This is a genomic window from Pseudomonas sp. RAC1, from assembly GCF_030658255.1.
Lineage (GTDB): Bacteria > Pseudomonadota > Gammaproteobacteria > Pseudomonadales > Pseudomonadaceae > Aquipseudomonas > Aquipseudomonas boreofloridensis.
Map to the genome: position 1 here is coordinate 1 of NZ_JAUTXS020000036.1, position 171,848 is coordinate 171,848.

153 protein-coding genes, 1 rRNA gene and 1 pseudogene are annotated in these 171,848 nt (G+C 63.2%); 72 read left to right on the plus strand and 83 right to left on the minus strand.

Annotated elements, in window-relative coordinates:
- Nucleotides 1–245: 245 nt before the first annotated feature.
- From Q7C30_RS15025 to Q7C30_RS15035, 3 genes are all read right to left on the minus strand, one after another.
- Nucleotides 246–557, minus strand: coding sequence for a hypothetical protein (locus tag Q7C30_RS15025; RefSeq protein ID WP_317871972.1), 312 nt, complete (start codon nt 555–557; stop codon nt 246–248).
- Nucleotides 558–1,365: 808 nt separating this feature from the next.
- Entirely contained in the window at nt 1,366–1,740 is a 375-nt protein-coding gene (locus Q7C30_RS15030) for a type II toxin-antitoxin system CcdA family antitoxin (RefSeq protein ID WP_317871973.1), read from the minus strand.
- Nucleotides 1,741–1,859: 119 nt separating this feature from the next.
- Nucleotides 1,860–2,000, minus strand: coding sequence for a hypothetical protein (locus Q7C30_RS15035; RefSeq protein ID WP_317871974.1), 141 nt, complete (start codon nt 1,998–2,000; stop codon nt 1,860–1,862).
- A gap of 349 nt (nt 2,001–2,349) precedes the next feature.
- Between Q7C30_RS15035 and Q7C30_RS15040 the strand changes: the two genes are divergently transcribed.
- The 3 genes from Q7C30_RS15040 to Q7C30_RS15050 all read left to right on the plus strand — a co-directional run bounded on the left by Q7C30_RS15040 (nt 2,350) and on the right by Q7C30_RS15050 (nt 6,052).
- On the plus strand, nt 2,350–3,312 hold the full coding sequence (locus tag Q7C30_RS15040; protein ID WP_317871975.1) for a hypothetical protein: 963 nt from the start codon (nt 2,350–2,352) through the stop codon (nt 3,310–3,312).
- 282 nt (nt 3,313–3,594) lie between these two features.
- Entirely contained in the window at nt 3,595–5,034 is a 1,440-nt protein-coding gene (locus tag Q7C30_RS15045) for an MFS transporter (protein ID WP_317871976.1), read from the plus strand.
- Nucleotides 5,035–5,470: 436 nt separating this feature from the next.
- Nucleotides 5,471–6,052 carry a hypothetical protein gene (locus Q7C30_RS15050; RefSeq protein ID WP_317871977.1) on the plus strand — a complete coding sequence of 194 codons (582 nt, stop codon included), beginning with the start codon at nt 5,471–5,473 and terminating at the stop codon, nt 6,050–6,052.
- Nucleotides 6,053–6,184: 132 nt separating this feature from the next.
- Here Q7C30_RS15050 and gmtX read toward each other — a convergent pair whose 3' ends face one another.
- From gmtX to Q7C30_RS15080, 6 genes are all read right to left on the minus strand, one after another.
- Nucleotides 6,185–6,778 carry a gamma-mobile-trio protein GmtX gene (gmtX, locus tag Q7C30_RS15055; RefSeq protein WP_317871978.1) on the minus strand — a complete coding sequence of 198 codons (594 nt, stop codon included), beginning with the start codon at nt 6,776–6,778 and terminating at the stop codon, nt 6,185–6,187.
- A 91-nt stretch (nt 6,779–6,869) separates the two neighbouring features.
- Entirely contained in the window at nt 6,870–10,622 is a 3,753-nt protein-coding gene (locus Q7C30_RS15060) for a VPA1269 family protein (protein WP_317872066.1), read from the minus strand.
- A gap of 485 nt (nt 10,623–11,107) precedes the next feature.
- Nucleotides 11,108–12,493, minus strand: coding sequence for a gamma-mobile-trio recombinase GmtY (gene gmtY / locus Q7C30_RS15065; protein WP_317871979.1), 1,386 nt, complete (start codon nt 12,491–12,493; stop codon nt 11,108–11,110).
- A gap of 142 nt (nt 12,494–12,635) precedes the next feature.
- Entirely contained in the window at nt 12,636–13,385 is a 750-nt protein-coding gene (locus tag Q7C30_RS15070; protein WP_317871980.1) for a hypothetical protein, read from the minus strand.
- 106 nt (nt 13,386–13,491) lie between these two features.
- Nucleotides 13,492–14,424 carry a hypothetical protein gene (locus tag Q7C30_RS15075; protein WP_317871981.1) on the minus strand — a complete coding sequence of 311 codons (933 nt, stop codon included), beginning with the start codon at nt 14,422–14,424 and terminating at the stop codon, nt 13,492–13,494.
- Between the two features lie 116 nt (nt 14,425–14,540).
- Nucleotides 14,541–15,881: a hypothetical protein gene (locus Q7C30_RS15080; protein WP_317871982.1), complete on the minus strand. Its 1,341-nt coding sequence runs from the start codon at nt 15,879–15,881 to the stop codon at nt 14,541–14,543.
- A gap of 281 nt (nt 15,882–16,162) precedes the next feature.
- On the opposite strand from Q7C30_RS15080, the gene Q7C30_RS15085 reads away from it, so the two are divergent.
- The gene (locus Q7C30_RS15085; protein WP_317871983.1) at nt 16,163–18,328 is read left to right on the plus strand and encodes an AAA family ATPase; all 2,166 of its coding nucleotides are present in this window, start codon (nt 16,163–16,165) and stop codon (nt 18,326–18,328) included.
- Nucleotides 18,325–20,325 (plus strand): UvrD-helicase domain-containing protein, encoded by a 2,001-nt coding sequence (locus tag Q7C30_RS15090; protein WP_317871984.1) that lies wholly within the window; start codon nt 18,325–18,327, stop codon nt 20,323–20,325. The genes Q7C30_RS15085 and Q7C30_RS15090 overlap by 4 nt, the downstream gene beginning before the upstream one ends.
- 27 nt (nt 20,326–20,352) lie before the next feature.
- Here Q7C30_RS15090 and Q7C30_RS15095 read toward each other — a convergent pair whose 3' ends face one another.
- Together Q7C30_RS15095 and Q7C30_RS15100 are read right to left on the minus strand one after the other, a co-directional pair.
- The gene (locus Q7C30_RS15095) at nt 20,353–21,177 is read right to left on the minus strand and encodes a hypothetical protein (protein ID WP_317871985.1); all 825 of its coding nucleotides are present in this window, start codon (nt 21,175–21,177) and stop codon (nt 20,353–20,355) included.
- 123 nt (nt 21,178–21,300) lie between these two features.
- A complete protein-coding gene (locus tag Q7C30_RS15100) occupies nt 21,301–21,879 on the minus strand; it encodes a DUF6037 family protein (RefSeq protein ID WP_317871986.1) in 579 nt (192 codons plus the stop codon).
- Between the two features lie 207 nt (nt 21,880–22,086).
- On the opposite strand from Q7C30_RS15100, the gene Q7C30_RS15105 reads away from it, so the two are divergent.
- Complete coding sequence (locus tag Q7C30_RS15105) at nt 22,087–22,359, plus strand: hypothetical protein (RefSeq protein ID WP_317871987.1); 273 nt, start codon at nt 22,087–22,089, stop codon at nt 22,357–22,359.
- Nucleotides 22,356–22,832 carry a hypothetical protein gene (locus Q7C30_RS15110; RefSeq protein ID WP_317871988.1) on the plus strand — a complete coding sequence of 159 codons (477 nt, stop codon included), beginning with the start codon at nt 22,356–22,358 and terminating at the stop codon, nt 22,830–22,832. Before Q7C30_RS15105 ends, Q7C30_RS15110 begins: the two co-directional genes overlap by 4 nt.
- 260 nt (nt 22,833–23,092) lie before the next feature.
- On the opposite strand, the gene Q7C30_RS15115 is transcribed toward Q7C30_RS15110, so the two are convergent.
- Nucleotides 23,093–24,343 (minus strand): RES family NAD+ phosphorylase, encoded by a 1,251-nt coding sequence (locus Q7C30_RS15115; RefSeq protein WP_317871989.1) that lies wholly within the window; start codon nt 24,341–24,343, stop codon nt 23,093–23,095.
- A gap of 235 nt (nt 24,344–24,578) precedes the next feature.
- On the opposite strand from Q7C30_RS15115, the gene Q7C30_RS15120 reads away from it, so the two are divergent.
- Complete coding sequence (locus Q7C30_RS15120; protein ID WP_317871990.1) at nt 24,579–24,905, plus strand: hypothetical protein; 327 nt, start codon at nt 24,579–24,581, stop codon at nt 24,903–24,905.
- Here Q7C30_RS15120 and Q7C30_RS15125 read toward each other — a convergent pair.
- Entirely contained in the window at nt 24,876–25,724 is an 849-nt protein-coding gene (locus Q7C30_RS15125; protein WP_317871991.1) for a hypothetical protein, read from the minus strand. The genes Q7C30_RS15120 and Q7C30_RS15125 overlap by 30 nt on opposite strands.
- A 482-nt stretch (nt 25,725–26,206) precedes the next feature.
- Between Q7C30_RS15125 and Q7C30_RS15130 the strand changes: the two are divergent.
- Nucleotides 26,207–26,725 (plus strand): annotated as a pseudogene (locus Q7C30_RS15130) (mechanosensitive ion channel family protein); the annotation flags it as partial.
- A 77-nt stretch (nt 26,726–26,802) separates the two neighbouring features.
- On the opposite strand, the gene Q7C30_RS15135 reads toward Q7C30_RS15130, so the two are convergent.
- Both Q7C30_RS15135 and Q7C30_RS15140 read right to left on the minus strand, forming a co-directional pair.
- Nucleotides 26,803–28,110, minus strand: coding sequence for an MFS transporter (locus Q7C30_RS15135; RefSeq protein ID WP_317871992.1), 1,308 nt, complete (start codon nt 28,108–28,110; stop codon nt 26,803–26,805).
- A 328-nt stretch (nt 28,111–28,438) separates the two neighbouring features.
- Nucleotides 28,439–28,894, minus strand: coding sequence for a helix-turn-helix domain-containing protein (locus Q7C30_RS15140; protein ID WP_317871993.1), 456 nt, complete (start codon nt 28,892–28,894; stop codon nt 28,439–28,441).
- Between the two features lie 138 nt (nt 28,895–29,032).
- Between Q7C30_RS15140 and Q7C30_RS15145 the strand changes: the two genes are divergently transcribed.
- Nucleotides 29,033–30,313 carry an MFS transporter gene (locus Q7C30_RS15145; RefSeq protein WP_317871994.1) on the plus strand — a complete coding sequence of 427 codons (1,281 nt, stop codon included), beginning with the start codon at nt 29,033–29,035 and terminating at the stop codon, nt 30,311–30,313.
- Complete coding sequence (locus Q7C30_RS15150; RefSeq protein ID WP_317871995.1) at nt 30,310–31,182, plus strand: EamA family transporter; 873 nt, start codon at nt 30,310–30,312, stop codon at nt 31,180–31,182. The genes Q7C30_RS15145 and Q7C30_RS15150 overlap by 4 nt, the downstream gene beginning before the upstream one ends.
- 79 nt (nt 31,183–31,261) lie before the next feature.
- Here Q7C30_RS15150 and Q7C30_RS15155 read toward each other — a convergent pair whose 3' ends face one another.
- The 11 genes from Q7C30_RS15155 to Q7C30_RS15205 form a co-directional block, all read right to left on the minus strand.
- The gene (locus tag Q7C30_RS15155; protein ID WP_029612351.1) at nt 31,262–31,621 is read right to left on the minus strand and encodes a cupin domain-containing protein; all 360 of its coding nucleotides are present in this window, start codon (nt 31,619–31,621) and stop codon (nt 31,262–31,264) included.
- On the minus strand, nt 31,618–32,211 hold the full coding sequence (locus Q7C30_RS15160; protein ID WP_317871996.1) for an N-acetyltransferase: 594 nt from the start codon (nt 32,209–32,211) through the stop codon (nt 31,618–31,620). Before Q7C30_RS15160 ends, Q7C30_RS15155 begins: the two co-directional genes overlap by 4 nt.
- A 162-nt stretch (nt 32,212–32,373) precedes the next feature.
- Nucleotides 32,374–32,502, minus strand: coding sequence for a hypothetical protein (locus tag Q7C30_RS15165; protein WP_317871997.1), 129 nt, complete (start codon nt 32,500–32,502; stop codon nt 32,374–32,376).
- A 133-nt stretch (nt 32,503–32,635) separates the two neighbouring features.
- On the minus strand, nt 32,636–33,592 hold the full coding sequence (locus Q7C30_RS15170) for a tetratricopeptide repeat protein (RefSeq protein ID WP_317871998.1): 957 nt from the start codon (nt 33,590–33,592) through the stop codon (nt 32,636–32,638).
- A gap of 151 nt (nt 33,593–33,743) precedes the next feature.
- The gene (locus Q7C30_RS15175; RefSeq protein WP_304484684.1) at nt 33,744–34,193 is read right to left on the minus strand and encodes a VOC family protein; all 450 of its coding nucleotides are present in this window, start codon (nt 34,191–34,193) and stop codon (nt 33,744–33,746) included.
- Nucleotides 34,194–34,209: 16 nt separating this feature from the next.
- Nucleotides 34,210–35,316 (minus strand): bifunctional diaminohydroxyphosphoribosylaminopyrimidine deaminase/5-amino-6-(5-phosphoribosylamino)uracil reductase RibD, encoded by a 1,107-nt coding sequence (ribD, locus tag Q7C30_RS15180; RefSeq protein WP_317871999.1) that lies wholly within the window; start codon nt 35,314–35,316, stop codon nt 34,210–34,212.
- Between the two features lie 54 nt (nt 35,317–35,370).
- On the minus strand, nt 35,371–37,056 hold the full coding sequence (locus tag Q7C30_RS15185; RefSeq protein ID WP_317872000.1) for a WD40 repeat domain-containing protein: 1,686 nt from the start codon (nt 37,054–37,056) through the stop codon (nt 35,371–35,373).
- 12 nt (nt 37,057–37,068) lie between these two features.
- Nucleotides 37,069–37,680 (minus strand): GTP cyclohydrolase II, encoded by a 612-nt coding sequence (gene ribA / locus Q7C30_RS15190; RefSeq protein WP_317872001.1) that lies wholly within the window; start codon nt 37,678–37,680, stop codon nt 37,069–37,071.
- A gap of 45 nt (nt 37,681–37,725) precedes the next feature.
- Nucleotides 37,726–38,730, minus strand: coding sequence for an SUMF1/EgtB/PvdO family nonheme iron enzyme (locus tag Q7C30_RS15195; RefSeq protein WP_116887785.1), 1,005 nt, complete (start codon nt 38,728–38,730; stop codon nt 37,726–37,728).
- Between the two features lie 32 nt (nt 38,731–38,762).
- Nucleotides 38,763–39,503, minus strand: coding sequence for a class I SAM-dependent methyltransferase (locus Q7C30_RS15200; RefSeq protein WP_295484841.1), 741 nt, complete (start codon nt 39,501–39,503; stop codon nt 38,763–38,765).
- 332 nt (nt 39,504–39,835) lie between these two features.
- Nucleotides 39,836–40,744 (minus strand): LysR family transcriptional regulator, encoded by a 909-nt coding sequence (locus Q7C30_RS15205; RefSeq protein ID WP_029612363.1) that lies wholly within the window; start codon nt 40,742–40,744, stop codon nt 39,836–39,838.
- Between the two features lie 95 nt (nt 40,745–40,839).
- Between Q7C30_RS15205 and Q7C30_RS15210 the strand changes: the two genes are divergently transcribed.
- The 3 genes from Q7C30_RS15210 to Q7C30_RS15220 are packed head-to-tail and all read left to right on the plus strand — an operon-like array spanning nt 40,840 to nt 45,521.
- Nucleotides 40,840–41,325, plus strand: coding sequence for a DMT family transporter (locus tag Q7C30_RS15210; RefSeq protein ID WP_317872002.1), 486 nt, complete (start codon nt 40,840–40,842; stop codon nt 41,323–41,325).
- Between the two features lie 7 nt (nt 41,326–41,332).
- On the plus strand, nt 41,333–42,439 hold the full coding sequence (locus Q7C30_RS15215; RefSeq protein WP_317872003.1) for an efflux RND transporter periplasmic adaptor subunit: 1,107 nt from the start codon (nt 41,333–41,335) through the stop codon (nt 42,437–42,439).
- Nucleotides 42,426–45,521 carry an efflux RND transporter permease subunit gene (locus Q7C30_RS15220; RefSeq protein ID WP_317872004.1) on the plus strand — a complete coding sequence of 1,032 codons (3,096 nt, stop codon included), beginning with the start codon at nt 42,426–42,428 and terminating at the stop codon, nt 45,519–45,521. The genes Q7C30_RS15215 and Q7C30_RS15220 overlap by 14 nt, the downstream gene beginning before the upstream one ends.
- Here Q7C30_RS15220 and Q7C30_RS15225 read toward each other — a convergent pair.
- Nucleotides 45,472–46,347 (minus strand): carboxylate/amino acid/amine transporter, encoded by an 876-nt coding sequence (locus Q7C30_RS15225; protein ID WP_039576182.1) that lies wholly within the window; start codon nt 46,345–46,347, stop codon nt 45,472–45,474. The genes Q7C30_RS15220 and Q7C30_RS15225 overlap by 50 nt on opposite strands.
- Nucleotides 46,348–46,542: 195 nt before the next feature.
- On the opposite strand from Q7C30_RS15225, the gene Q7C30_RS15230 reads away from it, so the two are divergent.
- A complete protein-coding gene (locus Q7C30_RS15230; RefSeq protein ID WP_317872005.1) occupies nt 46,543–48,531 on the plus strand; it encodes a TonB-dependent receptor in 1,989 nt (662 codons plus the stop codon).
- Nucleotides 48,532–48,655: 124 nt separating this feature from the next.
- Here Q7C30_RS15230 and Q7C30_RS15235 read toward each other — a convergent pair whose 3' ends face one another.
- The gene (locus tag Q7C30_RS15235; RefSeq protein ID WP_116887780.1) at nt 48,656–49,618 is read right to left on the minus strand and encodes an AraC family transcriptional regulator; all 963 of its coding nucleotides are present in this window, start codon (nt 49,616–49,618) and stop codon (nt 48,656–48,658) included.
- A gap of 182 nt (nt 49,619–49,800) precedes the next feature.
- Between Q7C30_RS15235 and Q7C30_RS15240 the strand changes: the two genes are divergently transcribed.
- The 12 genes from Q7C30_RS15240 to Q7C30_RS15295 all read left to right on the plus strand — a co-directional run bounded on the left by Q7C30_RS15240 (nt 49,801) and on the right by Q7C30_RS15295 (nt 66,073).
- Entirely contained in the window at nt 49,801–50,865 is a 1,065-nt protein-coding gene (locus Q7C30_RS15240) for a methyltransferase domain-containing protein (RefSeq protein ID WP_317872006.1), read from the plus strand.
- A 4-nt stretch (nt 50,866–50,869) separates the two neighbouring features.
- Nucleotides 50,870–52,150, plus strand: a complete 1,281-nt coding sequence (locus Q7C30_RS15245) for an MFS transporter (RefSeq protein WP_317872007.1) — start codon at nt 50,870–50,872, stop codon at nt 52,148–52,150.
- A complete protein-coding gene (locus Q7C30_RS15250; protein ID WP_317872008.1) occupies nt 52,147–54,516 on the plus strand; it encodes a thiamine pyrophosphate-binding protein in 2,370 nt (789 codons plus the stop codon). Before Q7C30_RS15245 ends, Q7C30_RS15250 begins: the two co-directional genes overlap by 4 nt.
- Nucleotides 54,516–57,035, plus strand: coding sequence for an aminotransferase class III-fold pyridoxal phosphate-dependent enzyme (locus Q7C30_RS15255; RefSeq protein WP_317872009.1), 2,520 nt, complete (start codon nt 54,516–54,518; stop codon nt 57,033–57,035). The genes Q7C30_RS15250 and Q7C30_RS15255 overlap by 1 nt, the downstream gene beginning before the upstream one ends.
- 183 nt (nt 57,036–57,218) lie before the next feature.
- Entirely contained in the window at nt 57,219–58,391 is a 1,173-nt protein-coding gene (moeB, locus tag Q7C30_RS15260; RefSeq protein ID WP_029613679.1) for a molybdopterin-synthase adenylyltransferase MoeB, read from the plus strand.
- Nucleotides 58,392–58,401: 10 nt separating this feature from the next.
- The gene (locus Q7C30_RS15265; RefSeq protein WP_295484858.1) at nt 58,402–58,812 is read left to right on the plus strand and encodes a M67 family metallopeptidase; all 411 of its coding nucleotides are present in this window, start codon (nt 58,402–58,404) and stop codon (nt 58,810–58,812) included.
- 43 nt (nt 58,813–58,855) lie between these two features.
- Nucleotides 58,856–59,128: a MoaD/ThiS family protein gene (locus Q7C30_RS15270; RefSeq protein ID WP_116887774.1), complete on the plus strand. Its 273-nt coding sequence runs from the start codon at nt 58,856–58,858 to the stop codon at nt 59,126–59,128.
- Between the two features lie 70 nt (nt 59,129–59,198).
- Complete coding sequence (locus tag Q7C30_RS15275) at nt 59,199–60,998, plus strand: CoA transferase (protein WP_317872010.1); 1,800 nt, start codon at nt 59,199–59,201, stop codon at nt 60,996–60,998.
- Nucleotides 60,995–62,644: a class I adenylate-forming enzyme family protein gene (locus Q7C30_RS15280; protein WP_039576171.1), complete on the plus strand. Its 1,650-nt coding sequence runs from the start codon at nt 60,995–60,997 to the stop codon at nt 62,642–62,644. Before Q7C30_RS15275 ends, Q7C30_RS15280 begins: the two co-directional genes overlap by 4 nt.
- A 3-nt stretch (nt 62,645–62,647) precedes the next feature.
- Nucleotides 62,648–63,856, plus strand: coding sequence for an acyl-CoA dehydrogenase family protein (locus tag Q7C30_RS15285; protein WP_317872011.1), 1,209 nt, complete (start codon nt 62,648–62,650; stop codon nt 63,854–63,856).
- Nucleotides 63,853–65,031, plus strand: a complete 1,179-nt coding sequence (locus Q7C30_RS15290) for an MFS transporter (RefSeq protein WP_317872012.1) — start codon at nt 63,853–63,855, stop codon at nt 65,029–65,031. Before Q7C30_RS15285 ends, Q7C30_RS15290 begins: the two co-directional genes overlap by 4 nt.
- On the plus strand, nt 65,015–66,073 hold the full coding sequence (locus tag Q7C30_RS15295; RefSeq protein WP_317872013.1) for a glucuronyl hydrolase: 1,059 nt from the start codon (nt 65,015–65,017) through the stop codon (nt 66,071–66,073). Before Q7C30_RS15290 ends, Q7C30_RS15295 begins: the two co-directional genes overlap by 17 nt.
- A gap of 117 nt (nt 66,074–66,190) precedes the next feature.
- On the opposite strand, the gene Q7C30_RS15300 is transcribed toward Q7C30_RS15295, so the two are convergent.
- Nucleotides 66,191–66,790 carry an FMN-dependent NADH-azoreductase gene (locus tag Q7C30_RS15300; RefSeq protein WP_317872014.1) on the minus strand — a complete coding sequence of 200 codons (600 nt, stop codon included), beginning with the start codon at nt 66,788–66,790 and terminating at the stop codon, nt 66,191–66,193.
- Between the two features lie 108 nt (nt 66,791–66,898).
- A complete protein-coding gene (locus Q7C30_RS15305; protein WP_029613683.1) occupies nt 66,899–67,213 on the minus strand; it encodes a hypothetical protein in 315 nt (104 codons plus the stop codon).
- A 48-nt stretch (nt 67,214–67,261) separates the two neighbouring features.
- On the opposite strand from Q7C30_RS15305, the gene Q7C30_RS15310 reads away from it, so the two are divergent.
- From Q7C30_RS15310 to Q7C30_RS15325, 4 genes are read left to right on the plus strand one after another with little or no spacing between them, the layout of a single operon-like run.
- Nucleotides 67,262–68,185, plus strand: coding sequence for a LysR family transcriptional regulator (locus Q7C30_RS15310; RefSeq protein WP_039576162.1), 924 nt, complete (start codon nt 67,262–67,264; stop codon nt 68,183–68,185).
- 13 nt (nt 68,186–68,198) lie between these two features.
- Complete coding sequence (locus tag Q7C30_RS15315; RefSeq protein WP_039576161.1) at nt 68,199–69,011, plus strand: alpha/beta hydrolase; 813 nt, start codon at nt 68,199–68,201, stop codon at nt 69,009–69,011.
- On the plus strand, nt 69,005–69,562 hold the full coding sequence (locus Q7C30_RS15320; RefSeq protein ID WP_039576159.1) for a peptidylprolyl isomerase: 558 nt from the start codon (nt 69,005–69,007) through the stop codon (nt 69,560–69,562). The genes Q7C30_RS15315 and Q7C30_RS15320 overlap by 7 nt, the downstream gene beginning before the upstream one ends.
- 55 nt (nt 69,563–69,617) lie before the next feature.
- Entirely contained in the window at nt 69,618–71,450 is a 1,833-nt protein-coding gene (locus tag Q7C30_RS15325) for an ABC transporter ATP-binding protein (protein WP_317872015.1), read from the plus strand.
- A gap of 234 nt (nt 71,451–71,684) precedes the next feature.
- On the opposite strand, the gene Q7C30_RS15330 is transcribed toward Q7C30_RS15325, so the two are convergent.
- Nucleotides 71,685–72,812 (minus strand): GNAT family N-acetyltransferase, encoded by a 1,128-nt coding sequence (locus Q7C30_RS15330; protein WP_317872016.1) that lies wholly within the window; start codon nt 72,810–72,812, stop codon nt 71,685–71,687.
- Nucleotides 72,813–73,076: 264 nt separating this feature from the next.
- Between Q7C30_RS15330 and Q7C30_RS15335 the strand changes: the two genes are divergently transcribed.
- Nucleotides 73,077–74,321, plus strand: coding sequence for a putative porin (locus Q7C30_RS15335; RefSeq protein ID WP_039576153.1), 1,245 nt, complete (start codon nt 73,077–73,079; stop codon nt 74,319–74,321).
- 106 nt (nt 74,322–74,427) lie between these two features.
- Here the strand turns inward: Q7C30_RS15335 and Q7C30_RS15340 are convergent, their stop codons facing one another.
- The 3 genes from Q7C30_RS15340 to Q7C30_RS15350 form a co-directional block, all read right to left on the minus strand.
- Nucleotides 74,428–75,549: a beta-ketoacyl-ACP synthase III gene (locus Q7C30_RS15340; RefSeq protein WP_317872017.1), complete on the minus strand. Its 1,122-nt coding sequence runs from the start codon at nt 75,547–75,549 to the stop codon at nt 74,428–74,430.
- 165 nt (nt 75,550–75,714) lie between these two features.
- Nucleotides 75,715–79,620 carry an ATP-dependent RNA helicase HrpA gene (gene hrpA / locus Q7C30_RS15345; protein WP_317872018.1) on the minus strand — a complete coding sequence of 1,302 codons (3,906 nt, stop codon included), beginning with the start codon at nt 79,618–79,620 and terminating at the stop codon, nt 75,715–75,717.
- A gap of 138 nt (nt 79,621–79,758) precedes the next feature.
- On the minus strand, nt 79,759–80,007 hold the full coding sequence (locus Q7C30_RS15350) for a hypothetical protein (protein WP_317872019.1): 249 nt from the start codon (nt 80,005–80,007) through the stop codon (nt 79,759–79,761).
- A 484-nt stretch (nt 80,008–80,491) separates the two neighbouring features.
- On the opposite strand from Q7C30_RS15350, the gene Q7C30_RS15355 reads away from it, so the two are divergent.
- Complete coding sequence (locus tag Q7C30_RS15355) at nt 80,492–81,856, plus strand: glutamine synthetase family protein (protein WP_317872020.1); 1,365 nt, start codon at nt 80,492–80,494, stop codon at nt 81,854–81,856.
- Nucleotides 81,857–81,881: 25 nt separating this feature from the next.
- Nucleotides 81,882–83,189, plus strand: coding sequence for an FAD-binding oxidoreductase (locus Q7C30_RS15360; RefSeq protein ID WP_317872021.1), 1,308 nt, complete (start codon nt 81,882–81,884; stop codon nt 83,187–83,189).
- 65 nt (nt 83,190–83,254) lie between these two features.
- Here Q7C30_RS15360 and fadD1 read toward each other — a convergent pair whose 3' ends face one another.
- Together fadD1 and fadD2 are read right to left on the minus strand one after the other, a co-directional pair.
- Nucleotides 83,255–84,952: a long-chain-fatty-acid--CoA ligase FadD1 gene (gene fadD1 / locus Q7C30_RS15365; protein WP_029613689.1), complete on the minus strand. Its 1,698-nt coding sequence runs from the start codon at nt 84,950–84,952 to the stop codon at nt 83,255–83,257.
- Between the two features lie 283 nt (nt 84,953–85,235).
- Nucleotides 85,236–86,924: a long-chain-fatty-acid--CoA ligase FadD2 gene (gene fadD2, locus Q7C30_RS15370; RefSeq protein ID WP_039576136.1), complete on the minus strand. Its 1,689-nt coding sequence runs from the start codon at nt 86,922–86,924 to the stop codon at nt 85,236–85,238.
- Between the two features lie 200 nt (nt 86,925–87,124).
- Here fadD2 and Q7C30_RS15375 point away from each other — a divergent pair, with 200 nt between their 5' ends.
- On the plus strand, nt 87,125–88,069 hold the full coding sequence (locus Q7C30_RS15375; protein WP_317872022.1) for an alpha/beta hydrolase: 945 nt from the start codon (nt 87,125–87,127) through the stop codon (nt 88,067–88,069).
- Between the two features lie 32 nt (nt 88,070–88,101).
- Entirely contained in the window at nt 88,102–88,572 is a 471-nt protein-coding gene (locus tag Q7C30_RS15380) for a MaoC family dehydratase (protein ID WP_317872023.1), read from the plus strand.
- A 4-nt stretch (nt 88,573–88,576) separates the two neighbouring features.
- Here the strand turns inward: Q7C30_RS15380 and Q7C30_RS15385 are convergent, their stop codons facing one another.
- Complete coding sequence (locus Q7C30_RS15385; RefSeq protein ID WP_317872024.1) at nt 88,577–89,530, minus strand: threonine dehydratase; 954 nt, start codon at nt 89,528–89,530, stop codon at nt 88,577–88,579.
- Between the two features lie 74 nt (nt 89,531–89,604).
- On the opposite strand from Q7C30_RS15385, the gene Q7C30_RS15390 reads away from it, so the two are divergent.
- Nucleotides 89,605–90,981 (plus strand): PLP-dependent aminotransferase family protein, encoded by a 1,377-nt coding sequence (locus Q7C30_RS15390; protein WP_317872025.1) that lies wholly within the window; start codon nt 89,605–89,607, stop codon nt 90,979–90,981.
- Here Q7C30_RS15390 and Q7C30_RS15395 read toward each other — a convergent pair.
- Entirely contained in the window at nt 90,978–91,232 is a 255-nt protein-coding gene (locus Q7C30_RS15395) for a DUF2790 domain-containing protein (RefSeq protein WP_317872026.1), read from the minus strand. The genes Q7C30_RS15390 and Q7C30_RS15395 overlap by 4 nt on opposite strands.
- A 214-nt stretch (nt 91,233–91,446) precedes the next feature.
- Between Q7C30_RS15395 and Q7C30_RS15400 the strand changes: the two genes are divergently transcribed.
- Nucleotides 91,447–91,869 (plus strand): GNAT family N-acetyltransferase, encoded by a 423-nt coding sequence (locus tag Q7C30_RS15400; protein ID WP_317872027.1) that lies wholly within the window; start codon nt 91,447–91,449, stop codon nt 91,867–91,869.
- A gap of 8 nt (nt 91,870–91,877) precedes the next feature.
- Here the strand turns inward: Q7C30_RS15400 and Q7C30_RS15405 are convergent, their stop codons facing one another.
- Both Q7C30_RS15405 and Q7C30_RS15410 read right to left on the minus strand, forming a co-directional pair.
- On the minus strand, nt 91,878–92,834 hold the full coding sequence (locus Q7C30_RS15405; protein ID WP_317872028.1) for a YihY/virulence factor BrkB family protein: 957 nt from the start codon (nt 92,832–92,834) through the stop codon (nt 91,878–91,880).
- A gap of 194 nt (nt 92,835–93,028) precedes the next feature.
- Nucleotides 93,029–93,205 carry a CsbD family protein gene (locus Q7C30_RS15410; RefSeq protein WP_080754705.1) on the minus strand — a complete coding sequence of 59 codons (177 nt, stop codon included), beginning with the start codon at nt 93,203–93,205 and terminating at the stop codon, nt 93,029–93,031.
- Between the two features lie 213 nt (nt 93,206–93,418).
- On the opposite strand from Q7C30_RS15410, the gene Q7C30_RS15415 reads away from it, so the two are divergent.
- Together Q7C30_RS15415 and Q7C30_RS15420 are read left to right on the plus strand one after the other, a co-directional pair.
- The gene (locus Q7C30_RS15415) at nt 93,419–94,891 is read left to right on the plus strand and encodes a right-handed parallel beta-helix repeat-containing protein (RefSeq protein ID WP_317872029.1); all 1,473 of its coding nucleotides are present in this window, start codon (nt 93,419–93,421) and stop codon (nt 94,889–94,891) included.
- A 121-nt stretch (nt 94,892–95,012) separates the two neighbouring features.
- Nucleotides 95,013–95,393: a hypothetical protein gene (locus tag Q7C30_RS15420; protein ID WP_037028026.1), complete on the plus strand. Its 381-nt coding sequence runs from the start codon at nt 95,013–95,015 to the stop codon at nt 95,391–95,393.
- Here Q7C30_RS15420 and Q7C30_RS15425 read toward each other — a convergent pair whose 3' ends face one another.
- Nucleotides 95,394–96,230 carry a S1-like domain-containing RNA-binding protein gene (locus Q7C30_RS15425; protein WP_039576122.1) on the minus strand — a complete coding sequence of 279 codons (837 nt, stop codon included), beginning with the start codon at nt 96,228–96,230 and terminating at the stop codon, nt 95,394–95,396. It lies immediately after the preceding gene.
- Between the two features lie 124 nt (nt 96,231–96,354).
- Here Q7C30_RS15425 and Q7C30_RS15430 point away from each other — a divergent pair, with 124 nt between their 5' ends.
- Together Q7C30_RS15430 and Q7C30_RS15435 are read left to right on the plus strand one after the other, a co-directional pair.
- Complete coding sequence (locus tag Q7C30_RS15430) at nt 96,355–97,215, plus strand: DUF6279 family lipoprotein (protein ID WP_039576120.1); 861 nt, start codon at nt 96,355–96,357, stop codon at nt 97,213–97,215.
- Nucleotides 97,216–97,299: 84 nt separating this feature from the next.
- Nucleotides 97,300–98,175, plus strand: coding sequence for a DMT family transporter (locus Q7C30_RS15435; RefSeq protein ID WP_295484918.1), 876 nt, complete (start codon nt 97,300–97,302; stop codon nt 98,173–98,175).
- 41 nt (nt 98,176–98,216) lie between these two features.
- On the opposite strand, the gene Q7C30_RS15440 is transcribed toward Q7C30_RS15435, so the two are convergent.
- Both Q7C30_RS15440 and cysK read right to left on the minus strand, forming a co-directional pair.
- Nucleotides 98,217–99,152 carry an aspartyl/asparaginyl beta-hydroxylase domain-containing protein gene (locus tag Q7C30_RS15440; RefSeq protein WP_029613695.1) on the minus strand — a complete coding sequence of 312 codons (936 nt, stop codon included), beginning with the start codon at nt 99,150–99,152 and terminating at the stop codon, nt 98,217–98,219.
- Between the two features lie 207 nt (nt 99,153–99,359).
- Entirely contained in the window at nt 99,360–100,334 is a 975-nt protein-coding gene (gene cysK / locus Q7C30_RS15445; RefSeq protein WP_039576116.1) for a cysteine synthase A, read from the minus strand.
- A 135-nt stretch (nt 100,335–100,469) separates the two neighbouring features.
- On the opposite strand from cysK, the gene Q7C30_RS15450 reads away from it, so the two are divergent.
- The 3 genes from Q7C30_RS15450 to Q7C30_RS15460 all read left to right on the plus strand — a co-directional run bounded on the left by Q7C30_RS15450 (nt 100,470) and on the right by Q7C30_RS15460 (nt 103,750).
- Nucleotides 100,470–101,543, plus strand: coding sequence for a DUF748 domain-containing protein (locus tag Q7C30_RS15450; protein ID WP_317872030.1), 1,074 nt, complete (start codon nt 100,470–100,472; stop codon nt 101,541–101,543).
- 172 nt (nt 101,544–101,715) lie between these two features.
- A complete protein-coding gene (locus Q7C30_RS15455) occupies nt 101,716–102,561 on the plus strand; it encodes a MoxR family ATPase (protein ID WP_317872031.1) in 846 nt (281 codons plus the stop codon).
- A 10-nt stretch (nt 102,562–102,571) separates the two neighbouring features.
- Entirely contained in the window at nt 102,572–103,750 is a 1,179-nt protein-coding gene (locus Q7C30_RS15460) for a VWA domain-containing protein (RefSeq protein WP_317872032.1), read from the plus strand.
- A 25-nt stretch (nt 103,751–103,775) separates the two neighbouring features.
- On the opposite strand, the gene Q7C30_RS15465 is transcribed toward Q7C30_RS15460, so the two are convergent.
- The 3 genes from Q7C30_RS15465 to Q7C30_RS15475 are packed head-to-tail and all read right to left on the minus strand — an operon-like array spanning nt 103,776 to nt 106,163.
- Complete coding sequence (locus tag Q7C30_RS15465) at nt 103,776–104,693, minus strand: biotin-dependent carboxyltransferase family protein (RefSeq protein WP_317872033.1); 918 nt, start codon at nt 104,691–104,693, stop codon at nt 103,776–103,778.
- Nucleotides 104,690–105,385, minus strand: coding sequence for a 5-oxoprolinase subunit PxpB (gene pxpB, locus Q7C30_RS15470; protein ID WP_317872034.1), 696 nt, complete (start codon nt 105,383–105,385; stop codon nt 104,690–104,692). Before pxpB ends, Q7C30_RS15465 begins: the two co-directional genes overlap by 4 nt.
- A 10-nt stretch (nt 105,386–105,395) precedes the next feature.
- Complete coding sequence (locus tag Q7C30_RS15475) at nt 105,396–106,163, minus strand: 5-oxoprolinase subunit PxpA (RefSeq protein ID WP_039576108.1); 768 nt, start codon at nt 106,161–106,163, stop codon at nt 105,396–105,398.
- A gap of 146 nt (nt 106,164–106,309) precedes the next feature.
- Between Q7C30_RS15475 and Q7C30_RS15480 the strand changes: the two genes are divergently transcribed.
- Nucleotides 106,310–107,236, plus strand: coding sequence for a LysR family transcriptional regulator (locus tag Q7C30_RS15480; protein ID WP_317872035.1), 927 nt, complete (start codon nt 106,310–106,312; stop codon nt 107,234–107,236).
- Here the strand turns inward: Q7C30_RS15480 and Q7C30_RS15485 are convergent.
- From Q7C30_RS15485 to Q7C30_RS15495, 3 genes are read right to left on the minus strand one after another with little or no spacing between them, the layout of a single operon-like run.
- Nucleotides 107,233–107,754 carry a DUF2937 family protein gene (locus Q7C30_RS15485; protein WP_039576106.1) on the minus strand — a complete coding sequence of 174 codons (522 nt, stop codon included), beginning with the start codon at nt 107,752–107,754 and terminating at the stop codon, nt 107,233–107,235. The two genes, Q7C30_RS15480 and Q7C30_RS15485, sit on opposite strands and share 4 nt — an antisense overlap.
- Before the next feature lie 9 nt (nt 107,755–107,763).
- Nucleotides 107,764–108,531, minus strand: a complete 768-nt coding sequence (locus tag Q7C30_RS15490) for a class II glutamine amidotransferase (protein WP_029613703.1) — start codon at nt 108,529–108,531, stop codon at nt 107,764–107,766.
- 16 nt (nt 108,532–108,547) lie between these two features.
- A complete protein-coding gene (locus Q7C30_RS15495) occupies nt 108,548–109,054 on the minus strand; it encodes a hypothetical protein (RefSeq protein WP_029613704.1) in 507 nt (168 codons plus the stop codon).
- 83 nt (nt 109,055–109,137) lie between these two features.
- Here Q7C30_RS15495 and Q7C30_RS15500 point away from each other — a divergent pair, with 83 nt between their 5' ends.
- On the plus strand, nt 109,138–111,183 hold the full coding sequence (locus Q7C30_RS15500; protein WP_317872036.1) for a S9 family peptidase: 2,046 nt from the start codon (nt 109,138–109,140) through the stop codon (nt 111,181–111,183).
- A gap of 2 nt (nt 111,184–111,185) precedes the next feature.
- Here the strand turns inward: Q7C30_RS15500 and Q7C30_RS15505 are convergent, their stop codons facing one another.
- A complete protein-coding gene (locus tag Q7C30_RS15505) occupies nt 111,186–111,455 on the minus strand; it encodes a hypothetical protein (protein WP_317872037.1) in 270 nt (89 codons plus the stop codon).
- Nucleotides 111,456–111,586: 131 nt separating this feature from the next.
- Between Q7C30_RS15505 and Q7C30_RS15510 the strand changes: the two genes are divergently transcribed.
- Both Q7C30_RS15510 and Q7C30_RS15515 read left to right on the plus strand, forming a co-directional pair.
- Nucleotides 111,587–111,958, plus strand: coding sequence for a YajD family HNH nuclease (locus Q7C30_RS15510; protein WP_029613705.1), 372 nt, complete (start codon nt 111,587–111,589; stop codon nt 111,956–111,958).
- A gap of 73 nt (nt 111,959–112,031) precedes the next feature.
- Entirely contained in the window at nt 112,032–112,502 is a 471-nt protein-coding gene (locus tag Q7C30_RS15515; RefSeq protein ID WP_029613706.1) for an RNA methyltransferase, read from the plus strand.
- 54 nt (nt 112,503–112,556) lie between these two features.
- On the opposite strand, the gene Q7C30_RS15520 is transcribed toward Q7C30_RS15515, so the two are convergent.
- The 5 genes from Q7C30_RS15520 to Q7C30_RS15540 all read right to left on the minus strand — a co-directional run bounded on the left by Q7C30_RS15520 (nt 112,557) and on the right by Q7C30_RS15540 (nt 118,667).
- On the minus strand, nt 112,557–114,047 hold the full coding sequence (locus Q7C30_RS15520) for an aldehyde dehydrogenase (protein ID WP_317872038.1): 1,491 nt from the start codon (nt 114,045–114,047) through the stop codon (nt 112,557–112,559).
- Between the two features lie 13 nt (nt 114,048–114,060).
- Nucleotides 114,061–114,954 carry a dihydrodipicolinate synthase family protein gene (locus Q7C30_RS15525; protein WP_317872039.1) on the minus strand — a complete coding sequence of 298 codons (894 nt, stop codon included), beginning with the start codon at nt 114,952–114,954 and terminating at the stop codon, nt 114,061–114,063.
- A 64-nt stretch (nt 114,955–115,018) separates the two neighbouring features.
- Nucleotides 115,019–116,347, minus strand: a complete 1,329-nt coding sequence (locus Q7C30_RS15530; protein WP_317872040.1) for an MFS transporter — start codon at nt 116,345–116,347, stop codon at nt 115,019–115,021.
- A 186-nt stretch (nt 116,348–116,533) separates the two neighbouring features.
- Nucleotides 116,534–117,853: an FAD-binding oxidoreductase gene (locus Q7C30_RS15535; protein WP_317872041.1), complete on the minus strand. Its 1,320-nt coding sequence runs from the start codon at nt 117,851–117,853 to the stop codon at nt 116,534–116,536.
- 94 nt (nt 117,854–117,947) lie between these two features.
- The gene (locus Q7C30_RS15540) at nt 117,948–118,667 is read right to left on the minus strand and encodes a GntR family transcriptional regulator (RefSeq protein ID WP_317872067.1); all 720 of its coding nucleotides are present in this window, start codon (nt 118,665–118,667) and stop codon (nt 117,948–117,950) included.
- 256 nt (nt 118,668–118,923) lie between these two features.
- Between Q7C30_RS15540 and Q7C30_RS15545 the strand changes: the two genes are divergently transcribed.
- Both Q7C30_RS15545 and Q7C30_RS15550 read left to right on the plus strand, forming a co-directional pair.
- Nucleotides 118,924–119,970: a GlxA family transcriptional regulator gene (locus Q7C30_RS15545; RefSeq protein ID WP_304484704.1), complete on the plus strand. Its 1,047-nt coding sequence runs from the start codon at nt 118,924–118,926 to the stop codon at nt 119,968–119,970.
- 101 nt (nt 119,971–120,071) lie between these two features.
- Complete coding sequence (locus Q7C30_RS15550; RefSeq protein WP_039576089.1) at nt 120,072–120,413, plus strand: DUF2892 domain-containing protein; 342 nt, start codon at nt 120,072–120,074, stop codon at nt 120,411–120,413.
- 10 nt (nt 120,414–120,423) lie between these two features.
- Here the strand turns inward: Q7C30_RS15550 and Q7C30_RS15555 are convergent, their stop codons facing one another.
- The 6 genes from Q7C30_RS15555 to Q7C30_RS15580 all read right to left on the minus strand — a co-directional run bounded on the left by Q7C30_RS15555 (nt 120,424) and on the right by Q7C30_RS15580 (nt 126,412).
- Nucleotides 120,424–121,629, minus strand: a complete 1,206-nt coding sequence (locus Q7C30_RS15555; RefSeq protein WP_317872042.1) for a hypothetical protein — start codon at nt 121,627–121,629, stop codon at nt 120,424–120,426.
- A gap of 40 nt (nt 121,630–121,669) precedes the next feature.
- Complete coding sequence (locus Q7C30_RS15560; RefSeq protein ID WP_039576086.1) at nt 121,670–122,119, minus strand: YcgN family cysteine cluster protein; 450 nt, start codon at nt 122,117–122,119, stop codon at nt 121,670–121,672.
- Between the two features lie 124 nt (nt 122,120–122,243).
- Complete coding sequence (locus Q7C30_RS15565) at nt 122,244–123,176, minus strand: D-2-hydroxyacid dehydrogenase (protein WP_317872043.1); 933 nt, start codon at nt 123,174–123,176, stop codon at nt 122,244–122,246.
- A 72-nt stretch (nt 123,177–123,248) separates the two neighbouring features.
- The gene (locus tag Q7C30_RS15570; protein WP_029614639.1) at nt 123,249–123,542 is read right to left on the minus strand and encodes a YcgL domain-containing protein; all 294 of its coding nucleotides are present in this window, start codon (nt 123,540–123,542) and stop codon (nt 123,249–123,251) included.
- The gene (gene rnd / locus Q7C30_RS15575; RefSeq protein WP_116887741.1) at nt 123,539–124,672 is read right to left on the minus strand and encodes a ribonuclease D; all 1,134 of its coding nucleotides are present in this window, start codon (nt 124,670–124,672) and stop codon (nt 123,539–123,541) included. Before rnd ends, Q7C30_RS15570 begins: the two co-directional genes overlap by 4 nt.
- A gap of 102 nt (nt 124,673–124,774) precedes the next feature.
- The gene (locus tag Q7C30_RS15580; protein WP_317872044.1) at nt 124,775–126,412 is read right to left on the minus strand and encodes a phosphoethanolamine--lipid A transferase; all 1,638 of its coding nucleotides are present in this window, start codon (nt 126,410–126,412) and stop codon (nt 124,775–124,777) included.
- Between the two features lie 275 nt (nt 126,413–126,687).
- On the opposite strand from Q7C30_RS15580, the gene Q7C30_RS15585 reads away from it, so the two are divergent.
- Entirely contained in the window at nt 126,688–126,924 is a 237-nt protein-coding gene (locus Q7C30_RS15585; protein WP_039576076.1) for a YdcH family protein, read from the plus strand.
- Nucleotides 126,925–126,982: 58 nt separating this feature from the next.
- On the opposite strand, the gene Q7C30_RS15590 is transcribed toward Q7C30_RS15585, so the two are convergent.
- The gene (locus Q7C30_RS15590; RefSeq protein WP_317872045.1) at nt 126,983–128,152 is read right to left on the minus strand and encodes an aminotransferase class I/II-fold pyridoxal phosphate-dependent enzyme; all 1,170 of its coding nucleotides are present in this window, start codon (nt 128,150–128,152) and stop codon (nt 126,983–126,985) included.
- Nucleotides 128,153–128,306: 154 nt separating this feature from the next.
- On the opposite strand from Q7C30_RS15590, the gene Q7C30_RS15595 reads away from it, so the two are divergent.
- The 4 genes from Q7C30_RS15595 to Q7C30_RS15610 all read left to right on the plus strand — a co-directional run bounded on the left by Q7C30_RS15595 (nt 128,307) and on the right by Q7C30_RS15610 (nt 131,838).
- Nucleotides 128,307–128,765: an Lrp/AsnC family transcriptional regulator gene (locus tag Q7C30_RS15595; RefSeq protein WP_039576070.1), complete on the plus strand. Its 459-nt coding sequence runs from the start codon at nt 128,307–128,309 to the stop codon at nt 128,763–128,765.
- 132 nt (nt 128,766–128,897) lie between these two features.
- A complete protein-coding gene (gene moaA, locus Q7C30_RS15600; protein WP_304484639.1) occupies nt 128,898–129,902 on the plus strand; it encodes a GTP 3',8-cyclase MoaA in 1,005 nt (334 codons plus the stop codon).
- A gap of 21 nt (nt 129,903–129,923) precedes the next feature.
- Complete coding sequence (locus Q7C30_RS15605; protein ID WP_317872046.1) at nt 129,924–130,820, plus strand: bestrophin family protein; 897 nt, start codon at nt 129,924–129,926, stop codon at nt 130,818–130,820.
- Between the two features lie 130 nt (nt 130,821–130,950).
- Nucleotides 130,951–131,838 carry a LysR family transcriptional regulator gene (locus tag Q7C30_RS15610; RefSeq protein WP_317872047.1) on the plus strand — a complete coding sequence of 296 codons (888 nt, stop codon included), beginning with the start codon at nt 130,951–130,953 and terminating at the stop codon, nt 131,836–131,838.
- A 166-nt stretch (nt 131,839–132,004) separates the two neighbouring features.
- Here Q7C30_RS15610 and mqo read toward each other — a convergent pair whose 3' ends face one another.
- The 3 genes from mqo to Q7C30_RS15625 all read right to left on the minus strand — a co-directional run bounded on the left by mqo (nt 132,005) and on the right by Q7C30_RS15625 (nt 136,065).
- Nucleotides 132,005–133,648 (minus strand): malate dehydrogenase (quinone), encoded by a 1,644-nt coding sequence (mqo, locus tag Q7C30_RS15615; RefSeq protein ID WP_317872048.1) that lies wholly within the window; start codon nt 133,646–133,648, stop codon nt 132,005–132,007.
- 266 nt (nt 133,649–133,914) lie between these two features.
- Complete coding sequence (locus tag Q7C30_RS15620) at nt 133,915–134,988, minus strand: AI-2E family transporter (protein ID WP_317872049.1); 1,074 nt, start codon at nt 134,986–134,988, stop codon at nt 133,915–133,917.
- A 12-nt stretch (nt 134,989–135,000) separates the two neighbouring features.
- Nucleotides 135,001–136,065, minus strand: a complete 1,065-nt coding sequence (locus tag Q7C30_RS15625) for a DUF2066 domain-containing protein (RefSeq protein WP_317872050.1) — start codon at nt 136,063–136,065, stop codon at nt 135,001–135,003.
- 277 nt (nt 136,066–136,342) lie between these two features.
- On the opposite strand from Q7C30_RS15625, the gene purM reads away from it, so the two are divergent.
- From purM to Q7C30_RS15645, 4 genes are all read left to right on the plus strand, one after another.
- Complete coding sequence (gene purM / locus Q7C30_RS15630) at nt 136,343–137,401, plus strand: phosphoribosylformylglycinamidine cyclo-ligase (protein ID WP_317872051.1); 1,059 nt, start codon at nt 136,343–136,345, stop codon at nt 137,399–137,401.
- Nucleotides 137,401–138,054 (plus strand): phosphoribosylglycinamide formyltransferase, encoded by a 654-nt coding sequence (gene purN, locus Q7C30_RS15635; RefSeq protein WP_029614648.1) that lies wholly within the window; start codon nt 137,401–137,403, stop codon nt 138,052–138,054. Before purM ends, purN begins: the two co-directional genes overlap by 1 nt.
- 8 nt (nt 138,055–138,062) lie before the next feature.
- Nucleotides 138,063–138,773, plus strand: coding sequence for a DUF3108 domain-containing protein (locus Q7C30_RS15640; protein ID WP_317872052.1), 711 nt, complete (start codon nt 138,063–138,065; stop codon nt 138,771–138,773).
- Between the two features lie 168 nt (nt 138,774–138,941).
- On the plus strand, nt 138,942–139,124 hold the full coding sequence (locus Q7C30_RS15645; RefSeq protein ID WP_029614650.1) for a hypothetical protein: 183 nt from the start codon (nt 138,942–138,944) through the stop codon (nt 139,122–139,124).
- A 44-nt stretch (nt 139,125–139,168) separates the two neighbouring features.
- Here the strand turns inward: Q7C30_RS15645 and Q7C30_RS15650 are convergent, their stop codons facing one another.
- The 5 genes from Q7C30_RS15650 to cysM form a co-directional block, all read right to left on the minus strand.
- A complete protein-coding gene (locus Q7C30_RS15650) occupies nt 139,169–139,708 on the minus strand; it encodes a DUF2058 domain-containing protein (protein ID WP_317872053.1) in 540 nt (179 codons plus the stop codon).
- A gap of 26 nt (nt 139,709–139,734) precedes the next feature.
- Entirely contained in the window at nt 139,735–140,568 is an 834-nt protein-coding gene (gene mazG / locus Q7C30_RS15655; protein WP_116887735.1) for a nucleoside triphosphate pyrophosphohydrolase, read from the minus strand.
- Between the two features lie 84 nt (nt 140,569–140,652).
- Complete coding sequence (gene relA, locus Q7C30_RS15660) at nt 140,653–142,893, minus strand: GTP diphosphokinase (RefSeq protein WP_029612913.1); 2,241 nt, start codon at nt 142,891–142,893, stop codon at nt 140,653–140,655.
- 96 nt (nt 142,894–142,989) lie between these two features.
- Nucleotides 142,990–144,354 (minus strand): 23S rRNA (uracil(1939)-C(5))-methyltransferase RlmD, encoded by a 1,365-nt coding sequence (rlmD, locus tag Q7C30_RS15665; RefSeq protein WP_317872054.1) that lies wholly within the window; start codon nt 144,352–144,354, stop codon nt 142,990–142,992.
- On the minus strand, nt 144,354–145,253 hold the full coding sequence (cysM, locus tag Q7C30_RS15670) for a cysteine synthase CysM (RefSeq protein WP_317872055.1): 900 nt from the start codon (nt 145,251–145,253) through the stop codon (nt 144,354–144,356). The genes rlmD and cysM overlap by 1 nt, the downstream gene beginning before the upstream one ends.
- 239 nt (nt 145,254–145,492) lie before the next feature.
- Here cysM and Q7C30_RS15675 point away from each other — a divergent pair, with 239 nt between their 5' ends.
- From Q7C30_RS15675 to Q7C30_RS15690, 4 genes are read left to right on the plus strand one after another with little or no spacing between them, the layout of a single operon-like run.
- Nucleotides 145,493–148,249 carry a response regulator gene (locus Q7C30_RS15675; protein WP_317872056.1) on the plus strand — a complete coding sequence of 919 codons (2,757 nt, stop codon included), beginning with the start codon at nt 145,493–145,495 and terminating at the stop codon, nt 148,247–148,249.
- Nucleotides 148,250–148,276: 27 nt separating this feature from the next.
- On the plus strand, nt 148,277–149,266 hold the full coding sequence (locus Q7C30_RS15680) for a 2-hydroxyacid dehydrogenase (RefSeq protein WP_317872057.1): 990 nt from the start codon (nt 148,277–148,279) through the stop codon (nt 149,264–149,266).
- Between the two features lie 25 nt (nt 149,267–149,291).
- Complete coding sequence (locus Q7C30_RS15685) at nt 149,292–149,729, plus strand: hypothetical protein (protein WP_039576049.1); 438 nt, start codon at nt 149,292–149,294, stop codon at nt 149,727–149,729.
- On the plus strand, nt 149,726–150,130 hold the full coding sequence (locus tag Q7C30_RS15690; protein ID WP_116887732.1) for an META domain-containing protein: 405 nt from the start codon (nt 149,726–149,728) through the stop codon (nt 150,128–150,130). Before Q7C30_RS15685 ends, Q7C30_RS15690 begins: the two co-directional genes overlap by 4 nt.
- A gap of 72 nt (nt 150,131–150,202) precedes the next feature.
- Here the strand turns inward: Q7C30_RS15690 and Q7C30_RS15695 are convergent, their stop codons facing one another.
- On the minus strand, nt 150,203–150,667 hold the full coding sequence (locus Q7C30_RS15695) for a TlpA disulfide reductase family protein (RefSeq protein WP_039576045.1): 465 nt from the start codon (nt 150,665–150,667) through the stop codon (nt 150,203–150,205).
- Between the two features lie 87 nt (nt 150,668–150,754).
- Here Q7C30_RS15695 and arsC point away from each other — a divergent pair, with 87 nt between their 5' ends.
- The 3 genes from arsC to Q7C30_RS15710 are packed head-to-tail and all read left to right on the plus strand — an operon-like array spanning nt 150,755 to nt 152,116.
- Nucleotides 150,755–151,108, plus strand: coding sequence for an arsenate reductase (glutaredoxin) (gene arsC / locus Q7C30_RS15700; RefSeq protein WP_317872058.1), 354 nt, complete (start codon nt 150,755–150,757; stop codon nt 151,106–151,108).
- Entirely contained in the window at nt 151,105–151,710 is a 606-nt protein-coding gene (wrbA, locus tag Q7C30_RS15705; RefSeq protein WP_039576041.1) for an NAD(P)H:quinone oxidoreductase, read from the plus strand. The genes arsC and wrbA overlap by 4 nt, the downstream gene beginning before the upstream one ends.
- The gene (locus Q7C30_RS15710) at nt 151,703–152,116 is read left to right on the plus strand and encodes a DUF2069 domain-containing protein (protein ID WP_295484987.1); all 414 of its coding nucleotides are present in this window, start codon (nt 151,703–151,705) and stop codon (nt 152,114–152,116) included. Before wrbA ends, Q7C30_RS15710 begins: the two co-directional genes overlap by 8 nt.
- A gap of 17 nt (nt 152,117–152,133) precedes the next feature.
- On the opposite strand, the gene Q7C30_RS15715 is transcribed toward Q7C30_RS15710, so the two are convergent.
- Together Q7C30_RS15715 and ttcA are read right to left on the minus strand one after the other, a co-directional pair.
- On the minus strand, nt 152,134–152,805 hold the full coding sequence (locus tag Q7C30_RS15715; protein WP_317872059.1) for a DNA-3-methyladenine glycosylase I: 672 nt from the start codon (nt 152,803–152,805) through the stop codon (nt 152,134–152,136).
- Nucleotides 152,806–152,809: 4 nt separating this feature from the next.
- Nucleotides 152,810–153,634: a tRNA 2-thiocytidine(32) synthetase TtcA gene (gene ttcA, locus Q7C30_RS15720; protein WP_029612927.1), complete on the minus strand. Its 825-nt coding sequence runs from the start codon at nt 153,632–153,634 to the stop codon at nt 152,810–152,812.
- Nucleotides 153,635–153,797: 163 nt separating this feature from the next.
- Here ttcA and Q7C30_RS15725 point away from each other — a divergent pair, with 163 nt between their 5' ends.
- Nucleotides 153,798–154,292: a SprT family zinc-dependent metalloprotease gene (locus tag Q7C30_RS15725; protein WP_317872060.1), complete on the plus strand. Its 495-nt coding sequence runs from the start codon at nt 153,798–153,800 to the stop codon at nt 154,290–154,292.
- Between the two features lie 69 nt (nt 154,293–154,361).
- Here the strand turns inward: Q7C30_RS15725 and Q7C30_RS15730 are convergent, their stop codons facing one another.
- The 4 genes from Q7C30_RS15730 to Q7C30_RS15745 all read right to left on the minus strand — a co-directional run bounded on the left by Q7C30_RS15730 (nt 154,362) and on the right by Q7C30_RS15745 (nt 158,725).
- Complete coding sequence (locus Q7C30_RS15730) at nt 154,362–155,687, minus strand: dicarboxylate/amino acid:cation symporter (protein WP_039576034.1); 1,326 nt, start codon at nt 155,685–155,687, stop codon at nt 154,362–154,364.
- A 303-nt stretch (nt 155,688–155,990) separates the two neighbouring features.
- Nucleotides 155,991–157,337, minus strand: a complete 1,347-nt coding sequence (locus tag Q7C30_RS15735; protein ID WP_317872061.1) for an ATP-binding protein — start codon at nt 157,335–157,337, stop codon at nt 155,991–155,993.
- The gene (locus Q7C30_RS15740) at nt 157,334–158,011 is read right to left on the minus strand and encodes a response regulator (RefSeq protein ID WP_116887728.1); all 678 of its coding nucleotides are present in this window, start codon (nt 158,009–158,011) and stop codon (nt 157,334–157,336) included. The genes Q7C30_RS15735 and Q7C30_RS15740 overlap by 4 nt, the downstream gene beginning before the upstream one ends.
- 108 nt (nt 158,012–158,119) lie before the next feature.
- A complete protein-coding gene (locus Q7C30_RS15745) occupies nt 158,120–158,725 on the minus strand; it encodes an outer membrane beta-barrel protein (RefSeq protein WP_039576030.1) in 606 nt (201 codons plus the stop codon).
- Nucleotides 158,726–158,863: 138 nt separating this feature from the next.
- Here Q7C30_RS15745 and Q7C30_RS15750 point away from each other — a divergent pair, with 138 nt between their 5' ends.
- Nucleotides 158,864–159,655: a dienelactone hydrolase family protein gene (locus Q7C30_RS15750; protein ID WP_039576028.1), complete on the plus strand. Its 792-nt coding sequence runs from the start codon at nt 158,864–158,866 to the stop codon at nt 159,653–159,655.
- Nucleotides 159,656–159,706: 51 nt separating this feature from the next.
- Nucleotides 159,707–160,408 carry a 4'-phosphopantetheinyl transferase superfamily protein gene (locus Q7C30_RS15755; RefSeq protein ID WP_317872062.1) on the plus strand — a complete coding sequence of 234 codons (702 nt, stop codon included), beginning with the start codon at nt 159,707–159,709 and terminating at the stop codon, nt 160,406–160,408.
- A 3-nt stretch (nt 160,409–160,411) separates the two neighbouring features.
- On the opposite strand, the gene Q7C30_RS15760 is transcribed toward Q7C30_RS15755, so the two are convergent.
- Both Q7C30_RS15760 and Q7C30_RS15765 read right to left on the minus strand, forming a co-directional pair.
- Nucleotides 160,412–162,016, minus strand: coding sequence for an ATP-binding protein (locus tag Q7C30_RS15760; protein WP_317872063.1), 1,605 nt, complete (start codon nt 162,014–162,016; stop codon nt 160,412–160,414).
- Nucleotides 162,013–162,714: a response regulator transcription factor gene (locus Q7C30_RS15765; protein ID WP_317872064.1), complete on the minus strand. Its 702-nt coding sequence runs from the start codon at nt 162,712–162,714 to the stop codon at nt 162,013–162,015. Before Q7C30_RS15765 ends, Q7C30_RS15760 begins: the two co-directional genes overlap by 4 nt.
- Nucleotides 162,715–163,388: 674 nt before the next feature.
- On the opposite strand from Q7C30_RS15765, the gene Q7C30_RS15770 reads away from it, so the two are divergent.
- Together Q7C30_RS15770 and Q7C30_RS15775 are read left to right on the plus strand one after the other, a co-directional pair.
- Complete coding sequence (locus Q7C30_RS15770) at nt 163,389–166,268, plus strand: ribonucleoside-diphosphate reductase subunit alpha (protein ID WP_039576021.1); 2,880 nt, start codon at nt 163,389–163,391, stop codon at nt 166,266–166,268.
- Between the two features lie 267 nt (nt 166,269–166,535).
- The gene (locus Q7C30_RS15775) at nt 166,536–167,789 is read left to right on the plus strand and encodes a ribonucleotide-diphosphate reductase subunit beta (protein WP_039576020.1); all 1,254 of its coding nucleotides are present in this window, start codon (nt 166,536–166,538) and stop codon (nt 167,787–167,789) included.
- Between the two features lie 65 nt (nt 167,790–167,854).
- Here Q7C30_RS15775 and Q7C30_RS15780 read toward each other — a convergent pair whose 3' ends face one another.
- From Q7C30_RS15780 to rrf, 4 genes are all read right to left on the minus strand, one after another.
- Entirely contained in the window at nt 167,855–168,316 is a 462-nt protein-coding gene (locus Q7C30_RS15780) for a hypothetical protein (protein WP_317872065.1), read from the minus strand.
- Nucleotides 168,317–169,074: 758 nt separating this feature from the next.
- Nucleotides 169,075–169,629, minus strand: a complete 555-nt coding sequence (locus Q7C30_RS15785) for a UPF0149 family protein (protein ID WP_029612939.1) — start codon at nt 169,627–169,629, stop codon at nt 169,075–169,077.
- A 177-nt stretch (nt 169,630–169,806) separates the two neighbouring features.
- Nucleotides 169,807–171,450, minus strand: a complete 1,644-nt coding sequence (locus Q7C30_RS15790) for an acetolactate synthase large subunit (protein ID WP_039576017.1) — start codon at nt 171,448–171,450, stop codon at nt 169,807–169,809.
- A gap of 283 nt (nt 171,451–171,733) precedes the next feature.
- Nucleotides 171,734–171,848: ribosomal RNA gene (rrf, locus tag Q7C30_RS15795) — 5S ribosomal RNA — on the minus strand.

Consider the following 171,848-nt stretch of genomic DNA (forward strand, 5'->3'; position numbering starts at 1 on the left):
CTACGGGTTTGGGATAGAGGTACACCTTTTCGACTTTGCTGTCGGGTCGCATCATGGTGGACGGGCTCCAGAAGGAAATCGGGAGCGCAGCATCGGGCATCAGTTATCTGCTTGGAATGTGGGGTTCATGGAGCGGATACGATCATTGCGACACGAGCGTCGCATCGCACTGCTGCGGGGACGACTGAGACAGGCAATAAGTGGCATGCCCCGTTCCACTGCCTCCAACCAAGGATGCCCCATATTCAAACTTGAACAGGGATGACTGAGATCACGTTGAAATAACGATACTTTCTCTTTTTAGCCGCCGCTTTCGCTTCAGCTTCCGCAATCAGTGTGCTGAGGGTATCAGCATCATGAGTGAACACCTCCTCCTGCCCTTCGAACTCCTTGGTAACGTGCAAGATGACACGCAACCTTGAGGACAGCCGTTTAGCCCTAGATGGTTTGGCAGCCTGTAACACCATGGACGGCTGCCGAATTGGCTCGTCGACAGGGACACCAGCGCTGCCAAATAACGCAGCCCTCATCTCTTCTTCGCTAAGGTTCTCGCTCATGTTTCAGATCTCAAGCACTTCAAGTTCGGGGGTGATGACCTTCAACGGGTCATAAGACGCTCAAGGGAGGTATTTTACACCGACAACAGCGTCATCCCTGAGACTTTGCACGTCCCCATTAGCTCACTCATGGCTTCAGAGGTAAAAAGCAACGCCTGCCATGAGGACGGCACAATCTGCTCTAGCAAGGTTGCCAACACCCACAAAACACTACATATAGCGAAAAAACCGAAATACAAGCCAAAAAAAACACCATATATAGATTTGTCAAAAAATATGACGCTTGGTTTGTAATCAAAGCCAAAGCAGCAGCCTCACGGCTGCAAAGTAAAGCGATTTCTCCTCCGCCCCCAGCCCCACCATCCATACCTCAGACTCACCGCAGACCTCAAAACCATGTGATCTGGAAGCCGTAAATATCAGATGTAAAAGCTGCCGATATCCTGTGTCGTGCGAAGGCGTCTGAGCCACTGCTGCTTTTTTCTTGGTCTCAAATATAGAACTCCGTCTCGCTTTAAAATTTTCAAGAGGGGGGGATAGTCAAGTCGTCGCAAACTTGAATCTTTTGTCGCATATGAGCACGTTTGTCCGACACGGCCCGAACCATCTTGCATAAAATCGGGCTATCTAGGGTGAGCTTCAATTGGCCACACCACCCGCATCAATCCCATACAGCGTCATGCCAAGTCGCCAAAAAATGGCGGAGCCATCAACAATACTCCGGACGTTCTTCGGTCAGCTAAAACCTATGAATGGCGTGTCATGGCGAAGCAGTGCACTGCGATCGGCTGAAGTCGAGGAAATGGTGCTAGGTGCCTAAGCCGTGTTCCAGGCGTCTGATCAGCTCCAACACCTGCTCGACTTCTGCATCAACTGGGCGTTTATCGCCGAGCGCGCGAGTGGGCCTGGACAGCCACTCGACCGCACAGAGTTCATTACCAAATAGCTGAATCGCTGCGGTCAGGAGCGCCGGATCGATTGTTTCCACCGCTAAACATGGCTCGGCCTCCCTGCGACCTTCAGGCCCCGGCTCACGCTGACATTGAGCAATAGCGTCGATCAAAGCTTGTTCAAGCACGGCGCTGAGGTCGACATCCAACTTAGCTGCTTTTGCGAGTAGATCAGCGTTAATGCTGAGGCTTACTGACTCATTGGGGGCAGTCAGGTCGTAGTCTGCGGGCACGGGCGCTCTCCAGTGTTGAGAAGGCCATGGATTGGCTTGATGCCAAGCGTATGCTTGAGAACCCAAGCCTGCCACGAAAATTTTCCTCACCACCGACTTACAAAAAGGCAACCTTTGCCTCAGAGGCCAAGGTCGGCGGCGAAATGCTCATCGCGGATCGCACTGAATGCAAAGCCGTCGCGGACAAGCCGCTCTCCTAAATATTGCTTCAGGTGCATTCGAAGCTGCCAGCGGAGCTCGATGTAGTTGGCATGACGCACATGCCAGGCTTTCCTGGAGCCCAGCCGGCAGCAAAGCTGCCGTCACATCAGCATTGTTCGTGACGTACTACCTGTCGACTTCAGTGCCGATTGTGCTCATCGGCTTTGGCATACCGGCAATCGGCATCAGCCTATCCGTGGCCTGCTTCGCATCCCTCGTCACGCTGGTTTCGATCATCACCTTGGGCATGACCTGGTCGTCGAGACAGAGGACACCCGCTCCGGGCGTTGCCCATCTGCGCCCCACCACCGGAGCAGAATCTAGCGCTCCTTATAGCAATTCCGACCAGCTAAGATAAGGCCATGAATTCACACGCTCGGGATGAGCGGAAGTCTCGGAGGAAGCGTCATGGCAAGTGATCCACCTGCTCTATTCATCGGCAAAGAGGTCAGTCCAAATGCCGAGATTTACTCACGCAACGAACTCGGCCAGATGCAAAAAAGGCTGGGTGTCGTCGGGGATCTCGTGCCCAAACTGCACTGCTTTCAGGTAACGGTGGTGAACCAGGTCAACGAGGAACGGATCATTGATGCCATTCGCGGTCTCTTGGAAGACCGGCACCTTGAAGCCCAGAAGCTAAGATACGAAGCGATCATTGACACCTTCCAGTCGTATGTCGACACAGGTCTGGAAGACACGCTGGGGCGCTCCCACGCGCTATGCACAGAAGCTGCGGGCTCATTTTACTCGGGCCTCGAAGTAGCTCTCGCCTCCTTCATGCCCCATATTTATCAAGACAAGCCCAGGATGATGACAAATGCGCTTGCTCCATTGGTCACGGCAGCTGATTCATATCTCGTTGTTTTAGCGATTGCATTCCACTCGCTAACCAAACGTGCGCCAGAAGCAGCTTCCAGAGAGAAAGTCGTGATTGGCAAGGTTAACGCGGCGATCACCCTACTCGAACGCCACCTTCAGAGAGCTCTGCTTCCGCTGGGCAGACCCAAGAAATCCCCCATGGCTGCTCTGCTCTTCCGTGGAGATGAACAGAGTTTTCTGCGCTACTACCCATATTGCAAAGGATATGAAGGCCAGGCTGGAATTGTGCGAATGGTCGGGGAAGCGAACGAAATAGCTGACGATGAGGATAAACGGTGGCACGGACACAAAGTGTCCTCAGACATTCCCTTTGACTCCTATCTGACTTTTGCTGACACGCTCATCTTGCTTATGGAGCGGTTTAAAGCGCTGAAGGCCATACGGCTTGGTTTCGACCCTAACGCCGGGCCGCTCGACGATCCCAGAACAATTCTCGACCAAGAAGGCAGTGATACCCCACGAATAGCACAGACCACTGGCCCTGCTGAGTAGAGACGACCAAGCAGTTGATAATTGCTTTCGCTCAATGGGTACTCCGTGACTTCAGAGAGCACGCATGATGGTGATGCCAAGCATGCGTGCGCGACGAAGACCACAAGATTATGCACCACCATTACTCACACCTCGAATTTCACTGCCACGTTGTAGCAGCTCTGAAAGCTAAGATTTCTTCATCAAAGCACTCCATCAGGCATGGCAAGATCCCTCACTTTTCGTCAAGTGATTAAGTAGACACCCGACTCCAACACGCTCACACGATTGATAAGGAGCCCAATGTCACTGTTTCACGATGAACCATCGGACGACGGCTTGCCCGGTGCTGAGAGACGTTTGGTTATGTTCGCGGTGATGACCGCAACGGCAATGGCGGTATTCGACGGGACGGTAGTCAACATCGCGTTGCCGTCGATTTCCAAAGCCCTTGGCACCTCTACAAGCGATACGGTATGGGTCGCTAATGGGTATCTACTCGCAGCGGCTGTCACCATACTGACCTTTTCTGCGTTGTCTGCACGCATCGGTTTTCGTGCTTTGTTCGCAACCGGAGTGGGGGTATTTACACTCGCTTCTTTGGGCTGCGCCCTCGCCACATCCCTAGACGTGCTGGTCGCGCTGCGCGTTTTACAAGGGATCGGAGGGGCTGCGACGCTGAGTATCGGGCCAGCGATTTATCGTACGGTGTTCCCAACACTGTTACTGGGCCGAGTGCTTGGCCTCAATGCTCTTTTAGTTGCGGCCAGCTCTTCTATAGGCCCCGCGCTTGGAGGAATGATGGTGTCCTGGGCTGGCTGGCCTTGGCTTTTCGCGATCAATGTTCCACTGGGTATTGTCGCGCTGACGCTTGCGTTACGAGCGATACCACATAACCCTTCAAAGACCATAAAGTCATTCGATGCCATCGGTGCAGCACTCTCAGCGGTAACCATGGCGGCGGCCATCTTGGGCACCGACGCCCTATCAAACGCCCACAAGCAATCATTGGCAGATGTGCTATTCAGCTGCAGCCTGTACGGCATACTCATGGTCGGGGCTGGCAGTGCGTTCGTATGGCGCCAACGCCACACAAGCACCCCACTGCTGCCCTTGGATATGTTCAGGTCTTCACGCTTCTCTCTGGCTGCGCTGACGTCATTTATCACCTTCGTCGGTCAGGGCATCGCTTTCCTGTCCCTGCCGATCTTGTTCCAGAGCGCATACGGTTACGATGCGTTTTCTGCCGCACTCCTTTTCAGTGCTTGGCCCATTGGCATCATCATCGCGGCACCACAGGCTGGCCGTTTAGCAGATCGGCACCCGCCCGCCCTACTCTCGACAATAGGCTTGGCACTCTTGACGATAGGGCTGATAGCTCTCGCCTTTCTACCCACGCATGCGAGCGCCTTCGATGTTGTTTGGCGCGAGATTTTGAGTGGTATCGGATTCGCTATTTTCCAAAGCCCCAATAATCGCGAAATGCTGTCCAGCGTCTCCAAGGAAAGGAGCGGAAACGCCTCGGGAATCTTGGCAATCGCCCGTACATTTGGTCAGTGCTTAGGGGCCGCCATTGTCGGAGTTGCGCTCGCAACGTTCGCTCTGAACTCAATGGGGGAGCAATCTCTCGCTACGTCCGCTGAGTTGGAGGCGGTGGCGATTGACTACGCTCTCGGGCTTGCCGCAATTGTCGCGGGATTGGCAACGGCTCTTAGTGCCACCAGGATGAGGGCTCGGGCCTGATCTTGAAGATGCGCGTGTTAGTCAGGTGGCGGGAATCTTCAGATGCCAAGGCAGTCCCGCCACCGAGGGAAATGGCAACGCCGAGCTACCTCCCGATCCAACCTCCGAATTGTGGATAGGCATAGCCGCTCGAAGCCGATGTCGCTCAGCGTCATGTGATGAAGGCGGGGTAGATCATCCAGTCCTGGTCTTCGACTGAGCACCGGGCTTAAGAACTTGCACAAGAATTTCGCCACTTGCTATCCTACAGATCAGGGCCCAGAGCCCAGGTTGCCGTACACCGCCCTGCTGCGTGGGAAAGTACGGTGCAGTAGCTGCCAACCACATTAGTCCCCCGTGGCCAGCCCGGCTCGCAGCAAGCCCAGCAAAGCGCATGAGATCTGCAAGGGTCTACCTTCTAAGGTGCTTTTACGGCCATGACAGTGGAGCTAATGTCATGAGTTTTTCTGCTGAATCCATTTTGGAAACCTTCAAAGATACGAAGGTGGCGGATGCGCCAAAGCTTAAGCACACCCAGTACCTCAACTATCTGGCTAAACGACTCGGCTACCAGGACTACAACCACTTCAAAGGGTGCGTCAAGACCGCTCCTTCTGATCGCATCGGTGATTTTTACCTTGGCCTAATGCAGAGGATATGCGCCCTGCGACTGCCAAAAGAGGGCGTAGACCATGTACGCCTGAATGATTGTACGTGGACGTCAGTTGGCTTTGACTCGTACTTCATTGGCTGGGACAAGCGGGGACGCGAGGTGCGAGTACCAACTCCCGGCCATGGGGCGCTCAGCGCCATGGACTTTCGTAACGTTTTTGATGAGCCTCTGTACGTCATTGAGACCGAAGCGGAGTTTCACGCTTGGCAATTGAAGTGGGGATCGTTCGCCTTGGTGCCTGTAGCGATGGCCAAGTCTCGATTCCCTTCGCTCTTCAACCAGCGATCTAAAGTTGTCGAAGACCCACCGATCGCGAAAATTAAACGCCGTGTCCAGCGAGAACTGAAGGACAAAGGGCTGATCTGAAGCTGCAGACATGGGTAGGGAACTCCCTGCCCATCTAATTCTTCAGACGCCCCCCGCGATTGATCAGTTTTGTGGAAGTCAATGACAGTAGCCTCATCCAAGAAATGCCCACCTACAGAGGCACTTATAGGTTCACATCACCTTCAGCACCTTCTCGATAGCTTGCATGGTGGCCGGTTTGAAAATCGCCTTACCATCCGGATCAAGGACATCACCGGACTCACCCCGCTGAAGCTTCCAATCCAGAATAAAATCATCAGATCTCAGATACTCCAAGGCTCGCCGCTCAAGCCGGCTGAGCTTGTAGTCAGGAGCAGTCCCACTACGATCGTCCACCTTGATAACGGTACCGGGAGGAACAATTTCTTTTATCGTGCGCTGGGCCTCTGCAAGCTCTGCTAGCGTCTGCTGAACAAGGATCCGGATACGGGGATCCTCAATCTCGTCTGCCCAGGCATGTCCCGCCCTCGGCCTGAAGCGCTTGCGTGTCCCTTGCTGTGCGGCGAAGCATTTGATCAATGCCTGGTAGTTGACACCCGTCTCGTTGTAGATGCTTTGGCTTTTGGGCACACCACGGCCCTGTCCCAATCGCGAGACATTGGTGTAGGAGTAATCTGTACTTCCCGAGGTCTCAATTTCTCGGCAGACGGCAAAGATGGCCTCCAGTGTTTTCTTCTGCCGAGGCGCTTTCTCAACGAGTCGAGCCAACATTTCATCGGGGGACATATATTTCCTTTACTGCGATATGGACGCAGAACGTAGTGGAGCCGGGGAATCTGAAAGGGCTCGTAGTGAGCCCTGGAGCAGCACGGGCGGCTTAGCCAGCAAAGCAGGCCTCAGCCGTTTCGATGCGGTGTGCACTGCGGCCAATGCCACGTTCAGATCCTCCACCACCGCTCGCCAGAACCTGCGCAAATTCCTCGTGGGAGATTGCCTCTGGGCCATGAAGATCACTCAGCAACAACTCGCCGCTGAACAACTGGTCGACCAGCACCCGGCTGTTGAGGCGCTTGAAAAAGAAGTCGGTGACCTGGTTGCCCAGCACTAACTGCTCGGACTCGCTCAATTCGCACATCCGGGGACGGATGTTGTTCAGCATGGCCATGCGATCAATGATCTGGGAGCGTCGAGGCGTCGCCATTACCGCCGATGCGGACTGGTAGATGGTCGCGTTCACGCAGACTTCATTGAGCTGCTGGAAAAGCGATGTCTCGCGGTACCCTACCGTAAGCTCGCTCCGATCCGAGGCAATGAGCTGCACTGAACCACCCTGGCTGCCCGCGCCTTTCGATTGAGCCTGGCGATCCAAAGCAATCCTGGAGTCCTCGATCTGCTTGGTGATCGCCTGCATGTCGCATAGGTACATATCCATCTTCGTCGCGATCCCTTCCATTTCAGAGTGCAATTTGCGGTTGGCCCTCTCGCACTGCAGTCGCTCCCTTTCATCGAACTCTCTACCGCTGGCTTCCATCTGTGCTTCCAGATAGTCCAGTTCTTGGATCCTGTTGCGGTGCTGCTGTTGTTCATTTTCCAAAGTGCTGTAGTGCTCCCAGAGGAGATTCGCGCTTAGGCTGATTTCATTCCAAAGAGCAGCCAAGCCACCCATAAACACTGGGCCACTTACGAAATGCCTGCAGCGCGGGCAGTTCTGGTTTCCCAAGTAACCTGCAGGCACAGGCGTCCACGAGCTACTATTGAGCTTCTCTCCGCCGTCCGCACATCGGGATCCTGCATATGGGCAAATGCCGTAATCCCGCACCAACTGCGTCCCCGTCTGACCGGAGAGAATTGCCGAAAGCGCCTCTTCACTATTAGCAACCATTTGCTCCTGCAAATCGTCGAGACGCTGCTGCTCAACCATGATCTGGAGATCATCGACCCTCCTCAGCAGAGCTCGCTTCTCTGCCTCAGCCATCTCGAACCTGAGCTTCGCGGATCCCACCTTGGTGTAGTAAAGGCTCATCACAATGGATGAGTGACCAGCGACCTTCATGATGATCGACACCGGCAGCCCGAAATCTAGGACGTAGGCAGTAATCAAAGAGACGCGCATGCTGTGCGGCGTGTAGATCGAGCTATAACGACTCAAGGACGACTTCGATCCTCCAGGCTCGAAGGTCGCCAACTCAAGGCTGTTGGACTGAGTGAAATACAGGGTCGCAGCTAAGCGCGAGGTCATGGATGGAGCAAAGATAGGAGGCTGATCCTCACGCCACCCTCGAAACAGAAAGACGTTCGGTTTTTTCTTGGCCAGCTTTTTCTTGGACAGGTTGCAGCGCGTTGCGCAATCAATCCAAGGCGTAATGCGGCTTACCGGGTTGTATTTACGCTGCCAATCCCGCAAGACCGTGAGCCAGTACACGAGCTTGTCCGGAATCCAGGCCACGTTGTAGCCCACGCCGTCATAGCTGGTCTTGTTGCTGGTGAAATACATTCCCCAGTCGCCTTCGGCGGAATGAGTGATAAAGCCTTGCTGCCTGCCAAGGGTGGCCAAGCGCCCGGTATTTTTTACCCAGGAAGGGACACCGTTCACCAATTCCACAATGTACTCATCGGCCTCGCCAGAGTCGTTGTACATGATCTGACGTCCACGTGCAGGCACCGAGACCAGCGTGTACAGCGCCATCCAGTGGACTGGGTACCAGATGTAATACTGGTCACCCGACTTGCGGTAGATACAATTCGGGTCATCAGGGTCAATCACCGACTCATCCACTGGGTAGTAGTCACCATCGAACGACTGGATGTTCTTCAGATCTCGGAAGCTCGTCGCGTCTTCAGGAACGATCCACTTCCGAGCTTCCTCTACGCAAAAGTAAGCCAGCACCGGTTTGACGGACTCAGAGGGTGGTGCCTTACCGCCTTCGACCTCGACGCCAGCAAGCGGATTCGCAGCTCCGGCAGCACGGTAGAGAAAACCTCGCTCATCCTCTTCTGTGAAGTGCCGCTTGAGCGCATCTTCCAGGTACTCGTTGATCGCGAACCATGCCCGGCGACCGTGGTGAGATTCACCATAGGTGTCTAGGAAGGCTTTGAATGATTTGACATCCGCACGCCCACCGGTCAAAAACTCCTGCACGCTTTTCCCCAAGCCATTTGGCATGATGTAGTCGCGTACAAATCGGCAGACCCACAACTCGCGCTGCCCTTTCGACCGAGCGCTGTTGATATGGATCTGAATATCGTCGCGCCACAAGCGACACTCCTCTGGCATATAGATGAGTTTCGCAGGCATGCCATTACCTAAGAACTCATAAACATTGACCCACTCCTCATAGACATCCTCGGGCTTCCAAGGCATTCGAGGATCTTTGAGCTTTGACCAGAGCTTTTGGTATTCATCCATGGTCTTGCAGCGGTGCAGCTGGGCGAGTTCCTGCAACTCAGAATAACTGTAAGGGGTCGGAAGACCGCAAGCATCCGGCCAGCTAACCCACTCATCCGCAAAAAGGAGGTCAGGAGCTTCAGGCAGCACGGAAAATCTCGTCCTAGCCTTTTCATAATCATCTTTATTTTTAATCTTGAGAATTTTTGATGCCAAACGAACGTCATCTAGTTGATCGTATGCATCAGGCAACAGGAATACATCGAAGCCTGGAAAATCCTTATATTTTTTAATAGGATCCGAGGGTAGTCGATCGTCAGCCTTATACCTTGCGTGATAATCCTTGGAACCGCAGAAACGGTGTTGCAGAGCAACAGCCCGCGCCTCTTGCCAGGTATTGTAATGAACTCCCCTTCCAGCCATGGCACGCTTCCACCCTTCCCACTCATCAAAATAGGTATTATCAGGGCGACTAGGAAGCTTGGGATCCCTGAAATAACCTAACTGATATTCACGCTGAGTTTTAAGACCTAACCTAGCAACAGCCTCCTTGAACTCACTATAAGTTGCATAGAACCCCCGTTGCTCGGGAGTAATTAGAAACTCGACTTTAATTTGAAGAAAATCAGCCCACCCCTTCCACTCATTAGGATATGCCCAGCTAGGCCCAACAGGCAGCCTTGGATCTTTCTTTCTGTTTCTAAGATACGCGTCTCGCGTTTTAAAACCCAACCGAACCGCAGCGGCAGAAGCTTCGGCATAAGTCTCATAAGGAGGAACCTCCTTCCCAATGAACTCTGCAAATTTTTTGGGGAAGTTCTCGTAAACGATCGAAGGATCAGCCGGAAGCCTCGGATCCTCGAACCGTCGCTTTTTGTAATCAGCGGCCCCTACAATTCCAATAGCTAAGGCCGCATCTCGGCACTCCTCAAGGGTAGCGTACGGCTCGGGAAGACCAAAAAACTTATTCCAAGATTCCCATTGATCCCCGTAGTGAATGTCGGGCCTCCTAGGAAGTTCGGGATGTGTCTTTCGAAAAGTATTGTATTGCTGCTTCTGAATAATCCCATTAGTCCTGCAAAAAAGGGATGCCTCTTCATAACTTAAAAAGTCCGCAGAGATTAGTGCAGGGCGAACATTCCCCGGGGTAATGCGGGTGGGCAACCTTTTGCCTGTAATTTTTGAAATTCGATCTTCATCACCACCATCGCGGCCATTACCGGAACTTCGATCAAATTTATTCATATAGCTCACTGCCTTGGTGTCTAACTGGAGAAGACGACAGAAGCTATACCAATTTATTTTTGAATAAAACCCCCGGAAATTTTGTATTGTCAACATACATCAAAACCGCACCAACTCGATTTACTAGAACATTGACACCAATTCAGAATTGTAAGCCCGTAATTTTGAATTTGGCTCGCGAATTTAAAAACCAGCCGACTCGCGCCCTACAGCTTCTTTGAAAAACGCGTAGAAAATCTCAATTCAGAATTGAGAATGGCAATATACATTTAAAGGCACTCTGCACCAGCGCTGTGAACGCGAGGCACCATGTAACATTTTGTTACATTTTGACGTCGAATCCATGCTCCCAAATGCCTCGTTATGAAGGGATTGAGGTTCCTATTGAGGACGACTACGAGGTGAGTGAGCACCAGTCGGGCGCTCGCAAACACCTTCCTCCTCAGTCGGCCAGCCGACCTGGCTCTAGATCACTGAAGCAATCCCTATCCTTGCTGCTTATTTTGAATCGCGCGCTCACGCTCGGCGAATTCCTTACGAATATCTGCTGCAGTGGGCTCTTTATAGGTTTCTTGGGACTCAATACTTTTGTGGTGCATCGCCTTTTGAATGATGCGCGGCGAAACTCCAGCCTCTTCTAAACGATACCCAAAAGCATGCCTGTGGCCATGTTCGCTCGTCCCTAATCTCTTAGCATGCTCCAAACCAATTCGATGAACAGCCGCTTTGTGCTGTCGATTGAAGTTTGCCATGGTCTCCGGATTCCCTTGAGTATTGGTGAAAGCATAGGGATGCTCACTACCCCTTGCAGGGTTTACACGCTGCTGCTTCAGATAACAGATGTAGTTATGAAAAAACACCTTGGCCATTGAGAGGGGGTAAAACACAACCTCAATGTATCCATCGGAACCATCAGTTAACAGTGGTGATTTCCACCCTGCAGCCTGGGAGTCGGACTTTCTGTAGTCAGTTCTAGGCTTGAGCCGAAACGCCCTATTCAAGTAGTCACGCCGATTTGAATAACCTTCAGTAAACTCGACCCGCCCATCAGAAGGATGCCAAATTCGGATAATCACTTCTTTCTTTTTACGATCATAAATTATGTCGCTCAGATATAGGTGAAACAGCTCACTCTTACGCAATCCCCCATAATGCATGAGGATCGTCATTGCTCGACCCTTGTAATCGATTAGGTCATTCGCAGTGGCATCCACATCCGCACTACGTAGAACGAAACCATTTTCTATTAGGTTTTTAATTTCTGACTCTGGGAAGCGCTTTGCAATTTTCGCACCTGCCTTATCTGGGCGCCTCGACTGAATTTTCCGAGCTGTCGCGTTATTACGTTTCGCCTCGCCGGGATCGGCCAGGTGGTTCAGAAAGACATTTGTTTGCTGCTGGTAATAGGCGCACCAATTCAATCGTTCCTCGTTCGAGGTAGCTCTCACCAGAGGATTCAGCCGTGGAGCTTGATACTGTGGCTCTTCAGCGAGCCAGTCCGTGTACTGTGTAATGTGGCCAAGCAATGTCCTGACATCTTCCGCACCACGTGGCGTCCAATACAAACCGCTTGGATCACCCTGAGATCCAACGTTGATGGTGCCGTACTCCAGAGCTTGGACAAAACCTTCAAGCAGAAGCGTGCCTTTCTCAAAACGCCCCTCATGAGCAGCAATGTAGGACAGGAGCAGCCTCATCGCGAAGCGGCTCCGCTCCCTCCATGAAGCGCTCCTGCTCACCCGACGTGAACTGCCCAAGTATCGAAGGTGGGAGATCAACAGGCCGTCCTGGGTCAAAAGACCGGGTAGCTCAATCTCTCGACCAGTATTGTCATTGATGTATTTGGTGTTGATATTGAGCGCGAATGCCATAATAACTTAGTAGAAATAGTAGATTTATATATCCATTATAACATTCAAAGTTGATGCACTGGCAAATCTCAAGATTTTCTTCGCAATAAGAATATCGCGCGAAGGCACGCAACCATATCTGGCGCGAACCTTCGCGCCTGCATCAAGCCAGCGCGACTGTCACATCAGAGGCCTCAGTTGGCCTGCGGAGTTGATTTGCCCTGAGGCGCTCATCAAAGATCACCACAATGCCAGGGAAATAACGGTGCCCATCAACGTAGTCGGGGCTTCCAAGTTTAGGGAAAATGTAGGCGAACTGCGTGGGTTTCAGTGACCACCCTGGGAAATAGGGCTCATCTGTGAGCCAAAGATTCAGCGAGGCCTTTACCTTGTCAGGACAGATTTGTATTCGCTTACTCGCTCCGATCCGAACCTCGCTCAAGGGAATGGTAGGCACGACGAATGTCACAGCGAATCGGCGATTGGCCTCCCAATGGCCAAGATCACCCGTGTCATCCCATGCCGCTTTCAGGGCCTTGTTCATATAGGTTTCGCCATCTGCCCTGACACCTATCCGCTGTACGGCCTGTTTGGCCTCAATGGCGATGCTCTCTTCTGGGTTGCGAATGAACAGATCACAACGACCATTGCGCAGGTGCCCCTCATCTACGCCAGGCGTGAGCGTCCGCATACGTTTGATGGTGCTGAATTCCTCAAGCGCGAACCAGTCCTTCAAAGTCCAGGCAGCTCCTGCCAAGACGCTCAGCGAGGCGCGCTCGTTGTACCACCACGGGTTATCCTGAAACGCTTTGGTGTAACGCTCCACAGCTTTGATCCAGGCATTCAGGAGCTTCTGAACTGACTCGTCATCATCATGGGCATGGACATGTTTGAGGGTCTTCAACTGCTGCACCGCCAGCTCCTTGTGAAAAAAGCGCGACGCTACCACAAGGCGGGACAAAGCTTGTGCAATTTGAAATAGGGGTGAAGGCCCTCAGGAGAGAGGGCCTAGATGGCTCTCACCGTGAATCCATGCTGTTGGCGGAGTTGACTAGAAGCAGGATTGCCGAGGCGGCCATGTGGAGTGTGTAGGACACGATGTGAGGCTCTACGGTCTTCACCTCAACGCCCTGGCCATGCCCTCCTTCATTATTTCGAATGGCAGGCACTCCGCCTTCAAGGAGGTTGAACAGGGATGAAAGGTGGCTTTGGTAGTAGCCGGGGAACAGCCCTTTCTCGATGCAAATCATGATCAGCTTGCTAGCTGTATCCCTCTTCTTGTACTCCCAGCCCTTTTGCTCACAAATGACCTTCATGGTGCTTTCGAAAGCCTTATTGGCCGCAGTGATCGCTTCCTTGTACAGACCTTGCCGATAGTGCGAGTAGGCAGTGAAAAACTCCTCCTGGGCCCCCTCAAAGCCCGGAACATTGAGGAAGTGGACGACGGGTTTGACGACCTCAGTGTGCATCATTTCTGAGTCGACTCGGATGATCTCGTCGTTTACATAGGCATAACCAACACCGTGCTCCCTGAAGCGAGTGTTCAGCTCCTCAATGCAATCATCGACATGGCGTCGCCCATCGAAGCCCGGATAGTACTCAGCATTTTCTGCTTGTCGATTCGCACTTCGGAACACCAGCTCAATCACGTCAAGCGACCGTTCAACATCTGGCTCGTCGACGAAAATGTCTACCAGAGGCTTTTCAAAGTAGCGTTCAAACCTGAGCGGCAATAAATCAGGCCTTGCCCACTCCTCAGCAAGGGCTTGGATTATCTGCGCATAGACATGCACAGCTAGGTGGTGGTTGGGGGTTTCCGAATTTCCTAGAGCTTCTTCGATCAACATCCCCACCTGCTTTTTCAAATCGATCGGCAGGGTGTCGCACTGCAAAACATCTGGCATCTCACCGCGCTGCCGGCGTTGACGTTTTGAAAACAAATCATGAATCACGTGACACATCCTTTTCACTGAAGGTCGAGGGTGGAAACTCGCACACGCGCTTCCCTAAGGTCGCCTACCACCATTGCTATCTGGCGGTAGACGGCCAATTACTAGGGTTGAGGTGACTATTGAGCAGCTTGGCTTTCGATCATCGCCAAGGCGCCTTCAAGATCCTTCAACAGGTCTCGGCGAGGCTTGCATTCACCATACCCATCATTAAGGATCTGAATGACACGCTGAAGGGCGGAAACCTGATCACGTGCGGAGGTGTACCGGGAAGGCTCCCCGCCATAATAGGTATCGTAGAAACCCGCCTCACGGTCGTCCTCCCGGTACTCCTGGAACATCCAGTTTTCCAAGGTCGAGCACCACGTGCGAAGCTTGTCATAGGCCTTGAAGGGCATAGGCGAGATCATCAGGCACTGGAGCTCTGCCCCAACCCGCTTGTGATCAAGCTGGCTCAGTGGCTTCTCGGGACGCCAGAGCAATGGATATCCGGCTTCCCGGTGATACTCGACTGCACCTTTGCTGTAGCCATAGGTAGTGCCAGGTCGAGCCCGTCGAACAACACCGCTCGCTTTTCTCGCAGGGCTGGTGAACCGAGCGTTATAGGGTTCGGACGTACCAGGCCACGGTTGATCATTGGAGGGCACCGTCGCAATTGGCGATAGCGCTTCGAGGCTTTCAGTGATCTTGGTCACCAACGCCTCACTCGGCGAGATCAGATGTGGTACTGCGTTATCCGGGTAGTACAGGCCTGCCCAGACTGGCTTGGTGAGGTGTAGGGCCTTATCCGAGATCCAAGCAGCGCGCCTCATGACATTCGACTCATTGTTCACGCGCCCATAAGGTTCATCCAACGCGACCCACGTGCCCGATGCAGGATCGATCCACAAAGAAACGTGGTCTTTCAATGGAAAGTCGGTGAGCAGCTCAAGCGCTTGCCTTTGCTTTTGGGAAGTGGCCGGGCGCAGTCCACTTACTTCCATGAACTGCAGCGTGAGCGCCGCACGAACCAGCAGCTCCCAAGCCCGAGCCTGGCTGTTCGCATTGGAGATCATCTCAAAATGATCCGACGCCTCTTGCCGGAACCCCTGAAGGTTGAGGGCATACCTTGCCTGGTGCTTCGACACGATGCTGTTCAGCGGACGCGGGAGAAAGATTTCCAGCGTTTCACAACCCGCCGAACGAGGTCTGGTATCCGTGTCCCGCCAATAGGCGGAGAGGAAGACCGAGTGCTGGCTTTGGCGCAATGCCGTTTCCGGCACTACCTCTCCTGATGCCAACTTCTGCTGTGCCTGATAGTAGTCACGATAACCGAGTTGACGTGCAACGATATCAAGTGCCTCAGCATGCTTTTGGCCGGGCAGGCAGATTTTCTTGGCTCGTTTCTTGATGCCCTTGAGTGTCTTGGGCAGGGTCTTGGTGACGCTGACGCGCTCTGGGAGCGAGGATGGTGTGCTCATAATTTTCTCCAACCCCATAATCAACGCCACCCGCCTACGTCTTACTGGGGCCGCAAAAAATCATGGCCTAGGAGATCGTGCTATTACAGGTAGTGCTCTTTCGAGCTTTCACTGACGGGTGAGGTACGCCTACCTTGCGCAGCTCAGAGACTATCGAGACAGCGGCGGATTTGCAAGGTATCCGCTGGGGTTTCAGCGACAGGAAAACGGCCTGCACGGTTTCCAGTACTATTCGCCGACCGGCCTACTGCCCCGTAAGCCTATGTGACAGGAACACACGGATGTATTTGTCAGCACTCAAGGTTCAGAATTTCCGTCAATTCGGCGCCGAGTCGAATGGCCTTTTCATTGAGTTCAACAAGGGCGTTACTGCGCTGGTAGGTGAGAACGACGCGGGTAAATCATCGGTCATCGATGCCCTGCGATTCGTCCTCCAGACACGTGATGGAGAGTACGTACGCTTGCAACCCGAGGACTTCCACTTCCCTGTGGAGGGAGCTCAGGCGAGCCAAATAACGATCGTGGCCAAGTTTGCAGATTTGTCTGTCGCGGATCAGGGCGCGCTGTCGGAGTACGTCACGTTCAACGGTACTGCTGCGGTCGTTTATGTTCACTGGACTGCGCGAAGACTGTCGGACGACGTCCTGGCGCGTCGATGGGTTGATATTGCTGTACGCAGTGGTCATAACGGCGGTGGCCCAAGCATCGACACCAACGTCCGCCAACTGCTAGCTGCTGCATACCTGCGCCCCCTTCGCGATGCCACACGGGAAATGTCTCCAGGGCGAGGATCGCGCCTCTCACAAGTGCTCAGAAATTTCCCCAGCATCAAGGATGGAAGTGGCTTCGATGTCGAACAGCCGCTTGCAAGCCCTGAGTCACTGAGCCTCGCCGGGTTGGCTGGGTATCTACGGCATTTAGTGAACAAGCATCCTGGCGTGGCTGCAGCCCAAGACTCGGTCAACGACAACTACCTGTCCCACCTCTCGCTAGACGGTGATGAGCTACATGGACGTATCAACTTCGTTGAGGGGAGCTCAGAGTCGGCTCGGCTAAGACAGATCCTAGAGCGCATGGAATTGAGCCTGCTCGATCAAGGGTCACATGAGGCTCGTGGGGAGTACGGTCTAGGCTCCAACAATCTGCTGTTCATGGCCTGTGAGCTACTACTGCTCGGCAAGGAGCCTGACGGACTGCCGTTACTGCTTATCGAAGAGCCCGAGGCCCATCTTCATCCACAGCGACAACTGCGTTTGATGGAGTTTTTGACTGCTGCGGCGACACCCACACCAGTGCCACCCAGAGCCATCCAACCGACGTCAGCAGATGAGCGAGAGGAAGAGCCACTGCCATGGAGCGAAGGCTCCGAAGCTACATCAGCAGACTCGTCTGATGCAGATGGATCGACTGCAAATGAAGTCAGCCAGGAAAGGGAAGCGCGGCCCGTTCAAGTCATCCTCACAACCCATTCTCCCAACCTCAGCTCCAAGATTGCTCTGGACAATTTAGTGCTCATGCACGGTCGCAAAGCCTACTCGCTCGGCAAACAACACACGAAGCTGGATGAAGGCGATTATCGATTTCTCGCCCGCTTCTTGGACGTGACCAAGGCGAATTTGTTTTTCGCACGGGGCCTCCTCGTCGTCGAGGGCGATGCTGAAGCCATCCTGTTGCCGGCACTGGCAAAGCTACTCGGACGAGACCTGACCCGCCATGGCGTCTCGATAGTGAACGTCGGTGGCGTTGGCCTGGGACGATATGCCCGGATCCTGCAACGCGCGCACCCAGAGAAAGGTACTCTCAGAATTCCTGTCGCCTGCATCTCAGACATGGACGTCATGCCGGACTGCGCACCACAGATTCTGGGTTTGGTAGAAAATGATGATGACCCCAAATGGGGGGCTGGCCGGAGGAAGTGGCGAGCGATGCGCGACTTCGGCGCTGATGAGGAAACCCGGCTTCAACGGTTGGCTGAGTGGAGAGGCTCGCGCAAAGCGAACGACGAACAGAACGTACAAACGTTCGTGGCGGGACAATGGACACTGGAGTACGACCTGGCCTTTAGTGGCATGGCACGTGAGCTTCTGGTCGCCGCCCGGTTGGCTGCGAAGGACGATGCCATTCATGCTGTTCGGGAAACCCACGATGAGGTGATCAAACTAGCCATCATCGAGTATGAGGGCCTTCAAAACTCGGGTATGCCTGCTGAGCAAATATGCTCGACCATCTATGACCTATTCCACCGCAAGATAGCCTCCAAGGCGATCACGGCTCAGTACCTCGTAGACATTTTGGAGCAGCGCTTTCAGAGAGTAGTAGTGAGCCCAGAGGGCTTGAAGGAGCGGCTTCCCCGCTACCTTGTTGAGGCAATCACATACGTAACCTCGCGTTTGGAGATACCCCAGCACCAAACCTCGCAGCAGCAAGCGCTGAGACAAACTCCATGACCACGCTCAGCGAACTGGTGCCCGAAATCACCGACGAGGACATCGAATGGGTCTCGGGCCTTATGAAGCTGGAAGGCTTGGACGAGCAGCGCCTGGCATTTCTTCGGTCGCGGGAAACACTAGACGTGTCGGCATGTCCGGGAAGCGGTAAAACCACTCTGGTAGTTGCCAAGCTTGCGATGCTTGCCCGCAAATGGAAAAGCCGCACACGTGGCATCTGCGTGCTATCTCACACCAACGTCGCCCGCCATGAAATCGAACAGCGCCTGGGTGACACCGAGGTTGGCAGGCGACTGCTGAATTACCCCCACTACATCGACACAATTCATGGCTTCGTCAGACGTTTCCTCGCCACACCCTGGCTCCTCTCCGCGCAATACCGTTTCACCGCGATCGACGATGAGTTGACCCACCGGATGCGTTACAGGTCTTTGTCAGAGGACGACAAAAGATTTCTACGCAATTTCCTGGCCCATAGAAACTTCGACACCTCACTCCTGCGCCTAGCCAATGCCGATTTTACTGACCCTCGCATCAAGGTCGCCAAAGGCAAGCTTCCGAGCGGGCCAGATACCCAGAGCTACCAAATCATGGCCAAGGCAGTCGTTGACACGGCCAAGCGCGGTTACTTCTGTTACGACGAAATCTTCGTGCTGGGCAGTGCTCAGCTTGCCGCGCGGCCAAGCGTGGCCGAGGGGCTGAGGCACCGTTTTCCATGCGTGTTCATCGACGAAATGCAGGATACCTCGGCGATGCAGAACGAGTATCTCGGCGCCATTTTTCCCCGCGACAACGCGGGGATATGTGTAACGCGTGTAGGCGATTCCAATCAGGCAATATTTGAGTCGGACGCCCAAACCAATGGCAGTGACTTTCCAGATCGAAGTCGAGGAGTCGACATATCCACCAGCTTTCGCTTCGATGAGTCGATTGCGATGCTGGCACATCCCTTTGCCCTCCATGCAGTAGCAGGCAGGCTTACAGGGCGTCGCAACGTCGGAGTGGAAGGGGCGCTCCGCCACACCGTTTTTGTGTTCCCTGATGATGACTGTAGTCGCGTACTGGATGCCTATGCTCGTCTGGCTTTCCAGCAGATCCCCATTTCCCTGCATGACAAGGCCATAGTCACGGCGCTTGGTTATACCCACAAAGATATCGACCCCGACGACACTGACCAAACGCATTACCCAAAGACGGTCGGGCATTACTGGGAGGGTTATGATCGCAGCGCAGGTCTAGTTGCGTACCGGCCACCAACATTGATTGAGCGCGTTCGCCACGCCAAGCGTAATCTCGCCAAAAGCGAGACTGCTCACCACAGCGTCGAAGAGATCGCGAAAGGCCTCCTCCACCTGGTGAACCTCTCCAATCTCACCACCAAAATCAAAGTGGGAAGTCGACAGCATGTCCAGGTTCAACAGTTGCTCGTCGACCTGAGCGACTTGGCTAGCTATCAACAGCTAGCGGTAGAGCTGCTATTCGCTCCGAGTACCATCAGCGCCGAGAGCTGGGCATCCTTCGCTCAGCGCTTCTGGGCTTTGGCATCAGTCCTTGCTGGAGTGGATGAACAGCCCGAGGCAGCTCATGACTACCTCGCTTGGGTGCCGGAGAACGCAGAAGCTCTGCAGGAGGGTGCTGTCCAGCTTGCAGCGAATACCTTCCGAAGCTCTCAAGATCAGGGTGTCCTGGACATCAAGCTCGGTTCCATCCATTCGAGTAAGGGGCAGACCCATACTGCGACGCTCGTGCTCGAAACCTACAGTCACGAACACTTCATCGACAGCCTGCTACCTTGGCTTGCTGGGCAAAAAAGCCACGGCGGTACCAGGCCGCGTAAGAGAATCGTCCAGCGCTTGCTTGCCATGTATGTGGCGATGACCCGCCCGACGCACCTGCTGTGCCTGGCCATCAGCAGGCGCACGCTCGGTGACGGAGAAGAGTTCGAAGCCAATTGCGTGCTGCTTCGCGAGCAGGGCTGGGATATCCAGCATCTGTAGGCAGCTGACCTCGTCGCACTGAACAGGTCACGCTGATGTTGATTCAGCCTTCTTGACCTGACGCTCACGCTGACGAAAACGCTTGATGAAATCAGCGTCCACCAGCTCGTCCACAGCTAACCCAAGTCCACAGTTCACAAGCGAAGCCAAGCTGCCGTCAGAGAGCGCGAAGCTGTTGGGTATGAAGCCACACTCGCGCACGCGGTTGTCATCGATACGAGCCAGAAACGCTCTCACAAAATCTGAACGGCCCGATTTACGGCTTGCAGTCGCAGCTTCGGTAGCTGGGTCGTTGGCAGTCACTTCTGCCATTTCGGCATCGCTACCGATAGCCTGAATCACCTCACTTAGGCTGGGCCAATACTTCGGCTCGTATTGATACTGCAGACGCTCAACGTCTTCCTTCGCATAGCTTTCGTAGAGACCATTGTGCTCCGAGGCCTCGTGCACGATATCCAGGATCTGGGATTGGGTGTTGGAGCTAAACCCCGAGTAGTTGTGAAGGTCATCGCGGCGATCGAGCAGTGCGGCCAGCTGATCAGCGAGCTCGCTGATTTGTGTGTTAACGCTGATCAAATCTTCCCGAGCCTGCCGTGCTGCTCGGTTCTTCTCAGGGTTCCAGCCGTCAGCCGCATGGACGAAGACGTCCCAGAACATGTAGAGGGCGCGGTGCTTCTGGGACAGAGAGGCATAAACCTCCTCATAAACGTCCAGGAGCTCGATACGGCGCTTAAGCACGCTTTCTATGATGCTTTGGACGTTGGGCCAGATATCGCTGGCCCGGAAGCTTTCCATCATCTCGCGCAGAAGGGTTTCGCAGTGTTGAACAGCTTCAGTGGGTACGTTAGACACTCGGGTATACCTGATTGGATAAAGTCCGCATAGGCTATCGCCTCAAGCGAAAGCGCTCGGTACCTATTGGAAATTCTTTCCATCATCAATAGGTACCTGCTCAACGCCCCGCAGTTTGGCTGGCTATTTTGAAAGATCTTTAGTCCATGATCCGCCCGTGTCGGTTGAGCTCCAACGAGAGGAGGCGCTGCGCTCCTGGCTGTGGCGCAAGGCATCTGGCCCAAGCAGAAGTAAAGTTTTCTTCTGGTTCTCCGCACTGGGTTTCTGACCTTGAGTCCAATATGACCAGCAATTGAAGTAAGGCTTTTCTCTGTCCTCAACGATGTCGGGGCGCAAGCGCACAATTTCTGAAGGCTTTGGATGCCCCTTTTCCGTAGCCTGCGTCGGAATGGCATCGTTGAGTTGCGCCAGAAATTCCTTGGGTATCAGGCGTTGGCCACTAGAGCCATCCTCCTTGAGAACCTCCAAGAGACCGCCGTACATATCACCCAGGTAATCACGAATCCGATAGCCTGCAAGGACGTCGAACCGGAAGAAGCCTCGGGTCTTGCCTCGGGCAGTGAGCGTCAGAACGAAGGGTGTGTCGCGCGTGGAGAAGAGGCAGTCGAAACTCGCCGCCCCCGTTCTCACCAGGAATTGCTGCATGTCACTGCCAATCGTAATCATGCTGCGGTGGAGCAGCTTCAGCGAGGTCATTTCCATGTGATGAGCTCCTTGATTGAGAGCCCATGATGATGGAGAGGTCGGCCAGGATGGACAAGCGGCCAGAGCCATAGCGCGTCGGCCTGCAGCCCCTCTGCCTGCCATCGCAATTCAGGCAGTAAGCCTGTACCCCGAACAACCCTCAGTCACTGAAAGCTCCCTCATGGTGGGCTAATCTGAACGAAACGACTTCACAGAGGCTATGGCATGAATTTGGACAAGCACTCCCGCACGATCTCCCTCCACTGCCCGACCTGTGCTGGCACGACGTTCAAAAGCGAGTCACCCGAGAGTCTCAGCGTAACTTGCACTGGTTGCGACCGCGTGATCGGCAGGGAAGATCTGCGCCGAGAAAACGAAGAGAACATCCAGGAGCATCTTGGAGAGATCAAGAAAGAGATCTCGAAGGCTGTGGCCGACGATTTGCGTAAGCGTCTTCAAACAGCGTTCAAGGGCAGTAAAGGGTTCAAGCTCAAATGATCAACGTCACCTTCGAGTCCGGAGACATCATCGCCACCCTGGCTCTGTTTTTTTCCGTGTACGCCACCTTCAAAACCGTTCAGTTCAACAACCGGCAGCAAGAGGTCATCAAGAGCCAAGCGCAACTGAATGAGCTGCTCCTGAGCAAAGAGGCTGCAGGTGTAGAGCTGGACAAGCAGGCCGACCTAGGGGCGACATTCCTGAAGCTGGGCAATAGCAAATACAAATTAAGGGTCTTTAACAAAGGCAAAGCCCCTGCGCGACACGTAACGATTGACTTTCCCGAAGGCAATGAAGTAATCCCAGAAAGCGACATTGAGAGCAAGTTCCCGCTTCAACTGCTCGACGTGCACCAGGCGGTTGACCTAATCGCAGCCGTTCATTTGGGTACAAAGTCAAAGCACTTGGTAAAGCTAGAGTGGGACGATGGGCGGACTGGCAGGGCGGCGAAGGAGTTGTGGGCTACCTTGTGAAGAAATTGGCACCGGGCGGCTGTCCTCATCAAAAACTGCTGCATGGCGCTACCTATAAAAATCATGCGCCGGGTGGAGCAGCTTCAGCCAGGTCATTTCCATGTAATGAGCTCCTTGATCAAGAGCCCATCATGATGGAAAGGTCAATAGGGTAGAAAAATAGCCAATGACCGTATTACTTCGGCCTGCCCCTCTCTGCATACCATCCCAATTAAGGCCAAGGTTTGCACGACCGAGGCACTCTGGTTGGAGCATGCCGCTTAGAAGTCGGACTCTAGGACAAACGTCGGCTTGCCTTCCTGCAAAGGCTCATCATCGACTTGATACTTGACCTCGCGGATAGCGTGATGGACAAGACTGCCGCTGACATACTCGATACCAGGCCCTTTAGACATCTCAATGCCGTAGCGATCCTGTAATCGCCCCCAGGACGCTTCAGCAGCGCATGCCACGTGCGAGAACAGCACAATGTTACTCCCAGCACTCTGTTGCACCGATTTGAAGATCACCCCATCGATCCGGGGCTTGCAGTGGGTTGCCAGGTATTCCGCGATGACCTGCGTGATCAGGTAGTCACGTTCAGCCCCCGGCAGCACGGGGACGGTGATCTCGTTGTGCAGGTATTTCAGGAGTTCCCGGCGTCCGGTCTTGGCGTGATGCTTCGGATCGAAGAAGCTCGGCGCCGGGCCAAGATCTGCCGTCTCGAACCGCCCGAAATCCAAAACCCTCACCATCCTGTTCAACCTGAACTCGCCGCTAACGACGGTGCCACCGACTGGGGGGCGCAATTCGGCAATGCACGTTTCGCGTTCAAATGCGCCATAGAATGCCGGGACGCCCGCAGGGTTCATCCTCCCATCCCCAGCCCTTTCCTTCGGTGGAGCACCCAGATTGCGCCCCGGATTGGCCGTAATCCCGTTAATGTCCGTTGAGGTCATACAGGTGCGAGCCCGGTAGATAGGTGGGGCGTCCTCCGGGGTGAGCAAGCGCACAACTGCCTCTTCATCGGAGGAAGCCGAGTACTTGTACAGATCTTTGAAGATCCAGTCCAAGAACGTCTTGGCGCTGTTGTTGAAGAACCGTTGCCCGTGCTTCATCCCTTCCTGGAATTCGAACCACTGGTGGCCGATGTCGTCCAGTCTGTAAATCCGCTTGGAATAGTTGGTGTCCAGACTGTAGCTGTCTAGGCGATCGCATACGGCCTCCACGATCAGCTCGACGTTATCACAGTCGAAGATCGCGCTGACCCAAGTATCGAGGCTGTCCCCTTCCTGACTGTCACCCCAATCAGCAAAGCGACGAAAGTATTCGCCCTCAATGACGTAGGCATCAAGGATCCCCTCAACCTGGGCTACGACATTGGACAAGGGGATGCATTTTCTAGTGGCGTTGCACAGACTACAGACGGTGGATTTTCCATTACGCCGGATCTGGCGGCCCAGGTAAGCATCGTGAACACATTTGTAGCAGACCTGCTCGTGATGAGCGCTAGAAGCCATATGGTTCCTCATAAGTCCTTTTCCCCACCGCTGCGACGGAATGCCAAGCGCTTCAGAGGGTGGCCATGATCGCCGAAGATGCGTTTGCCACCAACTGTTCGTGAGCGAACCCGCTTGATCTGGGTAACGCATGCAGCCATAGCAGTTGCGCCTAGTCACGCTCCCGCTGCAGGATAAAGTATGGGACGTTGATCGAACCGGCCCACGCTGATACAGGCCATCTATAAAAACAACAAACGAGCCAATCATGAAATTTCTTCAGAACAACCCGTTCACGGGCTACCGCGACAATCTCATCCTGACCGCTCTGGTGGAGATCGACCACTTGAAGCGTCTCAGCTCATCATCGATGAGCCTCTCCAAAGCCCTCTCCCCCTTCAAGGAGCCAGAGGGCTTTCTGGATCTCGTCAATCAGTTCGCCTATCACGCGATTGGTCGCCAGGTACCGGAGGTTTTCGCCGAGTCGGTAGAGGAAGAGTTGCAAGACATTCCCATCAGCGCTGACGAAATTGAAGAAATTCTCAAAAGACCAATCGGCTCGGCTTTACAGATGCTCGTGAGCCAGGACGCGTAGGCGCTCGCTTCGATGATAGGTATTGAAAAAGAGTCCTGAATCGAAATCCAGCGTGTGCTGGTGCAGAACTTTGGAAGTGTCAGTGGCCAGATCAATCTCCACCAGTACAAGGTCGACTAGGTCGCTCCCACAATCTTCATTACCAACTCGATGATTATCAAAGTACAAATTAATTTTCCTGCGTCTCACCCCCTCCTTTCGCCTTACAAACATGAATCTATCGACTTCGAAACCAATAGAGTTTCTATTTATATTACTAGCAACCTTCTCACTAACCTTGCAACCAAAGGCATCCCGCCCCTCTGTCATATAAGCAAAACCAAATGGCAAATTATACAGCGTAATCGCCCTGTACTTATGACCGTCATTAGATTTGAAGTCCTTAAGCAGCCCTGCCACCAACGCATCTGTAAACTTCATTCCCGTTGTTTTTTCGAGAACATTTATCACCAGATGCAGATGATTCCGCAACGCGTTCAGAATCTCATCGTTCTTGGTTGCACTCTTACGAAGAGTCTTGCTATCAAATCTCTCAGGGTTGTGCAGGGGACAATCTTCGTATGCATCCTGATTATGGTCTGCCACTCCCGGCACAGACTTCCCAGAATGCCTTGCATACAAAACTTGGGAATCGGTGGTGGGAACGTTCCTGTTAACAAGGGTTACAGGATTCTGACAGGCAGGACACAGCGCGTAAGAGTGAATTTTTTGACCATCATTGATGACGTAGGGAGCAGACCTTCGCGTTTTTTCGTTGTACTTCTTTTGGGTGAGGGTGATAGCCGATTTCGGGCTCGTCTTGGTGCTGAATACGTTCAAGCGGTTTTCCTTAACGCGTTTCGGGCTCAGAGGCTGCTCTGAGGGCAGCGTCGGGGCTGTTTGGGTTGCCGGATTACTCTCTGGGTTGCAAGCACCGGTTTAGAGCGGTCGAGCGTTGAGGGGCATCATGGCGGCATGGCATTCAGGTGGCAACCCTGTGGATGGAGGCTGGGGGCACACTGTATTGGCGAGCGTTTTAGGTCGTGTGTTGCGAGTGGGGAATATTGAGTGGTGGCCTCCGAGGGGGTTGCGCTTGCACGGTGAACCGAGCACGGGGTTCTGAGCGCTCAGGGCCCTGAGAGGCTGGCCAACGAAGGAAACAGCTGGTAGTAGACAGTAGGTAGTATGGATGGATTGGATGTTTTTCCAGACTTAGCACTGCTGGGCGAGGCCTGGGAATGTATCTGAGGGAGGGGGATTTAAGGGGGTTTTGGGGTGAGGGAGTAGTGGGGAGTCGGGGATTAGTAGGATTTCGGTAGGAGAGATAATACCGCGGCATGCAGCAGTCGGGCGGGCGCCGCATCAAGCGCAGCCTGTTCATCGACGCCACTGGCGTGCGCTTTCTCACCGTGCAGGAAGAACAGCGCCTGTCCGGCGTGCGCCTGCTGGGCGACTACCTGGCCACCAAGCGCAAGGAGTTGCACGACTGGAACGAGGCCCAGGGCCTGGTCGAAGAGCTAGCCGCCAACCGCCGCAAGCTCACCAACATCGGCACCTTCCGCGCCTTCGCCCTCGCCTACCTGAAGAACCACCCCGACGTGCACCCGAACATGACCTGCATGGTCCGCCAGATGCAGACCAGCGCCGAAGGTGTGCCACTGGAGGTGTATTGCTTTACCCGCACCACCGCCTGGGCCGACTACGAACGGATTCAGGGGGATATCTTCGATTACCTGCTGGCGGTGTTGCCGGAGTTTGGGTTGAGCGTGTATCAGCAGCCGAGCGGGAGTGATATGCGCTCAGGGCTGGCGGCGCGGGTCGAGCGGATGAGCGAGGCCTGAAAGCACTAACCCTATTGGCGCTGAGGTCGCGCGATCGATCAAGTAGCGCGACACATAACGTGCCGCGCTGGAATCGATCAAATTTTGCGAGGAACAACCTTCAACACGATAAGTGCACCGACGAGACAAACAGGAGCAATACTGAGCATACCCAAATACTTGTTGTCGGACAGTTCGTTGATAAAGCCAATAGCAGAAGGTGCCACGATCCCACTCAGTTGCCCCAGGGAATTGATCGCCGCGATTGCAGCCGCAATAGCAAGGCCATTGAATTTAGTCTGAGGAATAGCCCAGAACACAGGAATCGCAACAAACGAACCCGCCGTTGCCAAGATCAGCGCACTCATGAATAACACGGGGTATTCGGGATAGGTACACGCCAGGAAATAACCGACACTTGCAACGGTCAAGGAAACCCATAGTGGCGTACGACGGTTACCCTTACGATCAGAATATCGTGTCACAATCAGCATTCCAACAAAGGCGAATGCATAGGGGATCCCGGTCAGCAAACCGATCGTCGTCAAGTCTTCAACACCAGAACGGCGGATGAGATCTGGCATCCAGAAATTGATACCGTATGCTGAAACCTTGACAACAAAATAAATCAAGCCAAGTGCAAGAACCTCCCAGCTCATGAGCACTTTCAGAATAGAGCCATGCGCTGGCTTAGCCGCTGCTTTAGCATCGCCGAGTTGATCAATAAGATAGGCTTTTTCCTCTGCAGCAAGCCAACGGGCTGAGCTGATATCTCGATCCAGCTTCCAGACGGTGACGAGGCCGAGCAATACACAAGGGAGACCCGACATCAAGAAGAGCCAATGCCAGCCAGCAAGACCCATGACGCCATTCATATGCGAGAGAATGAAACCGGCGACAGGAGCACCGAGCGCACCTGAAATCGGCCCGGAAAGGAAGAACAGTCCGTTAATGGAAGCCATCTTTCTACGCGGGAACCAGCACGCCAAGTAGAAAAGAATCGCTGGACCGAATCCAGCCTCCATGACGCCAATCAAGAACCTGAGGAAATAAAGTACATACTCACTCGAGGCAAACATCAGCGCCGCTGTCGCCAAACCCCACGAGATCATGATGCGGCAAATCCAGCTCGGGGCCCCATATTTTTTCAAGCCTATCGTGCTAGGCACTTCGAATAACACATAGCCGACGAAGAAGATGCTTGCTGCAATACCATACGCCGCATCGCTGAGACCTAAGTCCGCCTGCATTTGAGCTTTTGCAAAACTGATATTGATACGATCAAAATAGGAGAAAAAATAACAAACCACCGTTAAGGGCAAGATCCGCCAGGCCACGCGGCGATAGAGCTTCAACTCATCGAGACGTTCCTGACCAGGTGCTGCAATTGCGCTTGAGATGCCCATTGAAGACTCCAATTTTTATTGTTTGAACTTGATATCGCTTATGAAGCCAACGCATGACACGTACGCTGCCCATGCAATAAATCGAACTGCGCTTCACCGCATTTTTTCTAAAAAGAGATGATTGTTTACCACGAGAGTGACTGCACGAGTCTATGAACCGACCCATCCGCTGTAAATTTAAAAAAACAACATAGGTTATGAGAAAAATCCGTATCCGTCATCCGACCGATACGGCCGCGAACTGACATGCAACCCATCCGTGTCGCACACGGTACCCGAGCGCCTTCTATCAAAGCGCGTCGCTTTATGGCCACTGTGAATGCGCTGTTCATGGCTCGCTGACAACCCTCACCCGATGACAATCCCCCGGCCCAAGCACCTCTCCGCTCACCGAGCGCACCGCCATCGTCATCACCGGCTCGCCCGATGCGTTATCCAGCAACACCGACCGTGTCTCATGCGGCTCGAACGCGAACCGCTCGCCCCACTGCCGCAGGGCGACCACAATCGGAAAGATCTCGCGTCCTTTCTCCGTCAGCACGTACTCATTGTAGGCACTGCCGTCCGAGGCCGGACGGATGTCGAAAACCCCCACTTCCACCAATGCCTTGAGCCGCGATGTCAGGATGTTCTTGGCAACGCCCAGGCTTTTCTGGAATTCGCTGAACCGACGCACGTCGTCGAACGCATCACGAACGATCATCAGCGACCAGCGATCTCCAATCGCCTCGAGCGACCGGGCGACAGGGCATTCCCGAGGATCGGGCGAAGCTATCTCAGCCATTTCTCACCTTCTGAAATAGGGGACTTTTCAAATCACGCGACTTCGTCCCAGAAAAATCTGGTTGCAATTTGCAACAGGAATAAACCATGATTTCAAACGGTTTCAATTTGCAACCAGACTACCCGGATGGAAGGCGTTATGACAGCCGAATTCAAGCCCCCTCAGGATCGACCACCGCAATCCCACCCATCACGGCTGCCATCAAGCACCGATCAACGTCATAACGAGTACCTCCCTGGCCTGCACCCTTCCCTCACGCTGCTGCTATCGGTGACCTGCGGTTTGGCCGTCGCCAACGTCTACTTCGCCCAACCCCTGCTCGCCTCGATGGCTCGAAGCCTGGACGTCGCACCGGGGCTGATCGGTAGCGTGGTCACGATGACGCAAGTCGGCTATGCGCTGGGGCTGCTGCTGCTCGTTCCTTTGGGCGATCGGGTTGATCGCAAGCGGCTCGCACTCACCCAGACAGCACTCTGCGCCCTCGCGCTCGCGGCGGTCGGCGCGTCGCAGACCTGGCTGACGCTGCTGGGCGCCATGGTGGTCGTCGGTCTGATGGCGGTGGTCGCTCAAGTGCTGATGGCCTATACCGCCGTGCTGGCGACGCCGTCAGAACGCGGACAGGCGGTCGGCACCGTCACCAGCGGCATCGTGCTGGGGATTCTCCTGGCGCGCTTTACCTCAGGGCTGATCGCTGACCTGGCCGACTGGCGCGCGGTTTACGGCCTCTCCTCGGGGTTGATGCTGATACTCACCCTGGTGCTGGCCAAGTGCTTGCCCGACGCCCCGCCGCAGCGACGCGGGAGCACCTATGGTGCGCTGCTCCGCTCCGTGTTCACGCTGCTACTGACCGAACCGGTATTGCAGATTCGGGGATTGCTGGCGCTGCTCATCTTCGCCGCCTTCTCTGTTCTGTGGACGGCGATGGTGCTACCGCTGAGCGCCCCGCCGCTGTCTTTGTCCCACACATCCATCGGCCTGTTCGGCTTGGCAGGTGTTGCTGGCGCATTGGCCGCCAGGCGGGCCGGCATCTGGGCAGATCGGGGCCTGGGCCAACGGGTCAGCGCTATCGCCCTGGTCTTGCTGACGCTTTCCTGGCTGCCCATCGGTTTCGCCCAGCATTCGCTGATCGCCCTGGTGTGCGGCGTGGTGGTGCTCGACTTCGCTGTCCAGGCCGTCCACGTCACCAACCAGAGCTTGATTTTCGCCGCACGACCGGATGCCCAGAGCCGCATGGTCGGCGCCTACATGCTGTTCTACGCCATCGGCAGCGCACTCGGTGCGGTCGTGGCGACCCAGGTCTACGTGCACTGGGGATGGCCTGCCGTATGCCTGCTGGGCGCCACGATCAGCGCTGCCGCGTTGATCCTGTGGTGCTTGACCGTCCGCAGCTCAACCGCCCGCCCAGGACGCTCGCAATGAAATTCCGACACCTGCTGCTCGCCATCTCCATCACCGCCATCTGGGGTCTGAATTTCTCGGTGATCAAGCTGGGACTTGCCAGCGTCGATCCCTTCATCCTGGCCGGCCTTCGCTTCACCCTCTGCGCACTTCCCGCCATCCTGTTCATCCCCAAGCCCGATGTGCCCTGGCGCTACCTGGTGGGGTATGGACTGGTGTTCGGCGTTGGCTTGTGGGGGATGGTCAATCTAGGCATCCAGTCGGGACTGTCGGCGGGCATCGCGTCGCTGGTACTGCAGTTCAGCGCGTTTTTCACCCTTGTGCTGGGCGCCAAGGTCTTCAACGAACAGGTGTCGCGCTACCAGGTGGCCGGAATGATCATCGCCCTGTGCGGGTTGCTCAGCATCGCCTCCATCGTCGACGGCAGCGTGACGATGACAGGCCTGGCGCTGGTGCTGCTGGGCGCGTTGGCGTGGAGCGTGGCGAATGTCATCAACAAGAAAGCGCAGACCACCCAAGTGTTTGCGTTTCTGGTGTGGTCCAGCGCGTTCTCTCCCCTTGCGCTGTTCGCGCTCGACTATGCGGTGAACGGCACCCGCGGGTATCGCGCCCTGCTCACCCACCTGGACTCGAGCGCCGTGCTATCCATTCTGTTTCAGGTCTACCCCAATACCCTGTTCGGCTACTGGGTGTGGAATTCTCTGATGAAGCGCTACCCAGTCTCGACCATCGCACCGTTATCACTTCTAGTACCGGTGTTCGGCATGGTGGGTTCGGTGATGGTCTTTGATGAGGCGCTTTCATTCAGCAAGATCGTTGCGGTGGTGCTGATCGTGTCGGGGCTGGCGGTTGGGCTTTATGGGAAGCGGATCGTGGATGGGCTGAGGTAGAAGGCTGTTGCGGCACGCCAAATAAGGCTCGAGCGCCACACACTGGATAGGCGTGGCGCTCGATAAAGCGGCCGCGTGCCTAGTTCGCGGGCAGGAGAATCACGAAGTTCTTTTTCATGTCTTCCAGCACGGTCCACTTGCCCTTGGCGCCCGGCTCGATGATGAACGTGTCGCCAGCGGCCAGTGTGACGGGGGCGCCACCCTCGAGTTCGATGACGCAGCGTCCACTCAGGACATGGCAGAACTCCCAGACCTTATAGTCGATGCGCCACGCACCGGTGCTGGCTTCCCACTCCCCGGAAATGCGACCTTGCTGTTCGTCGTGATAGTACTTGGACGTCAGTGTATGAGGATCGCCTTCCACGACTTCTTCAAAAAAAGGAAGGTCGCGCACCGGCTGGATATCGAGTTCGCGGAACACGGTCAGTGTCTTGTTCATGGTTTGTTCTCGATCAGGTTGTGGTTGGGGCGATACATCAAATAGGCCTCACCGGTTACGCCCAGCATCGGGTGCGGCACGATCTGGCAGGTTTTAACGATCTGAAAACCGTGGCGCTCGTAGAAGCGGCGTGCGCCGTGGTTTTCTGCATAGTCGATCAGGCATAGCCCCTTCAGGCCAGTGTCCTCGGCACGCTGTTGGGCGTGGCGAAGAAACTCAACGCCCAACCCCTGGCTGCGCCAGGCTACATCCAGGGCCAAGCTGGATATGTACAACGTGTCGGGTATTTCCATGTCGGCATAGGGCGCCAACACCGGGTCTGTTTCGACAGGCCTGTCAGGGATTTCATGCAGGGCATAGCTATGCATCATGCCGATGACGCGCCCTTCGGAAGTGGCCATCAAGCAGTTTTTATAGGAGAAGTCGCCTTGCTCCCTGGCATAGCGCGACGCACCCACACTCAGCAGTGTTTCTCCAGCCGCGGCGAGCTTGCTCCAGATGTAGTCGGCCATGCCCTCCGATGTCAGTTGAAAGAAACGCGCGATATCGGGTGCGTCCGAGGCTTGAGCGGGTCTGAATTCGATGGGCATGTGCAGTGCTCGCAGGGATCGGATGGGAGTTTTCGGGAGTTACGCCTGTGATGGGGTGGCAGGATAGGTGGGCTCAACGGCTTGCATCATGCTCGGGGCGAACACTGTCGGTATGGCGTGCGACGTTGGTCGGTGATCGGAGGTACGTGATCGGCTGATGGCTCAGGTTTTTTTGTTCGTGGCCTCTATCAGGCCGGCGGCGCGGGCGCAGCCGCCCACATGCACGGCCAACTTCGACGCCAGCTCGGTGAACTGAGTGGCGATGCTGATGTACAGGATACGGTGGCGCATCGCGTACTTCGCCGGATGTGTCGACAGATCGGTGTGTCAGCACGGCAATCTTGCTGATCTGCTGATCGGGCGGCAGGCTCAGGTCACCCTATATGGCTACAGCACCCCAGCGCGTCTCAATAGTCGTTGAGGCTCAGGCCAGCAACCGGTCGATCAACGCCTGCTCGTAATCGTTGAGAGGCTGATCCTCGTAGAGCTTGTCGGAGGCCGCGATCAGCGCCTGGCCCTCGACCTCACGCCCACTGTCGCCATAAACATGCCCAAGATTCTCCAGCGACTGCAGGTTGCCGTGCAGAGAGAAGGAGATCAGGTACCAGCGCTCGGCCTCCTCGAGCTCGCCCAGGCGGTGATAGGCCACAGCCAGGTTGTGCTGGGCGTAGACGTGGTCGGATTGTAGGGCCTGCAACAACGCCTGCTTGGCCTGCTGATAGTCTTCGAGCTGCAAGTAAAGAAGGCCAAGATTGTTGTAGCCATCGACATTGCCCAACTCGGCCGCGCGCCGGTAGGCCTGCTCAGCCTGCGGATAGCGCTCGGCATGCAGATGGACGTCGCCAAGCAGGTTCAGCGCCTCAGGATGATCGTGGCGCACGGCGTTGTTGAGGTGCTCGACGGCGGCATCGTGATCGCCATCCTGGTGGGCCATGCTGCCAAGGTAGAAGTGGCTGCGGGGACAATCGTACTCGGCGGCTTGCTGGAAGTATTGGCGAGCGGTGTCGTGATCACCTTCCTGGAAGGCCATGCTGCCGAGGTTGTAGTGGCTGCCCGGATAATTGTGCTCGGCAGCCCTCTGGAAGTGTCGGCGGGCGACGTCGTGATCACCGTCCTGGTAGGCCATGATGCCGAGGTTGTAGTGGCTGCCGGGATAATCACGATCGGCGGCCATCTGGAAGTGTCGATGGGCATCGGCGCGATCGTCACGTGCCAGGCTCACCGCGCCAACGCCATTCATCCAGCGTGCGTCGGCGGGACACGCCTTGGCAAGGGTCTGGAAGCACTCCTGCGCGGTGTCCAGATCCTGCTCGCGAAACGCCGCCCAGGCCTGCTCATGGAGCGCAGTCGCTTGCTCGTCACTGAGCGTTTTTTTACTCATGAACCACATGGTATTTCCTGCCTTGAGAGGGCCGACCATTCTAAAGGCGTGTATGGAAGCCAACAAGGCAATGGCTCTGCTGGGCAGGTTCGAGCCTTACTAGCCACACCCAGGTAGCAGCGGCATGACGCACTGGCGCGTGCCCTGAGCATCAGCGGTGTGGCTGCGCAGCGGACGCAGCAGCATCGCGGGTGGATGAAAAGAGCGCCAGCCACGCCACCCGCGACACCACCACCCGATACCCATCCCCATCGGCAAAGGTCGCCCCATTCTCCCGCCAATACGGATTGAACGGCGCCACGCGCTCGAACCCACTCCCGGTCAATCGCAGGCAAAACGCCTCGAACGCCTCCAGCCCGTCGACATAGATCACCAGCAAATCCTCCACTGTGTGCCGGGGCTCGACCTTCTGCCGCCGACAATGGGTGAACTCCAGGTGCCAATGCCGCGCGGGATCGCCCAGCATCACGCCATCGAACCCCGCGTGATCCTCGAAACCGCCCAGCACTTCGAGCCCCAGCCCGTCGCGGTACATCGCGACCGCGCGCTGCAGATCGGACACCGGGCGGGCGATGCGTAGATGGCTGATGGATACCGACATGACTGCCTCCTGATCGCTACGGCGCGAAGCACTCCGACTCGGAGCGCAGCGAACGCCAGTTGATTTTCACATCCTCCCCCACCGCCTCGGCCGTCACCAAACGCAACCCTGGCGGTGCCGTTAGCGAGCTGGCGAAATCGCCCACCAGCAATGGCCGCGCCGCACTGCCGAGCAGCTTCGGCGCCACGTACAGCACCAGGTCGTCCACCAGGCCCTCCTGGACCAACGCACCGGCCAGCGTGGCGCCCGCCTCCACCAGCACGCTGTGCACGCCGCGGTCGTTCAGGGCGGTGAGGCAATCGAGCAGGTCCAGCCGCCCACCTTGGCTGGCGACCTGGATACCTTCAGCGCCCCGGGGCGCCTGGCCACCGGTCACACCATGAAGAATAAACGTGGGCACGGCGCCATCGACCAGCTGGGCCGTATGCGGCGTGCGCAGGGCACTGTCCAGCACCACGCGCCACGGCGGCACGAAGGCTTGCGGGTCATCGAGCCGTACCGTGAGGGCGGGGTCGTCCGCCAGCACCGTGCCGATGCCGGTCAGGATCGCGCAGTGCTCGCGCCGCAGCCGATGCACATCGGCGCGGGCGGCCGCGCCGGTGATCCATTGCGATTGGCCATCGGCCAGGGCGGTTCGGCCATCCAGGCTCATGCCCAGCTTGAGCGTCACCCATGGCCTGCCACGCCGTGCACTGCTGATGAAGCCTTTGTTCAGGGCCTGCGCTTGGCTGCGCAGCACACCGACGTGCACGTCGATGCCCGCCTCGCGCAGGCCGGCGATGCCTCGGCCCGCAACCCTGTGGAACGGGTCTTCGCACGCCACCACCACCCGCGCCACGCCGGCGCCGATGAGCGCCTGGTAGCACGGCGGGGTGCGGCCATGGTGGGCGCAGGGTTCCAGGGTCACGTAGGCCGTCGCGCCCTGTGCCTTGGCGCCGGCATGGCGCAGGGCATGGACTTCGGCATGCGCCTGGCCGGCGCGCACGTGCCAGCCCTCGCCCACCACCCCGTCGTCCTTGACGATGACGCAGCCGACCATGGGGTTGGGACGGGTGGTGAAGCTGCCGCGCCGCGCCAGGTCCAGCGCCTGCTGCATGTAACGGTGATCCGCGTGTTCGGTCATGAAGCCCCCAGACGGAAAAACCCGCGCCGCCGTGCAGGCCGGCGCGGGTGCGCATCACGCGCTGACGGAGATAGGGTACAACTGCCCATCGTAGGAACTGGCCAGGAACAGGCCGTCCTGCGGGGAGTAGGTGATGCAGGAAATGCCGCTGGTGGTGGGCTTGACCCGGTGCGTCCAGCGTCGCTGCTGAAGGTCGAACAGCGCCACGGTGCCGCCATAGCTGCCGGTGGCGATCACCTGCTGGTCGGCCGAAGCGGCGATGCACTTGACCGAGTGCACATGCGGCGTCTCGTACACCTGCGAGGCGTCACCGGACCAGATACGCAGCTTGAGGTCGCGACCGATGCTGGCGAAGCCGCCTTGCACCGTGGCGCAGCCATTGGAAATGCGCTCGTGCGCCTGTTCCACATGCCGGGCCAGGGAGAAGTCGTCTACCCGGTGGAAGGCGGCAGCGGCCGTGGCGCATACGCTGAACAGGTATTCCTCGTCGGCGGAAATGCCTTTGATGGCGTTGTCATGCATCGACACTTCGCAGACGAATTCGGCCTGCCCCTGGGCATCGCGTTTGAAGATCAGCGCCTCGCCGGTGTAGGTGCCCACCGCCGCGTGGGCCACGCCGTGCCGGGTGAACGCCGTGGCGCAATTGAGCGGCGAGCGATGCTGGTGGATCAACCGGCCAGTCACTGCGTCATAGACCTGCCCCATTTGCCCGCCGGTGAGCATTTCCTCGCCGAAGGGCAGCAGTAAGTTGCACAGGCTGCCGATCAAGGTGCTGGGCTGACCATCGATCAGCAGCTTGCCGGCATCGCCGATGGTATAGGTGTGGCCGTTGTGAATGGAGACCGCGTTGAGGCTGATGGCGTGGTCGATGCCCTCCAGGTCCCAGGTGTCGGTCGTGTGATCCCAGACCGCATAGGTGGAGCCGAAGGTGACGAAGGCGATGCGCTCATCGCCCAGGAACGCGCAACTGCGCGGCCAGATGATGCTCGGCAGGGAACTGTGCGCCAGGCGCGTCAGGGTGCCAGCCTCGTAGCGCCACAGTACCACCGAGCGGTCGTAGCTCAGGCTGATCAGCCAACCCTTGCGCTGGTCCCACACCACACGTTTCACCCCGGCGGCATGGGCCTGCAGGCGGGTGGTGCCGCTGGCGTCGATGACGGTCAGGCGGCCTTCGTCGTCGCCGGCGAAGATGGTGCCGTCGCTGGCCAGGGCGATGGTGTCGGTTTCCACGCCGCCCAGGTCGATGCGCTCCACTTGCTCGCCGGTCTGCACGTTCCAGCGGCGAATGGTGCCGTCGTCGCTGCTGGATACCAGTTGCTGGCCGTCGGCACTCCAACTGATGGAAATCACGTCGGCGCTGTGGCCTTCGAGGGTGCGCAGGCAGGCACCGGTTTCAGCCTCGAACAGGCGAATGGTGTGATCCCGCGAGCAGGTGGCGATGCGGTCGCCGGCCAGGTTGAAGGCGGCCATCTCGACGTCGTCGCGGTGACCGACCAGCGCCGCCTTCAGGCGCATCGACGGCACTTCCCAGACGCGCGCGGTGTAGTCGCTGCTGGCGGTGACCAGGCGCGTACCGCTGGCGTTGAAGGCACATTGATTGGCCAGGTGATCGTGAAACACCCGGTGCAAGGCTTGTTTACGCGGCGCATCCCAGAGGATGACCTGATTGTCGTAACCGGCAGTGGCAACGTATTGCTCGGCAAAACTGGCGATGCCGCTGATGGGGGCAAAATGTTTCATCGCAACTTTTCCTTAAGCTGAACGATCCAGACCCAAATTGATGTCGTGGTTCTTCTTGGCGATTTTCGCGGCCAGGTAATGGCGGTTGTGCTCGGTCAGGAACACGCCGGTGGAAATCACTTCGTCCACCTGGATGCCGTGCTTTCTGAGGGTGGCGACCTTGTCGGGGTTGTTGGTCATCAGCCGGCAACGGGTGATGCCCAGGCCACGCAGCATGCCGGCGGCGATGGCGAAGTCGCGGCCATCCTCGGGCAGGTCGAGGCGGCGATTGGCCTCGAAGGTGTCCAGTCCGGTGTCCTGCAGGCGGTACGCATCGAGCTTGGCGTACAAGCCGATGCCGCGTCCTTCCTGGCGCAGGTACAGCAGCACGCCGCCTTCGTCGGCCATGCGCTCGAGCGCTTCGTTCAATTGCGCGCCGCAGTCGCAGCGGTGCGAACCGAAAATATCGCCGGTCAGGCACTCGGAGTGAATCCGCACCAGCGGCGCCTGCTGGGTGACGTCACCGACCACGATGGCGATGTGTTCTTCGCTGGGCGAAAACCCGTCGAAGGACACGAAATTACCGACCTTGCCCCCCTGGAGGATGGGGATGTCCACGGTATTTTTAACTTTATAGATTGGCATACGAGCAACCCTCTTCTGATCACACTGCATGACGGGTCCTTGTCACTACACGCTTTCAGCGAGACGAAAACCCATGACGTAGATATCCCTTGGAAACTTTCCATGGCGCCGGGTGGTGCGGGCCAGATCGCGAAACCGCGAGTAGCTGCCGCCGCGGGCGACTCGATGGGTGCCGACGGCCGTCACCAGGTCGTCTTCGATGGCCGCACCGCCGGGATAGGCGTGGTAGTCATCGGCGACGAACTCTTCGACGTTGCCTGCCATGTCCAGGCAGCCAAATGGCGAAGCGCCATTGGCGAACAGACCCACCGGGGTGGTGGTGAACACGCCGAGTTCAGCGGTGTTGGCGTGATCGGGCAGGAAGTCTTCGCCCCAGGGGTACTGAAGGCCCTGCGGCCCTGCTGCGGCGTACTCCCATTGCGCTTCGCTGGGCAGATGAAACGCGCGCCCGGTCTTGGCCGACAGCCACTCGATGTAGCACTGCGCGTCTTCGACGCTGATGCCGGACACCGGATGGTTGGCGCGTTCGAGCGGGTAGCGCCCGAGGAACCAGTCGGTCGGGATACGCGGCGCTTGGGAATCGAGCAGAAACGCTTTGTATTCCAGGTTGGTGACCGGGTAACGACCGATCTTGTAGGCGGGCAAGTCGACCGCGTGCCGAGGGGTTTCCTTGGCGATCCAGTCCGGGTCCAGGTTCAGGTCGGCCAACGACTGCATCACCGCCGGCAACCGTTCGCAGGCCAGGCCGATCTGCGCTGTGGCTTCAGGCACCAGCACCATGTTCGGGGCCAGCGGATTGAGGCGCGGATCGCCCACACTGGCGAGGATCTGTCCGGCCGTGTAGCGATAGGCGAGCGCGCAGTCCTGGCTTTCCAGCGAATCGACCCAGTGCGCCACGCCACCGGCAACCAGTGCGCCGAAACTGTCCGCCGACAGGTTCAGCGTGCGGTTGGGGGTGAAGGACGCTGGCAGGCCAAGCAATTCGCGATCCGACAACTGTGGGTTGGCTCGACGCAACGTCTCGGGAGAATGAAAACTCATGAGTCCCATGGAGCTACTCCGTTTCTTGTTATAGGCGCGCGTTACAGCGTGCACACCAGCCCGGTCTGCAAACAGTTGTCTTTGAACACATCCCAGAAGCCGGGCGTGTACTTTTGCTCGTCCGCCTTGAGCAACAGCGGCTTCTGCCACCGCAAGGAACTGAACCCGGCGTTCTTCGCCGCACGTTCATAGTCGGCACGTCCCCAGCGATAAAAGGTGAATGGACTCGGCGGCTGGGTAACGAACTCGGCCTGGTGGCGATAACCGGGTCCCCAGGGTTCTTCGGTGCGGACATTCACGCCGTAGGACGTGAAGTTGCCCAGGCCCAGTTCGAAGTCAGGCTCCACGGTATAAGCCACTAAAGTGCCACCGGTCGAAAGATTGGCGGCGACGCACTTGAACATCTTCTCCAAGTCGTCGAGGGACGAGGCGTAGTTGAACAGCCACGCCGCTACCACCATGTCGAAGTTGCCGAGCTTTTCCATCTTCGAGGCATCGCGAACATGGAATTCGAGGTCGTCGCCAGTGCGCGCGGACTCTTCCCTGGCGAGGTCGATCATCTTTTGCGAGATGTCCACCCCGACCACCTTGCGCGCCCCGCGCTGGCGCAGTTGACGGCCGAAATAGCCGAAGCCGCAGGCCACATCGAGGATCGACTTGCCGTGCACGTCCCCGACCATATGAAGAATCGTGCGAACTTCCACCTCGCGCTGGGCGGCGGTATCGGTAAAGCTCTCGAACAGCCCGCCAATCACATTGTATTCGGCGCTTTCCAATGTCATTTCACTCTCCTTAGTGGTTGGAAAACAGTGTTCTATGCACCCTGTTAGTTCCAGCACTTGTGCAAGACAATAAAAACCATAAGTGCCGCGAATAGGGTTATCCGCAGGCGGCACGAATGCCAATTCTTTGTTCGCATCCAGACTATTCGCGCGACGAATAACGCACTTGGAAAGTTCCTATTCCTTTAGGATTATGAATAAAAAAAGGCGCACTTCGAACGAAGGCGCCAGGCGCATTGACGTGGGCAAAAAGCTGACTGTAGAGCGAGCCTGTCGGATTGGGTTAGTTGTAAAGATAAAAACCGCTGACGCTGAATTGATTCACGCCGGGTTCATTGCTCATTCGCCACGCGCATGATCATCTGGCGCAACCACGTATGCGCCGTGTCGGATTCGCGGCGCGGGTGCCAGATCATCTTGAAGTCGAACTGGGGAATGTCGAACGGGGGTTCGAACAGGCGCAGCCGACCGTCGCGCTCGACACTGTCCAGGCTTCGCCGCGCCACGGTCAGAATCAGGTCGGTGCCGGCGATCAGGTCGCTGGCCACGCTCCAGTGCGGCAACGCCACGCTGATCTGGCGTTGCACGCCCAACTTGCTCAGGGCGCGGTCGACCTCGTTGTCGTTGCCGGCGCGCATGGCCACCAGCACATGGGGCCGTTTCAGCCAACCGTCGAGGTCGGCGATGCCTTTCTCGGGGATGCTGGAGGAGTCCGCCACGCAGACGAAGCTTTCGGAAAACAAGGTGTGCTGGCGCAATTCGTCCGACTGTTTGCCAGGGAATACCCCCAGCGCCAGGTCCACTTCGCTCTCTCGCACATCGGCCAGCATCGACTCCCGACTGGCCTGACTGACCAGCAATTCCACGCCCGGCGCCATGGCCCTGAACGCCCGGGTCAGCCCCGGCAACAGCACACGCGAACCGTAATCGGACATGGCCAGGCGGAACACGCGCTTGGCTTTGGTCGGGTCGAATTGCGGCGGCTCGAACAGCGTGCCGATCTGTCCCAGCGCGTCGTTCAGCGGATGCAGCAGTTCGGTCGCCCTGGCCGTCAACTCCAGGTGCCCGCCGCGGCGGATCAGCAACGGGTCATCGAACAGTCGGCGCAAGTGCGCCAAGGCATGGCTCACGGCAGGTTGGCTTTTATGCAAACGGGAGGCAGCGCGGGTGATGTGCTTTTCGACCAACAGTGCCTGCAAGGTCACCAGAAGATTGAGGTCGATACTTCGAAGATTATTCATCCGTTGAATACCATCCGTTGGTTATACGAATTTCCATTCCCTCTATTCATATTTCAAAATCAAGTCCAAAACAACCACTGATGAAGCGATAGCCAATGACCACTCCTCTTTCGATGTCTACCGCGATGCTTGTCGGCGCAGCCATAGCCGCAGGCGCAGTCGTGCCGTTCCAGGCCGCAGCCAATGCGGCGTTGGGGCGCGCCGTCGGTCATCCCTTATGGGCCACGGTGGTGTCGCTGATCATCAGTTTGATAGCCATTGCGCCGGTACTGCTGGCGCTGCGTGCACCCGCACCTCAACTCGGTGCCGCCAACAGCCTGCCGTTGTGGGCCTGGGTGGGGGGCATTGCCGGGGTGATCTACATCACCGCCGCGTTGTTGTTATCGCCGCGCATGGGGACGACCAGTTTCATGGCCTGCGTCATTGGCGGCCAATTGCTCACCTCGCTCATCATCGACCATTTCGGCTTGATGGGGATGCCGACCAAACAGGTCACGCTGTACCGAATACTGGGTGTGGCAATGATTTTCATCGGGGTGTTGTTGATTCAATTGTCCAGCGAAAGTGTGATCAAGGAATGATCTGCCCATGCGCAAGAAACTTGCTCTATTCGTCAGCCTAGTGCTAGTCATCGTTATCGCGGTGTACGCCATGCCAAACACCACGACGGCGCGGCAGGCCAGCGGCGAAGCGCCGGCGCCCACCAACGTGCAAACCGTCCAGGCAAAGACCCTAGAGTTGCCCAGTTATTTCGACAGCATCGGCAGCCTGGAAGCGGGCGAACAAGTGCTGGTCAGCGCGGAAGTGGGCGGCAAAGTCGAGGCGCTGAGTTTCGATTCCGGCCAGAGGGTTCAGAAAGGCCAGCGGCTGGTGACCCTCAACAGCGCGCCGGAGCGGGCCGAAGCCGATCATCAGCGGGCACTGGCCGCCAGGGCGCAAAAGCGTCTGCAACGCATCCGCCAACTGATCCCGGCAGGTGCAGTGGCCAAGGAAGACCTGGACAACGCCCAGGCGGACCTGGACGCGGCCAAGGCCATGCTGGCCAAAGTCGAGGCGGTGATCGCGCAGAAGACCATCACCGCGCCCTTCGCCGGCCAGCTCGGCATTCGCAAAGTGCATGTGGGCCAGTACGTGAACCCGGGAGACACCCTCGCCAGCCTGATCGACCTCAGCGAACTGCGGGTGAATTTCTCCCTCGATGAACACGCCAGCGCCCAGGTCCATCAGGGCCAGGCGGTGCTGCTGAGTTTCAGCGCCTTGCCCGATCAGACCTACTCCGCGCGCATCACCACCCTCGATCCGTTGCTCGACAGCACACGCATGACCCGCGTGCAGGCGATCCTGACCGAGGCGCCCCCCGCGCTCAGGCCCGGCATGTCGGCGGATGTGCGCGTGGTGCGCGCCTCTGCCGCGCCCGCCCTGGTGGTGCCGACCACCGCCATCGTCAGCAGCGCCTACGGCGACGTGGTGTACCGCATTACCCGCCACGAGCAGCGCGCCCAGGTGCATCGGGTCGCCGTGAAGACCGGTGCCCGCAGCGAGGGTTGGCGGGTGATCGCCGAAGGCCTCGAGCCCGGTGACGAAGTGGTGGAGGTCGGGCAGAACCGCCTGAGCGACGGGCAGGACGTCCAACCCGTGCCCAGCCCTGCCCCGGTTCAAGCAGCCCGGCAAGGAGCGGCCCATGCACTTCACTGATCTGTTTCTGCGCCGGCCGATCCTCGCCCTGGTGGTCAATGCCTTCCTGGTCCTCGCCGGCCTGCTGGCCCTCAACAACCTGCCGGTGCGTCAGTACCCGCTGCTCGACAGCGCCACGGTGACGGTGACCACCGAATACCCCGGCGCCTCCGCCGAGCTGATGCAAGGTTTCGTCACCCAGCCGATCGCCCAGGCCAGCGCCACCATCGAGGGCGCCGACTACATCAGCTCCTCCACCAAGCAGGGCCTGAGCACGGTGCAGGTGCGGCTCAAGCTCGGCGCGGACACCACCAAAGCGCTGTCCGACGTGATCGCCAAGGTCAGCCAGGTCAAGTACAAGCTGCCGGAGAAAGCCTATGACCCGGTCATCGAACAGTCGGCTGGCGACTCCACGGCGGTCGCCTACGTGGGCTTTTCCACCACCACCCTGTCGCTGGCGCAGTTGACCGACTACCTGTCCCGGGAAGTGATCCCCAGCCTGTCCGGCATCGACGGCGTGGCCAAGATCCAGACCTTCGGCGGCCAGCAGTTGGCGATGCGCCTGTGGCTGGATCCGTCGCGCCTGGCCGCGCGCAACATCACCGCCGCAGAGGTGGCCCAGGCCCTGCGCGCGGAAAACGTGCAGACCGCCCCCGGCAACCTCAAGGATGACCTGACAGTCACCAACATCCAGGTCGACACCGACCTCAAGAGCATCGCGCAATTCCAGGACATGACCCTGCGCAGCGCCGGCAACGAACTGATCAAGGTCAAGGACATCGGCACCGTCGAGTTGGCCGCCGCCAGCCGCGAAACCAGCGCGCTGATGGACGGCAAACCGGCCGTGCACCTGGGCCTGTTCGCCGCGCCCGCCGGCAACCCGCTGACCATCGTCGAGCAGATCAACAACTTGCTGCCGGCGATCAAGAAGACCCTGCCGCCCGGCGTCGAGGCGGACATCGCCTTCGAGACCGCGTTGTTCATCAAGGCCTCGATCGACGAGGTCACCCGCACCCTGGTGGAAGCCTCGCTGATCGTCGCGGTGGTGATCTTCCTGTGCCTGGGCTCGCTGCGCACGGTGATCATCCCGCTGGTCACCATTCCGCTGTCGCTGCTGGGCGCGGCGGCGCTGATGTTCGCCTTCGGCTTCAGCCTCAACCTGCTGACATTGCTGGCCATGGTCCTGGCCATCGGCCTGGTGGTAGACGACGCCATCGTGGTGGTGGAGAACGTGCACCGGCACATCGACGACGGAGCCTCGCCCTGGCAGGCGGCGCTGCTCGGCGCCCGGGAAATCGCCGTGCCGGTGATCACCATGACCCTGACCCTGGCGGCGGTGTATTCGCCCATCGCCTTCATCGGTGGGCTCACCGGCGCGCTGTTCAAAGAGTTCGCGCTGAGCCTGGCGGGCGCGGTGATCATCTCTGGCGTGGTGGCGTTGAGCCTGTCACCGGTGCTGGCCGCGACGCTGATGAAAGCCCATTCGCCCAGCCGCACCGCCACCTTTTCCGACGCCCTGTTCAGCGAAGCGCAGCAGTACTACGCGCGGGTGCTGGTCCAGGTGCAGCGCCTGCGCTGGGCCGTGGTGCTGGGCAGTGTGCTGATTCTGCTGGCGTTGCCGCTGCTGTACCTGCACGCGCAGCACGAACTGGCGCCGTCCGAAGACCAGGCCTCGATCCTCACGGTGATCAAGGCGCCGCAGTACGCCAACCTGGCGTACAGCGAGCGCTACGCCGCCGAACTGGACGACGCATTCAAGGACATCCCCGAGGTGATCAGCCGCTGGATCATCAACGGCACCGACGGTCCGGCCAACGGCTTCGCCGGTGTCAACCTGAGCCGGTGGGATGAGCGCTCACGCACGGCGGCCACGATCCAGGGCGATCTGCAAGCGCGTGTCGGCGACATCCAGGGCACCAGCCTCTTCGCCTTTCAACTGCCCCCCCTGCCCGGCTCCACCGGCGGCCTGCCGGTGCAGATGATCCTGCGCGCCAGCGCCGATTTCGAGGATGTGTACAACGCCATGGGCAGCCTCAAGCGCAAGGCCCGGGACAGTGGCCTGTTCGCCACCCTGGACAGCGACATCGAGTTCGACAGCCCCAACGTCGATCTGCATGTCGACCGCGACCGGGCCAATGCCCTGGGCATCTCCATGCAGGCCATCGGCGATTCACTGGAAACCTTCCTGGCCGAGGGCTACACCACCCGCTTCGCGTTGCAGGGCCGCTCCTACGACGTGATTGCCCAGAGCACCCAGGGCGCCCGCTCGACGATCGAGGCGCTGGGCCAACAGTACGTGCGCAGCCGCAGTGGCGAGCTGGTGCCGCTGTCGGCCGTGGTGCGCGCCGAGACCACCACCAAACCGAACACCCTCAAGCAGTTCAACCAGCAGAATGCGATCACCCTGCAAGCCGTCCCGGCGGCGGGCGTGAGCCTGGGCGACTGCATCGCCTTCCTGCAACGCGAAGCGGCGAGCCTGCCGGACGGCTACAGCATCGACTGGTCCGGTGAAAGCCGCCAGTACGTGCAGGAAGGCAGTTCGCTGGCGCTGGCCTTCGTCATGGCGATCATCGTGATCTACCTGCTGCTGGCCGCGCAGTTCGAGAGCATGCTCGACCCGCTGATCATCCTGGTGACCGTGCCGCTGTCCTTGCTCGGCGCGCTGATCCCGCTGGCGATGGGCTTCGCCACGGTCAACATCTACACGCAGATCGGGCTGGTGACCTTGATCGGACTGATCAGCAAACACGGCATCCTGATGATCGAATTCGCCAACGAACTGCAGGTACGCGAGCGTCTGGACCGGATCAGCGCCATCGAAACCGCAGCGAAGATCCGCCTGCGGCCGATCATCATGACCACCGCCGCCATGGTCTTCGGTTCGCTGCCGCTGCTGCTGGCCAGCGGCGCCGGTGCCAACAGCCGGCATTCGCTGGGCATGGTGATGGTCTGGGGCATGCTCATCGGCACGCTGTTCACCCTGTTCGTGCTGCCGGCGCTCTATGCCTTGCTGCCAGCGCGCCGGGTGAAGGCTCAGCCCGCGCTCGCCGCGCCTAGCCCTTGCCCGCCAGCGACGGGGCACGGCGCTCGCCCAGGCGACTGAGCCACACCGACGCCAGGATCACCGCGCCGCCGATGAACAAGCGCCCCAGCGGTTCGTGCTGGTTCCAGATCAGCAGGTTCAGCAGCAGCCCCACCGGCACGTGCAGGTTGTTCATCACCGCCAGGGTACCGCCGGAGACCAGGCAGGCGCCCTTGTTCCACCAGTACAGCCCCAGCGCCGTGGGGCACAGGCCAAGGAACAGCAACACCAGCCATTGCACGTCGGTGCTCGGCAGGCGCTGGGTATTGCCGAACGCCAGGAACGCCGGCAGCACCACCATCAGCGCACCCAGGTAGAAATAGCCGAAGCGCCGGTAGTGCGGCAGATCGCTCGGGTGCCGGGCGATCAGGTGACGGTACAGCACCTGGCCAGCGGCGTAGGTGAAGTTGGCCAGTTGCAGCAGCAGGAAGCCGCCGAAGAACTCGCCGCTGATGCGGTCGAAGCGGATCACCGCCGCACCGGCCACGGCCACCAGCGCCGCGAGCAGTGCCCAGGCGTTGAAGCGGCGGTTCAAGGCGTCTTCGATCAAGGTCACGTGCAGCGGCGTGAGGATGGTGAACAGCAGCACCTCCGGCACGCTCAGCACGCGGAAACTCAGGTACAGGCAGACGTAGGTAATGCCGTATTGCAGTGCGCCGATCAGCAGCATCGAACGCAGAAAACGCGGCTCGACCTGACGCCAGCGGGTCAGTGGCAGGAACACCAGACCGGCCAGCAGCACGCGCGCCAGCACGGCGAAGTAGCTGTCGACATGCCCGGCCAGGTACTCGCCGATCAGGCTGAAGGAAAACGCCTGGATCAGCGCGACGATAATCAGGTAGCCCATGGTTGCCTCTCGTGAATCAAGGCGGCGACCTTAGCCGTTAGTGTCGGTGCGGGCAACCGTCGCGCAGGGCCGCAGCGCATAGGAATCTAGCGCTTGCGCATAGGTGCACCGATGCAAATGATTCTCGATAGCAAGCTACAATGCCGTCCGTCGCGCGCCCGTTCGGGGTGCGTCTTGCAGGCACGGGGAGCAGAGATGACGAGGGGATGGCTGGGGGGCGTGTTCGGCGGGCTGGTGGCCGCAGGCGGAGCGATGCCGGCAAGCGCGCTCGAACGGGTGATGCTGGAAGACACCGTGGTGGTCAGCGACAAACTGGAGCAGTCGCGCGAGCGCCTGCCGGCCAGCCTCTCGGTGATCGACGCCACGACGCTGCAGAGCACGCCGGTGCAGTCGCTCGAGCAACTGGTGCGGCGCACACCCGGCTTCACCTTCCAGCCGTTCGGCCAGTCCGGCACGCAGTTGCCGGTGGTGCGCGGCCTCACTTCGAACGCCACGGCCTTTTCCAACTCGCTGCTGATGCTGGTGGACGGCGTACCGGTGTTGCGCGGGCAAGGCTTCGACAACGACCTGGTCGGCGTCGAGCGCGTGGAGATCCTGCGCGGACCGCAGTCGGCGCTGTACGGACGCAACGCCGAAGCCGGGGTGCTCAGCGTATTCACCCGCCAGCCGGACGCCGCCGACTACGCGCGGCTGGACACCACCCTGGGCAGCCGCGACAAGCGCACCGTCAGCGCCGACCTGAGCACGGCGCTGATCGAGGGCACGCTGTACGGCGGCGTGGCCGGCCAGTGGACGCGCCAGGACGGCTACCTGGACGACGATTTCGCCGGCGGCAAGGCCGACGACCGCGAGCGCCAGAGCGGGCGTCTGACCCTACGCTGGACGCCGGATGAATTCACCGACGCGACCCTGCGCTACAGCGCCCTGAAATACCGTGACGAGGCCTCGCAGTGGGGCAGCCGCCAGGGTCGCGACCGGGCGGTGAATGCCGGGCTGGCCGGACGCAACCATTCCAGCGGCGACACCTGGTCGCTGGACCTGCGCCGCGCCCTGTCCGACACGGTCGAGCTGCGTTCGATCACCGCGCGCAGCGTGTTCGACGACCGCCTGCGCCAGGACACCGACTTCCAGCCCCGCGACCTCATGCACCTGGCCCGCGACTACCACTTCGAGACCCTCAGCCAGGAACTGCGCCTGAGCGGCGAGCAAGGGCACAGCCGCTGGCTGCTGGGGCTGTATGCCGACCGCGAGGATCACAGCCTGGACTACCAGCAGAAACTGCCGATGGCGCTGACCCGCACCCAGGCCGACCTGGGCGGCAACACCGCCGCCGTCTTCGGGCAGTGGCTGCAGCCGCTGTCCGAGGCGTGGTCGCTGACCTTGGGTGGGCGCTACGAATACGCCCGCGCCTGGATCGATCCGGCCAGCAACCGCAACCAGTCGGACAGTTGGCAACATTTCACGCCCAAGGTCGCGCTGCAATACGCCCTTAGCGAGGACGCCCAGGTGTACCTGAGCTACACCCAGGGCATGCGCGCCGGCGGCTTCAACGCCTTCGCCAGCAACGCCGGCAACCCCGCCTACGACCCGGAGCGGGTGAACAGCTACGAAATCGGCGTCAAAGGCCTGAGCGTCGATCAGCGCCTGCGCTACTCGGCAGCGCTGTACCACATGCAGGTGCGCGACATGCAGGTGCAGCAGTTGGTGCAACAGGGGCTGGTGTACATCACCAACGCGGCGTCGGCCACCTCCACCGGACTGGACCTGGACCTGGAATACCTGCTTGGCGAGCGCTGGACGCTGACCGCCGCGCTGGGCCTGAACCGCACGCGCTTCGAGCGTTTCAGCGAGGGGCTCAACGACTACAAGGACCACCGCAACCCCTTCGCCCCGGACCTCACCGGCCACCTGGGCTTGCGTTACGACGCCGATGGCGGCTGGTACGTGCAAGGTGGCCTGAGCGCCGTGGGCAAGATCTACCTGGATGCAGCCAATCGCTACCAGCGTCCCGGTTACGGGCTGGTGGACGTGAGCGGTGGGTATCGGTTTGGCCAGTACACGGTCAGCGCCTATGTCGACAACCTGATGGACAAGCGCTATGACGCGCAGGGCCTGCTCAACGGCGCGGTGACCGTCTACAGCCCGCCGCGCGAAGTGGGCGTGAGGCTCAGCTTCGAGTTGTAGGGCCCGTGACTATCCCCACACCGCTTAGCAACGGGAGCGGCCTTGTGTCGCGATTGGACCGCACAGCGCTCCCGGCCAGGGCGGCGGCAAAGCTGAATAGCTCGGGCCGCTGCCCGCCGATCCCTCAGCGCTTCTTGCCGAAAATCGACTTTGGCGAGCGCCCGAAATAGCGCGTGAACGCCACGGTGAAATTGTTCGGGTACTTGTACCCCACCTGCCACGCCGCCTGCGCCACCTGCTGCCCGGCTTCCAGCAGGGTCATGGCCTTGCGCATGCGCAGCTCCAGCAGCATACGCGCCGGGGTGGTATCGAACAGGTAGCGGAAGCCTTCCTTGAGCTTGTGCTCGTTCATGCCAACCGCCGTGGCCAGGTAATCCACGGTCAGCGGCTTGTCCAGTTGCTCGCACAGCAGGTTGCGTGCGCGCTCGATGCGCTGGATGTCACAGGTGCTCAGCGCCGACGTGCTGCTCTGCTGCGGTGCCAGCAGGTTGAACTGCTCGGCCAGCAGGCTGAGGGTGTGGATGTGCAGGTCCAGGCGATGGGCCGGGTCCAGCCCGCCCGGTTGCAGGTAGCGCACCAGTGCGGCGGCATGGGCCTGGGCGGCCTGGGAGCTGCGGCGAAAATCCAGGCGATGCAGGCGCCCGCTGCCCAGCACCTCGGTCGCCCGTGCCTCGCCGACGTACTTGCACAACGTGGCATGGTCGATCACCACGCGCAGTTGCGAAGCGGTCTCGTTGGCCTGGTAGCGCCGCTCGCCCGGCGTGGCCCGAAAGGCGGTGATGGTGGTGTGCCCGGCCTCGAAGGCCAGGGTGCTGCCGTCCTGGCCGATGAAGCCGGATTTTCCCTGCAAGCCCACGGTGACCACCATCACATGGCCGTCGTGCGGACCACAGGTCTCTTCCACCAGCGTGCGCGTGGGGTGGTAGTGCAGTCGGCCCAGGGACAGCCCCTGCTCCAGTTGCAGCAGGTCGGTGTGGCACTGCCCGTAGGTCTCGTCCAGTTGCAGGCGCAGACGCCCGTCGCTGCTCACCGAACGGTGGCGGGGTTGATCCAGGCCCAGGCGGGAAACGGCATTGGTCGTGTTCATCAAGACATCCCTGAGGGTCGGCGGCCATCGCGCCGCATAGAAACGGCTCCGGCTCGCATACTTTACGTGAATGATTCTCATTTAATATATACCATCCTTTCCGCCGATTCGGCCATGCCCCGTTTCGTTTCAGACCCGTGACCTGCCCAAAGGCGCGGGTCAGCCCACGACAGGACGTTAACGTGACCCGACACGCCCCCCGCCCTCACCCGGCGCCCCTGGACCTCACCACCGCCCATCCGCTGCAGCCCAGTTGGGACCTGCAACTGGGTGGCCTGGGCGCCGATGCCCTGCACCTGGCCCTGGAGCACGGCCTGTTCGACCACCTTCAACAGTTCAAGCCCGCCACCCAGTTGGCACAGCACCTGGACTGGCACGCCGACAGCACCGGCTACTTCCTCGAACTGCTGTGGAGCCAAGGCCTGCTCGAGCGCGATACCCAGCACCCCGCGCACTACCGCAACCGCCCGCTGGCCGACCGTCACCTGCGCAGCGACGGCGCCAGCTACTGCGGCGATGCGCTGATGTTCCGCCACCGCGTGCTGCGCGAGACCGGCGCGCAACTCGACGACTACCTGCGCAATGGCCTGCCCCGGCGCACGCCGACCAGCGTCCAGCTCGACCAGGCCTGGGCCAATGCCGCCCGTCTGCAGATCGCCCAGGAGCAGCGCGCGGTCACTTGCGACAGCGCCTGCGCGTTGCTGGCCAGCCTGCCGGAATACCCGCGCCTGCGCCGCTTGCTCGACCTCGGCGGCGGTCCCGGCCTGGTGGCCATCGCCCTGGCCCGGCAGTTGCCGGCGCTCAGTGGCACCGTGTTCGAGTACCCGCAAACGGCTGCGGTGGCCGCGCACAACATCGACGCAGCGGGCCTCAGCGCTCGCCTGCATGCGCAGGGCGGCGACCTCGACAGCGATGACATCGGCCGCGGCTACGACCTGATCTGGTGTTCCTCGGTGCTGCACTTCGTCCGCGACCTGCCGGCCACCTTGCAGCGCCTGCACGCCGCCCTGGCCCCCGGCGGGCTGCTGGTGTGCTGCCAGGCCGAAGTGCCCCAGGCCCGCGCGGCCGCCGCGCAGGTGCTGCCGTACTACCTGCACATGCGCCTGCAGGGCCGCCACGTGCTGGCCGAAGGCGAACTGGCGGGCCAGCTCCGGGACCACGGTTGGTGCGGCGTGGAGCAGATCGACGGGGTCCGCTACCCGGTCACGCCGGTCACCGCCGTGATCGCCCGCAAGGCCAAGGAGTGATGCCATGACCCGCGCCCGCCTCACTGCGCTGCAACTGCTGTTCGGCTGGCTCAACCTGGCCCTGGCGGTGCCGAGCATCTACCTGATGTTCGGCCTGCCACTGGTGATGCGCCAATACGGCTGGAGCGGCACCGAGATCGGGCTGTTCCAACTGGCCGGGCTGCCAGCGGTGTTCAAGTTCCTGCTGGCGGTGCCGGTCCAGCGCGTGCGCCTGGGCCGTGCCCCCCTGCAACGCTGGCTGCTGGTGCTGAGCGTGGCGCTGATCGGGCTGTACGCGCTGATCGCCCGCGACAACCTCATCGACCAGCGCCTGGCACTGTTCGCCATGACGTTCGCCATCAGCCTCATCGCCACCTGGATGGACATCCCGCTCAATGCCCTGGCCGTGCACTGGCTGCCGCGCCGCGAGCAGGTGCGCGCCGGCAGCATTCGCGCCGCCGCGCTGTTCGTCGGTGCCATCGTCGGCGGCGGCGCGATGCTGCTGGTGCAGGCGCGCCTGGGCTGGCAGGCGCCGTTCGCGATCATGGGCACGGCGCTGGGGCTCGGCGTGCTGGTGCTGCTATGGGTCGGACGACGCTTGCCCAGCGCGCCCGCGCAGCCCTCGGCGGCGCCCGGGGTGATGACCGACTGGGCGAGTTTCTTCAGCCAACCGGCCGCGCGCCAGTGGACCTGGCTGCTGCTCAGCGCATTTCCGTTCATCGGCGCGGCCTGGCTGTACCTCAAGCCACTGCTGCTCGACCAAGGCCTGGCCCTGGAACAGGTGGCCTGGGTGGTCGGCATCGCCGGTGGCGCCCTCGGTGCGCTGGCCAGCCTGCTCGGCGGTCGGCTGATCGGCGTGCTGGGCACCGCGCGGGCCATCGTCCTGTACCTGTCGAGCGCCCTGCTCGCCCTGCTGGTGCTGGGCCTGGCGGTATGGCTGCGGCTGGGTACGGCGTGGCTGATCGCCGGCGCACTGCTGCTGGCCGTGGGCATGGGCGCCGTGTCGGCCTTGATGTTCGGCCTGACCCTGTTCTACAGCCGCCAGCAGCGCAGCGCCAGCGACTACGGCCTGCAATCGAGCCTGTTCGTCATCACCCGCCTGGCAGCGCCGGTGCTCGCCGGCCTGCTGCTCGACCGCCTGGGCTACGGCGGCCTGCTCGCCAGCCTGTGCGGCGGATTGCTGCTGGCCCTGCTGCTGGCCTGGCGGGTGCGCCACAGCATCGCCCGCAGCACCGACGCCTTGCTGCACACCCCCGATGACGCCGCCCCCGGTGTCACCGCCATCGCTCTGGAGGGCAAACCATGAAGCCACACCGCTACGGCATCTGCCTGATCAGCCGCGACCCCGCGCTGCGGGCCGATGTCAGCGCCGTGCTCGACCGGCTCAACCACTGGTTGGGCCACGAGACCCCGTTGGCCAGCCAGCATTGGCCGGACGCGCACCTGGACAGCCTGTACCGCCAGGTGGCGGGCCAGGCCGAGGCGTACCTGCGCCAGCAAGCCGGCGAAGGCGCCCTGGCGCTGGAACTGCTGGCCTTCGACGACCTCGCCCAGGCCCACGCCGCGCTGCCCTCGGCCTGCCCATGCGACCACGTGCTGCTCGACACCCGCCATCTGTCCCAGCAACCCGCACACGACCCGCTGCACGCGCTGCTCGACGCCCAACCCGAGGCCCGGCGCTCGCCCAGCAGCGCCGTGCTGTTGTGCGACCCGCAGCACCTGCAGCATTGGCTCGAACGGCTGGGTGGCAACCGCCTGCTGCGCGTGCCCCACCCCGACCCGGCCCTGCGCCGCGCCGACCTGCTGCGCCTGTTCGTCGACCACCTGGAACACGCCTACTGCAACCGCCTGCTGGCCCGCACCACACTGCAGACCAGCGAGCCGGTGGCGCTGGCCCGCGACATCCAGCAGCGCATGACCCAACGCTGGGGCCAGGCCTGGGACTGCCATTTCTTCACCGGCTCCATGGTCGCCGGCTTTCTCGACTCGCTCGGCGAGCTGCTGCGGCCCACCGCCTGCGGTTTCCACAGCGCCTGCAACGAGCACGCCCTGGCGGTCAGCGCCCTGGCCGGCTGGCAGTTGTACCAGCGCGCCTATGTGATCGTGATGACCTCGGGGATGCTCGACGAGATGCGCGGCACCCTGGCCAATCTCAAGCGCGCCGGTGCGCCGGGCCTGGTGATCTGCGCCGACTCGCCCGAATCGGTGTGGTTTGCCTTCCAGGGCAGCCTGGACGCGGACAACGACGGCCATCAGGTGATCGCCGCCCGTGGCCTGTGGCAGCGCTTCATACGCCGTCCCGACGAAGCCCCGGCCTGTGTCGAACAGGCCTTCGCGGCCCTGGCGCAGCGCCCGGCACCGACCTTCCTGTTCGCCACCCAGGCGGTGCTGGAGTCGCGCGCGGCGGTGGATCAGCCCGCGCCACCCGCGCCCGCCGAACCCGCCGCCCAGGGCCTGAGCACGCAGCAGCAGGCCAGCCTCGAACAACTGCTGGAGGTGCTCAACCACGCCCCTTCGCGCGTGCTCTGGCAATGTGGCCGGCTCGACGCCCGCGAGCGCCAGCGCGTGGTCGAGCTGGCCCGGCGCAGCGGCATCGCCCTGGCCGACAGCCTCGTCGCCCCCGGCAGCGTGTGCGCCTACCAGGACCAGGAACCGGTGGCCAACTACCTCGGTCCGCTGTCCATGTACGGCTTCAGCCGCCGTGTGCATGCCTTTCTGGAACAGCCCGAGGACACGCCGGACAAGCCCTGGCTGGTGTTCGTCAAAAGCAAGATCGACCAGTCGGCCACGCCCTACTCCGAAGGCCGTCTGCAACGCCTGTTCCACATCGTGCAGATCAACCGCCAAGCCGAGCACATCGCGCCGTTCTGCGAGTTGCCGGTCACTCTCGACCTGGACACCGTGCTCGACTACCTCGAACCGCGCCTGGCCGTCCCGCCGACGCTGCTCAAGGCGCGCCGCGAACGCTTGCAGCGCCTGCAACGCACCCGCGAAGTGCTGCCCAGCGATCAGATCGAAACCCTGCCGATGACGCCCAACTTCTTCTTTCACCGCCTCGGCCAACTGCTCGGCGAGATGATCGAGCGCGACGGCTACCGTTATACCGGCGTCTTCGACGTCGGCCGCTGCAGCCTCTCGGCGCTGCGCAACCTGCCGCGTACCGACGCCGGTTTTTCCGGCTGGTACGGCCGGGCACTGATGGGCGATGCGCTGGTGTCGCTGCCGTACATCGCCCGCAACGACGGCCGGCATGTGCTGGCCTTCATCGGCGACGGCGCCCGCGCGCTGGTGCCAGACATCGAGCAGCGCCTGGCCATGAGCCTGGCCAGCGCCGCCGATGGCGCCCAGCGCAACGTCACGGTGATGTACCTGGCCAACGGTGTGCTGTCGATGATCCAGACCTACCTGGACAAGCGCTACGCCTGCCACGGCGCCAGCCAGGTCAACGTGCCCCTGGCCGACGGGCCGCTGTGGCAGGAGCGCGCCTTCGGCCCGATCAGCATCTGCCGCGCACGCCTGCTGCACTTCTGCCCCGACACCCTGCGCCAGGCGCTGAGCGCGCCGGGACGCCTCAACTTCTTCGACGTCTGGCTCGGCCACAACTCCGAGGGCGATGGCTTGAGCCTGGTCTCGGAAACGGCCTGGAGCCGCCTGAACATGGAAAACTGCTGATGAAATTCGGATTCATTGCCCACCCCACCTCCACCGGCCTGCTGCACCAGGTCAAACTGGTCGACCTGCTCGACCGCACCCTGGAAGAACAGGCCTGGGGCTACCAGCGCGAACGCTGGCAGCGCCGCAACCTGGTGCCGTTCATCGACTTCGGCCGCATCGTCAGCGCCTGTGGCGCCGAGTGCTCGGGGATGCTGCAGTTCATGCCGCTGACCGCCGAGCAGATGCTGCGCCAGCCACGGGCCATCGCCGAGCGCGTGCTCCAGGGCGTGGCCGCGCTCAAGGCCGAAGGCGCCGAACTGGTGGGCCTGGGCGGCTTCACCGCGATCGTCGGCAACCGTGGCGTGGCCACCCTGGAGCAGGCTGATGTGGCCGTGACCACCGGCAACTCGCTGACCGCCTTCGCCGCCTATGCCAACCTGATGGACAGCCTCAGGTTGCTGGGCATCGCCGCCCAGGACGCCGAGGTGGCCGTGCTCGGCTATCCCGGCTCCATCGCCCTGGCGGTGGCGCGCTTGCTGGTCGAACAGGGCTGCCGCTTGCGCCTGGTGCACCGGGGCAATGCCCAGCAAGCCCAGGCGAATCTCGAATACCTGCCCAGCCAGTACCACGCTCAGGTCAGCCTGCACGACAACCTCGAAGACTGTTACGCCCAGGTGCGCTTCTACGTCGCCGCCACCTCCAGCGGCGGCCTGATCGACCCGCGTCGCTTGCTGCCGGGCTCGGTGGTGCTGGACGCCGCGCTGCCCAAGGACGTGATGGCCGTGGACCACCAGCGCCGCGACATCCTGCTGGTGGACGCCGGCCTGGTCTCGGCCAGCCCCGCCGTGCACCTGGGCCTGCGCAGCCTGGGCCTGGAGCCCAAGCGCAGCCTCAATGGCTGCCTGGCCGAAACCATGATCCTGGCCCTGGAAGGCCGCGCCGAACCGTTCTCCCTGGGCCGCGAGCTGCCGGTGGACAAGGTGCTGGAGATCGGCCGCATCGCCGAGCGCCATGGTTTCAGCCCCTCGCCGATGACCTGCGAAGGCGAGGTGCTCGGCAGCGAGGCGTTCGACCGCCTGCACCGCCACCACCACCCACGCCGCACCTTGCAAGCCCGCGATGCGCACGAGGAACCGCTGGCCCTGCGCCGCGAAGTGCTGAACAGCTTCGCCGATCACATCAACCCGGTGCTGCGCGAGTTCTACCAGTTCAACCATATCGAGCGGGTGTTCAGCCATGGCGAGGGCTGCTGGCTCACCGACCTGGACGGGCGACGTTTCCTGGATTTCGTCGCTGGCTACGGCTGCCTCAACACCGGGCACAACCACCCGGCCATCAGCCAGGCCCTGCAAGGCTACCTGCAGGCGCAGTTCCCCACCTTCATCCAGTACCTGTCGGCGCCGCTGCACGCCAGCCTGTTGGCCAAGCGCCTCGCGGCCCTGGCGCCGGGCGAGCTGAATCGGGTGTTCTTCAGCAACTCCGGCACCGAAGCGGTGGAGGCCGCGCTCAAGCTGGCGCTGGCGGCCAGCGACAAACGCTGCGTGCTGTACTGCGACAACGGCTACCACGGCAAGACCCTCGGCGCGCTGTCGGTGACCGGCCGGGCCAAGCACCGTACGCCGTTCGAGCCGCTGCTGCCGCGCTGTGAAAGCCTGCCGTTCGGCGACCTCCAGGCGCTGCGCACACGCCTGGAACGCGGCGATGTGGCCGCCTTCATCGTCGAGCCAATCCAGGGCGAAGGCGGCGTGATTCTGCCCCCGCCGGGCTACCTGGCCGGGGTCCGCGCGCTGTGCGACGAATTCGGCTGCCTGTGGATCCTCGACGAGATCCAGACCGGCCTGGGCCGTACCGGCAAGCTGTTCGCCTGCCAGTGGGACGACACCGCGCCGGACATCCTGGTGCTGTCCAAGTCGCTGTCCGGCGGGCTGGTGCCGATTGGCGCCACGCTGTCGCGCGAGGCGGTGTGGCAGCGGGCCTACGGCGACATCGACCGCTTCGCCCTGCACACCTCGACCTTCGGCGGCGGCAACTTCGCCGCCGCCGCCGCCCTGGCCGCGCTGGACGTGCTGGAGCAGGACGACCTGACCGCCAATGCTGCCGAGATCGGCGCCCACCTGCAGGCCGGCTTGCAGCACCTGGTGGAGCGCTATCCGTTCCTGGTGGCGGTGCGTGGCCGCGGGCTGATGCTGGCCATCGAGTTCCAGCAGGATCTGCAGGGCGGCGTGCAGGCGTTGGTCAAGGAACTGGCCGGACGCATCCCCGGCCAGGCCATGGCCACCTACCGCATGCTCTCCGGCGCGGCCCGCGCGCATCTCGAAGCGGCCGCCGAGGCGGTGGAGCAGAGCCTGGAGGACATGTTCGTGCTGCGCTTCATGACCAAGCTGTCCCAGGAGCACGGCGTGCTCACCTTCGTCACCGCCAACAACAACCGGGTGATGCGCATCCAGCCCCCGCTGGTGCTCAGCCGCGAGGAGGCCGACCACTTCCTCGCCGCGTTCGCCGCCGTGTGCGAGGACTTGGCGACGTTCCAGTCGTAAGGCCTTGGGTGAGGCATTCGGGGCTGCGCAGCAGCCCCCAACCCTACCCAGCAGCACCGCCCACCGAACCCCATAGTTTTCCCGCGCTTTGCCATACGAATCGGCCCGACCAACGGATTGAATCGACGGTCGCCGCAATTGAAAATGGTTCCAGTTCGTATCTACTGAATGGAAGAAAGCGATATGACCCTACCGCCTCTGGTCGAGCCCGCTGCCGAGCTCAGCCGCGAAGAAGTGAACCGCTACAGCCGCCACCTGCTGATTCCCGACATCGGCGTCATCGGCCAGCGTCGTCTGAAGAACGCCAAGGTGCTGGTCATCGGTGCCGGCGGCCTGGGCTCGCCGACCCTGCTCTACCTCGCCGCGGCCGGCATCGGCACATTGGGCGTGATCGACTTCGACCGGGTCGATGTGTCCAACCTGCAACGCCAAGTGATCCACACCGTCGACAACCTGGGCGAGCTCAAGGTGGAAAGCGCACGCCAGGCCATCGCCCGCCTCAACCCACTGGTGAAGGTGCGCACCCACACCGAGCGCCTGGAAGCGGACATGGCCGTGGAGCTGTTCAGCGGCTACGACCTGATCCTCGACGGCACCGACAACTTCGCCACCCGCTACCTGGTCAACGACGCCTGCATCCTGGCCGACAAGCCCTACGTCTGGGGCTCGATCTTCCGCTTCGAAGGCCAGGCCTCGGTGTTCTGGGAAAACGCACCCGACGGTCGCGGCCTCAACTACCGCGACCTGTACCCCGAGCCGCCACCGCCGGAACTGGCGCCCTCGTGCGCCGAAGGCGGCGTGCTCGGCGTACTCTGCGCGGCCATCGCCTCGATCATGGCCACCGAGGCGATCAAGCTGCTGACCGGCATCGGCGAACCGCTGCTGGGCCGCCTGATGGTCTACGACGCGCTGCAGATGAGCTATCGCCAACTGCCCCTGCGGCGCCTGCCGCAACGCCAGGCGGTCACCGCCCTGGGCGACTACCAGGCGCTGTGCGGCCTGAACCGGCCGGCGGCCAGCGACGCACCGCGGGTGCCGGCGATCAGCGCGGTGCAGCTCAAGTCGCTGCAGGACGCCGGGCGCGCGCCGGTGATCATCGATGTCCGCGAGCCGACCGAATGGGACATCGTGCGCATCGACGGCGCCGTGCTCATGCCCAAGTCCGAGCAGGTGGCGGCGCAGATCGTCGAGCGCTACGGCCACGACACCGACCTGGTGATCACCTGCAAGTCAGGCATGCGCTCGCGCGCGGTGGCCGGCGACCTGCAACGCCTGGGCCACGGCAAGGTGCGCGACCTGGAAGGCGGCGTGCTGGCCTGGGTGCGTGACGTCGAGCCGGCCCTGCCGAGCTATTGAGGACAGCCACATGGTTCTGCGCATCAGCGCCCAGGCGCTGGCCGAGGTTCAGCGCCTGGCCCGCGCCGCGCATCCGATCGAAGCCTGCGGCCTGATCGCCGCCGCCAGTGGCCAGGCCTTGGCCCAGCGCGTGGTGCCGCTGCGCAACCAGGCGGCCAGCCCGACCTGGTTCAGCTTCGATCCGCGCGAGCAACTGCAGGTCTGGCGCGAGCTGGACCAGCGCGACGAGGACTGCCGGGTGATCTACCACTCGCACACCGCCAGCGAAGCCTGGCCCAGCCGCGAGGACATCGCCCATGCCAGCGACGGCCAGGTGCATTACCTGATCGTCTCGACCTGGGCCGAGGCCCGGCATGCGGCGCGCAGCTTTCGCATCATCGACGGGCGGGTGTTCGAGGAACCGCTGTCCGTCCAGCCATGAACCGGCCGCCACGGCGGCCCCACACGCAAAGAAGGAGATTCGCATGTCGGTTTCAGTGATGGTTCCCACCCTGCTGCGCCCGCTCACCGAAGGGCAGAAACAGGTTCAGGCCGAGGGCGACACGGTGCGCCACATCATCGAGCACCTGGACAGCCGCTTCCCCGGCATCAAGGCGCGGCTGGTCAACGATGACCAGGTGCACCGCTTCGTCAACATCTACGTCAACGATGACGACATCCGCTTCGCCGACGGGCTGGCCACGGCGACCCGTCCGGGCGACCAGCTGACCGTGCTGCCGGCCGTCGCTGGCGGCTGAAGCCCCTCCAGCCCTTCGCGGGTACGCCCGCGAAGCCTGCTCGCCCGTCCCCTGTCCGCGAGATCCGCCCATGCCCCGTATCCTCGATGACGCCAGCCTGCGCTGGCGCAGCGGCCCCTCCCTGCCTGCCTGGCAGGGCCTGAGCCGCGCCCTGCAGCAGCACGGCGAGTGCCTTGGCCTGCGTTCGCTCGACGGCTTGGCCGAAGGGCCGGCACTGCACCTGCTGCACCCCGATCTGCAACCGCTGCACACGCACTTGGCGATGCCGACTGCACTGCCCTTGGAACTGACCAGCGAATTCACCCTGCAGGCCGCCTGCGGCCTGATGTCGGTGCATGGTCGCGCCAGTGGCCGAGCGCAGGCACTGGGGGTGAACTACCTGGCCAGCCTGAACGCAGCGCTGGCCTGGCAAGCCACGCTGGCCGCCGCCGTCGGCCAACTGCGCGGCGGCCGTTTCCACAGCGTCACCCTGGACCCTGCGCGCGGCGCGCTGTTGAGCATCGGCCAGTACCTGGCGGGCGCCACCGCGCCGGAGGACGCCGAGCGCTTGCTGCCCGGCCAGGACGATGCCTTCGCCCGGCCGCCGTTCGTGTCGCTGGAGGGCGCGGCCTTCGAACTGGAAACCCTCGACAGCCAACCGTGGCGGCACTTCTGGCGCGCGCTCGGTATCAGCGACAGCCTTGCAGGCAAAGCCTGGCAGCACTTTCTGCTGCGCTATGCCAGGGCCGTGGCAGCGATGCCCGCCGAGTGCCTGGACGCACTGGCCGCCCTGCCGTTGGCGCGGATCCAGGCCCAGGCGCAGGCCAGCGGTGTGGCGCTGGTGCCCCTGCGCAGCCCGGCGCAACGCCAAGCCGACGCCGACTACCGTGCCAGCCTGTCCAGCCCCTGGCGCCTGACGCCCGGGCCGCAAGCGCAGGCACGGTCCACCAGCGTGCCCGGCGCGCTGCCGTTACAGGGCATTCGCGTGCTGGAGTCGTGCCGGCGCATCCAAGGCCCGCTGGCCGGCCACCTGCTGGCGCTGCTCGGCGCCGAGGTCATTCGCCTGGAGCCGCCGGGCGGGGATCCGCTACGCAATATGCCGCCGTGCGCCGACGGCTGCTCGGTGCGCTTCGATGCGCTCAATCACTTGAAGTCGGTGCGCGAGGTGGACATCAAGTCCGCCGCCGGCCGCGCCGAAATCGACGCGCTGTGCGCCGAGGCCGACGTGTTCCTGCATAACTGGGCGCCGGGCAAGGCCGCCGAGCTCGGCCTGGACGCCGCCGACCTGCACGCGCGGCACCCGTCGCTGGTGCATGCCTATGCCGGCGGCTGGGGCGACGCTGGCGTGCAGGCGCCGGGCACCGACTTCACCGTACAGGCCTGGTCTGGCGTGGCCGAACGCATCGCCCGCGCCAGTGGCTCGCGCGGCGGCACCTTGTTCACCGCACTCGATGTGCTGGGCGGGGTGATCAGCGCCCAAGGCGTCTGCGCCGCCCTGCTCGACCGCTGCCTGCACGCACGCGGCAGCCAGGTGCAGAGCACCCTGCTCGGCGCCGCCGACCTGCTGCTGGCCAGCGACAGCGCCAACCCACCCAGCCTGCTGCAAGGCGTGTTCGAGACCGGCCACGGCCTGCTGGCGGTGGACTGCCAGACCCGCGCCCAGCGACGCGCCCTCGACCAGTTGCTCGGCGCCCCCTGCGAGGCCCAGGACCTGCCACGGCGCCTGGCCAGCGCCGATGCCGAACACTGGCAACGACGCTGCCAACAGGCCGGGATTCCCGCCAGCCGCGTGCATCAAGACCTGGCCGCGTTGGCCAACGACCCTTGCCTGGCCGACTGCTTCGGCCAGCGCACCTACCGATCCGTTCAATCACCGTGGAGTTTCACATGAACACCGCCGGCATCATTGACCTGGTACCCCAGAACGCCCGTCGTCGTTGGCGCGAAGACGGCAGCTACCCGAACCGCGATGTGTTCGACCTGTTCCGCGAGCGCGCCGGCGAGACGCCGGACAAACCCGCGGTGCTGTCGCCGGAGGGCCACGTCAGCTACGCCGAACTGCTCGGCGCGGCCCTGCGCCTGGCCGGCAGTCTGCGCCAGTCGGGAATCGTCGCGGGCGACGTGGTGGCCTACCAGTTGAGCAACAGTTGGCGCTGCTGCGCCATCGACCTGGCGGTGGCAGCACTGGGCGCCATCGTCGCGCCCTTCCCGCCGGGGCGCGGCAAGCTGGACATCCAGGCCCTGGTGCGCCGCTGCGATGCGCGGGCGGTGATCGTGCCGGCGCAGTACGCCGACATCGACCTGTGCGAGGTGATCGAGTCGCTGCGCCCGACCCTGTTGTCGCTGCGCTTTCTGATCGTCGACGGCGCGCCACGCGCGGGCTGGTCGACCCTCGACGCACTGTTCGAGCACACGCCCATCGACAGCACCAGCCTGCCTCGGGTGTGCCCGGATTCGCCGGTGCGCCTGCTGGTGTCCTCGGGCACCGAGTCGGAGCCGAAACTGGTAGCCTACTCGCACAACGCGCTGATCGGCGGACGCGGTCGCTTCCTGCAACGCATCAGCGACGACGGCGCCGAGTTCCGGGGCCTGTACCTGGTGCCGCTGGGCTCTTCGTTCGGCTCCACGGCCACCTTCGGCGTGCTCAGCTGGCTGGGCGGCTCGCTGGTGGTGCTGCCGCGCTTCGAGGTGAGCGAGGCGATCAAGGCCATCGAACGCCTGCGCCCGAGCTTCATTCTCGGCGTGCCGACCATGCTCCAGCGCATCGCCGCCGACCCGGCCCTGGCCGAGATCGACAGGTCCAGCCTGCGCGGGCTGATCTGCGGCGGTTCGGTGATCGACGAGGCCACCGTGCTGCGCTGCACCGAGGCCTTCGGCTGCGGCTTCATCAGCCTCTACGGCTCGGCCGACGGGGTGAACTGCCACAACACCCTGGACGACCCGCTGGAGGTGGTGCTGGGCAGCGTCGGCAAACCCAATCCGGCGGTGTGCGAGATCCGCATCGTCGATGACCTGGGCCGCGAGGTGCCGCCTGGCAGCGTCGGCGAAATCACCGCGCGCGGGCCACTGAGCCCCATGCAGTACGTCAACGCGCCGGAGCTGGACGAGCGCTACCGCGACGCCGAGGGCTGGGTGCGCACGGGCGACCTGGGCTTCATCGATCCGGCGGGCTACCTGAAACTGGCCGGGCGCAAGAAAGACATCATCATTCGCGGCGGCGCCAACATCAGCCCGGTGCAGATCGAAGGGCTGGCCATGGCGCACCCGGACGTGGTCAGCGTCGCCTGCGTGCCGGTGCCCGACCCGGACCTGGGCCAGCGCGTGTGCCTGTGCGTGACCCTGCGCGAAGGCGCGCAGCGCTTCGCCCTGCAGGACATCACCGGGTTCCTGCGCGAACAGGGCCTGGAGGTGAACAAGCTGCCGGAGTACCTGCGCTTCTACCGCCACCTGCCGCTGACGCCGGCCGGCAAGGTCGACAAACGCGCCCTGGCCGCCGACGCTGCCGGCCTGGCCGAGCCCGTGCGGCAGGTGGGCTGAGCCATGGCCTGCGAAAATGTCTCCCACCTGGCGCAGCGGGTGCGCCACTTCGTCGAGCAGCAGGTGCTGCCGCGCGAAGCCGAGCTGGGCCGCTGCGATGCGGCGGCGGCGAGGTTGACGGCCCAGTTGCAGGCTCAGGCCAAGGCCGAGGGCGTGTTCGGCAATTTCTATCCCGTGGCCGACGGCGGCCGGGTCGCCAGCCTGGTGGACTACCTGACCGTGGCCGCCGAGGAAGGACGCAGCGAATTCGCCCCGGCGCTGCTGGGCTGCGACGCCACGCTGGACTGCCACATGCTCGCCCGCCACGCCAACCCGAGCCTGCGCGAGCGCTTCTACCTGCCGCTGGTGCGCGGCGAACAAGTGCCCTGCTATGCGATGTCCGAGCCGGACAGCATCGGCTCGATCCCGGCCACGCTGAACAGCCAGGCGCGCTGGCAAGGCGACCACTGGCAACTGACGGCGCGCAAGTGGTTCATCTGCCGCGCCGAGCGGGCCGACTTCGCCACTGTGATCGCCCGCACCGACGACGGTCCGTTGCAGTCGGCGCTGTCGATGCTGGTGGTGCCCTGCGACAGTCCAGGGTTTCGCTTCGTCCGGCCGCTGGCGCTGCTCGGTCGCCAGCAGGGTCAGGGCGAGGTGCACCTGGAAGCGGTGCGGGTGCAGCCCGACCAGGTGCTGGGCGCACCGGGCCAGGGCCTGGCGCTGATGCAGCAGCGCTTGGGGTTGGGCCGCCTGCTGCGCGCGGCGCACTGGCTGGGCCTGGCCCAGCGCTGCTTCGACGCGCTGTGCGCACGGGTACACTCGCCGCGCGGCGCCCAGGCACGGCTGGCCGACAAGCAACTGGTGCGCGCCCGGGTGTACCGCAGCTTTCGTGAAATCGCCAGCGCACGCGGCCTGCTGCAGGATGCGGCGGCCAAGCTCGACCGCGGCCAGGCCAACGCCATCGAGGTCAACCTGGCCAAGCTGGCGGCCAGCGAAGCGCTGTCGCTGGCGGTGGACTCGGCGATCCAGGTGATGGGCGCCGAGGGCCTGAGCGAGCTGTCGCCGCTGTCGGGCATCTATCGCGGCGCGCGCACCACGCACATCCTCGACGGCACCGACGATGCACTGATCAGCACCCTGGGCCGCGATCTGCTGGAGGCCACGCAACCCGGTGTGGCCTTCGATGCCTTGGCGCCCTCCATGCACCTGCACGGCAAGGGGGCGCCATGAACCGGCACATGCCGCTGGCGGCCCTGCTCACTTGCGCCATGGGCCTGCCGATGATGGTGTTCTATGCCCTCGGCGTGCTCGGCCCGCAACTGATCGCCGACCTGGGCATCGACCGCCAGCAACTGGGCTGGCTGACCACCAGCGCCTTCGGCCTGGCCGCGCTGCTGTCGCCGTGGGCCGGGGCGCTGGTGCAGCGCATCGGCTCGCGCAACGGGCTGCGCGCGCTGTTCGTGCTGGTGGCGTTGTCGTTCAGCCTGGTGCTGGTGCTGCCGGGCTTCGTCGGCCTGGTGGTGGCCCTGCTGTTCTGTGGCGCGGCGCAGGCCTTGGCCAACCCAGCCACCAATCAGGCCATCGCGCAGACCGCCGATGCGCCACGGGCCAGCCTGGTCGGTATCAAGCAGGCCGGGGTGCAGGCGTCGGCGCTGCTGGCAGGCATTGCCTTGCCGGCGCTCAGCGAAGCGCTGGGCTGGCGCCTGGCGCTGGCCTGCTGGGCACCGCTGGCGCTGCTGCTGGCGCTGGGGGTGGCTCGGCAGATCGCCGCACCGGCCACACCGGCCAAGACCGCGCTGCGCGTGCAGCGGCCCAATGGCTGGCTGCTGCGGCTGATGGCGATCCAGGGCTGCGCGGGGCTGTGCCTGTCGGCGTTCATCACCTTCTTTGGCGTGTATGCGAGCGGTCTTGGCGTCGCCCCGGCCACCATTGGCCTGATGATCAGCGGCTTCGGCATCACCGGCATCCTCTCGCGCCTGCTGTTGACCCCGTTGGGCGCGGCGCTGCGCGATGAAACCGCGCTGCTCGGCGGGTTGTTCCTGTTCGCCCTGGTCACCGTGCTGCTGTTGCAGCAGGCGGCGCCGGGCCGGCTCTGGCCGCTGTGGGGCGCCGTGCTGGGCATGGGGTTGAGCCTGGTGGCAAGCAATGCGGTGGCGATGAGCATGCTGCTGCGCGAGCCGCGCTTCGGTGGCGTGGCCGGCAGCGCCGGGCTGCTGTCGCTGGGTTTCTTCGGCGGCATCGCGCTCGGACCGCCGCTGTTCGCCGCGCTGCTGCGCCAGCCCGGTGGTTTCACGGCAGGCTGGACACTGCTGATGGCGGCGCTGTGCGTGGGCGCCGGACTGTGCCGCAGCCTGTACCGGGCGCGGCGCACGCAGGAGGGCTGCAGCGATGCCGGAACAGCGTAAGCGTCAGGCGGTCATCGAGGCCTTGCTGGCGCCGCTGGGGCGGGTCTCGCAGCAGTGCGACGGGCAGTTTCCGCTGTATCGCCTGGCCCCCGACAGGCCGTGGAAGCTGTCGCGGCGCGGCTCGTGGCTGGGCGGTTTCTGGGCTGCCCTGTGGTGGCGCCGCGCCGGGCTCAGCGGGCAGGCCACTGACCTGGCCGAAGCCCAGGCCTGGAGCGAACGCCTGCACGGGCAACTGGCCGAACCCAGCCTCAACCGCAGCTTCGTGTTCTGGTACGGCGCCGGCCTGGCCGCCCGCCATCCAGACGGCGCGAAAGCGCGGCAATTGGCCGAGCGCGCCGCCGCTGCCTTGGCCGCCGACTTCGATCCTGGCTTGGGCGGTTGGTGGTTGGGCACCGGCCTGGGCGCAGGCGAGCCAGGGGCGGCCACCCTCGATGTCGATGCCCTGGCCCCGACCCTGGCGCTGCTGCACAGCAGCCCCGTGGCGAGCCACGCAGACCTGGCGCGCCGGCATCTACAACGCTGCCTGCACAGCCTGGCCGAGCCCTCAGGCGCCTGGGCCGCCCAGGCCCTGCGCCACGCCGACGGGCACTGGCAGCGCAGCGCGCCCGGACACTGGGCGCGTGGTCAGGCCTGGGCGATGCTGGGCCTGGCCGAAGCCGTGGGCCGGTACGGCGGCGAATACGCCGAGGCCGCCGCGCGGGCGTGCGAGTACTGGACCCAGCGCTGGGGCGCCCAGGCCGCCGCCGGGCGCCTGCGCGCCAACGAGGCGGACCCCTGCGCCATCGCCATCGCCTCGCTGGCGCTGCTGCGCCTGTGGCAATGCCTGCCAGGGCGCAATGCCTGGTGCGAACTGGCCTGTCGGCAGATCGGCGGGTTGCTGTCGCCCGAGGTCAAGCGCGGCCGTTTCGTGGGCCACAGCTACCGCATCGGCCCACAGCAGACCCACTTGGTGGAGACGCCCTGCGCGACGTTCTTCCTGATCGAGGCACTGCGGGCCCAGGGCCAGGTGCTGGCGGGCGACGGCGGCGTGGCCGGTTGGTAAGTGCGCGCGGCGATTCACAAAGCGCTATAAAAAAAGCCCGGCCATGTGCATGGCCGGGCTGACACACCCAAAGGAGCAACAGGTGTCAGGGGTTGGGAATGGATTCGCCCCAGCGTCTCAGGCAACCGCCGCCAGTTTCGCCTTGGCTTGGTTCAGGCCCTGCTCGTGGAAATCGCCGCTCATGTTCAGGCCTTCGGCGTGGATGAAGGTCACGTCGTGGATGCCGATGAACGCCATCACCTGGCGCAGGTAGGGTTCCTGGTGGTCGCTGCTGGCGCCGGCATGAATGCCGCCGCGAGCGGTCAGCACGATGGCGCGCTTGCCGCTGAGCAGACCTTGCGGCCCGGTGGGGGTGTACTTGAAGGTGATGCCGGCGCGCAGCACATGGTCGAGCCAGGCCTTCAACGTGCTGGGGATGGTGAAGTTGTACATGGGCGCGGCCAGCACCAGCACGTCGGCAGCCAGCAACTCGTCGGTCAGTTCGTTGGAGCGCAGCAGCGCCTGCACCTCGGCGGCGCTGCGTTGCGCCTCGGGTTTCATCCAGCCGCCGAGCAGGTCGGCGTCCAGGTGCGGCACCGGGTTCAGCGCCAGGTCGCGCAGGGCCAGGGTGTCAGCCGGGTGCGCGGCCTGCCACTGCCGGGTGAAGTCGCGGGTCAACTGGCGAGACACGGAATCCTGCTGGCGGGCGCTGCTTTCGACGATCAGTACGCGGGACATGGCTGCCTCCATCGGCAAATACGGTTGCGATTCGATGGAGGTGAGACTAAAGCTTGACCTATCGATAAAAAAGCGTAAAAAATCGCTGCAATCTATCGACTAATCCGTTCATTCCGCCTGGCAGTTGACGTCGATGCGCAGCTTGATGATCTGCCGATTGAATTTAGCCGTCACGTCCACGCTTCGCCCGGCGGGCACGTTGATCCGGCGCACACGGGGCGCTTCGGGGCCGTTCCTGAAGGTCACCTTGCAGGCGGCAGGCACCTGGCCATAGTTGTTCAGGGCGATGCTGCCGATGTCAGGGGCGGTGTCGTAGGCGGTGTAGTCGAGCTTCACGCCGTCCACCTGCTTCTGCACCTCGATCGGATAGGCCAGCGCCGTGATCGGCAGCAACGACATCAGTATCGCCAGGCATTTTTTCATCGTGCGCGCTCCTTGAGAGTGCGCAGCTTAGGACAACAGGAGCCGAACATGAAAGCGCCGCGCGTGACCCTGGATCAGTGGCGAACCCTGCAGGCGGTGGTCGACCACGGCGGCTTCGCCCAAGCCGCCGAGGCCCTGCACCGCTCGCAGTCGTCGGTGAGCTACACCGTGGCGCGCATGCAGGAGCAACTTGGCGTGCCGCTGCTGCGCATCGACGGGCGCAAGGCAGTGCTCACCGAGGCCGGCGACGTGCTGTTGCGCCGCTCGCGGCAACTGGTCAAGCAGGCCAGCCAACTCGAGGACCTGGCCCACCACATGGAGCAGGGCTGGGAGGCCGAAGTGCGCCTGGTGGTCGATGCCGCCTACCCCAGCGCCCGCCTGGTGCGTGCCCTGAGCGCCTTCATGCCGCAGAGCCGCGGCTGCCGTGTACGGCTGCGCGAAGAAGTGCTGTCGGGCGTCGAGGAGGTGCTGCACGACGGCATCGCGGACCTTGCCATCAGCAGCTTCAACATTCCCGGCTACCTGGGCGCCGAGTTGAGCACGGTGGAGTTCATCGCCGTCGCCCACCCCGAGCACAGCCTGCACCGGCTCAACCGCCAACTCACCTTCCAGGACCTGGAAAGCCAGTTGCAGGTGGTGATCCGCGATTCCGGGCGCAGCCAGCCGCGCGACGTCGGCTGGCTGGGCGCCGAGCAGCGCTGGACGGTGGGCAGCCTGGGCACGGCGGCGACCTTCGTCGGCAGCGGTCTGGGCTTCGCCTGGCTGCCGCGGCACATGATCGAGCGCGAACTCGAGGAAGGTCTGCTCAAGCCGCTGCCGCTGGATCAGGGTGGCAGTCGTCATCCGCTGTTCTACCTTTACGCGAGCAAGGAAAAGGCCCTGGGCCCGGCTACGCAGATCCTCATCGAGTTGCTGCGCAACTTCGACACCGCGCCGCTGGACGTGCCCTTCGCCGCCCCCGCACAAGCCTGAGAGGACCTCGGCCATGGCCCGTTTCGAACACGCTGGATGCCGTCTGCACTACGAGGTGCACGGCCAGGGCGAACCGCTGGTGCTGCTGCACGGGCTCGGTTCGAGCAGCCAGGATTGGGAGCGGCAGGTGCCGGTGCTGAGCCGGCACTACCAGGTGATCCTGATGGACCTGCGCGGCCACGGGCAGTCGGCCAAACCCCGCAGCGGCTACCGCATCGCCACCTTCAGCGACGACCTGCTGGCCCTGCTCCAGCACCTGGGCTGTGGACCGGTGCATGTCGTCGGCCTGTCCATGGGCGGCATGGTCGGCTTCCAGTTCGCCGTCGATCACCCGCAATGGCTGCGCAGCCTGTGCATCGTCAACAGCGCGCCCGAGGTCAAGCGGCGCAGCCTGGAACACTGGCTGTGGTGGGCCAAGCGCTGGAGCCTGGCGCGCCTGCTCAGTGTCGAGACGGTCGGCCAGGGCCTGGCCGCGCGCCTGTTTCCCAAGCCTGAACAGGCCGCGCTGCGCCGCAGCATGGCCCAGCGCTGGGCGCGCAACGACAAGCGCGCCTACCTCAAGAGCTTCGACGCCATCGTCGGCTGGGGCGTGCAGGAACGCATCGGCGCCATCGAGTGTCCGACCCTGGTGATCGCCGCCGACCACGACTACACCCCGGTGCAACACAAGCAACGCTACGTCGCCCTGATGCCCCATGCGACGCTGGCGGTCATCGAGGATTCGCGGCACGCTACGCCGCTGGATCAACCCGAGGTCTTCAACCAGACCCTGCTGCGCTTTCTCGCAGCCCATTTTCCCCCTCAAGGAACATCGCGCCCATGCTGAAGAAACTTCTGCTCACCGCCTGCTCGGTCGCCTTCGCCACCAGCGTCATGGCGTCCGACAAAACCCCTCACGTGCTCCTGGACACTAGCCTCGGCCAGGTCACCATAGAATTGAACGCGGAAAAAGCGCCCGTCAGTACCAAGAACTTCCTGAGCTACGTGGACAGCGGTTTCTACAACAACACGATCTTCCACCGCGTGATTCCGGGCTTCATGGTCCAAGGCGGTGGCTTCACCGAACAGATGGTGCAGAAAGACACCCAGGATCCGATCAGGAACGAAGCCAGCAACGGCCTGCAGAACACCCGCGGCACCCTGTCGATGGCGCGCACCTCGAACCCGAACTCGGCCACCAGCCAATTCTTCATCAACGTCGCCGACAATGACTTCCTCAACCCAGGCCGCGATGCGGGCTATGCCGTATTCGGCAAGGTCACCCAAGGCATGGAAGTGGTCGACCAGATCGTCAATTCGCCGACCACCGTGAAGAAAGGCATGCGCGACGTGCCTGCCAATCCAGTCTTCATCAAGTCGGCCAAACGTATCGATTGATCGCAGGTCTCACGGGAGGTGACGCCCTCTGTGCGCGAGACCGACAGGAGTACCCATGCTGTACCGCCGTTTCGAGCAACTGATCGACATCTTCCGTGAGGCGCCCAGCGAGGCGCCGCCAAGCACGGTCTGGCCGTTCTACCTGTACTACCTGCGTCAGGTATGGCCGAGCTTCCTCGCCCTGCTGGTGGTCGGCCTCATCGCCTCGCTGATCGAGGTGGCGCTGTTCAGCTACCTGAGCCGCATCATCGACCTGGCCCAGGGCACGCCCAACGTCCACTTCTTCAGTGACCACAGCGGCGAGCTGATCTGGATGCTGGTGGTGGTGCTGGTGCTGCGGCCGGTGTTCTTCGGCCTGCACGACCTGCTGGTGCACCAGACCATCAACCCGGGGATGACCAGCCTGATCCGCTGGCAGAACCACAGCTACGTGCTCAAGCAGAGCCTGAACTTCTTCCAGAGCGACTTCGCCGGGCGCATCGCCCAGCGCATCATGCAGACCGGCAACTCGCTGCGCGATTCAGCGGTGCAGGCGGTGGATGCGCTGTGGCACGTGCTGATCTACGCGGTCAGTTCGCTGGTGCTGTTCGCCGAGGCCGATTGGCGGCTGATGATTCCGCTGCTGGCGTGGATCTTCGGCTACATCGCCGCACTGTGGTACTACGTGCCGAGGGTGAAAGAGCGCTCGGTGGTGTCCTCCGACGCGCGCTCCAAGCTGATGGGGCGCATCGTCGATGGCTACACCAACATCGCCACCCTCAAGCTGTTCGCCCACACCGACCACGAACAGCAGTACGCCCGCGAGGCGATCTCCGAGCAGACCGAGAAGACCCAACTGGCGTCGCGGGTGATCACCAGCATGGACGTGGTGATCACCACGCTGAACGGCCTGCTGGTGGTGGCCACCACCGGCCTGGCGCTGTGGCTGTGGAGCCAGTCGCTGGTCAGCGTCGGCGCCATCGCCCTGGCCACCGGCCTGGTGATCCGCATCGTCAACATGTCCGGCTGGATCATGTGGGTGGTCAACGGCATCTTCGAGAACATCGGCATGGTTCAGGACGGTCTGCAGACCATCGCCCAGCCGGTGACCGTCACCGACGCGCCGAACGCCCCGGCGCTGAAGGTCGAGCGCGGCGCCGTACGCTTCGACCACGTGGACTTCCATTACGGCAAGGGCAGCAAGGTGCTCGAAGGCCTGACCCTGGACATTCGTCCGGGCGAGAAGATCGGTCTGATCGGGCCGTCCGGGGCGGGCAAATCCACCTTGGTGAATCTGCTGCTGCGCCTGTACGACGTGCAGGGCGGACGCATTCTGATCGACGGCCAGGACATCGCCCAGGTCAACCAGGCCAGCCTGCGGGCGCAGATCGGCATGATTACCCAGGACACCTCGCTGCTGCACCGCTCGATCCGCGAAAACCTGCTGTACGGGCGACCGGAGGCGAGCGAGGAAGAGGTCTGGGAGGCGGTGCGCGGCGCCCGTGCCGACGCGTTCATCCCGCAATTGTCCGACGCCCAGGGCCGTACCGGCTTCGATGCCCATGTGGGCGAGCGCGGGGTCAAGCTGTCCGGCGGCCAGCGTCAGCGCATCGCCATTGCGCGGGTGCTGCTGAAGAACGCGCCGATCCTGATCATGGACGAAGCCACCTCGGCGCTGGACTCGGAGGTGGAGGCGGCGATCCAGGAAAGCCTGGAGACGCTGATGCAGGGCAAGACGGTCATCGCCATCGCCCACCGCCTGTCGACCATCGCGCGCATGGACCGGCTGGTGGTGCTGGAGCAGGGGCGCATCGTCGAAAGCGGCAGCCATGCCGAGTTGCTGGCGCAGCGGGGTCTGTATGCGCGGCTGTGGCATCACCAGACAGGCGGGTTCGTCGGGGTGGATTGAGGGGTTCTAACCGGCCCTATCGCGGGACAAGCCCGCTCCCACAGGTACCGCGCTGTCCGTCAGTGCAACGCGGTACCTGTGGGAGACAGGCGGGTTCGTCGGGGTGGATTGAGGAGTTCTAACCGGTCCTATCGCGGGACAAGCCCGCTCCCACAGGTACCGCGCTGTCCGTCAGTGCAACGCGGTACCTGTGGGAGCGGGCTTGCCCCGCGATAGGGCCGGCACAATCCCCACTCAACCTCGCCGATACGGCAGCATCTCGCGTGCCTGCTCGGCATACGCCCTCACCCCGTCGCGCTCCTGCTGCAAAAATTCGTCCACCGCTCGGCGCAGACCGGGGTGACGCAGGTAATGCCAGGAGCGTGTCAGTACCGGCTCGAAGCCTCGGATCAGCTTGTGTTCGCCCTGGGCGCCGGCGTCGAAGCGTTGCAGACCGTGGGCGATGGCGTAGTCCATGCCTTGGTAGAAACAGGTTTCGAAGTGCAGCCGGTCGAACTCATCCAGGCAGCCCCAGTAGCGACCATACAGGCTGTCGCCGCCCACCAGGCTCAAGGCCATGGCCACGTCGCGCCCGTTCTGCCGGGCGATCACCACCCGCAGCGCCTCGGGCATGCGCTCGGCCAGCAGGCTGAAGAATTCACGGGTCAGGTAGGGTGCGCGGCGGCGCACCGCGTAGGTGTTGGCGTAGCAGCGATAGACGAAGTCCCAGCGCACCGGGTCCAGTTCATCGCCACGCAGCCAGTGGAAGTCGATGCCCTGCCCGGCCACCTGCTCGCGCTCCTTGCGCATCTGCTTGCGCTTGCGCGAGGCCAGGGTGTCGAGGAAGTCCTGGAAATCGCGGTAGCCCCGGTTGCGCCAATGGAACTGGCAACCCAGGCGCTCCATCCACCCAGGCTGCCCCATCATCTGCTGGTCCAGGGCGCTGTCGGTGAAATTGATGTGCGCCCCGGACAGTTCGCCCTTGACCAGGTACTCGGGCAAGGCCTGCAACAGCAGTGAAGCATCGGCCGGCTCGGCACTGAGCAAGCGCGGCCCACTCACCGGGCTGAACGGCACCGCGCCGAGCAGCTTGGGGTAATAGGCGATGCCGGCGCGCTCGCAGGCCTCTGCCCAGCCGTGGTCGAACACGTACTCGCCGAACGAATGCCATTTGCGGTACGCCGGCAGCACGGCGCGCACCTGGCCGTCGCGCTCCAGCACCAGGTGCTCGGCGGCCCAGCCGGTCTGCGGGCTGACGCTGCCGCTGTCTTCGAGGGCGCTGAGAAACGCATGGCGCAGAAAGGGCTGGCCGGCAGGCACCAGCGCGTCCCACTGCGGCGCCGCAAGGTCGCGCAGGTGGGCAAGACTGTAGAGGCTGGTCACGACGTCGACTCCCTGGACACAAGCGGCCAGTATCGCCAAAGGCGTCGATTCGCTCAAATTATGACGATTTCGCTTATAGCCAAAGGTTAGCTGACTTAACCGCAGCGCCATCAAAAAGACATTATTCTGTCATCCGCCCCCGCAATACTTGCGCCTGTTTTCGGAAAGCCAAGAACCTGTCTAGCCAGGCACTTTCCGTCGACATGCCAACTCGGGGCGAGGCGTACACGGGCCTCCCCACACCTTTTCAACAGGGAGAACCTTATGCGTCTTGTTTCTACACTTACCGGAGTTAGCCTCACCGGCATGATGCTGGCACTGAGCGCCCCGGCCAGTGCTGCAGTCGACGCCAAGCTGCTCGAAATGCTCCGCGCCAATGGCTCGATCAACCAGGCGCAGTACAGCGAACTGCAGGCCGACCTGGCAAAAGAAACCAAGGAAAAGGTCGACCAGAAAGCCCAGGCCGATCGCCTGAGCTCCTTCGAACAGAAAGTCGCCTGGGCCGCCAAGACCCAGATCAAGGGCGATGTGCGCCTGCGCTACGAAGACGTCAACGTCGACAACCCACGCAGCGGCAGTGGCAACCAGGACCGCGAACGCGTTCGCGCCCGTGTTGGCTTCTACAGCGAGATCAACCCGCAGGTCGACGCTGGCGTGCGTATCGCCACCGGCAGCAGCGCCGACGGCCGCTCCACCAACCAGAGCCTGGACAACTACTTCGAGAAGAAATCCCTGTGGGTCGACCTGGCCTACCTCGACTGGCACCCCACCGCCATCCCCAACCTGCACCTGATCGGCGGCAAGATGCAGCAGCCGTGGGTGAGCATGGGCGACATCATCTGGGACAGCGACCTGAACCCCGAAGGCGTGGCCGTCACCTACAAGACCAACCTGGGCGGCACCGAACTGTTCGGCAGCGCCGGTCACTACATGCTCAAGGACAACGTCGACGGCGACGGCGTGCAGTTCAAGCACGACGCTCAGCTGTACCACGGTCAGTTGGGTGCTCGCTTCGCGCCAGCCGATACCCTCAAGCTCACCGTCGGCGGCAGCGTCTACGGCTATGACAACGACAAGGAATCGGCGGCCCTGCGCCAGTTCGGCAACACCACCAACGAGTTCAACCTGGTCGAAGGCTTCGGTCAGATCGACTTCACCGGCTTCGCCATCCCGTTGGCCGCCTACGGTCAGTTCGTCAAGAACACCGAAAGCACCGACGGCGAAGACAAAGGTTGGTTGGCCGGTCTGAAGACCAAGGTCGGTGCCTGGAGCATGGACTACAACTACCGCGACGTGCAGCGTAACGCCGTGGTCAGCGCCTTCACCGATTCGGACTTCGGCAACGGCTTCACCGGTGCTCGCGGTCACAAGTTCAAGGTCGGCTACGAGATCGACAAGAACTTCGCCGTCGGCGCAGCCTATCTGATGGCCAAGACCGACCGTTCGCAACTGCCGAACACCGATGCAGACGTCGATACCCTGCAGGTCGACCTGGAAGCCAAGTTCTAACCGAACGCTCCCCTGCGTAGCTCAGCGGGAAGTGCCGAACCCCATCCGGCGCTTTCCGCTTTTTTTCGTCTGCTGCACAGGCGGGCGGCGATCAACGCCGCCGCGATCAACGCTTGCGCAGAATCACGCTGCCGATCGAATAGCCCGCGCCGAACGAGCTCAGCACCGCCACCGAACCCGGCGCCAGGTCATCCTGATACAGGTGGAAGGCGATCACCGAACCGGCCGAGCTGGTGTTGGCATAGCGGTCGAGGATCACCGGCGCTTCCTGCTCGCTCACTTCGCGCCCCAGCAGCTTCTTGACGATCAGGTGGTTCATGCTGAGGTTGGCCTGGTGCAGCCAGAAGCGCTTGACGTCGGCAGGCTGCAGTTGATTGTCGGCCAGGTGCTTGCCGATCAGCTCGGCGACCATCGGGCAGACTTCCTTGAACACCTTGCGGCCTTCCTGCACGAACAGTTTGTCCGTGCTGCCCTCGCCCTCTTCAGCCGCACGGTTGAGGAAACCGAAGTTGTTGCGGATGTTGTTGGAGAAGGTGGTCAGCAGCTTGGTGCTGACGACGTCGAACTGGTGCGCCGAGGTGGCCTGGTCGGCCCGCTCGAGCAGCACCGCCGTGGCCGCGTCGCCGAAGATGAAGTGGCTGTCGCGATCGCGGAAATTCAAATGCCCGGTGCAGATCTCTGGGTTGACCACCAGGATCGCCCGGGCCTGGCCGAGTTGAATGGCGTTGGCGGCGTTCTGGATGCCGAAGGTGGCCGAGGAACAGGCCACGTTCATGTCGAAGCCGAAGCCCTGGATGCCCAGCGCCTGCTGCACTTCGATGGCGATGGCCGGGTAGGCGCGCTGCAGGTTGGAGCAGGCGACGATCACCCCGTCGACATCGGCGGCGCTGCGCCCGACACGTTCCAGCGCCTGGCGGGCGGCGGCCACGGCCATTTCGCAGAGAATCGACGGCTCGTCGTTGGCGCGCTCCGGCAGGCGTGGTTTCATGCGCTGCGGGTCGAGGATGCCGGCCTTGTCCATGACGAAGCGGCTCTTGATGCCCGAGGCTTTCTCGATGAACGCCGCGTCGGACAGCGGCGCGGCCTCCAGTTCGCCACGCTCGATGGCTTCGGCGTTGTCATAGTTGAACTGTTGCGACCAGGTGTTGAAAGACTCCACCAGTTCTTCGTTGGAAATGCTCTGGGCCGGGGTAAACAGGCCGGTGCCGCTGATCACGACGTTGTGCACGGTCGTTCCTCTGGTCTGTGGCACGTCAGTGCCAATTTGTAGTCGGATGGACAGCTTGCAGCAGGATCGCAACCGAACCCGCCGCCCGCAGGCGCGGGTTCAACCGCGACGAGGCCCGCATCGCCGGACCAAAATTGCGCCAAGTGTGCCACAAATCGGCGCAGTTTAACCCTCCACCAGCGCCCATTGCTTGCTCAGACGTTTGTCTGAAATCGCCACCTTGGTCCCCAGTTGCTGGGCGAACAGCGACACCCGGTACTCCTCCAGCAGCCAGCGGTAGAGCGTGAGTTCCGGATCGCGCTTGCCCTCCTGGGCGTGCTTGTCGGCACGGGCTTTGTACTGGGTCCACAGGGTGCCCAGCTCGCCGCTCCACACCCGGTCCTTCTGCACCTGCGCGCCCAGCTTCTCCAGCCGCAGTTCGACGGCCTTGAGGTAGCGCGGCAGCTCCTTGAACCACTGCGTCGGGGTTTCGCGCACGAAGCCTGGGTAGACCAGGTTGGCTAACTGCTGCTTGATGTCGTTCAAGGCCACGGCCTGGCTCAGGTCGATCTTGCCCTTGAAGCGCTTCTGCAGCCCGTGCCAGAGCTTGAGCACCTCCAGCGTCTGGCGCGCCAGGCGCTCGGCATGCTCGGTCCAGTCACCGCGCTTGCGCTCGGCCAGCGAAGCGAGCGCGGCGCCGTCTCGCGGCAACGTGGTTTCGCCTTCCAGCACGCAGCTGTCGAGGCTGGCCAGCAGGATATCTTCGACCAGCGCGTCGATGCGGCCCAGCTCGCGGTACAGCAGCCCCAGTTCGGTCAGCCCCGGCAGCTTGCCGCGCAGGAACTTGGCGGGCTCGGCCAGTTGCTGCAGCAACAGGCGCTGCAGGGCACGGCGGTGCTGGAATTGGGCTTCGGCCTGGGTCGAGAAGCGCCCCTCGCGCACACGCCCCGCGTCTTCAACCAAGGCCGGGTACACGGTCAGCGACAGGCCGGCGATCTTCTGCTGGGCGGTCTGCGCCACTTCGCAGAAGGCCTTGGCCTGCACCGGCTGCTCGGTCTTTTCAGTGCGTGGCAGGGCCAGCGCCGCCTGGCTGGCGGCGGCGAAGCGGGCGGTGAGTTCGGCCAGGTCGCGGCCCTCGCCGAGAAACTTGCCCTGGCCATCGACCACTTCGACATTCATGCGCAGGTGCCCTTCGACCTGCCCGGCCGCTTCGGCCCAGGCTTCGTCGGACACGCGGGCGCCGGTCATGCGCAACAGCTCGTGACCCAGCGCCTGGGGCAGCGCACCCTGGCCGAAGCTCAGTCGCGCCAGCGCGGCCTTGACGAAGTCCGGCACCGGCACGAAGTTCTTGCGCAACGCCTTGGGCAGGTTACGCACCAACGCCACGCACTTGGCCTCCAGCAGCCCCGGCACCAGCCACTCCAGGCGCTCGCCCGGCAAGGTCGGCAGCAACGGCGCCGGCACCCGCACGGTGACCCCGTCGCGCGGGTGATTGGGTTCGAAGTGGTAACTCAGCGGCAGGCGCAGATCGCCCACCTGCAGGTGATCCGGGTACTGCGCGGCGGTGACTTCGCTGGCTTCGCGGGCCAGCACGTCTTCCTCGCGCATGATCAGCAGGTCGGCGTCCTTCTGGCTGTTCATCCGGTACCAACTGTCGAAGGTCGCGCTCTGGTGGATCTCCTGTGGCAGGCGCGCCTCGTAGAAGGCGTAGAGGGTTTCTTCGTCGGCCAGGATGTCGCGTCGGCGCGCCTTGGCTTCCAGTTCGTCGAGTTGTTCGAGCAGGCGCTTGTTGGCCGCCAGGCACTTGGCCCTGGACTGGATTTCGCCGCCCACCAAGCCTTCGCGGATGAACAGCTCGCGTGAGGTCGCCGGATCGATCGGCCCGAAATGCACCGGGCGACGGCCGACGATGATCAGCCCGTACAGGGTGATCTGCTCGTAGGCCACCACCTGGCCACGCTTCTTCTCCCAGTGCGGCTCGAAGTGGTTCTTCTTGATCAGGTGCCCGGCCAGCGGTTCGATCCAGTCTGGCTCGATCTTGGCCACCATGCGCGCGTACAGCTTGGTGGTCTCGACCAATTCCGCCGCCATCAGCCATTGCGGGCGCTTGCGGCCGATGCCGGAGGACGGATGGACCCAGAAGCGGCGCTGGCGCGCGCCCTGGTAGTCGCCCTCTTCGGCCTTGTGGCCGATCTGGCTGAGCAGGCCGCTGAGGATCGCCTTGTGCAGGCGCGGGTAGTCGCACGGCTCCTTGTTCACCGTCAGCTGCAAGTCGCGGCAGATCAGCGACAACTGCCGGTGGGCATCGCGCCACTCGCGCAGGCGCAGGTAGTTCAGGAACTGCTTGCGGCACCAGTTGCGCAGCGGATTGGCGGTGAGCGCCTGGCGCTGCTCCTCGAAGCCGCGCCACAGGTTGACCAGCGCGGCGAAGTCCGAATCGACGTCCTTCCACTGGGCATGGGCCTGGTCGGCGGCCTGCTGGCGCTCCGGCGGACGTTCGCGCGGGTCTTGCACCGACAGCGCGCTGGCGACGATCAGCACTTCCTGCAAGCTGCCCTGGCGGGCGCCTTCGAGCAGCATGCGGCCCAGGCGTGGGTCGATCGGCAGGCGCGCCAACTGGCGACCCAGCGGGGTCAACTGGTTCTCGCGGTTGACCGCCGACAGCTCCTGCAACAGGTTGAAACCGTCGCTGATGGCCTTGCCATCCGGCGGTTCGATGAACGGGAAGGCGTCGATGGCGCCCAGGCGCAGGTGCAGCATCTGCAGGATCACCGCCGCCAGGTTGGTGCGCAGGATCTCGGGATCGGTGAACGCCGGGCGGCCGTTGAAATCTTCTTCGCTGTACAGGCGGATGCAGATCCCCGGCTCGACCCGTCCGCAGCGCCCTTTACGCTGGTTGGCGCTGGCTTGCGACACGGCCTCGATGGGCAGGCGCTGGACTTTGGCGCGGTAGCTGTAGCGGCTGATACGGGCGGTGCCGCTGTCGATCACGTAGCGGATGCCGGGCACCGTCAGCGAGGTTTCGGCGACGTTGGTGGCCAGCACCACGCGCCGGCCGCTGTGGGACTGGAAGATCTTCTGCTGTTCGGCCGGGGTGAGCCGCGCGTACAGCGGCAGGATCTCGGTATGGCGCAACTGCGCCTTGCGCAGGATCTCGGCGGCGTCGCGAATCTCGCGCTCGCCGGGCAGGAACACCAGCACATCGCCCGGGCCCTTGCCCTGGCTGCGCTCGTGCGCGGCAATTTCGTCCAGCGTGGCAAGGATTGCCTGATCGACGCTGAGGTCGTCCTCGACCACGTTGCCTTCCTCGTCCTGCTCGCTGGTCAGCGGCCGATACCAGGTGTCCACCGGGTAGGTGCGCCCGGACACCTCGATGATCGGCGCGCCGTCGAAGTGCTGGGAGAAACGCTCCAGGTCGATGGTCGCCGAGGTGATGATCAGCTTGAGGTCGGGACGGCGCGGCAGCAGGGTCTTGAGGTAGCCGAGCAGGAAGTCGATGTTCAGGCTGCGCTCGTGGGCTTCGTCGACGATGATCGTGTCGTAGCGCTCGAGGAAGCGGTCGTGCTGGGTTTCGGCCAGCAGGATACCGTCGGTCATCAGCTTGACCAGGGTGTTGGCATCGCTCTGGTCTTCGAAGCGCACCTGGTAGCCGACCAGCGCCCCCAGGGGCGTGCCCAATTCCTCCGCCACCCGCGTGGCGACGCTGCGCGCGGCAATTCGCCGTGGCTGGGTGTGGGCGATCAGGCCATGGCTGCCGCGGCCCAGCTCCAGGCAGATCTTCGGCAACTGGGTGGTCTTGCCCGAGCCGGTCTCGCCGGCGATCACCAGCACCTGGTGTTCGGCCAGGGCTTTCTTGATCTCGTCGCGCTTGGCGGCGATGGGCAGGTTGTCGTCGTAGCGGATGCTCGGCACGCTCTGCTGGCGCGCGGTGACCTGGGCGCAGGAGGCCTGGACCTTCTGCGCCCACTGCGCCAGCTTGGCCTCGTCGGGGCGCTTGCGCAGCTCGTGCAATTGCCGCCGCAGGCGGTGGCGGTCGGCGAGCATGGCGTGGTCGAGGGTGTGCAGCAGTGTGTCGATGGCGTGGTCAGTCATGGGGCTTCTGGGTGATGCAGGTGGCCCTGCTTTCTCATGATCGGCATTCGGAAGGTGGGCGATTGTCGCAGATTTGCCCGGGCTTTGCTGGATGGGGTGGCTGAGCCGGGGGCTGTTGCAGCGCTGCGGGCTTGGACGTCAGGGGCGACGACGCTCGAACACCGCCGACCGCTCGAACAGCAGTCGCGTGCCGATCAGGGTGAAGAAAATGGTCCAGTCCAGACCGTCCAGCCACAGGATTTCGCGCTCGCCCAACTGCGTGCAACTGGTGATGCTGGCCACCATGAACAGCAGACACACCGCATCGCGCAGGCGCGTCGATCGGCACAGCCAGTCCAGCACGCAGCCGGCGACCAGGATGAAGGCCAGGGTGGAAAGGGTGGACATGGCAGCTCCTGCATTGACGATGTCGGCGTCGCGGCGTGCATGGGGAGTGAAACCTTCACCTGATCATGCGACGCGGCCTACCCGACAAATCCGAACAGGGCAGCGCAAAGACTTCCCTATTGGCAGGACAGATCCGAATGTTTAGTAATAACAGGAGTGAACGTCGCCACTCACCGCTTTAATCACCCTTCCAGCGCATGTGAGTATCCAACCCATGACCGCCGAGCCGATCACCCCGCCCCCGCCTTCACGTCCTTCGCTAGCGAAGGCCAGGGCGCGTGCCGGTGAGAATCCGCTGGTGCACGTCATCCTGGCCTTCTGGGCGCTGTGGCACTGCCGCCATGCACGCCCGCCGGACACCCCGCTCGCCTTTTCCTGACGCCCATCGCAGCCCTGTGGCTGCCTGACTTCGTCCGACGCACCGCGCCTGTTTCGCGGTGGTCCCGTGCGCACCCTCACCCAGGGCGCGCGAGCGAGCGCTTACATGCATTTTGCCGATCCCAATCACGCCCGCCAGTTTCTGGCGAGCAACCCCGATATCGAGTTGTTCGAGCTGTTCATCCTCGACGCCAACGGTGTACCACGCGGCAAGCTGCTGCACCGCGACGAGCTGTTGGCGGTGTATGAACAGGGCCGACCGTTGCCCAGCACCATCCTCGGCCTGACTATCCAGGGTGACGACGTGGAAAACTCCGGCCTGGTGTGGGACGTCGGCGACATCGACTGCCGCGCCTACCCACTTGAAGGCAGCCTGGTGCGTCTGCCCTGGCGCAGGGTGCCCACTGCCGCCGTGCAGGTCAGCATGCATCCCAGCGAAGGCCTGCCGGCCAGTGTCGCCGACCCCCGGCATGTGCTGCTGCACACCCTCCAGGCCCTGAAAGCCGACGGCTACCACCCGGTGATGGCCTGCGAGCTGGAGTTCTACCTGCTCGATCAGCAGCGCGATGCCCAGGGCCAACCGCAGCCGGCATTGGACCGCGATGGCGGCCGACCGCGTGCCACTCAAGTGTATGGCTTGCGCGAACTGGAGCAGATCGAGCCCTTCCTCGCCGACCTCTACGCCGCCTGCAAGGCCCAGGGGATACCGGCGCGCACGGCGATTTCCGAGTATGCCCCCGGGCAAGTGGAAATTACCCTGGAGCATGGCGATGCGCTGACGGCGATGGACCAGGCCGTGCGCTACAAGCGCCTGGTCAAAGGCGTGGCCCACGCCCATGGCATGCAGGCGTGCTTCATGGCCAAACCCTTCGCCCACCTCGCCGGCACCGGCATGCACATGCACCTGAGCCTGGCCGATGCGGCCGGTCGCAACCTGTTCGCCAGCGACGATGCGGCCGGTACGCCGCTGCTGCGCCAGGCGGTGGCCGGGATGCTGCGTCACCTGCGCGAATCGTTGCTGCTGTTCTGCCCCACCGCCAACGCCTACCGGCGCTTCCAGGCCAACAGCTATGCACCGCTGGCGCCGACCTGGGGCGTCGACAACCGCACCGTGAGCCTACGCGTGCCGGGCGGGCCGGCGGCCAGTCGGCATATCGAGCATCGCGTCTGTGGCGCCGATGCCAATCCCTACCTGGCCGCCGCTGCGATGCTCGCCGCCAGCCACGCCGGTATCCGCCAGCAGCTCAATCCGGGCGCACCGGTGCAAGGCAACGGCTACGCCCATGCCCAGGAACACCTGCCCACCGACTGGCTGACCGCCCTTGAAGCCCTGGAGGGCTCGCAGTGGGCACGCGACGCCTTGGGCGACGCTTTTCTCGGCGTGTACCTGAAGGTCAAGCGCGCCGAATACCGCCAGTTCATGGCCGAAGTGGGCGAACAGGACTGGCGCTGGTATTTGCACCAGGCCTGATACCCCGAACGACAAGGAATTTCTCATGCATGCAGCAGTGAACGGCGCCCAGGCGCAACGTGCCTCTTCCTACTACAGCGCCACGCTCAACGACCCCGTCGAGTACCCCCGCCTCGAGGGCACGGTCGAGGTCGATGTGGCGATCATCGGCGGCGGTTTCACCGGCGTCGCCACAGCGGTGGAGCTGGCCGAGCGCGGCCTGAAAGTGGCCATCGTCGAAACCCACCGCATCGGCTGGGGCGCCAGCGGGCGCAATGGGGGTCAGGTCACCGGCAGTCTGTCGGGCGACGAGGCGATGCGTACACAGATGCGCCGGCGCCTCGGCGCCGAAGTGGACGACTTCATCTGGCAACTGCGCTGGCGCGGGCATCAGATCATCGAGCAGCGCGTGGCACGCTACGGCATTCAGTGCGACCTCAAGCACGGCCACCTGCACGCGGCCATGAAGCCCTCGCACCTGGATGAACTGCGCGCCTTCGAAGCCGAGGCCCAGCGCCGTGGCATGGGCGATCAGGTGCAGTTGCTCGACCGTCGCGGCGTCTCCCAGCACCTGCAGAGCCCGCTGTACCTGGGCGCGCTGAAGAACAGCCGCAACCTGCACCTGCACCCCCTCAACCTGTGCCTGGGCGAGGCCCGTGCCGCCGGCCAACTGGGCGCGTTGATCTTCGAGCAGTCCGAGGTGCTGGAGATCGTCCACGGTGCGCGTCCGGCGGTGATCACGGCCCACGGGCGCATCGACGCGCGCCAGGTGCTGCTGGCCGGCGACGTCTATCACAAGCTCGAGCAGCGTCAGCTCAAGGGCAAGATCTTTCCGGCCATGGGCGGGATCGTCACCACCGCTGCGCTGGGCGAGCTGGCCGAGCAGATCAATCCCCACGACCTGGCGGTGTACGACTGCCGCTTCGTCCTCGACTACTACCGCCTGACGGCTGACAAGCGCCTGCTGTTCGGCGGCGGCGCCCACTATTCCGGACGCGATTCACGGGACATCGAGGCCGAGCTGCGGCCATGCATCGAGCGCACCTTTCCCGCGCTCAGAGGCGTGCCGATCGAGTTCAAGTGGAGTTGCGCGATGGGGATCGTGGTCAACCGCATTCCGCAGTTGGGCAAGCTGTCGGACAACGTCTGGTATTGCCAGGGCTATTCCGGGCACGGCATCGCCACCAGCCACATCATGGGCGAAATCATGGCCGAAGCGTTGACCGGCACCCTGGAGCGCTTCGACACCTTCGCCCAATGCCGGCACATCAAGGTGCCGATGGGCGACCTGCTGGGCAACCCGTTGTTGTCGGTCGGGATGTGGTACTACCAGATGCTGGAAAAACTGCGCTGATCTCCGAGCCCCGCCCCTGCTGTAGGCGCGGGCTCACGCCGCGTCTACAGCAGGGGTTGCCAGGCTCAGGCGGTCTTTTTCAGGCCCAGCTTCTTCAGCTCTTCATCGCGCAGTTCGCGGCGCAGGATCTTGCCGACGTTGGTGGTCGGCAACGCATCGCGGAACTCGATGGCCTTGGGCACCTTGTAGCCGGTGACGTTGGCACGCATGTGGGTCATCACCTGCTCCTTGGTGAGGGTCACGCCGGGCTTGGCGACGATGAACATCTTGATCACCTCGCCCGACTTCTCGTCCGGTACACCGATGGCTGCGCACTGCAACACGCCGGGCAGCGTGACCAGCACGTCTTCCAACTCGTTGGGGTACACGTTGAAGCCCGAGACCAGGATCATGTCCTTCTTACGGTCGACGATGCGCATGTAACCATCCGGCTGGATCACCGCGATGTCACCGGTCTTCAGCCAGCCGTCGCTGTCGAGGATCTCGGCGGTGGCGTCTTCGCGCTGCCAGTAGCCCTTCATCACCTGCGGCCCCTTGATGCACAACTCGCCGATCTCGCCCAACGGCAATTCCTGGCCGTTGTCGTCGATGACCTTGCACAGGGTGGACGGCACCGGAATGCCAATGGTGCCCACCTGGTTGGCTTCCGACGGGTTGACCGCCGCCACCGGGCTGGTCTCGGTCATACCGTAGCCTTCGCAGATGGCGCAACCGGTGACTGCCTTCCAGCGCTCGGCCACGCTCAATTGCAGGGCCATGCCGCCGGACAGGGTGACCTTCAGAGCGGAGAAATCCAGGCTGCGGAAGGTGTCGTTGTTGCACAGCGCGACGAACAAGGTGTTGAGCCCAACGAAGCCGCTGAACTTCCATTTGCTCAGTTCCTTGACCATGGCGGGCAGGTCACGCGGGTTGCTGATCAGCACGTTGTGGTTGCCGATCAGCATCATCGCCATGCAATGGAAGGTGAAGGCGTAGATGTGGTAAAGCGGCAGCGGCGTGATGATGATTTCCGAGCCTTCCTGCAGGTTCGAGCCCATCAGGGCGCGGCACTGCAGCATGTTGGCGACCAGGTTGCGGTGGGTCAGCATCGCCCCCTTGGCCACGCCCGTGGTGCCGCCGGTGTATTGCAGCACGGCCACGTCGTTGGCCTCGGGGCTGGCTTCGGTCACCGGCTGGCCCTTGCCCTTGGCCAAGGCCTCGTTGAAGCGCACCGCCTGCGGCAAGTGGTAGGCCGGCACCATCTTCTTCACGTACTTGATGACGCTGTTGATCAGCACGCGCTTGAGCGGCGGCAGCAAGTCGGCCACCTCGGTGACGATCACGTGCTTGACCTGGGTCTTGGGCAGCACCTTCTCGACCAGGTGGGCCATGTTCGCCAGGCACACCACCGCCTTGGCCCCGGAGTCGGTGAACTGGTGTTCCAGTTCGCGGGCGGTGTACAGCGGGTTGGTGTTGACCACGACCAGACCGGCGCGCATAGCGCCGAATACCGCGACGGGGTATTGCAGGACGTTGGGCAGTTGCACGGCGATACGATCGCCGGGCTTGAGATCGGTGTGCTGCTGCAGCCATGCGGCGAAGGCGCCGGACAGGGTGTACAGCTCACCGTAGGTGAGGGTCTTGCCGAGGTTGCTGAACGCCGGCTTGTCGGCAAAGCGCTGGCAGGATTGCTTCAATACGGCCTGAATGTTGGGAAATTCGTCAGGATTGATTTCCGCCGTAATTCCGGCTGGGTACTTATCCTTCCAAAAATGTTCGATCATGGAAGCCCACTCCTTTAGCAACAGCGAATGCTCTACGCGTCGATGCGCTTATTATTGATATGGGATGAGGGCTCAGTGCAAACCGCATCATCCGAAGCGCGCCGAGAGTAGCAGCTTTGCCGGGGGCCGCCTAGGGCCGTGGCGGCCCGCACAGTCACAAAAATGACCTTAAATTACATTGTGGTCACATTTTGAATTTCGCCCTCCTGCGGCGAACAAGCACTGAACCTCTCCGACTGAGCGGTGGCAGCAGCGACCCACCCCCGCTGCTGCCATCGGCACCTCAGGCAATGTCGCGCAATTCGCGGCGCAGGATCTTGCCCACCGGGGTCATGGGCAGCGAGTCGCGCAGCACGATGTGCTTGGGGACTTTGTAGCCGGTGAGGTTGGCCTTGCAGAAGGTTTTCAGTTCCTCGACGCTGACCCCGCCCGCTCGCGGCACCACGAACAACTTCACCGCCTCGCCGGAGCGCTCGTCCGGCACGCCGATCACCGCACAACTGGCCACCTGCGGGTGGCCCATGAGCACATCTTCGATTTCATTGGGGTACACGTTGAAGCCCGAGACGATGATCATGTCCTTCTTGCGGTCGACGATACGGGTGAAGCCTTCGGCATCGATCACCGCGATGTCACCGGTCTTGAACCAGCCTTCGGCATCCAGCGCCTCGGCCGTGGCCTCGGGTTGTTGCCAGTAGCCCTTCATCACCTGCGGTCCCTGGATGCACAGCTCGCCGCGCTCGCCCAGCGGCAGCTCCTGACCCTGGTCATCGATGACCTTGAACGCCGTGCCCACCACCGGAATACCCACCGTACCCAATCGCGCCAGCGTGCCGTAGGGATTGGTGCTGGCCACCGGCGAGGTTTCAGTGAGGCCGTACCCTTCGACGATGCGACAGCCCGTGAGCGTTTCCCAGCGCTCGGCCGTGGCCTTGACCAGTGCCGTGCCCCCCGAATTGGTGACCTTCAGCGACGAGAAGTCCAGCGACGCGAAGCCTGGGTGGTCCATCAGCGCGACGAACAACGTGTTGAGCCCCAGCAACGCCGAGAAACGCCACTTGCCCAACTCCTTGATGAAACCAGGGATGTCGCGGGGATTGGTGATCAGCACGTTGTGATTGCCGGTGGCGGTCATGCACATGCAGTTCGCGGTGAAGGCATAGATGTGATAAAGCGGCAGCGGCGCGATCATCACCTCCTGCCCTTCCTTGATCAACGGCTGGCCGTCAGGGCCATGCTGGGAAAAGCAGGCCAGCACCTGCTGCATGTTGGCCACCAAGTTGCGGTGGGTCAGCATCGCGCCTTTGGCCAGGCCTGTAGTGCCGCCGGTGTACTGCAGCACGGCGACATCATCGAGCGTGCGTGGTACCGGGGTGCGGCGAAGGTCACGGCCCTGGCGCAGCACCTGCTTGAACGACAGCGCCTGGGGCAGACGATAGGTCGGCACCATCTTCTTCAATTTGTCGACGACGGTGTTGATCAGCCAGCCCTTGGCGGCAGGCAGCAAGTCGCCCATCTTCGCCTCGATCAGGTACTCGATGCCGGTGTCCGGCAGCACGTTCTGCACGCGCTGGCCAAACATGTTCAAGTACACCAGCGCGCGGGCGCCGGAGTCCTTGAACTGGTGACGCATCTCGCGTTCGGTGTACAGCGGGTTGGTATTGACCACGATGAGTCCGGCGCGCATGGCGCCGAACACGGCGATCGGGTACTGCAGCACATTGGGCATCTGCACGGCGATGCGCTCGCCAGGCGCCAGATCGGTATGGTGCTGCAACCAGGCGGCGAAGGCGGCCGAGTGGCGATCCAGGTCGGCATAGGTCAGGGTGACGCCCAGGTTGCTGAACGCCGGGCGCTCGGCGAAGCGCTTGCAGGCGCGCTCGAAAACCTCGACGACCGACGCATAGTCGCCCATGTCGAGGGTGGAGGGCACGCCCACCGGGCGTTTGTCGTTCCAGAAGTCGGCTTGCATTTATTGTTGTTCCTCAGCCTGAACCGTCCATGCCCTGATTGCCCTTGGCAAACAGGCGTTCAGCCGACGTTAGCAGGTAAGCCTGAGGGGACAAACACAGGAAGGGCTGCCATTAACATCGTGAATCTTATTTGTGCCCTCCCTGCAATTCTGGTCATTGTGCATACACTGATCTGAGGCCCGTGCGCAAAGGATCGGTCATGTCTCCCAACGCCTTCTGGCTACCCACCGGCGAGCGGTGCAGCCTGTATGTCCACCAGTGGTTGCCGCTCACCCCGGTCAAGGCCGTCGTGCTGCTGGCCCACGGCATGGCCGAGCATGGCGGACGCTATGGACGGCTGGGCCAGGCGCTGAACGAGGCCGGTTTCGCCCTGTTCGCACCCGACCTGCGCGGTCACGGCCGCACCGCCGCACCGGCCGATCGGGGCCTGTTCGCCGAGCGCAATGGCTGGAGCACGGTGCTCGATGACCTGGGCTTGCTCAGCCAGTACATCGGCCAGCAGTTTCCCGGCACGCCGCTGTTTCTGTTCGGCCACAGCATGGGCAGCTACCTCGCCCAGGCCTATTTGCTGCACCACAGCGCCAGCCTGCAAGGCACCGTGCTCAGCGGCTCGAACAGCCGGCCGGCGGCGCTGTACCGTGCGGCGCGGCTGATCGCCCGCCTGGAAACCTGGCGCCAGGGACCGCGCGGGCGCAGCGGCGTGATCGACTGGCTGTCGTTCGGCGCCTTCAACAAGGCATTCAGGCCCAACCGCACCGCCTTCGACTGGCTCAGCCGCGATGCGCAGGAGGTGGATGCCTACCTCAACGACCCCCTGTGCGGCTTTCGCTGCTGCAACCAGCTATGGCTCGACCTGCTGCAAGGCCTGGTGCAGATCAGCCAGCCCCGCCACCTGGCGCAGATCGACCCAGACCTGCCGCTGCTGGTGATCGGCGGCGAATGTGATCCGGTCAGTGCCGGCGGACGTCTCACCCATCTGGCCGACGCGCTGCGCGCCACCGGTAACCGCCATGTACAATTGCGCGTCTACCCCGATGCCCGGCACGAAGTGCTCAATGAAACCCATCGCGACGAGGTCACCCGCGACATCATCGTCTGGCTGGAACAGGCCCTGGCCCTGAACCGTCCAGCCCGTAGCGAATGAACACCCGCCTCGTCCCTCTCAAGGAAGCCCTGATGACCCAGGTCAGCAACACGCCCTACGAAGCCCTCGAAGTCGGCCAGACGGCCAGTTACGAAAAAGCGGTGGAAGAACGCGACATCCAGTTGTTCGCTGCGATGTCCGGCGATCACAACCCGGTGCACCTGGATGCCGAGTTCGCCGCCAAGAGCATGTTCCGCGAGCGCATCGCCCACGGCATGTTCAGCGGTGCACTGATCAGTGCTGCGGTGGCCTGTACCCTGCCAGGGCCGGGCACCATCTACCTGGGTCAGCAAATGAGCTTCCAGAAGCCGGTGAAGATCGGCGACACCCTGACCGTGCGCCTGGAAATTCTCGAGAAGCTGCCCAAGTTCAAAGTGCGCATCGCCACCAACGTCTACAACCAGAACGACGAACTGGTGGTGGCCGGCGAGGCCGAGATTCTCGCCCCGCGCAAGCAGCAGACCGTCGAACTGGTGTCGCCGCCGAACTTCGTCGCCAGCTGAGGGCTCAGCCTGCCAGGACCTGCGCGTAGCGCGCACGGTCCACGTTCGCGCCGCTCAATACCACTGCCACACGCCTGCCGACCTGGCGTTCGCGCTCCTGCAGCAGCGCCGCCAACGCCGCAGCACCGGCGCCTTCGGCGGTGTTGTGGGTGGTTTCGTGGTACAGGCGCATGGCCTGGGCGATCTCGTCGTCGCTCACCCGCACGATCCGCGCCGCGTGCTCTCGCACCAGGGCGAAAGCCTCGGGGTTGGGCACGCGGCAGGCCATGCCGTCGGCGAAGGTGTGCGCGCTGGCGGTGGTGACGATACGCCCCGATTCGAAGCTGCGCGCATAGGCATCCGCCGCACTGGAGACCACGCCGACGATCTCGGTGCGCAGCCCCAGCAGGTTCCGCGCCTGGATCAACCCACAGATGCCCGAGCCCATGCCGATCGGCACGTAGACGGTGTCAAGACCGGTCACCGCCTCGAACAGCTCCAGGGCGTAAGTCGCCACGCCGCGTACCAGTTGCGCATGGAACGACGGCACCATCAGGTAGCCGCGGGCCTGGGCCAGTTGTGCCGCGTGCTCTCGGGCCACATCGAAATCGACGCCATGCTCGATCAGTTCCGCCCCCAGCGCGCGCATGGCCGCGTTCTTTTCCAGCGAGTTGCCTTCAGGCACCACGATCACCAGCGGCAGGCCCGCTTGCCGCGCCGCCAGCGCCATGCTCTGCCCGTGATTGCCGCGGGTCGCGGTCACCAGGCCAGCGGGCACCTCGCCGCTGTCGAGCAGTGAACGCACGTAGACCAGTCCGCCGCGCACCTTGAAGGCGCCGGTGGGGGCATGGTTTTCGTGCTTGACCCATACCTGGCATCCAGTCCGCTCGGCCAGCAGCGGCCAGGCCAACTGAGGCGTCGGCGGCACATGCTGATGAACGAAATCGGCGGCTTCGCGCAAGGCGGTGAGGTCGAACATGGCGGTCATCCTTCTCGGTTGCAGTTGCCTCGATCCTGAGCGCCCGGCATTGTATGGGTCAAACCTTATATTGCATGGGCCGCAATTTCGTGTGGACACCTCACCTGGTCGATGATGACCAACCCCGCTACCTGGCGCTGGTCGATGCCATCGCCATGGCCATCGAGCGCGGTGAACTGACAGTCGGCGAACGCCTTCCCCCGCAGCGGCGCCTGGCGTGGAAGCTGGGGCTCAATCCAAGCACCACGCAGCAGGCCTACCGCGAAGCGGCCGCCCGCCACCTGGTGGCCGGCGAAGTCGGGCGCGGCACCTATGTGCTGGCGGGGAGCAAGGAAGCGACGCTGTTTCGCCTCAAGCAGCACGACCGCCATCCGACCCTGATCGACCTGTCGACCAACGTGCCGGTGGCCGACCTGGCCCCACAGGATCTGCAACAGAGTCTGCAATCGTTGCTGCAGGCAGGCGACTTCAACCTGCTGGATCACTACCTGGACCATGATCGACTGCTGCTGGGCCGCCTGCAGGGCGCCCATTGGCTCAGCCTGCGCGGTATCACCGTGGATGCCGACGACCTGCTGCTGTGCGGCGGCGCGCAACAGGCACTGACCTGCGTGTTGCAGTCGCTGTGCCAGCCCGGCGAGCCGGTGATGGTCGAAGCGCTGAGCGCGCCCGGCATCAAGGCGGCCTGTCGACAGCTGCGCCTTCCCGTGCAGGGCGTGGCCCTGGACGGTCAAGGCTTGCGCCCCGAGGCGCTGGAGCGGGTGGCGAGGGCCAGCGGCGCGCGGGTACTGGTGACCACGCCGACGCTGCACAACCCCACCGGAGCGTGCATGGACGATGCCCGTCGCCAGGCCATCGCCGACGTGGTTCGACGCAATGAGCTGTGGGTGATCGAGGACGATGTCTACGGTGCGTTCAGCGAACGGCCACCGTTGTATCCACTGCTCGATGGCCATGGCGTGCTGGTCAGCAGCCTGTCGAAAACCGTGGCCGCCGGGCTGCGGGTGGGCTGGATCGCGGCGTCGCCGGACCTGCTCGAACGCATCGACCCCCACACCCGCGCCACCCACTGGTCGGTATCACCGCTGAATCTGCAGATCGCCTGCCAGTGGATCGGCGAGGGGACGGCAGCACGCCGGTTGGCCCAGCAGCGCGAGGAAGTCGAGCAACGCTGGCGTCTGGCCCGACGGTGGTTGGGCGAGGCCTTGCTCACCCGCGAGGCGCCGTCCCCGCATATCTGGGTGCGCACACCCGCCTGCGCCGAAACCTTGGCGGCAGCGTGTCGGCAACGGGGCGTGGAAGTGGTGCCAGCCAGCGTGTTCGCAGTGGGCGGCGAGGCAGTGAAAGCCGTGCGCATCAGCCTGTCGGCTGCCGTCAGCCGCGCGCAGCTCACACAGGGGCTGGAGATCGTGCGCGCACTGCTGGACGACGGCAGTGACTCAGGTGCCTAGCCCTGCTGGCAACCCTCGCCCATGGCGCGGTATTGAAGGGTGTGCACCTGCCCTTGGTGATCTTCGTAGGTCATGGTCGCGGGTACCACCTCGCAGACATTGGGCAGGGTCGACAGATGGATGACCCGCTTGATATCGAGGTGGGTCGAGTAGTCGTATTGCACCGGGGGTTGGGCCTGGGCCGTCTTGACCTCATCCGCCAGGGCGAACGAAGACATCCCGACCAATGCGAGGATCAGTAATGGTTTCATGATTCAAGACCTTGAAGACAATCGGCTAGATCGACTTCTTGTGCCGTCACTGGCGTGGAGAAGTTGTCACCGAAGCGGTGACACGAAGCACGAATCCCGCTTCGGACAGTGCGAAAGGGATAGCTGAAATTTTACGCCCGCCACGCAATATGTGAACCCGGCAGTCGGAGTTTCACCCTTGCTCCAAATGCAACAATCTGCGACAAAGCTGCCCATGACTCCGCCTGACTTTCAACGGCTATGCCACTCACAGCGCCGCTTGCTCGATCATTTCTATCGCCAGCAGGGCTCGCGCATGCGCGCCAGTGGTGACGGTGAGTCATGGGTAGCACGGGCTGACGGCCTGATCGGCGCGCTGAGCCTGACGCCGGTTGCCGGGGGTCAGTGGTTGACGGGATTGTTCGTCGCCGAACCGTGGCGCAGCAAAGGCATCGCGGCGGGATTGATCGAGGCGTCACTGGCAGCACGTCCTGGCCCGACCTGGCTGTTCTGCCACCCCGACCTGCAGACCTTCTACGCTCGGCTGGGTTTCGACTCAACCCATACCCTGCCCGCTGAACTGGCTTCTCGGTTGGCCCGCTACCAGCGCAGCAAGTCACTGGTGGCGCTGGTGCGGGCGGGGTTCACGCCAGGCTGAATCGCGCTTCAGGCACCAGGCTGGCGCGGGTGCGACTCGGCCGATACCGGCTGCTCGTGGCCAAGCACGGTGATGGTTTCCTTGGGTTTCTCGCCGTCGAAGTCCTTCTCCCCAGGATCCTTGCCCTCGGCCGACATGTGCTCGATCACCGCATTCATCTCGGCGCCCAGCAGCAGCACCGCAGAGGAAATGTAGAAATACAGCAGCAGTACGATGATCGCCCCGATGCTGCCGTACATGGCGTTGTAGTCGGCGAAGGTTTTCACGTAATAGGCAAAGCCCAGTGACGCCAGGATCCACACGACCACCGCCAGCACAGACCCCGGCGTGATGAAGCGGAATTTCTGTTTCACATCCGGCATGACGTAATACATCAACGCCACCGCGACCATCATCAGCAGGATGATGACCGGCCAACGGAGCACCGTCCAAACGGTGACGATCACCTCTTGCAGGCCGACCTGGGCGGCGATCCACTCCATCACCTGCGGGCCAAGTACCATCAGTGCCGCCGCCATCAGCAGCATGCCGGCGATCCCGATGGTGTAGAAGATCGACAGGGGAATGCGCTTCCACACCGGACGGCCTTCGGGCACGTCATAAGCGGCGTTCATTGCGCTCATCATCAGGCGCACGCCGGCAGAGGCGGTCCACAGGGCGATGACGATACCCACCGACACCAGCCCACCCTTGGACTGCTGCAATTGGTCGATCACCGGATTGACCTGCTCCAGCGCCTGGGGCGGCAACACCAGTTCGGTTTGCAGGCGCAGCCAGGAGAAGAAGTCGGGAAGGTGCAGGAAACCGATCAGGGCGATCAGGAACAGGATGAAGGGGAACAGCGAAAACAGCATCTGGTAGGCCAGTGCCGAGGCGTAGGTGGACATCTCGTCGTCAAGGAACTCCTGGACGGTGCGCACCATCACGCGGTGCAGAGGCAGCCCCTGCAAGGCGGGAAAAATCATAGCGTCTCCTTTCGCCGCTCGATCGTCGTGGTTGTCACAAGGCGGTCAAGTCTAATAGACCACGCGGCTGGTGTACTGCTCCCTGCCTGTTTCAGGAAAAAACCTACTCAGGTTGCGACAACCCACAGTAAAAGGCCGCCGCGTGAAAGAGCATAGTCGCTCATCCACTTGGCGGCCTTGAGCGTTACAGGCAGTTACTTGTCGAGCTTGTCCTTGACCTTGCCGACTTTCTGCTGAGCTTCACCCTTCAGTTCCTGGGCTTTACCTTCGGCCTTCAGCTTGTCGCTGTCGGTGACCTTGCCAACACCTTGCTTGACGTTGCCGATGGCTTCGTTCGCCAGGCCCTTCGCTTTGTCTTTAGTGCCGCTCATGGTGAATCTCCTGATAGAGACACGTGAACCGTGCCGACAAAAGGTTGACCGCTGGGCTTGTCGGGGAGTTTCAAACTTTTTCACCTCGCCGAACCCGGCGGCAAACAGCGGGCGAATACCGCACCGAATCGACCTTCGCTCACTGCAAGGACCTGACCCGCGCCTCTAGAATCGGCCGCTCATAACAACAACAGTTTGCGGACCTACCTGCCCATGCGTCTGATCACCTTGCTCGCAGCCGCCCTGCCGCTGCTGCCCCTGCCTGCCCTGGCGGCAGACCCGACCACCCCTGAAATCCTGCGCGTCGATCGTTACAGCGACGATGGCCAGCCCGGCACCCTGCGCTGGGCGCTGGAAACCAGCAATGCAGCCCCTGGCCGTTATCGCATCGACATCGTGCCCGTGGGCGAGCCGCCTTATGTCATCCGCCCCAACCGGGCGCTGCCGGAGATCAAGGGGCCGCTGCACATCACCGGGCTATCCTGGGCGCGTGATGGTCAATACATCGCCATTGACGGCTCCGGCTACATCCGCGACCAGGGCGTGCGGACCTGCCCCGGCGCCCTGCCCGGCCAGTTCGGTACCAACGTGCGCACGACCAGCTACCCCGGCCTGGTGCTGCGCGACACCCAGGGCGTGCACGTGAGCGGTTTGGAGGTGCGCAATTTCTGCATCGGCATCCTGGTCAACCGCGCCAGCGGCAACGTGATAGAGGACAACCGTATCGTCGCCAACAAGGGCGGTGCCGGCATCATGCTCACCGGCGACGACGGCGCCGGTAATCCGACCGCCACCACCACGATCAACAACAAGGTGTTGCGCAATCAACTGATCGACAACGGCGACGGTCTGGAACTGACCCGTGGCGCGGCCTTCAACCTGGTGGCCGACAACCTGTTCCGTTCCACCGGCGCCAATCCCGAGCCGTCCCAAGGCATCGAAATCCTGCTGGGCAACGACAACACCGTGGTGCGCAACCGCTTCGAGCACTACTCCGACGGTCTGCAGATCAACTGGGGCAAGCGCAACTACCTGGGCGCCAACACCTTCACCGGCAACTCCATCGGCGTCAGCGTCACGGGCGAAGACAACGTGCTCGACGGCAACCTGATCCACGGCAACCGCATCGGTGTGGCCCTGCGTCCAGAGCCACAAGTGACTGCCACGCGCCTGACCGCCAACCGCATCTGGGGCAACGGCCTGGACATTCGTCGCTGCCAGGCGGGCGGCTCGTGCGTGCCGAACCAGCGTACCGGGGCCATCGTCTTCGGCGTGCCGGCCCAGGCGCATGCGCTGTACGTCGGCTCGCGCGGCGTCGGAGCGGAATTGGCGAAGCAGGACCAGGCGATCATCTGCGACGCCAACGGCCAGCCCCAGCCGTGCCAGCCGCTGCCCAACCATAATCAACCCGCGCCACGACTGTTGGCGTTGGACGGCGCGTTGCTCAGAGGAGAGGTGCAGGGACCGGCCTCGAGCCGGCTGCGTATCGAAGTGTTCGGCAACTCCACGGCCGATGGCCAGGAGGCCGAACACTATCTGGGCGAGGTGCTGGCCAACAGTGATGCTCAGGGCCACGCACGCTTCGAGATGATGTTGAGCGACATCGACGCACTGCACAGTTTCACCGCCACGGTGACGACCGCCGATGGCGCGACCTCGGAGTTGAGCCCGCCATTACGGCGATGAGCCGGGCCACGGCAGCGACGGCCGGTGCGCCGTGGCTGCCGTGAACCCTGCAGACCTTGCCGCGCCCCGCGCCGCCTTGCACAATGTCAGGCCTTTCAGGCGTCAACCCGCAGGAACCTGCATGAAACTCGACAAACCCACCGCCATTGCCCGGCGCAACGAAGCGCTGGCCCGGCCGGTGCTCGACCGCGACAACACCCTGTTCGCCATTCTCGACAAGAAACGCAACCTGTGGTGGTTCGAGGTGCCGGTGGGCTTGCTGCGCAAAGGCCAGCCCGACTGGGTCAACCTGCTGCTGCACACCCCCGATACCGACACGCTGCAACACTTGAAGGTGCCGGTGAACTTCCTGCGCGCGCATCAGGAACAGATGGAAATCCGCAACCCCGGCAAGCGCCGCTCGACCATCAGCCTGGCACTCAGCGCCGACCGCGACTCGCTGCTGCGCGACACCCGCCCGGGCGGTGAGCAGTTGGACTTCAGCCCCTTCGTGCAGGGCTGATCAGGCGCGCTCGATGCGATCGTCATGGATGACGATCAGCCCTTGCCTGAACAAGCCACCGATCGCTTTCTTGAAGTTGCCCTTGCTGACGTTGAACAGCTTGGCGATGACGTCCGGCGCGCTCTTGTCGCACACCGGCAACACCCCACCGGCCTCCTCCAGGCGCTTGAGGATCTGCGCCTGCAGGTCGTCGGCCAGCGCCGCGCCCACCGGTTGCAGGCTCAGGGCGATCTTGCCGTCGTGGCGCACTTCCTTGATGAAGCCCTGTTCGTGCATCCCCGAACGCAGGAACTTGAACACCTCGTTCTTGTGGATCAGGCCCCAGTGGCGACTGTTGATGATGGCCTTGAAGCCCATCGGCGTCTCGCCAGCCACCAGCAGTTCCACCGGCTGACCCGGCGAATAGTCGGCCGGGGTGCGATCGAGGTAGCGGTCCAGGCGCGCGGTGGCGGTGATGCGCCGGGTGCGCTTGTCGAGGTAGGCGTGGACCACGCAGTAGTCGCCGATCTTCAGCGGCTGCACTTCTTCGGAGTAGGGCATCAGCAGGTCCTTGGACAGCCCCCAGTCGAGGAAGATACCAGCGCCGTTGATGTCCTTGACCTTGAGACTGGCGAAGCCACCGACCTGGATCTTGGGCTTTTCGGTGGTGGCGATCAGCTGATCTTCGCTGTCCAGGTAGATGAACACGTTGAGCCAGTCGTCCAGCTCCAGCTCAGCGTCTTTGGGGAAGTAGCGCCTGGGCAGGAGGATCTCGCCGTCGGCGCCGCCGTCCAGGTAGAGACCGAACTCCACGTGTTTCACGATTTGCAAACTGTTGTAACGCCCAAGCAGAGCCATTTCCGATGTTCCTCCAGACAAGGCGGCTATTCTACACCCGATGCGCCCAGGCTGCCGATCCGCTGGAACCGCCGAGCGTGCCGCCGCGTCTACTCCCTGGTCCGTCACCTGCAAGGATTCGCGCATGCCTGCCCAGCTCATCCGCACCCTGGTGCTCATCGTCGGCCTGGCCCTGACGCTGGGGGCCTGCACGCGTATCGACCTCGCCTACCGCAACCTCGACCGCCTGGTGCCCTGGTCGCTGGGCGACTACCTGGACATGAACCGCCAGCAGAAGGCGCTGCTCGACGAACGGCTCAAGGATCACTTGGCCTGGCACTGCAAAACGCAGTTGCCGGGCTATCTCGACTGGCTCGACAAGGTCCGGCAGATGGTCGCCGACCAGGCGGTCACCGACCAGGCCTTGCAACAGCGCACCGCCGAGGCGCGCCTGGCCATCGGGCGGGTGGCCGAGGCGATCACCCCGTCGGCCGCCGAGTTGTTGCGCGACATGAGCGATGCCCAGGTGGCCGAGATGCGCAAGGCGTTCAGCGACGACATCGCCGAGCGCCAGAAAGAATACGTCGACACCCCGCTGCCCAGGCAGATAGAAGAGCGCGCCACGCGTATGCACAAGCGCCTCAAGCCCTGGCTGGGCGAGCTCAGCGCCGTCCAGCGTCAGCGGGTGATGAGCTGGTCCCAGGCGCTGGGCGATCAGAACCGCGAGTGGATCGCCAACCGCCAGGCCTGGCAGCAGCAGTTGCTGCTGGCCATGGACCAGCGCCAAACCCCGGCCTTCGAGCCGCGCCTGGCGCAGTTGCTACAAGACAAGCAGAGCCTGTGGTCGCCGGCCTACCGCGCTGCCTTCGACAACACCGAGCGCCAGGCCCGCAGCCTGTTGGTCGACTTGCTGCAGCAGAGCAGCGCGGCGCAGCGCCAGTTGCTGATCGAGCGGCTGGGCAAGGTGCGCCAGGACTTCAGCCAGTTGAAGTGCCTCAAGGGCTGACCGGTTCACATCGCAAGAAACGACAGGAAAGCCCCTCCCCGCTCACGTACACTCGCGCCCCTGTCCCGTCCACCGGAGATGTCCGTGAGCCCCATCGCCCTCGCCCGCCTGCTGATCCTCGCCGCCGTCTGGGGCGCGAGCTTCCTGTTCATGCGCATCATCGCGCCAGAGCTGGGCGCGCTGCCCACCGCCTTTTTCCGCGTGTCCATCGCCTGCCTCGGGCTGATCGCCATCCTTGCCGCCGGGCGCGTGCGCTGGGACTTTCAGGGCAAGCTCGGCGCCTGCCTGGTGCTGGGCATGATCAACTCGGGCATTCCGGCGACCTTCTATTCGGTGGCCGCGCAAGTGCTGCCCGCCGGCTACTCGGCGATCTTCAACGCCACCACGCCGCTGATGGGCGTGCTGATCGGCGCGCTGTTCTTCCATGAGGCCATGACCCTGCCCAAGCTGTGCGGGATTTTCCTGGGGCTGTTCGGCGTGGCCATCCTCAGCGGTGCCGGCCCGGTCGCGCTGGACCTGGCGCTGCTGCAAGGCGCCCTGGCATGCCTGGCCGCGACCACCTGCTATGGCTTCGCCGGCTTTCTCGCACGGCGCTGGATCAGCGGGCTGGACAGTCGGCTATCGGCCTTGGGCAGCATGCTCGGTGCCACCTTGCTGCTGGCCCCGCTGTTCGCCTGGAGCGCCTTGACCCAGCCGCCGCCCAGTTGGGGCGGCTGGTCGGTGTGGGGCTCGTTGCTGGGACTGGGGCTGGTGTGCACGGCGTTCGCCTACATCCTGTACTTCCGCCTGCTGGACGAGATCGGGCCGGTCAAGGCCACCACGGTGACCTTTCTGATTCCGGTATTCGGCGTGCTCTGGGGGGCGTGGCTGTTGGGCGAGCCGCTGTCGCTGGCGCACCTGTATGGCGGGGTGATGATCGGCGCGGCGTTGTGGCTGGTGCTGCGACCGGCGCGCCGCTGAGGGAAGGCCCCGGCGTCGTCGACGACGCCGGGACAGGCAGATCAGAACAACCAGCGATACAACAGGTAGGCCACCAATACGGCCAGCACCGGTCGCAGCACACGGTAGGCCTTGGGGTTGGCCCGCTTGAACTGTTTCACATGGGTACTGATGCGGTTGCTGAAGCGCTTGCTCCAGGCGTAGGCCTGGTTGATGCCCCCCACGCGCTCGTCGTCGGTGTTCTGCGGCGCGGTGGCGCGGCCGAGGAACGCGCTGACCTTGCGGTTGATGCGGGTCATCAGCGGGCTGTTCAGCGGACGCTCGACGTCGCAGAACAGGATCACCCGGGTCACGTCGGTTTCGTTCTTCACCCAGTGCACGTAGGTTTCGTCGAACATCACGTCCTCGCCGTCACGCCAGGCGTAGACCTGGCCGTCGACGTAAATGCGGCAGTCGTCGGAGTTCGGCGTGGACAGCCCCAGGTGATAGCGCAGGGAGCCGGCGAACGGATCGCGGTGCGGATTGAGGTGGCTACCGCCCGGCAGCAGGGCGAACATCGCACCCTTGACGTTGGGAATGCTGTTGACCAGTTCCACGGTGCGTGGGCACAGCGCCTCGGCCGAAGGCAGGGCCTTGTCGTACCACTTCAGGTAGAAACGCTTCCAGCCCTTCTTGAAGAACGAACCGAATCCGGCATCGTTATCCTTTTCCGCAGCGCGGATGTAGCCCTCGTCGAACAGGCGCATGGCCTCTTCGCGAATTTCCTGCCAGTTGTTCTTCAGTACATCCAGCTCGGGAAAGCGCTGACGGTCCAGGTACGGCTTGGACGGCACCCCGGAGAACAGGTACATCAGGCTGTTATAGGGCGCGAACAGCGCCGAATGGTTGACGAACTGGCGCAGCACCGGCAAGCGCGCCTTGCCCCGCAGGTGCACGAACAGCACACTGCCGAAGAACACCAGCAGGACACCCGCCTTGGCGAGGAAGGAAAAGGTCATGCAACACTCCTTTGGGGGAATCAGGCCGTCCCCGAATAGCCGGACATGATAAACCCATCCCAGACAGCTGCAACCTGATCCCGATCAAGCCTTTTTTCGAGTGGCAAGTGGCAAGCTTCAAGCGGCAAGCTGATCGGTGGCGTTTCACGGTGCAGCTTGTAGCTTGCAGCTTGCAGCCTGTTGGCGCTTGGCGCTGAGCGCCTGCGCTCAGGGCTGGAGTTCCTGGTCGGTGAACAGGTCGCTGAAGAGCATGCTCGACAGGTAGCGCTCGCCGGAGTCAGGGAGAATCACCACCAGCGTCTTGCCTTGCATTTCCGGCTTTTCTGCCAGGCGGACGGCAGCGGCCATGGCGGCGCCGCAGGAGATGCCGCAGAGGATGCCCTCTTCCTGCATCAGACGGATGGCCATGGCCTTGGCTTCTTCGTCGGTGACCAACTCCACCTGGTCGACGATCGACAGGTCCAGGTTCTTCGGGATGAAACCGGCACCGATGCCCTGGATCTTGTGCGGGCTTGGCTTGAGCTCCTCACCGGCCAGGGCCTGGGTGATCAGCGGCGAGGCCGCCGGCTCCACCGCCACCGACAGGATCGATTTGCCCTGGGTGTGCTTGAGGTAGCGTGATACGCCGGTGATCGTGCCGCCGGTGCCCACGCCCGCCACCAGCACATCGACCGCGCCGTCGGTGTCGTTCCAGATTTCCGGGCCGGTGGTCTTCTCGTGGATGGCCGGGTTGGCCGGGTTCTCGAACTGGCCTGGCAGGAAGTAACGCGCAGGGTCAGAGGCGACGATCTCGTCAGCCTTCTCGATCGCGCCCTTCATGCCCTTGGCCGGATCGGTCAGCACCAGCTCGGCGCCCAGCGCCTTGAGCACCTTGCGCCGCTCCAGGCTCATGGACGCCGGCATGGTCAGGATCAGCTTGTAGCCACGTGCAGCCGCGACGAAGGCCAGGCCGATGCCAGTGTTGCCCGAGGTCGGTTCGACCAAGGTCATGCCCGGCTTGAGCTTGCCGCTGCCTTCGGCGTCCCAGACCATGTTGGCGCCGATGCGGCACTTGACCGAATAGCCTGGGTTGCGTCCTTCGATCTTGGCCAGGATGGTCACCCCACGCGGGGCGATGCGATTGATCTGCACCAGCGGCGTGTTGCCGATGGAATGGGCGTTGTCGGCGTAGATACGGCTCATGGCTGCAGTCCTTGAATCGTGGGAAACAGGCGGAAAACCTCAAGGGTAAGCCTGCCCCCGGCACGGCGTAAAGCCCGGTCGAACCAAGCCGGGCAACGGGCGGTCAACCGCACAACCTGACCTGGAGACCCTGGGATGAAAGCTCGCTATCGCTGGCCGCTGCTCGGCCTGGCTGGCCTGGTCGTGCTGTTGGTGGCCCTACACCTGGCCCTGCCCTACCTGGTGCGCGACTACCTCAACGACAAGCTGGCCGACATGGGCGACTACCGCGGCCAGGTCAACGACGTGGACCTGGCCTGGTGGCGCGGGGCCTACCAGATCAACGGGCTGAAGATCGTCAAGACCAGCGGCAAGGTGCCGGTGCCGCTGCTCGATGCACCGCTGATCGACCTGTCGGTGAGCTGGCATGCACTGTGGTACGACCAGGCGGTAGTGGCCGAAGTGGCCTTCGTGCGCCCGGAACTGAACTTCGTCGACGGCGGCAGCAAGCAGAACTCCCAGACCGGTCAGGGCACCGACTGGCGCGCGCAATTGGAAAAGCTGTTGCCGATCACCCTGAACGAGGTGCGCATCGACGACGGCACCCTGACCTTCCGAAACTTCAATTCCAAGCCCCCGGTCAATCTCAAGGCCACTCGACTGCAGGCCAGCATCCGCAACCTGACCAACGTGCGCGACGAGGCTGGCCGGCGCGATGCCAGCTTCCAGGCCACAGCCTTGATCGCCGGCGACGCCAAGGTGGAAAGCCGCGCCACCTTCGATCCGTTCAGCGACTTCGACGACTTCGAGTTCCGCCTGCGTGCGACAGGTATCGAACTGCGCCGCCTCAACGACTTCGCCAGCGCCTACGGCAAGTTCGATTTCAATGCCGGTAATGGCGATGTGGTGATCGAAGCCCAGGCCGAGAACGGCCGGCTCAAGGGCTACATCAAGCCGCTGTTGCGCGACGTGGACGTGTTCGACTGGCAGCAGGACGTGGAGAACAAGAACAAGGGCGTGTTCCGCTCGATCTGGGAAGCGCTGGTCGGGGCCAGTGAAACCGTGCTCAAGAACCAGCCGAAGAATCAGTTCGCCACCCGCGTCGAGCTCAGCGGCAGCGTTCACCAGCAGGACATCAGCGCTTTCGAGGCATTCCTGCAGATCCTGCGCAATGGCTTCGTCCAGGCCTTCAATGCCCGCTACGAACAGCCCGCGCCGACCTCGAATTGAGCACTGCCTGACGGGGCATTCAGCCAGTGAATATCGGGTCTGCATTTTCGCTCGCCGAGGTGCGGGTTATAGTCACGGGCACATCACAGACACGCGTCGTCAGCGATGCAGCCTTCGCGGATGAACCCGCTCCCCCAAGGCCACCCCTGACACCTCATAAAGGAACGGTTTCATGAAATTCGAAGGCACCCGCAACTACGTCGCCACCGACGACCTGAAGCTGGCGGTCAATGCGGCCATCACCCTCGAACGCCCGCTGCTGGTCAAGGGCGAGCCCGGCACCGGCAAGACCCTGCTCGCCGAACAACTGGCCGAGGCCCTGGGCGCGCGCCTGATCACCTGGCACATCAAGTCCACCACCAAGGCCCAGCAGGGCCTGTACGAGTACGATGCCGTCAGCCGTTTGCGCGACTCGCAGTTGGGCGTGGACAAGGTCCACGACGTGCGCAACTACCTCAAGAAAGGCAAGCTCTGGGAAGCCTTCGAGGCCCAGGAGCGGGTCATCCTGCTGATCGACGAAATCGACAAGGCCGACATCGAATTCCCCAACGACCTGTTGCAGGAACTCGACCGCATGGAGTTCTACGTCTACGAGACCGACGAAACCATCAAGGCCGCCCAGCGCCCGATCATCGTCATCACCTCCAACAACGAGAAGGAACTGCCCGACGCGTTCCTGCGCCGCTGCTTCTTCCACTACATCGCCTTCCCCGACCGCGACACCCTGCAGCGCATCGTCGATGTGCATTACCCGAACATCAAGGCCTCGCTGGTCAGCGAAGCGCTGGATGTGTTCTTCGACGTGCGCAAGGTGCCGGGCCTGAAGAAAAAGCCTTCCACGTCCGAGCTGGTCGACTGGCTCAAGCTGCTGATGGCCGACGACATCGGCGAAGCGGTGCTGCGCGAGCGCGATCCAACCAAAGCCATTCCACCGCTGGCCGGCGCGCTGGTGAAGAACGAGCAGGACGTGCAACTGCTCGAACGCCTGGCCTTCATGAGCCGTCGCGGCAACCGCTGAGGGCCTGGCCATGCTCCTCAACCTGTTCAACGAACTGCGCGCAGCCAAGGTGCCGGTGTCGCTGCGCGAACTGCTCGACCTGCTCGACGCCCTGCAGCAGCGTGTGGTCTTCGCCGACATGGACGCGTTCTACTACTTGGCCAGGGCCATTCTGGTCAAGGACGAACGGCATTTCGACAAGTTCGACCGCGCCTTTTCCGCCTATTTCAACGGTCTGGAACGCCTCGACCATCACCTCGAGGCGCTGATCCCCGAAGACTGGCTGCGCAAGGAGTTCGAGCGTTCGCTCAGCGCCGAAGAGCGTGCGCAGATCCAATCCCTGGGCGGGCTGGACAAGCTGATCGAAGCCTTCAAGCAGCGCCTGCAAGAGCAGAAGGAACGCCACGCCGGCGGCAACAAATGGATCGGCACCGGCGGTACCAGCCCGTTCGGCTCGGGCGGTTTCAACCCCGAGGGCATTCGCGTGGGCGATGCCGGGCAGCGCCAGGGCAAGGCGGTCAAGGTGTGGGATCAGCGTGAGTACAAGAACCTCGACGACCAGGTCGAACTGGGCACACGCACCATCAAGATGGCCCTGCGCCGCTTGCGCAAGTTCGCCCGTGAGGGCGCCGCCGAGGAACTCGACATCGACGGCACCATCGACCATACCGCCCGCGATGCCGGGCTGCTGAACATCCAGATGCGCCCGCAACGACGCAACACCGTCAAGCTGCTGTTGCTGTTCGACATCGGCGGCTCGATGGACGCCCACGTCAAGGTCTGCGAGGAGCTGTTCTCGGCCTGCAAGACCGAGTTCAAGCACCTGGAGTACTACTACTTCCACAACTTCGTCTACGAGACGGTGTGGAAGAACAACCTGCGCCGCAACGCCGAGCGCTTCGCCACGTTCGACCTGCTGCACAAGTACGGCGACGACTACAAGGTGGTGTTCGTCGGCGACGCCGCCATGGCGCCGTATGAAATTACCCAGCCGGGCGGCAGTGTCGAGCACTGGAACGAAGAAGCGGGTTATGTGTGGATGCAGCGCTTCAGGGAGAAATTCCGCAAGATCGTGTGGATCAACCCGTATCCCCGGCAGACCTGGGACTACACCGCGTCCACGCACCTGGTGCGTGAACTGATGGAAGACCGCATGTACCCGCTGACCTTGCAGGGCCTGGAAGAGGCGATGCGCTACCTGTCGAAGTAGCGCGACCATTCATCCGCGATGGGCCTTACCGCCAACGTTGCAGATACGCCTGCTGCTCGCGCCATGCAGTGTCCTGCACCACCGCCCTGAAGCGCACTACCGCCCCCGGCATGCACTGCGCCAACTGCGCCAGCGCCAGGGGCGTGAGTGCCCCGAGTCGCGGATAGCCGCCGATGGTCTGGCGGTCGTTGAGCAGCACGATCGGCTGCCCATCCGGCGGCACCTGCACGGCGCCCAGGGGAATGCCTTCGGAAATCATCGGCGGTCCTTGGTACACCAAGGGCGGCCCCAGCAGACGGCTGCCCATGCGGTCCGCTCGGCTGTCCAGGGTCCAGTCGCGGTTGAACGCCTCGAACAGGCTAAGGCCGCTGAACGCGCCGATCTGCGCGCCCATCACCAGGTCCAGTTGTGGCTTGGCCGAAGGGGTCGGGCGCAGGGCGGCAGGCACCTCACGCACCGCTGGCGTGCCCTCGCCGAAGCGCAACGTCTGCCCTTTGGCCAATGGCCCGCCGCAGCCGTCCAGGCCGCCGAGTTGCTCACGTGCCACGGTGGCGCAACTGCCCAGCACCGCCGCCCCGTGAAAACCGCCGGGCGCAGCCACGTAGGCGCGCACGCACTGACGGGGCTGCCTGAGGGTCAGGCGCTGGCCTTTACCCAAGGCCAGGCTGCGCCAAGGGGCAACTGGCTGGTCATCGACGCGCGCGTCCAGGTCGGCGCCGGCCAGGGCCACCACGCAGTCCTGCTCGGCCAGCACCGTGAAACCGCCCAGCGCCACTTCCAGCACCGGGGCGTCCAGGGCATTGCCCAGCAGCCAGTTGGCCCAGTACATCGCCACCCAGTCCAGCGCGCCCCCCTGGGTCACGCCCAAATGCCGCACACCCAGGCGCCCGCCATCCTGCAACTGGCACAGGGCGGTGCTGGCCTCGATCGTCAACTGCTTCATGCGTAGGTCTCCTGCGGGCGATCGTCGCCGCCCAGGGCGATGAACTCGGCGTGCGACACGGCCACGAAACGCACCCGGTCACCCGGCTGCAACAGGCTGTAGCCGTCACGTTCACGGTCGAACAGGCGCACCGGGGTGCGCCCGAGCAGGTTCCAGCCGCCCGGCGACACCGCCGGATAGGCCGCCGTCTGCCGCTCCGCGATCCCCACGCTGCCAGCGGCTACGCGCTTGCGTGGCGTACTCAGGCGCGGCGTGGCCAGGCGCTCGTCCACCAGGCCCATGAAGCCGAAGCCCGGCGCGAAGCCCAGGGCGAACACCGGGTATTCGCGCTCGCTGTGCAGTTGCACGACCTCCTGTTCGCTCAGGCCACTGCGTGCGGCCAGCAGGGGCAGCTCGGGACCGACGCTGGGGTGGTACCACACCGGGATCTCATGGCGGCGTCCGCTGCTGCCTGCGTCAGGCGCAAGTCCCGCCAGCGCCTGGTCGATGCGCGCCCGCGCCGAGGCCGGGGCCAGGTCGGACTGCAGCATCAGCGTGGTGTAGGACGGCACCAGGTCGATCAGGTGCGCGCCGAACGCCGCGCGCAGGCGCTGGCTGGCGGCGAGGATCCACGGCATGTTGGCCTCGTCGATGACGTCGAACAGCCGCACCATCAGGCTGTCGATGGCCACCACTTCGATACGCGGGTTCATCGCGGCGCCCTCATGCCTGCAACGCATCCAAGGCCTCGCGGATCTGCCGGACGGCCGCCACCGAGCTTTCGTTGTCACCATGCACGCACAGGGTGGCGGCGTTGAGCCGCAGCGCGCTGCCGTCATCGGCCACCAGCGCCTCACCGCGCGCCAGGCGGACAGCCTGCTCCACGACCAGTGCCGGATCGTGATGCACGGCGCCGGGCAGGCGTCGCGACACCAAGTGACCGCTGGCGGTGTAGGCGCGGTCGGCGAAGGCCTCGAACCACAGCGGCACGCCAACCTCCTCGCCCAAGGCCTGCGCGGCGCTGTCGTCGGCGGTGGCCATCAGCATCAGCGGCAGACCAGCCTCGTACGCCGCCACCGCTTCGAGCACGGTCCGCAACTGACGCGGGTCGGCCATCATGTCGTTGTACAGCGCGCCATGGGGCTTGACGTAGGCCACGCGCCCGCCGAGCACCTTGCAGATACCGTCCAGCGCGCCTATCTGGTAATGCAGCAGGTCACGGATTTCCTCGCTGCTGCAGGCCATGGAGCGGCGACCGAAGCCGTTGAGGTCGGGGTACGCCGGGTGTGCGCCGATGCTGACGCCATGCTCCAGCGCCAGGGCGACGGTGCGGCGCATGGTGCCGGGATCGCCGGCATGGTAGCCGCAGGCGATGTTGGCGCAGTCGACGAAGGGCATCACCTCGGCGTCCAGGCCGGTGCGCCAGTTGCCGAAACTTTCGCCCATGTCGCAGTTGAGCAGCAGGCGTTGGCGGTGTGTCGAGGGGTTCATCAGGGCCTCGTCTTGTTGGTATGGTTCGGGGCGAGCCGCGCTGCGGCGTGTGCGTCATTGTCGGAACGCCGCGCAACCGGCGTCCAATGAGAAAAACCTGCGGTCTGGAACAAGAAAAACCGATCGCCCAGCCTTGCGAGCCCTCCATGAACCTGCGCTTTCTCGAAACTTTCGTCTGGGTCGCCCGGCTCAAGAGCTTTCGCCTGACGGCCGAGAAGCTGTTCACCACCCAGGCCTCGGTGTCCAGCCGCATTGCCGCGCTGGAGGCCGACCTGGGCGTGAAGCTGCTGCTGCGCGACTCGCGCGGGGTGAGCCTGACGCCCGAAGGCAGCCGCGTGCTGGAATACGCCGAACGCATGCTCGACACCGCCCAGGCGATGAAGCAGTCGTTGGGCGCCGAGCGCACGCGGGTGGGCCGAGTGCGCCTGGGCATCATGGACACGGTGATCCACACCTGGATGAGCGCGCTGGTGGCCGAGCTGACCGCGCGCTATCCGCAGGTGGAGATCGAACTGGTCGCCGACACCGCGCTGAACCTGCGCGAGCACCTGCACAAGGGCTTCGTCGATGTGATCCTGCAGACCGACCTGCTGCGTGAAGCATGCATTCGCAGCCTGGACCTGGCGCGCTATCCCATGGGCTGGATCGTCGCCAGCGGCTCGGCCCTGCACCGCGAGTACGCCGACCTGGCCGAGCTGGCACGCGAGCGAATCCTCACTTTTTCACGCAACTCGCGTCCGCATCAGGACGTCGCCAGCCTGCTGCAGGCGGCGGGCGCGCACAGGTTGCGGCTCAATTGCGTGAATTCGGTGTCGGCGATCACCCGACTGCTGCGCGACGGCTTCGGCGTCGCTGCACTGCCCCCGGCGCTGGTGGCCAGCGAGCTGGCACGGGGCGAATTGGCCTTGCTCGACGGCCTGCTGGCGCCGCCGAGCCTGGAACTGGTGGCGTCCTGGCAGACCGGCGTGGATCTGGTGGAGGAAGTGGTGGGTGTGTGCCGGCAGGTGCTGGCGCGCTACGCGCAGGAGGCGGGCGAGCGCAGGATCGTGCTGGTGCAGGCAAGTAGAGCCTAGCGCCAGCTCTCCTTCACCGCGCCCCGCCGACCACCGAGGATCACCCAGCCGATGCCCAGCAAAAGGCTCTCGACCAGCAGCGCCAGCAGGAACCCGCAACCGATGCCCCAGCCGATCGCCTCGGGCACCAGCAGGATCTGGTAGCTGTAGCCCTTGAGCGTTTCCTCGCGAAGCTGCGGATCGGCCTGCGCCACGACATGCCAGGTACGGCTGACCCAGTTGCCCTGCAACGCCTGCCACTCGCTCTCCAGCAACTGGTTACGGGTCATCAGGCTTTCGATGCTGTTGGCATCGCTGTTGAACACCGGGTCGTCGCTGCTGCGGTAGTGCCGCAGCAGCGCTTGCAGATCGCCGTTGAAGAAGCGCTCGGCGGTTTCCTGGAAGCCCGCCAGGGCCTCGCGCGACTCGAGCATGTGCGCTTCGACGCGCTGACTGTAGTCCTTGACCAACCCCGGCACCTGAATGCCGGCCAGCAGGCCGACGGTGAACAGCAGCAACCGCAGGTAACTTCTGAACATGCTCGCTCCTCAGCCGTTGGCGACGCACTCGCCATGGCGCCACAGGGCCCACTGGCCGGGGGTATAGCGCTGCCAGGTTTCGTTTTCGGTGAGCGCCTCGGTGGCGATCACCGTGACCACGTCGTTGGGGGTGGTTTGCGACTGGAAGTCGACGATCAGGTCGACATCCTTCAGGCGCGCGGCGCCAAACGGGGCGCGCCGGGTGATGTGTACCAGTTTGGTGGAGCAGTAGCAGAACAGCCAGTCGCCGTCGCTGAGCAGGCAGTTGAACACGCCTTTGTCACGGTAACCGGCGCACGCCTCGACCAGCACCGGCAGCAGCGCCTCGGCTTCGACCGGCTCGGGGAAGGCCTCGCGCACGCGGTTGAGCAAGTCGCAGAAAGCCGCTTCGCTGTCGGTGTCGCCCACAGGGCGGTAAAAGGTCTTCTCGCCGACGAAGCCTGCCAGTTGACCGTTGTGCGCGAAGCACCAGTTACGCCCCCACAACTCGCGAACGAACGGGTGGGTGTTGGACAGGCAGACCTTGCCGACGTTGGCCTGGCGGATGTGGCCGATGACCACTTCGCTCTTGATCGGGTAGCGCTGCACCAGGTTGGCCACTTCCGATTCGCTGCTGGCGGTCGGGTCCTGGAACAGGCGCAGGCCACGCCCCTCGTAGAAGGCGATGCCCCAGCCGTCGCGGTGCGGGCCGGTGCGCCCGCCGCGCTGCATCAGGCCGGTGAAGCTGAAAACGATATCGGTCGGGACATTGGCGCTCATGCCCAGCAATTCACACATCGACCAGCGCTCCGTGTCAGATCCGGGGTTCGACGCGACCGCCGCCATTGGCGGGACGGCGCGGTGCCGGGGCGGGCGGCTCGCTGCGGTAGCGGTCGCGCGGGTCGACCTGCGGGGCATCGTCGACCATCGCCTCGTCTTCGGCGGCGCGTCGGCTGGCAGCGGCCTCGGCCCGCGCCTTGCGCTCGCGAGCACGCTTTTCCAGCGGCCAGCGCACCAGCACGAACAGCAGGTACAGGGCGAAGGCGATCATGCCGTACATGGCCAGGTCCGACGCCGCGCGCCAGGCGTTGTTGCCCACCTTGAACGCCAGGTCCAAGGCGGTGATGGCAATGGCCGGGGCGAAGCTGTCCTTGACCGGATCGACGATGGTGGGGCTGAACAGCAGCACGGCCACCAAGACCCGCAGCGGCTCGCGCAGCCAGCGCCACATCCAGCCGGTGAGCTTGAAGGCCACCAGCAGGCAGCCCACGGCAGCGACGGCGTAGAGGCCCCAGGCCAGTGTGTAGTCTTGTTCGATCATGGTGTCCGTGCAAGGCAGGCGAAGAGGTGCCTATGATAAACACTTTTAGGGGCACAGGTGCCCTTTCCATCTCGGGACATTTCATGCCTATCAGACCCCAGCCCCCCATCGCCCGCCAAGCCCCCGGCCACGATCCCTACGCCTGGTTGCAGGAACGCGACAACGCCGAGGTACTGGCCTACCTGGAGCAGGAAAACGCCTACCAGCAGGCGTGCCTGGCCGACCAGGCCGAACTGCGCGAGCAGCTATTCGAGCAGATCAAGGGCCGCATCCTGGAAACCGACCTGTCGCTGCCCTCGCCCTGGGGCCCTTTCCTCTACTACACCCGCACCACCGCCGGCGACGAGTACCCACGTCACTACCGCTGCCCGCGTCCGGCCGACGACAGCCTGCAGGTCGACGAAAGCGCCGAGCAGTTGCTGCTCGACCCCAATGCCCTGGCCGAGGGCGGCTTCCTGGCCCTGGGCGCGTTCAACGTCAGCCCCGACCATCGCCTGCTGGCCTACAGCCTGGACACCCGTGGCGATGAAATCTACACGCTGTACGTCAAGGATCTGGACACCGGCGCCCTCACCGCCCTGCCCTTCGACGACTGCGACGGCAGCCTGACCTGGGCCAACGACAGCCGCACCCTGTTCTTCGCCGAAGTGGACGAGACCCACCGGCCCTGGCGCCTGCTGCGCCACACCTTGGGCGAGGCCGACGCGACGCAGGTCTTCGAAGAGTCGGACGGACGCTTTTTCCTGCACTGCTACCGCAGCAGCTCGGAGCGTCAGTTGGTGCTGCTGCTCAACAGCAAGACCACCAGCGAGGCCTGGGTGCTCGATGCCCAGACGCCCAAGGCGCCCTTCACCTGCCTGGCGCCACGGGTCGAAGGCCACGAATACTTCCCCGACCACGGCCAACTCGACGGCCAATGGCGCTGGTTCATCCGCAGCAACCAGGATGGCATCAACTTCGCCCTGTTCCATGCGCCCGCCGACCGTGTTCCCACCCACGCCCAGTGGCAGGTGCTGGTGCCGCACCGCAACGAGATCATGCTCGAAGGCCTTAGCCTGAATGCCAGCGCGCTGACGCTGAGCCTGCGCGAAGGCGGTCTGCCGATCATCGAGGTGCATCCCCAGGGTCTGCCGGCCTACCGCGTCGAACTGCCGGACGCGGCCTACAGCTTGTACGTGCAGGACAGCCTGGAGTTCGCCAGCGCGTCTATCCGCCTGCGCTACGAGGCCCTCAACCGCCCCGCCCAGGCGCGCCAGTTGACCCTGGCCAACGGCGCGCAGCAGGTGCTCAAGCAAACGCCAGTGCTGGGCCCATTCGATGCCGACGACTACGTCAGCCAGCGCCTGTGGGCCACCGCGGCGGACGGCACGCAGGTGCCGATCAGCCTGGTGCGCCGACGCCAGGACCTGGGCCGCAGCGTGCCACTGTACCTGTATGGCTACGGCGCCTACGGCGAAAGCCTGGACCCCTGGTTCTCCCACGCCCGCCTGAGCCTGCTCGAGCGCGGCGTGGCCTTCGCCATCGCCCACGTGCGCGGCGGCGGTGAGCTGGGCGAAGCCTGGTATCGCGCCGGCAAGCAGGCGCACAAGCAGAACAGTTTCGACGACTTCATCGCCTGCGCCGAACACTTGATCGCCCAAGGCGTGACCCGCTCCGAGCAGTTGGCGATCAGCGGCGGCAGCGCCGGCGGCCTGCTGATCGGCGCCGTGCTCAACCAGCGTCCCGAGCTGTTCCGTTGCGCCATTGCCGAAGTGCCCTTCGTCGATGTGCTCAACACCATGCTCGACCCCGAGCTGCCGTTGACCGTCACCGAGTACGACGAGTGGGGCAACCCCGAAGAGCCCGAGGTGTACGCGCGCATCCAGGCCTATGCGCCCTACGAGAACGTCAAGGCCCAGGCCTACCCGGCGATGCTGGTGGTGGCTGGCTACAACGACAGCCGCGTGCAGTACTGGGAGGCGGCCAAGTGGGTGGCCCGGCTGCGCACCCGCAAGACCGACGACAACCTGCTGCTGCTCAAGACCGAAATGGGCGCCGGCCACGGCGGCATGAGCGGGCGCTACCAGGGCTTGCGCGACGTGGCCCTGGAGTACGCCTTCGTGCTCGATGAGCTGGGCGTTACGCGCTAGCGTCAGTCGCTTTTGACCGGCGGCGCGGGCGACAGGCCCGGCAAGGGCTGATCCTTCGGCGGCCCTGGCTTGGGCATGGGCGGCAACAGCGGCCCGCCCGCCTCGCTGCCGCCGGCCTTCGGCGGCACGCTCGGGGTGATCTGTGGATAGGGCGTGGGCGTGGGCGTACCGGGCGCACCGGGCGCCGGGGCCAAACCGCCCGAAGGCTGGCCGGCAAGCGCGGCGCACGGCGCGGCGAGCAGCCACACACTGGCAAGCAGTACAGGCAACATCGATCACCTCCCGTCCGGAACCTGCCTACAGGCTACGCCCAATCGCGCGCGTTTGCCTGTGCGCTGCACCGCAGTCGCGCTAGACTCAGCGCAACCACCGTCATAGCCCTGATAACGATAAAGGTAACACCATGAGCTCGGCCTCCACCTCCGCCGCCACCGCCCGTCTCGACCGCATCCTCGCCGACGCCAAGCGCGACAAGGAAATGGGCTACCGCGACAAGGCGCTGAAGATGTACCCGCACGTCTGCGGACGCTGCGCCCGTGAATTCGCCGGCAAGCGCCTGTCGGAACTCACCGTGCACCACCGCGACCACAACCACGACAACAATCCCCAGGACGGCTCGAACTGGGAACTGCTGTGCCTGTATTGCCACGACAACGAACACTCGCGCTACACCGACCAGCAATACTTCGGCGAAGGGTCGCTGAGCACGCCCAAGACCAACGTGGCCACGCACAACCCCTTCGCCGGCCTCGCCGCGCTGATGAACAAGGACTGACCGTCCAATCGCGCCCACACGACGTCGGCGAGCCCGTATAATCGCGCTCTTTTTTTGCGAAGGGCCCCGACTCGTGGCGAACAAACGGTACAGCTGCATCGGCCTGTTCAACCCCAAATCCGCGGAAAACGTCGGCTCGGTGATGCGCGCCGCAGGCTGCTATGGGGTCAACTCGGTGTTCTACACCGGCAAGCGCTACGAGCGTGCCCGCGACTTCGTCACCGACACCAAGCGCGTGCACTACGACATCCCGCTGATCGGCATCGACGATCTGCAGCGCATCATCCCGCTGGGTTGCACGCCGGTGGCGGTGGAGTTGGTCGAGGGCGCCCGGCCGCTGCCGGAATACACCCACCCCGACCGGGCGATCTACATCTTCGGCCCCGAAGACGGCAGCCTGGACGACAGCGTGCGCGCCTGGTGCGAGGAAACCATCTACATCCCCACCCACGGCTGCATGAACCTGGCCGCGACGGTCAACGTGGTGCTCTACGACCGCCTGGCCAAGGGCCTGAACACCCGCTCGGGGCCGAAGTTCAAGTAGTGGTGCGCAGCGGCCAGCGCCGCCATGCACAGGACCGCGCGCCTTGGCACCTCCTCACGACGCGTTGATCCAGATGGTCTTGAGCTCTGTGTACTGATCGTGCGCCCAGATCGACTTGTCGCGCCCACCAAACCCGGACTCCTTGTAGCCGCCGAACGGCGTCGAGGCATCCCCTTCGCCGAAGCAGTTCACCGTCACCACACCGGCGCGGATTTCCCGCGACAGGCGCAATGCGTTGCGCAGACTGCCGGTATAGGCGGATGCGGCCAGTCCATAGACCGTGTCGTTGGCGATCTCGATCGCCTCGTCGAGGGTCTTGAAACTGGTCACGCTCAGCACCGGGCCGAAGATTTCTTCGACGAACAATCGGTTGTCCCTGCTCACGTTGTCGACGATGGTCGGCTGCACGAATACCCCAGCCTGGGTTTGCCCGCCCTGAACCACAGCAAGCTGCTGTTCAGCCGCATACGCCAGATACGACTTGACCTTCTCGAAGTGCGCCTTGCTGACCATCGCCCCCAGACGATTCTGCGGATCGAGCGGATCACCCAGCTTCCAGTCCTGCAGATGCTTGCCGATCAGCCCCAGCAGCGCGTCCTTGACGTCCTCGTGAACGATCAGCCGCGAAGACGCCGAACAGTTCTCACCCATGTTCCAGAAAGCCCCGGCGGTCACGAACTGGGCCACCTCGTCGAGGTTCTCGCAATCGTTCATGACCACCGCAGGGTTCTTGCCGCCCAGCTCCAGGACGACGCGCTTGAGGTTGGATTCCGAGGCGTACTTGAGGAACAGCCGGCCGGTGTCGGTCGAACCGGTGAAACTGACCATCGAAATGTCCATGTGCCGGCCGATGGCCTCGCCCACTTCGCGGCCGCCGCCCGGCACCAGGTTGAACACCCCCGCCGGAATGCCCGCCTCATGGGCCAGTTCCGCCACACGCAGGGCGCTGAGCGTGGTTTCCTTGGCCGGTTTGACCACGATCGAGCAGCCCGCAGCCAACGACGGAGCGATCTTCCAGGCCAGCATCAGTAGCGGAAAGTTCCAGGGCAGCACCAGGCCGACCACGCCGATGGCTTCGCGCACCACCAACGTCACCGCGTCGTGACCGGTGGGCGCGGTCGCGTCGTAGATCTTGTCGATCAGTTCCGCGTGCCAGCGCAGGGTATGAATGGTTTCCGGGACATCGACGGTCTGGCATTCGCTCACCGGTTTGCCGCTGTCCAGGCTTTCCAGCACTGCCAGCTCATGGGCATTGTCCTCCAGCAGTTGGGCGAACCTGAGCAGCAAGCGCTTGCGCTCGCCGGGCTGCAGCTTGGACCAGGAGCCGGCCTCGAACACGCGCTTGGCAGCCGCCACGGCCACGTCGACGTCGTGCCTGTCGCAGGCGGCAACTTCGACCAGTGGCTGGCCGGTGGCCGGATTGGTGGTGACGAAGGTTCTGCCGCCGATCGCATCGCGGAACTCACCGTCGATGAACGCCTGCGTGCGCGGTTGCAATCTGGCAGCGATGGCCGCGTATTCGGCCTTGCTCAACAATGGGGCCATGGTCCTGTTCTCCTCAATTGATCTTGGCGATGGTGGCCTTGAGTTCACTGACCACTTGGGCGAGCGCTTGCTGCTCGGCCACGTCGAGGTCTTGCAACGGCTTGCGCACTCCTGCGCTCTTCAGGCCATTGAGCGCCACGCCATGCTTGATCGACTGCACGAACTTGCCGCCCTCGAGGACCTCCATCAGCGGCATCAGGGCGGCCATGATCCGGCGGCCCTTGTCGAAGTTCTTCTCGACCACGCAGGCCTCGTACAGCGCCACATGTTCACGCGGGATGAAGTTGGAGCCGGCGCAGACCCAGCTCTTCGCGCCCCAGGCGAAGAATTCGAGGGCCTGATCGTCCCAACCGCAGGACAACTGGATGTGGGGCCGGCGCGTCGCCAAGCGGTGCAACTGGCCCATGTCACCGGAGCTTTCCTTGATGGCGACGATGTTTCCGACTTCAGCCACGGCGTCGAAGAACGCATCGCCCATGCCCACGCCCATGCGGCCTGGGTAGTTGTAGAGCATGATCGGTAAACCGGAGGCGGCGTCCACCGCCTTCACGTGCAACGCGATTTCCTGCTGGGTGGGCAGTGCATAGGGTGGGGTTCCGACCAGCAGTGCGTCGGCCTGGATCTGCCTGGCGTGTTCGGCGAAGGCCACCGCATCTTCGGTGCGAATGCCACCGGTGCCGACGATCAGCGGCAAGCGCCCGTGGAGCACATCCTTGGCCTTGGCAGCCAGGTCGATCCGCTCCTGGGCGGTGTGCGCGTAGTACTCCCCGGTCGAGCCGCCGATGATGACGCCATGGATTTTCGCCTCGACCAGGTATTCGAGGACTTCGGCGAATGCAGCCATGTCGATCGAGCCATCGGCAGCCAGCGGGGTGATAGCAGGGGTGTAGATACCTTCGAAGTGCATGACGGGTTCTCCTGTGAATGCAAAGGGTGTCGGCCGCACCGAGACACTGGCGCGGCCGGAAGGATCAGCTCAGCGAGGCTGCTTGTTGCAGATTCAGCGAACGGGTTTCAGGCGCCAGCGCCCAGGACACGACCAGGCCGAGCAAGGTGACCGCCGCAGCGGCGTACATGGTGAAGGCGATGCCGTAGCGATCGAGCACTATCGGCACCAGCCAGGTACCGATAGCCGCACCGACCCGTGACAGCGACGTCCCCACGCCGACGGCGTTGGCGCGGATCTCGGTGGGGAACAGTTCGTTGGGGTACACCAGTTGCAGGACCTGGGCGCCACCGATGAACAGCGCATAGGCACCGAACAAGGCGAGGATCAGCCACTCGGCGCCGGCGTGGAAAACGCCCAGCCCCAGCAATGCCAGGCCCGACCAGAAGAAGCTGTGGATCAGCATGCTGCGCCGGCCCATGCCATTGATCAGGCGCGTGGCGATGATGCACCCGACCACGAACAGCAAGGTGATCGCCACCGAGCCGAACGAGGCCCAGTCCCCTTTCAGGTTGAGCGCGCCGAGCACCTTGGGCGCGAAGGCGTACACGGCGAACACCGGGATCACCGAGCAGGACCAGAACACGGCGACGAACATCATGCGTTTGCCGTAGCCCGAGTGCAGCAGGCTGCGAAATGACAGCGTCTGCTGCTCGGGCTCCTCGGGCAGGTTGAGCAGGCTGAAATCGTTGCCGTATACGCTGCGAATCACGGCCTCGGCTTGCTCCGCTCGCCCTTTGCTGAGCAACCAGCGTGGCGACTCGGGCGTGCCGATGCGCACCACGAACAACAGCGCACCGATCAACGCCGGGCTGGCCAGCACCAGACGCCAGGCATCGTCGCCCCCCTGGCGCAGGAGGAAATCGCCGAGCATGTAGGCGAAGGCGGCACCGGCGAACCACAGAATGGTCAACGTGGCCAGGCGCGGACCGCGGTTGCGCTTGGGCAGAAACTCGACCAGCAGCGAGGTCGCTACCGGGTACTCGATACCGACCGCGACGCCCACCACGAAGCGCAGCAGGAACAGCGCCATTGCCGACTCCACCCAGAACTGGCTGAGCGAAGCGAGAATGAACAAGGTCGGACCGACGAAGAACACCCGCTTGCGACCGAAACGGTCGGTCAGCCAGCCGCCCAGGAAACCACCGAAGAAAATGCCGATCAGCGCCGACGCGGCAATCATGCCCTGCCAGAAGCTGTCCAACGACAGTCCGGCGGTCATCTGCACCATGGCGACACCGATGATGCTCAGCACGTAACCATCGACGAAAGAGCCACCGCCGGAACGCACGGTGAGCCACTGATGAAAGCGATTAAGCGGTACGTCTTCGATTGATACAGTATTCGTTGTCATTATTTTTCCCCTGCCAATATCGAACGCAGGCCGTTTTCAGGACGCACGAACCCGCGACACTGAACTTGGCGTCAGCGACGGGAGCCCGAAGTTGTTCTTCGAACCGAAACAGCACGCAATGGAAAGTGCAGGCCGGACTTACCGAGTCCAGCGAATATCAAGTGATGTCGAACGCTTCAATGCCCTTCAGCTTTCTTGCCCGGCGCGGTATTGCCCCCACTTCAGATTGAAATTGAGCCCCAGCGACACCAGCGGCGCCGGGGGGTTGGCACTGGGTCCAGGCGTGTCGAGGACGAACTGGATCAATTCATTGCGTTGGCCTGCCAACCAGTCGCCGAGCAACTTTCCGGTCGCCGTGCCACGGGTCACGCCCAAGCCATTGCAGCCCAACGCACCGTAGACATTGGGCGCCAACTTGCCGAAATGCCCCATGTGATTGCGCGACATCGCCAATGCACCACCCCAGGTGTATTCGAACGGCAGCGCCGGCAACATCGGAAACCGCCGGGCAAAGGATTGGCGATGCCGCTGGGCGACCCGGGCGAGGTATCTGGCGTTGGCCCGACCGTCCGGGTTGAAGCTGAAACTGTTGCGGATCAGCAACCGGTTATCCGGCGTGCGGCGCACCGTGGTGCCGAAAGGATCGGCCGGAATCAGCCCCCAGTAGGGCTTGCCGCCCAGGCTCGCCTGCTCTTGCGCCGTCATCGGCCGAGTCAGGCTGGCGTAGGTGAAGACCGGCAGCATGCGGCCTTTGAGAAATCCGAAATTCATACCAAAGGCGTTGGTGGTGAGCACCAACTGATCGGCCGTGATCGACCCTCGCGCATGGGTGAGCACCGTCTTGGCGCCGTACTGCACGTCGGTGATCGGCGTATGCTCGTACAGCGTCACGTTGGCCGGCAAGTTATCGGCCAGCCCCTTGACCAGCGCCGAGGGCTGGATCAAGGACGTGCCGGGGGTGAACAGCGCCTGGCGATAAAAATCGGTCCCGATGTGCTCCGGCAGTTCGCCGGCCTCGAGCATCTGATAAGGCTGATCGAGCCGGTCCAGGCCGCGGCGGTAAGCCTCGAGCACGGCAATGCCGCGTGGCTCGACAGCGGCCTGGTACTTGCCGCAATGCGTCATCTGGCACTCGATGGCGTAGCGCTCGACCAGTTCCTTGAGAAACGACTGGCCGCTGAGGTTGAGCTTGAGCGTCTTGCGGGCGATGGCGATATCACCGATGTAGTCTTCAGCGCCGATGTCATGGGGCAAGTCGATGGCGAAGCCCGCGTTGCGCCCGGATGCGCCATAGCCGACCTCCTGGGCTTCGATCAGCACCACCTGATCGTCAGGAAAATGCACAGCCAACTGACGCGCGGCGGCAAGCCCGGTAAAGCCGGCGCCGACCACGACCCACCGCGCCTGACTATGGCCGCTGTGGGCAGGCGCGACGCGGCGGCCTTGGCTGAGGTGATACCAGCCACAGGTGCTGTCGTCGGCGGGCAACGAGGTGATCTTTGTCATGTAGGAACCCGATATTGTTGTTAGCGTCTGTTCCTCATCACGCTCGCCCCTGCCAGCGTCCTGCCGGCGTCCAGGGTGACGGTGAGTGCTGCAGCTACAAGGCCAATGCCACTTCCATTCCCTGGGGCGCCGCGTATTCGGCCATGCGGCGCCGGGACAGCTCGAAGTGCTCGCGCACCAGCTCCCCAGCAGTCTGTGGATCGCGACCCTCGATCGCTTCGATCATCTGATCGTGCTGCACGCAGGCCAGCTCCAGGTCGCGCTGCATGTCATCGGTGGTCGGGTGACGGTAGAAAATCTTGCCCAGGCGGGTGTGGTCGATCAGCAGCCGTCGCAGGCTGGGCATCAGGTAGTCGTTGTGCGCCATCTTGCCGATCTGCAGGTGGAAAGCGTCGTTGTAGAGCACGCGGTTCTCCACATCCTGTTGCTCGATCGCCGCACGAAACAGCGCCTGTATTCCCTTGAGCTCGTCGATTTCTTCGGCACTGGCATGGGTCGCCGCCAATTGCGTGGTGGCGATGTAGATCAGCGGCGCAGCCAGGAAAAAGCTGTGCAGAGAGTCATGGTTCATCGCCGCAACGCGCGGGGCGCGATTGGCTTCAAGTTCGATGTAGCCCTCGGCAGCGATCTGACGCAGCAGTTCACGCACTGGCGGTCGCGACAAACCGAATTCTTCGCACAGTGCCAGCTCGTCCACGCCGGCACCGGGCGCCAGCTCCATGCTCAGAATGCGTCGGCGCAGGGCATCGGCCAGCACCGCCTTGCGATCAGGCGCGACTGTGGGGGCGTGGTGGTCATCGTGACTGACGTTCATGGCGGCTTTTCGAGTGCTCATAGGTCTATATCTACAATTTGTATAACGAATATAGGGACGCTTTAGACAATGTGTCTACAGCGAATCAGGCGAGGGGTCGGCCTCAGACAAAGGCGTCGCTATTTGACCATAAGTGGGTGTCGGCGCGAGGTAAACCCGCGTCTTGGCCAGACCTCGACGCAATGTATACACAAAGAATACAATCAGTCGCGCGCGCTTTTTCCTCCTCTTTCACTTTGCGAGGCGCCTCACGTTGATTGCCAAGAGAACGTTCGGTTCGGCCCTGCATGGCCCCAACTCCCGCTTCATTCCTGCCGACCTGGAGACCGACGGCCCTGCCCTGAACGTAGGCTTCCTGCTGCTGGAGCACTTCTCCCTGTTGGCCTTCACCCAGGCGCTGGACGCACTGGTCACCGCCAACCTGATCCAGCCCGGCGCCTTTAGCCACAGCACCTGCAGCCTGGATAGCGCAGCACTGACCAGTGACCTGGCCATCCTGATCGGCCCTAGCGCAAGCCTGAGCGAATGCGTGGCCCAGCCGTTGGACCTGCTGGTGATCTGTGGCGGGCTACGGACCCCGTTGACGTTGCCCGAGGATCTGGCGACAAGCTTGCAGGAACTGGCCCGCCGAAAGGTGGCTCTGGCCGGCCTGTGGAACGGTGCCTGGTTCCTCGGCCGGGCTGGGCTGCTCGACGGCTATCGATGTGCGGTACACCCAGAACATCGCGCGGCGCTCGCCGAAATTGCGCGCCATGGACAAGTGAGCAGCGAGGCCTACTGCATTGATCGCGACCGGCTCAGCGCGGCCAGTCCGGCGGGTGCGTTGAGCATGATGCTGGAGTGGATCGGCCAGCGCCGGGGCCCTGCCCTGGCCGAAGGCATCACAGCCATTCTTGCCTTCGAGTCCTCGCGCTACCGACGTACGACTCCGGCTGCGCAAGCCAACATCAGCGAGCCGCTGCGCGAAGCGATTACCCTGATGAGCGCCAATCTCGAGGAGCCGCTCAGCCAGGACCAGCTCGCGGCATACGTCGGACGCTCCAAACGTCAGATTGGTCGGCTGTTTCAGCGTCAACTCAACACCACACCGGTGCGCTACTACCTGGAGCTGCGGATCACCGAAAGCAGGCGCCTGCTGCAACATTCGGATCTGCCGATCATGGAGGTCGCCGTCGCCTGCGGCTTCGTCTCGGCCAGCCACTTCAGCAAGTGCTATCGATCGTTCTTTGGCTATGGGCCTTCTCGGGAAAAACGCCAGGGCTGCGTCAAGGGCGGCCGACGCCCTGCGAGCCACGCTCACTGAGTCCGCAGCCCACCACGCGCACGGGCCGCTGAGCGATTGTACTGAACGCCAGTCGTGCCCCTGGGTCAGCTGATGAACCCACCCCATCAGGAGATTCTCCCATGTTCGATATCCACTCACCCGCTGCCGAGCACGATCACAACGTCACAGGCTGGGAACGCGTCAGCTCGCTGGCCGGTGGTGCACTGATGGTCAGCAAAGGCATGCGCCGTGGTGGCCTGATCGGCCTGCTGCAGGTGACGGTTGGCGGCCTCGCGCTGGCCCGTGGGCTCAAAGGCCAGTGCCAGGCCAAGGCGTGGCTGCAGAAACAGCGCGCGGACTACCGTCGCCTGAACGCCGAGATCGATCGCGGCGCCGCCGAGCTCAGGGCACTCAAGGACAGCGCCGAATCGGCCACGCGCACAGTGACCGTGACCGGCAAGGATCCACTCAGCGAGGTCTGAGGGCGGCCGCTCAGCGCAGCAGTTTGCTCTGCAGGACGTCGGACTGGCGCCCCAGCACACGCTCGCTGATCTGCACGAATTCCTCCGTGCTCACGCTGGGCAGACGCATCAGGGCACGGGTGACGTCGTCCAGCGAGCGCTGGTCGTGGGTGTGCAGACGAATCTCGCGATCCAGCGCCTGTAGCAGCAACACGCCGCGGGCCACCTGCGCCGCGTCGGCCTGATCGCCGCGCAGCGTGCCTACTTGGGCGCTGTCGTTCTGCAGGCGTGCTTGCACGACGCGGTAGCGGTCGTCGCTGAGTCCGCCAGCGCGGCGCAGCAATTCGGTGGCGTAGTAGTCGGTGAGGCTCTCGCCCAGCCAGTCGCTGCGCTCGCGGTCCTTGATCTGCGCGAACACCTGCACCAGTTCGCGCAGCATCGCACTGCTACCGTTCTCGCCAATCAATGCACGGCCGCTGTGCAGGTACAGCGAGTTGTGAGAGGCCCGAGCGCCGCGCATCACGTCGTCACGCGCGCCGACCACCAGCAGCTTGGCCGGCGTTCGCGGGAACACCGCCTGCACCTGCGGCCACACGAACGTGAGCAATGTCAGGGTGTCCATGCGTCGCATGCCCTGCCCTTGCGGCGCGGCCACCGTCACTTCGGTATCGCCCAGGCGGGCGCGTCGACTGCCCAGGTTGCCCGCCAGCATCCAGCCAGTGGGCCGGTCGAACAGCCGCGAGACGTCATCGATACGGAACCTGCGCTTGCCGATGCGCGGCCAGGCCGTCTCCACGCTTTGCCAGCCCGACGGCAGCTCGAAACTCAGGCGCGCCACCAGCTCGGTGCCGTCCTGCTGATCCAGGCGTGCAGCCGGCACCAGTTGCTCACCGCGCCACAACGCCCAGTGTGGCGTGATCCGCGATTCGTGGGCGCTGTTCGCCGGTTTGACGTCCAACTGCACCCGGTAGCTGAGACGGGTCTTGCCGGGGCCGGGTTGCCAGACGCCACGACCGTCGTGCGCCTGCCACTGGCCGTCGGCCTGGAAATCGCTGTAGACGCCCTGACGCCCGAGATCGAAGTCCAGGCTGCGCACGGCGCTGCCATCGGCCAGGGTCACACGCACCTCAGCCTGGCCGCTTTTGGGCAACAGGCGCACCTGATAATCCAGATCGACCTTCTTCGCCCAGGCCGGCACGCTGACCAGCAGACCTAGCAGCAACAACCACGGGCGCATATTCAGGTTCCTCGTTCGGCAACAGGACAGACGCCGGGGCTCAACCGGCGCGGAAAATCAGATGGTCTTCCCAATCGTCTTCGTCGACATCGTTCTCGCTGAACATGCGTCCGGATTGGGAAATGCGCTGCTCATGGACTTGCTCGCGATCGCCGCATACCAGGTGATGCCAGGCCGGCAGGTCCTTGCCCTCACTGACCAGACGATAGCCACAGGTGGTCGGCAGCCACTTGAACTGGTCGGCCTTGCCCGGCGTGAGCTGGATGCAATCGGGCACCTGGGCGAAGCGCCCGGGGTAGTCGCTGCACTGGCAGGATTTCAGGTCCAGCAGTTTGCAGGCGATACGCGTGTAGTAAATGCTGTTGTCGTCCTCGTCTTCGAGCTTCTGCAGACAGCACAGCCCGCAGCCGTCGCAGAGCGATTCCCACTCGTGCGCATCGAGCTGGTCGAGGGTCTTGCGCCGCCAGAACGGCGCGGTATCGGCGATCATCAGACAGGTTCCTGCAGTCACGGAAAAGGCCGCGGCGCGCGGCGGCGCCAGTCTAGAGCCTGTCCCGACGCAATGCCAGACCGCCGGTCAGCGCCCAGACCCTGCGCTGGCCGGGGGAAACGGGTTAATAGCCTCGGGCGAAATCCACTTCGCCGCGCACAGGCTGCCCCGCCGTGTAGGCCCGCAGGTTGTCGATGAACAGTCGCACCATGGCCTCGGGCGAGGTCGGTGCCGAGCTGTGCCCGGTCAGCAGCAAGCCCCAGGCGGTCCAGAACGGATGGCGCTGCGGCAGCGGTTCCTGACGGCACACGTCGATCACCGCACCGGCCAGGTGACCGTTCTTGAGCGCCTCGACCAGGTCGGCATCGACCACCGCCACCCCGCGTCCGGCATTGATGAACAGCGCCGTGGGCTTGAAGCGCTGGAACAGCGCGGCATCGTACAGGTCGTGGGTGGCCGGGGTGTCGGGTAGCAGATTGAGCACGTAGTCGACCTCTGCTACCCGCTGCGGCAGCGCCTCCAGCCCGGCCACTTCGACGAACGGTGCCTGCTCGCGCGGTGTACTGGCGATGCCGTACAGGGTCACGCCGAACGGCAGCAGGAACTCGGCGACGCGCTGGCCGATGTCGCCGGTGCCGACGATCAGCACCTTGCGCCCTTGCAGGCTGTTTCCCGGGCGACCATCCCAGCGCCGCTCCACCTGGCTGACCAGGCGCGCCAGCACGTCACGCTCGTGAATCAGCATGTAGGTGAGCATGTATTCGGCCATGACCTGGCCGAAAATGCCCACGGCGCGGCTCAGCCGATAGTCGCGCGGCAGGCCCTCGGCCAGCAGCGGGGTGATACCGGCCCAGGTGGACTGCAGCCAGGCCGGGACGTGCCCCTGGCGCAGCAGGCTGGCGACCAGGTGCGGCTCGCCCAGCCATACCGGGCACTGCGGCGCCTGACGCGCCAGCTCGGCGGAATCGCCACTGGTCAGGACCTCCAGGTCCGGTGCCAGCTCGCCCAGCAGGCGAGCGTATAGGGCATGATCCTGTTCAGCGATCAAAACGCGCATTTCTAGAAAACCTTGACGTACGACGCAGGCGGTCCGTCAGCGGCCGCCTGGATGGGGGTGATCAAACCCGGCTCAGGCCGGATCGTTACGGCGCAGCAATTCTTCGGGCAGGTGCTCGATGTACTCGTCCTGGGGCGGTGGCATCTGCAAGTGATAGCCCTGGCTTTCGAGGTTTTCCAGCACCTTGGCGATGTCCTCGCGGGCCAGGGTGCGCTCTGGGGACAGCACCAGGTCGAAGGCATGCACCGGGGCGCCGAAGAACGGCAGCAGCGCCTCGGGCACGCGCGCCAAGCCATCGGCCTTGAGCACGTAGAGGTACATTTCCTGCTTGCGCGGACTCTTGTAGATCGAACAGATACGTTTCATGGCGTCTCTCCGGCACCTGCCAGGTCAGCCAGCAGGGCCTGGCCCATGCGTTCGCGGCGCCAGCCGCGCAGCGATTCGGGCAGTTGGTAGGGGCCGTTGGGATAGCCGCTCTTGAGCAGGGCTTCCAGGGATTTCTTGCGCAGCATCAGTTCCGGCGCGATGCCCAGGCGTTCACCTTCGGCCTGGCCGATGGCGCGCAGGCGCTTGATCAGGCCGGCGGCCTCGATGGGCAAAGGCTCGGCCAGCACCGCCGGCCATTGCTCGGGCGGTTGGCTGGCAGCGTCCTTGATCAGCTTGAGCAGCGTTTCGCCGTCCTGGCGGATGGTGCGCGGATGCATGTCCTCGATCTTGGCCAGGGCCGAGAGGTTGTCCGGCTGACCTTTGGCCATGGGCCAAAGTGCGTGCTCCTTGAGGATGCGATTGCGCGGCACGTCGCGGCTGCGGGCTTCGCGCTCGCGCCAGGCACACAGCTCGCGCAGCACAGCGAGCTGCTGCGGACCCAGCTTCCAGGCCAGCTTGACCTCGCGGTAGAGCGTCTGCGGATCGACCTCGCGGCGCATCTGCGCCACCAGCTCGGCACCGTCTTCCAGCACCCAGGCGTACTTGTCGTCGGACAACCGCGGGCGCAGGGCTTCGAACAGCTCGGCCAGGTGCACGGCATCTTCGGCGGCGTAGCTCACCTGGGTGTCGGACAACGGTCGCTGCAGCCAGTCGGAGCGGGTCTCGCCCTTGGGCAGTTCGATACCGAGCACGTCCTGGACCAGGCGCGAATAGCCCATGGAAAAGCCGATGTTCAGATAGCCGCCCGCCAACTGGGTGTCGAACAGCGGCTGCGGCAGTTTGCCGGTCAGGCGCAACAGCACCTCGAGGTCTTCGCTGCAGGCGTGCAGCACCTTGACCACCGTGCTGTCTTCGAGCAACTCGCCCAGCGGCTGCCAGTCGCGGATTGCCAGCGGATCGATGAGGTAGGCCCGTTGACCGTCGCCGACCTGAACCAGGCCGGCCTTGGGATAGAAGGTGTCGACCCGCATGAACTCGGTGTCGACGGCCACGAAAGGCAGTTCGCGCCAGGCCCGGCAGCGTTCGGCCAAGGTCTGGTCGTCACGGATCCAGTGTATTTCGATGGCCACGAGGCTCTCCCACAAACATTGGCGCGCAGTATATACGGCGCGGGCACTGCTGGTGAAACCCGGGCCATCCGTGGTGGCGATCAGCGGTCGCGAGCGCGACCCTCAGCTTTTCGCCGTCAACCAGGGCCGACAGCCGGCGAACAGGTCCAGCGACTGCTGGTAGACCTGGGTGTGCACCTGCAACAGGCCGAGCATCGAATGGAACAGGTTGTCCTGGCTCAGCGGCGCATCACGCCGCTTGGCCAGGCAGTCGGTGTCCACCGCGAAGTCCTGCCGGTAGCTGTCGGAGAACCAGGCCAGCAGCGGGATGTGCTTCTGCTGGTCCGGCGCCAGCATGTACGGCGTACCGTGCAGGAACACGTTGTATTCACCCAACGATTCGCCGTGGTCGGAGAGATAGACCATGGCCGTGTCGACCTTGTCCTGGTGTTTTCGCAGGGTATCGATCAGCGAGGCCAGCACCGCGTCAGTGTAGGTCAGGGTGTTGTCGTAGCTGTTGACGATTGCCTCGCGGCTGCACTGGTTCAGGGCGTTGCTGCGGCACACCGGCGTGAAGTGCTCGAAGCCCTCGGGGTAGCGCTTGTAGTAGTCGGGGCCGTGGCTGCCCATCTGGTGCAGGACCAGCACGGTGTCCTGGTCGAGGTTATCGAGCAAGGCATCGAGGTTCTGCAGCAGGATCTGGTCATGGCACTCGCCGCCAGCGCACAGCACCGGGTCCTTCGCCGTGGTCAGGTTGACGTAGTCGAAGCGCGAGCAGGTGCCTTTGCAACCGGACTGGTTGTCACGCCATTTCACCTGCAGGCCGGCGCGGCCGAGAATATCCAGCAGCCCCTCGCGACGGCTGGCCAGGCTGGGGTCGTAGTCCTTGCGGGTCATGCCGGAGAACATGCACGGCACCGACACCGCGGTTTCGGTGCCGCACGAGTGCACATCGGTGAAGCCCAGCAGGCCAGGCTCCTTGGCCAGGCGCGGGGTGGTGTCGCGGGCATAGCCCAGCACCCCGAAGTTCTCGGCGCGAGCACTTTCACCGACCACCAGCACGGTCAGCGACTTGCGCGCATGCTGCTGCCAGGCGGCGTCGCGGCGGGCATCCTCACCGTACTTCTGGAAAGGCCGTGCGGCGCTGCCGAGTTTCTCGCTGGCGTAGGTCAAAGAGGCGCCGACGATGTTGCTCGGGGTGAGCATGAGGCGGATCTCGTGGTGGTTGCGAAACAGCGACGACAGGCCCTGGTAATTGATCAGCGCCACCGAAGCCAGCGCGGTCACGCAGGCCCCGCTGACTACCAGCTTGCCCAGCAGCTCACGGTGCCAGGGGCGATACGCGACTGGCGTCTTCCAGAGCAACAAGGAAGGCAGTACACCGAGCCCGAGCATATACAAGGCAAACTTCAGCGAGAGTAAGTCGCGTACTTCTTCGATGTTGGTTTCCACGACATTGCGGAACATGCCGACATCAATAAGAACGCCATATTGATTCATGAAATAGGCGACCGCCGCGCCGGCCATGAACAGCACGATCAATACCGGCTTCAATACATATTTGAAGGCCAGCAAGGTCAGCAGCAAATTGAAGGCGAACAACATCAGCAAGGCAAACGCCAGGCTCAACCAAAGCCCCACCAAACCGGGGGGTACGATGCTCTCCAGGTGTTTCCAGAGAAACAGATTGAGGCCGATCAGCAGGTACAGGCTGGCCAGCAGCGTGACCCATTCGGTCCGCAGGGATCTGATTTTTATCATGGCGTTCGCCGCTAAAGTTGAGAAACGACCAGGCGCGACCGATCGGGCACCTTGGCTGGATGGCCGTACGCTAGGGAAGTTACCATCAATTTTTCGTGAAAACTTCAGGATTATTAAGTTATGAAGTGTATTTCATGATTAACAAAGTTTCACATCTTCACGCTTGGCAACGGCATAAAAGATGAATTGCACCTCTGGCCCCAGCGGCGGTCCATTTACACGGCTATCCTGAAGCAGCAGGATCTTTCCGCAATCCCTGAAATCGAGGTGAAAAGATGCCCGTACCGCACGATCTGCTAGCCGACCTGCACACCAGCGCAGACGCCTTCCAGGCCCTGGTCGACAACAACCACGACCTGCACAGGCTGCACAAGGAATACAACGCCAAGGACAAGGAGGTGGTGGCCGCCGAGGGCAACGGCACCAACGACGAGGCGGTCAACCGCCTGCGTCGCGAGCGCCTGCTGATCAAGGACAAGATCGAGCGGATCGTCCATCCGCCCAAGGCCTGATCCCTCGCTGAATGACCGTCTGATCGCGGCATCCCCCGCCGCGATCAGGCCTCTCCTGTCACGCCACGGCCGCCGCCTGCAAGCCCGCCTCCAGATCCTCGATCAGGTCGCGGCAGTCCTCGATGCCGATCGACAAGCGCACCAGGTTCTCGCTGATGCCCATCGTCGCCTTCTGCTGCGGGCTGAGCGAGTTGTGCGACATGCTCCAGGAGTGGTTGATCATGCTCTCCACACCGCCCAGCGAATCGGCCAGCACGAAGATCGACAATGCCTCCACCAGTCGCTTGACCGCCGCCCGGTCGCCCTTGACCCGCAGCGCCACCACGGCGCCGCCGCTGCGCATCTGGCGCTGACACAGCTCGTGCTGGGGATGGCTTTCCAACCCTGGGTAGAACACCTGCTCGACCTGCGGGTGACGCTCCAGGTGCTGCGCCACGCGCAAGGCATTGGCGCACTGGCGCTCCATGCGCACGTCGAGGGTCTTCAGGCCGCGCAGCGCCAGGTAGCAGTCGAACGGGCCCTGGATCGCGCCCACCGCCATGCTGATCTTGCGCAGGCGCGTCAGCAACTCGGGGTTGCCAGCCACCACCACACCGCCGGTCAGGTCGGAATGGCCACCGATGTACTTGCTCGCCGAGTGCATCACCAGGTCCACGCCAAGGGTGATCGGCCGCTGGTTCCAGGGCGAGCAGAACGTGTTGTCGATACAGGTGAGGATGCCGCGCGCCTGGGCCAGTTCGCTCAATGCGGCAATGTCCACCACGTGCAGCAGCGGGTTGGTGGGTGACTCCAGCCAGATCATCTGCGTGTTCGGACGGATCGCGGCCGCCACCGCGTCGAGGTCGTTGAGGTCGACATAGGTGGTGGTCAGGCCACTGGTGTGGGCACGGTAGTCCTCCATCAGGCGGAAGGTGCCGCCGTAGACCCCATTCATCACCACCACATGGGCATCCTTGGGCAACAGTTCGAGCACGGTGGCAGTGGCGCTCACGCCCGAGGCGCAGGCCACCGCGCCCACGCCTTCTTCGAGCGCCGCAACGCAGGTTTCGTAGGCATGGCGGGTGGGGTTGGCGACGCGGCTGTAGGCGTACTCGGGATGGTCGTCCAGGCCTCGCTTGATGAACGAACTGGAGGTGACGATGGCCGGGAAGATGGCGTTGTCGGCGACGCTGGACTGCTCGCCGGCATGGAGGGTTCGGGTGGCGAAACTGCGCGGTTTTTCAGCCATGATCGGGTCCGTCTGCACTGGGGGCGGGGAAAACTGCCACTATGGCATATCCGGCCCTGACTCGCCGCAGCGACAGGCCCGTGGCCAGCCGTTCCCCGAGTGCGCTAGGCTGCGCACTTCTTGTTCCGCACACACCGGCCCGCACGCAATGGCAATGGACAGTTTCGACCAGCACATTCTCACCCTGCTCCAACGCGACGCCTCGCTGTCGCTCAAGGACCTGGCCGAAGCCGTCAACCTCACCACCACGCCGTGCTGGAAGCGGGTCAAGCGCCTGGAAGACGAAGGGTATATCCGCGGCCGCGTGGCCTTGCTCGATCCACAGCGGTTGAACCTGGGCCTGAGCGTGTTCGTCCAACTCAAGACCCAGCGCCATGACAGCGCCTGGCTGGAGGACTTCGCCCGCACCGTCACCGCGTTCGAGGAGGTGATGGAGTTCTACCGCATGTCCGGCGACTGGGACTACATGCTGCGCGTGGTGGTCAGCGACATCGCTGCCTACGACCGCTTCTACAAGCGGCTGATCACCTGTACCGAAGGGTTGTCGAACATCACCTCCAGCTTCGCCATGGAGCAGATCAAGTACACCACCGCGTTTCCGGTGTCACGCTGACTGCCGGGCCTGGAGCGTGATAGAGCCCACCTATCGTCCAGTCGGCCAAAGCGATTTGACGTACCTGCCCACAGGTTATAGCGTGGACCCCATGCGCGGCGACAACGCCGCCCCCTCCTTTCGAGCACAAACGTGGAACAGAACCCGCCGGCCCTGATCGACGATTTCAACCGAAAAATCGACTACCTGCGGATGTCGGTCACCGACCGTTGCGACTTCCGTTGCGTCTACTGCATGGCCGAAGACATGCAGTTCCTGCCGCGCCAGCAAATCCTCAGCCTCGAAGAGCTGTACCAGGTGGCCGAGCGCTTCGTCGCCATGGGCACACGCAAGATCCGCCTGACCGGCGGTGAACCCTTGGTGCGCCAGGGCATCGTCGAGCTGTGCGGGCGCATCGCTGCCCTGCCCGGCCTGCGCGAACTGTGCCTGACCAGCAATGGCTCGCAGCTCGGTCGCCTGGCCCAACCGTTGTTCGACGCCGGCGTGACGCGCTTGAACATCAGCCTGGACAGCCTCGACGCCCAGCGCTTCAAGGCCCTGACCCGCACCGGCGACCTTGCCCAGGTGATCGCGGGCATCGACGCGGCGCGCCGTGCCGGTTTTCGTCGTACCAAGCTCAATTGCGTGGTGCTCAAGGGCCGCAACGACCACGAACTGGTCGACCTGGTGCGTTTCGCCATCGACCGCGAACTGGACATCACCTTCATCGAGGAGATGCCCCTGGGGGTGATCGACGAGCACGAGCGCGGCGAGTCGTTCTATTCCAGCGACGCGGTGCGCGAACGGCTGGCCGGGCATTTCAGCCTGATCGAGTCGGCCGAGTCCTCCCAAGGCCCGGCCCGCTACTGGCGCCTGACCGAGGCCCCGCAGACGCGGGTCGGCTTCATCTCGCCGCACAGCCACAACTTCTGCGCCACCTGCAACCGAGTGCGCCTGACCGTCGAAGGCCGGCTGCTGTTGTGCCTGGGCAACGAACACTCGCTGGACCTCAAGCAGGTATTGCGCAGCCACCCTGGCGACAGCGCCCGTCTGGACCAGGCGATCCGCGATGCCTTGCACCTCAAGCCCTACCGCCATCATTTCGAGGTGGGTGGCGAGGTGCAGATCCTGCGCTTCATGAACATGACCGGCGGCTGATCGGCCGTCTCTGGAACTGCCTTGATCGTCCACGCTCACACCGACCTGCTGCGCATGTTGTTCACCTTGCGCGGTTCCGTGGTCAAGCGCATCGCCGTGCGCTGCCTGATGGTGACCCTGCTGGCCGCACTGATCGTGTTGGTCGAACGGCACTACCCGGCGTTCTTCTACCCGGTCAGCGCTACGCCCTTCACACTGCTCGGGCTGTCGCTGTCGATCTTCATGAGTTTTCGCAACACCGCCTGCTACGACCGCTGGTGGGAGGGCCGCAAGGCCTGGGGACGGATGATCATCGAGGTGCGCTCGTTCGTGCGCGAAAGCGCAGTGATCGACGATCCAACCCAGCGTGCGCGGTTGCTGCGCAGCCTGTGCGCCTTCGCCCATGGCTTGAATGCGCGCCTGCGCAACGAGGACGACCTGCACGCCGCGAAGCCATGGCTGCCCAAGGACGCGGACATCTCGGCGCACAACGTTTGCGATGGCATTCTGCGCGATCTTGGCGAGCGCTGTTCGCGTCTGGCCAGCGAAGGACAGATCAGCGAGTTTCGCTACATGACGCTGGAGCAACGCCTGGTCGGGCTGTCGGAGGTGCAGGCCACGTGCGAACGCATCAAAGGCACGCCGCTGCCCTTCCCCTACACCCTGCTGCTGCACCGCACCATCTATATCTTCTGCCTGCTGCTGCCGTTCGCCCTGGCCGAGCCACTGGGCTGGCTGGCACCCTTGTTTACCACTATCGTCAGCTACACGTTCCTGGGTCTGGACGCTATCGGCAATGAGCTGGAAGACCCCTTCGGCCGTGACGAAAACGACTTGCCCACCGACTCGCTGGTGCGCCTGCTCGAACGTGACGTGCTGTCGGCGCTCGGCGAGCCGTTGCCGCCGCTGCTCGAACCGGTGGAACATGTGCTGAGCTGAGTCGAACAGCGCCCAGGCGCTTCACCACCGATTTGTCTCTGCTGGCCTTTTGCGTCACCCTGGCGCTGGCGGCACGCGCGTCCCTTCATCACGACGCCCCGTCCGATCCCCTTTCTTGCCAGGCCGGACCATGGACATCAAGCAGCTCAAGTTCCTCATCGCCCTCGACCAGACCCGGCATTTCGGCCAGGCCGCCGAGCTGTGCCACATTTCCCAGCCGACCCTGTCGATGCGCCTGCGCAACCTGGAAGAAGAACTGGACCTGGTGCTGGTCGAGCGCGGCCAGCGTTTCGAAGGCTTCACCGAAGCCGGCGAGCGCATCCTGGCCTGGGCCAAGACCCTGCTCGCCGCCCACGACGGCCTGCAGGCCGAAGCCGCCAGTTGCCGCGGCCAACTGGTCGGCAACCTGCGCCTGGGCAGCGTGCCGCTGGCCAGCTTCAATCCGATGGCACTGCTGCTGCCGCTGCGCGAGAAATACCCCGAACTGCACCTGCAATTGAGCTCGCTGAGCTCGCAGCAGGTGGTCGATGGCCTGAGTCGCAATCAGCTGGACCTGGGTATCTGCTACCTGGATCAGGTCGACCTCAGCTTCTTCGAAGTGATCGAACTGGGCACCACCACCATGGGCCTGCTGCACGACATCCGGCATTTCCAGTTCCCAGACGCGCAATTGCAGTGGCAAGCGCTGGCGGGGGTTCCGCTCGGCCTGCTGAGCAAAGGCATGCATTACCGCCAGTCCCTGGACTTGAGTTTCCGCAGTCGCGGCCTGGCGCCCCAGGCAGTGCTGGAAAGCGACTCCACCTTCCAACTGATCCAGGCAGTGAACGCCGGCATCTGCTGCGCGGTGATGCCGCTGGACTGCGGCCTTGAAGCGCTGAACGAGCACCTGCGCATCGTCCCTGTGGCCGACGCCAGCATCCACAGCCCCGTCGGCCTGCTGCTGCGCCGCAGCGAGCCGCGCCCGGCGATTGCCGAGCAGTGCTTCGAACACGCGCGGGCGTTGTTTGGGGCGCACTGATCGATCAAGCCCCGTGATGGCTGCAGGAGCGGCGGCTCACCGTGATTGAGTCGCGACCCAAACGCTGCATTTCCCCCAGGCACAAAAAAGCCACGAGCCCGCCTGTGGCGATCCTCGTGGCTTTTCGGGTGAAGGCCCGTCTGCAGACAGGCCTTCGCCAGACGGCTTACAGCGCCATGTCGTTGGCAGCCTTGCTTTCGACCGGTGCGCTCTGCGCATCGCCAGTGCTGGTGCCGACGCTCTGGTCGATCACTGGCGGCTTGTCCAGTTGCAGCACTTCGGCGGTGTAGTTCCACTCTTTCTGCACGGCGGCAGGCGAGTCGTTCAGCTTGGTGCCGTAGCTCGGTACGATCTCGTGCAGACGCGCCTGCCACTCAGGCGTGGCGACCTTGTCCTTGAACACGTTTTCCAGCACACCCATCATGATCGGTGCGGCGGTCGATGCGCCCGGCGAAGCGCCCAGCAGTGCGGCCAGGGTACGGTCGTCGGACGTCACCACTTCGGTGCCCAGCTTCAGCACGCCACCCTTCTCCGGGTCCTTCTTGATGATCTGCACGCGCTGACCGGCTTGCCACAGGCGCCAGTCTTCCTTCTTGGCGTGCGGGAAGTAGGTGCGCAGGGCTTCCATGCGCTCGTCGTCGGAGAGCATCAGCTGGCCGGCGAGGTACTCCACCAGCGGGTACTCGTCGATGCCGACGCGGGTCATCGGCCACACGTTATGCACGGTGGTGCTGCTCAGCAGGTCCATGTACGAACCGTTCTTGAGGAACTTCGGCGAGAAGGTGGCGAATGGCCCGAACAGGATCACGCGCTTGCCGTCCAGCACCCGGGTATCGAGGTGCGGAACCGACATGGGCGGTGCACCAGTGGAGGCAACGCCGTAGGCCTTGGCCATGTGCTGCATGGCGATCGTCGGGTTTTCCGTGACCAGGAACGAGCCGCCCACCGGGAAGCCGCCGTAGTTTTCGGCCTGCGGGATGCCCGACTTCTGCAGCAGCTTCAGCGCGCCGCCGCCGGCACCGATGAACAGGAACTTGGCGTCGGTGGCTGCGGTGTCACCGGTCTTCAGGTTCTTGTACTCGACGTGCCAGGAGCCGTCCTTGTTACGGGTGATGTCGCGCACTTCGCTGGACAGCTTCAGCTTGAAGTTGTCGCGGGTCTGCAGGTGGCTGACGTACTGACGGGTCACTTCACCCCAGTTGACGTCGGTGCCGATCGGCGTCCAGGTGACCGCCAGTTTCTGGTTCGGGTCACGGCCTTCCATCATCAGCGGAACCCACTTGGCGATCTGCGCGTGGTCCTCGGAGTACTGCATCGGGCGGAACAGCGGGCTGGCCTGCAGCGCTTCGTAGCGCTTCTTCAGGTAGCTGATGTTGTCGTCGCCCCAGACGAAGCTCATGTGCGGGGTGCTGTTGATGAACGAGTGCGGGTTCTTCAGCACGCCCTGACGCACTTGCCAGGCGAGGAACTGACGGGTCACCTGGAAGGCTTCGTTGATTTCAACGGCCTTGGCGATGCTGACGTTGCCGTCTTTATCGATCGGGGTGTAGTTCATCTCGGCCAGGCCGGAGTGGCCGGTACCGGCGTTGTTCCAGCCGTTGGAGCTTTCTTCGGCGACGCCATCGAGGCGCTCGACCATCTCCATCGACCAGCTCGGCTCCAGCTCGTTGAGCCAGACGCCCAGGGTTGCGCTCATGATACCGCCGCCGATCAGCAGCACATCGACTTTCTTGGTGTCTTCGGCGTGCGCCTGCATGAAGGACGCCGCGACAGCCAGACTCAGCAAGGTCTTGCCAGCTTTCTTGAACATTGATCACTTCCAGTCAGTAGAACGGAGGGCCTGTGGCTGGCCCGGGTGTTTCTTGTTCTTCAGCGCAGGCTTTTTGTGATCATTATTCGGCAGCCAGAGAACCTTTTGAGCGCGACAGCCTTTGGTCTGATTGACGCGGGTGGGCTGAAACGGTTGCGGATTGTAACTGAAATGCCAGCACAAACAAATTGCCGATGCGCCCGTCAAGGTGGCGCTTTGTCCCAGGGGCGAGGGACGCCCGGCACGCAGGCCGGGCGCGCAGACGGCTAGAGTTGCGGGTCGATGTCCGCGCCATACATGTCCGACTCTTTATAAAGGTCGTGGGCATGGCGCAGCAGCACCATGATCACCGCCGCCACCGGTAGCGCCAGCAGCACGCCGGTGAAGCCGAACAGCTCGCCGCCGGCGAGGATGGCGAAGATCACCGCCACAGGATGCAGGCCGATGCGATCGCCCACCAGCAGCGGCGTCAGCACCATGCCTTCCAAAGCCTGGCCGACCATGAACACCGCGACGATACCCAGCATCGGGTACAGGTCGCCGCCGAACTGGAACAGCCCGGCGATCAGCGCCGCGCCAATCCCCACGATGAAGCCCATGTACGGCACGATGGCCGCCAGCCCTGCCAGCAGGCCGATCAACAGCCCCAGCTCCAGCCCCAGCAACGACAGGCCTGCGGCGTAGATCACGCCCAGGGCCAGCATCACCAGCAACTGACCCCGAACGAAGGCGCCCAGCACTTCATGGCATTCGCCCGCCAGCCCGACCACCTGCTCTTCGCGCTGGCGCGGCAACAGGCTGCGCAACTTGGCCATCATCAGGTCCCAGTCGCGCAGCAGGTAGAAGCCCACCACCGGGATCAGCACCAGGTTGGCCAGCCAGGCGATCAGCGCCAGGCTCGAGGCGGTGGCCCGAGACAGCACGACGCCGACGATATCGGTGGTCTGCCCCATGTGCTCGCCGATGGCGGCCTTGATCTTGTCGAACTTCCAGAACCCGTCGGCCAGGCCCAAACGACTCTGCACCCAGGGCAGCGCCACATGCTGCAACCAGTCGAGCATCTGCGGGGTCAGCTCGTAAAGGCGCACCAACTGTTTGGCCAGCATCGGTACGAGCACCAGCAACAATGCCAGGAAGATGAGGGTAAACAGGCCGAACACCACCACCACGCCCCAGGTGCGCGACAGCCCCAGTCGTTCGAGGCGGTCGACCAGCGGGTCGGCCAGGTACGCCAGCAGGATGCCGATGAGGAATGGCGAGAGGATGTTATGCAACAGGAACAACAACAGGGCGATCAACAAGGCCACGCCCAGCCAGGCCCAACGGCGCATATCGGTCATCGTCGACACTCCTTACCAGCGAAAACGTAGGCCATCGAACGCAGCCGGCGCAGGCGGCTGCGCTGCGCCTGGCTGACCGGACGCGGTTTGCGGCGCAGGCGTCGGCGCGACAGGCGCGATCTGCTCGGCAGGCACCTCTTGAAGGTGCGCCAGACCCAATTGGGCACGCAACTGCTCGCGATTGCCGCTGACGGCGTAGGTGAGTGTGTCGCCCTCGGCTGCCTGCAGTCGCGGACCGTAAGGCTCGAGCACCCGTCCCAGTTCGGCGTAACGCTGCAGGTTCATGCCCTGTACCTGCACCTGCAGTTCGCTACTCGTCCCGGGCCGCACGACATAGCGCGGCGCCAAGCGGGTGCTGATCGCCAGCATCACGGCGTCGGCCAACGCCGCCTGATCGGCGCCCTCGGCGCTGCCCTGCTCGCGCTGGTCGCCCAACCACAACTGCCACTTGCCCTGCCACTTGCCGTCGGTTTCCTGGGCGTGCACAGCCAGCAAGGCATCGGCGTTGTAGCGCTCGGAGACCTCGCGCAGCGGCGCCGGATCCTTGCCTTCTAGCTGCTTGGCATTGGCCACCAGTTGCTCCTGCAGGTCGGCCAACGGCAGGCGCAACGGCAGGCCACGATGCTGGGCGGCCTGGCGCAGCGGTTCGGCACTGGTCTGGCCATCGCCCACCAGACTGCTGCCCTCGACGGTGTCGTTCAACCACCACCCGAGGATCGACGGCCGATTGCTGCCCCACAGCGCCAGACCGCCCTGGCGCAAGGCGCGCTCGGTGCTGCCGGGATCGAATTCGACCACCACTGCCTCGGGCGGGCCGGCCTCGTTGCCGACCTGGTTGATGATCTGCCGCGGATCCTTGCGCAGTGCGGCCACGGCTGGATTCTGAATCGCCTTCGGGTCGCCGGTCAGGCGCAGTACCAGGGTATCCAGTGCCTTGCTGGTGGCCTGGGTACGGGCCTCGCTGCCCTGGCCCTCGACAGGCTCACGAACCTGATACAGGCCCGAAACGGTCTCGGCCTGCGCCGTCGCGGCGATCAGGCCCGCACAGGCCACTGCCAGGTAATGAAAAAAACGCATGAAGAATTCCTGTCCAGGTGACGTTCCTCGCAGAAGCTACAAGCTGCGAGCGGTCAGCGGCAAGCAAAAGCGCACGGCGATACCGCCTGTCTTTTCTTATAGCTCGCGGCCTGGCGGTTGCCACCGGCCGCTCAATGGAGGATGGCCGCTGCCGGGCAACCCTGATAAAATCGCGCGCCTTCGCAGACCAGTCACGTACAGGCAGCCGCCGCCCTCGAAGCCGGCCTTGGCCGCGCTGGTCGTTTTCCTGAATCCCTCCCTCTAAAGGCCTGGATCAATGAGCAAGCAACCCTCCCTGAGCTACAAGGACGCCGGTGTAGACATCGACGCCGGCGAAGCACTGGTCGAACGCATCAAGGGCGTGGCCAAGCGCACCGCACGCCCTGAAGTCATGGGTGGCCTGGGCGGCTTCGGCGCCCTCTGCGAGATCCCGGCCGGCTACAAGCAGCCCGTGCTGGTGTCCGGCACCGACGGCGTCGGCACCAAGCTGCGCCTGGCGCTGAACCTGAACAAACACGACAGCATCGGTCAGGACCTGGTCGCCATGTGCGTCAACGACCTGGTGGTGTGCGGCGCCGAGCCGCTGTTCTTCCTCGACTACTACGCCACTGGCAAGCTCAACGTCGACGTCGCGGCCACCGTGGTCACCGGCATCGGTGCCGGCTGCGAACTGGCCGGCTGCTCGCTGGTCGGTGGCGAGACCGCCGAAATGCCCGGCATGTACGAAGGCGAAGACTACGACCTGGCCGGTTTCTGCGTCGGCGTGGTGGAAAAATCGGAAATCATCGACGGCTCGAAAGTGGTCACCGGCGACGCCCTGATCGCCCTGCCCTCCTCCGGCCCGCACTCCAATGGCTACTCGCTGATCCGCAAGATCCTCGAAGTGTCCAGCACCGACATCGACAACACCCAGCTCGACGGCAAGCCGCTGGCCGACCTGCTGATGGCGCCGACGCGCATCTACGTCAAGCCGCTGCTGGAACTGATCAAGAAGACCGGCGCGGTCAAGGCCATGGCCCACATCACCGGCGGTGGCCTGCTCGACAACATCCCGCGCGTGCTGCCAAAAGGCGCCCAGGCCGTGGTCGATGTGGCCAGCTGGCAGCGTCCGGCAGTCTTCGATTTCCTTCAGGAAAAAGGCAATGTCGACGAGCATGAAATGCACCGCGTGCTCAACTGCGGCGTAGGCATGGTCATCTGCGTGGCCCAGGACCAGGTCGATGGCGCCCTGGCCGTACTGCGCCAGGCCGGCGAGCAGCCTTGGGTGATCGGTCGCATCGACGTGGCCGCCGAAGGCGCCGCGCAGGTCGAGCTGCACAACCTCAAGGCACACTGATGCCGAGCAAGTCCTGCAATGTGGTCGTCCTGCTGTCGGGGTCCGGCAGCAACCTGCAAGCGCTGATCGACAGCAACCGCGCCGAGGGCAGCCCGGCGCGAATCGGTGCGGTGATCGCCAACCGCGCCGACGCCTATGGGCTGGAGCGTGCCCGCGCCGCCGGGATCGACACCGCCGTGCTCGAGCACGGCGGCTTCGCCGGGCGTGAAGCGTACGATACGGCGCTGATGCACGTGGTCGACAGCTATGCTCCCGACCTTGTGGTACTCGCCGGTTTCATGCGCATCCTCAGTGGCGGCTTCGTGCGCCACTACCACGGCCGACTGCTCAACATCCACCCCTCGCTGCTGCCCAAGTACAAGGGGCTGCATACCCATCAGCGGGCGCTGGAGGCCGGCGACACGGAACACGGTTGCAGTGTTCATTTCGTCACCGAGGAACTCGACGGCGGGCCCTTGGTCGTACAGGCTGTGGTAGCGGTCGCGCCAGGCGACGATGCGCAGAGCCTGGCACAACGGGTCCACCGACAGGAACATCAGATTTATCCGCTGGCAGTGCGCTGGTTCGCTGAAGGACGCTTGCGCCTGGGCGATCACGGTGCATTACTGGATGGCCAGCCGCTGGCGGCCAGCGGCCACTTGATTCGACCCTAGGAGAATGTATGCGTCGCGCCCTGTTTTTGGCTCTCGCCGTGCTTGCCCTGCCGCTCCAGGCAGCTGACCTGAAGCCCTTCTCGGCCAGCTACACCGCCGACTGGAAACAACTGCCCATGAGCGGTACCGCCGAGCGCAGCCTGGTCAAGAATGCCAACGGCACCTGGGACCTCAATTTCAAAGCGTCCATGATGATCGCCAGCCTCACCGAGCAGAGCACGGTGCGCATGGAAAACGACACCCTGCTGCCGCAGAAGTATCACTTCGAGCGCGGCGGCCTGGGCAAGGCCAAGAAAGTCGACCTGGATTTCGACTGGAGCAGCAAGAAAGTCACCGGTAGCGACCGTGGTGATGCCATCAGCCTGCCGCTCAACCGTGGCGTGCTGGACAAGTCGTCCTACCAGTTGGCGCTGCAACATGACGTGGCCGCCGGCAAGAAGAGCATGACCTACCAAGTGGTCGACGGTGACGAGATCGACACCTACGACTTCCGCGTGCTGGGCGCCGAGAAGGTCGCCACCAAGACGGGCCAGGTCGATGCCGTGAAAGTGGAGCGTGTCCGCGATCCAAGCCAGAGCAAACGGATCACCGAGCTGTGGTTCGCCAAGGATTGGGACTACCTGCTGGTGCAACTGCGCCAGGTGGAGACCGATGGCAAGGAATACGTGATCGTGCTGCAGGACGGCACGGTCGACGGCAAATCGGTAAAAGGCAACTGATCGCCTCTGTGCTGTTTCCCAAGCCCCGCCCTGTGCGGGGCTTTGTTTTGTTCCCCGCACATTGATGAACATTGTTTCATCGTCGTTTTATTTACTTAGCCTGCTAACAAACTCTATAAAGAGGGTGTGCGACACAGTGTCGCAGACCAACGAAAGTGGAGTTTACCGATGACTGTCCAAGTAACCGAACGCGACGAATCGAAAATGTCCCACGAAGGCCTGGCCGCTGGCGTGCGGATCTGGGATGTGCACCAGCAGGGCCAACTGGTCGGCATGTTCCATGACGAGCACCAAGCCCATCAGTACCGCCAGGAGCTCGAGACCCTCGAGAACCAGCGCCGCACGCAGTAAGTGCCCACTCACGAAAAACCCCGCCTAGGCGGGGTTTTCGTCATTTACCACATGAGATCGTCAGGGATCTTGTAGGCCGCGTACGGATCGTCCTCGTCAGTTTCCTCGACATGGGTGTTGAGCAGCAGGATGCGCTGTGGCGCACGCTCCTGGACCTTCACCGCGGCTTCGCGAGGAATCACTTCATAGCCACCGCCATGGGCAACGATCGCCAACGAGCCATTGCTCAGCTTGCTGCGCATCAGGGCATTGACGGCGATGCGCTTGACCTTCTTGTCGTCGACGAAGTTGAAGTAGTCCTCGGTATTGAGCTTGGGCAGCCGGGTGGCCTCGATCAGTTGCTTGACCTGGGCGGCACGCGCCTTCTGCTCGGCCTTCTCCTGCAACTGACGGTTCAGTTCCTGGTCTTTCCTGGCCTTCTCGGCCATGGCTTCCTTGGCCTGGCGCTGCTGGCTGTCATCGACCTCCAACTGGCCTTTGTGCTGCAGGCGTTTCTGTTTCTTCTCGGCCTTGTTGGTCTGGGAGACCTGCTTCTGGTTGACCAGACCGGCCTTGAGCAATTGATCGCGAAGGGAAAGGCTCATGGGTGTTCACTCACTTATGCATCGGCTCAGCCGCAGCTGGGCAGGTTCTTTTCCTGACGCTTGGCTTCGCCCCAGAGGGCGTCCAGCTCGTCAAGGCTACAGGCTTCGATCGGGCGGCTGGCGTCGCGCAGTGCCTGCTCGATGAAGCGAAAACGTCGTTCGAATTTACGGTTGGCGCCACGCAGGGCGTTTTCTGGGTCCAACTTGAGGTGGCGAGCCAGGTTCACGGCAGCGAACAGCAGGTCGCCGACTTCATCTTCCAGCGCCAGGGCATCGCCCTCGGCCATCGCTTGCAGCACCTCGTCGAGCTCTTCACGGACCTTGTCCAGTACCGGCAGCGCCTCGGGCCAGTCGAAACCGACGGTGGCGGCGCGCTTCTGCAGTTTGGCCGCACGCGATAGCGCCGGCAAGGCGGCCGGCACATCGTCGAGCAACGACAACTGCTCAGGCGTGCTCTTCTCGGCGCGCTCCTCGGCCTTGATCTGCTCCCAGCGCGCCTTGACCTGCGCTTCGCTCAGGCGCGGGGCATCGACGGGTGCGTACAGGTCGCCCGTTGGGAACACGTGGGGATGACGACGGATCAGCTTGCGGGTGATCGAATCGACCACGTCAGCAAAATCGAACCGCCCGTCCTCGCGCGCCAATTGGCTGTAGTAGACCACCTGGAACAGCAGGTCGCCGAGCTCGCCCTGCAACTGGACCAGATCGCCCTGCTCGATGGCATCGGCCACCTCGTAGGCTTCCTCGAGGGTGTGCTTGACGATGCTGGCGTAGTCCTGCTCCACATCCCACGGGCAACCGAACTGCGGGTCGCGCAGACGGGCCATGAGGTGCAGCAGGTCGTCCAGGGCGTAAGTCATGGGGGCAAGTCCTTCGGTGGCGGTTTCATCGCGGCTGACTCCGCGCCCACAGGGGCGGGGTCAGCCTGACAAGGGGGTACGGTCTCAGGGCGTGCGGTTACGCCGCGTCTCGATGATATTCGGCAGTTGCGAGATGCGCCCGAGCAGGCGCCCCAATGCATCCAGGCCGGGAATCTCGATGGTCAGCGACATGAGCGCGGTGTTGTCTTCCTTGTTCGACCGGGTATTGACCGCCAGCACGTTGATCTTCTCGTTGAGCAGCACCTGCGACACATCGCGCAGCAGCCCCGGCCGGTCGTAGGCGCGGATGACGATGTCGACCGGATAGGTCTGCACCGGAATCGGCCCCCAGCTCACCTGAATGATGCGCTCGGGTTCCTTGCCGGCCAATTGCAGCACCGAGGCGCAATCCTGGCGGTGGATACTCACCCCGCGCCCCTGGGTGATGTAACCGACGATGGCATCGCCCGGCAGCGGCTGGCAGCAGCCCGCCATCTGTGTGAGCAGGTTGCCGACCCCCTGGATCTGGATGTCGCTGCGCTTGCCGGCACGGGTGCCGCGCGCCGCGCGCGGAATCAACTCGACCTGCTCGATGCGCTCCGGCTCGATCAACTGCTGGGCGGCGTTGACCAGATGAGCCAGGCGCAGATCACCAGCCCCCAGGGCCGCGAACAGGTCTTCGGCAGTCTTGACGTTGGCCTTTTCCGCCAGGCGTTCGAAGTCGACCTGCGGCAGCCCCAAGCGGCTGAGCTCGCGCTCGAGCAGGGTCTTGCCGGCCGCGACGTTCTGATCGCGCGCCTGCAACTTGAACCAGTGGACGATCTTGGCCCGCGCCCGCGAGGTGGTGACGTAGCCCAGGTTGGAGTTCAGCCAGTCACGGCTCGGGCTGCCGTGCTTGCTGGTGATGATCTCCACCTGCTCGCCGGTCTGCAGGCTGTAGTTCAGCGGCACGATGCGCCCGTTGATCTTGGCGCCTCGGCAGTTATGGCCGATCTCGGTGTGCACGCGGTAGGCGAAGTCCAGCGGCGTGGCGCCCTTGGGCAGGTCGATGGCGTGGCCATCGGGGGTGAACACGTAGACCCGGTCCGGCTCGATGTCGACCCGCAGTTGCTCGGCCAGGCCGCCGATGTCGCCGAGTTCCTCGTGCCACTCCAGCACCTGGCGCAACCAGGAAATTTTCTCTTCGTAATGGTTGGAGCTGGACTTGACGTCGGTGCCCTTGTACTTCCAGTGCGCACAGACGCCCAGTTCGGCTTCTTCGTGCATGCCGTGGGTGCGGATCTGCACTTCGAGCACCTTGCCCTCGGGGCCGATCACCGCCGTGTGCAACGAGCGGTAGCCGTTTTCCTTGGGGTTGGCGACGTAGTCGTCGAATTCCTTGGGAATGTGCCGCCACAAGGTGTGGACGATACCCAGCGCGGTGTAGCAGTCGCGGATTTCCGGGACCAGCACGCGCACCGCACGCACGTCGTAGATCTGGCTGAATTCCAGGCCTTTGCGCTGCATTTTGCGCCAGATCGAATAGATATGTTTGGCCCGGCCGCTGATGTCGGCCTTGACGCCGGTGGCCAGCAGTTCGTTCTGCAACTGGTTCATCACATCGGAGATGAACCGCTCGCGGTCCAGCCGTCGCTCGTGCAGCAGCTTGGCGATCTGCTTGTACTGGTCGGGCTCCAGGTAGCGGAACGAAAGGTCTTCGAGTTCCCACTTGATGTGGCCGATACCCAGGCGGTGGGCCAGCGGTGCATAGATGTCGAACACCTCGCGGGCCACGCGCAGACGCTTTTCGTCATCGGCAGACTTCACCGCACGGATGGCGCAGGTGCGCTCGGCCAGCTTGATCAGCGCCACACGCACGTCATCGACCATCGCCACCAGCATCTTGCGCAGGTTTTCCACCTGGGCCTGGGAGCCGAGCACCAGCGACTGGCGCGGACTGAGGCTGGCACTGATGGCGGCCATGCGCAGCACCCCGTCGACCAGCTTGGACACCACGGGCCCGAAACGTTGACCGACCTCGGCCAAGGTCACCTTGCCCTCGCGCACCGAGCGATAGATCACGGCGGCGACCAGCGAATCCTGGTCGAGCTTGAGGTCGGCGAGGATCTCGGCGATTTCCAGGCCCGCCTGGAAACTCGAGGTGCCGTCGGCCCAGGAGTGCTTGGCGGGGTTGCCCTTCTTCTCGACGTCCTGGGCGAAATCGCAGGCCTCTTTGAGGGCCGTGCGATCCAGCGCCGAATCGACGCTCACCACATGATCGAGCCATGCATCGAGGTTGATACTGCCGTCGGTGTTGACCGGCTGGTGCACTCTCACCTGTACCATGTTTCGTTTACCTTTCCATACAGCGCGCCCAACGGACGCACTGGCAATCAACCGTACCGCTTCCATTCCGTGGAAGCGCTACCAAGGGGCCAGCCGTTACTGGCCCGCTTCGAATAACGCCATGGCCTCGACATGGGCCGTCTGAGGAAACATGTCGAGAATCCCGGCCCTTTTTAACCGGTACCCCTGGCCGACCAGCACCTGCGCATCTCGCGCCAGCGTCGCGGGGTTGCACGATACATACACCAATCGCCGGGCCTTGAGCCGGGCGATGCCTTGCACCACCTCGTGGGCACCGTCGCGAGGTGGGTCCAAGAGTACCGCAGAAAAGCCCTCGGCGGCCCACTCGGCAGCGGCCAGCGACTGCGATAAATCGGCCTGAAAAAACCGCACGTTATGCACATCGTTGGCCTGCGCGTTGGCGGCGGCGCGGTCAACCATGGTTTGCACGCCCTCCACCGCGACCACTTCGCGCGCCTGACGTGCCAGCGGCAGGGCAAAGTTGCCCAGGCCGCAGAACAGGTCCAGCACCCGCTCGTCCTGCTGCACGTTCAACCAGGCCAGCGCCTGCTCGATCATCTGCGTGTTGACCTGCGCATTGACCTGGACGAAGTCGCCCGGCCGCCAGGCCAGTTCCAGCCCCCAGGGTGCCAGGCTGAAACCCAGCCTGGAGGCGGGATCGCAGGGCGCAGGCTCGCCCTCGCCCTGCAGCCAGAGCTGCGCCCCGGCTTCCTGGCAGAACGCCTGCAACCGCGCCACATCCTGCTCGGGCAACGCGGACACATGACGCACCAGCACCGAGTCGGCGCTGCCGCTGAACAGCTCGACATGCCCCAGGGCCTGCGGCGTGCTCAGGCTGCGCAGCACGGTCGGCAAATGGCGCAGGATCGCCTGCAAGGGCTGTACCAGCACCGGGCAATCGTCGATGGCGATGATGTCCTGGCTGGCCTCGGCACGAAAACCGACCTGCAGCTCGCGGGCCTTGGCGTCCCAACGCACGGCAAGGCGTGCGCGGCGGCGGTAGCCGAACTCCGGCCCGGCCAATGGCGCGGCCCACGCCTCTGGCTGGACACCCGCCAGCCGTTGCAACTGCTCGGCCAACTGACGCTGCTTGAGCGCCAGCTGCGCGGCATGCGGCAGGTGCTGCACGGTGCAGCCACCGCAACGGGCGTAGTGTCGGCACGGCGCTTCGCGACGTTCAGGGCTGCCTTGCAGCACCCGCTCCAGGCGCGCTTCGACGATCTTGCCGCGGGCACTGAGCACCCGCGCCTCGACCGCCTCGCCCGCCAAGGCGCCACTGACGAACCAGGTGCGCCCCTCGACGAAGGCGATGCCACGACCGTCTCCGGCCAGGCGCTCGATGTCCAGGCGCTGTTTCTTGCCCACGGGCACCTGCGCGCGGCGATCGCCGCCGGCAGGTTGGAAGCGCAGGTTGCTGCTGTTGCTTTTCTTTCTGGACATCAGGTCGCGTCGAACAGGCCGGTGGACAGGTAGCGGTCGCCGCGGTCGCAGATGATCGCGACCATCACGGCATTTTCCATTTCTCGGGACAGACGCAGCATCGCCGCCACCGCACCGCCAGAGGACACGCCACAGAAAATGCCCTCTTCGCGGGCGAGCCGGCGCATGGTCGCTTCGGCTTCTTCCTGGGACATGTCGACCACTCGATCCACCCGCGTGGCGTCGAAGATCTTCGGCAGGTACTGCTCGGGCCAGCGGCGAATACCGGGGATGGCCGAACCTTCCATCGGTTGCAGACCGACGATCTGCACCGCCGGGTTCTGCTCCTTGAGGTACTGCGAACAGCCCATGATGGTGCCGGTGGTGCCCATGGAACTGATGAAATGGGTCACGCCGCCCTGGGTCTGCTGCCAGATCTCCGGGCCGGTGCTGGTGTAGTGCGCGATGGGATTGTCGCCATTGGCGAACTGATCGAGCACCAGGCCGCGGCCTTCGGCCTGCAGTTTGTCGGCCAGGTCGCGCGCGCCTTCCATGCCCTCCTCCTTGGACACCAGGATCAGCTCGGCGCCGTAGGCGGTCATGGCGGCCTTGCGCTCGGCGGTGGAGTTGTCCGGCATGATCAGGATCATCTTGTAACCCTTGATCGCTGCGGCCATGGCCAGGGCGATACCGGTATTGCCGGAGGTGGCCTCGATCAGCGTATCGCCGGGCTTGATCTGGTTGCGCAGTTCGGCTCGGGCGATCATCGACAGCGCCGGGCGATCCTTGACCGAACCGGCAGGATTGTTGCCTTCGAGCTTGAGCAGCAAGGTGTTGCTGGTGTGCCCGGCCATGCGCTGCAGGCGCACCAGCGGGGTGTTGCCGACGCAATCGGCGATGGTTGGGTACTGCAAGGTCATGGGCGTGTTTCGCAATCAGGACGGCAGGGGCGACTATCATACCGGCAAAGCCGGTTTGGCCATATCACGCAATCGTCGGGGTCTATAGCATTCAGCTATATCGCTCCAGCGCGTTCTTGCGTGATCCCGCTCAACACCGAGGTGCACAAACCCAGTGCATTGGGGCCGAACGCGGAGTAACGTTCAGCCTGCTCGCCGTCCTGCGTGGACGGCCCGCCCGCACATGACAGGAGACCAGTGTGCTCGATCGTTTGGGAATCAGAAGCCGCGTCCTGCTGCTGGCCCTCCTGCCCGCCGGGCTGATGGCGCTGGTGCTGGGCAGTTATTTCACCTGGCTGCAGCAGAACGAACTGCGCAGCCAACTGCTGCAACGCGGCAAGATGATCGCCGAGCAACTGGCCCCGCTGGCCGCGCCAGCCCTGGCGCAGAACACGCCGGCGCAGTTGGAGCGGATCGCCGCCGAGGCGCTGGAACAAGCCGATGTGCGCGCGGTGGCGTTCCTCGCCCCGAACCGCTCGCGCCTGGCCCACGCAGGCCCGAGCATGCTCAACCCACCGCCCAGCGGCGGCACCGGCACGCAACTGCTGCAACGCAGCGGCAACGACGCCACGCGCTACCTGATGCCGGTGTTCGGCCATCACCGCGACCTGGCCACCGCGGCGGTGCCGGACGAGCGCGAACGCCTGCTGGGCTGGGTCGAGATCGAACTGTCCCACGACGGCACCCTGCTGCGCGGCTACCGCAACCTGTTCACCAGCCTGCTGCTGATCCTTGCCTGCCTGAGCCTCAACGCCCTGCTGGCGCTGCGCATGAGCCGGGCGATCAACGGCCCGATCGGGCGCATCAAGCATGCCGTCACCCAGCTCAAGGAAGGCCACCTCGAAGAACGCCTGCCACCGATGGGCAGCGTCGAGCTGGACGAGTTGGCTGCCGGCATCAACCGCATGGCCGAGACCCTGCACAATGCCCACGAGGAATTGCAGCACAGCATCGACCAGGCCACCGAGGACGTGCGCCAGAACCTGGAAACCATCGAGATCCAGAACATCGAGCTGGACATGGCGCGCAAGGAAGCGTTGGAGGCCAGCCGCATCAAGTCCGAATTCCTCGCCAACATGAGCCACGAAATCCGCACCCCGCTCAACGGTATCCTCGGCTTCACCCACCTGCTGCAAAAGAGCGAGCTCACGCCGCGCCAGCTCGACTACCTGGGTACCATCGAGAAATCGGCCGACAACCTGCTGGGCATCATCAACGAAATTCTCGACTTCTCCAAGATCGAAGCCGGCAAGCTGGTGCTCGACAGCATTCCGTTCAACCTGCGCGACCTGATCCAGGACACCCTGACCATCCTGGCGCCCGCCGCCCACGCCAAGCAGTTGGAACTGGTCAGCCTGGTCTACCGTGACACGCCGTTGTCGCTGATCGGCGATCCATTGCGGCTCAAGCAGATCCTCACCAACCTGGTGAGCAATGCCATCAAGTTCACCCGCGAAGGCACCATCGTCGTGCGCGCCATGGTCGAGGACGAACACGAGGACACCGCACAGTTGCGCATCAGCGTGCAGGACACCGGCATCGGTCTGTCACCACAGGACGTGCGCGCGCTGTTCCAGGCCTTCAGCCAGGCCGACAACTCGCTGTCTCGCCAGCCCGGCGGCACCGGCTTGGGACTGGTGATCTCCAAGCGCCTGATCGAGCAGATGGGCGGCGAAATCGGCGTCGACAGCACGCCCGGCGAAGGCTCGCAGTTCTGGATCAACCTCAACTTGCCCAAGGCCCATGACGATACCGACGCCTTGCCGCTGCAGGCCCTGATCGGTCGCCGCGCCGCGATCGTCGATGGGCATGAACTGGCGCGCCAGGCGTTGCAGCATCAGTTGGAGGATTGCGGCCTGAGTGTCAGTCTGTTCGGCTCGTTCGACCAACTGCTGCAAGGGGTGCAGGCGGCCAGTCAGGCCGGGCAGCCGTTCGAACTGGCGGTGCTTGGCGCCCACCTCGGCATCCTCGCGCCGGAACGCCTCGGCCAGTACCACCAGCAGCTCGAGCGTCTGGGCTGCCAATGCGTGGTGCTGTGCCCGACCACCGAGCAGGCGCAGTACCACCCGTTCCTGCCCAATGGCCACGGCCAACTGCTGTCCAAGCCCACCTGCACCCGCAAACTGCGGCGCCTGCTGCTGGAGTTGATGCAACCGAGTCGCCCCAACGTCGATGTGCGCCAGGGCATCGGCACGCGCCTACCTCGCATCCTGTGCGTCGACGACAACCCGGCCAACCTGCTGCTGGTGCAAACCCTGCTCGAGGACATGGGCGCCCAAGTGGTCGCGGTGGACAGCGGCTTCGCGGCGGTGGAGGCAGTCCAGGCTGCGCCCTTCGACCTGGTGCTGATGGACGTGCAGATGCCGGGCATGGACGGCTGCGCCTGTACCGAGCAGATCCGCGACTGGGAAACGCGCCAGAACGATCCGCCGCTGCCCATCGTCGCCCTCACTGCGCACGCCATGGCCAATGAAAAGCGCGCCTTGTTGCACAGCGGCATGGATGATTATCTGACCAAGCCGATCAGCGAGCGCCAACTGGCCCAGGTGGTGATGAAATGGACCGGGCTGAACCTCGGCACGCCGCCGCCGGAGCGCGCCAGCGAACGCCTGCCCGACAGCAGCGAACTGCTGGTGCTGGATCACGAAGAAGGCCTGCGCCTGGCAGCCGGCAAAGCGGACCTGGCCGCCGACATGCTGGCCATGCTGCTGGCGTCGCTGGAGGGCGACCGTCAGGCCATCGCCAGCGCGCGCGAGCTGGGTGACCGCGCGGCGATGATCGAGCGCGTGCATCGCCTCAACGGGGCTTCGCGCTATTGCGGGGTGCCGCAACTGCGTGCGGCCTGCCAGCGCGCCGAGACCTTGCTCAAGCAGGACAGCCCCCAGACCACCCAGGCGCTCGACGAGTTGGACCTGGCCATCGAGCGTCTGGCGCAACAGGCGCACTTTTCCGCCTGACAACCGATTGCCGAAGGAGTATCGCGCATGCGCATCCTGTTGTTCAGCAGCCAACACTACGACCAGGAAAGCTTCAGCCAGGCCGCCCTCGACAGCGGCCTGGAACTGCACTTTCAACCCGCTCGCCTGACCCTGGACACGGCACCGCTGGGGCAGGGTTTCGCCGTGGTGTGCGCCTTCATCAATGACGAGCTGGATGCCGAGGTACTGGAATGCCTGGCCAGCGGCGGCACCCGCCTGATCGCCCTGCGTTCGGCCGGCTACAACCACGTGGACCTGGCGGCAGCGGCGCGCCTGGGGCTGACCGTGGTGCGGGTGCCAGCCTACTCGCCGCACGCCGTGGCCGAGCACGCGGTCGCGCTGATCCTGGCGCTCAACCGTCGCCTGCACCGCGCCTACAACCGCACCCGCGACGGCGACTTCACCCTGCACGGGCTGACCGGCTTCGACCTGCATGGCAAGACCGTAGGCGTGGTCGGCACCGGACAGATCGGCGCGACCTTCGCCCGCATCATGGCCGGCTTCGGCTGTCGCTTGCTGGCCTACGACCCGCAGCCCAATCCCGAGTTGCTGGCACTGGGGGCCCGCTACCTGGAGCTGCCCGAGCTGCTCAGCGAGTCGCGCATCATCAGCCTGCACTGCCCGCTGACCGACGCCACCCGTCACCTGATCAACGCCCGCAGCCTGGCCAGCCTGCAGCCAGGCGCCATGCTGATCAACACCGGACGCGGCGCGCTGGTCGACACACCGGCGCTGATCGACGCGCTCAAGAACGGTCAACTCGGCTACCTGGGCCTGGATGTCTACGAGGAAGAAGCGCAGCTGTTCTTCGAGGACCGCTCCGACCAGCCGCTGCAGGACGACGTACTGGCCCGCCTGCTGACCTTCCCCAACGTCATCGTCACTGCCCACCAGGCCTTCCTCACCCAGGAAGCCTTGGCGGCGATCGCTGCCACCACGCTGGACAACGTGCTCCACTGGGCGGCAGGCGATGCGCGCAACACCGTCACGGGTTAGGATACGCGGCATTTCTGGAGGACCCATGGTCGAGCACGATTTCCGCTACACCCTTTTCAACCCGCAACACACCCTGATCGAATGCCGCGCCCTGGTGCCAGGTCGCTACCAGGTGACCGGCAACGGCGGCTCGATGCACAAGGGCGACGCCCTGCTGGTCACCCTCAAGGGCAGCAAGGACCTGTCCATGCGCCTGACCGTCGAAAGCGTGCGCCACCTGATCAACCCGCGCGGCCAGTGGGTTGCCGTGGCCAGCGGCCCGGTGTTCAACGAGCTGGAAATCCTCACCTGGCAGGTCAAGTGCGACCAGTGCGAAGCCGTGCTCGACTTCGAGTTCGCCGTCGACGCCAAGCTGGGCAAGAAGGCCCGCCAGCCGGCCGCCAGCGCCCGCATCGCCGAACTGGGCTGGCGCAGCGAAGGCGAGCGTCACCTGTGCCGTCAGTGCCAGGCAGGCGCCCAATGAAGCATCTGTTGACCTGCGCGGCGCTGCTCGGTGGTCTGCTCGGCTGCGCCGCCGAGCCTTCGAAGCTGCAGCACGAGCGCAGCTATGTCCTGGAATGGATCGGCGAACGCCCGCTGATCGACAACAGTCACCTGACCCTGACCCTGGCTGACGATGGTCGCGCCTATGGCACCGCCGGCTGCAACCACTGGTTCGCCAGCTACACGCAGAACGGCGAGCGGCTCAGCTTCGGCCAGGTCGGCAAGACCCGCAAGCTGTGCGCCCCGGCACTGATGGAGCAGGAAGAACGCTATCTGAAAGCGCTGCAGAGCGTGCAGCGCTGGGATGTCTCGAGCATCGAGCAGATCCGCCTGTGGCCTGCCGAAGGCAAGCCCCTGCGCTTCTGGGCTGAAGAAGACTGAGGTCATTCAGGGCTGCCAAGCACGCCATCGCCGGTCGACCCGCGATGGGCTGCGCCGCAGCCCTGATAACCGTCAGGCTCCCTTCAATGCCTTGATCTTGGCCTGGAGCCCTTCGAGCGTCTGCTCGCCGAGCAACTGCTCGCGTACCTTGCCCTTGTCGTCGATGATGTAGGTCACTGGCAACGCCTCGCTGCGCGGTAACTCGTAGTGCTCGGCAGGATCCTGCGCCAGCACGGTGAATTCGATGCCGAGCGCCTGGGCCGCTTGCTTGAGATCGTCGCCCTGCAGGCCATCGAAGTTCACCCCCACTACCTTGATGCCCTGCGCCTGCCACTGCTGGGCCGCGCTGTTCAGTTCCGGGATTTCCGTGCGGCACGGACCGCACCACTCGGCCCAGTAGTTGAGCACCAGCCAGTGCCCGTCGAGCTGCTCGGCCTTTACCGTGTTGCCGTGTTGGTCCACGCCGTAGTCTGCACCGCAGCCGCCGAGCAACAGGCTCGCGGTGATCGCCAGTGCAGCCGCCAAACGCCTTGCCATGGGTCAATCCTTCTCGAAGTTTTAAAGCATGAAATGTCGGACGCAGCGGGTAGAATAGCCGCCACACCCAGCTGGATGCGACCCGTCATGCCCGAACTGACCCTCTACCATAACCCACGCTGCTCGAAATCCCGTGGCGCCCTGGAACTGCTGGAAGCCCGCGGCCTGGCACCGACCATCGTGCGCTACCTGGAAACCCCGCCCGATGCGGCCACCCTGCACGCGCTGCTCGGCAAGCTCGGCATCGGCGCGCGCCAGTTGCTGCGCAGCGGCGAAGACGAATTCAAGACCCTGGGCCTGGCCAACCCCGCCCTCAGCGAGGCGCAACTGATCGAGGCCATGGTCCAGCATCCGAAACTGATCGAACGCCCGATCCTCGTCGTCGACGACAAGGCCGTGATCGGCCGTCCCCCGGAAAACATCCTGGAGCTCTTGCCATGAGCGAACCCTACATCCTGGTGCTGTACTACAGCCGTCACGGCTCCACCAGCGAGATGGCCCGGCATATCGCCCGCGGCGTCGAAATGGCCGGACTGGAAGCGCGGCTGCGCACCGTGCCGGCCATTTCCACCGAGTGCGAAGCCGTGGCGCCGGACATCCCCGCCAGCGGCGCGCTCTACGCCAACCTGGACGACCTGCGCCAGTGCGCGGGCCTGGCCTTGGGCAGCCCGACCCGCTTCGGCAACATGGCAGCGCCGCTGAAGTACTTCCTCGACGGCACCAGCAGCCTGTGGCTGGGCGGCGAACTGGTGGGCAAGCCTGCGGCCGTGTTCACCTCCACCGCCAGCCTGCACGGCGGCCAGGAGACCACCCTGCTGTCGATGCTGCTACCGCTGATGCACCACGGCATGCTGGTCACCGGTCTGCCCTACAGCGAGTCCGCCTTGCTGGAAACCCGTGGCGGCGGCACGCCCTATGGCGCCAGTCACCATGCCGGCGCCGATGGCAAGCGCGAGCTGGACGAGCACGAAATCGCCCTGTGCCGCGCCCTGGGCCAACGCTTGGCGAGCACGGCCAAGGCGCTGAGTCACGCACGTGGCTAAAAAACCCAAGGTACTGCCGACACTCGACTGGCTGGCTCCCCGCCTGCGGCTGACCCGCGCACTGGCGCTGGCCTGCTTCTGTGGCCTGATCGCCCTGCTGGTGGTGAACGATGTGTGGTTCGCCGACCTGCACGGCGCCCGCGTCGCGGTGATCCTGGCCATCGAGCTGGTGCCGCTGCTGCTGTTGCTGCCCGGCATGCTGATCGGCAGCGCCCGGGCACATGCCTGGACCTGCTTCGTGGTGAACCTCTATTTCATCAAGGGCGTGCTGGCGGCCTTCGACCCGGCCAGGGCGCTGTTCGGCTGGATCGAAGTGCTGGTGAGCCTGGCGCTGTTCGTCAGCGCCCTGCTGTTCGTGCGCTGGAGGTTCCAGTTCGAACGGCGTATGGCGGGCGAAGGTCGGTAGGCGCCCGCCTCGCTATCTCAGTGATTGACGGTATGGGCCAGCATCACTGACAGCTGACACAGCGGCCGTCCGCTTTCTTCGTGCCAGCGATTGAACACCTCCTGCACCAACGCCAGGTCGCGCTGGCTGGTCGGCGCCTTGTCGATCACCTTCTGGGCGATCAGCGCGGCGGCCATGTCTTCGGTGGGCACGAAGGTATCCTTGCCGACCATGCGCAGAAAGCGCGGTGCCGACAGCCCCCCGAGCTGGTTGCCATGCTTGGCCAGGTACTTCCACAGGCCGACGATGTCGTTCTCGGGCCAGTCGGCGATGAACGCGCCGAAACTGCCCTTTTCCTTGGCCACGTCGAGGATCATCTGCGCGTTGCGCGGCACACTCTTGAGCTTGCCCAAGTGACGGATGATGCGGGTGTCCTGCATCAACCGCTCCAGGTGCTCGGCGCTCATCAGTACCACCTTTTCCGGGTCGAAGCCGAAGAACACCTGCTCGAACGCGGGCCACTTGGCATCCACCAGACTGTGCTTGAGCCCGGCGCGAAAGACCCGCAGCGCCAGGGTCGACAGGTAGCGATCATCCGGCAGGGCGCGCAACTGGGCGGCCGAGCGCGGTTGCGGCAGGAAGGCTTCGAGCGCCTTGGCCGAGCCGAAGCGGTTCAGGCAGTACGTGTGCAGCCACTGATAGTCGCGCATCGGATCAGACGTTCAGCACATCGAGAAAGCGCGGCGTGGCGCTTTCGTCGATCTTCAGGCCCGTGAAGTCGAACAGGTTGCGGTCGGCCAGTTGCGACGGCGCGACGTTCTGCAGCGCGCGGAAGATGCTGTCGGTGCGTCCCGGGTGCTTGCGCTCCCACTCCACCAGCATGTCCTTGACCACCTGGCGCTGCAGGTTTTCCTGAGAGCCGCACAGGTTGCACGGGATGATCGGGAATTCCTTCATGTCCGAGTAAGCCTGGATGTCCTTCTCGCTGCAGTAGGCCAGCGGACGGATCACCACGTTGCGACCGTCGTCGGCGCGCAGCTTCGGCGGCATGCCCTTGAGCGCGCCGTTGAAGAACATGTTGAGGAAGAAGGTTTCGACGATGTCGTCGCGGTGATGACCGAGCGCCATCTTGGTCGCGCCGATTTCATCGGCAAAGGTGTACAGGGTGCCCCGACGCAGGCGCGAGCACAGCGAGCAGGTGGTCTTGCCCTCGGGGATCAGTTCCTTGACCACCGAATAGGTGTCTTTCTCGACGATGTGATACTCGACGCCCAAGGTTTTCAGGTAGGCCGGCAGCACATGCTCGGGAAAGCCCGGCTGCTTCTGGTCCATGTTCACCGCGACGATCTGGAAGCTGATCGGCGCCACCTTCTGCAGGTGCAGCAGAACGTCGAGCATGGTGTAGCTGTCCTTGCCCCCGGACAGGCAGACCATGACCTTGTCGCCATCCTCGATCATGTTGTAGTCGGTGATGGCTTCGCCGGCGAGACGACGCAGGCGTTTTTGCAGTTTGTTCTGGTTGACCGAGAGGGTGCCCATAGCGCTTGGATCCGCGAGGTGTGACAAAAGCCGAACATTTTACCTGCAAACCGAGCCCAGGCGTAGGGCCTTCTGATCAGCAGCGCCATGCCGAGGCTGACCGGCGGCTCGTCGGCCGCCAACGGCTTGCGGCATAATGGCGAGCCAGGAGAATTGCCCCGCCATGCCCGAGCTGCTCACGCAACGCGTCGAAACCTGTTTCCAGCTAGCCGAAACCTTTTTCAAACGCACCTTCCCGCGCCCGCAGGTCAGCTTCAAGCTGCGCGGTCAGAAGGCCGGCGTCGCCCATCTGCATGAAAACCTGCTGCGCTTCAACCTGCAGCTGTACCGCGAGAACCACGACGACTTCCTGCGCCAGACCGTGGCCCATGAAGTGGCGCACCTGATCGCTCACCAGCTGTTCGGCGACCGCATCCAGGCCCACGGCGAGGAATGGCAGTTGATCATGCGCGGGGTCTACGAGCTGCCGCCCGAGCGCTGCCACCGCTACGAAGTGCAGCGTCGCGTGGCCACGCGCTACATCTATCGCTGCCCCTGCCCGGACAGCGACTTCGCCTTCACCGCCCAGCGCCACACACTGGTACGCCAGGGGCGCCGCTACCTGTGTCGGCGCTGTCGGCACGTGCTGGTCTTCAGCGGACAGACCCGAGTCGAGTAAGCACCAGCCGCGCTGGCCATGAAAAAGGCGACCCGAGGGTCGCCTTCCTTTATCGCACTACCACCACGATCAACGCACGGCCGGACCTTCGGCTACGCCCAGGTCGTCGGTCGGACGGGTCTCGACCAACGGCGAGCCACCGGAGGCCAGCTCGGACTGCAGCTTGTCGGTATCCAGCTCCTTGACCCACTTGGCGACCACTACAGTGGCAACGGCGTTACCGACCAGGTTGGTCAGCGCACGGGCTTCGGACATGAAGCGGTCGATCCCGAGGATCAGCGCCAAGCCAGCAACCGGCAGGTGACCGACCGCCGACAGGGTGGCGGCCAGGACGATGAAGCCCGAACCGGTCACACCCGCAGCCCCTTTGGAGGCGACCAGCAGCACCAGCAGCAGGGTGATCTGGTGAGTGATGTCCATGGTGGTGTCGGTGGCCTGGGCGATGAACACCGCAGCCATGGTCAGGTAGATCGAGGTGCCGTCCAGGTTGAACGAGTAGCCGGTCGGGATCACCAGGCCAACGACGGATTTCTTCGCGCCCAGGCGCTCCATCTTGGTCAGCATGCGTGGCAGGGCCGACTCCGACGAAGACGTACCCAGCACGATCAGCAGTTCTTCACGGATGTAGCGGATCAGCTTGAGGACGCTGAAGCCGTGGGCGCGGCAGATGGCGCCCAGCACCACGAGCACGAACAACAGGCAGGTGATGTAGAAGCAGGCCATCAGGTAGCCCAGTTGCACCAGCGAACCGACACCATACTGGCCGATGGTGAAGGCCATGGCACCGAAGGCACCGACCGGCGCCAGCTTCATGATCATGTTGATGATGTTGAACATGACGTGGGCGAAGCGATCGATCATCTCCAGCAGCGGTTTGCCGTAGCTGCCCAGACGGTGCAGGGCGAAGCCGAACAGCACCGAGAACATCAGCACTTGCAGGATGTCGCCGTTGGCGAAGGCACCGACCACGGTGGCCGGGATCACGTTGAGCAGGAAGCCGACGGTGGTCTGCTGCGCACCGGCCGAGGCGTAGGCCGCGACGCTGCTGGCGTTCAGGGTGCTGACGTCGACGTGCATACCAGCGCCAGGCTGGACCACGTTGACCACGATCAGGCCGATGATCAGGGCGATGGTGGAAACGATCTCGAAGTACAGGAGTGCGTAGCCGCCGGTCTTGCCAACCGACTTCATGCTCTGCATGCCGGCGATGCCGCTGACCACGGTACAGAAGATGATCGGAGCGATGACCATCTTGATCAGTTTGACGAAGCCGTCACCCAGCGGTTTGAGGGCGACGCCGGTTTCCGGATAGAAGTGGCCGAGCAGAATACCGATGGTGATGGCAACGATCACCTGGAAATACAGGGATTTGTACAGCGGCTGACGTTTCGTCATGGCGTGATCTTCCTCAAGTGTGCCGATTCACCCTTCCCAGGGCGAGGCACCTAAAGCGCGAACCCTCCTGCACCTGGAGGGATTTGTCATTGTGTTAGAGCTGCCTGGGCAGGTCTCTGACAAAGCTTTAGCAAGGCTGATGCCAAAATGCCCGATCCGGGTGCAACACGAGTGTTTACGGGAAGTTTCTGCCCAAGGACAGGGCAACAAGGCATGTAGGATATGGCGGAATTCCGCCCTGTGGCGAAATTCGTACACCCTCAGTGGCGGGAATCCGCCCACGGCCAGCGAAACCTGGATGGATCATTCTTGGTTGAAGGTGATCCTGAACGCGGCGCCGCCGAGCGGCGAATCCTCGAGCGTCAGGCGCCCGTCGAAGCTGTCGATGATGTCTTTGACCACCGCCAGGCCGATGCCCTGACCTGGATGCTGGCGATCCAGGCGCTCACCGCGCTGCAGAATCCGCTCACGTTGACTGGCTGGCACACCGGGGCCGTCGTCTTCGATGCACAGCACCTGTTGGCCAGGCAACGTCTCGAAGCTCACCCGCACCTGCTCCAGGCACAGGCGATAGGCGTTCTCCAGCAAGTTGCCGAGCAGTTCGAGCAAGGCGCCCTCCTCGATCGGCACGCGCGCCTGCGGGGCAACGTTCAGTGTCACCGCCACGCGCTTGTCGCGATACACCTTGTCCAAGGTGCTGCACAAGCTGTCGAGCACCGGCGCCAGGCGCACCTGGTGTCGCACCAGGCCACTCTTGCGCAGGCTGGCGCGCTGCAATTGGTAGTCGATCTGCTGACTCATGCGTTCGATCTGGCTCTGCAGCACGCGCGCCTGTTCACGCTCGCCACTGCCGCGCCCCATGCTCTCGCCCACGCCTTGCAACACCGCCAGCGGCGTCTTCAAGCTGTGTGCCAGGTCGTCCAGCGAATCGCGGTAGCGCTGGCGTTGTTCGCGCTCGCTGTGCAGCAGCCGGTTGAGCGAGCCGGTCAGGCGCAGCAGTTCGCGCGGATGCTCGCGACTCAGGCCCTCACGGGCGCCGCTCTCCACCTCGTCCAGTTCGTGGCTGAGCCTGCGCAGTGAACGCAGCCCCCAGGTCAGGCCGGCCCACAGCAACACCATCAGCGCCAGCAAGGCCGCGCCAAAGCCCAAGTAGAGCTTTTCGCGCAGGCCGTCGAGGGTGTGCTGGTACTCGCGCACCGGTTGCAGGGCGACGATGCTGAATGCTGCGCTGCGACCGCCGAGCAGCTTGACTTCCACGTCATAGACGAAGAATTCGTCGCCATTGTCCTGGCGGATTCGGGCGAACTCGTTGCCATGGCCGTCATAGCGGGGCTGGTAGTTGATGTGCCGGTCGGTGGTGGCACGCGAACGCCACACCAGACGCCCTTCTCGGTCGAAGATGTAGCCGAGCAGGCCGACGCTGGGCAGGTTGTAGCGCTCGTCAGGCAGCAGATCGGGCATCTGCAAATGGCCGTGCTCGACGCGCGCGGCAGAAATCAGCGTGGTGATGTCCGAGGCCAGGCGCTGCTCGATCGACTCCTGCAAGGCCAGGCTGAAGGCCTTCTGCAAGGCCGGCAGCAGCGCCAGCATGAACAGCAGCGCCAGCACGGCGGCGGCCAGCATCAGGCGCACGCGCAGCGAACGAATCATCGGCAGCGCTCGGTGAACAGGTAGCCCAGGCCGCGAACGGTGTCGATCGGTTTGAAGCCGTTGTCGCCCTCGAGCTTGCGGCGCAGCCGGCCGACCAGCACCTCGATGACGTTCGGATCACGCTCCTCGTCGTCCGGGTAAAGCTGTTCCATCAGTCGATCCTTGGCCACCACCTGCTGGTGATGACGCATGAGGTATTCGAGGATGCGGTACTCGTAGGCGGTCAGTGCCAGCGGCTGCTCGTCGAGGGTGGCCTGCTTGCGGTTGAGGTCCAGCAACAAGGGGCCGGCGGCAATGGTCGACTGGGTGAACCCGCTGGAGCGGCGCAGCAGCGCGTTCAGGCGGGCTTCCAGTTCCTCGAACTGGAAAGGCTTGACCACGTAGTCGTCGGCACCCGCAGCCAGGCCCTCGACCTTGTCTTGCCAGTTGCCGCGGGCGGTGAGAATCAGGATGGGAAAAGTCTTGTCCTGGCTGCGCAGCTGGCGGATCAGGTCCAGGCCGCTCATGCCCGGCAGCCCAAGGTCGATGACGGCGAGATCGTGGTTGTACTGGCCGGCCTGGTACAGCGCCTCCTCGGCATCGCCGACTGCCTGGACCACATGTCCGGTCTCGCCCAGTCGTGTGTACAGGTGGTGACGCAGCAGCGCTTCATCCTCGACCACCAGCAACTTCATGTCGTTCTCCTTGGTTTCTCTCGCCCCGCCTGAACTAGAGGCGGGCTGGCACAGCATAACAGCGAACCGGCAGGGGGAACCCCGGCCGGTTTCGTCGAGCCTGTCGCGTCAGAACTTGTAGGTGGCGGCCAAGTAGGTCTGGGCGCTGCTGGTCAGGCGCAGCGCACCTTCCTTGTTGCCGGCGTGGGGCGTGAGTTCGGTGGAGGCGTTGGTGCGCAGGTAGCGGTAGCCCAGTTCCACCGAGGTGTTGTCGGTGACCTGCTGGATCACACCGGCCTGCAGCCCGGCGGCGTAGCCGTAGTTGGTGTCGCGGCTGTAGCCGGATGAGGTCTGGGTCATTTTGGTCATGCCCAGGCTGGCACCGCCGAACAGCTTGGCGGTATCGGTGACCGGCAGGAACAGGTCGTAGCTGCCAAGCAGGTTTTCCTGGCGCAGCTTGATGCCACTATGGCTGTTGGAGACGTTGTCGTAGGTCAGGTAGTAACGGCCTTGGTCGTTCATCTGCCCGACCCGCAGGCCCCAGGTGCCGTCCTTGTTGATGATGCCGTCGGTGTTGAGGTGATCGGTGTTGCGTTGCAGCAGACCGGACTTGCGAATCTTGTCGCTGGTCTGGCCGTAGGTCACGCTGGCGAACGTGTCGTCGGCCTGGGAGGTAGCGGTGAAGCCGGAGGCGCAGACAGCCATGGCGACCATCAGGGTATTGAGTGCTTTCATGCTTTGTTTCTCCAGTGAGGTGCGCTGTGTGGGTGTGAGGGCTAGAGTAAGCAGGGCAGCCTGAACCGCCCCTGAACCCCGACTGAACCTCGGCTGAACGAACCGAACGTGAACAGCACCCGCACCTGGAGATCCCCCATGCGTTTCCTGCTTGCCCTGGCCCTGATGTGCAGCGCCGCCCTCGCCCAGGCGGCGGTACAGACCCGCGAGATTCGCTACCAGGACGCCGACGGCACACCGCTGATCGGCTACTACGCCTATGACGACGCCCTCGATGGCAAGCGCCCCGGCATCGTCGTGGTGCACGAGTGGTGGGGGCTGAACGATTACGCCAAGCGTCGCGCCCGCGACCTTGCCGCGTTGGGCTACAACGCCCTGGCCATCGACATGTATGGCGACGGCAAGCACACCGAGCACCCACAGGACGCCCAGGCCTTCATGGCCGCCGCGCTGAAGGACCCGGCTGCGGCCGCGCGGCGCTTCGACGCGGGCCTGGCGCTGCTCAAGCTGCAACCCAACACCAACAAGCATGAGCTGGGTGCGGTGGGCTACTGCTTCGGCGGCAAGGTGGTGCTCGATGCCGCTCGCCGGGGCGAGAAGCTCGATGGCGTGGTGAGCTTCCATGGCGCGCTGGTCACCCAGACACCCGCCCAGCCAGGCGTGGTCAGGGCCAAGATTCTGGTCGAGCATGGCGAAGCCGACAGCATGGTCACACCGCAGCAGGTGGAGGCTTTCAAGCAGGAAATGGCCGCTGCCGGTGCCGACATGACGTTCGTCGGCATTCCCGGTGCCAAGCACGGCTTCACCAACCCCGACGCCGACCGCCTGAGCCATGGCGAGCATGGCGGGCCGGACATCGGCTATGACAAGGCTGCTGATGAAAGCTCCTGGCGGGACATGCAGGCGTTCTTCAAACAGGCCTTCAAATAGGTGGTCAGCCCCGCGTGCGGGGCGGGCCGGACAAATGGCACAATAGCGCCCATGAACAGACTGCCTACCTGCTGCGCCCCGCTCCAGCACCACTGGCCCCTGCCCCAGCCCGTGCCCGGCGCGGTGCTGGTCAGTTGCGCCTTCGATCCCCAACGCCTGGCCGCCGACGACTTCCAGCGCGCCGGCATCGAGCAGAGCACCAGCCTGCAACGCTCGGTGGCCAAGCGCCAGGCCGAGTACCTGGCCGGGCGCGTCTGTGCGCGTGCGGCTCTTCAGCACCTCGACGGTCGCGATCACGTGCCCGGCACCCATGAGGATCGCTCGCCCATCTGGCCTGGGGACATCCGTGGTTCCATCACCCACGGCCAGGGCTGGGCCGCCGCCGTAGTCGCGCCCGCCACGGCCTGCCAGGGCATCGGCATCGATCAGGAAAGCCTGCTCGACGACGCGCGCGCCGAGCGCCTGGCCGCTGAAATCCTCACCCCCAGCGAATTGCAGCGCCTGGATCCGGCGCAGCTCGGCCTAAGCGTGACGCTGACCTTTTCGCTCAAGGAAAGCTTGTTCAAAGCGCTCTATCCGCTGACGCTCAAGCGCTTTTACTTCGAGCACGCCGAGCTGCTCGAATGGAGCGCCGACGGCCACGCGCGCTTGCGCCTGCTCACCGATCTGTCGGCCGAATGGCGCAGCGGCCGCGAGCTGGCGGGTCAGTACTGTGTGCAGGACGGCCATCTGCTCAGTCTGGTCAGCGCCTGACACTCAGTGGCGCGACTGCCGGGCGGGCCAGCTCAAGCTGAAGCAGGCGCCGCCCAGGCCTTCGCTGCGCCCAACCAGTGCCCGCCCACCATGCCAATAGATGATCCGCCGCACGATCGACAGTCCCAGACCGTGACCGCCCGAGGCGCGGGTGCGGCTGTCGTCCAGGCGCGTGAACGGCGTGAAGATGCGGTCCCAGAACCCCTCCGGAATGCCCGGCCCGTCGTCTTCCACGTCGATGCGGCAGCGCTGCGCGTCGAGCTGGTAACTCAAGCGCACCTGCGACTCGGCGTGGCGCAACGCATTGCCCACCAGATTCTGCAACGCGCGGTGCAGATAACGCGGCTCGGCTTCGACCCAACGTGGCGCGCCGTCACGGTCTGGATCCTCAGCTTGCGTCACCCGGATATCCGCGCGCAACGGGGCCAGCTCGGCCACGATCCTGTCCAGCAATTGCCGTACATCGACGCGTTCGAAATGAAGGGCCGGGGCGCCTTGTTCCAGGCGGGCATAGGTGAGCATCTCGTCGACCAGCCGGTCCAAGTCCTGGATGTCGCTGTCCATCCCCGCCAGGTGCTTGGCCCGCGCCTGTTCGGTGTCGGCCTCCTCGATCATCTCCAAGCCGAAACGCAGGCGTGCCACCGGCGTGCGCAATTCGTGTGACACCGCACGCACCAGCTCGCGCTGCATGCTCAGCGAGCGCTGCAGGTGCTCGGCCATGCGGTTGAACGCTGCGGCCAGGCGTCCGACCGAGTCGGCATCGCCGGCCGGCACCCGCGTCTGCAGGCTGCCCTGGGCGATGTGCGAGGCCGCCAGTTCGAGACCCGAGACGCGGCGCTCGAGCTGACGCACCAGCAGGTAGACCACCAAACCGATCAAGCACAAACCCACTGCCGCGATCAACACCAGCAATGCCGGTGGATAGGGTTTGAACGGGTAGAGTGGTCCAATCTCCAGCACCCAGGGCGAGCCGGACAGTCCAGAGAACACGCGGATGGCGTCCCCGTCGCGGCTCAACGCCATCACCGTGTCGCCCTCCTCCACCCGCCGTCGCTGATCGTCGTCCAGATCCGCGCGCTCGATGCGCTGCAAGCCGATGTCGAAACCAAATCCTTTGCTCTGACGGATCTGCGCCAGGCGCTGTGGCTGCTCGGTCACCGGGTAGCGCACCAGCTCGTCGGCCAGCAGGTACAACGTCGCGCGGGCGAGTTGCTCGCTGATCTGCTTGACCTGCGCCACCAGCACCTGGTCCTCCTCGGCCAACTGGCGCAGTACCTTGGCCGCGTGCGGCCCGGTCTTGTCGACCACCACCAGACCACGCGCCAGACGGCTGCGTTGGCCGGCATCCAGGGGTTGCGCGGACAGCGCCAGCAGATCCAGTGGCACGCCGAGCAGCCGCTCCCAGATCACCAGTGATCGCTTGCGCTCGACCTCGCTCTGCAGCGCCAGGTTGTCCGCCATCAGACTGAAGGTGCCTTGCGCCAGATCCTCTCGGTACTGCGCGGCACGCACGTGGTTGACCAGCTGCAGGCTCAGGACCCCGAGCACGGCGACCAATACCAGCACCGCCAGCATGCCGCCATAAATGCGCAGGAAGATCGAATTCATGGCCCGACATCGCCGACGAACAAATAACCCTTGCTGCGCAGCGTCTTGATCAGGCGCGGGTGTACAGGATCGTCGCCGATCTTCGGGCGAATCTTGGAGATGCGGATATCGATGGAGCGGTCCTGGCCGTCATAACCGACGCCGCGCAGCGACGTGCAGATCTGCTCGCGCGACAGCACCCGACCGGCATGGCTGGCCAGCAACCAGAGCAGGTCGAACTCCGCGCCGGTCAGCTCGATGGCCTGCTCGCCCAGCCAGGCCTCGCGCGCACGGTTGTCGATGCGCAGTGCACCGAAGCACAGGCTGTGGGCCTTGCCCAGAGGCGCGTCGCTACGTCGCAGCAGCGCATTGATGCGCGCCAGCAGCAGACGCGGGCGCACCGGCTTGCACACGTAATCGTCGGCGCCCAGGTCCAGGCCCTGGACCTGATCGAGTTCGTCACTGCGCGCGGTCAGCATGAGGATGGGATTGGCGAACTGGCCACGGACCTTTCGGCAAATGCTCAAACCGTTTTCGCCAGGCAGCATCAGGTCGAGCACCACGAGATCGGGCTGGCTGTCGAGGATACGCCGCACGGCCCGCGCGCCATCATGCTCGACCGCCACCTCGAAACCATTACCCTGCAAGTACTCGGCAGTGAGGTCGGCCAGACGCTGATCGTCCTCGACGATGAGGATGCGCTGGAGGGGCTGATCCATCGCCTTCTCCCTTCTTGTTGGGGTGGTCGGGGGCGTCCTGACCTATAGACAGAGGGTCATGTTGCCCTCGGATACTACGTCCAGCCGTAGTGACTGCCAACCACTCGGCAGCTTCTTGCACAGGTCCGGATAGCGCAAAAAAACGTCCGGACCTGTAGCGACTAGGCCTACAGCGGCGGTCGGCTATTCACTCACAAAGTACCCACAAGATATCCACAGCCCGCTGCCTTGCAATACCCCCCATACCGCATTATCTTGTATCCCCAGCGCGGCGAACCACTACATGTTGTGGCTTCGACCTTGAGCACAACCATAAGTCAACGCAGAAACTCAAGCGATTTTTCTGCCGGAACTTACGCTGATTTCAGCAGCCAAACCGCTCCTGCACAGGCGCGACCGAGGCAAGCCCCCGTGGCCTTGTTCGGGTATGGGTGTTGCAGGCATGGCCTGACACCCGACAGCAACAGTTCCTGGGCTCGCCCAGGATCTTTGACTTCGGCCAGGGAGCGGCAAGCGATTGCCCTTATTCCTGAGTCTGTCCCGAAGTCGGTAAGCCCGAGTGGCCGACGCACCTTCGCGTGCCGTCCGCCCACGGGCCGAGCTAACTGACTGGATGGAACGGTGGGCGCCCACAAGGCGCCCGAACACTATAGAAACTGTGGAGACACCCACCCATGCACACCGACACAACTCGCGAGAACCCGCAGGCCAAGGCGCCGCAGGCCACCGATTCGAATCAGGATCTGGCTGCGACCGCTCCGGGCCAACTGCGCGTGATCAAGCGTAACGGCACTGTCGTGGCCTACACCGACGACAAGATCACCGTTGCCATCACCAAGGCGTTCCTCGCAGTTGAAGGCGGCACCGCCGCCGCTTCGTCGCGTATCCACGACACCGTCGCGCGCCTGACCGAACAGGTCACCGCCACGTTCAAGCGTCGCATGCCGTCGGGTGGCACCATCCACATCGAAGAAATCCAGGATCAGGTCGAACTGGCCCTGATGCGCGCCGGCGAACAGAAAGTCGCCCGCGACTACGTGATCTACCGTGACCAGCGCGCCAAAGAGCGTGCCACTCGCGCCAACACCGATTCGGTGGTCGAGCCGCACCCGAGCATCCGCATCACCCTGGCCGACGGCAGCCTGGCGCCGCTGGACATGGCGCGCCTGAACACCATCATCAGCGAAGCCTGCGAAGGCCTGGCCGAAGTCGATGGCGAACTGATCCAGCGCGACACCCTGAAGAACCTCTACGACGGCGTGGCCCTCAAGGACGTCAACACCGCCCTTGTGATGACCGCCCGTACCCTGGTCGAGCGCGAGCCGAACTACTCGTTCGTCACCGCCCGCCTGCTGATGGACACCCTGCGCGCCGAAGGCCTGGGCTTCCTCGGCGTGGCCGACAGCGCCACCCACCACGAGATGGCCGAACTGTATGCCAAGGCCCTGCCGGCCTACGTCGCGAAAGGCGTCGAGTTCGAGCTGCTCGACCCGGCCCTCAAGGGCTACGACCTGGAGCGCCTGGGCAAGGCCATCAACCACGAGCGTGACCAGCAGTTCACCTACCTGGGCCTGCAGACCCTTTACGACCGTTACTTCATCCACAAGGATGGCGTGCGCTTCGAACTGCCGCAGGTGTTCTTCATGCGCGTGGCCATGGGCCTGGCGCTGCAGGAAAAAGACCGCGAAGCCCGTGCCATCGAGTTCTACAACCTGTTGTCGTCGTTCGACTACATGGCCTCGACCCCGACCCTGTTCAACGCCGGTACCCTGCGTCCGCAGCTGTCGAGCTGCTACCTGACCACCGTTCCGGACGACCTGTCGGGCATCTACAAGGCCATCCACGACAACGCCATGCTGTCCAAATTCGCCGGTGGCCTGGGCAACGACTGGACCCCGGTGCGTGCTTTGGGTTCGTACATCAAGGGCACCAACGGCAAGTCGCAGGGCGTCGTGCCCTTCCTCAAGGTGGTCAACGACACCGCCGTGGCCGTCAACCAGGGTGGCAAGCGCAAGGGCGCGGTCTGCGCCTACCTGGAAACCTGGCACCTGGATATCGAGGAATTCCTCGAGCTGCGCAAGAACACCGGTGACGACCGTCGTCGTACCCACGACATGAACACCGCCAACTGGATTCCAGACCTGTTCATGAAGCGTGTCTTCGACGACGGCAAATGGACCCTGTTCTCGCCTTCGGAAGTGCCGGACCTGCACGACCTGACCGGCAAGGCCTTCGAAGAACGCTACGAGTACTACGAAGCCCTGACCGAGTACAACAAGATCAAGGTGTTCAAGACCGTCCAGGCCAAAGACCTGTGGCGCAAGATGCTGTCGATGCTGTTCGAGACCGGCCACCCTTGGCTGACCTTCAAGGACCCGTGCAACCTGCGCTCGCCGCAGCAGCACGTGGGCGTGGTGCACAGCTCGAACCTGTGCACCGAGATCACCCTGAACACCAACGCCGACGAAATCGCCGTGTGCAACCTGGGTTCTATCAACCTGCCGAACCACATCGCCGACGGCAAGCTGGACACCGCGAAACTGGCGCGTACCGTCAAGACCGCCGTGCGCATGCTCGACAACGTGATCGACATCAACTACTACTCGGTGCCCCAGGCACAGAACTCGAACTTCAAGCACCGTCCGGTCGGCCTGGGCATCATGGGCTTCCAGGACGCGCTGTACCTGCAGCACATCCCGTACGGCTCGGACGCGGCCGTCGAGTTCGCCGACAAGTCCATGGAGGCAGTCAGCTACTACGCCATCCAGGCCTCGTGTGACCTGGCCGACGAGCGCGGCGCCTACCAGACCTTCGACGGTTCCCTGTGGTCCCAAGGTATCCTGCCGCTGGACTCGCAGCAGATCCTGATCGAGGCCCGTGGCGCCAAGTACATCGACGTCAACCTGGAAGAGTCGCTGGACTGGGCTCCGGTGCGCGATCGGGTCAAGAAAGGCATCCGCAACTCGAACATCATGGCCATCGCACCGACCGCGACCATCGCCAACATCACCGGCGTATCGCAGTCGATCGAACCGACCTATCAGAACCTGTACGTCAAGTCGAACCTGTCGGGCGAGTTCACCGTGATCAACCCGTACCTGGTCCGCGACCTGAAAGCCCGCGACCTGTGGGACTCGGTGATGATCAACGACCTGAAGTACTACGACGGTTCGGTGCAGCAGATCGAGCGTATCCCGCAGGAGCTCAAAGACCTGTACGCCACGGCCTTCGAAGTCGACACCAAGTGGATCGTCGATGCCGCCTCGCGTCGCCAGAAGTGGATCGACCAGGCCCAGTCGCTGAACCTGTACATCGCCGGCGCCTCGGGCAAGAAGCTGGACGTGACCTACCGCATGGCTTGGTACCGTGGTCTGAAGACCACCTACTACCTCCGTGCCCTGGCCGCCACCAGCACCGAAAAATCGACCATCAACACCGGCAAGCTCAACGCCGTTTCCAGCGGCGGCGACAGCGCCCCGGTCCAGGCCGCAGGCCCTGCGCCGGTGCCGAAGGCCTGCGCCATTGACGAGCCGGATTGCGAAGCCTGCCAGTAAGGCTTGGCTGAGGCTTCCCCCGGGAAGCCTCTTTTTCCGTGTCACCACACGGAACCCTGTGGCAGCGGGTTTACCCGCGACAAGGCCGGCATTGCCGTCGCCTGCCCCACAGCCAAACACAATAAGCCTGGGCGCCATTGCCTGGGCCAGCCTCTCAAAGGGCAAACAGATTTGCGTGCACGGTAGTACCCCCTTCGGGACCAAAGCAGCGCAACCAAGATCCACCGGCCATACTCCAGAGATGGCCCTCAAGCAGGAGCACTTAGCATGCTGAGCTGGGACGAATTCGACAAAGAAGATGACGGCGAAGTCGCCGCCAAAGGCAACACCCCCGCACAGGCCCACGCCGCCGCGACCCTGGACAAGCTGGACAGCGCCGGTGGTGCCGCCGCCCTGGAAGCCCGTGCCGCCACCGCTGCCGATTCCGAAGCCGTGAAGCGCGCCAAGGCCGCCCTCGACGCCCTCGACATCGCCGAGGGCCTGGCTGAGCTGGAAGGCTCGTCGGCCCGCGTCGCCGTTGACGAGAAGCGCATGATCAACTGCCGCGCCGACCTCAACCAACTCGTGCCTTTCAAGTACGATTGGGCCTGGCAGAAGTACCTCGATGGCTGCGCCAACCACTGGATGCCGCAAGAGGTCAACATGACCGCCGACATCGCACTGTGGAAGAGCATGGACGGCCTGACCGAAGACGAGCGCCGCATCGTCATGCGCAACCTCGGCTTCTTCTCCACCGCCGACTCGCTGGTCGCCAACAACCTGGCCCTGGCCGTCTACCGCCTGATCACCAACCCCGAATGCCGCCAGTACATCCTGCGCCAGGCCTTCGAAGAGGCGATCCACACCCATGCCTACCAGTACTGCATCGAGTCGCTGGGCATGGATGAAGGCGAGATCTTCAACATGTACCACGAGATCCCGTCGGTGGCGAAGAAAGCCGCCTGGGGCCTGAAGTACACCCGCGCCATTTCCGATCCGGAATTCAACACCGGCACCGTCGAAACCGACAAGGAACTGCTGCGCAACCTGATCGCCTACTACTGCGTCCTGGAAGGCATCTTCTTCTACTGCGGCTTCACCCAGATCCTGTCCATGGGTCGCCGCAACAAGATGACTGGCGTCGCCGAGCAGTTCCAGTACATCCTGCGCGACGAGTCGATGCACCTGAACTTCGGTATCGACGTGATCAACCAGATCAAGATCGAGAACCCGCACCTGTGGGATGCGGCGATGAAGGAAGAAGCGACCCAGATGATCCTGCAAGGGACTCAGCTGGAGATCGAATATGCCCGCGACACCATGCCACGCGGTGTACTGGGCATGAACGCGGCAATGATGGAGGACTACCTCAAGTTCATTGCCAACCGTCGTCTGACTCAAATCGGTCTTAAAGAAGAGTACCCAGGGACCACCAACCCGTTCCCATGGATGAGCGAGATCATGGACTTGAAGAAGGAGAAGAACTTCTTCGAGACGCGCGTGATCGAGTATCAGACCGGCGGGGCGTTGAGCTGGGATTGATGAAGAAGCCACCGAAAGGTGGCTTTTTTGTACCTTTGATTGGTATCGAAGGGCCTAGTACATCCTCAAGGCTGTGGGGCATCTGCCTCGACCCGCTCCACTACCACTTCCTGCTGCGTCAGCAGATCCGTCAGAATGATATCGCGCTCATTCAAATCGGGCGTAATCATCACCGAACGAATGAGGCGAATCGTTTCCCCGTCACGAGCTTGAGTATTCTCGAACGTCACGACGATCGACTTGTTGCGCCAGTGGGCGATATCGAAGCCGCCTGCTGCCAGAAATACCTCGATATTGCGCTCGTCGTTGAATGCCTTGGCCGGTAGCACCAGCGGCCGGTCGTTGAGGAATACTTGATAATACTGATGGGTGCTCGCAGGAAAGTTGTGCTGGACCACATGTTCGATTCGCCAGTGGTAAACGGTGTTCTCGTATACCACGTGACGCTCTGTCTGGTGGCCGCTGCAGGCGGCGAGCAGCGGCATGGCCAGCAGACCGAGTCTATTTCGGAGAGTACGCAGAATCATCGTGTAGGTTCGCTGTAGTTCATCATTACCGGGGCTATAGCCTACGCATCCTGTAGGCCAGCGCGCAATGCGGCGAAGACGCTGGCGCTTGCTTCGACGGCCTGCACCAATGTGACTTTGTTCGTCCACAGCGAGTCGACGACACCCTCGGAAAAGATCTCCAGAACGTAGTTGCCGTGGTAACCGAAAGCGCTCAGCTTCTCCAGCAGCGGACAAACGGTAGGTGGCGCCCCAGCGCGCGGCTATCATTCAGCGAGCGCGGACGACGCCAGTCGGCCAGTTGCACCCGAAACAGCCCTTGGGCACTGATGCTCTCAAGCAGCCCGACATTCTTGTCAGCTGTTGTACAAGTCCAGACACCTGCGTCCTCTTGCAAGGTCAATGGTGCGGTGGTGATCTGGCTAATGGCCAGGTTGCGCAGAGTACCTCCAGGATGGTGTGGATGAGCGAGGTGATGACCCCATCTTTCACAGGTAGCCAAATAGGCTCACGGGTTCAGATAACCCTCAATGTTCGATCAGATGCCGGTGGCTGCGCAGGTAAGTCACTAGACGATCAATGAGGCTCCGCACCTCGGCCGAGCCAGATGTGCTCTCCCGCTGTGATACAGGATTGGGCCAGAGTGACTCTTCGAATACCGTCAGCACGCCATACCGTTAGGCTGATCCTGCGCACAATTAACTGGCGCGAGCATGTCTGCGGGAAACAATTGCTCGTTTGGCCTGAAGAAATGGTTACATTGGCCTACGCTGCTTTATTCAATGCATGGGCCGATGATGGTAACGGTAAAGCGCTCGGATGGCCTCAAGCAACTGCGGCACGCAGGCTTGACGATCCGCGGCGCTCATTGTATCGAGCAGTTCGACGTTGTCTTCAAGACCGTGCAGGGAAATCGCCTTTAGCAAGGCGTCCTGTTCGCGGGGCAGGGTCGGCCATTGAGTGACTTGAGTGCCACGCATGTAACCGAAGCACCATTCCTCCAGCACGATGACCGTGCCCTCCTCGGTCTCGCTCTCTTCCAACAGCGGTTGGAATCGATCAAGGTCATCGGCCAACTCCTCGGCGACCTGACTGGCGTAGCGCAACATCAGCGCGGTATAGGCTTCTTCATGGGCGGGCTTCTTGAATTTTGGCACCTTGCCGCCTGCGACGGCCGGAAGCCAATGTTCAGGCGTGACCTTGACTGGCGAACTGGCCAAGGCGGTAAAGAAGCCGTTGAGTTCAGCAAGGTTGATCACTGAGTATTCATTACCGTAGCTGATCAAAAGATCTTCAAGACGATTAAGTTCTTTTTCACTCAGAGTGGGCAGCATGGGACAGTCCTGGGTAAGGGAAGATGCACCCTAGCACAGGCACGGTGAAGGAAGGATTTTGCTGAAAGGGGCATGCTGGCTAGTGGTGGCCAAGCCAGCCGACATTCGAGGTCGATGGTCAGTTGGAAGAAGCCGCCTGCACTAGCCAGAGGTAGTACAGGCGGGGGCGTCGCTAAGTCAAACAGCTAGTGCGCGCTCACGCAGCTCGCTATTCAAGATCCGATCGTTCTCGCTGTAATCGACCGGGCAATCGATGACGTGCACGCCTGGCGTCTTGATGCAGTGCTCCAGCAGCGGCAGCAGCCCCTCGGCGCTTTCCACGCGGTGACCATTGGCGCCGTAGGCTTCGGCATATTTGACGAAGTCGGGGTTACCGTAGTCCAAGCCGAAATCGGTGAAGCCCATGTTGGCCTGCTTCCAGCGGATCATGCCGTAGCCGTCGTCGCGCAGGATCACCACGGTGATGTGCATGCCCAGACGCACAGCTGTTTCCAGCTCCTGACTGTTCATCATGAAGCCGCCATCGCCGCACACCGAGATCACCGGGCGGTCCGGGTACACCAGGTGCGATGCCATGGCCGACGGCAAGCCGGCGCCCATGGTCGCCAAGGCGTTGTCCAGTAGCACGGTGTTGGGTTTGTGCGCTTTGTAGTTGCGGGCGAACCAGATCTTGTAGATGCCGTTGTCGAGGGCGACGATGCCTTCGGACGGCAGCACGCGACGGATGTCGGCCACCAGACGCTGCGGGTAGACCGGGAAGCGGTCGTCGTCGGCGCCTTCGACGATCTGCGCTTCGTTGGCTTCACGGATGGCCATCAGGCGGGTGAAGTCCCAATGCGAGGTGTCGCCCAACGCTTCGCTGATCTGCCATACGGCGTTGGCGATATCGCCAATCACTTCGACCTGCGGGAAGTACACCGCATCCACTTCCGCCGAACGGAAGCTGATGTGGATGACTTCGGTACCGCCGCGGACCATGAAGAACGGCGGCTTCTCGATCACGTCGTGGCCGATGTTGATGATCAGGTCGGCCGCTTCGACAGCGCGGTGCACGAAATCACCAGACGACAGCGCAGCGTTGCCCAGGAAACGCGGGTGACGCTCGTCGACCACACCCTTGCCCATCTGCGTGGTGATGAACGGGATGCCGGTCTTGTCGATGAGCTGCTTGAGCACCTTGGCGGTCATCTTGCGGTTGGCACCGGCGCCGATCACCAGGATCGGATTGCGTGCGTTCTGCAGTTTCTGCACGGCAGCGTCGATGGCCACGTGCTCGGCCAGCGGACGGCGGTGAAGGCTGCGCGGGATCGGCAAGGCATCGGTCTGCTCGGCGGCGATGTCTTCAGGCAACTCCAGGTGCACCGCGCCGGGTTTCTCTTCTTCGGCCAGGCGGAAGGCTTCGCGCATACGGGCCGGAATGTTGTCGGCCGAAGCGAACTGGTGGGTGTACTTGGTGATGGGGTCCATCATGCCGCACACGTCGATGATCTGGAATCGACCCTGCTTGGACTTCTTGATCGGCTTCTGGCCGGTGATCATCATCATCGGCATGCCGCCCAGATAGGCGTAGGCGCTGGCGGTGACCAGGTTGGTCGCGCCGGGACCCAGGGTCGACAGGCTGACGCCGGTCTTGCCGGTCAGGCGTCCATAGGTTGCAGCCATGAAGCCTGCGGATTGTTCGTGGCGGGTCAGTACCAGCTTGATCTTCGACTTGCGCAGGGATTCGAGCAGGTCGAGGTTCTCCTCGCCGGGGATGCCGAACACATACTCGACACCTTCGTTTTCCAGGCATTGCACAACGACATCGGCGGCCTTGGCCATCTTGCTTCTAACCTCAAGTAATAGGACGGTGAAAGTCCAGAAATGCGCAGCGCGCTACGCTGGCATCGCTCGGTCCAGGTGCCAGGATTGCCCCGAACCTAAGTCTTGACGCAGGGTAGGTACGGGGAAGTCACGTATTGTGACAGCAACATTGTCGCACCAATGAGGAGACTTGCGTGGCGGCCGGAGGGCAAAGAGACAGCTAACTGATGGTTGCGCTTTTTTAGCGCACCAAAGACAAAACCCCTACCTGCTCGCGCAGATAGGGGTTTTGCGAAATGAATCTTGACGATGACCTACTCTCACATGGGGAAACCCCACACTACCATCGGCGATGCATCGTTTCACTGCTGAGTTCGGGATGGGATCAGGTGGTTCCAATGCTCTATGGTCGTCAA

Bases quoted from the DNA above. Each gene is read 5' to 3' on its own strand.
- Q7C30_RS15025 (WP_317871972.1), bottom strand. From the start codon at position 557: ATGAGCGAGAACCTTAGCGAAGAAGAGATGAGGGCTGCGTTATTTGGC.
- Q7C30_RS15040 (WP_317871975.1), top strand. From the start codon at position 2,350: ATGGCAAGTGATCCACCTGCTCTATTCATCGGCAAAGAGGTCAGTCCA.
- Q7C30_RS15045 (WP_317871976.1), top strand. From the start codon at position 3,595: ATGTCACTGTTTCACGATGAACCATCGGACGACGGCTTGCCCGGTGCT.
- Q7C30_RS15050 (WP_317871977.1), top strand. From the start codon at position 5,471: ATGAGTTTTTCTGCTGAATCCATTTTGGAAACCTTCAAAGATACGAAG.
- gmtX (WP_317871978.1), bottom strand. From the start codon at position 6,778: ATGTCCCCCGATGAAATGTTGGCTCGACTCGTTGAGAAAGCGCCTCGG.
- Q7C30_RS15060 (WP_317872066.1), bottom strand. From the start codon at position 10,622: ATGAATAAATTTGATCGAAGTTCCGGTAATGGCCGCGATGGTGGTGAT.
- gmtY (WP_317871979.1), bottom strand. From the start codon at position 12,493: ATGGCATTCGCGCTCAATATCAACACCAAATACATCAATGACAATACT.
- Q7C30_RS15080 (WP_317871982.1), bottom strand. From the start codon at position 15,881: ATGAGCACACCATCCTCGCTCCCAGAGCGCGTCAGCGTCACCAAGACC.
- Q7C30_RS15085 (WP_317871983.1), top strand. From the start codon at position 16,163: ATGTATTTGTCAGCACTCAAGGTTCAGAATTTCCGTCAATTCGGCGCC.
- Q7C30_RS15090 (WP_317871984.1), top strand. From the start codon at position 18,325: ATGACCACGCTCAGCGAACTGGTGCCCGAAATCACCGACGAGGACATC.
- Q7C30_RS15100 (WP_317871986.1), bottom strand. From the start codon at position 21,879: ATGGAAATGACCTCGCTGAAGCTGCTCCACCGCAGCATGATTACGATT.
- Q7C30_RS15105 (WP_317871987.1), top strand. From the start codon at position 22,087: ATGAATTTGGACAAGCACTCCCGCACGATCTCCCTCCACTGCCCGACC.
- Q7C30_RS15110 (WP_317871988.1), top strand. From the start codon at position 22,356: ATGATCAACGTCACCTTCGAGTCCGGAGACATCATCGCCACCCTGGCT.
- Q7C30_RS15115 (WP_317871989.1), bottom strand. From the start codon at position 24,343: ATGAGGAACCATATGGCTTCTAGCGCTCATCACGAGCAGGTCTGCTAC.
- Q7C30_RS15120 (WP_317871990.1), top strand. From the start codon at position 24,579: ATGAAATTTCTTCAGAACAACCCGTTCACGGGCTACCGCGACAATCTC.
- Q7C30_RS15135 (WP_317871992.1), bottom strand. From the start codon at position 28,110: ATGGGCATCTCAAGCGCAATTGCAGCACCTGGTCAGGAACGTCTCGAT.
- Q7C30_RS15140 (WP_317871993.1), bottom strand. From the start codon at position 28,894: ATGGCTGAGATAGCTTCGCCCGATCCTCGGGAATGCCCTGTCGCCCGG.
- Q7C30_RS15145 (WP_317871994.1), top strand. From the start codon at position 29,033: ATGACAGCCGAATTCAAGCCCCCTCAGGATCGACCACCGCAATCCCAC.
- Q7C30_RS15150 (WP_317871995.1), top strand. From the start codon at position 30,310: ATGAAATTCCGACACCTGCTGCTCGCCATCTCCATCACCGCCATCTGG.
- Q7C30_RS15155 (WP_029612351.1), bottom strand. From the start codon at position 31,621: ATGAACAAGACACTGACCGTGTTCCGCGAACTCGATATCCAGCCGGTG.
- Q7C30_RS15160 (WP_317871996.1), bottom strand. From the start codon at position 32,211: ATGCCCATCGAATTCAGACCCGCTCAAGCCTCGGACGCACCCGATATC.
- Q7C30_RS15165 (WP_317871997.1), bottom strand. From the start codon at position 32,502: ATGCGCCACCGTATCCTGTACATCAGCATCGCCACTCAGTTCACCGAG.
- Q7C30_RS15170 (WP_317871998.1), bottom strand. From the start codon at position 33,592: ATGAGTAAAAAAACGCTCAGTGACGAGCAAGCGACTGCGCTCCATGAG.
- Q7C30_RS15175 (WP_304484684.1), bottom strand. From the start codon at position 34,193: ATGTCGGTATCCATCAGCCATCTACGCATCGCCCGCCCGGTGTCCGAT.
- ribD (WP_317871999.1), bottom strand. From the start codon at position 35,316: ATGACCGAACACGCGGATCACCGTTACATGCAGCAGGCGCTGGACCTG.
- Q7C30_RS15185 (WP_317872000.1), bottom strand. From the start codon at position 37,056: ATGAAACATTTTGCCCCCATCAGCGGCATCGCCAGTTTTGCCGAGCAA.
- ribA (WP_317872001.1), bottom strand. From the start codon at position 37,680: ATGCCAATCTATAAAGTTAAAAATACCGTGGACATCCCCATCCTCCAG.
- Q7C30_RS15195 (WP_116887785.1), bottom strand. From the start codon at position 38,730: ATGGGACTCATGAGTTTTCATTCTCCCGAGACGTTGCGTCGAGCCAAC.
- Q7C30_RS15200 (WP_295484841.1), bottom strand. From the start codon at position 39,503: ATGACATTGGAAAGCGCCGAATACAATGTGATTGGCGGGCTGTTCGAG.
- Q7C30_RS15205 (WP_029612363.1), bottom strand. From the start codon at position 40,744: ATGAATAATCTTCGAAGTATCGACCTCAATCTTCTGGTGACCTTGCAG.
- Q7C30_RS15210 (WP_317872002.1), top strand. From the start codon at position 40,840: ATGACCACTCCTCTTTCGATGTCTACCGCGATGCTTGTCGGCGCAGCC.
- Q7C30_RS15215 (WP_317872003.1), top strand. From the start codon at position 41,333: ATGCGCAAGAAACTTGCTCTATTCGTCAGCCTAGTGCTAGTCATCGTT.
- Q7C30_RS15220 (WP_317872004.1), top strand. From the start codon at position 42,426: ATGCACTTCACTGATCTGTTTCTGCGCCGGCCGATCCTCGCCCTGGTG.
- Q7C30_RS15225 (WP_039576182.1), bottom strand. From the start codon at position 46,347: ATGGGCTACCTGATTATCGTCGCGCTGATCCAGGCGTTTTCCTTCAGC.
- Q7C30_RS15230 (WP_317872005.1), top strand. From the start codon at position 46,543: ATGACGAGGGGATGGCTGGGGGGCGTGTTCGGCGGGCTGGTGGCCGCA.
- Q7C30_RS15235 (WP_116887780.1), bottom strand. From the start codon at position 49,618: ATGAACACGACCAATGCCGTTTCCCGCCTGGGCCTGGATCAACCCCGC.
- Q7C30_RS15245 (WP_317872007.1), top strand. From the start codon at position 50,870: ATGACCCGCGCCCGCCTCACTGCGCTGCAACTGCTGTTCGGCTGGCTC.
- Q7C30_RS15250 (WP_317872008.1), top strand. From the start codon at position 52,147: ATGAAGCCACACCGCTACGGCATCTGCCTGATCAGCCGCGACCCCGCG.
- Q7C30_RS15255 (WP_317872009.1), top strand. From the start codon at position 54,516: ATGAAATTCGGATTCATTGCCCACCCCACCTCCACCGGCCTGCTGCAC.
- moeB (WP_029613679.1), top strand. From the start codon at position 57,219: ATGACCCTACCGCCTCTGGTCGAGCCCGCTGCCGAGCTCAGCCGCGAA.
- Q7C30_RS15265 (WP_295484858.1), top strand. From the start codon at position 58,402: ATGGTTCTGCGCATCAGCGCCCAGGCGCTGGCCGAGGTTCAGCGCCTG.
- Q7C30_RS15270 (WP_116887774.1), top strand. From the start codon at position 58,856: ATGTCGGTTTCAGTGATGGTTCCCACCCTGCTGCGCCCGCTCACCGAA.
- Q7C30_RS15275 (WP_317872010.1), top strand. From the start codon at position 59,199: ATGCCCCGTATCCTCGATGACGCCAGCCTGCGCTGGCGCAGCGGCCCC.
- Q7C30_RS15280 (WP_039576171.1), top strand. From the start codon at position 60,995: ATGAACACCGCCGGCATCATTGACCTGGTACCCCAGAACGCCCGTCGT.
- Q7C30_RS15285 (WP_317872011.1), top strand. From the start codon at position 62,648: ATGGCCTGCGAAAATGTCTCCCACCTGGCGCAGCGGGTGCGCCACTTC.
- Q7C30_RS15290 (WP_317872012.1), top strand. From the start codon at position 63,853: ATGAACCGGCACATGCCGCTGGCGGCCCTGCTCACTTGCGCCATGGGC.
- Q7C30_RS15295 (WP_317872013.1), top strand. From the start codon at position 65,015: ATGCCGGAACAGCGTAAGCGTCAGGCGGTCATCGAGGCCTTGCTGGCG.
- Q7C30_RS15300 (WP_317872014.1), bottom strand. From the start codon at position 66,790: ATGTCCCGCGTACTGATCGTCGAAAGCAGCGCCCGCCAGCAGGATTCC.
- Q7C30_RS15305 (WP_029613683.1), bottom strand. From the start codon at position 67,213: ATGAAAAAATGCCTGGCGATACTGATGTCGTTGCTGCCGATCACGGCG.
- Q7C30_RS15310 (WP_039576162.1), top strand. From the start codon at position 67,262: ATGAAAGCGCCGCGCGTGACCCTGGATCAGTGGCGAACCCTGCAGGCG.
- Q7C30_RS15315 (WP_039576161.1), top strand. From the start codon at position 68,199: ATGGCCCGTTTCGAACACGCTGGATGCCGTCTGCACTACGAGGTGCAC.
- Q7C30_RS15320 (WP_039576159.1), top strand. From the start codon at position 69,005: ATGCTGAAGAAACTTCTGCTCACCGCCTGCTCGGTCGCCTTCGCCACC.
- Q7C30_RS15325 (WP_317872015.1), top strand. From the start codon at position 69,618: ATGCTGTACCGCCGTTTCGAGCAACTGATCGACATCTTCCGTGAGGCG.
- Q7C30_RS15335 (WP_039576153.1), top strand. From the start codon at position 73,077: ATGCGTCTTGTTTCTACACTTACCGGAGTTAGCCTCACCGGCATGATG.
- hrpA (WP_317872018.1), bottom strand. From the start codon at position 79,620: ATGACTGACCACGCCATCGACACACTGCTGCACACCCTCGACCACGCC.
- Q7C30_RS15350 (WP_317872019.1), bottom strand. From the start codon at position 80,007: ATGTCCACCCTTTCCACCCTGGCCTTCATCCTGGTCGCCGGCTGCGTG.
- Q7C30_RS15355 (WP_317872020.1), top strand. From the start codon at position 80,492: ATGCATTTTGCCGATCCCAATCACGCCCGCCAGTTTCTGGCGAGCAAC.
- Q7C30_RS15360 (WP_317872021.1), top strand. From the start codon at position 81,882: ATGCATGCAGCAGTGAACGGCGCCCAGGCGCAACGTGCCTCTTCCTAC.
- fadD1 (WP_029613689.1), bottom strand. From the start codon at position 84,952: ATGATCGAACATTTTTGGAAGGATAAGTACCCAGCCGGAATTACGGCG.
- fadD2 (WP_039576136.1), bottom strand. From the start codon at position 86,924: ATGCAAGCCGACTTCTGGAACGACAAACGCCCGGTGGGCGTGCCCTCC.
- Q7C30_RS15375 (WP_317872022.1), top strand. From the start codon at position 87,125: ATGTCTCCCAACGCCTTCTGGCTACCCACCGGCGAGCGGTGCAGCCTG.
- Q7C30_RS15380 (WP_317872023.1), top strand. From the start codon at position 88,102: ATGACCCAGGTCAGCAACACGCCCTACGAAGCCCTCGAAGTCGGCCAG.
- Q7C30_RS15385 (WP_317872024.1), bottom strand. From the start codon at position 89,530: ATGTTCGACCTCACCGCCTTGCGCGAAGCCGCCGATTTCGTTCATCAG.
- Q7C30_RS15390 (WP_317872025.1), top strand. From the start codon at position 89,605: ATGGGCCGCAATTTCGTGTGGACACCTCACCTGGTCGATGATGACCAA.
- Q7C30_RS15395 (WP_317872026.1), bottom strand. From the start codon at position 91,232: ATGAAACCATTACTGATCCTCGCATTGGTCGGGATGTCTTCGTTCGCC.
- Q7C30_RS15400 (WP_317872027.1), top strand. From the start codon at position 91,447: ATGACTCCGCCTGACTTTCAACGGCTATGCCACTCACAGCGCCGCTTG.
- Q7C30_RS15405 (WP_317872028.1), bottom strand. From the start codon at position 92,834: ATGATTTTTCCCGCCTTGCAGGGGCTGCCTCTGCACCGCGTGATGGTG.
- Q7C30_RS15410 (WP_080754705.1), bottom strand. From the start codon at position 93,205: ATGAGCGGCACTAAAGACAAAGCGAAGGGCCTGGCGAACGAAGCCATC.
- Q7C30_RS15415 (WP_317872029.1), top strand. From the start codon at position 93,419: ATGCGTCTGATCACCTTGCTCGCAGCCGCCCTGCCGCTGCTGCCCCTG.
- Q7C30_RS15420 (WP_037028026.1), top strand. From the start codon at position 95,013: ATGAAACTCGACAAACCCACCGCCATTGCCCGGCGCAACGAAGCGCTG.
- Q7C30_RS15425 (WP_039576122.1), bottom strand. From the start codon at position 96,230: ATGGCTCTGCTTGGGCGTTACAACAGTTTGCAAATCGTGAAACACGTG.
- Q7C30_RS15430 (WP_039576120.1), top strand. From the start codon at position 96,355: ATGCCTGCCCAGCTCATCCGCACCCTGGTGCTCATCGTCGGCCTGGCC.
- Q7C30_RS15440 (WP_029613695.1), bottom strand. From the start codon at position 99,152: ATGACCTTTTCCTTCCTCGCCAAGGCGGGTGTCCTGCTGGTGTTCTTC.
- cysK (WP_039576116.1), bottom strand. From the start codon at position 100,334: ATGAGCCGTATCTACGCCGACAACGCCCATTCCATCGGCAACACGCCG.
- Q7C30_RS15450 (WP_317872030.1), top strand. From the start codon at position 100,470: ATGAAAGCTCGCTATCGCTGGCCGCTGCTCGGCCTGGCTGGCCTGGTC.
- Q7C30_RS15455 (WP_317872031.1), top strand. From the start codon at position 101,716: ATGAAATTCGAAGGCACCCGCAACTACGTCGCCACCGACGACCTGAAG.
- Q7C30_RS15460 (WP_317872032.1), top strand. From the start codon at position 102,572: ATGCTCCTCAACCTGTTCAACGAACTGCGCGCAGCCAAGGTGCCGGTG.
- Q7C30_RS15465 (WP_317872033.1), bottom strand. From the start codon at position 104,693: ATGAAGCAGTTGACGATCGAGGCCAGCACCGCCCTGTGCCAGTTGCAG.
- pxpB (WP_317872034.1), bottom strand. From the start codon at position 105,385: ATGAACCCGCGTATCGAAGTGGTGGCCATCGACAGCCTGATGGTGCGG.
- Q7C30_RS15475 (WP_039576108.1), bottom strand. From the start codon at position 106,163: ATGAACCCCTCGACACACCGCCAACGCCTGCTGCTCAACTGCGACATG.
- Q7C30_RS15480 (WP_317872035.1), top strand. From the start codon at position 106,310: ATGAACCTGCGCTTTCTCGAAACTTTCGTCTGGGTCGCCCGGCTCAAG.
- Q7C30_RS15485 (WP_039576106.1), bottom strand. From the start codon at position 107,754: ATGTTCAGAAGTTACCTGCGGTTGCTGCTGTTCACCGTCGGCCTGCTG.
- Q7C30_RS15490 (WP_029613703.1), bottom strand. From the start codon at position 108,531: ATGTGTGAATTGCTGGGCATGAGCGCCAATGTCCCGACCGATATCGTT.
- Q7C30_RS15495 (WP_029613704.1), bottom strand. From the start codon at position 109,054: ATGATCGAACAAGACTACACACTGGCCTGGGGCCTCTACGCCGTCGCT.
- Q7C30_RS15500 (WP_317872036.1), top strand. From the start codon at position 109,138: ATGCCTATCAGACCCCAGCCCCCCATCGCCCGCCAAGCCCCCGGCCAC.
- Q7C30_RS15505 (WP_317872037.1), bottom strand. From the start codon at position 111,455: ATGTTGCCTGTACTGCTTGCCAGTGTGTGGCTGCTCGCCGCGCCGTGC.
- Q7C30_RS15510 (WP_029613705.1), top strand. From the start codon at position 111,587: ATGAGCTCGGCCTCCACCTCCGCCGCCACCGCCCGTCTCGACCGCATC.
- Q7C30_RS15520 (WP_317872038.1), bottom strand. From the start codon at position 114,047: ATGGCCCCATTGTTGAGCAAGGCCGAATACGCGGCCATCGCTGCCAGA.
- Q7C30_RS15525 (WP_317872039.1), bottom strand. From the start codon at position 114,954: ATGCACTTCGAAGGTATCTACACCCCTGCTATCACCCCGCTGGCTGCC.
- Q7C30_RS15530 (WP_317872040.1), bottom strand. From the start codon at position 116,347: ATGACAACGAATACTGTATCAATCGAAGACGTACCGCTTAATCGCTTT.
- Q7C30_RS15535 (WP_317872041.1), bottom strand. From the start codon at position 117,853: ATGACAAAGATCACCTCGTTGCCCGCCGACGACAGCACCTGTGGCTGG.
- Q7C30_RS15540 (WP_317872067.1), bottom strand. From the start codon at position 118,667: ATGAACGTCAGTCACGATGACCACCACGCCCCCACAGTCGCGCCTGAT.
- Q7C30_RS15550 (WP_039576089.1), top strand. From the start codon at position 120,072: ATGTTCGATATCCACTCACCCGCTGCCGAGCACGATCACAACGTCACA.
- Q7C30_RS15555 (WP_317872042.1), bottom strand. From the start codon at position 121,629: ATGCGCCCGTGGTTGTTGCTGCTAGGTCTGCTGGTCAGCGTGCCGGCC.
- Q7C30_RS15560 (WP_039576086.1), bottom strand. From the start codon at position 122,119: ATGATCGCCGATACCGCGCCGTTCTGGCGGCGCAAGACCCTCGACCAG.
- Q7C30_RS15565 (WP_317872043.1), bottom strand. From the start codon at position 123,176: ATGCGCGTTTTGATCGCTGAACAGGATCATGCCCTATACGCTCGCCTG.
- Q7C30_RS15570 (WP_029614639.1), bottom strand. From the start codon at position 123,542: ATGAAACGTATCTGTTCGATCTACAAGAGTCCGCGCAAGCAGGAAATG.
- Q7C30_RS15580 (WP_317872044.1), bottom strand. From the start codon at position 126,412: ATGATAAAAATCAGATCCCTGCGGACCGAATGGGTCACGCTGCTGGCC.
- Q7C30_RS15585 (WP_039576076.1), top strand. From the start codon at position 126,688: ATGCCCGTACCGCACGATCTGCTAGCCGACCTGCACACCAGCGCAGAC.
- Q7C30_RS15590 (WP_317872045.1), bottom strand. From the start codon at position 128,152: ATGGCTGAAAAACCGCGCAGTTTCGCCACCCGAACCCTCCATGCCGGC.
- Q7C30_RS15595 (WP_039576070.1), top strand. From the start codon at position 128,307: ATGGACAGTTTCGACCAGCACATTCTCACCCTGCTCCAACGCGACGCC.
- Q7C30_RS15610 (WP_317872047.1), top strand. From the start codon at position 130,951: ATGGACATCAAGCAGCTCAAGTTCCTCATCGCCCTCGACCAGACCCGG.
- mqo (WP_317872048.1), bottom strand. From the start codon at position 133,648: ATGTTCAAGAAAGCTGGCAAGACCTTGCTGAGTCTGGCTGTCGCGGCG.
- Q7C30_RS15620 (WP_317872049.1), bottom strand. From the start codon at position 134,988: ATGACCGATATGCGCCGTTGGGCCTGGCTGGGCGTGGCCTTGTTGATC.
- Q7C30_RS15625 (WP_317872050.1), bottom strand. From the start codon at position 136,065: ATGCGTTTTTTTCATTACCTGGCAGTGGCCTGTGCGGGCCTGATCGCC.
- purM (WP_317872051.1), top strand. From the start codon at position 136,343: ATGAGCAAGCAACCCTCCCTGAGCTACAAGGACGCCGGTGTAGACATC.
- purN (WP_029614648.1), top strand. From the start codon at position 137,401: ATGCCGAGCAAGTCCTGCAATGTGGTCGTCCTGCTGTCGGGGTCCGGC.
- Q7C30_RS15640 (WP_317872052.1), top strand. From the start codon at position 138,063: ATGCGTCGCGCCCTGTTTTTGGCTCTCGCCGTGCTTGCCCTGCCGCTC.
- Q7C30_RS15645 (WP_029614650.1), top strand. From the start codon at position 138,942: ATGACTGTCCAAGTAACCGAACGCGACGAATCGAAAATGTCCCACGAA.
- Q7C30_RS15650 (WP_317872053.1), bottom strand. From the start codon at position 139,708: ATGAGCCTTTCCCTTCGCGATCAATTGCTCAAGGCCGGTCTGGTCAAC.
- mazG (WP_116887735.1), bottom strand. From the start codon at position 140,568: ATGACTTACGCCCTGGACGACCTGCTGCACCTCATGGCCCGTCTGCGC.
- relA (WP_029612913.1), bottom strand. From the start codon at position 142,893: ATGGTACAGGTGAGAGTGCACCAGCCGGTCAACACCGACGGCAGTATC.
- rlmD (WP_317872054.1), bottom strand. From the start codon at position 144,354: ATGTCCAGAAAGAAAAGCAACAGCAGCAACCTGCGCTTCCAACCTGCC.
- cysM (WP_317872055.1), bottom strand. From the start codon at position 145,253: ATGACCTTGCAGTACCCAACCATCGCCGATTGCGTCGGCAACACCCCG.
- Q7C30_RS15680 (WP_317872057.1), top strand. From the start codon at position 148,277: ATGCGCATCCTGTTGTTCAGCAGCCAACACTACGACCAGGAAAGCTTC.
- Q7C30_RS15685 (WP_039576049.1), top strand. From the start codon at position 149,292: ATGGTCGAGCACGATTTCCGCTACACCCTTTTCAACCCGCAACACACC.
- Q7C30_RS15690 (WP_116887732.1), top strand. From the start codon at position 149,726: ATGAAGCATCTGTTGACCTGCGCGGCGCTGCTCGGTGGTCTGCTCGGC.
- Q7C30_RS15695 (WP_039576045.1), bottom strand. From the start codon at position 150,667: ATGGCAAGGCGTTTGGCGGCTGCACTGGCGATCACCGCGAGCCTGTTG.
- arsC (WP_317872058.1), top strand. From the start codon at position 150,755: ATGCCCGAACTGACCCTCTACCATAACCCACGCTGCTCGAAATCCCGT.
- wrbA (WP_039576041.1), top strand. From the start codon at position 151,105: ATGAGCGAACCCTACATCCTGGTGCTGTACTACAGCCGTCACGGCTCC.
- Q7C30_RS15715 (WP_317872059.1), bottom strand. From the start codon at position 152,805: ATGCGCGACTATCAGTGGCTGCACACGTACTGCCTGAACCGCTTCGGC.
- ttcA (WP_029612927.1), bottom strand. From the start codon at position 153,634: ATGGGCACCCTCTCGGTCAACCAGAACAAACTGCAAAAACGCCTGCGT.
- Q7C30_RS15725 (WP_317872060.1), top strand. From the start codon at position 153,798: ATGCCCGAGCTGCTCACGCAACGCGTCGAAACCTGTTTCCAGCTAGCC.
- Q7C30_RS15730 (WP_039576034.1), bottom strand. From the start codon at position 155,687: ATGACGAAACGTCAGCCGCTGTACAAATCCCTGTATTTCCAGGTGATC.
- Q7C30_RS15735 (WP_317872061.1), bottom strand. From the start codon at position 157,337: ATGATTCGTTCGCTGCGCGTGCGCCTGATGCTGGCCGCCGCCGTGCTG.
- Q7C30_RS15740 (WP_116887728.1), bottom strand. From the start codon at position 158,011: ATGAAGTTGCTGGTGGTCGAGGATGAAGCGCTGCTGCGTCACCACCTG.
- Q7C30_RS15745 (WP_039576030.1), bottom strand. From the start codon at position 158,725: ATGAAAGCACTCAATACCCTGATGGTCGCCATGGCTGTCTGCGCCTCC.
- Q7C30_RS15750 (WP_039576028.1), top strand. From the start codon at position 158,864: ATGCGTTTCCTGCTTGCCCTGGCCCTGATGTGCAGCGCCGCCCTCGCC.
- Q7C30_RS15755 (WP_317872062.1), top strand. From the start codon at position 159,707: ATGAACAGACTGCCTACCTGCTGCGCCCCGCTCCAGCACCACTGGCCC.
- Q7C30_RS15760 (WP_317872063.1), bottom strand. From the start codon at position 162,016: ATGAATTCGATCTTCCTGCGCATTTATGGCGGCATGCTGGCGGTGCTG.
- Q7C30_RS15765 (WP_317872064.1), bottom strand. From the start codon at position 162,714: ATGGATCAGCCCCTCCAGCGCATCCTCATCGTCGAGGACGATCAGCGT.
- Q7C30_RS15770 (WP_039576021.1), top strand. From the start codon at position 163,389: ATGCACACCGACACAACTCGCGAGAACCCGCAGGCCAAGGCGCCGCAG.
- Q7C30_RS15775 (WP_039576020.1), top strand. From the start codon at position 166,536: ATGCTGAGCTGGGACGAATTCGACAAAGAAGATGACGGCGAAGTCGCC.
- Q7C30_RS15780 (WP_317872065.1), bottom strand. From the start codon at position 168,316: ATGATTCTGCGTACTCTCCGAAATAGACTCGGTCTGCTGGCCATGCCG.
- Q7C30_RS15785 (WP_029612939.1), bottom strand. From the start codon at position 169,629: ATGCTGCCCACTCTGAGTGAAAAAGAACTTAATCGTCTTGAAGATCTT.
- Q7C30_RS15790 (WP_039576017.1), bottom strand. From the start codon at position 171,450: ATGGCCAAGGCCGCCGATGTCGTTGTGCAATGCCTGGAAAACGAAGGT.